Source organism: Pseudomonas sp. Tof1 (genome assembly GCF_055390395.1).
In genome coordinates this window covers 127,501-358,186 of record NZ_AP024344.1, presented here as the reverse complement: position 1 = coordinate 358,186, position 230,686 = coordinate 127,501, and the positions used below count along the sequence as shown (strand labels likewise).

Sequence of the window (230,686 nt, the reverse complement as noted above, 5' to 3'; positions counted from 1 at the left end):
CAGCTGGCCAATGTCGAAAAGGACATCAACCTGCAGCAGGCACAACTGCTGGTGCAGAAAGGCAACCTCGACAGCCAGCGTGAAGAGCTGGAGAAAGTCCGCCAGGAACGCCAGGCCGCCCTGGCCAAGCTCAACCAGGATGTGAAGGACCGCGACCAGAAGCTCGCCGCCCGCGAACAGGACCAGGCCGACCTGTCGAAAGTCCTCAAGACCATCGAGGAAACCCTGGCACGCCAGGCCCGTGAGGCGGAGGAAGCGCGCCAGAAAGCGCTGCTCGCCCAGCAGGAAGCGGAAAAAAAGCGCCAGCGTGAGGCCCAGGCCCTGGCCGATCGTGATGACGACAGCCCGCGAAAGCCGCCGCGCTCGACGCCCGGCCCACTGGTTTCCAGCGCCGGAGAATCCTTCGGCGGCCCTTTTGCTGCAGCCCGCGGCAAACTTCCATGGCCAGTTGATGGTCGATTGTTGGCACGCTTCGGAGAAACCCGCGGTGATGACGCCCGTAGCAAGTGGGACGGCGTGATGATCGGTGCCGCCGCCGGCAGCCAGGTGCATGCCGTGCATGGGGGCGCGTGGTGTTCGCCGACTGGCTGCGCGGTGCCGGTTTGCTGGTGATCCTGGATCATGGCAACGGCTACCTGAGTTTGTATGGCCACAACCAGACCCTGCTTAAATCGGCGGGGGATGTGGTAAAAGCCGGTGAGTCGATCTCTACTGTAGGCAACAGTGGCGGTCAGGAGGCACCGGCGTTGTATTTCGCTATACGTCAGCAGGGTCACCCGAGTGATCCGGCCCAATGGTGTCGCGCGCAAGGATAGGCGCCGTACCTTATTTAGGAGTTCGTTCGACATGCTGCATTTGTCCCGCCTCACCTCGCTGGCCCTGACGATCGCCCTCGTGATCGGCGCGCCCCACGCGTTCGCTGCGCAACCTGCCCAGCCCGCTCCGGCGGCCGCTCCTGTCGTCACCGCCAAGGCCCCGCTGCCGCTCGACGAGCTGCGCACCTTCGCCGAGGTCATGGACCGGATCAAGGCCGCCTATGTCGAGCCGGTGGACGACAAGACCCTGCTGGAAAACGCCATCAAGGGCATGCTCAGCAACCTTGACCCGCACTCCGCCTACCTGGGCCCGGAAGACTTCGCCCAGTTGCAGGAAGACACCAGCGGCGAATTCGGCGGCCTGGGTATCGAGGTCGGCATGGAGGACAACTTCGTCAAGGTGGTCTCGCCGATCGACGATACCCCGGCGTCCAAGGCCGGTATCGAGGCCGGTGACCTGATCGTCAAGATCAACGGCCAGCCGACCCGCGGCCAGACCATGACCGAAGCCGTCGACAAGATGCGCGGCAAGGTCGGCCAGAAGATCACCCTGACCCTGGTGCGCAACGGCGGCACGCCGTTCGACGTGACCCTGACCCGGGCCATCATCCGCACCAAGAGCGTGCGCAGCCAGATGCTGGAGAACGGCTACGGCTACATCCGCATCACCCAGTTCCAGGTCAAGACCGGTGAAGAAGTCTCCAAGGCCCTGGCCACGCTGCGCAAGGAGAACGGCAACAAGAAGCTCAACGGTATCGTCCTCGACCTGCGCAACAACCCCGGCGGCGTCCTGCAGGCGGCAGTGGAAGTGGTCGACCACTTCATCACCAAGGGCCTGATCGTCTACACCAAGGGCCGCATCGCCAACTCCGAGCTGCGCTTCTCGGCCACCGGCCACGACGAGAGCGACGCCTCGCCGATGGTGGTGCTGATCAACGGCGGCAGCGCCTCGGCTTCGGAAATCGTCGCCGGCGCCCTGCAGGACCAGAAGCGTGCGGTGCTGATGGGGACCACCAGCTTCGGCAAGGGCTCGGTACAGACCGTGCTGCCGCTGAGCAACGACCGCGCGCTGAAACTCACCACCGCGCTGTACTTCACCCCGAACGGCCGCTCGATCCAGGCCCAGGGCATCATCCCGGACATCGAGGTCCGCCAGGCCAAGGTCACCGGCGCCCAGGACGACGAAACCTTCAAGGAAGCCGACCTGCAGGGTCACCTGGGCAACGGCAACGGCGGTGCCGACCGGCCGAGCGTCAAGTCGGCCAAGGGCAAGGCCCGCCTGCAGGACGACGACTACCAGTTGAGCCAGGCGCTGAGCCTGCTCAAGGGCCTGAGCGTCACGCGCGGCAACTGAGATGCGGCGCTGGACCCTGCTGGCGCTGTTCGGCTGCCTGATCGGCGTTGCCCAGGCAACGCCGACCGAAACGCCTGCCCCGGCGAAAGCCTACCTGACCGTGATCATCGATGACCTGGGGCAGAACCTGCCCCGGGATCGTCGCGTGCTGGCCCTGCCCGGCCCGATCACCCCGTCGATCATGCCCGACACGCCCCACGCCGCCGAGCTGGCCCGTGAGGCGCACCAGGCCGGCAAGGTCGTCATGCTGCACATGCCCATGGACCCGGCCACCGGACCATTCGCCTGGCATCCCGAGCTGCCTCTGGAAGAACTGCAGAAACGCCTGGCAGCGGCGTTCCTGGCCGTGCCCTACACCAGCGGCATCAACAACCACGAGGGCAGCCGCATGACTGCCGAACCGGTCGCCATGGCCTGGCTGATGGGCGAGCTGCAGCGGCGCAACAAATTCTTCGTCGACAGCCGCACCAGCGCCAGGACGGTTGCCGCCTCCGAAGCGCAGAAGATCGGCCTGGCGAGCGTATCGCGGGATGTGTTCCTGGATAACGAACGCACCGAGCCGGCGATCACCGCGCAGTTGCAGACCGCGATCAGGCTGGCGCACAAGCAGGGTAGCGCGGTGGTGATCGGCCATCCGTATCCGCAGACGCTGGCGGTGCTGGAGCGTGAATTGCCCAGGCTCAAGGAGCAGGGCGTGGAGTGGATCGACATCCGCTCGATGATTGCCCTGCGGGGCAACCAGGCCACTTCGGGGCATGGCAGGAACGGCGTCTACCGCTAGTTATCCGGCGACCTCTCGCGGACAAACCCTATACAATGTGGTCGCCGCAGGACTGTAGGAGCCGGGCTTGCCCGCGAAGCTTTTAGTGGCCGCACTGGCCTCTTCGCAGGCAAGCCTTGCTCCTACAGTGCGTGTCATACCCGGGACTTGTGCCCACACTGCCTCTGTGGGGCAGGATTTATCCGCGAAGAACGATAACGCGCTCTACAGGTAGCGGGCCATGATCTCGTCGACCTTGCCTTCCTTGCGCAACTGATCCAGCGCCGCCTGCAGCCTGGCGACCACCTCGTCCGGCACCTCCCTGTTCAGCGCCAGGTAGAGCTCGGCGCTGTTGAAACGCAACACGGTCTTGAGCCCCGTCACCCCTTCCTGACGCGCCAGGAAGCGTCCTGCCGGGTCGCCGGTGGCCCAGAGGTCGATCTGCCCGTCCACCAGTTTCCGGGCATTGTCCTGGTCGCGCAGTACCAGTACCGGCTCCAGCCCCTGGCGCGCCAGGGTTTGCGCAATGGCATCGCCCTTGTAGGCACCGACCTTGTACTTGCGCGCCTGCGCCAGCGCCGTCAGCGCCAGCTTGCTGTCGGCGCGGGCGAGCATCACCCAGTCATCCGGGCCGATCGGCCCGACCCACTTGAACAGGGTCTCGCGCTCCGGCAGGCGCGCCATCACGAACACCCCGTAGCCGGGCTGCTCCAGGGCGAGCTTGTAGATCCGTTCCCAGGGAAAGCGCAGGGTCAGGCTGTAGCGGATATCGGCGCGCCTGAAGGTCTCGCGGACGATATCCACGGCAATGCCTTCGATATTCTCGTCCTGGGCGAAGTTCTTGCCGTTCTTCGCCATGTTGTACGGCGGGAAGTTCTCGGTCAGCAGGACCAGCGAAGTATCGGTGTTTTCCTGCGCGAAGGCGGGCCCTGTCAGCAGCAGCGAGGTGCCGGCGACGGCCAGTAGAAGACGTTTGAGCATGCTGTACTACCGAAGTCCATGGCGTGCCCAAGAGTGGCCCGGGCCCGCCATGCTGTCCAGTGATCCCTGTATTCAGCGGACCACGATACCGCGTTGCGCCATATAGGCCTTGGCTTCGGGCACGGTGTACTCGCCGAAGTGGAAGATGCTCGCAGCCAGCACGGCGCTGGCATGGCCTTCGAGGATACCGTCGGCCAGGTGCTGGAGATTGCCGACGCCGCCGGAGGCGATCACCGGAATGCCCAGGGCATCGCTGATGGCACGGGTCACGCCGAGGTCGAAGCCGCTTTTCATGCCGTCCTGGTCCATGCTGGTGAGCAGGATTTCACCGGCCCCCAGGCCTTCCATCTTCTTCGCCCACTCCACCGCATCCAGCCCGGTCGGCTTGCGCCCACCGTGGGTGAAGATCTCCCAGCGCGGGGTTTCGCCCGGCTGCGAAACCTTCTTGGCGTCGATGGCGACGACGATGCACTGCGAGCCGAAGCGATCGGCCGCCTCGCCGACGAACTCGGGGTTGAACACCGCCGCGGTGTTGATCGACACCTTGTCGGCACCGGCGTTGAGCAGGTTGCGGATGTCCTGCACGGTACGCACGCCACCGCCCACGGTCAGCGGGATGAACACCTGGCTGGCCATGCGCTCGACGGTATGCAGCGTGGTATCACGGCCATCGACGCTGGCGGTGATATCGAGGAAGGTGATCTCGTCCGCGCCCTGCTCGTCGTAGCGACGGGCGATTTCCACCGGGTCACCGGCATCGCGGATGTTCTCGAACTTGACGCCCTTGACCACGCGACCGTTGTCGACGTCCAGGCAAGGGATGATGCGTTTGGCCAGCGCCATGGTCAGTCCTCAGCCAGTGTAGGAATCGCAGAAGGCTTGCGCCTCGGCGACATCCAGGGTGCCTTCGTAAATCGCCCGGCCAGTGATCGCACCGATGATGCCCGGGGCCTTGGCGTCCAGCAGGGTCTTGATGTCGCCCAGGTTATGGATACCGCCGGAGGCGATCACCGGAATGCGGGTGGCGGCGGCCAGGGCGGCGGTGAAGGGCACGTTGCAGCCCTGCATCATGCCGTCCTTGGCGATGTCGGTGTAGACGATCGCGGACACGCCGTCAGCCTCGAAACGCCTGGCCAGGTCGATCACCTGCACCGAGCTGACTTCCGCCCAGCCATCGGTGGCAACGAAGCCGTCCTTGGCATCCAGGCCGACGATCACCTTGCCGGGGAACGCACGGCAGGCCTCGGCGACGAACTCGGGCTGCTTGACCGCCTTGGTGCCGATGATCACGTAGCTCACACCGGCCTTCACGTAGTGCTCGATGGTCTCCAGCGAGCGGATGCCACCGCCGATCTGGATCGGCAGGTGCGGGTAGCGCCTGGCGATGGCGGTAACCACCTCGCCATTGACCGGCTGGCCTTCGAAGGCGCCGTTCAGGTCGACCAGATGCAGACGACGGCAGCCGCCCTCCACCCACTTGGCAGCCATGCTCACCGGGTCATCGGAGAACACCGTGGAATCTTCCATGCGGCCCTGGCGCAGACGGACGCAGGCACCGTCCTTGAGATCGATAGCGGGGATAATCAGCATCTGGCAAACCTTAAAGTCGTTTTTTCAGCTTCACTCGGAAATCAGTTTTTCTCGAGCGCCCACAGGTCGCTTTCGATGCTCTCGAACCTTTCCTTAAGGTGCGTCTGCACATCGAAAATCGCCCTGTTGTAATAGTGCGGAGCAATTTCGCGGGTAAACAGTTCGAGGACTTCAGCCGCCTCGAACGAACCCAGGTCCAGCTCGAAGCGATCCTCCATGAACCGCTTGATCTTGCGGCAAGCCTCGCTTTCCTGTTCGGGAGTCAGCGTCAACAACGGCGGCTTGCCCTTCTTCGCGGCCATTACCAACGGCCGTCCCAGGCGGCGAAGTTCTGCAGCAACTGCAGGCCATGGGTGTGGCTCTTCTCCGGGTGGAACTGCACGGCGAAACGCGAGCCATCGGCCAGCGCCGCGGCGAAATCGACACCGTAGTGACCGTTGCCCACCACCTGCCGCGGATTGCCGGCGGCGATGTAGTAGCTGTGCACGAAATAGAACCGTGCCAGGTCCGGAATGTTGTGCCACAGGGGGTGATCCACCGCCTGCTTCACTTCGTTCCAGCCCATGTGCGGGACCTTCAGGTGCGCGCCGTCTTCCTGCAGGTCCTTGCCGAAGAACTTCACCTGGCCGGGGAACAGGCCGATGCAGTCGACGCCCTCGTTCTCCTCGCTGCGATCGAGCAAGGCCTGCATGCCTACGCAGATGCCGAGGAACGGCCGGTCCTGGCTGACTTCATGCACCAGCGAGTCGAAGCCCAGGCGACGAATCTCCGCCATGCAGTCGCGAATTGCGCCGACGCCGGGGAAAACCACCCGGTCCGCCTCGCGAATCACCGCCGCGTCGCTGGTGATCAGCACCTTGCCGGCACCGACGTGCTCGAGGGCCTTGCCCACCGAGTGCAGGTTGCCCATGCCGTAATCGATAACCGCGACTGTCTGCATCAGAGCACGCCCTTGGTGGAGGGCATCTGCCCGGCCATGCGGTCATCCAGCTCGACGGCCATGCGCAGGGCGCGGCCGAAGGCCTTGAAGACGGTTTCGATCTGGTGATGGGTGTTGTGCCCGCGCAGGTTGTCGATGTGCAGGGTGACGTTGGCGTGGTTGACGAAGCCCTGGAAGAACTCCTGGAACAGGTCGACGTCGAAACCGCCCACGGTGGCGCGGGTGAACGGCACGTGCATCTGCAGGCCGGGACGGCCGGAGAAATCGATGACCACGCGCGACAGCGCTTCGTCCAGCGGCACATAGGCATGGCCGTAGCGGCGGATGCCCTTCTTGTCGCCGATGGCCTTGGTGAAGGCCTGGCCGAGGGTGATACCGACGTCTTCCACGGTGTGGTGGTCGTCGATATGCAGGTCGCCCTTGCTTTCGATATCCAGGTCGATCAGCCCGTGACGGGCGATCTGGTCGAGCATGTGTTCAAGAAAAGGCACACCGATATCGAATCGGGCCTTTCCGGTGCCATCCAGGTTGATCGAGGCTTTGATCTGGGTTTCCAGGGTGTCGCGCTCGACGGACGCCTTACGTTCGGCCATCACCAGCTCCGCAAAATCATTGGGCGAAAAAGGCGATCATTATAGGCGTGCGGACGGTAAACAGAAACATGGAAGGTGAGTTCCCTGACGGGCTGAAACCAGCACCGTCAGGGCTATACCTGTCAGGACAACCGCTTAGTGGAACAGTACGGCGGTCTTTTGCAGGGTGATCCAGACACCCCAGGCCAGCGGAATGCCCACCACCAGCCAGGCGGCAATCGCCAGGGGCTTGCTGCCCGGTGCGGCTTTCCACTCCAGCACGGTGCTGCCATCGGCGCCCTTGTCATGACCCAGCGCCTGTTCGGCGGCCAGTTCGGCGTCGGTCATGAAGTACTTGTCGGCCACCGGACGCACCAGCAGGTTGCAGATGAAACCCAGCACCAGCAGGCCGGCGAGAATGTACAGGGTGATGTCGTAGGCGGCAGCCCGTGGTACACCGATGCTCAACTGGTACTCGCGCAGGTAGTTCACCAGCACCGGACCGAGCACGCCGGCCGCGGCCCAGGCGGTCAGCAGGCGACCGTGGATCGCACCGACCATCTGCGTGCCGAACAGGTCCGCCAGGTAGGCCGGCACCGTGGCGAAACCGCCGCCGTACATCGACAGGACCACGCAGAATGCCGCCACGAACAGCGCGACGCTGCCCAGGTGACCGAGGCTCGGTACCGAGGCGTAGAGCGCGAAGCCCAGAGCGAAGAACACGAAGTAGGTCGCCTTGCGGCCGATGTAGTCGGAGAACGAGGCCCAGAAGAACCGGCCACCGATGTTGAACAGGCTCAGCAGACCGGTGAAGCCGGCGGAGATCGCGGCGATCTGCGCCAGTTGCGTGGCGTCCAGCTGGCTGAAGCTCAGGTCGTTACCCAGCAGCTTGCCGGCGAACACTTCCTGCAGCAGCGGCGAAGCCATGCCAAGGATGCCGATGCCGGCGGAAACGTTCAGGCACAGTACCAGCCACACCAGGCGGAACTGCGGGGTTTTCCAGGCCACGTTCACATGCACGTGGCGGTTGGTGATCATCGCGTTGCTGGTCTTCTTCGCCGGCGCGGTCCAGCCCTCGGGCTTCCAGCCGGTTGGCGGCACGCGGTAGGCCAGAGCACCGCCGATCATGAAGACGAAGTAGATCGCCGCCATGGCGACGAAGCTCTGCCACACGCCGACACTGGTCGGCGAAGCGAAGTGGCCCATCAGCGCGGTCGCCAGCGGCGCACCGACCATCGCACCACCACCGAAGCCCATGATCGCCATGCCGGTAGCCATGCCACGCTTGTCCGGGAACCACTTGATCAGGGTCGAGACCGGCGAGATGTAGCCCAGGCCCAGGCCGATACCGCCGATCACGCCCGAACCGAGCCACATCAGCCAGATCTGATGGGTATGGATGCCCAGCGCGGAAATCAGCAGGCCGCCGCACCAGCACAGCGCCGAAACCACACCGGCCTTGCGCGGCCCGGCGTGCTCCAGCCAGCCACCCCAGATCGCCGCCGAGCAGCCGAGGAAGATGAAGAACAGGGTGTAGATCCAGCCGAGCATCGAGATCGGCCAGTCGCATTGCGACGAGAACACCTGCTCGAAAAAGCCGATATCCGCCCCACAGGTGACCGGGGCGGTGATGCCCAGGGCCTTGGACAGTGGCAGCCAGAACACCGAGAAGCCATAGGCCATGCCGATGCACAGGTGAATGGCCAGGGCGGCCGGTGGAACCAGCCAGCGGTTGAAACCGGGCTTGGCGATGATGCGTTCCTTGGACAGGAACGCCGGCTCGGCGGCAAGGCTGCCCGCCGTAATGCTAGTGCTCATTGGTGTTTTCCCCCATTGGAATTGTGGTCCGCCGGACACACCTCATTCCCAACCTTCGTGCACGCAGGCGTGGTCGTTTTATTGAAATGAAGCTCCGAAACGCGACAATAGGCCGCAGATAGACAGGCGAACTGCGAGAGATTACCACTTGCGCGTTACAGATAAAGCAAACTGATATCGTCTTTTGCAATCAAACTGCACCGCAGTGCCACTTCCGCTCCGCGGGAAATGATTTTGCTCTCCCCTTGCGCGAGCGGGCGGGCTGGCGATGACGCCCACAGATGCTCCGGGCGAGTCACAATCGTCAACAACCTAGCGCCAACCGAGCATGCTCGTAGCGTTATACTCGCCAGCTGACTTCAAATTCGACTCAACACAAGGATTCGCCCATGAAAGCGTTCGGCAAAATCCTGGGTCTGGTACTTCTCGGACTGTTGCTGATCATCGTGGCGCTGGGCTTCGCGCTCACCCACTGGTTCGATCCCAACGACTACAAGAACGAGATTCGCCAGATAGCCCGCGACAAGGCCCACATCGAGCTGACCCTCAATGGTGACATCGGCTGGAGCCTGTTCCCGTGGCTGGGCCTGGAACTGCATGACGCCAGCGTGGCGACCCTGAACAACCCGAGCAAACCGTTCGCCGATCTGCAGATGCTCGGCCTGTCGGTGCGTGTCCTGCCACTGCTGCGCCGCGAAGTGCAGATGAGCGACGTGCGCGTCGAGGGCCTGAACCTGATGCTCAACCGCGACAAGGACGGCCACGGCAACTGGGAAGACATCGGTCGGCCGTTGCCGAGCACGACAGCGGCCGGCACGGCGGAACAGGCCACCGGCACGTCACAGGGTGGCGGCAGTGCCGAGGCCGAAAAGCCCTCGCAGCCGATCCGCATGGACATCGACAGCCTGACGGTGAACAACGCCCGGGTCGAATTCAACGATGAGAAGACCGGTCGCCAGATCACCTCGGAAAGCATCCAGCTGAGCACCGGACCGGTTCATGAAGGCAAGGAAATCGCGGTCAAGCTGACGGCGTTCTTCGGCACCAACCAGCCGGTACTGCGGGCCCGGACCGAACTGGGCGGCAACCTGCGCTTCGACCGCGCCCTCAAGCGCTACCAGTTCGAAGACATGCGCCTGAGCGGCGAAGCCTCGGGCGATCCGCTGCAGGGCAAGAGCCTGACCTTCTCGATGCAGGGGCAGTTGCTGGTGGACATGGCCGCCAATATCGCCGAGTGGACCAGCCTCAAGCTGTCGGCCAACCAGTTGCGCGCCATCGGCGAACTCAAGGCCCGTGACCTCGACAAGACCCCGCAGGTCAGTGGCGGCCTGTCGATTGCCCAGTTCGACCTGATGAAGTTCCTCGACAGCATCGGCCAGCCACTGCCACCGGTGGCCGATGGCAGCCTGAGCAAGGTCGAGCTGGTGACCCGCCTGAGCGGCACGCCGAGCAGCCTGGAACTGAACAACATCAACCTGAAACTCGACGACAGCACCTTCAGCGGCCGCGTTGCCGTCGAAGACTTTGCCAAACAGGCCCTGCGCGTACAGCTCAAGGGCGACAAGTTCGACGCCGACCGCTACCTGCCGGCGAAGTCGGCCGATGCCGACAGCGCCTCGAAGGCGCGCCAGGCCGAGGTCCAGAGCAGCGAAGCGAATGCCGTCGGCGGCACCACGCCGCTGCCCGACTCACCAACCAAGGGTGCCTGGAGCAACGACCGGCTGCTGCCGATCGAGCGCCTGCGCAGCCTCGACGTGGACGCCGACGTGAGCTTCGACCAACTGACCCTGAAGAAGCTGCCGATCGACAACGCCGCCCTCAAGGCCACCGGCCAGGGCGGCCTGCTGACCCTCGCCAGCCTGCGCGGCGAGCTCTACAACGGCAGTTTCGACAGCAAGGGCAGTCTCGATGTCCGCAATGACACACCGCGACTGAACCTGCAGACCCGGCTGAACCGGGTGCCGGTCGAACGCGTGTTGCAGGCCCAGGGACAGAAGCCGCCGATCAAGGGCGCGATCACCCTCGACAGCAACCTGAGCGGTACCGGCAACAGCGAAAAGGCGCTGGTCGACAGCCTCAACGGCACCGCCAGTTTCGTCCTCAACAACGGCGTGCTGCTCAACGCCAACCTGGAACAGCAGCTCTGCACCGGTATCGCCCTGCTCAACCGCAAGACCCTGAGCAGCGAACCGCGCGGCAAGGACACTCCATTCCAGGAACTCAAGGGCAGCCTGAGTATCCGCAATGGCGTCGCCAGCAACCCCGACCTGAAAGTCCGCATCCCCGGCCTGACCGTCAACGGCAACGGCGACATCGACCTGCGGGTGCTGGGCATGGACTACCGCATCGGCGTCATCGTCGAGGGCGACAAGAGCGACATGCCGGACCCGGCCTGCCAGGTCGGCGAGAATTTCGCCGACATCGAGTGGCCGTTGCGCTGCCGCGGTCCGCTGGAGCTGGGCGCCAAGGCCTGCCGCATCGACAAGGACGGCCTCGGCCAGGTGGCCGCACGTGCGGCCGGTAACAAGCTGAGCGAAAAGATCGACGAGAAACTCGGCGACAAGGTCAGCCCGGAACTGAAGAACGCGATCAAGGGGCTGTTCAAACGATGAGAGCCGAGCAGTTTTCCACGGCGGTGCTGGACTGGTACGACCGCCACGGCCGTCATGACCTGCCCTGGCAGCAGGACATCAACCCTTACCGGGTATGGGTGTCGGAAATCATGTTGCAGCAGACCCAGGTCAGCACCGTGCTGAACTACTTCGACCGGTTCATGGCTTCATTGCCGACCGTCGAAGCCCTGGCGGCCGCGCCGGAAGATGAAGTGCTGCACCTGTGGACCGGCCTGGGCTACTACACCCGGGCGCGCAACCTGCAGAAGACCGCGAAGATCGTCGTCGCCGAACATGGCGGCGAATTCCCGCGGGATGTCGAGAAGCTCACCGAGCTGCCAGGCATCGGCCGCTCCACCGCCGGGGCCATCGCCAGTATCAGCATGGGCATCCGCGCACCGATCCTCGACGGCAACGTCAAGCGCGTGCTGGCCCGCTACACCGCCCAGGAGGGCTACCCGGGCGAGCCCAAGGTGGCGAAACAGCTGTGGGCCAGCGCCGAGCTGTTCACGCCGCAGACCCGGGTCAACCACTACACCCAGGCGATGATGGACCTCGGTGCGACGCTGTGTACCCGCAGCAGGCCCAGTTGCCTGCTCTGCCCACTGGAGAGTGGTTGCGAAGCCCACAAGTACGGCCTGGAGACCCGCTACCCGATCCCCAAGCCGCGCAAGAGCGTGCCACAGAAGCGCACGCTGATGCCGCTGCTGGCCAACCGCGAAGGCGCCATCCTGCTTTACCGCAGGCCGTCCAGCGGCCTCTGGGGCGGCTTGTGGAGCCTGCCGGAGTTGGACGACCTGGACGACCTGCCGCACCTGGCCCTGCAGCACTCGCTGGAGCTGGGGCCGCAGCAGGCACTGCCGGGCCTGACCCACACCTTCAGCCACTTCCAGCTGGATATCGAGCCCTGGCTGGTGCGGGTCGAGGAGTCCGCGCACCACGTGGCCGAGGCCGACTGGCTCTGGTATAACCTCGCCACCCCGCCGCGCCTGGGCCTTGCCGCCCCGGTGAAGAAGCTGCTCAAGCGCGCAGCCGACGTTTTGAATGCAGGAGAGTCGTCATGACCCGCACCGTAATGTGCCGCAAGTACCACGAAGAACTGCCAGGCCTGGATCGCCCACCGTATCCGGGTGCCAAGGGCCAGGACATTTTCGACCACGTCTCCCAGAAGGCCTGGAGCGACTGGCTGAAACACCAGACCCTGCTGATCAACGAGAAGCGCCTGAACATGATGAATGCGGACGACCGCAAATACATCCAGGGCGAGATGGACAAGTTCTTTTCCGGCGAGGATTACGCCAAGGCCGAAGGCTACGTTCCACCGGCTGAATGATCCCGTGTTTTCGAGGCTTGAGTCGTAAGCGACGGTAATAATTAAAAATTTTTTGAAATCTTGCTTGACGCATCCTCGAAAAACGCTTTTAATGCGCCCCGTTGCCCAGATAGCTCAGTCGGTAGAGCAGGGGATTGAAAATCCCCGTGTCGGCGGTTCGATTCCGTCTCTGGGCACCACTAATTACTTCAGGTGGTGTCAAAGCCAGCTGAAACAAAAACCCGCCCAGTGCGGGTTTTTTATTGCCTGGGATTTGCTAGCGTCGGCTTCTGACATCAGCGTCGACGAAACCTGCCGAGGTTTCGCGACCAACGCCAGGAAAACGCCTGAGGACAGCTTCCGGCTGCTCCGCAACGCTGTGCGCTGCCAACAGCATCACCACGCCCTTCATCGCGACTCTTCTACAAAGCTTTCCCAACGTGTGACGCATTGCGCCACGAATTGAGCTGGACCCGCTACCGTCCGAACGACGGACCGACGGTCCGTATCATCCTGTGTTCGAAGAAAGACGAGTCGCTGGTCCGTTATTCGGCCCTCAACGGACATGAGCAACTATTCGCCAGCAAGTACGAGCTGATACTGCCAACGGAGGAAGAGCTGCGCACGGAGCTGGATCGTGAACGAGCGGTGGCGACTCAAAAGCTGCTGCGCCAGAAACGCCAGCAACCTTGCCCCCTCGACAAAATGCACTTTGGCATTCCCCCGGTTCACTGGGATAATTCGCGCTTGTTCCCTTTTTCAAAGCACCGCAGCCCATGGCATCCCAGAACAAGCAACACAAACGCGCACAACGGGCGAAAGCCAAGGCCAAGCAGAACCGTGTCCGTCGCGCCAGCGAGCCGGCCGAGTCGCTGCCGGTGGACGACGATCGGATCGATCTCGAATCGGTCGACCTGACCGACCTGTTCAAGAGAATGCGCGACGCCGAAGCCACCAGCCAGCAGGCCATGTGCCGCGTCTTCCTGGAAGACCCGCTGCTGGAATTGGTGGTTGAACAGGAGGGTGACGAGGGTGCGACGGACTTCATCCTGTCGGCGCTGCTCGAGTACCGTCAGTGGTCCACAGAATGCACCGAAGAGGCCGCATTGGCCTGGATCGAGAGCCCGGCCTTCCAGGCCGACTATGTGGCAGCCTCGCAGGCCCTGCACTAGACCACGGAGCAGGAGAGGCGCCCTTCAGGGCTCCTGGGACATCGCCAGCAGGTTGGCCTGCTGGCGACAGAGCCCCTGGCAAGGGGCCCAGGCAAGCCAGTGCGCTTAGTTCAGCACCACACGCCCGGCCTTATCCAGCCGACGCCGACGCGACACCAACAGCCCCGCCGCCACCACCAGGATGCTCAGCAGACCGGTAGCCAGCACTTCCACGCGATGGGCGTCCTGGAACAGCATCACCGTCAACACCGCAACGATGAACGCGATCACTGCCCAGGTCAGGCCCGGGAACAGCCACATCTTGAAGTCGATCGTCTCGCCCTTGGCGACCCGCTGACGACGCATGCGCAGTTGCGACACGGCGATCACCAGGTACACCAGCAGCGCGATCGCGCCCGAACTGGCCAGCAGGAACTCGAACACCGCCGCCGGCGCAACGTAGTTGGCGAACACCGCGAGGAACGCCGCCCCGGTCGACAGCATCACCGCCCAGTAGGGCGTGCCGCTGGCATTGGTGCGCTTGGACATCGCCGGTGCATCACCGCGCTTGCCCAGGGAGAACAGCATCCGCGAAGCGGTGTACAGGGCCGAGTTCAGGCAACTGGTCACGGCAACCAGCACCACCAGGTCGACGATCAGCTTGGCGTTCGGGATACCCATGCGATCCAGCACGGTCTGGTAGGAACCGACAGCCGCCAGGCTCGGGTCATTCCACGGCACCAGCGACACCACGATGAAGATCGACACCAGGTAGAACAGGCCGATCCGCCAGATCACCGAATTGGTGGCCTTGGAGATCTGCTTGCCCGGATCCTTCGATTCGGCAGCGGCAATGGTCACGATCTCGGTGCCCATGAACGAGAACATGGTGGTCAGCATGGCTGCCAGCACCGCCCCCAGGCCGTTGGGCATGAAGCCCACGGTGTCGACCAGGTGCGAGACGCCGCTGACCTGGCTGGTCGGCAGCAGGCCGAGGATCGCCAGGATACCCAGGGCGACAAAGCCGATGATCGCCACCACCTTGATCAGGGCGAACCAGAACTCGAACTCGCCGTAGTTCTTCACACTGAACAGGTTGGTCACGGTCAGCAGCAGGGTAATGACCAGGGTAAAGGCCCAGATCGCCACATTGGGGAACCAGGCATGCAGGATCGTCGCGGCGGCGTTGGCCTCCAGCGGGATCACCAGCACCCAGAACCACCAGTACAGCCAGCCGATGGTGAAGCCGGCCCAGTGCCCGATGGCGCGGTCGGCGTAGGTCGAGAAGGAACCGGTATCGGGAGAGGCCACGGCCATCTCGGCCAGCATCCGCATCACCAGTACCACCAGCGCACCCGCTGCGGCATAGGCCATCAGCACGGCCGGCCCCGCTTCGGCAATCGCATGCCCGGAACCGACGAACAGCCCGGCGCCGATCACCCCGGCGATCGACAACATCGTCACATGCCGGGGCTTGAGCCCTTGCTCCAGATTGTTGGAATTATGCGTACCGCTCATTGGGAGATTACCTGTGCAATGAAGAGCTATTCATTCCACCCCGCGTTACCGACCACCTTGTAAAAGGAACTCAACGGGGCGTGTTTTATTTTTTACGCAAATTTTGCGCCAAAATATTACAAGCCCCCGGCTCCCGGGGCCCGGGCAGCCGACCGAAGGACAATCGCAAGTCCTTGAGATTAATGGCTATTAGCCAGAACGTTACCGAGCCACCCAGATTCAGACCCGCCGGTCGCACCGGAAACAGGCAAAATTTGTCCACGCGCCCCATTTGAGGGCGAAGCAATGTCCGTTGAGCCGGTTTACCCTTCCAACCCTCGGCCAAAGCTGGCAACATCGCGCCCTTTTTGACGCGACGGTCAAGGTAAAGACGGATCAAACGGGTGTTCGGTTGTTGATGGGGCGACAGTCTGCTGTGCCGATGCGACAACCTGCCACGGCACCGACCTACCCCGTTCGAACCCTATGCTAGCTTGGCGCTCGCCAGGAAGGCAGCCAACAGCAGGAGCGCAATGAACAATGAGGAACGCACATGGCTGAGGCCACGCCCGCGCTTGAAATCCGCAACTTGCACAAACGCTATGGTGAGCTGGAGGTACTCAAGGGTATCTCGCTGACCGCCCGTGACGGTGATGTGATCTCGATCCTCGGCTCCTCAGGGTCCGGCAAGTCCACGTTCCTGCGCTGCATCAACCTGCTGGAAAACCCGCACCAGGGCCAGATCCTGGTCAACGGCGAAGAACTCAAGCTCAAGGCCGCGAAGAACGGTGAGCTGGTGGCCGCCGACGGCAGGCAGATCAATCGCCTGCGCAGCGAAATCGGTTTCGTGTTCCAGAACTTCAACCTCTGGCCGCACATGACCATCCTCGACAACATCATCGAGGCCCCGCGCCGGGTGCTCGGCCAGAGCAAGGCCGAGGCCATCGAGATCGCCGAAGCGCTGCTGGCCAAGGTCGGCATCGCCGACAAGCGCCACGCCTACCCCGCCCAGCTTTCCGGCGGCCAGCAACAGCGAGCGGCCATCGCCCGTACACTGGCCATGCAACCCAAGGTCATCCTGTTCGACGAGCCGACCTCGGCCCTCGACCCCGAGATGGTCCAGGAAGTGCTCAACGTGATTCGCGCCCTGGCCGAAGAAGGCCGTACCATGCTGCTGGTCACCCATGAGATGGGCTTCGCCCGCCAGGTATCCAGTGAAGTGGTGTTCCTCCACCAGGGCCTGGTGGAAGAACAGGGCACGCCGCAGCAGGTCTTCGAGAACCCGCAGTCGGCGCGCTGCAAACAATTCATGTCCAGCAACCGCTAACGGAGCAACACGCATGCAGACCTGCAAAAAAATCCTCCTGGCCGCTGCCGTCTCCATGGCCTTCAGCGCCAGCGCCCTGGCCGAGACCCTGAAAATGGGCATCGAGGCCGCCTATCCACCGTTCAACAACAAGGACGCCAGTGGCCAGGTCGTAGGCTTCGACAAGGATATCGGTGACGCCCTGTGCGCCAGGATGAAAGTCGAGTGCACCGTCGTCACCTCCGACTGGGACGGCATCATCCCGGCCCTGCAGACCAAAAAGTTCGACTTCCTGATCTCCTCCATGTCGATCACCGACGAGCGCAAGCAGGCGGTCAACTTCACCGACCCGTACTACTCCAACAAGCTGCAGTTCATCGCAGCCAAGAAAGACACCGACTTCAAGACCGACAAGGCCTCGCTCAAGGGCAAGATCATCGGCGCGCAGCGTTCGACCCTGGCCGGCAGCTGGCTGGAAGACCACCTGGGCAGCGATGTCACCATCAAGCTCTACGATACCCAGGAAAACGCCTACCTCGACCTGCAGGCCGGTCGCCTGGACGCCATCCTGGCGGACAAGTACGTCAACTACGAGTGGCTGAAGAGCGACGCCGGCAAGGCCTACGAATTCAAAGGCGACCCGGTGGAAGAAAGCGACAAGATCGGCATCGCCGTGCGCAAGAAGGACGACGCCCTGCGTGAGCGCCTGAACGCCGCACTGAAGGAAATCATCGCCGACGGTACCTACAAGAAGATCAACGACAAGTACTTCCCGTTCAGCATCCTCTGACCCGCCCCGATGGCCGGCACCCCGAAGGGCCATAGAGCCCGACGGGTGCCGATCGTCCCCAAGCAAAGCCTGCCTTGCCCATGAATATTGATCTCTACGGATTCGGCCCGGCGCTTGCCGCCGGCGCGCTGATGACCGTCAAGCTCGCGCTCTGTGCCCTGTGCCTGGGGCTGGTGCTCGGGCTGCTCGGCGCATTGGCCAAGACTTCCCCGTACAAGCCGCTGCGTTGGCTGGGGGGCACCTATTCGACCCTGGTCCGTGGCGTGCCGGAACTGCTCTGGGTGCTGCTGATCTACTACGGCACCGTCAACCTGATGAGCGCCCTGGGCGACTGCTTCGGCAACCCCGACCTGGCCCTGAGCCCATTCGCCGCCGGGGTGATTGCCCTGGGGCTGTGCTTTGGCGCCTATGCCACGGAGGTGTTCCGCGGGGCGATCCTGGCGATTCCCAAGGGCCATCGTGAGGCCGGCGTCGCGCTGGGCATGTCACGGCCACGGATCTTCACCCGGCTGATCCTGCCGCAGATGTGGCGCATCGCCCTGCCGGGGCTGGGCAACCTGTTCATGATCCTGATGAAGGACACCGCACTGGTGTCGGTCATCAGCCTGGAAGAAATCATGCGCCAGGCGCAGAACGCCGTGCAGTTCACCAAGCTGCCCTTCACCTTCTATCTGGTGGCGGCCTTCATGTACCTGGGCCTGACCATCCTCTCGATGATCGGCATGCACTGGCTGGAAAAACGTGCCGCTCGCGGTTTTGTGAGGACCACATAATGGAATGGGAAGTCATCCTCAAATGGCTGCCGAAGTTCTTCCAGGGCGCGGCACTGACCCTGGAACTGCTGGGCATCGCCGTGGTGCTGGGGCTGGTCCTCGCCGTGCCGCTGGGCATCGCCCGGGCCTCGAAGCTCTGGTACGTGCGCTCGCTGCCCTACGGCTACATCTTCTTCTTCCGCGGCACACCGCTGCTGGTGCAACTGTTCCTGGTGTACTACGGCCTGGCGCAGTTCGACGTGGTACGCGACAGTTTCATGTGGCCCTACCTGCGCGACCCGTTCTGGTGCGCGGCGGCAACCATGACCCTGCACACCACCGCCTACATCGCCGAGATCCTGCGTGGCGCGATCCAGGCCATCCCGCCGGGCGAGATCGAAGCGGCGCGGGCGCTGGGCATGTCGCGGCCCAAGGCGCTGTTCTACATCATCCTGCCACGGGCGGCGCGCATCGGCCTGCCGGCCTACAGCAACGAAGTGATCCTGATGCTCAAGGCCAGCTCGCTGGCGAGCACCGTGACCCTGCTGGAACTGACCGGCATGACCCGGACCATCATCGCGCGCAACTACCTGACGGTGGACATGTTCTTCACCGCCGGGGTGTTCTACCTGGTGATCTCGTTCCTGCTGGTGCAGGCGTTCAAGCTGCTGGAGCGCTGGATGCGGGTCGACGCCTGCCAGGGGCGCTGATGCGATTGGAGAGCAGGGGACTTGAAATCCCCTGCATCAAAGAAAATTTCTGGCGATTCCGGGAGCCGGCTCTCTTGTGATCAGTGCGACACTGTGGGGGGCCGGATTCATCCGCGAAAAGGCCAACCCCGACACCCCGGACTCTCCAGCATGCCCCCCATCCTCCAAGGCCCCGCCCTGCAAACCCGCTTCCAGGCCCTGGACACCTTCCTGTCGGCCCACCAGCAGCTCTGGCGCCCACGGCCCTTCACTCACCTGCAACTGCCCTGGGAGGCCGCACACCCGGAACTTGCCAGTTGGCTACGCCAGCGCAGCCTCGAAGACGCCGAAAGCAGCCACAACCACCCGGAACGACTCGGCGCTCCGGCCCCCTTCCCGGAGCTGGCCGCCGAAGCCGCAGCGCTGGGCACGGTCGGCAACCTCCCCGACAAACCGCTGCCAGCCGCCCGCCCACGCCTGAACGTCGACGTCCCCGGCCGTAAGTGGCAGCAGATCGAAGCCTTCGCCGCCTGCCTCGATTTCGCCCGCACACCTGGCCATTGGCTCGACTGGTGCTCAGGCAAGGGCCACCTCGGCCGTCGATTGCTGCAGCCCGGCCAGCAACTGACCTGCCTGGAGTACGACCCGGCCCTTGTCGCCAGCGGCGCCCAACTGAGCCAGCATCACCACCTGCCCGCCAGCCATGTCCAGCAGGACGTCATGGCCGCCGAAGCCGGCTTGCGCCTGAACGCCGAACACACACCGGTCGCCCTGCACGCCTGCGGCGGCCTGCATGTGCGCCTGATGCAACTGGCCAGCCACGCCGGCTGTGGACAACTGGCAATCGCTCCGTGCTGCTACAACCGCATCGGCACCGCGAACTACCAGCCCCTGTCCACCGCCGCCCAGGCGTCCAGCCTGCAACTGTCCCTGGATGACCTCGCCCTGCCCCTGAGCGAGACCGTGACCGCAGGCGCCCGGGTACGCCGCCAGCGCGACTGCTCCATGGCTCGTCGCCTGGCCTTCGACCTGCTGCAACGCCGATTGCGCCAGAGCGATGACTACCTGCCCACCCCGTCGCTGCCCAGCGCCTGGCTGGACAAGCCCTTCGCCGACTACTGCCGCGACCTGGCCGCGCTCAAGGAGTTATCCACAGTCGGCGAGCAGGATTGGGAGCAACTGGAGGCAGCAGGTTGGCAACGGCTGGCCGAGGTACGCAACCTGGAACTGCTGCGCGGCCTGTTCCGCCGCCCGCTGGAACTCTGGCTGGTGCTCGACCGCGCGTTGTACCTGGAAGCACAGGGCTACCGCGTGCGCCTCGGCCAGTTCTGCGAAAGCCCGTTGACTCCACGCAACCTGATGCTCCTGGCCGAACGCGACGAACTGTCACATTGCCAGTTACAGCCTGTGGATAACTCTGTTGATGCTTTTGCCCGATAACCCCTGAAGACAACACCTGCAACGCCGACAGGCGGCTGGTCATTTTTTGTTCACAGAATAAATCGACGAGAAAACAGTCAGTTGCAACATGCTGAGAACGCGTTCACAAATCCTTGCGTTCGTTGCGCCGCTGACCCACCACTTGTGCATAAGCTCCCAAGCCAAAGGCAATAACTCCCCTTCCGCAGAGCGCACGATCCCTGGGGTAGCCGGCTCGCTGGCGATCCAACGAAGGCGGCCATTCAACTCAACCAACCACCGCCGTCAGCCCCTCCAGAAACCATTTCCTGGCCTCAACCATCTCCCGTCGCACCGCCTCATCTCCCCGCACCGAACCCTGCAGATAGATGAAGTTCACCTGCCGAATGCCCACGCAATCCAACTGTGCCGTCAGACAAGGTGTCAGAAAATCCGGCTGATTGGCCCTTTCCCCCTGAATGAAACCACCCGAGCTGACCAGCACGAAGGTCGGCCGATCCCTGAGCAGGCCCACCTTCAACCCCGCTTCATTGCGGCCAAAACTGCGCTGAATCCGCACCACATGATCGACCCACACTTTCAGCGCCGCAGGCTGCGTGAAGTTGTGCAGCGGCGTACACAGCACCAGCAGATCGCTGCTCTCCAACTCGACGATCTGCCGCTCGGACACCTCGACGGCCGGGGCCTGCCCGTCCAGCGCAGTCACGGCCGTCGCATAGTCGCGGGTCACCGCAGGCAAAGGCTCGCGCCCCAACTGCCGTTCGATCACCTCAGTGACACCGGGCCAGTCCCGCAACACGTCGGCGGCCAACTGGTAGCCGCGAGCGGCCGTGCCATGGGGGCTGAAGTTCAACAACAACGCACGGCTCATACCGTCTGCTCCAGGTCCTGAAAGAAGTGCATGCCCTTGGCCAGCATCCCCTGGCGGAAATAGAAACGTTGCGCCAATGGCATATGCAGACCGGTATCGAGCACCAGATACCGGCAACCCAGGGAGCGGGTATGCCGCCGCACCGCTTCCAGCAAGGCAGCCCCCAGCTCACGCCGCTGCTGTGAGGCGGTCACCACCAGGTCGTCGACATAAACGAAGCGCCCGTAGAGAAAATTCTCCGTCACCCGAAAGCCGGCCAGGCCGATCACCTGCCCCTGCTCGCGTAGCGCCAGCAGGCGATAACCCTGTTCACCCTGGCGAAACACCTGCTCGACGAAGGACTGTTCGTCATCCAGTTGGGGGCGCAACTCACGCATCACCGCAAAACATTCGCGACAGCGGGCTTCGCTTTCGATCAGTTGATACTCCAGATCACCGTTCACGGGCCGCCTCCTCATGCTCACGGACACCGGGCGGCACCAGCCGGAAACCCACACCCACGCGGTTGAGCGCATTCATCAGGCCGATCGCCAGTGTCAGGTCAGCCAGCTCCTTTTCACCGAACACTGCCGCAACGGCCTGATACTCCGCATCGGGTATCGCGGTCTGGTGCACCAGGGTCACCGTCTCGGCCCAGGCCAGGGCAGCACGCTCACGCGCATCGAACAGCGACTCGGCCTCGCGCCACACCGGCACCAGTTGCACCTTGTCGGCACTGACGCCCAGCTTGAGCAGATCGCGCGAATGCTGGTTGATGCAGTAGGCACAGCCGTTGATCTGCGAGACCCGCAGGTACACCAGATCGATCAGTTGCGCGGCCAGCCCGCAACCCTGTACATAACTCTTCACACCACCCAGCGCCTTGTAGCCCTGGGGTGCGGCGGCGAAATAATCGAGACGTTGCGTCATGGTCGGTTTCCTTGTGGGCTCATCGAAGATCTGGCCCCCAGTCTGCTGAGCACCGCCCGGTGCCGACAGGGCCAAGATCGAACAAGCCACTTGGGACATGTTCCACCGCCGCAATGGGTTTAGACTGAACCGTTGTGCCTGACCACGGAAAACCCCATGCCCCCAGCCAGCCCCGCCGCCGAACCGGGCCTGCCGAAATACCTGATGGTCTATCGACGCATTCGCGGCGCCATCGGCGACGGCCAGTTGCGCCCCGGCGACCGGGTGCCGTCGGTGCGCGCCCTGGCCGCCGAACTCAACCTGGCCCGGGGTACCGTTGAGGCGGCCTATGCGCTGCTGGTCAGCGAAGGCTACCTGACGGCACGCGGCCAGGCCGGCACCATCATCGCCCAGGACCTGCCGGCGGCTCCGGCCCAGCCGCCCTCCGGCACCACCAAGGCCGAACAGGACCACCCGCGGCCCCTGCAACTGGGCATGCCGGCGCTGGACGCCTTCCCGCGCAAGCTCTGGGCCCGGCTGATCACCCAACGCGCCCGCCAGACCGACATCGCCAGCCTCGGCTTCAGCGACCCACGCGGCTACGCGCCCCTGCGTGCGGCCATCGCCCAATACCTGGGGTTGTACCGGGGCGTGCACTGCACGCCGGACCAGGTGTTCATCTGCCCTGGCTACAACGCCGTGCTCGAACTGATCTGCGAGAGCCTGGAAATGAGCGGCCAGGACTGCTGGTTCGAAGACCCCGGCTACCTGCATGCCCGGCAGCTCCTGCTCAATCGCGGCGTAAGGCTGGTTCCGGTAGCAGTCGATGGCGATGGCCTGCAAGTGCAGCAGGGCATCCAGCAGGCGCCGACGGCACGGCTGGCGGTCGTCACCCCGGCGCACCAGAGCCCATTGGGCATGGCCCTGAGCCCGGCGCGCCGTCAGGCGCTGCTCGACTGGGCAGGGCAACAGTCGAGCTGGGTACTGGAGGACGATTACGACAGCGAATTCCGCTACCGCGGTCGCCCCCTGCCCGCCCTGAAGAGCCAGGACCGGCACGACCGCGTGCTGTACGCCGGCACCTTCAGCAAGATGCTGTTCCCCGGCCTGCGCCTGGCCTACCTGGTGGTGCCACGGGCGCAGATCGAACGCTTCGAGCAGCGTGCCCGGCTGCTGCGCAACCGCTGCCCGGAGCTGCTGCAGGCAACGGTCAGCGACTTTCTCGGCCAGGGCCACTTCACCCGTCACCTGAAGAAGATGCGCCAGTTGTACAGCGCGCGCCGGACGCTGCTGGTCAAGGCGTTGGAAGAAGTGTGCGGTGGCCTTCTCAAGGTCGACCCGCAGGCCGGCGGGATCAACCTGCTGGTACGCCTGCTGATCGATGTTCAGGACACCCCCGTCGCCCAGCGTGCGAAGGCGAATGGATTGGCGATCGAACCCCTGTCGCGCTGGCAACTGACAGCCGGACAGGAGGGCGGTTTGCTGATGGGTTTTACCAACGTAGCCTCGATCGAACAGGCCAACGAGGTAGCCGGAAGGTTGCTGGCGGTGCTCCGGGAAACGCGCCAGGACGGCTGATACCCGGCGCCCGACCGCCATCCGGCCCGCAAAAATAGTCAAATATCAGGGGTTTACAGAACCCCGCCAATCGCTATAATCGTCGCCCTGACATGCCGGTATAGCTCAGATGGTAGAGCAACTGACTTGTAATCAGTAGGTCCCGGGTTCGATTCCTGGTGCCGGCACCATGTTCAAAGCCCCGCAATGCGGGGCTTTGCCGTTTCTGGGGCTCTGTTTTGGCGCTGTCAAAAAGGCGAAAGTGTCCACACTTTTAAATCCAAAGCACAGCCTACGGTGGCTGAGCCCAAGGCCATCATCGCGGGCGACAACCTTCCTTCTCACGGGACTCCCAGCATCGAAGAAACAGCAGTATCGGTTTATCTATCGACCCAGAAGTTTGGCAGAGATCAACTGCCTGTATGGGCTTCGCTATATGCGCGTCCCAATGACCGTATAGAGGTCGACAGGTCATGTAATACATAAACCAACAGGCATAAATGTTTTCACATCTATACGCATGTTCACCTGTAAATTTACCATGAGCCATCTTATCTTATGCCTCAACATTGTCCCCCTTAAGATTAAAGAGCAAGTGCATCACGTAGACTGCATCTTTTCCAAATCCCATCCCAAGCTCTTTCTATTTGAATACATCTGACTCAGAAAAAATAACCGTACTTCATTCGGTTCAAGAGCCAGGCTCCGATGTTCTTCGCGGCATTGGCCCAGATGCATCCGGGACTGGAGCTCCACGAGGGTGACGGCTTTGTGATCATCACTGCCGCCAGCGACCAGGGCATGTTGGACATGCACGACCGGCGCCCGCTGGTGCTGTCGCCAGAGCACGCTCGCGAATGGGTTGATCCCGACCTCACCCGCCAGAGCCGAAGACATAGCCAGGAACCTATGTCCCCCCGTCGATGACTTCGAGTGGTACCCAGTCGGTACTGCTATAGGTACTGTTAAAAATCAAGGAGCGGAATTGATACTCCCTCTCATTTCCTAGACGACGAAATGAAGGCACAACCAGGAAGACTGATTCCCCTCGGTGGAAACATCAGCTCAGTTTCCTACGAGGCTGAGTCCTATTACTTCGTAGAACTGTCCAAAAGTCATCAGCAGAGACCCCAGATGGATCAACGTAAGATGGCACACCACCGTCCTCATCGAACCGAGAGCATACCGGATGCCATTGAAATATCAGCCCAAGGAAGGAAGTGTTCTCATCTGCGATTTCAGTGGTTTCGTCACCCCGGAGATGGTGAAGCAGAGGCCCGTTGTAGTCCTGAGGAAGCATCCTCATAACAACCGTCTCGTGACAGTGGTACCGCTCAGCACCACGGAACCGGAAAAGTTGTGCGTTTACCATGTTGAACTGCCGTGCTACCTAACAGGTGAGGCAAAGAAAAGCTGGGCGAAATGCGACATGCTCTATACCGTGAGCTTGGACAGGCTGGACCGCATCAAGACAAAAGGCCGCGATGGCAAGCGGCAGTATGAGGTTCTGACGATGAGTGCTGAGCATTTCATCGCCGTCAAAACCGCCGTTCTCGCGGCCTCAATTTTTCGCCGCTGTCCCCATAGGCATTATCAATTGGCCTCCGTCGCTCGATTTTTGAGACATTTTTCGTGTACCCGAAAGGGGCTTGTGAGACTCTGAGGATCCTGGGAAACCCAGCAATCGCAGAGCCAAACAGGAAGAAAGCGATGACAAGCCATCCTGTTTGTGATTAGGGCGCCGAAAGGCGCCCTTTGTCCTTCTGGCCTAGACCAATTCCCAAGTGACGCCAGTCACCCCCAGAGCGGCTACCTATCGTTTTAATGTGGCAAGGTCAGCCAGCCAGTCAACGTCGATCTTCTCACCTAGATTTTCGTGCGCTTGAACCTGGAAAACCAGGAATCTCCCGCAGGACGAACACGCCTGCGGGAGCGAGACGCAACAGTGACGCTCAAAAACAGCCCATCAAACACGGCACTCTTCACCGCTGCCGTGAATACCTTTCCCACCTGACCCACTTCACATATCTGACTTGCCCCCCGCACCAGCAATTTACTCCCGCCCCCGAAAATGAGAAAAGCTACCCAGCCTTTCCCCTGGATACGGACCTTCCATGTCTCGCCTGAAGCTGCTCATCAAACTGCCCGTCATACTGATCGTCGCTGCCGCACTGTGGTACATGTGGATCATTCTCAGCGCCAAGCTCGAATGGGGCGGTGGCAGCCCGGACCAACAGACACTGGGCGCGGTGCAGGACGTTCGCCAACGGGCGATGACCCAGTTCTGCACCGGTGTCGTCGCGACCCCGCAAGGTACCTGGCTGGTCGGCCGCGTCGAGGCCGACGCCAAGGATCTGCAACCTGCCGCCAACGTGGTGGACCTGGACGCAGTGCTTTACGGCAAACCGGCGCAGACCGAGGATAAGGACGCGGAAGAATCCGGCACCTTCTCCAGCTTCCTCTCGCCACGCCAGAAGGAGACCACTTTCATCTCGCGCCTGAACGACCAGGGCCGGTTCGAGCTGGTGGCCCATATCACCGACCCCGCCTGCCTGGTGGCCAGTCCGGATGGCAGCCGGGTCTTCCTGCTGAGCGGCCTAGATCGCCCCGAAACCGATACGCCCCCAGACGATGGCAAGCCGCAGGTGCTGTTTGCCGGAACCCAAAGCGCGGTGTTTCGCACTGACGACCAGGGCAAGCACTGGAGCTGGCTGCCCAAGGGCTTTTTCTCCGAAGCCGATCACATAGCCTGGAACCTCAAGCCGTACTTCCACGGCCAGAACGAGATCTGGGCCTGGAGCTCGCCAAGTCAGGAATCGATGGGTTATGGCGACATCCCCGACGGCATCTCTACCGGAGTGTTCTACTCGGCCGACGGCGGTGCGACCAACACCGAGATCTTTGCCTCCCAGTCGCTGCTGGTGACGCAGGCATATGCCGAGGGCAAGCGACCGGAAGTCACCGAGTGGTTCAAGGACTCCAGCGACACCGGAGACCTCCAGACCCATGTCACGCAACTGGATGCCCAGCACGCGATCATCTGGGTATCGCAACGTTTCTGGGGACGCAATCCGGCTGAAGGGGACCGCAACCTGTCGGTCAGCGTGACGACCCGCGCCCAGCTCAAGCGGGACGCCAGCCAGTGGCAGGTGGAGTCCGTGCAGCGTGAAGACGCGCTGTTCATCGATGCCCTGGTGGATAACGGCAATGGTCGCGTCATGGGTCTGATCGATCAGGGTGATCGGGGTCAGAACAGGATCGGCGAACTGGACATCGCCAAGCTGGGCTGGAGTATCGTTGGCGAACTGCCCAGCGTGTTCGGTCCAATGGGGTCCCATACCCAACTGCGCGAGGGGCATTTCTGGATGGGGCAGAACAGCCTGCTGATCAACACCTCCAGCAACCACCATCCGCCACGCTGGATGTACTGGTGGTCCAAAGCCACGATCTCCGCAGACGGGGTGTTCTACTCGACGGACTGGGGACGCTCCTGGCAGCGCCTGGCGATCGACGGCTACCTGGGCATCCTCGGCTTCCAGCAAGCACAGGACCGGGTGTTCTGGGCCAAGGGGAACTGGTACAACAGTCGCGACCTGGGGGTTTACTCGTACGGCTTGCACTGACGGTCGAGCCTGTCGCCAGGTTAATCGATCTGCAGACGGAACCTGCCGGGCAAGGTGCCACGCTCTGAGAAACAAATGTATATAGAACGGCCCGCTGCTTCGCGCCAACATCATTGACGATGCCGAGCCCCCTACCTATACTTCGCCGCAAATGGACTGGGGGATCCCGGTCGGCGTCATGGCCTCGGTGAGTTTCACCGGGGCTTTTCGCTTTCTGGAGACGGGAAAATTTTCAGTCCCCAGTTCTCGAACCCCTCTCCGACGCCTTCACGCCCACCGCTGCAGTAAAATTTTCGTTTCAGTACGTCAAAAGCACGATTTTCCTGACCGGCCCGTAACACGCTCATTCCCACAGGCCTGGCGACAAGGTCAGCCAGCTGAAGCCCTGTGGAATTAACCTGCTTGGTTGCAAAAATAATGTCGAACGGAAGCTGTATACCTAGACGATTAGCGCCATCACACATCCGTCGAAACTCCAGCTCCAACTCATTATCTTCTTTCTTTCCCCGCCGCTCGAAAATGACGTGCGTCAGCGCGCCGTCCTGATTTTTCTCCTGCAGGAACTCATAGAGTGTCTCCAGGCAGAACCCCAGGGCGATATGGTAAGGATTCTGAGACAGCCCTTGCTTTTCTCGAAGGCTGGCTTTGTTAATAACACAACTGACCAGGATGAAATTACTTTCTTCAATAATACCGGTCAGTTCGTTAAGAAAGTCGTCCTTATGCTGCCGAGATGAGAACATACCGGAAAATGCCCCTTTTTCCTTTCTGATCTCCAGCTCATGAAGGCCGACCAAGTCATGCCCATGTGGTTGAATTTAAACTTCTGCAAGGCGGGTATGACCTTCTCGCAGTAGTGTCTCTTATGAAAAATGCAGAAAGCCAGTACAAACATCGGGTAGTTTTGATCAAGGTTCTGCATTCCATGATCACCACTTTCATCAACATAAACGACAAAATTACTGAACCTGCCCGTTGGTGCCGAAGGCTTAACAGCTTCAGCTTTAGAATCGGCGTCACTTTCATTCTCAAAAAGGAAAAACTGCTGGGAGGGCTCGGCAGGCTCCGGCATTTTTATATCTCCATATTTCAGAGAGACTATTGTATTTTTCTTACCCACTCGACAAATCGTTCATGACTTTGCGAGACGTTGTAAGCTGAACATATGGCGAATAAGCAAGACAGGTCTGACTCTAGTAAAAAATAATAATCTCCGGCTACAATTTACACAGATAGGAACAATAAAAAGGCGCCCTGATACAGGCGCCTCTCGATAACCCACCTCAGCAAGCAGTTGAAGAACCCCTCAATGGTGCGCGCCCTGCACCACTCCACCGTTACCATCCGGCAGTTCGATCTTCACGCTCTGCATCATGCCCTGGTCCTCATGGTCGAGGATGTGGCAATGCAGCACGAATTCGCCGATGTAGCGCTCGTAGCGGGTGCGCACGTACAACGTATAGACCCCTTCTCCCTTCGGAAATGTCTTGGGTTCAGAGCGGCTTTTCACGAACAGCGTGTCTTTCCACACACCTTTCAAGCCCGCGTATTCGTTGTCCGTGTCGGTTTTATCCACAGCCCCCGGCAGGCTCAGGTCGGTGCCATCCGGGCCGATGATCCTGTCGATCTGGAACGGGTTCACGTGGATATGGAACGGATGACTGGCGAAAGCCGATTGCAGCTTCCACTGCTCCGCCGTGCCCAGTTGCAGATGACGGTTGACCACACCCGGCTTGAACGGCTCGGCATCCGCCAGGGTATTACCCACGGCAAACCTGGTGTTGTCAGGATCGGAGGTATCGATCAGGAACACCAATGTCTGGCCTTCGCCCTTGAGTTCGCTGTCGGCGATGTCCGCATGCGGGATGAACTTGTCCAGGCGCAGGTCCTTCTTCAGGTCGGCGACCACCGTGTCACGCACCTCGGCCGGCATCTGCCGTTCGGCGGCCGCGACCAGTACCCTGGTCAGGTGCGCCGTGGTGTCCGGGACCTTCTCGCCGGGGCCGACGTCGACGAAACCCAGCACCTGCCGACCACTGGCAGCCTGGTCGACGTTGCTCGCCTTGCTCGCCGCCTCATCGATCACGCAGTAGCGTCCCGACTCGGGAAAGGTCAGCAGCAAATCGTTGCGATAGCCCGGCTGCAGGGTCACCAGGTTGCGCGCCTGGGCCTGCTTCATGGTCAGGCCATCGGAGGCGATGACGTGGTACTCGACCGGCTTGCCCGTGCATTGCTGGCTGATGAACTGTTCGGCCTTCTCGGCACCGACCCCCAGGTCGCTGGTGGCCTTGGCGCTGTCTTCCATGCGCCGGAACTGCAGCTTGATGGTGTCGCGAATCCCCCCATGGACCAGCCGCCAACGCTCGACCTGCCCCGGCTTGGCACCGTCGAAGATCGGCTGCACCAGACCGTTGACGCTGGTGTAGCGACCGGATGGCCCCCAGGTGCCGAACTCCATCTGGTCGAATGACTCGACGACGCCGACTTCGCCCTTGTTGCAGGTCCAGTCGATGACCATCACGGCCTTGCCATCCTTGTCCTTGACGATATTGCCGTCCTTGTCCTTCTTCGGCTGGTAGCGGAAGTTGCCATCGGGCCCCTTGCACGCATACGGAATCTGCTGGAACACCAGCAGCCGCTCGGGAAACGCCTGGCCCTGGGCATCCTTGAGCAAGGTGTCGATATCGCCGTTGACGTCCTTGCCCGGCAGACGGTCGCCGTGAATGATCAACGCGCCGGCCATGCCGCTGGCGACCTGGAGGGCGGTGGAACCGTGGCGATGCGGGTGGTACCAGAAGGTGCCCGCCGGGTGGTCGGCAGGGATGTTGTACTCGTACTGGAACTTGACCCCGGGATTGATCGACAGCAGCACGTTGTCGCTGTTGCCAGCCGGGCTTACCCACAGGCCATGGGAATGCAGGTTGGTGCCGTTGAAGCAGTGTGGCTTGTCGGGGTTCTCCGGCGGCTGGGTGCAGCTCGGGTCCGGCTTCAACTGGTTGTCGAGGCTGATGCGCACCGTGTCGCCCGGCGTGACGTCGATGGTCGGCGCGATGAACGGCGCCGCCGGATCGACATCCGGACCGGTATAGCTGCGCAGCGACACCGGACATTCTCGCCGGTCGCCGGGTTGAAGATGTGGTTGTCGGTGTACTGGATCGTCAGGTCCAGGCGCCGCTCGTGGCCGGCGTGCCCCTGGGCGGTGCTCGTTTCGAGGGATTGGCTGCTCTTGAGCAGCAAGGTGCCGCTCTTGGGCTTGGGCGCTTCCTGCTGCAGCGCCGGCGGGTTGTTGAACAGCCGGGAAGGCTCCGTCGCCAGAGCCTGACCCGCCACCGCCAGGGCCATCAGGCCCAGCGCGCAGCGCGCCTTGTCGTTACGCAATCCTGTCATGGGTACTGCTCCTGCAAAGCAACCGGGAAGGTCAGGGGTCGGCACAGGAGTGATGATGAAACGCAGACGTGCGAAGTCCGTTTTCGATGGCAGCAATCCGTGCTGGCATAAAGCTAGCGCGTTATCGGCGCAGTGCAATGTTTATTGGGCTTTGACAGCGTTTTGGCCGGCAAAGCCAGTGGCAATCGGCGCGGGGAAACCGGCGAAGGCCTGGCGCAAGGCCTTGGCATATTCGCGGCTGCCGAGGGTCATGCTGTTGATATGGTTGCCGCCCTTGATCAGCAGCAGATGCTTGGGCTGTGCGGCTGCTTCATACAGCGTCTTGCTGAAGCGCGACGGAACGTAGGGGTCGTCGGTACCGTGAACGATCAGCACGGGAATGCCGATCTGGCTGATCTTGTCGATGGAGGCGAATTTCTCCGAGAGGATCCAGCGCACCGGCAACGAAGTCGGGATCGCCGCCCGGGCCGCGTCGCCGAGGTCGGTAAAGGTCGATTCGATGATCAGTCCGGCCGCCTTGGGCGACTGTTTGTCAGCGGCCAGGCGTTCGGCCAGCTCCACCGCCACCGCACCGCCGAGGGAATGGCCGTAGATGTAGCGTTTGCGGGCATCGGGCTGCAGTTGCACCAGGCGCTTCCAGGCATTGCCGGCGTCCTGGTAGACACTGCGCTCGGACGGCAAGCCGCCAGGGCTGTCGCCAAAACCGCGATAATCGATGGCCAGCACCGAGAAGCCCAGCTCGCGCAGTTGGGTGATCCGCCCGACCTGCGCCGTCAGGTTCCAGCGGGTACCGTGCAGGTAGAGGATGGTCGGCGCATCGGCGCGACTCGACGGCCACCACCAGGCATGCAGGTAGTCGCTGCCGGCCAACCCGTCGCTGACCGGGATCTGCATTTCCCGCACACCACCGGGCAGGCCATTGAACCAACCCGCGGTGCCCGGCTGGATATTGAACAGCAGCTCGCGCTCCTTGTAGGCCAGCCGCGAGCAGCCGTAGGGCAGGCCAACAGCAAGGAACATCGCCAGCAATCCCAGGGACAACCAGCGACGACGGGCGATAAGGGTTCTGACGGTCATGGCGCCCGGCTCTCAATCCTGGAAAAGCATCAACTCACAAGCCCCACAGATTACCCGCAACCGGCACAAACAAAAACGCCCCGAACCGGTCGGGGCGTCTGTTCAACCTGGGATCAGGTCGCTACAACGTTGTCGCGTCGATCAGAACACGTTGATCGGGTAGTCGACGAACACACGCACTTCGTTGCCGCTCACGTTGTATTCGCTGGACTTCTGCGACACGCGCAGGATCGAGCTGCGCAGCTTCACGCTGAGGTCTTTTGCCGGGCCGCTCTGGACCACGTACTTGACCTGGTTGAAGAGCTCGCGCTCGGTACCACCGGTGCTGGTGGACGTGGTGATGTTGTCACCACGGACATAGGCCACGTTGTAGCTCAGGCCCGGTACGCCGAAGGCGCCGAAGTCCAGGCCGTAGCCCAGTTGCCAGGAACGCTCGTCCGCGGCGTTGAAGTCGGACCAGTAGGAGTTGGCCAGGTAGATGGAGTTGCCACCATCGCCCACACGACCCTGGCCACGCTGGTAGCCGCCGTACGGGTAGCCCAGCAGGCTGTCGCCGGTGCTGCGCTGGTGCGCCAGGGTGAACGAGTGGGCACCCAGGGCGTAGGTGGCCGCCAGGCTCCAGATCTTGTTGTCGCGGCCATCAGCGTCGTGGTCGGCCGCGTAGTCCTTGTCCAGCTTGGTGCGGTAGCCGTTGAAGTCCAGGGTCAGGGACTGATCCTGGGCAACCGGGAACACGTAGTTCAGGTTCACGTACTGCTTCTTCAGCACGTCTTCGACATCGGAGGCGTACAGGGCCGCCTTGAAGTTGTCGGTGAACTGATAGCTGCCGCCCAGCACGTTGATGCTCTTCAGACCACCGCTGTCACGGCCTTCATCGCTCTTGCGCGATTCGGCGGTGAAACGACCGGCGTTCAGTTCCAGGCCCTTGATCTCCTTGGAGGTGATCAGGGTACCGGTGTAGCTTTCCGGCAGCAGGCGGCCGTTGTCATAGCTCAGCACCGGCAGGACCGGCATCTGGTCGCCGTAGGTCAGTACGGTGTTGGACAGACGGAATTTCACCGCGGCACCGGCCTTGGCGATATCACGCTCAGGCGAGCCGTTGTTGTCCTTGGCGAAGAAGTCGATGCCCTGCGCACCGGTGGTGCCCTTGCCACCGTCCAGACGCACGCCGTACAGGCCGAAGGCGTCAACGCCGACACCCACGGTGCCCTGAGTGAAACCGGACTTGAAGGTGCCGATGGCCGCCTGGCCCCACTCGGCCTTGTCCTTGTTGCCATCCTTGTAGTCGCGGTTGATGTAGGCGTTGCGCAGCAACACGTTCAGGTGGCTGTCTTCGACGAAACCCTTGGCGTCCGATTGATCGCTTGCCATGGCCTGAGTGGCGCTGAGGATGCCCAGTGCGAGCAGACCGATCCGTTTGTTCAACATGTTGTTTTCCTTATTGCTGGATGAAACGCCCTGCAGCTCCCGAGCTGAACCTGTGTGTTGGTATTTTCAGACAGAAAAAAGAAGGCCCGCATGCAGGTGAATGCAGCGGGCCTCTTATTATTTTGGGTATATGGCTTATAGCCACAGGCGTGTCGCGAATCCTATCTGCGACACGACTAAAGTGTCAATTTCGTGAATCCTCGGCAATTAGACAAGAATTTTTGATCAACCTCGAAAAATGGCATATCAGCCAACGCCAAGACAGTCTTGCGATAACGACAAGAGCGACTCAACCGGCGCAACCCTCCAGCCCGCAGGCCGGGCCTGATGGTACACCTGCGGGCAGCCCGGTCGACTCACGCAACCACTGGGCGAACACCTCGGGCCGGCCCAGGTAGGGGCCGATGTCGACCAGGCTGAAGCGACCATCACGCTCCAGCACCAGGGTCGGAAAACCCTGCCCGCCAACGCGCGACAGCAGTGCCCGGCTGTTCTTGAAGTGCTCGGCCACCACCGCGCCGCCGTTGCGCTCGAATGCCGCCAGGAAAGCCTGCGGCTCCAGGCCCAGCTCGGTCGCCAGCTCCAGCAGCACGTCGGCGTCGGCGATGCGTCGTCCCTCCAGGTAATGCGCCGTCTGCAACCTGCCAAGCAACTCAAGCCCACGTCCGGCCAATTCTTCGGCGGCCAGCACGGCACTGGTCGGCGGTGCGGAATCGAATACCGCCGAGCGGTCCCGCAACAGCCCCTCGAAATAAGCCTGGCCGAACGGCTGGCCGGTGTACTCGGCAATGCGCCGGTCATGGGGCATGACGTAGTCACGCAGGCTGGGGCTGACGAACTGACGACTGTTGCCGGCCATCATGCCGCCGCCATGCAGGGTCACCGGCAGTACCTGGCTGGCGGCCTGCACCAGCGGCTTGGCGCCATAGCACCAGCCGCACAGGGGATCATAGATGTAATGAAGGGTGACGGGAGCGGTCATGGCGGTCTCCAGGAAACTCATCAGCAGGCAATGTCCACAGGTTAGCGCCGGACAGCTGTTCGAAAAACGCCGATATGGCGGCTGGTTTGTTGCGTGAATCGGTCATATCCCCGGCCATGTAACAGCGAAGACATATTTGGATACACACCAGCCAAGGCGCGCTATTGGTAATAATTATCAATTAGTAATAATACTCGATAACATTAACGCTCTTTCCCAACCCCTGCACCTTCACGGATACATCCCCGTCATGCCTGCCCCTTATCGCCTGGCGCCCGTTACCTTCGGGCTTTGCGTTCTGCTGTCCGCCGGATTCACCAACGCCACCACCACTCTGCCGGAACTGTCGATCAGCGCCGATGCCGACCCGGACGACCCACGCGTCACGGATGTCAGCACCGCGACCCGCACGGCCACGCCGGTGCGTTACGTTCCCCAGGCCATCGACTCGGTGAAGACCGCGAATGTGCTCGACTATGGCACCAACGACCTGGGCAAGGCGCTGAGCGGCATTCCCAACGTCAGCAGCGGCGCGGACACCCGTTTCGACAGCTTGCGGATCCGCGGTTTCGACGCCAGCAACGACTTCTACCTGGACGGCATCCGCGACGACAGCCAGTACGTACGCGACCTGCACAACATCGAGCGCATCGAGGTGCTCAAGGGGCCCGCCGCAGTCCTCTACGGCCGTGGCAGCCAGGGCGGGATCGTCAACCGGGTGAGCAAGCTGCCGCAGTTCGGCCGCCGCTCCACGGTCGAGGTGCAGGGTGGCAGCGACGACCTGCGCAGCCTCTACGCCGACCTCAGCGCCGACCCGACGCAGGACCTCAGCCTGCGCCTGAACCTGGGCAACCAGGACAGCAACAGCTTCCGTGACGGCGTCAGCGGCAACCGCCAATTGTTCGCCCCGTCGATGAGCTGGCAACTGACCCCGCAGTTGAACTGGCTGGTGCAGTACGAATACAGCCGCTACAACCGCACGCCGGATCGCGGCATCCCGGGGATCAACGGTCGCCCGGCCGATGTCGGCCGCGACATCAGCTATGGCGACCCACGAGACTACATCGACGACAAGGCGCAATCGCTGCGTTCGAAGCTCACCTACGCCCTGAACGACAACTGGCAACTGCGCCATACCCTCGGGCTGTTCAAGCTCGACAGCGACTTCGACAACACCTATCTGACGGGCTACACCCCCGCGACCCGCCGGGTCACCCGCCAGCGCTGGCAGCAGGACCTCAACACCCGCAATCTCTACAACAACCTGGAAACCGAAGGCAGCTTCGACACCTTCGGTCTCGAACACCGCCTGCTGACCGGCCTGGAACTGGGCAGCCAGCGCCGAGATCCGAAGCTCTACACCTCGCTCGCCGCCAACCGTGGTGGCCAGGCGGTGCCGGCGCTCGACCTGTTCAACCCGAACCACAACCTGAGCCACACCGGCCCCATGGTGCCCTCCAGCAACAACCACACCGAAGTCCAAAGCCGTGCTCTCTACGTCCAGGACCAACTGCGCCTGAACGACCAGTGGCAACTGCTCGCCGGTCTGCGCCACGACCGCTTCGAGGTCGAAACCACCAACAACCTGACCAACGTCAGAGACAGCCGCGACAGCCACAGCACCAGCCCGCGCCTGGGCGTGGTCTGGACGCCGGTGCAGGATCATTCGTTCTACGCGTCCTGGAGCAAGAGCTTCTCGCCGGTGGGCGGCGGCCTGATCGGCATCACCCCGAATGCCGCCGGCAACGGCAACGACCTGAGCCCCGAGTTGACCCGCCAGAAGGAAGTCGGGGTGAAAAGCGACTGGCTCGGCGAAAACCTGAGCACCACCCTGGCCGTGTATGAACTGGAACTCTACAACCGCCGCACCAGCGACCCGCTGAACCCCGGGATCACTCTGCTCAGCGGCCTGCAGCGCTCGCGCGGCGTCGAGCTGACCGGCACCGGCCGGATCGTCGGCAACTGGTACCTGCGCGGCGGCCTCGGCATCCAGGACGCCACCATCGTCAAGGACAACAACGGCTTCGAAGGCAAGCGCGTCGGCAACGTCGCCAAGCGCAACGGCAGCCTGTTCCTGACCTGGAAACCGGAAATGGGCTGGTACGCCGAAACCGGCCTGACCCTGGTCGGCGACCGTTACGCCGACAACGCCAACACCGTGATCCTGCCGGGCTACGGCACCTGGGATGCGCTGGCCGGGTTTCGCACCCGCGACTGGGACCTGCGCGCCACCTTGAGCAACATCAGCGACCGCACCTACTACACCTCGGCCACCAGCGCCTTCCAGATCCAGCCGGGAGCCCCGCGCAATCTGGTCGTCACCGGTACCTACAGTTTTTAAGGCCCATGAAAAACGCCGCTGTCCGGATCGCTCCGGGCAGCGGCGTTTTCATTCAAATCCATTTAACCCTGCAAAACCCCCAACAATGCCTCCAGTTCAGCTTCGCTGAACAGGCCCGCGGGGTAGCGGTCGATAATCATTCGACGAGGATCCTGAGCACGGGTTGCACGCGTTCCATTGCTTTTCAACCACTGAGCCAGAATTTGAAGCGACTCGCTCGTCACCGACAGGGGATGCGAAACTCGCTCGCTGGCTACGTTCATCTCGGCGCTCTCCTGGTTCATGAGCGGCTAAGTTACTCAAGGTTTATGACAAAACATCGCAGCCCGAAGAGGGCTCCGTCTGTATGCCAGGCAGATACAAGAGCTATGCCAAAATGCCACTTCTGTGCGCCAGCGCCCATAAAAAAACCCGCGCCCCATAAGGGCCGCGGGTTTGATGAAGAAAAATTTACAATGATGCAAAAGTGCCACTATTTGGCAGGGTGACACCCGATGTTACAGCCTCACTCACCCCTGGTGCGGCGCAGGCTGCTGTTGGGTAAGGCAATGGATATTGCCACCGCCCAGTAACAACTCCCGTCCCGGCACCATCACCACCTCATGCTGCGGGAACAGTGTCTGCAGGATCTCCCGGGCGATGGCGTCCTTCGGATCGTCGAAGCTCGGCGCGATGATCCCGCCGTTGACGATCAGGAAGTTCACATAGGAACCGGCCAGACGCACCGAAGGGCTGCGTTCCTGGCTGCCAGCCACGGCATCGATACCGGCACATTCTTCCTCGGTGGCGTAGAGCGGCCCCGGAATCGGCATTTTGTGCACCACGAAGGCGCGGCCCTTGGCATCACGGGCACTTTCCAGCACCTTCATCGCTGCCTGGCAGCGCGGGTAGTTCGGATCCTGCGGATCGTCGGTCCAAGCCAGCAGCACCTCGCCAGGACGCACGTAGCAGCAGAAGTTATCCACATGGCCATCGGTTTCATCGTTGAACAGGCCGTCCGGCAGCCAGATCACCTTTTCCACCGCCAGGTGCTCGCCAAGAACCTTCTCGATCTCCTCGCGGCTCAGGTGCGGGTTGCGGTTGCGATTGAGCAGACATTCCTCGGTGGTGATCACCGTGCCCTCGCCATCGACATGGATCGAACCGCCTTCGAGCACGAAGCCTTCGGTACGGTATTCCTGGCAGCGCTCGATTTCGAGAATCTTGCCGCCCACCTGTTCGTCGCGGTTCCACGGGAAGTACAGGCCACCGTCGAAACCACCCCAGGCGTTGAAGCCCCAGTGCACGCCACGGACTTCGCCCTGGTGGTTGATGACGAAGGTCGGCCCGCTGTCACGAACCCAGGCGTCGTCGCTGGACATCTCCACCAGGCGAATGTTCGGCACATCCAGGCGCGCCCGGGCATTTTCATACTGGCCGGCGGATACCGCGACCGTCACCGGCTCGAACCGGGCGATGGCCTTGGCCACTGCCGCATGGGCCGCCTGCGCCGGCTTGCCGCCCAGGCGCCAGTTGTCCGGGCGCTCGGGCCAGATCATCCAGACCTGGGTCTGGGGGGCCCATTCGGCAGGCATGTGGAAGCCGTCGGCGCGAGGGGTGCTGTGCAGGATACTCATGGGGATCAGGACTCCAGTGAACCGTCGAGGGTGTTCAACGTAGGTAATGCCGACTTTATAGCCGATAAAAATCGGCTTTTAAAGCTAATAAATTATTACTCGCTCTTATAGAGACATAATTTACCGATAACAATCGGCTTTATATTTCAAAGCCCCTCGTCCAGTACCTTCGACAGCATGTCGACGAAGAAATCCACGCTACGGCGCGTGGTACACATCGGCGGCTTGATCTTCAGAATATTCAGGTGGTCGCCGGTTGGCTGCATGAAAATCCCCAGCTCACGCAACCGGTCGCACAGCAGCGCGGTTTCCTCGGTCGCCGGCTCCAGGGTTTCACGGTTGCGGATCAGTTCCGCCCCCAGGTAGAAACCGGAACCATGCACCGCCCCCACCAATGGATGACGATCGATCAAGGCTTCCAGCCGCTCCTTGAAGTAGCTGCCGACGACCTGGGCATTCTCCCAGAGCTTTTCCTCGGCCATCACGTCCAGCACGGCCATGCCGATCCGGCAACTGACCGGGCTGCCGCCCGACGACGAGAAGAAGTAGCCCTCGGCCTCCAGCGCCTCGGCGATCTCCCGCCGGGTGATCACCGCACCCAGCGGCTGGCCGTTGCCCATGCCCTTGGCCATGGTGATGATGTCCGGCACCACGCCCTGCTCCTCGAAGCCCCAGAAGAACTTGCCCATGCGCCCGTAGCCGACCTGCACCTCGTCGGCGATGCACACGCCGCCCCGGGCCCGTACCAGCGCATAGACCTGTTGCAGGTAGCCCGGCGGCAGCGCGATGCCGCCGGCATTGCCATACACCGGCTCGCAGATGAACCCCGCCAACTGGCGGTTCTGCCCGGCCAGCTTGGCCAGTTGCTGTTCGACGCTACGCACGTAGTCCGGCGTGCTGTCACTGCCGCGGAACGCCCCACGATAGGTATTGGGTGCCGTCACCGGGTGTACCCAGTCCGGGCGGCTCTCCAGCGCCTGGGGGTTGTCGGCAATGGAGGTCGAGACCGCGTCGGCCGCCACCGACCAGCCGTGATAGGCCTCCAGCACGCTGAGCATGTCGCGCCCACCGCTGTAGGCCCAGGCCAGGCGGATCGCCAGGTCGTTGGCCTCGGTCCCGCTGTTGACCAGGAACACCCGGTCCATGGAGTCCGGCGCCAGGGCCAGCAGCCGCTCGGAAAACTCGGTCACCGCGGCGTAGTGGAACCGCGAGTTGGTGTTGAGCAGCGACCACTGGCGCGCCGCCTCGGCAGCCATCCGCGGATGACCGTGGCCGAGCACCGCGACGTTATTGAGCATGTCCAGGTAGGAGCGGCCCTGCATGTCGATCAGGTGGTTGCGCCAGCCACGCTCGATACGTGGCGGATCGACGTAATAGTGTTTCTGCGTGCGGGCAAAGCTGGCGTCACGCCGGGCCAGCAGTTCAGCCGCGTCCAGTTCCGGCTCGGCATCGCAGGCAAGTCCCAGCAACGCCGCCGGCGAGGGGCAGAGCGCCTGCCAGGCGGCAGCGCGCGATGGCGTGCAGAACAGCGGCGCTTCCAGCTCGGCATGCCGGCACAACTGAACGCGCAACGCCGCTCCCGCCTCTCCCAGCACCTGCCCCTTGACCACGGCCGCTCCCGGCCTGAGAGACGCCTCCAGCCCCCACAGCCGCAGGCTCAGTGGCTTGCCCACCAATTGCAACACACCCTCCTCCAGGGTCTGCAGGGTACCGGCGAACGGCGCTTCCACCGTCGTTCCGGCCGGGACCCGCAAGTCGACATGCAACGGGCAGGTATCCGGTTCTACCGCACTGTCGGGACGCGTGCGCGACAGGCGGTACTGCCCGTAGCGGCTGGCCGCCAGGCCGTGCAACGTCGCGGCCTCGGCCAGCAGGCGCTGGTCGGCGCCTTCCTGCTCCCAGTTGCCGGCCTCGAAATGCGGGCTGAGCACGCCCAGGTCGATCAACGCGAACTCCCGCCCGACCAGCCCCGGCAACAGCGGCGCAAAGCCTTCGCTGGCGACCGGTTCCAGGGGCTGCCCGACGGCGGTGAGAATTGCCGCTTCCATCAATTCGAACGGCACCGAGGTCGCCACCTCGAAAATCTCCCACTCATGAGCCAGGTTGTCGCGGCTGTAGCGGTTGTCCGGGTCGATACTGACCTGCTGCTCGCCACTGAGCACCAATACGGCGGCCCGGGCAACGATCAGCGGCCACAGTGCCAGCCACTCCTCCCGTTGCAGCGGGTTGACCGCATGATAGGCCTGGATCGCCGGCAGGATCACAAAAGGGTCGTCCGCGGCATGATGCAGCAGCGCCGCGCAGGTCACCGACAGATCGGCGATCCGCCAGGTGCGGCTCAGGTCGCCGAAGTCGATCACGCCCTGCAATTGCCAATGGCGCTGCGCATCACGGCGCCAGACCACATTGTCATCGGTGATATCCAGGTGGACGGCCTGTACCGGCAGCTTGTCCACCAGCGGTTGCAGACGGCGCGCGGCCTGGGCCGCGGCCTCGCGGATGACCGCCTGCTGCTGCGGGTCGCGAATCACCGGCAGCAGGTGCCCGATCAGCGCCCCGGCGTGCCGTGGGTCCCACTGCAGGGTGCGCTCCAGGCCAGGGTGCTGGAAGTCCGCCAGCGCCCGGTCCATCTCGCCGCACAGGCGTCCCAGACCGACCACCAGTTCGCGGCCGAGGTGCTTGAGATGGGTCAGCGACTGGCCTTCGATGTACTCCAGCAGCCGTACATGCAGCGGCTGACCGGCCAGCTCGAGGGTCAGCAGGTCCTGGCCATTGTTCGCCGCGATCACCCGCGGTACCCGCAGGCCGTCGCGGCCGGCCAGGTGCCCGAGCCCGGCGTGCTGAGCCTGCAACTCAAGGCTGGCGTAGTCGCCATGGCAGATTTTCAGAACGAACCGACCCTTGTCACTGTCGACCCTGTAATTGAGGTCCTGCTGGCTGCCCAGCGCCTGCAGGGTTCCAGAGAGTCCGTAATGCTCCTCGAGCAGTTGCAGCGCCGAAGACATCGAGACATTCGGGCTCGGCAGACTGGCACGGCGGATCAACGTGGCGAGCAACATGTAACGACTCCCTGAAGTTTTTATCGGGTGTCTATATCGCCATCGGCGCCGTCAATACGCAAGTGCGAAGTAAAGTAGGAAGAGTCCGCACCGATACAGGAGCAATCGCACTTGCACCGTTGCCTCCCTCCCCACAAGCTATGCTGCATCAACTGAATGTCCGTCTAAGGAAAAGGCACACCGACATGCGTATTCTAGTCACCGGCGGCGCCGGCTTTATCGGTTCCGCCCTGATTCGGCACCTGATCCGCAACACCGAGCATGAAGTGCTCAACCTCGACAAGCTGACCTACGCCGGCAACCTCGAGTCGCTGACCAGCATCGCGACCGATACCCGCTACGAGTTCGTCCAGGCCGATATCGTCGACCAGGCTACCGTCAGCGCGGTGCTGGCCCGCTTTGAGCCCCACGCGATCATGCACCTGGCCGCCGAGTCCCATGTCGACCGCTCCATCGACGGCCCGTCGGACTTCATCCAGACCAATATCGTCGGCACCTACAGCCTGCTGGAAGCCGCCCGCGGCTACTGGTCGAAGCTCGCCGAGCCGCAAAAAAGCGCCTTTCGCTTCCACCACATCTCCACCGACGAAGTGTACGGCGACCTGCATGGCGTCGATGACCTGTTCACCGAGACCACCCCGTACGCCCCCAGCTCGCCCTACTCGGCGAGCAAGGCGGCGTCCGACCACCTGGTCCGCGCCTGGCATCGCACCTACGGCCTGCCGGTGCTGCTGACCAACTGCTCGAACAACTACGGGCCGTTCCACTTCCCGGAAAAGCTGATTCCGCTGGTGATCCTCAATGCCCTGGCCGGCAAGCCGCTGCCGGTCTATGGCGACGGCCAGCAGGTCCGTGACTGGCTGTTCGTCGAGGACCACGCCCGCGCCCTGTTCAAGGTGGTGACCGATGGCGTGGTCGGCGAGACCTACAATATCGGTGGCCATAACGAGCAGAAGAATATCGACGTGGTGCGTGGTATCTGCGCCCTGCTGGAGGAACTGGCGCCAGCCCGCCCGGCCGGTGTGGCGCGGTACGCTGACCTGATCACCTTCGTCAAGGACCGCCCGGGCCACGACCTGCGCTACGCCATCGACGCCGGCAAGATCGAACGCGAACTGGGCTGGACCCCGGAAGAAACCTTCGAAAGCGGTCTGCGCAAGACCGTGCAGTGGTACCTGGAGAACCTGGAATGGTGCCGCCGGGTACAGGACGGCAGCTACCAGGGCGAACGCCTGGGCTCCCTCGACCACAAGGAATTGTTGGCATGATGAAAGGTATCGTACTGGCCGGTGGCTCCGGCACCCGCCTGCACCCGATCACCCTCGGGGTATCCAAGCAACTGCTGCCGATCTACGACAAGCCGATGATCTACTACCCGATCTCGGTGCTGATGCTGGCCGGCATTCGCGACATCCTGATCATTTCCACCCCGCAGGACCTGCCGCAGTACCGCAACCTGCTGGGTGACGGCAGCCAGTTCGGCGTGCACTTCAGCTATGCCGAGCAGCCGTCGCCGGACGGCCTGGCCCAGGCGTTCCTGATCGGTGAGGCATTCATCGGCAAGGATCCGGTGTGCCTGATCCTCGGCGACAATATCTTCCACGGACAGTCCTTCAGCACGCAGTTGCAAAGGGCCTCACGTCAGCCGGCAGGCGCAACGGTGTTCGGCTACTGGGTCAAGGACCCGGAGCGTTTCGGTGTCATCGACTTCGACGACGAAGGTCGTGCCCTGTCCATCGAGGAAAAACCGGCCAGGCCGAAATCCAGCTACGCGGTCACCGGCCTGTACTTCTACGACAACGATGTCATCGAAATCGCCAAGGCGGTCAAGCCGTCGCCACGCGGCGAACTGGAAATCACCGACGTCAACAATGCCTACCTCAAGCGTGGCGACCTGCGGGTCGAGCGCTTTGGCCGCGGCTTTGCCTGGCTCGATACCGGCACCCATGACAGCCTGCTGGAGGCTTCGCAGTACGTGCAGACCATCGAGCATCGCCAGGGCCTGAAAGTCGCCTGCCTGGAAGAAATCGCCTACCAGAATGGCTGGATCGACCGCGAACACCTGCTCGAACGCGCCCGGTACTTTGGCAAGACCGGTTATGGACAGTACCTGTTCACCCTCGCCGGAGAGGAACAGCAATGAAGGCAACTCCGACACGCCTGCCCGGTGTGGTGATCCTTGAACCCAAGGTCTTCGGCGACGAGCGCGGCTACTTTTACGAGAGCTTCAACGCGCGGGCCTTTCAGGAAGCCACGGGGCTGAACCCGAATTTCGTCCAGGATAACCATTCGCGCTCCCAGAAAGGGGTGCTGCGCGGCCTGCACTATCAGATGCAGAACACCCAGGGCAAACTGGTACGGGTGATCGCCGGCGAAGTGCTCGACGTGGCCGTCGACATCCGCCGCAGCTCGGCGCATTTCGGCCAGTGGGTCGGCGTGCGCCTGTCCGGCGAAAACCATCGCCAGCTGTGGGTGCCCGAAGGCTTCGCCCACGGCTTCGTGGTCCTCAGCGACTACGCCGAATTCCTCTACAAGACCACCGACTACTACACCCCCAGCGCCGAACGCACCATCCGCTGGGACGACCCGACCCTGGCCATCGACTGGGAATTCGAAGGGGTTCCACAGCTCTCGGCCAAGGATCAGAACGGTAAACTCCTGCACGAGGCCGATCTGTTCGAATGAGCACATATCCCCTGAAAATCCTCATCAGCGGCCAGCATGGCCAGGTCTCCCGCGAGCTGCAGAAACGTCTGGGCGACCTCGGCCAACTGGTGGTGCTCGGACGCGACCAGCTCGACCTGGCCCACCCCGAGCAGATTCGCCAGCAGGTCCGCGCCCACCGCCCGGGCCTGATCATCAACGCCGCGGCCCATACCGCCGTCGACCAGGCCGAGTCCGAGCCGGACCTGGCCTTCGCGATCAACGCCACGGCACCGGGCGTGCTCGCCCAGGAAGCCGCCGACCTCGGCGTACCGCTGATTCACTACTCCACCGACTACGTGTTCGACGGCAGCAAGGCCGAGCCCTACACCGAGGACGATGAGACCAACCCGCTGAGCGTCTACGGCCGCAGCAAGCTGACCGGCGAGCGGGCCATCGCCGCAGCCCAGGGCCAGCACCTGATCCTGCGCACCAGTTGGGTCTACTCCAGCCACGGGCGCAACTTCCTGCTGACCATGCAGCGGCTGCTGCAGGAGAAACCGGAACTGCGCATCGTCGCCGACCAGGTTGGGGCACCGACCTGGGCCGGGACCATCGCCAACAGCACCCGCGCCCTGATCGAACGCTGGCAGGCCGGCCAGGCCGGCGCCTGGGGCACCTACCACCTGACCGCCAGCGGTGAAACCTCCTGGTTCGGTTTCGCCCAGGCAATCGGCGAACAGCTGCTGGCCCTGAACAAGCCGTGCGCGATCCTCGAGGCCATCCCGTCGAGCGCCTACCCAACGCCGGCCACCCGCCCGCTGAACTCGCGCCTGGACTGCAGCCGCCTGTTGCGCGAATGGCAGGTGAGCCAGCCGGATTGGCATACGGCATTGCGCGAGTGCCTTGCCGAACAGGGCTGAGGCCGGCGAAACGTCATTTATTGATTGCGCGCCCTCCCCCATAATGCGTCGGACTCCACCGGCGCATTCCCGATGATCACGACTCCACCCATTCCCCGCAGACCCCGCTGGCGCAGCCTGGCCCTGCTGTTCCTGTGCCTGGCGCCGCTGCTGTGGCCACTGGAACATCTCGCCGAGCGTTACTACCGCAGCGAACTGGTGAGCCAGAATCGCCAGACCCTCGACCTCTACGTCGCCAACCTGCTGGGTACCCTGCACCGCTACGAGGTCCTGCCGCAGATCCTCGGCGACCTGCCGGCCCTGCGCGCCGTACTCGCCGAGCCGGACCAGAGCCTGCGTCTGGGAAGCGCCAACAGCCTGCTGCGCGACATCTGCAACCAGACCGGTGCCGAAGTCATGTACCTGATGGACACCAGCGGCAAGACCCTGGCCGCCTCCAACTGGGACAAGCACGACAGCTTCGTCGGCCGCAATTTCGCTTTCCGCCCCTACTTCAGCGAAGCCATGGCCGGTCGCCTCGGGCGTTTCTTCGGCCTCGGCACCACCTCGGGCAAGCGTGGCTACTTCTTCGCCGCAGCGGTACGCGACGGCGACAAGGTGATCGGCGCGCTGGTGGTCAAGGTCGACCTGGACCACACCGAAAGCCTCTGGGGCAAGACCCCCGAACAACTGCTGGTGACCGACCACAATGGCGTGGTGATCCTGACCTCGCGGGCGGAGTGGCGCTTTCGTGCGACCCGCCCCCTGGACGGCAACGAACGCGATGCCATCACCGCCGTCCAGCCCTACCCGACGCGCAATCCGCAGCCGCTGAACCTCAACCCCACGGCCTGGCTGACCCAGACCCGGCAGATCGACGAAACCGGCTGGAGCGTCAGCATCCTCGCCCCGCGGACGCTGATCGATCGCCCCGTGCGCACCGTCGTCGCGGTCGGCGGCGCGACCCTGCTGGTGCTGATGCTGCTGCTCGGGCTGATGATGCAGCGCCGGCGGCATTACCTGGAGCGAATCGCCTTCGAGGCCAAGGCCCGCCGCGAACTGGAAATGCGCGTCGCCGAGCGGACCAGCGACCTGGAAGGCCTCAACCGCCGACTCAAGCAGGAAGTACTGGAGCGCGAGCATGCCCAGCAGGAACTGGTGCGCGCCCAGGACGACCTGGTCCAGGCCGGCAAGCTTTCGGCCCTGGGCACCATGTCGGCAAGCATCAGCCACGAACTCAACCAGCCACTGGCGGCGATCCGCAGCTATGCGGAAAACGCCGAGGTGCTGCTCGATCACCAGCGCACCGACGACGCCCGCGGCAACCTCAAGCTGATCAGCGAGCTGACCGGACGCATGGCGTCGATCATCGCCCACCTGCGCGCGTTCGCCCGCCGCGACCGGCATGCCCCGGAAAGCGTGGCCCTGCAGCCGGCGCTCGACGACGCCCTGGCCCTGCTGGCCAAGCGCCGACGGGCGATGGAAGTCGAACTGATCCGCGACCTGCCGGCCGCCGCGCTGTGGGTCGAGGCCGGCGAAACCCGGTTGCGCCAGGTGCTCGGCAACCTGCTGGCAAACGCCCTCGACGCCCTGACCGAAAAGGCCCCGCCGCGCAAGCTGTGGCTCAGTGCCCAGGAATCGCCGGAAGGCGTGACCCTGACCATTCGCGACAACGGCCCGGGTTTCTGCCTGGAAGCCCTGGGTCGCGCCGGCGAGCCGTTCTACACCACCAAGACGCGCACCCAGGGGCTCGGCCTGGGCCTGGCGATCTGTGATTCCCTGATGCGCGCCTTCGGCGGCGAACTGCTGTTTGCCAACCACCGTGAAGGCGGCGCCCTGATAACCCTGCGGATGCGCGCCGGCGCCCCCGGCGTCAGCCTGCAACCGGCCGAGGACTCGAGTGTATGAATATCGACCACCAGACCCAGGTGGTACTGATCGACGACGATCCCCACCTGCGCCAGGCCCTGAGCCAGACCCTGGATCTGGCCGGCCTGAAGATCCTGCCGCTGGCCGAGGCCCGTGGCCTGGCCGCGCGCATCGAGCGCGACTGGCCGGGTGTGGTCGTCAGCGATATCCGCATGCCGGGCATGGACGGCATCGAATTGCTCAACGAGCTGCATGCCCAGGACCCGGAGCTGCCGGTGCTGCTGATCACCGGCCATGGCGACGTGCCGCTGGCGGTCCAGGCGATGCGCGCCGGGGCCTATGACTTTCTGGAAAAACCCTTCGCCAGCGATGCCCTGCTCGACAGCGTGCGCCGCGCCCTGGCCCTGCGCCGCCTGGTGCTGGACAACCGCAGCCTGCGCCTGGCCCTGAGCGATCGCCAGCAACTGGCGACCCGCTTGCTCGGCCACTCGCCGCAGATGCAGCGCCTGCGTGAACAGATCGGCGCCCTCGCGGCGACCAAGGCCGACGTGCTGATCCTCGGCGAAACCGGCGCCGGCAAGGAAGTCGTCGCCCGTGCCCTGCATGACCTGTCGAACCGGCGCAACGGCCCCTTCGTGGCGATCAACGCCGGCGCCCTGGCCGAGTCGGTGGTGGAAAGCGAGTTGTTCGGCCACGAACCGGGCGCCTTCACCGGCGCGCAGAAACGCCGGATCGGCAAGTTCGAATTCGCCAACGGCGGCACCCTGTTCCTCGATGAAATCGAAAGCATGAGCCTGGATGTCCAGGTCAAGCTGCTGCGCCTGTTGCAGGAGCGGGTGGTCGAACGCCTGGGGGGCAACCAGCAGATCCCGCTGGATATCCGCATCATCGCCGCGACCAAGGAGGACCTGCGCCAGTCCGCCGATCAGGGCCGCTTCCGCGCCGACCTGTACTACCGGCTGAACGTCGCGCCGCTGCGCATTCCGCCACTGCGCGAACGCGGTGAAGATGTGCTGGTCCTGTTCCAGCATTTCGCCGACGAAGCCAGCGGCCGCCATGGCCTGCCGCCCCATGGCCTGCAGCCGGCGCAACGGGCGCTGCTGCTGCGCCACGGCTGGCCGGGCAACGTGCGCGAACTGCAGAATGCCGCCGAGCGTTTCGCCCTTGGCCTGGAACTGGCGCTGGACAACAGTGCCCCGGAAAGCCTCGATGCGCAGATCGCCGTTGGCAATCGCGCTGGCGGCCTGAGCGAACAGGTCGAGCACTTCGAGAAATCGCTGATCGCCGCCGAACTGGCGCGCTCCCACAGCTCCCTGCGCAGCCTCGCCGAAGCCCTCGGCATCCCGCGCAAGACCCTGCACGACAAACTGCGCAAACACGGCCTGAGCTTCGACAGCGGCAGCCACAGCGGCGGCGAGGAGCTCGAATGAATCACACCACAGAGGTCACTGCATGAACCGCGACAGCCACTACCTGGAATCCATCCTGCACCACGACATTCCCCTGACACGCGAGATGGGGCTCAAGGTCGGCGGCTGGGAGGGCGGACAACTGCGCCTGTGGCTGCCGCTGGAACCCAACGTCAACCACAAGAGCACCATGTTCGGCGGCAGCCTGTACTGCGGCGCGGTGCTGGCCGGCTGGGGCTGGCTGCACCTGAGCCTGCACGAGGCGGGTATCGCGGACGGGCACATCGTGATCCAGGAGGGCCAGATCAGCTACCCGCTGCCGGTCACCGGCGATGCCGAGGCGATCTGTGCGGCACCGGACGAGAAGGTCTGGAAAAAATTCCTGGCCACCTACCAGCGTTACGGCCGCGCGCGGCTGACCCTGGAGACCCGGGTGATGAATGTCGGCAGCGAAGACGAGGCGGTGCGTTTCAGCGGCCAGTACGTGCTGCACCGCTGAAATCCCCCCGTAATTGCAACCCTCAAAAAACGAACCTGCCACGCACTGTAGGAGCCGGGCTTGCCCGCGAACCGCCAAAGGCGGCCATTCAAAACCGTTCCGGATGGCCGCCGCTGGCGGTTCGCGGGCAAGCCCGGCTCCTACAATCAGTAAAACGTCTAGGCCTGCGGCATCTTCGGCAACTGCTCCCGCCACAACGCCTGCTCCGGCAAGGCCAGGAAAAACGGATTGAGCAACGACTCCCGCGCCGGATAACTGAAGCGCTCGCCGCTCAGTTCCAGCACTTCACCGCCCGCCCCCTCCAGTACGCCCTGGGCCGCCGCCGTATCCCACTGGGAGGTTGGCGCCAGGCGCGGATAGAAGTCCGCGGCGCCTTCGGCCAGCAGACAGAACTTCAGCGAACTGCCGATATTCGCCAGCTCCAGCTCACCCAGGCTGGCACTCAGCCCGGACAGCAACCGCTCCTGCTCGGGGCTGGAATGCCGACGGCTGGCCACCACCGTGAACGCGTTACCGGCCGGCGGCTGGGTCCGCACCCGTATCGGTTCGGGCGGCAGGCCGCGGTCCGCGCGCCAGGCGCCCAGACCGGCGCCGCCGAAATAGGCACGACCGCTGGTCGGCATCGAAACCACGCCAAACACCACCCGCCCCTGCTCGATCAGCGCAATATTCACAGTGAACTCTTCACTGCCGGAAATGAACTCCTTGGTACCGTCCAGCGGGTCCACCAGCCACCAGCGCTGCCAACCGGCACGGACCTCACGGGGGATGTCGGCGTCTTCCTCGGACAACACCGGGATATCCGGCGCCAAGGCGCTCAGGCCGGCGACGATCAGGTGATGCGCCGCCAGGTCCGCGGCCGTCACCGGCGAGGCATCGGCCTTGTCCATCACTTCGACATCAGCCCGCCAGAACGGCAGGATCGCCTCGCCGGCCTGGCAGGCCAGTTCGATGACCGGGGCCAGGAACGGATGCGGCAGGCTCACAAACGAATCACTCATGGTTGAAACACTCCACGCTGGGTCAACAGGTCACGGGCCAGGTACAACGCCGCCAGCGCACGACCCTCGGTGAATTGCGGGTTCTGCGCCAGGCCGGCCAGCTCGCGCAGGTTCACCCGGTCGACCCGCATCGGCTCGGGCTCGTCACCCTCAAGACGCTCTTCATACAGGTCGCTGGCCAGGACCACCTGGATCTTCTGGCTCATGTAGCCCGGCGACAACGACAACTCGGTCAGGTGCTCCAGTTGCCGGGCACCGAAACCGGCCTCTTCCTTCAGCTCCCGCTCGGCCGCCGCCAGCACATCCTCGCCCGGCTCGATCAGCCCCTTGGGCAGCGACAGTTCGTACTCATCGGTGCCACCGCAATATTCCTCGACCAGCACCGCATGCTCGGCATCGAGCATCGCCACGATCATCACCGCACCGTAACCGGTGCCCTTGCCCACCAGTCGTTCATAGGTGCGCTCGACACCGTTGGAGAAACGCAACTGGACCTGCTCGACACGGAACAGACGGCTGCTGGCGACGATTTCACGGGCAAGTACGGTGGGTTTCTGGCGCATGGCGGCTCCTGGGCGTTAACGGGTTACTATACCGTGGCTTTTCCGATTGTCTGTGTCGGATATCCTTTTTCCCGGTCGAGAAGTTTCCCATGCCCTCATTACCCTGGCGCGACATCGATACCGTTCTGCTGGACATGGACGGCACCCTGCTCGACCTGCATTACGACAACCACTTCTGGATGGAACACCTGCCGCGACGCTATGCCGAGCTGCACGGCGTCAGCCTGGCCATGGCCGAGGCGGAGCTGGGTTCACTGTTCCGGGACCACGCCGGCCAGTTGCAATGGTACTGCCTGGACTTCTGGAGCGAGGAGCTCAAGCTGCCGGTGCGCGAGCTGAAGCGGGAAACCGCGCACCTGATCGCCCTGCGTCCGGACGCCGACACCTTCCTGAAGGCGATCCGCCAGGCGGGCAAGCGGGTGATCCTGATCACCAACGCCCATCGCGATTCGTTGTCACTGAAGCTGGAGCGGGTCGAACTGGCACCCTACTTCGAGCGCCTGATCAGTTCCCATGATTACGGCTTCGCCAAGGAATCCCCGTCATTCTGGGACGCGCTGCAGGTCGATATCGGCTTCGATCCGGCACGCAGCCTGTTCATCGACGATACCCTGCCGATCCTGCGCAGCGCCCGGCGCTTCGGCGTCGCGCACCTGCTGGCGGTGCGCGAGCCGGACAGTCGCAAGGGGCCCAAGGACACCGAGGAATTCGCCGCCGTGGGCGACTACCGCGAATTGATCGCTGACTTGTAGGAGCGGGCGGTACGGCGATCCGGCTTGCCCGCGAACGCGTCATGAGGGCGCTAAAAGCTTCGCGGGCAAGCCCTGCTCCTACAGGCCGGGCATTACTCGGGAATACGCAGCGTCTGACCCGGATAAATCTTGTCCGGATGTGACAGCAACGGTTTGTTGGCCTCGAAGATCCTGTTGTACTGGTTGGCGTCGCCATAGACCGCCTTGGAGATCGCGCTCAGTGTGTCGCCCGACTTCACCACGACAAACCGCGCGGCCGCCTGCACCGGCCCACTGACCGTGAGCTGGTCGTCGACGCTGCCGACACCGGCAATGTTGCCCAGCGCCAGCAGGATCTTTTCCTTCTCCTCCTGGCTGGCGACCTCGCCCGTGACCGTCACCTTGTCGCTCTCCACCGTGGCCTGGACATTCGGGTTGCCCAGGCCGACCCTGGCGATATGCGCCTTGAGTTGCTCGCCGGCATTGGCATTGCCCGGGGTCAGCAAGTCGAGCAGCTTCTCGCCCGCCTCTTTCACGAAGCTGAGGATACTCATGGTTTCTTCTCCTTGATGGGTGATATCCAGACGCGAACCACTGGACCGGGCACGTCTGCGACAGGTTCCGGACAGACCCATGACTCAGCGTAGCCCAACCGCGCTAGAATCCGGGCCTGGACCGCGCCTGGAGCGACGATGGACATCAAACAGCTGAAATTCCTGATTGCCCTGGACGAAACGCGACACTTCGGCCAGGCGGCGGCACGCTGCCACATCACCCAGCCGACCCTGTCCATGCGCCTGCGCAACCTGGAGGAAGAACTCGACCTGCAACTGGTCAACCGCGGCCAGCGCTTCGAGGGTTTCACCGCGCCCGGCGAACGGGTGCTGGCCTGGGCCCGCACCGTGCTGGCGGCCTACGATGGCCTGCAGGCCGAGGCCGCCGCCTGTCGCGGCAACCTGATCGGCACCCTGCGCCTGGGCGTGGTGCCGCTGTCGAACTTCGACCCGCTGCACCTGATGCAGCGCCTGCATGCCGAACACCCGGACCTGCGTTTCGAACTGTCGTCCCTCAGTTCCGAACAGATTCTCGAACAGTTGGCGAGCAACCGCCTCGACCTCGGCGTCTCCTACCTCGATCGCCTGGACACCGAGCGCTTCGACGCCCTGCCCCTGAGCGAAACCGCCATGGGCCTGCTCTACGACCAGCGCTTCTTCGACTTCGGCGACCAGCCGCTGAGCTGGGAGGCGCTGACCGAACTGCCGCTGGGCATGCTCACCAGCGGCATGCACTTTCGCCAGTCCATCGACCACAACTTCCACAGCCGTGGCCTGAGCCCACAACCGCTGCTGCAGACCGACGCCGTTCATCAATTGTTGCAAGCCGTGAATGGCGGCCTGTGCTGCGCGATCATGCCGCTCAACAGCGGCCTTGAGACCCTGACCGACCACCTGAGCCTGCAACCGATCGAAAATGCCCGGACCCTGGCCAACCTCGGCCTGATCATGCGCCGTGGCGCGCCGCGCTCGGCCCTGGCCGAAGCCTGCTTCAGGCTTTATCAGAAATCGCCAAGCGGACTTTGATCGACATCATCTATCGGTGGATCAGTACTAGCGATTAGACGTGACCTTTTGCCGCGCCTAGTCTTAGCACCGTACATTTCGCCGGTAATCCTCCATGCACGCCAAGCCAGACGGCTGCGCGATTCCTGTCACCACAGCAGCCGCGCCGGCCGCCAGCCAGAGCTACCAGTACAGCGACCTCGATCATCACGAAGCCGCTGAGACCTCACTCGCCGAAGAAGTCGCGCTGGCCATCGCCTACAACGGCATCAGCCAGGCCGTGATGCTGGTCACGCCCACCGACCTGGAAGACTTCATCGTCGGTTTCAGCCTCGGCAGCGGCATCATCCATGACGCCACCGAACTCTACGACCTGAAACTGACCAGCAATGGCGCTGCCCATTACGCCGAAGTGGAGATTTCCAGCCGCGCGTTCTGGAGTCTCAAGCAGCAGCGCCGACAACTGGCCGGCACCAGCGGCTGCGGCCTGTGCGGCGTCGAGGCGCTGGAGCAGGCCCTGCCGGAACTGAACGTACTACCCGGCGCACCGCTGCCGCCGGCCGCCTGGCTGGTCGACCTGCGCCAACGCATCAGCGCCTTCCAGCCGCTGGGCCAGCACTGCGGTGCCGTGCATGCCGCCGTGTTCATGAACGATCAGGGCGAACTGCTGCTGGGCCGCGAAGACATCGGCCGGCACAACGCCCTCGACAAGCTGATCGGCGCGCTGGTCCGCCAACAGATCCCGACCGCCGGTGGCGTGGCCATCGTCACCAGCCGCTGCAGTCTGGAATTGATCCAGAAAGTGCTGCGGGCCGGCATCCAGACCCTGGTCAGCCTGTCATCCCCCACTGGCCTGGCGCTGCAATGGGCGCGTCGGCACAACCTCAATCTTATTCACCTGCCGCAGAAAAGTGCGCCGCGGGTCTACAGCCCTGCGATGGAGAATCCCGCGTGAGCAATCATAATCAAGCCGACCAGATCCCGACCCCACGCTACAAGCCCTACAAGGGTCCGGCCGGCGGCTGGGGCGCACTGATCAGCGTGGCCCAGGCCTGGTTGACCAGCGACAACGCGCTGAAGAACATCCGCATGATGCTCAAGACCAACCAGAACGGCGGCTTCGACTGCCCCGGCTGCGCCTGGGGCGACTCGCCGGAAAGCGGCATGGTCAAGTTCTGCGAGAACGGCGCCAAGGCCGTCAACTGGGAAGCCACCAAGCGTCGGGTGGATGCCGCGTTCTTTGCCAAGCACAGCGTCAGCTCGCTGTTCGAGCAGTCCGACTACTGGCTCGAGTACCAGGGCCGCCTGACCGAGCCGATGAGCTACGACCCGACCACCGACCGCTACAAGCCCATCAGTTGGGACGCGGCGTACGCGCTGATCGCCAAGCACCTGCTGAACCTCGACAGCCCTGACCAGGCCGAGTTCTACACCTCGGGCCGGGCCAGCAACGAGGCGGCGTACCTGTATCAACTGTTCGTCCGGGCCTTCGGCACCAACAACTTCCCCGATTGCTCGAACATGTGCCACGAGGCCAGCGGCGTGGCCCTGGCGCAAAGTGTCGGGGTCGGCAAGGGCACCGTGACCTTCGACGACTTCGAACACGCCGACGCGATTTTCGTCTGGGGCCAGAACCCCGGCACCAACCACCCGCGCATGCTCGAACCGCTGCGTGAAGCCGTGAAACGCGGTGCCCAGGTGGTCTGCATCAACCCGCTCAAGGAGCGCGGCCTGGAGCGCTTCCAGCATCCCCAGCACCCGCTGGAAATGCTCACCAACGGCAACAAGCCGACCAACACCGCCTACTTCCGCCCGGCCCTGGGCGGCGACATGGCCGTGCTGCGCGGCATGGCCAAGTTCCTGCTGCAATGGGAGCGCGAGGCCCAGGCGGCGAACGAGCCGTCGGTGTTCGACCATGACTTCCTCAACGAACACACCGCCAACGTGCTCGACTACCTGGCCGCCATCGACGAAACCCCATGGGCACAGATCGTCTCGCAATCGGGCCTGCCCCTGGTCGAAATCGAGCAGGCGGCGCGGATGTACGCCAAGAGCAAGAGCGTCATCATGTGCTGGGCCATGGGCATCACCCAGCACCGCCATTCGGTGGCGACCATCCAGGAAATCGCCAACCTGATGTTGCTGCGCGGCAACATCGGCCGGCCGGGCGCAGGCCTGTGCCCGGTACGCGGCCACAGCAACGTGCAGGGCGACCGCACCATGGGCATCAACGAGCGCCCACCGGTGGCCCTGCTCGACGCCCTGGAACGCCGCTTCCAGTTCAAGGTACCCCGCAGCAACGGCCATAACGTGGTCGAAGCCATCCATGCCATGCTCGAGGGCCGCGCCAAGGTGTTCATCGGCCTCGGCGGCAACTTCGCCCAGGCCACCCCGGACAGCCCGCGGACCTTCGAAGCCCTGCGCAACTGCGACCTGACCGTGCAGATCAGCACCAAGCTCAACCGCAGCCACCTGACCCACGGCAAGGAAGCGCTGATCCTGCCGTGCCTGGGCCGCACCGACATCGACCTGCAGGCCGAAGGCACCCAGGCGGTGACCGTGGAAGACTCGTTCAGCATGGTCCACGCCTCCAACGGCCAGTTGCAGCCGCTGTCGAAACAGATGCGCTCGGAACCGGCGATCATCGCCGGCATCGCCGCCGCGACCCTCGGCTCGCACCCGGTGGACTGGAACTGGCTGGTGGGCGACTACAACCGCATCCGCGACCTGATCGCCGACACCATTCCCGGCTTCAAGGACTTCAACCAGCGTATCGGGCACCCGGGCGGTTTCTACCTGGGCAACGCCGCCGGCGCCCGGCGCTGGAACACGCCTTCGGGCCGGGCGAACTTCCGCTCCAACGGCCTGCCGAGCGACCTGATCCACGAGCTCACCCACGCCACGGGCAGGAAGCCGGACCTGATCCTGCAGTCGATGCGTTCCCACGACCAGTACAACACCACCATCTATGGTCTCGACGACCGCTACCGTGGGGTCAAGGGCCAGCGCGAGGTGCTGTTCGTCAACGAGGCGGACATCATCCGCCTGGGCTTCAAGCCGGGGCAGAAGGTCGACATCGTGTCGCTCTGGGAAGACGGTCGCGAGCGTCGGGTCAAGGGCTTCACCCTGCTGGCCTTCGACATCCCCGCCGGCCAGGCCGCCGCCTACTACCCGGAAGTGAACCCGCTGGTGCCGCTGGAAAGCGTCGGCGACGGCAGCCACACCCCGACCTCCAAGTTCGTCGCCATCTGCCTGGAAATGGCCAGCGAGAACGGCCTGATCCTCGCCCAGGCCAGTTGATCCGAGCCGCCCCGGACGCCTTGCCAGAGGTGCCCGGGGAATCTCCCGCCGTAATAGCAAAAAGCCATTCGACAAACCGCAAGCCCTTTACTAGAGTCTGCGGGCGGTGCTCCTCACGCCCTCATCCGACGGTGCTGACCGGCACCCGCCCAGGGATCCTGCCCGCAGGTCGGGCACATCCTCTTTAGCACGGAACGCGGAGAGCACTCATGTCGATCACCCCCGGCCATACCCCGCATCACCACGGCAGCCAAACCCCTCCCAAGGACAAGCGCATCGTCAGCGCCGCGATCCATCCCGCGATCGGCGTGGCGCGGGTCGGCAACAGTGAATCGGACTACTTCATCGGCCCCCAGGTGACCGAGCCGCGGCCCGAGCCACTGGGCTTCTACCGGGACGCCCAGGGTGCACTGAAGCGCCAGGCCGCCGAGTTCCGCATCTATGGCTACAACCTGGCTGGAGAGGTGGTCGCCGAACTGACCGCGCAAGACGCCGAGATCACCTGGTCGGCCCATGTCGCCAACCGCAAGGCGCAGTGGTACCAGTGGCAGTTGGCGATGGACATTCCCGAAGCCGCCAGCAAGGTGCTGCCCCTGCGCAATGCCGAGATCAAGGACCCCAAGGCCCGCGCAGCCCTGGCCATCGACGGCGGCCTGCAAAGCATCCGCGGCACGAACCAGGCCGGTGTCGAGTTCAACGGCCAGTACGAAGGCGTGCCAGTGTATCTGGGTGAGTTGCGCACCGATGCCCAGGGTCGCCTGCTGTTCCTCGGCGGCCGCGGTGTATCGGCCTCGCCCCGGAACACGCCGATCTTCAACCCCAAGGACGACAACAGCTTCATCAACGCCGATGGCTGGTACGACGACACCAGCGATGGACCGATCAGCGCCCAGGTCAGCATCGGCGGCCGGTCGATTCCGGTCGAATCGGCCTGGGTGGTGACCGCGCCGCCCAACTATGCACCCCAGGTCAAGACGGTACGCACGCTCTACGACCTGACCTACGACCTGTTCATCCAGGCCGGCTGGCTGAAGCCGAACACCTCGACCTCCTTCCGCCAGGATGTCTACCCGATCCTGCAACGTCTATCGGGCCTGCAGTGGGTCAACCAGGGCTTCGCTACCCAGTTCGGCCACAACAGCCCCTACAACTTCGAAGACCCGGCCTTCATCGCCAAGCTGGCGCACAAACCGGCACCAGGAGACTACGACGTATTCCAGGAAACCCGCCGACAGATCCTCAACAGCTTCCGCCTGCCTGAACCTGCCGACAACAACCCGCTGCCCTGGCCTTGGATCTACGGCGATGACATGGAGCTGGGGAACAACCCCAGCCCACGCCAGAACTCGTCGATCACCCAGACACAGTACCTGGCGCTCAGCCGCTGGGCTGACGGCCAGTTCGAGGCCGACTGGCCCGGCCTCCCACTCCCGGACAATCTGGATTCGGTAGCCCTGGCAGAGCAGCCAGCCATGCTTGACCGCGCCGCCCTGGACTTCTGCCTGGCCGACGCTTTCCACCCCGGTTGCGAACTGACCTGGCCGATGCGCCATCTGCCGCTCTACGCCAAGCCCTGGCGCATTCGTCAGCGCCCGGCCGGCAGCCCCCAGCCGGACTACGGCCCAACCCTGAACCAGACCCAGGCCCTGGCTGTCGGTGGTCCGTTGTACGGGCAAGGCCCCGGCGACCTGAACCGCTGGATGGGCTTGCCATGGCAGGCCGACACCGCCTATTGCCGAGGTGGCTACAACCCAGACTACAGTCCGTTCACCGCGACCTTCTGGCCGGCGCGCGTGCCCAACCAGGTACTCAGTGACGCGGACTATGCCCTGGTCATCGACCCTGCGACCAAGCCCGAGCAGCGTCTCGACGCGTTCGCCGATCGCAGTAACTGGAATGCCCCGCTGCTGGTCGAAGGCCCGAAAACCTCGACCGCCAAGCAGATGACCACGATGGTGGATATCTTCGGCTCCATGGGCCTGCTGGAAGTGCGCAAGCACGTTTTCGACAGCCCGCTCTATCCGAACACCATGATGGTTGCCAGCTACGGGCCGCAGATCCCCACGAGCCAGACCTTCGCCAGCCCGGCGCTGGCTGCCGACTTCGTCGCGGCGGGCGCGCCGACGGACGACATCGCGGGGGCACCACGGCCACCACGGGGCGCCAACTTCAGCAGCCAGGAAGACGCCGAGCAGGCGCCACGCGGCGGGAGACGGTCGCGCTAAATGGAGCGCTATGACGTCGCCATCGTCGGCGGCGGCCCGGCCGGCTCGGCTACCGCCATCAACCTGGCGCGCCTGGGCCGGCGGGTGCTGCTGGCCGACTCGGCACCCGCAGGGCGCTTCCGGGTGGGCGAGGGCTTTCCGCCCGCCGCCCGCTCGCTGCTCGCCGACCTGGGTGTGCTCGACGGCTTTCTCGCCGCCGGGCACCGTCCCAGCTACGGCAACCTTTCCGTATGGGGCTCGGACGAGCCGCACATGGACGATTTCATCTTTCAGACCCAGGGTCGCGGCTACCAGTTGGACCGCCTCGCCTTCGACACCCAGTTGCGGGCCACGGCACGCCAGCTCGGTGTAGCGGTCCACGAAGCCACCCGGCTGGTCGCCACACCGCGTGAGGCCGGTTTCAGCCTGCGCCTGGCCAGCGCCGACGGCGAGCGACAGGCCGAATGCCGCTGGCTGATCGACGCCGGCGGCCGCCCGGCGGTACTCGCCCGTCAGCAGGGCGCCCAGCGCCAGGTCGAAGACCGGCTGACCGCCTTCTACCTGCTGCTGCATAGCCGGCAAGACACCGATCGCGATGGCCGCACGCTGGTCGAGGCGGTGGAAAACGGCTGGTGGTACAGCGTGCTGCTGCCCTCGGGGGAACGGCTGGTGACCTTCCTCGGCGACCTGGACCTGCTCGACCGCCAAACGCTGCTGAGCGGCGATGGGCTGTGGCAGCAACTGGCTCATACCCGCCTGTTGTCGGCCTTGTGTCGTGAACACGGCTACCAGCCCGGCAGTTCCGTCCAGGGCATGGATGCCGCCAGCGGACAGCTTTCGCAATTTCACGGCGAACACTGGACGGCCGTAGGCGATGCGGCACTGGCCTTCGATCCGCTGTCGTCCCAGGGCATTGCCACCGCGCTCTATTGTGGCCAGTATTGCGCTCGCGCCGTGCACGCCACGCTGAATGGTGAGCGCGAAGCCCTTCCCACCTATGCGGATCTGCTCAGGCGGATCTACAGCGCCTACCTGGGCAACCGGCAACAGTTCTACGGGATGGAAAAACGCTGGGGCGAATCGACGTTCTGGAAGCGGCGCCAGCCTCTTCCAGTGCGCGCACAAGGCGCGAAATGATGGGGTTCAAGTAGCCTCAGACCTTCCAAAATCAACTAAGTTCCCTAGTAAAATCAGTAAGTTATCTTTTTGTATACAGGTCGTGCTATTCGTCGGATTTCCGTTGTAAGCCCACTGTCACAAGCCTCAGGATCGCGCCGTCATCCCTAGGAGGCTCCTCTCAAATGAAGTTCTCGTCGATTCTCTTGTTGTCCCTGAGCCTGGCCAGTGGCCTGGCTTGCGCCGGAGGTACCACTGAGGCCGGTATCGGCGGCGCATTGGGCGGTGTACTCGGTTCGGCGGTCGGTCAGTCGCTGGGCGGCAACACCGGCTCGACCATCGGCGCAGCCCTGGGCGGCGCAGGCGGCAGTGCGGTCGGCGCGGACAAACGCAGCCGTGGTGAAGCGGCGATCGGCGGCGCACTGGGCGCGGCCGGCGGCAACGTCATCGGCCGCAGCATGGGCGGCACCACCGGCAGCCTGATCGGCGCGGCGGCAGGCGGCGGCGCAGGCGGTGCGCTGGGCAACTACATGGGCAATTCCAGCGACCGCGAAGATCGCCATTATCGCGACGGCCATCGTGGCCGCGGCCATGCCTATGGCCACCGCAAACACCGCCACTGGCGCGACTGAGCCCCCTCACCCGGGAGTGCTGCAACAGCACTCCCTCGGCCGCTCCCATCGGCCAGTGCAGAAAGCCTGCCGTCAAACTGCCCGACCATGCAGATTGCATGGTCCCAAGATCCAACCCCCTTCCCAACCCCTTGAATCGATTGCTTATTCAGCAAAGCAGGATTTGGCACATCCGCTGCTATCTCCCCCGTGAAGGCTGTAGGTCTCTCACTGATGGAGCACAACAACAATGATCGGGAACGCTGAAATTCATCCTGCCGCATTACACGACCCCTCGAACCACTCGGGAGTCTCCTGGACGGCGATCTTCGCCGGGGCCGCCGCCGCCGCCGCACTGTCCCTGCTGCTGCTGATGCTCGGCTCCGGGCTGGGTCTGGCCGCCATCTCGCCCTGGTCGGGCGAAGGTATCAGCGCCAAGGGCCTGGGTATCTGGGCGATCATCTGGCTGGCTCTCACGCAAATCCTCGCTGCGGGGATGGGCGGTTATCTCGCCGGCCGACTGCGCGTGAAGTGGGCCAACGTGCATGGCGACGAGGTCTACTTCCGTGACACCGCCCATGGCTTTCTCGCCTGGGCCGTCGCGACCCTGCTCATGGCGACACTGGCGGCCGGCTCCGTCAGTGGCGTCCTCGGCGGTGGTGCCAAGGCCGGGGCCACCGTCGCCGCCGGTGCCGCCAGCAGCCTCGGCAGCGATGCCCGCCAGGGCAGTGGTTCCGACTACTTCATCGACCTGCTGTTTCGCGACGACCGCCCCGCAGCGGTGAGCGAGGACGCCGCCCACGCCGTGGCCACCCGGATCTTCGTGCACAGCCTGGGCAATGGGCAGTTGAGCGTCGAGGACCGTGCCTACCTGGCGCAACTGGTGGCCCAGCGCACCAACCTCAGCCGGGTCCAGGCCGAACAGCGTGTCGACCAGGTCTATGCCCAGGCCGGACAGGCCGTGGACAGCGCCAGGCAGGTAGCCGACCAGGCAGCCAAGGCCGCGGCCTGGTCAACCCTGTGGATGTTCATCGCCCTGCTGATCGGCGCCTTCTTCGCCAGCCTGGCGGCAACCTTCGGCGGCCGCCAGCGCGATGGTGTGGTCTACCTGCAAGGCACCGAATACCAGACCCACACCGCGCCCCTGCACTAACCCGAGGAGAATGAAAATGCGCTCACTTCTACTGTTCTTTCTGGGTGTACCGATCCCGGTGATCATCCTCATCGCCCTGTTCGTGCATTGACCCTTGCCTCGCGGCCCCTCATCCAGGGGCCGCGTTGCTCAGGCGCTACGCTTAAGCCAGGGAGCGGCCATCCACCCGCCGCTGCCACTACCGACCAGCCCACCCCCGGAATCAACGGCCCGTAACATTCAATTACATCCGCACACGGCAAAATACCTTAGGGCTAATTCCTAGAAGGTCCCGGCTAGAGCCATTTCGTCGTGACGCCAGGAAGCGGCGCCGTTATTGGATGATGAGTCAAATACCTGCCCGACCAGTCAGTTCCAGAACACCTTCCCGACCCGAAATACCGTGCCTGAAGCCCCGCAGGATTAAGGGTTATCCCGATACTGATATCAATATGCTACCGATATGATCCGCGCCACTTGAGCTATGCAATGGAAGCAGGGGATGCGGATTTATCTGGGAATCTGGTCAGGGATCGCACTAAGTGCCATCGGGCTTTCTCTGGCCCAGCCTCTGCTCAACGGCGCCGGCCTGGCGCTGATCGCCATCGCCACCGTCGCCCGGCAGATCGGCAAATCGCCGAACATCCCCGCCGCCCCCTCCCTTACGCCACATCCTGATACCGTCACTGCACCGGCCGAACTGCAAACCCTCCTGCCAGTGATCGCCCCGGCCTGGAACGATGGCATCGGCCAGAGCCGCCACCTGCTGCAATCGAATATCGGCGAGCTGTTCGAACGCTTCGCCAGCATCGCTGCCCGCCTGGAAGGTGGCCTGCACAATTGCGAAGGTGTCCTCGGCAGCGGCGGCGTCGGCGAAAGCCTGCGTGACGCCAACGAGCGCCTGCGCGAAGTGACCCGGTCGTTCGAAGCCAGCAGCCAGCGTCAGCACGAACTGCTCGACACCATCAGCCACCTGGGCGACTACGCCAGTCAGTTGCAGCAGATGGCCAAGCGTGTCCAGGAGATCGCCAACCAGACCAACCTGCTGGCCCTCAACGCCGCCATCGAGGCAGCCCGGGCCGGTGACTACGGCCGCGGCTTCTCGGTGGTCGCCGACGAGGTGCGCAAGCTCTCTACCCTGTCCGCCGAGACCGGCCAGGGCATGGACACCAAGGTCGGCGAGATCAACCATGCGATCCAGACCACCATCACCGCCGCCGCCGAGCTGGGCAGCAGCGAACAGGCCAACCTCGACTTCCTCAATCAGGCGGTGACCCAGGTCATGACGCGCCTGGGCGACAACCTCGGCGAACTGACCGACGCCTCCCGCCTGCTGCAACGGGACGCCCGGGAAACCCAGGCCGACATCCAGGCAATCATGGTCAACCTGCAGTTCCAGGACCGTACCGACCAGATGCTCGACCATGTCCAGACCGACCTCGCCCACCTGCTCGAGGCCATCGAGCAACAGGATGCCAGCCTCAACGATCCGTCCGCCTGGCTCGAACGCCAGCGCCAGCGTTTCACCACCGACGAGGAGCGACAGGGTCGCTCCCAGGTGACAGCCAGCGACGACGTGACCTTCTTCTAGTTTCTCTCCGCTTTTCCCTTTGCAAGAGTGATGAACATGGCCAAGACCATCCTGATCGTCGACGACTCCCTGTCCATGCGCCAACTGGTGAAGATGAGCCTGACCAGTGCCGGTCACCAGGTCATTGAGGCCTGCGACGGCCGCGATGCCCTGAACAAGCTGACCGGGCAGAAGATCAACCTGATCATCAGCGACGTGAACATGCCCAACCTCGATGGCATCGGCCTGGTGAAAGAGGTCAAGGCGCGCAACGAGTACCGCTTTACGCCGATCATCATGCTCACCACCGAAAGCGAGCAGTCGAAGAAGGCCGAAGGCCAGGCCGCCGGCGCCAAGGCCTGGATCGTCAAGCCATTCCAACCGCAGCAACTGCTGGCGGCCGTCGAAAAACTGCTGGGATAACCCGCCATGTTCTCGCTGACGCCCGCCACCGACGACATGCCCGCGCAACTGCGCCTGCAGGGCGACCTGACCCTCTACGAAGTCAGCATGGCGCGCGAGCAGTTGCTCGGCCTGCTGCCATTGCCCCCGGGGCCCTGGCAGTTGGACCTGGGCGGCCTGAACGAACTGGACAGCGCCGGCGCGCAACTGCTCCTGGCCATCCAGCGGGCGCTGTCGTCCATCGACCATCCGGCCACCGTCAGCCGGGTCTCGGACACCGCCCGGGAACTGCTGACGCTGCTGAACCTGGAATCGCTGTACCCGACCGAGGCCTGACCCCATGCTCAGTGGCGAACAATGGAACCAGTTGCTGCTGGGATTTCTCAGCGAAGGGCGCGACCTGCTCAAGGAGGCCGAAGACAGCCTGCTGCGCCTGGAAACCAGCCCGGGCGACACGGACGCGGTCAACGGCCTGTTCCGTGCCGTGCATACCCTCAAGGGCTCGGCCGGGATCTTCTCGCTGACGCCCCTGGTCAACCTCACCCATCACCTGGAAAGCCTGCTGATGTCGGTGCGCGACGGCCAGCGCGAGCTGACCCCGGCGCTGACCTCGCTGATGCTCAACTGCATGGACGAGCTGAACGCGATGATCGAGCGTGTCGACCCCGACAGCGGCCTGCTCGACGTCGACGAGGCACGCCAGGCGCCGCTGCTGGCGGCATTGTTCGAGGCCCAGGGCGGCAACGCGGACGATCCGGCGCAAACCGGGCCGCAGCACGCTCCCGCCGTCGCGGCGGACCGGCTCACCTGGCAGGTCTCGATCAGCTTCTGCGAAGAGCTGTTTCGCAACGGCTTCGACCCTGCGGCCTTCCTGCGCTACCTCAACCGCCTGGGTGAGATCACCACGCTGCACACCCGCAGCGACGCCCTGCCGGCTCTCGATCGGCTGGACCCGGAAACCTGCCACCTGGGCTTCGACTTCGAGTTGTACACCGCGGCCAGCCGGGGCGAAATCGAAGACGTCTTCGAATTCATCCAGGACTTCTGCGAACTGCGCCTGAACCCTCTGCAACCACCGGCCGCGACGCCAGCCGAACCGCTCGCCACGCCTCGCCCGGGCGCCGAACCGGCCACCCCGAAAACCGCTGCCGTCCGCGACCGCCGCAGCCTCGACACGACACTGGTCAAGGTCGCCGCGCACAAGCTCGACGAACTGATCAACCTGGTCGGCGAACTGGTGATCAGCACCGCCAGCGCCCAGATGCAGGCCCGGCGCAGCAGCGACAGCGGCTGCATGGAGGCCACCCAGGCGGTGCACCAGCATGTCGAGCAGATCCGCGAGGCGGCGTTGAAACTGCGCATGGTGGAAGTCGGCGAGACCTTCAACCGCTTCCACCGGGTGGTGCGCGATGTCAGCCAGGAATTGGGCAAGAACATCCAGCTGAGCCTGGTCGGCGGCGAAACCGAACTGGACAAGTCGGTGATCGACAAGATCGCCGATCCCCTGACCCACCTGGTGCGCAATGCCATCGACCACGGCATCGAGTCGGCCGCCGAACGCCTCGCCGCCGGCAAGCCGGCCGCGGGCAACCTGCGCCTCAACGCCTACCACGACTCGGGCATGATCGTACTCGAAGTCAGCGACGACGGGCGCGGCCTGAATACCGAACGGATTCTCGCCAAGGCGATCGACAAGGGCCTGCTGGAAGCCGACGCCCCGCTCAGCGACCAGGACATCCACCTGCTGATCTTCGAAGCCGGCTTCTCCACCGCCGAACAGGTCTCCAACCTCTCCGGCCGCGGTGTCGGCATGGACGTGGTGCGCAGTGCCATCGACCAGTTGCGCGGGGTGATCGAAATCGATTCGGTGGCAGGCCAGGGCTGCACCTTCCGTATCCGCCTGCCGCTGACCCTGGCGATCATCGACGGCTTCCAGGTCGGCGTCGGCCAGGACAACTTCGTCATTCCGCTGGATATGGTCACCGAGTGCATGGAAGCCGGCCCCGAGTGGCTGCAGCAGGGCCAGGGCTACCTCAGCCTGCGCGGCAAGCCGCTGCCGTGCATCGCCCTCGACCGGCACTTCGGCCTGGCGCCCAGCCGGGCACGGCGGCGCAACATCGTCGTGGTCAGCCAGGGCCGCCAGCAGGCCGGCCTGATCGTCGACCAACTGTTCGGCGAACTGCAGACCGTGATCAAACCCCTCGGCCAGATGTTCCAGCACCTGCGCGGCATCAGCGGCTCGACCATCCTGGGCTCCGGCCAGGTCGCGCTGATCCTCGATATCGCCAGCCTGTTCCGACACCTGCAGACGTCGACCGAACCCACGACGAACTCGCTCAATCCACCCTTGCCTAGCCTTTCAGGAGAGTAATCATGCAGTTCATCCGCAACATGAAGATAGGCATCCGGCTGACAGCGGGCTTTCTGCTGGTGGTGGTGCTGACCGGTGTCATCGGTGTGATCGGTATCCGCAACCTGTCCCAGGTCAACGACTTGTCGGACCGCATGTACGAAGTCGATGTCACGGGTCTGCGCCAGATGCAGGATGCCAACATCCAACTGGTGACCGCCGGTCGTGCGATGCGCCATAGCCTGCTCGCCACCACCCACGCCGGCCGCGAACAGGCCGCCAACCTGGCACGCAGCTCGCTCGAACAGGCCCGCAAGCTGATCGCCGACGGGCGCAAGTCGTTCCTCAGCAAGGAAGGCCAGGCCCAGATCGACAGTATCGAGGGCCCGCTCAAGGAATACGAAAGCGTGATCAACCAACTGCTGACCAGTCACCAGCAGTCCGGCCAGTTGCAGGAGAACAGCGAGATCACCGACCTGCTGCCCAAGGCCGTGAGCAGCGGCGAAGTGGTGGACCGCCTGATGGGCGAGGCCACCCGTCGCAAACAGGAGCGTGCCGCCGAGGCCAACCAGCAGATCAGCGATATCGCCGCCAGCTCCCAGACCCAGATGATTGCCCTGATCATCGCCGCAACCCTGCTCGGCATACTGATCGGCGTACTGGTCACCCGCAGCATCACCCGTCCGCTCAATGGCGCCGTGGAAGCGGCCAACCGCATGGCCGCTGGCGACCTGAGCCAGGACCTGCCGGTGACCAGCCAGGACGAAACCGGCCAGTTGCTGGCCGCCATGCAGAACATGGCCGAACGCCTGCGCAGCATTCTCGGCGATGTCCGCAGCGCCGCCGACTCGCTGTCCTCGGCCTCGGAACAGGTCAGCTCGACCTCACAATCGCTGAGCCAGGCCGCCAACGAGCAGGCCGCCAGCGTCGAGCAGACCAGCGCCTCGGTCGAGCAGATGTCCGCCTCCATCGCGCAGAACACCGAAAGCGCCAAGATCACCGACGGCATCGCCGGCAAGGCCGCCAACGACGCCGTGCAGGGCGGCGGCGCGGTCGGTGACACGGTGCTGGCGATGAAACAGATCGCCGACAAGATCAGCATCATCGACGACATCGCCTACCAGACCAACCTGCTCGCGCTCAACGCCGCCATCGAGGCCGCCCGTGCCGGCGACCACGGCAAGGGCTTCGCGGTGGTCGCCGCCGAAGTGCGCAAGCTGGCCGAACGCAGCCAGGTGGCGGCCCAGGAAATCGGCCAGGTCGCCTCCAGCAGCGTGCAACTGGCCGAACAGGCCGGACGCCTGCTCAACGAGATCGTGCCAAACATCCAGAAGACCTCCGACCTGGTCCAGGAAATCACCGCCGCGTCCCAGGAGCAGAGTGGCGCCGCCGGGCAGATCAACATCGCCATGGGCCAGATGAACCAGATCACCCAGCAGAACGCCTCGGCCTCCGAGGAACTGGCGGCCACTGCCGAGGAGATGAATGCCCAGGCCGGGCAGCTGCAGGAACTGATCGGTTTCTTCCGCTTCGAGGAAGAGTCCGCCCACAGCCACCGGCCACCGTCGCGCGGCCACGACGGCTACGCCTTCAACGGCTCGCGTGACGGTTTCAAGAGCCGGGCGGCGGTCGACGAAGGCCAATTCGTGAGTTTCAACTGAGGGCCGGATCATGACTGCAAGCCTGAGCCGCGACCTCGCAACGCTGCCCGACGCTCCGCCGGCGTCGAGCATCCAGCACCTGTCGTTCCGGGTGCGCCAGGCCGCCTACGCGGTGCCCATCGACCTGGTGCGCGAAATCATCGAATACGGCGACGTCACCGCCGTACCGATGATGCCGGCGTTCATCCACGGCGTGATCAACCTGCGGGGTAACGTGGTGCCGGTACTGGACCTGGCCACGCGCTTCGGTTTCGAGGCGACCGCGGTCGGCAGGCGCACCTGCATCGTCATCATCGAACTGGACCTGGAGGACTTCAGCCAGCGCATCGGCCTGGTGGTCGACGCGGTGGATGCGGTGCTCGACATCGACCCGCAACAGGTGGTCGCCGCGCCGACCTTCGGCGCCGGCATCCGTACCGACTTCATCGCCGGCATGGCCCGTGGCGAACAGGGTTTCACCATCATCCTGAACATCCCGCAAGTGTTGTCCCTGGAGGACATCCGCCAGCTCAGCCTGGCCGCAGCCCAGGGCCACTGAGATGTCCAGCCAGCTCAAGCTGCCGACCCTCGGCGACGGCGAGTTCCGCCGCCTGCAGACGCTGATGGCCGAAGCCTCGGGCATCATCCTGGCGCCGAACAAGCGGCCGCTGGTGGCCGGCCGGCTGATGAAACGCCTGCGTCATTATCGCCTGGACAACTATGCCAGCTACCTGCAACTGCTCGACCAGCCGGAATACCTCAAGGAACGCCGGCTGGTGGTGGACCTGCTGACCACCAACGAAACCTATTTCTTCCGCGAGCCCCCGCACTTCGACTTTCTCGGCAACTGGCTCGGCGGGCGCAAGGGGCCGCTGCGGTTCTGGAGCGCCGCCTGCTCGTCCGGCGAGGAGCCCTACAGCATGGCCATGGTGATCCAGGAAAACCTGCGCAGCGGCGACTGGTCGATCCTGGCCAGCGACCTGAGCCTGAGCATGCTGGAGAAGGCCGCCGAAGGCATCTACGACATGGCCCAGGCCAAGTACTTTCCCCAGGGCTGGCTGCAACGCCACTGCCTGAGCGGCATCGGCGACATGCGCGGGCGCTTTCGGGTCCAGGCGGCCCTGCGCGAGCGGGTCAGCCTGCGGGAGATCAATATCGTCCAGCCGCTGCCGGAAGGGCTCGGGCCGTTCGACGTGATCTTCCTGCGCAACGTGCTGATCTATTTCAACAATGAGGAAAAGCAGCGCATCGTCCAGCGCCTGGTCCAGCCGTTGCGGCCCGGCGGCCTGCTGTTCATCGGCCATGCGGAAAGCATCCACGGTTTCGACCTGCCGCTGCGGCTGCTCAACCCGTCGGTCTACGAACGCCTATGACTGCGCCGCTCTTCCTGCGTCCCGGCGACTACTTCTTCGGCCGGCACGAGGGCAGGGTCACCACCCTGCTCGGCAGTTGCGTGTCGATCATTCTCTGGCACCCGCGCAGGCGTCTGCTGGCGGTCTCGCATTACCTGCTGCCCAGCGATCCGATGGCCCGCAACGGCCTCGACACCCGCTACGGCGAAGGCGTGTTCCGGCGCATCCAGGCCGACATGCAACGCCACGGCACCCACCCCGGCGAGTACCGCAAGGGCATATTCGGTGGCGGCAGCCTGGTGCGTTTCGAAGGCATACGCGGGCGCAGGATCGGCCACAGCAACAGCGCCTTCGCCCGTGAACAGTTCAGCCGACGCAACTGGGCGGTCGACCACTGCGACCTCGATGGCCAGCACTATCGCCGCCTGCACATCGACGGCAGCAGCGGCGCGATCGATTGCCAGCGCAACAGCGTGCGGCCATTGCTACTGGGGATGCGGCCACGATGATCAGGGTATTTATCGTCGACGACTCGGCCCTGGTGCGCCAGGTGCTGACCCAGTGCCTGGACAGCCATCCGAACATCAAGGTGATCGGCCAGGCGGCCGACCCGCTGTACGCCATCGACAAGATGCGCCGCGACTGGCCGGACGTGCTGATCCTCGACGTGGAGATGCCGCGCATGGACGGCCTGACCTTCCTGCGCCAGATCATGGCCGAACGGCCGACACCGACGCTGATCTGCTCGACCCTCACCGAGCAGGGCTCGGCGGTCGGCGTCGAAGCCCTCGCGGCCGGTGCCGTCGGAGTGTTCACCAAGGCCCGGCTGGGGCTGCGCCAGAGCCTGGAACAACTCTGCGTCGAACTGATCCGCAAGGTCGAGGAGAGCGCCCGGGCGCGGCCCATGGCCCTTCGCCACAACCCCCCTGCCGCAGAATCGGGCCCCATGGTGGGCGCGGCCCCGACGGTGCTCAGGACCACGGACCGGGTGGTGGCCCTGGGCTGTTCCACCGGCGGCACCCAGGCATTGGAATTCATCCTCAGGCAATTGCCACGTGACTGCCCGGGGATTGTCATCGTTCAACACATGCCGGAGAAGTTCACCGCCGATTTTGCCCGGCGCCTGGACAAGTTGTGCCAGATCGAAGTCCGCGAGGCCAGACACCTGGATCGCGTCCACAGCGGCCTGGCCCTGCTCGCTCCCGGAGGTTTGCACATGCAGCTCAAACGCAGTGGCGCGCACTATCAGGTGGAAGTGCTCGACGGCCCGCCGGTCAATCGGCACAAGCCTTCGGTGGACGTCCTGTTCCGCTCGGTGGCGCGCCAGGCCGGCGCCAATACGCTGGGCATCATCATGACCGGCATGGGCGACGACGGTGCGCGCGGGCTGCTGGCCATGCGTGACAGTGGTGCCGCCACCGTCGCCCAGGACGAAGCCAGTTGCGTGGTGTTCGGCATGCCCAGGGAGGCCATTCGGCTGGGGGCGGCCCAGGTGGTCGAACCCCTGGGGAAACTGCCGAAACTGATCCAGCTCTTCGGCGACAGCAGCCGCCACGGCTGACCGGGACCCGAGGCCGCCGTGGGTCGCCAGCATCGATGCGAACCCCTGGGTTGCAATCCAGATACGAATAACCGTGGCAGGCCGGTCCGGCTGCTGCGCCCTTCCCTTTGCGCCATGGGCTAGAGCTTATGCTTTGTCGAATACTGCTTGCCGACGATTACCCGCTGTTTCGCGCGGGCATTCGGGCTCTGCTGGAAAAACAAGAAGAATACGAAGTCGTCGGCGAAGCGGGCGATGGCCAGGCGGCCATCGAACTGGCCTCCAGGCTCAAGCCGGACATCGTGCTGCTGGACATGTCGATGGAGCGCATGAACAGCGTCGCCGCGCTCAAGGAACTGTCCCTGCGCGCACCGCGCAGCAAGGTGCTGATGCTGTCGATGCACACCGACACGCACTTCGTGATGAAGTGTCTGCAACTGGGCGCCCATGGTTTCCTGCTCAAGACCGCGACGGTGCTGGAGCTGGAACTGGCCCTCAAGGCCCTGCGCCATGGCGGCCAGTACCTGTCATCGGCGGTGGTGCCGCTGGTGGTCAACCAGGCGGTGCGGCAAAGCCACGAACCGCCGGCCAAGACCAGCCGGGTCGCCCTGACCGCCCGCCAGCTGGAGATTCTGCGGCTGATCGCCCGGGGCGAAACGACCCGTTCCATCGCCGTCGGCCTCGGCCTGAGCATCAAGACCGTGGAGGCGCACCGCTCCCAGATCATGCACCGGCTGCGGATTCACGACATCGCCGGGCTGGTGCTGTTCGCGGTGCGCGAAGGGATCATTCAGATCAACGACTGAAAGGCTTCGCGCAAGCCGTCGGGGAGCGATACCGGCCGGTTGCTCGCACGGTCGACGAACACGTGGACGAAGCGCCCGGCGGCGCAGGCGTCCTCTTCACCGGCCTTGAACACCGCCAGCTCGTATTGCACCGAACTGTTGCCCATCTTGCCGACCCGCAGGCCGACCTCCAGGCGCTCGGGGAAGGCCACCGAGGAGAAATAGTCGCAGGCGGAACTGACCACGAAGCCCACCACTGCGCCGTCGTGGATATCCAGCCCGCCCCGCTCGATCAGGAAGGTGTTCACCGCCGTGTCGAAAAAGCTGTAGTAGGTGACGTTGTTCACGTGGCCATAGACGTCATTGTCATGCCAGCGGGTGAGGATCGGCTGGAAGTGGCGATAGTCGCCACGCTGCGGCAGGCGGTCGGTCATGTAGGCCTCGATCAGAAGTGGGCGCCGAGAAAGCGGAAATAGCGTTCGCGGTATTCGGGAAGTTCATTGGCCAGATGATGCCGGGCCTGCGCCAGCATGAACACCTCGGGCTGGTCGAATTTGCGGCGCAGCACCGCCAGGTTGTGTTGCCAGTCGACGGTCATGTCGCCATCGCCCTGCACGATCAGCGGCCGGCGCGGGCTCGCCGTGGCGCTTTCGATACCCGGAATCCAGCGGGCCAGGGCGCCGACCCAGGCGGTCGGCAGGCGCTGCGGCTGCAACGGATCGGCCTGCAGGAACGGCATGAACGCCGGGTCGTGGGTGTTTTCGCTGAAGCGTCGGGCAATGCCTTTGACGAAGGGCCTGAGCAGGTGATAACTGAGCTTCGACCAGCCCCAGGCCCGCGGCCGCACCAGCGGCGAGAGCAGCACGACCTGGCCCTGGGCCGGGCTGTCCAGGCCATGCCGGAGCAGGTGATCGACCACGATGGCACCGCCCGTGCTCTGGCCGAACAGATGCCAGGGCTGCGGCAGATCGAGGGACCGGGCCTCGTCGAACAGCCCCTGCAAGGCCCGCTGGTATTCGGCGAAATCCTCGATGCTGGCCCGCTCGCCACTGGACAGGCCGTGCCCCGGCAGGTCGCAGGAGATCACCGCGAAGCCGCGGTCCAGGGCCCAGTCGATGACGTTGCGATACAGCCCCATGTGGTCGTAGAAGCCGTGGAACAGGAACAGGGTGGCCACCGGCTGCGGCGGTAGCCAGAGCTGGCTGACCAGCTCGAAGGCGCTGCTGCGGAAGCCGCCGAGGTGGCGGGTGAACGGTGCCGGGCGATGGGGCAGGTCCAGGCCGTAGAAACGCTGGTAGGCCTGCGCCGCCGGCGACAACGGCTGTGCCTCGGCCAGCGGGCGCAGGCTGGCGCGCAGGGCATCGGGGTCGAAGGTGGCGGGCATGCAAGGCCTCCAGGAAAAAGTACGGCAACGCCGAGGCGTTTTACTGATCTGCGATATTCTTCTGTCAGGACAGGCATGGCAAGCTACGCGACCTTCGAGGACCGAATCGCCATGCTCCAGACGCGTCACAAGACATTTTTCGCCGGCCTGCTGGCCGTGCTTTGCGCGGTGGGCCTGTGGCTGGCCTACGACTGGTTCCAGGGTCGCTATATCCGCGCCTTCAGCGATCAGACCGCACTGTTCGCCGGTGATCGGCTCAGCCTGCCGACCCAATTGGCCGGCCCGGGGCGTATTCGCCTGGTACATTTCTGGGACCCGGCCTGCCCGTGCAACGTCGGCAACCAGCAGCACCTGGGCGAACTGATCGAGCGCTTCGCGCCGCTGGGCGTGGACTTCTACGCCGTGCAGAAACCCGGCAGCCAGGGCCGGCTACCGGTCAACCTGCAAGCCATCCAGCCACTGCCGGGGCTGCCCGGAGCCGAACACCTGACCGTCAGCCCGGCGGTGGCGATCTGGGGCCGCAACGGCCAATTGGCCTACTTCGGCCCCTACAGCCAGGGCGCCACCTGCAATTCCGGCAACAGTTTCATCGAGCCGATCCTGCTGGCCCTCAGCGAAGGCCGCCCGGTGCACGCCACCCACAACATGGCCGTAGGCTGCTACTGCCCCTGGCAGGAACCCGGCCATTGACCAAGGCGAACCGGACTTTTTAGCGTAATCGGCCCCTCGTGCGATGCATCCGCCTGGCGGGCTGTGCTACACCTTAGCGGCTGAACCACGGCAGCCCGCCCCCCACAAGGAACCCCGCATGAAACGCAGCCTGACCGTTCTCGCCGTCCTGATCGCCGCCGTCGCTGCCGGTGGCACCTGGTACGTCCAGAGCAAACTGCCGACGCGCCAGGGCCAGGTCACGCTGGGCAACCTGCAGGGGCCGGTCACCGTGCGCTACGACGAGCGCGGTGTCCCGCATATCCGCGCCGAATCCGAGACCGACCTGTACCGTGCCCTGGGCTACGTGCATGCCCAGGACCGGCTGTTCCAGATGGAGATCGTCCGGCGCCTGGCCCGTGGCGAACTGTCCGAGGTCCTGGGGCCCAAAACCCTGGAAACCGACAAGCTGTTCCGCAGCCTGCGCATCCGCGAGCACGCCGACCAGTACGTCGCCCGGCTGGACCGGCAATCCGCCGCCTGGAAGGCCCTGCAGGCCTACCTGGACGGCATCAACCAGTACCAGGCCAGCCACGCCAGGCCGATCGAGTTCGACCTGCTCGGCATTCAGCCGCGGCCCTTCACCGCCGAAGACACCATCAGCATCGCCGGCTACATGTCCTATAGCTTCGCCGCCGCCTTCCGTACCGAGCCGCTGCTGACCTACGTGCGCGACCAGCTCGGGGCCGACTACCTCAAGGTGTTCGACCTGGAGTGGCGCCCGCAGGGCATGCTCGGCTCGCCGACACCCCTGGCCGCGGCCGACTGGAAGGGGCTCGGCGCCCTGGCACGGGTCAGCGAGCAGGCCCTGCGCGAGGCCGGCGTGCCACAGTTCGAAGGCAGCAACGCCTGGGCCGTCTCCGGCAGCCGGACCAAAAGCGGCAAGCCGCTGCTGGCCGGCGATCCGCACATCGCCTTCTCGACCCCGGCGGTGTGGTACGAAGCGCAACTGTCGGCGCCGAACTTCGAGCTGTACGGCTATCACCAGGCACTGGTGCCGTTCGCCTTTCTGGGCAACAACCAGGCGTTCGGCTGGAGCCTGACCATGTTCCAGAACGATGACCTGGACCTGATCGCCGAAAAGACCAACCCCGACAACCCCAACCAGGTCTGGTACCACGGCCAGTGGGTCGAGATGACCCGCAGCGAGCAGCAGATCGCGGTCAAGGGTCAGGCTCCGGTGACCTTCACCCTGCTGCGCTCGCCCCATGGTCCGATCGTCAACGACGTGCTCGGCGCCAATGCCGGGACGAAGCCGATTGCCATGTGGTGGGCTTTTCTCGAAACCCCGAACCCGATCCTGCAGGGTTTCTACGAACTCAATCGCGCCGATACCCTGGACAAGGCCCGCGAAGCCGCGACACGAATCCAGGCGCCCGGCCTGAACCTGATGTGGGCCAACGCCAGGGGCGATATCGGCTGGTGGGCCGCCGCGCTGCTGCCCAGGCGGCCGGACGGGGTCAACCCGGCCTTCATCCTCGACGGCAGCACCGGCGAGGCGGACAAGGACGGCTACTACCCGTTCAGCGCCAACCCGCAGGAAGAAAACCCGCCACGCGGCTACATCGTCTCGGCCAACACCCAGCCGGCCTCGCCCACCGGCATGGTGATTCCCGGCTACTACAACCTGGCCGACCGCGGCCAGCAGTTGAACCGGCAGTTGGCCGACAACAGCGTGCGCTGGAGCGTGGAAAACAGCCAGAAGCTGCAACTGGGCACCACCACCGACTATGGTCCGCGGCTGCTCAAGCCATTGCTGCCGGCGCTGCGCGAGGCGGCGCAGGACGCGGCCGAACTCAAGCTGGTGGAACAACTGGCGACATGGAAAGGCGACTACCCGATGAGTTCCACCAGCGCCACGCTGTTCAACCAGTTCCTCTACGAACTGGCCCGCGCGGCCATGCATGACAAGCTGGGCGACGACTACTTCAACACCCTGATCAGCACCCGCGTGGTGGACGCCGCGTTACCCCGCCTGGCGGCCGATGAAACCTCCCCCTGGTGGAACGGCAACCGCAATGCAGTGGTGAAACAGGCCTGGCAGGCGACCCTGGCCCACCTCAGGGCGAGCTATGGCGACAACAGCGGCGGCTGGGTCTGGGGCCGGGCCCACACCCTGACCCACGGTCATCCGCTGGGTCGGCAGAAGCCATTGGACAGACTGCTAAACGTCGGCCCGTTCGACGCACCGGGCACCCACGAAGTGCCGAACAACCTTTCGGCGAAGATCGGCCCGGCGCCGTGGCCGGTCACCTATGGCCCCTCGACCCGGCGCCTGATCGACTTCGCCGACCCGGATCACAGCCTGACCATCAACCCGGTAGGCCAGAGCGGCGTGCTGTTCGACAAGCACTACAGCGACCAGGCCGAGACCTATGTGGAAGGTGGCTATGAGCAGGTGCACATGAACGACGTCGAGGTGTCGGCCAATACCCGCAGCGTGCTGAGGCTGGTGCCGGGCAAGTAGGCAGATTGCCACCTACCCCCCGGCCTTGCGCACCTGCCCCGGCGCCTGCCCATACACCTCCTTGAACTTCTTGCTGAACGCCGCCTGCGACTGATACCCCACCTGCAGCGCGATCTCGCTCAAGCCCAGGTGCGAACGGCTCAGCAGGCCATGAGCCAGTTCCATCCGCACCCGGGTGAGCAGTACCCACGGCGATTCCCCCGCGACCTTGACGAACGCGCGCATGAAGGTCGCCCGCGACATATTCGCCAGCGCCGCCAGGCCGTCGATGTTCCACGCGTGGGCCGGGTCGTCGAGCATGCCCTGCCAGGCCCGGCTCAGGCGCTTGTCGGCCAGCAGGGCAAGGGTCCCGCTGGCCTGCACCTGCTGTTGCAGATAGACCCGCAGAATCAGCGTGAACAGCGCCGACGACAGCGCATCCACCAGGAATCGCCCACCGGCCTGGTCGCCATCGGCCTCCACCCGCAATAACCCCACCAGCGCCGCCAGCTGATCGCTGGCCGGCAGGTCGCGGCTGGACACCACCAGGTAGGGCGGCAGGGCGGCGAACAGCATCGACTCGCGCTGGTAGTGAAAGCGTCCGCAGAGCAGATCGAGGGCCGGCCCCTCGCGGCCTATCCGGTGCAGCGGCAGCAGGCCGCCCTGGCTGACCCGCGTGGCCGTCGGCGCCACCCGCCGCCCTTCGCTGCGCAACAGGTGCGTACCGCCACCGGGCAACACCAGGATGTCCCCCGCCCCCAGGCGAACCGCCTGCCCGTCGGGCAGCTCGACCTGGCACTCCCCGGCCAGCACGATGTGATAGGGCGCGATACCGGCGTTTTCCTGCTCGTGGTCCAGCGCCCAATCGCCCTGCAACCGGCAGCGCAGATCCAGGCTGCCGCGTACGCCGGCCAGGCCGATGAGCCGATCGATCGAAGTCATTTGCGCCTATCGGACAAAGGGTTGAGTGGATCGAACAAAAATGCCGACCTCCAATGGATGACACTGGAGTCGTTGCTTAGGCTGTGTACGAAATTGTTTGAACGCAGGTTAGGCAAGGCAAAAACCGGCGAGGAAGCGGAGTTGACTGGTTGTCAATGAGCATTCCGAGTCGGTTTTTAACGCCGCATAACCAAGTTTCAAGCGATTTCGTACATAGCCTAGCCAGTCTACCTTCAGCCTTTCAGGAGTTACCACCATGTTCCTCAATTGGTCCGAACTGTTGCCCACCATCAAGAATGCCTTCGGCGCACTGGGCAAATCCAACCCCAAGATGGTCCAGGCCTACATGAAGCTGGGTGAAGCCGCTGCCGAAAACAATGTGCTGGATGCCAAGACCCGTGAACTGATTTCCATCGCCGTAGCGATCTCCACCCGCTGCGACGGTTGCATCGGTGCCCATACCGACGCGGCGATCAAGGCCGGCGCGACCCGCGAGGAAGTCGCGGCGGCGCTGGCGACGGCGATTTCGCTGAATGCCGGGGCGGCCTATATCTACTCGCTGCATGCGCTGGAGGCGTACGACAGCCTGAAGCCTTGATCGACTCCCTTGGCCGTTCCAGCAGAGCCCGGACACCTGGTTGCCACGGGCTCTATCGGACACTTCATGAGTTGCGTCGACTTCAAGGGCCTCTTCGCGGGCAAGCCCCGCTCCTACAGTTATTTGGCGATCACAGCATTTGTGCACGACACAGGCTTTGTAGGAGCCGGGTTTGCCCGAGAAGGGGCCCGACAGCCAACCAAAAGACCTCAGGCCAACCCGGCGAAATGCTGCCGAAACTGCTGCGCACTCACCCCCAGCCGCCGCTGGAACACGCTGCGCAGATGGTGCGCATCGCGAAACCCGCACTCATAGGCGATGGTCTTCAACGGCACACCGCCGCTTTCGAGCAGCACCCGCGCCGCATCCACCCGCGCGCTTTCGACGAACTGGGCCGGAGTTACCCCGCTCTCGCGGACAAATACCCGGGAAAAGTTGCGCGCACTCATGTTCGCCGCCTTCGCCAGCTCGGCAATGCTCAGGTCCGCCGTCAGGTGCGCCAGCACATACTCCTGCACCCGGGCCACCGGTGAGTCCGGTTCGGCATGGGGCGTCAGGTAGGGGCTGAACTGCGACTGGCCGCCCGAACGCTGGGTGAACACCAGCAACCGCCGGGCCACGCGCAACGCGATGTCGCTGCCCTGCTCGCGGGCCAGCAGGTACAGCGACAGGTCGATCCCCGCCGTCACCCCCGCGGACGTGAACAACTCGCCATCCTGCACGTAGAGCCGATCAGCCTCGACCTGGGCCGTCGGACACAGCTCGGCGAGTGCCTGGGCGTCATTCCAGTGGGTGGTCACCGTGCGCCCCTCCAGCAAACCGGCCCGCGCCAGCATGAACGCACCGTTGCAGATCGAGCCGAACAGCCCGCGCGAACGGCGGCGGCCCGTAGCCAGGCATGGAATTCCGCGCCGAAGTCCTGCCCCGGCAGATCCGGCCCGCCGGCGCACAACAGCAGGTCGTAGCGTTCCAGGGCCTCGCTGAAATGCCGATGCGCCTGAATCGCCAGGCCATTGGAACACGCCACCCAGCCCTGCTCGACGCCCACCACCTCCAGGCGATAGCCGGCCTCGGGCGGCAGGAAGCGATTGGCCTCGGCGAATACATCCATCGGCCCGGTGACATCCAGGGACTGGACGCCGCGGAACACGACAACGGCAACGGTGCGGGTCATGGTAAAGCCTCTTGCGGATCGACATCCGGCGCTGGAGCACTCCTGGCCGAACCGGACCTACGGTAACCAAAGCCTCGCCGGGATACGAGGTGCATAAGGCCGCTGGCACGAAACCCGCCGCGAATGGCCGGAATCGTCACCCTGTATCGATAGCAGCCAAATCCGCCCGGCGCCAGACTGATCCCATCGGCGCCACTGCGGCGCTCGCCACAGGAGTCATGACCATGAGCGACACCATTGCCGGCATACGGATCCCCGACAGCGCACTGGCCCGGGCCGCCACCGAATACATCCGCGATGTGGAAAGCGATCTGCTCTATCACCACTCGCGCCGGGTGTTCCTTTTCGGCGCCCTGAGCGGCCAGCGCAAGCAACTGGCCTACAATCCGGAACTGCTCTATATCGGCGCGATGTTCCACGACCTCGGCCTGGTCGAAGGCCAGCGCAGTGACAACGACCGCTTCGAAGTCGACGGCGCCAACGCCGCCAAGGCCTTCATGCAGCCCTATGGGCTATCGGACGACGATATCGAGCAGGTCTGGCTGTCGATCGCCCTGCACACCACGCCGGGCATACCGCAATACCTGCGCCCGACCGTGGCCCTGGTGACCGCGGGCGTGGAGATGGATGTGCTGGGGATGGACTACGCCGCGTTTCCCGCCGCCCAGCGCGAGGCGGTGGTGCATGCGCATCCACGGGGGAGAAGTTCAAGGAGTGCATCATCTGCGCCTTTGCCGACGGCTTGCGCCATCGTCCGCAGACCACCTTCGGCAACGTCAAGACCGACGTGCTGAAGGACAAGGACGTGAGCTTCACGCCGATGAATTTCGTCGAGGTGATCCGGCAATCGCCTTGGGCCGATTGAATCCTCGCAGGCCCATTCGCGGGCAAGCCCGCTCCCACAGTCCGTGTCGCTCGACACAAAACTGTGGGAACGGGCTTGCCCGCGAAGCTTTTTCAGCAGGCTACGCGGCGGTTCCCGCCGCAGCCGGTGCACGCCGCACATCCGGCTGCTTCCAGGAGTCCGCCGCACTTTCCTCGATGGCCTGCTGGATCGCCTTGCGCCGACGCTCTTCGGCCTGACGGCTGAAGTACCAGACCAGGAAGGTCACCAGCGATACCGCCAGCAGGATCAGGCTCGCCACCGCGTTGATCTCCGGCTTGACGCCCAGGCGCACCGCCGAGAACACCTCCATCGGCAGGGTGGTCGAACCCGGCCCGGACACGAAGCTGGCCAGCACCAGGTCATCCAGCGACAGGGCGAACGACATCATGCCGCCCGCCGCCAGCGACGGCGCGATCATCGGGATGGTGATCAGGAAGAACACCTTCCACGGCCGCGCGCCCAGGTCCATGGCCGCCTCTTCGATGGACAGGTCCAGCTCGCGCAGGCGCGCCGACACCACTACCGCCACATAGGCCGAGCAGAACGTGGTGTGGGCGATCCAGATGGTGGCGATGCCACGCTCCTGGGGCCAACCGACCATCTGCGCCATGGCCACGAACAGCAGCAGCAGCGACAGGCCGGTGATCACTTCCGGCATCACCAGCGGCGCGGTGACCATGCCCCGAACAGCGTGCGGCCCTTGAAGCGGGTGATGCGGGTCAGCACGAACGCCGCCAGGGTGCCCAGCGCCACCGCCGCCAGGGCGGTGTAGCAGGCGATTTCCAGCGAGCGGCCGACCGAGCCCATCAGTTGGGTGTTGTCCAGCAGGCCGACGTACCACTTCACCGACCAGCCACCCCACACCGTCACCAGCTTGGAGGCGTTGAACGAGTAGATCACCAGGATCAGCATCGGCAGGTAGATGAACAGCAGGCCCACCACCAGCATCAGGTTCGAGAAACTGAAGCGCTTCATACCCGGCCCTCCATTTCCTTGGCCTGACTGCGGTTGAACAGGATGATCGGTACGATCAGGATCGCCAGCATCACCACGGCGAGCGCGGACGCCACCGGCCAGTCACGGTTGTTGAAGAACTCCTGCCACAGCACCTTGCCGATCATCAGGGTTTCCGGACCGCCGAGCAGCTCGGGGATCACGAACTCGCCCACCACCGGGATGAACACCAGCATGCAGCCGGCGATGATGCCGTTCTTCGACAGCGGCACGGTGATCTTCCAGAAGCTGTTGAAGGTGCTCGAGCCCAGGTCGGACGCGGCTTCCAGCAGGCTCGGGTCGTGCTTCACCAGGTTGGCGTAAAGCGGCAGGATCATGAACGGCAGGTACGAATAGACCACGCCGATGTACACCGCCAGGTTGGTGTTGAGGATCTGCAGCGGCTCGCTGATCAGCCCGGTCCACATCAGGAAGCCGTTGAGCAGCCCGTTGTTGCTGAGGATGCCCATCCAGGCATAGACGCGGATCAGGATCGCGGTCCAGGTCGGCATCATGATCAGCAGCACCAGCACGGTCTGCACTTCCTTGCGGGCCTTGGAGATGGCATAGGCCATCGGATAGCCGATCAGCAGGCACAGCAGCGTGCTGAAGAAGGCCATCTTCAACGAACCGAGGTACGCCGCCAGGTACAGCTCGTCGTCACCCAGCATCGAGTAGTTGCCGAGGTTCAGCACCAGTTGCAGCTTCTGCTCGACGAAGGTGTAGATCTCGGTATACGGCGGAATCGCCACATCCGCTTCAGCGAAGCTGATCTTCAGAACGATGAAGAACGGCAGCATGAAGAACAGGAACAGCCAGATGAAAGGGATCCCGATGACCACATGACGGCCAGAGGGGGTTATTCGTTGCAACCGGCGCTTGAGTTTTCGCATGTTCATGAGCGCAGTACCACGCCGCTGTCGTCTTCCCACCAGACGAACACTTCGTCACCCCAGGTCGGCCGTGCGCCCTGGCGTTCGGCGTTGGCGACGAAGGACTGGACCAGCTTGCCGCTCGGCAGCTCGACGTAGAACACCGAGTGACCGCCCAGGTAGGCGATATCGTGGACCTTACCGCGCGACCAGTTGTGCTCGCACTCCGGCTGGGTGGTGGTGACCAGCAGCTTCTCCGGGCGGATCGCGTAGGTCACGTGCTTGTCCTGCACCGAGGTGCTCACGCCGTGACCGACGTAGATGTTGCGCTCCAGCTCCGGGCTGGCGATGCGCGCGTAACCTTCGGCATCGTCGACCACTTCACCTTCGAACAGGTTGACGTTGCCGATGAACTCGCAGACCAGGCGACTGGTCGGGGTCTCGTAGACGTCGATCGGGCTGCCGATCTGGGCGATCCAGCCCAGGTGCATGATGGCGATCCGTTCGGCCATGGTCATGGCCTCTTCCTGGTCGTGGGTCACCATGACGCAGGTCACGCCGACGCGCTCGATGATCTCGACAAGCTCAAGCTGCATTTGCGAGCGCAGCTTCTTGTCCAGAGCACCCATGGGCTCGTCGAGCAACAACAGTTTCGGCCGTTTGGCCAGGGAACGGGCCAGGGCCACCCGCTGGCGCTGGCCACCGGACAACTGGTGCGGCTTGCGCTTGGCGTACTGGCTCATCTGCACCAGCTTAAGCATTTCGGCCACGCGGGCATCGATCTCGGCTTTCGGAATGCGGTCCTGCTGCAGGCCGAAGGCGATGTTCTGCGCCACAGTCATGTGCGGGAACAGCGCGTAGGACTGGAACATCATGTTGATCGGCCGCTCGTAGGGCGGCATGTCGGTGATGTCCACGCCATCGAGGAAGATCCGGCCTTCGGTCGGCCGTTCAAAACCTGCGAGCATGCGCAGCAAGGTGGATTTACCCGAACCCGAGCCGCCGAGCAGGGCGAAGATCTCGCCCTTTCTGATTTCCAGGGACACATCGTCCACGGCGATCGTCTCGTCGAACTTCTTCGTGACCCGGTCGATCTTGACCAACACCTGCTTGGGTGATTGGTCGCCCTCGAGGGCTTTCTTATAGGCGCCGGAGGCAACAGCCATTTGCAAAACTCCCAACAAAATTTAGCCGCGAGGCCCAGACGGCCTGGCATTGAATGGTTTGACCCGAGTCCTTGCGGACTATTTGCCCGACTTGATCCTGGTCCAGCTACGGGTCATCACACGTTGGATTTTCGGGGGTAGTTCCGAGTTGACGTACAGCTTGTCCACAACAGCTTGCGGTGGGTAAACCGCTTCGTCGGTGCGCACGGACTGATCCATCAGTTCGCCAGCCTTTGGGTTCGGGTTGGCATATCCGACATAATCGCTGACCTGGGCGATCGCTTCAGGTTGCAGCAGATAATTGATGAACGCATGGGCCTCCTTCACGTTGCCGGCGTCCTTGGGAATCGCCAGCATGTCGAACCAGAGGTTGCCGCCCTCCTTGGGAATCACGTAGGCGATATCCACGCCCTTCTTCGCTTCTTCGGCGCGCTTCTTCGCCTGGAACACATCGCCGGAGAAACCGGCCGCCACGCAGATCTCGCCGTTGGCCAGATCGGTGATGTACTTGGACGAGTTGAAATAGGTGACGTACGGACGAACCTTGAGCAGTTTCTCCTCGGCCGCCTTGTAGTCCTTCTCGTTGGTGCTGTTGGGGCTCAGGCCCATGTAGTTGAGCACCGCCGGCAGCATTTCATCGGCGGAGTCGAGGAACGCCACGCCGCAACTGGAAAGCTTCTTGATGTTTTCCGGCTCGAACAGCATCGCCCAGGAGTCGATCCTGTCGACGCCGAGCACGGCCTTGACCTTCTCGACGTTGTAGCCGATGCCGTTGGTGCCCCACAGGTACGGCACCGCGTACTGGTTGCCCGGATCGTTCTTCTCCAGCCGCTTCATCAGCACCGGGTCGAGATTGGCGTAGTTGGGCAGCAGCGACTTGTCGAGCTTCTGGAAGGCGCCGGCCTTGATCTGCTTGCCGAGGAAGTGGTTGGACGGAACCACCACGTCATACCCGGTATGTCCGGCCAGCAACTTGCCTTCCAGGGTTTCATTGGAATCGAAGACGTCATACACCGGTTTTATACCGGTGGCCTTCTCGAAATCGGCCAGGGTTTTCTCGCCGATATAATCGGACCAGTTATAAATATGCACGGTCGGGGCAGCGTACGCACCCGCAGCCAGCGTCAGGCCTGCGCCAACCAGCAAAGTCTTGCAAAACAAAGAAATAGACACTCGGAGGTCCTCTCAATAGTTGGGCCTGAGTTGCCCGGGCCATATGGCGCCAAACCGCCCGATGACAAAACCGGCGCGCAACTTACCCTCGATAAGCCGATCCAGCAAAAGTTTTCTTTGATTGATATTTATCCTGCTGGAACCGGCGCCCGGATGAGTCCGGTTCCAGCAGGTGGAGCGTGTTACATCAGGCCGGTCACTTGCCCGACTTGATCTTGGTCCAGCTGCGGGTCAGGTCACGCTGGGTAGCGGCAGGCAGGTCGGCAATGGCGTAGAGCTTGGCCTGCACCTCCGCTGGCGGATAGATACCCGGGTCGCTGGTGATGCTCTTGTCGACCAGTGCGGTGGCCTTCTCGTTGCCGTTCGGGAAACGCACGCTGTCGGTGATCGCCGCCATGACTTCCGGCTTGAGCAGGTAGTTCATGAACTTGTAGGCGCCGTCGACGTTTTCCGCGTCTTTCGGAATGGCGACCATGTCATAGAAGCTGCCGGCACCTTCCTTCGGAATGGCGTAGCTGACTTTCACCTTGTCACCGGCTTCGGCAGCGCGGGACTTGGCCTGCTGGATATCACCCGAGTAGCCGACGGCTACGCAGATGTTGCCGTTGGCCAGGTCCGAGATGTACTTGGACGAGTGGAAGTAGGTGATCGAAGGACGGATCTTCAGGAACAGATCCTCGGCCTTCTTGATGTCATCCTTCTTCTGGCTGTCGGTTGGCAGGCCCAGGTAGTGCAGCGCCACCGGGATCATCTCGGTCGGCGAGTCGAGGAAGCTCACGCCGCAGCTCTTGAGCTTGGCGATGTTCTCCGGCTTGAGCAGGGTGTCCCACGAATCGATCTTGTCCACGCCCAGCGCGGCCTTGACCTTCTCCGGGTTGTAGCCGATGCCGATCGAGCCCCACATGTACGGGAAGGCGTGCTGGTTGCCCGGGTCACTGACCGAAACCGCCTTGAGCAGCGACTTGTTCAGGTTGTCGTAGTTGGACAGCTTGGACTTGTCCAGTTCCTGGTAGACGCCAGCCTTGATCTGCTTGGCCAGGAAGTTGTTGGACGGCACCACGATGTCGTAACCGGACTTGCCGGCCAGCAGCTTGGCTTCCAGGGTTTCGTTGCTGTCGAATACGTCGTAGACGACCTTGATCCCGGACTCCTTCTCAAAGTTCGCGATGGTGTCCGGTGCGATGTAGTCGGACCAGTTGTAAACGTGCAGCACTTTGTCGTCCGCGTGAGCGGCACCGGCCATCGCTCCGGCCATGGACAGGGCCAGGAGAGTCTTGCCAGCGTTCTTCAAACCTAATGCCTTCATGCGTCATGCTCCAATTTTTCTTTTTAACCAGCTGTTCGGCGGCCGATTTCCGGGCAACTCGGAACAGTGGGGTAGTCTGGCAAGATCCAAGGCCGGCTTTCAAGGAAAGACCCGCCTTTGTGATCACTCCGAGCGAAAGCGCCTGCAACTCGCCCCCGCTCAGAGCCTAGCACCTAGCCCTGCAACGCACTCAGGGTCAGGTCCAGGCATTGACGGGCCTTGGCCACCAACTCATCGATCTCGGCCTTGCTGATCACCAGTGGCGGGGCAATGATCATGGTGTCGCCGACGGCACGCATGATCAGCCCGTTATCGAAGCAGAACTGCCGGCAGATCATGCCGACGCCCTTGCCTTCATAGCGCGCACGGGTGGCCTTGTCCTTGACCAGCTCGATGGCCCCCAGCAGACCCACACCGCGAACCTCACCCACCAGCGGGTGATCGTTCAGTTCCCGCAGACGCTTCTGCAAATAAGGTGCCGTTTCGGCCTTGGCCCGTTCGATAATTTTTTCATCGCGCAGGATGCGGATGTTTTCCAGCGCCACCGCCGCGGCCACCGGGTGCCCGGAGTAGGTGAAACCGTGGTTGAAATCGCCACCCTCGTTGAGCACCGCGACCACGTCGTCACGCACGATCAGGCCACCCATCGGGATGTAGCCGGAGGTCAGGCCCTTGGCGATGGTCATCATGTGCGGCTTGAGGCCGTAGAAATCGCTGCCGAACCACTCGCCGGTACGGCCGAACCCGCAGATCACCTCGTCGGCGACGAACAGGATGTCGTACTTGGCGAGGATCTCCCTGATCCGCGGCCAGTAGCTTTCAGGCGGCACGATCACGCCACCGGCCCCCTGGATCGGCTCGGCGATGAACGCACCGACGTTGTCCACGCCCAGTTCGAGGATTTTCTCCTCCAACTGGTTGGCCGCCCAGATACCGAACTCTTCCGGGCTCATGTCGCCGCCTTCGCCGAACCAGTAGGGTTGCGGGATATGAACGATGCCCGGGATCGGCAGGTCGCCCTGCTCGTGCATGTAGGTCATGCCGCCCAGGCTGGCGCCGGCCACGGTGGAGCCGTGATAGCCATTCTTGCGGCTGATGATGGTCTTCTTCTGCGGCTGGCCCTTGATCGCCCAGTAGTGGCGGACCATACGCAGCATGGTGTCGTTGCCTTCGGAGCCGGAACCGGTGAAGAACACGTGGTTCATGCCCTCGGGCGCAATCTCGGAGATCACCTTGGCCAACTCCAGCGCCGGCGGGTGGGCGGTCTGGAAGAACAGGTTGTAGTAGGGCAGTTCGCGCATCTGCTGGCTGGCGGCCTCGGCCAGTTCGTCGCGCCCATACCCGACCGCCACGCACCACAGGCCGGCCATGCCGTCGAGGATCTTGTTGCCCTCGCTGTCCCAGAGGTAGACGCCCTTGGCGTTGGTGATGATGCGCGGGCCCTTTTCCTTCAATTGCTTGAAGTCACTGAAGGGAGCCAGGTGATGATCACTGCTGAGGGTCTGCCACTCACGGGTTTGCGGGTTGTTGCTGGTCATACGGATCTCCTAGATTCCAGTGAAGGCGCGGCCAGATACCCGCCGCGCCCGCTGCATCAGACGGCGAAGAGCAGGAATTCCCGCTCCCACGAACTGATGACACGCTTGAAGTTTTCATGCTCGGCCCGCTTTACCGCGACGTAGCCAGTGATGAATTTCTTGCCCAGGTACTTCTCGATGGTCTTGCTGTTTTCCATGCGCTCCAGGGCGTCCTCGATGGTCAGCGGCAGGCGCAGGTTGCGCCGCTCGTAACCACGACCGACCACCGGCGCGCTCGGTGTCATGCCTTCGACCATGCCGATATAGCCGCACAGCAGGCTGGCGGCGATCGCCAGGTAAGGGTTGGCGTCGGCGCCCGGCAGGCGGTTTTCCACCCGGCGGTTCTGCGGGCCGGCATCCGGCACCCGCAGGCCGACAGTGCGGTTCTCTTCGCCCCACTCCACGTTCACCGGCGCCGAGGTGTCCGGCAGGAAGCGGCGGAACGAGTTGACGTTCGGCGCGAACAGCGGCAACAGCTCGGGAATCAGCTTCTGCAGGCCGCCGATGTGGTTGAGGAACAGCTCGCTCTTGGTCCCATCCTCATTGGAGAAGATGTTCTTGCCGGTCTGGATGTCGATGATGCTCTGGTGCAGGTGCATGGCGCTGCCCGGCTCGCCGGTCATCGGCTTGGCCATGAAGGTGGCCGCCACGTCGTGCTTGAGCGCCGCCTCGCGCATGGTGCGCTTGAACACCAGGATCTGGTCGGCCAGGGACAGGGCATCGCCGTGACGGAAGTTGATTTCCATCTGCGCCGTGCCGTCCTCGTGGATCAGCGTGTCGAGGTCCAGCTCCTGCAGTTCGCACCAGTCGTAGACATCCTCGAACAGTGGATCGAATTCGTTGGCGGCCTCGATGGAGAACGACTGGCGACCGATCTCCGGGCGCCCGGAACGGCCCACCGGCGGTTGCAGCGGATAGTCCGGGTCGTCGCTGCGCTTGGTCAGGTAGAACTCCATCTCCGGCGCGACGATCGGCTGCCAGCCGCGGTCGGCGTAGAGCTTCAGGACCTTCTTGAGCACGTTGCGCGGCGACAGCTCGATCGGGTTGCCCTGCTTGTCGTAGGTGTCGTGGATCACCTGCGCGGTCGGCTCGATGGCCCAGGGCACCAGGTACACCGCGTTGCCGTCGGGGCGGCAGATCATGTCGATGTCGGCCGGGTCCAGCAGTTCGTAATAGATGTCGTCTTCAACGTAGTCGCCGGTCACGGTCTGCAACAGGACACTTTCAGGCAGACGCATGCCCTTTTCGGCGATGAACTTGTTGGTCGGCGAGATCTTGCCCCGGGTGATGCCGGTGAGGTCGCCAATCATGCATTCGACTTCTGTGATCTTGTGGTCTTTCAACCAATCGGTGAGCTGGTCGAGGTTGTTACTCATAAATGCCTCTGGGCTGGGTTTCCTGAACTACATAATAGGAGTCAGGCGCTCGTTAAAGCATCAGTGTCGCGTTGTTTTGCCCGTTTTCGGCAGGCCTCGCCGAACGCCTGGAAAATGGCGAGGTAGACCGGATTGCTTTCGACCTGCCATTCCGGATGCCATTGCACACCTAATGCAAAGGCGTTAGCAAAAGCCTTGCCGCCAATCACCGAGACCGCCTCGATCAGGCCGTCCGGGGCCCGGGCCTCGATCCGCAGGCCAGCGGCCAGGCGGTCGACGCCCTGGCCGTGAATCGAGTTGACCGCGAACTCCGCCGGCAACCCGAGCCCCGCCAGGACCCCACCGGGCTCCACCCGCACCGGGTGCGCGGGGCCGTACTGGACCTCCAGCGGCTGGCTCTCGTCTTCACGATGATCGATAAAGGTTCCCACTTCATGAACCTTCTGGTGCAGGCTGCCGCCGAACGCCACATTCATCTCCTGGAAACCGCGGCAGATGCCGAGCACCGGCACGCCGGCCGCCACGGCGGCACGGATCAGCGGCAGGGTGGTGCGGTCGCGTGCAGAATCATGAGCAGTGCCTGGCTCACTGGCCGGGCCACCGTACAAATGCGGTTCGACGTTGGAGGGAGAGCCGGTAAAAAGAAGGCCGTCGAGGCTGTCCAGAATATCGGACGGTTCAAGCAGTTCCGCCAGCGAGGGGATGATCAGCGGCAAGCCCTGGGCAGCGCTTGCGACTGCGCGGACATACTTGTCACCACTGATGTGATAACCATGCAAACCCACCTGTTTAGAGCAGGCGGTGACGCCGATCAACGGCAGGCGAGACATGAAACACCCCGGTATTATTGCTGTTATGGGTTTTAATCGAGCTTAGCCTTGTTCATTTTTTTACACAACACCCCCGTAAAAAATACAACACGGCCCGCTCAAGCCTGCGGTGCCCACGGGAGTCAGCGGGAAAAAAACGCCCCAAAATGCCCCAAAAAAGCCACTCGGGCGCTTTTTCAGGGCAGAAATTGCCTCGCTTGACTTCGGCATGCCGTTCGGGTTGACTGAAACCAGAAAAGATCAATGATTGATATTTTTAACAACAAAGGTGTTGCATCATGTCGGTACCCCGCGTGCCGTTCAGCTTAACGAAGCGAACGTGTTCCTTAAGGAACATCCTGAGGTTCTGTACGTTGACCTTCTGATTGCGGATATGAATGGTGTGGTGCGAGGCAAGCGCATCGAACGCACCAGCCTCCACAAGGTTTACGAGAAAGGCATCAACCTGCCGGCCTCACTTTTTGCCCTGGACATCAACGGCTCGACGGTGGAAAGCACCGGCCTGGGCCTGGACATCGGCGACGCCGACCGGATCTGTTACCCGATTCCCGGCACCCTGAGCAACGAGCCCTGGCAAAAGCGACCCACCGCGCAACTGTTGATGACCATGCACGAACTCGAAGGCGAACCTTTCTTCGCCGATCCTCGTGAAGTGCTCCGCCAAGTTGTAAGCAAGTTTGACGACCTCGGTCTGACCATCTGCGCCGCCTTCGAACTCGAGTTCTACCTGATCGACCAGGAGAACGTGAATGGCCGCCCACAACCTCCCCGCTCGCCGATCTCCGGCAAACGCCCGCACTCGACACAGGTCTACCTGATCGACGACCTCGATGAATACGTCGACTGCCTCCAGGACATCCTCGAAGGTGCCAAGGAGCAAGGGATCCCGGCCGACGCCATCGTCAAGGAAAGCGCCCCGGCGCAGTTCGAGGTGAACCTGCACCACGTGGCCGACCCGATCAAGGCCTGCGACTACGCGGTCCTGCTCAAGCGCCTGATCAAGAACATCGCCTACGACCATGAAATGGACACCACCTTCATGGCCAAGCCCTACCCGGGCCAGGCGGGCAACGGACTGCATGTCCATATCTCGGTACTCGACAAGGACGGCAAGAACATTTTTGCCAGCGAGGATCCCGAGCAGAACGCCGCGCTGCGTCACGCGATCGGCGGTGTGCTCGAGACCCTGCCCGCGCAGATGGCCTTCCTCTGCCCGAACGTCAACTCCTACCGCCGCTTCGGCGCGCAGTTCTACGTACCGAACTCGCCGAGCTGGGGCCTGGACAACCGCACCGTGGCCCTGCGCGTGCCGACCGGCTCGCCGGACGCCGTGCGCCTGGAACACCGCGTGGCCGGAGCCGACGCCAACCCGTACCTGCTGATGGCCTCGGTCCTGGCCGGCGTACACCATGGCCTGACCAACCAGGTCGAGCCACCGGCACCGACCGAAGGCAACAGCTACGAACAGAACGAGCAGAGCCTGCCGAACAACCTGCGCGATGCCCTGCGCGAGCTGGACGACAGTGAGATCATGGCCCGGTACATCGATCCGAAGTACATCGACATCTTCGTGGCCTGCAAGGAGAGCGAGCTGGAAGAGTTCGAACACTCCATCTCCGACCTCGAGTACAACTGGTACCTGCATACCGTTTAAGCGGGTGCGGTAATAGAAGGAAGAACGCCGCCGGCCCCTGGGCCCGCGGCGTTTTTTTTGACGGGGGCATCGAGGTGGCCTCTTCGCGGATACATCCGCCGCCCCAGCTTTGCGCCGTACACAGGGTTTGCGTTCAGCACGATCATTGTGCAGCCGGATTTATCCGCGAAGCTTTTGGCGATCTCACAGCCTGCACAGGACCTCGCGTACAATCCCCGCAGCCCTTGCCGGAGAACGCTATGCCCCGCCCCGCCACCGCTCGCAAACCCCGTGCCCGCAGCCAGGCGCGGATCGATTCGATTCTCGACGCCGCCCGCCACCTGCTGGCCGCCGAAGGCGTGGCCAACCTGTCGATCTACAGCGTCGCCGAGCGCGCGCAGATTCCGCCGTCGTCGGTCTACCACTTCTTCGCCAGCGTCCCGGCCCTGCTCGAAGCCCTCACCGCCGACGTCCACGCCGCCTTCCGCGCCTGCCTGCAGGCACCGATCGACCACGCCAGCCTCAACAGCTGGCGCGACCTGTCACGGCTGGTGGAGCAGCGGATGATGGTGATCTACAGCGAAGACGCGGCGGCCCGCCAACTGATCCTCGCCCAGCACGGCCTGACCGAGGTGACCCAGGCCGACCGCCAACACGATATCGAGCTGGGCGACCTGATGCACAAGCTGTTCATCCGCCACTTCGAACTGCCGGCGCTGCCGACGGATGTCGACGTGTTCGCCCTGGCGATGGAGTTGGGCGATCGGGTCTATGCGCGCTCGATGCAACTGCACGACCAGATCACCCCGCGCATGGCCGAGGAAGGCATGCGGGTGTTCGACGCCTACCTGGGGCTGTACCTGCCGCCGTACCTGCCCAAGCGCGACATCCCGCTCTGAAAAACTTGTGGGAGCCGGCGGTCCGGCGCCCCGGTTTATCCGCGAATAGGCCAGCACCGTCACCACCGCCCCCACAGGCAGTCTGACCGCTCATCGGCGGCGCACTAAAGACAGTTGGCTCCCACGGCAAGAATGCCTGCTCCCTGAGGAGTGCTAGAACGGCGCGTCACCGAGGATGGTCGCCCGGTGCATCACCCGTCGGTTCGGCCGGTAGTCATCCACTGCGTAGTGCTGGGTCACGCGGTTGTCCCAGAACGCCACGTCGTTCTCCTGCCAGCGCCAGCGGATGGTGAACTCCGGCCGCGTCGCGTGGGCGAACAGCAGCTTGAGGATCGCTTCGCTCTCCGCCTCTTCCAGCTCATTGATCCGGGTGGTGAAGCCCTCGTTGACGAACAGCGCCTTGCGCCCGCTCACCGGATGCGTGCGAATCACCGGATGGGACAGCGGCGGATTGTTCCGGCGGGTTTCCTCCCAGCGCGCCAGATCTTCCGGCGTACTGCCGAAGCGCTCGACGGGGAACGACTTGATGAAATTGTGCGTAGCCGTGAGTCCGTCCAGCAGCCGCTGCAACGGTGCCGACAAGGCCTCGAACGCAGCGATCCCGCTGGCCCACAGGGTGTCGCCGCCAAAGGCCGGCAACTGCTTGGCCGCCAGCACCGCACCGAGCGCCGGGGTCGGCAGGAAGGTCACGTCGGTGTGCCAGATGGCGTTGTCACGCACATCGGTGACCGCCGTATCGAGGACCAGCACCTGCGGCTGTTCCGGCACGTTCGGGTAGATCGGATGAATATGCAGGTCGCCGAAATTCGCCGCGAACGCCGCCTGTTGCTGCGGGTTCAGCGGCTGGTTGCGGAAGAACAGCACCTGGTACTTGAGCAGCGCCTGCTCGATGGCGTCGCGCTGCTCGAGGTTGAGCGGCTCGCTCAGGGCAATGCCATCGATCTGCGCACCCAGGGCCGCGCTCAGGGGAGTAAGGGTCAGGCTCATGGTCGGTTCTCTTCAAAATACGCGCCGAGCGCTCGGCGAAATCAAGTCTGTCAGTGAGCCTGGCCGTGCCACGGCACCAGCTTGCGTTGCAGGGCGCGCAGGCCCATCTCCATGGCGAAGGCGATCAGGGCAATCACCAGGATCCCCAGCACCACCACATCGGTCACCAAAAACTGTGCCGCCGACTGGACCATGAAGCCCAGGCCGCTGGTGGCCGCGATCAGCTCGGCGGCGACCAGCGTCGACCAGCCGACGCCCAGCCCGATGCGGACACCGGTGAGGATGTCCGGCAGGGCGCTGGGCAGGATCACGTGACGGATCAGCTGTGCCCGGGTCGCGCCCAGCGACAGCGCCGCGCGCAGCTTGGCCGGGTCGACGGTGCGCACGCCGGTGGCGGTCGCGATGGCGATCGGGGCGAAGATCGCCAGGTAGATCAGCAGCACTTTCGACAGCTCGCCGATACCGCACCAGATCACGATCAGCGGCAGGTAGGCCAGCGGCGGGATCGGCCGGTAGAACTCGATCAGCGGGTCGAGGATACCGCGGGCGATCCGGTTGTGACCGATCGCGATGCCCACCGGGATGGCGGTCAGCACGGCAATCCCCAGCGCCAGGCCGATACGGCCGAGGCTGGCACCCAGGTGCTGCCAGAGGGTCGCATCCATATAGCCCTTGGTCACCAGCAGCCAACCCTTCTCCAGCACCGCCGACGGCGGTGGCAGGAACAATGGCTCGATCACGCCGAAGGCGGTGACCGCCCACCACAGGGCAATCAGCCCCAGCAGGGTCAGCACGCTGATCCAGCGTGTACTCAAGCTGCGCCGTGCCGCAGGCACGGTCGGTTTGGTGGCGGCCGCCACCGGCAATTCATAGCTGCTCATACGAACTCCTGCCGCGAAGCGGCGCTGCGCTGGGAGAACACACGGGCCAGCACGTGCTCACGGGTTTCGATAAAACGCGGATCGGACTTGATCGAGCGGGCGGATTCGCCGGCGCTGTAGCGCTGGCCGAAATCCAGCTTCAGGTGTTCCACCACCCGTCCCGGATCGGGTGCCAGCAGGATCAGGTCGGTGGCAAGGAACACCGCCTCTTCAATATCGTGGGTAATCAGGAACACCGGCTTGGCGGTACGCTTCCAGACTTGCAGCAACAGCTCCTGCATCTGTTCACGGGTGAAGGCATCGAGGGCGCCGAACGGCTCGTCCATCAGCAGCACCCGCGGGTCCGCCGCCAGGGCGCGGGCCAGGCCGACACGTTGTTTCTGACCGCCGGAGAGTTGCCAGATACGGCGCGAGTCGAAGTTCGCCAGGTCGACCAGTGCGAGCATTTCCCGGGCACGGGCTTCGCGCTGTTGGCGAGGAACACCGGCCAGTTCCAGGCCGAAGCCGACATTGGCCAGCACGTCCTGCCAGGGCAGCAGGGCATCGTCCTGGAACACCACCCCGCGCTCGGCGCCCGGGCCCTTGACCGGCACACCGTCGAGCGTGATGCGCCCGGCGCTGGGTTCGACGAACCCGGCGATCAGGTTCAGCAGCGAAGTCTTGCCGCTGCCCGACGGCCCGAGGGCCACCAGCAACTGCTGGGGCCCCAGACTGAGGGAAATATCCGACAACACCGGCTCGGCCGCACCGGGGTACTGTGCGCTGATGCGCTCCAGTTGTAACAAGGCCATGGCGATGGGCTCCTCAGTCCTGGGCTCGGGCAATCAGGCCCGTTGAATCAGTTGGTGATGAATTTGGCGCTGACGTAGGGGGCGTAGTCCGGCAGGACCGCCTCGACCTTGCCCTGCTCTTTCAGGAACGTCGCGGTGTCGGTGATCGCCTGGGCGGTCGGCTTGCCGAGGACGGTGACCTGGTCAGCCGCCAGCGGGTAGACGTTGCCCTGCAGCAGCAGCGGAATGTCGCTGGCCTTGGCACCGGAGAGCTTGACCAGCTTGTCGACGTTCGCTTTGTCAGCCAGCCAGGCCTGTGGGTCTTTTCGGTATTGCGCGTAGGCATCCAGCGTCACTTTGGCGAATGCCTTGACGATCTCCGGGTGCTTCTCGGCAAAGTCCTTGCGCACGATCCAGGCATCGAACGTCGGTGCACCGAGCTTCGCCAGTTCGCCGGAGGTGATCAGCACCTTGCCGTTTTCCTTGGCCACGCCCAGGGCCGGGTCCCAGACGTAGGTGGCATCGATATCGCCGCGCTTCCAGGCGGAGATGATCGCCGGCGGCGCGAGGTTGAGGACCTGCACCTTCGCCGGATCGATGTTCCAGTGTTTCAGCGCGGCCAGCAGGCTGTAGTGGCCGGTGGAGACGAACGGCACGGCGACCTTCTTGCCGACCAGGTCCTGGGGCGAGTTGATCCCGGAGCCGTCGCGAGCCACCAGGGCCTCGGCGGCGCCGATCTGGGTGGCGATCAGGAAGGTTTCCACCGGTACCTTGCGGGTGATGGCCGCAGTCAGCGGGCTGGAGCCGAGGTAGCCGATCTGCACGTCGCCCGAGGCGATGGCCGAGATGACGTCGGCGCCATTGTCGAACTTGCGCCAGTCGATCCTGGCCTGGCTGACTTTTTCGTAGGTGCCGTCGGCCTGGGCGACCTTGGCCGGATCGACGGTGGTCTGGTAGGCCACGGTCAGGTCGGCAGCCTGGGCGAACAGGCTAGCCCCGGCCAGGGACAGTGCCGCCAGCAGGCGGAGTGGGGAATGGGGTTTCATCGGAGAAGCTCCTCAACGGATGACCGGGACTCGGCGTGTCGAGAAGACTAAATGATCTAAGAATATTAAAATAAATAACTTATTTGCATTAGCTTATGAGAGGAAATATGTCTTTCATGTCCCCGGAAACCGGGGTCATATCGCGCTGTGGAGACAAGCGGATTCGCGACACGGCGTTTCGTGATCTATGGTTGAGGGCCAGTCCGACAAGTCACGCTCCGGACCGGACGTCGGAATGTGACAGGTACATGGCAATCTTGTTCTGACAAATGCTGTAATAAATTGACGAGAGTGGCAGCGTTTCGCCATGATTGCGTCGCCTTTTTGATCGCCCATGACGTACGGAGACGCCTCCGCAAGTCGCCGGGTTCTAAAAAGAGGCAGAAAAATACTTTTCAGGAATGAGCCCGGCGGTCGATAACACCCCCTGGCGCGGCGTTCGATCAAACACCATATTCCTGAATCGTCTGAAAAAGGACGAAATGATTCTTTTTGGGTTTATGACAAAGTCATTACTCTGCACGGACCAAACACCAGCGGTTAGACCAAAGTCGTAGGCAGGCGGGTCTCGATTGACTTACCGGTCACGATCCGGCGCTAATCGCGAAATCTGTGGCGCCAAAGGGGCGTAGATCCCGAGCCAATCAGAAATACAAAAATTAGAAATGAGAGGAGCAAGACCAATGAAGAAGTCCACTCTGGCCCTGGCTGTGGCCGTGGGGGTTCTGGCGCAGCAGGCAGGCGCCGCAGGTTTCATCGAAGACAGCAAGGCCACTCTGGGTCTGCGCAACTTCTACATCAATACCGATAACCGCGATGGCGCCAACACCGCTACCAGCCGGAACAAGAACGAAGAATGGGGCCAAGGCTTCGATCTGCGCTTCATCTCGGGTTACACCCAAGGCACCGTGCAGTTCGGTGTCGATGCGATCGGTCTGTACGGCATCCGTCTGGACTCCAGCCGTGACAAGAGCGGTAACGCCAACGGTGCTGCCAACGGCGGCACAGTCTTCCCGACCAATGGCCAGAATGGCGCAGTACCAGACTTCGCAAGCCTGGGCCTGACCGGCAAGGTCAAGGTTTCCCAGACCGAACTGAAGATCGGTACCCTGCAGCCGAACAACCCGGTCATCAAGACCAACGACGGTCGCCTGCTGCCACAAACCTTCACCGGCGGCGAGATCAAGTCGAACGAAATCAAGGATCTGACCCTGACCGGCGGTCTGATCAACTCGGCCAAAGGCCGTAACTCCACCAACGACCAGAGCCTGTCGATCGCTGGCGCCAACGGCACTACCGCTGCCGCGCGTGACAGCAACAAGTTCTACTATGGTGGTGCCGACTACAAGATCACCAAGGACCTGACCGCTTCGTACTACTACGGCGAGCTGAAGGACTTCTACTCGCAGAACTTCCTGGGCCTGGTGCACAACTGGGCAATCGGCCCTGGCGTACTCAAGAGCGACCTGCGCTACTACCGCAGCCGTGACAATGGTGCCAATGGCGACACCGCCAACTACTACACCACCGGCTGGTACTCGGATCACACCACCAACGCCACCAAGGTCAAGGGCAAGGTCGACAACGACCTGTACAGCTACCTGGCCCTGTACTCGGTTGAAGGCCACACCTTCGGCGCCGGCTACCAGTACACCAAGGGTGACAGCGACTTCCCTTGGCTGAACCAGGGTGACGGCTCGTCCAACAGCACCATCACCGACGTGCAGATCCAGAAGTTCGCCCGTGCCGGCGAGCGCACCTGGCAGGCTCGCTACGCCTACGACTTCGCCAAGGTTGGCGTACCTGGCCTGACCGCCGGTATCGTTTACCTGCGTGGCGACAACATCGATACCATCGTATCGGGCGTACGTGCCAACGGTAGCTCCGAGTGGGAACGCGACATCAGCCTGGCCTACGTCGTACCGGAAGGTACCTTCAAGAACCTGGGCTTCGCCTGGAAAAACGCCATGTGGCGTACCGACCTGCCGAACACCCGTTCGCAGGACGAGAACCGCCTGATCGTCAGCTACTCGATCCCGCTGCTGTAAGAAGCGCGTGATCGTCTAGTAGAAAGATCCACACTCGGCCCGGCGCAATGCCGGGCCGAGTGCTTCACGTCTTGCATACAGCACTACCATCAGCTTCGGCCTCCCGCCAAACCTCGACATCGCGGCGTTCGGCACTCCACTGAGTTACATCCCCTTAGCCCTCTCACAAGCTGTGGACAAGAGTGCGCCTGGTCGCCTTGCGCGTCCAATGAAGATGTTTTTAATATTTCCTTATCTTCTAAATAAATCGATATTTATTCTTTTTAAATAATCCGTACTACAGGCACATTAGGACTCATCCACCTTCACCCAAGGAGCAGCACATGAGCCTCAGACTGGGCGACATCGCCCCCGACTTCGAACAGGATTCCAGCGCCGGCAAGATTCGTTTCCACGAGTGGCTCGGCGACAGCTGGGGCGTGCTGTTTTCCCACCCGGCGGACTTCACCCCGGTGTGCACCACCGAACTTGGCTTCACCGCCAAGCTCAAGGACGAATTCGCCCAGCGCGGCGTCAAGGCCATCGCCCTGTCCGTGGACCCGGTGGACTCGCACCACAAGTGGATCGAGGACATCAACGAAACCCAGCACACCCTTGTCAACTTCCCGATCCTGGCCGACGCCGACCGCAAGGTGTCCGACCTGTACGACCTGATCCACCCCAATGCCAGCGACACCCTGACCGTGCGCTCGCTGTTCGTGATCGACCCGAACAAGAAGATCCGGCTGACCATCACCTACCCGGCGAGCACCGGCCGCAACTTCAACGAGATCCTGCGGGTGATCGACTCGCTGCAACTGACCGACAACCACAAGGTCGCCACCCCGGCCAACTGGCAGGACGGTGACGACGTGGTGATCGTGCCGTCGCTCAAGGACGAGGAAGAGATCAAGCGTCGCTTCCCGAAAGGCTACCGCGCGGTGAAACCGTACCTGCGCCTGACGCCGCAGCCCAATCGCTGAGATCCATGTGAAGGGCAGCCAGCGCCCTCCCCCTGTAGGAGCGTGGCTTGCCCGCGATCGGCTGCGAAGCAGTCGTGAAATCGGCTGATGCGGTGTTCCTGATGAAACGGGTGCTCAGGATTTGCGAGTGCTTCGCACTCGATCGCGGGCAAGCCACGCTCCTACAGGGATCGAGAACATCGGCCGTTTTTTTCAGTTTCAAGGTATTCACAAAGCAGGGGTTTTCAGGCCGTTTCGACGGCCTATTTTTTTGCCCGGAACAAAACCTGCCTTATATGCACTTTAAGAATAAACAAATGAATAAATAAGATTTATGGATATAAAAAATCACTGGTAAGGTCTGTCAACCCAAGCGAGATCGCAACCCGCGAATCGCCGTCATATGTTTGAGGAAAGACCTACATGCTGGTCGTGACACTCGGAGGAAGCCCCAGCCAGCGATCGCGCTCCGGGGTACTGCTGGACCGCGCCAGACACTGGCTCAACCGGCAAGGCATCGAGGTAGTGAACTACCAGATCCGTGATTTCAATGCCGAAGACCTGCTCCATGCACGCTTCGGCAGCCCGCAGGTGGTCGATCTGCTGCAGCATATCGAACAGGCCGACGGCCTGGTGATCGCCACGCCGGTGTACAAGGCCTCGTTTTCCGGCGCCCTGAAGACCCTGCTCGACCTGCTGCCCGAGCGCGCCCTGAGCCACAAGGTGGTCCTGCCCATGGCCACCGGTGGCAGCATCGCCCACATGCTCGCCGTGGACTATGCGCTCAAGCCGGTCCTCGCCGCGCTGAAGGCCCAGGAGATGCTCCACGGCATCTTCGCCGAGGACAGCCAGATCGCCTATGGCGAAGGCAGCGCCCAGGCGCAACTGGCCCCGGCGCTGGAACAACGCCTGGACGAGGCCCTGGAGCAGTTCCACCGGGCCCTGGCCCGCCGGCCCAGGCCCCTGGACCCGGCCGTGCTGAACGATCGTCTGCTGAGTGCTCGCTGGAGCATCTAGCCCGTTTCACCCGCAATCGATGTACTGGCCTTACTCGCCCGCCAACGGGCAAGCAGGTGCAGCCAAAACCCCAACTGCAAAAAGGAGAGCGCCATGCGCACTGTCATTTTGCGTCGTGGTCTGGTCGCTCTGTTTGCAGCGGCTGTCACCTTCGGCGCCATTACCCAAGCCCAGGCCGAGTCCCTGCGCATCGGTTATCAGAAATACGGCACCCTGGTCCTGCTCAAGGCCAAGGGCAGCCTGGAAAAACGCCTCGCCGCGCAGGGCGTACAGGTGCAATGGACCGAGTTCCCCGGTGGCCCGCAACTGCTCGAAGGGCTGAACGTCGGCTCGATCGACTTCGGTGTCACCGGCGAGACGCCACCGGTATTTGCCCAGGCCGCCGGTGCCGACCTGCTCTACGTCGCCTCCGAGCCGCCCGCGCCGACCAGCGAAGCGATCCTGGTACCCAAGGACTCGCCGATCAAGTCGGTACAGGAACTCAAGGGCAAGAAGGTCGCCCTCAACAAGGGCTCCAACGTCCACTACCTGCTGGTCCGCGCCCTGGAAGACGCCGGCCTCAAGTACAGCGACATCCAGACCGTCTACCTGCCGCCCGCCGATGCCCGCGCCGCCTTCGAGCGCGGCAGCGTCGACGCCTGGGTGATCTGGGACCCCTACCAGGCTGCCGCCGAGCAACAGCTCAAGGCCCGCACCCTGCGTGACGGCAAGGGCCTGGTGGACAACAACCAGTTCTACCTGGCGACCCGCTCCTACGCGCAAAAACACCCCGAGGTGATCAAGGCCCTGGTCGAGGAAGTGCGCGCCGTCGGCGACTGGTCCAAGGCCAACCCCGAGGAAGTCACCGCCCAGGTCGCGCCGCTGCTCGGCCTGCCCGCCGACATCACCCTGACCTCGGTGAAGCGCCAGGGCTACGGCGCGCAGTTCCTCACCCCCGAGGTGGTCGCCGCGCAACAGAAAATCGCCGACAGCTTCTACCAGCTCAAGCTGATTCCCAAGCCGCTGAGCATCAAGGACGTGATCTGGACACCACCGGCCGCCGTTGCCACCGCACCTTGAACCGTATTCCTTAGGAGACAACTCCATGAGCCTCAACATCTTCTGGTTCCTGCCTACCCACGGCGACGGCCATTACCTTGGCACCGCCGAAGGCGCACGCGCCGTCGACCACGGTTATCTGCAGCAGGTGGCCCAGGCCGCCGATCGCCTCGGCTTCGGCGGCGTATTGATCCCCACCGGGCGTTCCTGCGAGGACTCCTGGCTGGTGGCCGCCTCGCTGATCCCGGTGACCCAACGGCTGAAATTCCTCGTCGCCCTGCGCCCCGGAATCATTTCCCCGACCGTGGCGGCGCGCCAGGCGGCGACCCTCGACCGGCTGTCCGGCGGACGGGCGCTGTTCAACCTGGTGACCGGCGGCGACCCGGACGAGCTGGCCGGCGACGGCCTGTTCCTCGACCACGAAGAGCGTTACCAGGCCTCGGTGGAGTTCACCCGCATCTGGCGGCGGGTACTGGAAGGCGAGACCGTCGACTACGACGGCCAGCACATCAGCGTGAAGGGCGCCAAGCTGCTCTATCCGCCCCTGCAGCAGCCGCGGCCACCGCTGTACTTCGGCGGCTCGTCGGAAGCCGCCCAGGACCTGGCCGCCGAACAGGTGGACATGGTCCTGACCTGGGGCGAACCGCCGGCCGCCGTCGCCGAGAAAATCGAACAGGTCCGCGCCAAGGCCGCCAGACAGGGCCGTACCGTGCGCTTCGGCATCCGCCTGCACGTGATCGTTCGCGAAACCAATGCCGAGGCCTGGAAGGCCGCAGAGAAACTCATCTCGCACCTGGACGATGACACCATCGCCCGCGCGCAGAAATCCCTGGCGCGCTTCGACTCCGTCGGCCAGCAGCGCATGGCCGCCCTGCACGGTGGCAGCCGCGACAAGCTGGAAGTCAGCCCCAACCTGTGGGCCGGCGTCGGCCTGGTACGGGGCGGTGCCGGCACCGCCCTGGTCGGCGATGGCCCGACCGTGGCGGCACGGGTCAAGGAATACGCGGACCTGGGCATCGACACCTTCATCTTCTCCGGCTACCCGCACCTGGAAGAGTCCTACCGGGTCGCCGAACTGCTGTTCCCGCACCTGGACATCGAGCGCCCGGAGCGGCCGAAAAGCGCCGGTTACGTCAGCCCTTTCGGTGAGATGGTCGCCAACGACATCCTGCCCAAAGCCGTGTCCCAGAGCTGAGGCCGCGCCATGACGACCCTGACCCGTATCACCCACCGGCTGGCGCCCTGGGCGCTGCCGATCCTGCTGCTGGCGGTGTGGCAACTGTCGGTCTCGGCCGGCTGGCTGTCGACCCGGATCCTGCCCGCGCCGAGCGCCGTGGTCGAGGCCGGCGTCGCCCTGGTGCAGAGCGGCGACCTCTGGACTCACCTGGCCATCAGCGGCTGGCGCGCCGGCCTCGGTTTCCTCATCGGTGGCAGCATCGGCCTGACCCTGGGCTTCATCACCGGCCTGTCGAAATGGGGCGAACGCCTGCTCGACAGCTCGGTGCAGATGATCCGCAACGTGCCGCACCTGGCGCTGATCCCACTGGTCATCCTGTGGTTCGGCATCGACGAGTCGGCGAAGATTTTCCTGGTCGCCCTCGGCACCCTGTTCCCGATCTACCTCAACACCTACCACGGCATCCGCAACGTCGATCCGGCCCTGGTGGAGATGTCGCGCAGCTACGGCCTGTCCGGCTTCAACCTGTTCCGCCAGGTGATCCTGCCGGGCGCGTTGCCCTCGATCCTGGTCGGCGTGCGCTTCGCCCTCGGCTTCATGTGGCTGACCCTGATCGTCGCCGAGACCATCTCGGCCAGTTCCGGCATCGGCTACCTGGCGATGAACGCCCGGGAGTTCCTGCAAACCGACGTGGTGGTGTTGGCGATTGTCCTCTACGCGGTCCTGGGCAAACTCGCCGACCTCGCGGCCCGTGGCCTGGAGCGGGTCTGGCTGCGCTGGCATCCGGCCTATCAGAGCAAAGGCGGTGCCGCATGACAGCCCAACAACCTCCACGCCTGCTGCAAGGCATTCCGCTGGCGGCGCGCAAGCTGCAGAAAACCTTCGGCGAGCGCCAGGTCCTGCGTGAGATCGACCTGCATATCCCGGCCGGACAATTCGTCGCCGTGGTCGGCCGCAGCGGTTGCGGCAAGAGCACCCTGCTGCGCCTGCTGGCCGGTCTCGACAAACCCACCGGCGGTGACCTGCTGGCCGGCGCCGCGCCGCTGAGCGACGCCCGCGAAGACACCCGGCTGATGTTCCAGGAAGCGCGCCTGCTGCCGTGGAAAAAAGTCATCGACAACGTCGGCCTCGGCCTCAAGGGCAACTGGCGTCCCCAGGCCCTGCAGGCACTGGAAGCGGTCGGCCTGGCCGATCGTGCCAACGAGTGGCCGGCGGGCCTGTCCGGTGGCCAGAAACAGCGCGTGGCCCTGGCCCGCGCCCTGATTCACCAGCCTCGACTGCTGCTGCTCGACGAACCGCTGGGGGCGTTGGACGCCCTGACCCGGATCGAGATGCAGCAACTGATCGAGCGCCTTTGGCAGCAGCATGGTTTTACCGTGCTGCTGGTGACCCACGACGTCAGCGAAGCCGTGGCCATCGCCGATCGGGTGATCCTGATCGAAGACGGCCAGATCGGCCTCGACCTGCACGTCGAACTGCCGCGCCCGCGGGTGCGGGGTTCCCATCGCCTGGCGGCGCTGGAGACCGAAGTGTTGAACCGGGTGCTGTCGCTGCCTGGCGCGCCACCCGAACCGGAACCTGTTTCACCCTTGCCCACGCAATTGCGCTGGGCGCTGTAACCAAGCCTTGCCTACTCAATCAAAGACAGGAATCAACGCCATGACCATCAAAGCCATCAACGTGCGCAACCAGTTCAAGGGCACCGTCAAGGAAATCGTCACCGGCGACGTACTGTCGGAAATCGACGTCCAGACCGCTTCCGGCATCGTCACCTCGGTGATCACCACCCGTTCGGTCAAGGAACTGGAACTGGAAATCGGCAGCGAAGTGATCGCCTTCGTGAAATCCACCGAGGTGTCGATCGCCAAGCTGTAAGCGGTGGCACCCAGCGCCCCCGGACGGCCAAGGCCCTCCGGGGTTTTCTTTTTCGGGGAAGCTCACCAGTAGCACGGCTTTCTCGCCGGTTTTTTCCGGGTCGGCACTTGATGTGGAAACTGGCAGGCAGCCAGCTCCTCCTGTGTGACGACCTGACGCATCCAGTTGGAGTGATTCTTCAATGAGCCAGGAGGTGTGCGCTTGATACCTTCACGGTTCGGCAGAACTACACCCACTTGAATCTCGGGATGATCCTCCCGGATAGCCCTGAGGGCAGGGGTCATATCCGTGTCGGCTGACACCAGCACGATTTGCCCGATACGTTCAGAAGCAGGCAACGACGCTTGTTTGGCAGCAAGACGATACATGCTGATCGCGATATGAACATCGGTTTCCTTTTCTTCGAGCTTCCAGATAGCGACCTGGTCCTGCCTTGAGGCCGGTGTATTTCGATCGACAAATCGAGGCGCAAGCCTCGGCTCCAATTGGTGCCGCCCATAATGGACATGCACACCTCTTTCAATGAGCGCACGCAAATAGGTGTCCTGGGCCTCCTTGGAGAGCCGGCCACGACTGGCAAGATCGGGTTTGACGCCCGAAGTGAAGAAAAATATCGAGACCAGTTCGCTCTCGGGTTGCTCGGCGCAAAGGATGAGGAGAAGCAGCGCCGGAAGGTCCAGCCATTTATACTGGGTTCCTGCCAATAAGCCATAAAACAGGTTGTATCCGTCCACAAAGCAGGCTGTGCGCACAGGTTTCAGTCCCTTGAAACGAAAAAACCGGCACGAGGCCGGTTTTTTCACCCCAACGGCCAGCGAACTGAATCGCTGCGTACGGGGCTGAGTGGTTCTTCAAGAATGCCACAGATGACGTTGATGTCAACTCACTACGACCGTTGGATAAATTCTTGTTGCAGACGCTAAGACCCACCAGCAAGACGATTCCCTTTCCCTCGCCTGAAGTTTCCTAGAAAATCCTTTTGGCTTGCGCCTGTCGATCTGCGGGACCTAGGCTGACACCTGTCACTGAAAAACAGTGACCGGGTTTGGTCACCCGTTCAATGTCAGGCGCACCAGCGCCACCAAGGTTTCAGGCACTTCCTGTGTCTGTCGTTTCATGGTGGGCTGTGCGCGGGGCGCCTTCGGGTGCGCCGGGTGCCTGACATCCCGGTTGACCAACCTGCGTACCGCCCGCCACCTCTCGTTTGGTCACGACGGTGACGGGTTCTCGACCATGTCAGGAGAATCGCCATGTTCAAAGTCACGCCCAACCCGCCCAAAAGCGAACCGGCACTCCAAGCCGCTACCGAGCGCGCTTTCGCCCACTACGAACTACCCGCAGATCCCATCAGCAGGACACCTCACCTCGAAGACACCCTGAACAACCTCGACTCGATCCTGAGCTCGGCCGCTGCGACCGCCTATGAGTCCGCCGAGCAGTTGAGCGGCCTGCCGCGCCATCTGGCGATGGCCTCGGTGCACCTGATCGAGTTGGCGCAAAGCCAGGTAGATGGGTTGCTGGGGCAGCAGCACTGAAGCATCTGGGAACACCGCAATTCCTGTAGGAGCTGGCTTGCCAGCGAAGGCGTTCCTGAAGCCGCCAGAAGCTTCGCGGGCAAGCCCTCTCAAATGCCATCCGGTCTGCGCAAAGCAAAAGGCCCGCTCGGAGGCGGGCCTTGTGGTTCCGGGTGGATTAACGGGCCGTCAGCGCCGCGTAGCTGTTCATCAGGTTGCGGTAGTTGGGGATCCGCTGCGACAGCAGGTTGCCCAGGCCTTCGATGTCGTTGCGCCAGTCGCGGTGCAGCTCACAGGCCACCGAGAACCAGTTCATCATCTGTGCGCCAGCCTGGGTCATGCGGTTCCACGCGGCCTGCTGCACGGTGGTGTTGAAAGTGCCGGAAGCATCGGTCACCACGAACACATCGAAACCTTCAGCCAGCGCCGACAGCGTCGGGAACGCCACGCAAACGTCGGTCACCACCCCGGCGATGATCAGTTGCTTGCGGCCGGTGGCCTTGATCGCCTTGACGAAATCCTCGTTGTCCCAGGCGTTGATCTGGCCGGGGCGGGCGATGTACGGCGCGTCCGGGAACATCTCTTTCAGCTCTGGAACCAGCGGGCCGTTGGGGCCCTGCTCGAAGCTGGTGGTCAGGATCGTGGGCAGGTTGAAGAACTTGGCGAGGTCGGCCAACGCCAACACGTTGTTCTTGAACTCGTTCGGCGAGAAGTCCTGCACCAGGGAAATCAGACCGGTCTGGTGGTCGACCAGCAGGACTACGGCGTCGTCTTTGTTCAGGCGGTTGTAGGTTGGCTTGCTCATGGGGAGATCCTTTTTCGTTTAAGTGGTGGGAAGCTGTGTCGTTCAATGTGTGACCAGATTAATGAGCCGCCGAAAAAGGAAAAAGCGGCTCAAATCGGTTTGACTGTCCTCTCAGGATGGACAATCCAGCGCCCTGCCTCATCGCACTGCTAACGCTTGCGCCAGACACTCGCCAACCACGGCTGCTGCTCGCGGGGCAGTCCGGCGGGACGGTAGTAGTGCTCCAGTTCGATGAAGCCCGCCGCCGTGAGCAACGCCCGCCAGGCCTCCAGGTCGTGGTAAGAGCCATAACGCTCGCCATTCCAGCCCTCCTGGTTTTCCCCCCGCGGGTTGGAACTGAACAGTACCCCGCCCGGCTTGAGCGTGGCGTGCAGTTGCTCCAGGACGCGCGGCAGCTCCTGCAGCGGAACATGGAACAGCACGGCATTGGCAAAGATCCCGTCGAAACGTTGGGCCGGCAGGTCCAGATCGAGGAAGTTCTGCTGCAGCACCTCGCAGCCGCTGTCCTCGCGGGCCATTTGCGCGAAGCGCTCGGAGCCGTCGAGGCCGACGGCGACGTGGCCCAGGCGGGTGAAGGCCTTGAGGTCGCGGCCGGGGCCGCAGCCGAAGTCCAGGAGGGTGAACGGCGCCGTGCCCTGGATGTGCCGCAGCAGGGCGTCGATGTTCTGGCTGACATCGTGGTCGCGGGTGCCTTCGCGGAAGCCCTCGGCGGTGCGGTTGTAGTGGCCGAGGGTGGTGGAAGCGATCTGGTGGAGGTCGTCGGGGCCGAGGGTTTTCATCGGGGATCTGCGCTTTGGGGTGGATGAGCTGAATATATCACCCTGCAGATTGCTGCTGCGCCCGGGAGGGCCCTTCCGCGGGCGGCGATCCGACTTGCCCGCGAAAGCGATGCTCCAGACGCCAGATATCTCAGCGCTTGTTGAGCACCCGCGCCAATCGGTCACCACCGAACTGGATCGCCGCCACCAGGATCACCAGCAACACGATCACCGTCAGCATCACCTGGCTGTCGAAGCGCTGGTAGCCATAGCGATAGGCGATGTCCCCCAGGCCTCCGGCACCAATGGCCCCGGCCATCGCCGAGGAGTTGATCATGGTCACCAGGGTGATGGTGAAACCGCCGACGATCCCCGGCAACGCCTCGGGCAGCAGCACGTGCCAGACGATATGCCAGCGCCGGCAGCCCATGGCCTGGGCCGCCTCGATCAGGCCATGGTCGACCTCGCGCAGGCTGACCTCGGCGATCCGCGCAAAGAACGGCGTGGCGGCGATGGTCAGCGGCACCACGGCCGCCCACACCCCATAGGTGGTCCCCACGACCAGCCGGGTGAACGGGATCAACGCCACCATCAGGATCAGGAACGGAATCGAGCGGAACAGGTTGACGAACGCCCCCAGCACCCGGTTCACCGTGGGCGCCTCGTAGATCCCGCCCTTGTGGCTGGTGACCAGGATCACCGCCAGCGGAATGCCCAGCAACAGCGCGATCAGCGACGACACGCCGACCATCAGAAAGGTGTCGATCACCCCCTGCCACAACCGATCAAGCCACATAACCCAGCACCTCCACCTGTTGCGCCCAACGGGCCGCGCGCTGGCGCAACGCCTCGGCGTCCAGCGACGAGCCACTCACCGACAGCAGCAACTGCCCCAGGGCATGCCCCTGGATCCGTTCGACACCGCCCTGCAACAGCCGTACCCGCCCGCCCAGAGCGCTGAACAGCGCGGCCAGGTCCGGTTCGTCGCTGGCACTGCCGGTGAACTGCAGGCGCAGCACCACGGCCGCCCCGGCCGACTCCGGCTGCGCCCGCAGGCGGCCCTGCAGTTCCTCCGGCAACGCGTGCTGCAAGGGCGCCAGCAAGGTCCGGCTGACCTCATGCTGCGGGTCGCCGAACACTTGCCACACCGGCCCCTGCTCGACCACCCGCCCGCGCTCCAGGACCACCACGCGATCGCAGATCTCACGAATCACCGCCATCTCGTGGGTGATCAGCACCACGGTCAGGCCCAGGCGCCGGTTGATCTCGCGCAGCAGGCCGAGGATCGACTGGGTGGTCTCCGGGTCGAGCGCCGAGGTCGCTTCATCACACAACAGAATCGCCGGGTCATGCACCAGCGCCCGGGCAATGCCCACCCGCTGTTTCTGCCCGCCGGACAGCTGCGCCGGATAGGCCTTGTGCTTGTCCCGCAGGCCCACCAGTTCCAGCAGCTCGCGCACCTTCTGCTCCCGCGCCAGCCGGGGTACCCCGGCCACCTTCAGCGGCAGCTCGACGTTCTGCCAGACGGTCTTGGCCGACATCAGGTTGAAGTGCTGGAAGATCATGCCGACCCGCCGCCGCAGTTCCACCAGGCGGTCTTCGTCGAACCCGCCGATGTCCACCTGGTCGATCAGCACCCGCCCCGCCGTGGGTTGCTCCAGGCGGTTGATGGTGCGGATCAGCGACGACTTGCCGGCACCACTGCGGCCGATGATGCCGAACACCTCGCCGCGCTGGATCGCCAGGTCGATGCCCTGCAGGGCGTGCACCGGGCCCTGATGGCCGGCGTAGGTCTTGCCCACGCCGATGAAGCGCACGTGGGCCCGGTTGAGTTCGGGATGCAGTTCGGTCTGTTCGGCTTCGCGTGGCGCTTCGGCCAGTGGGCGCTGGAGGCTGGCGACACTCATGTCAGCCTTCCCAGCCGGCCTGGTACAGCTTGCCGTGGGCCTTGTCCAGGGCAGCGCGTACGGCCGGCGAATGCTGGTAGATATCGACGAACTTGATCAGCCGCGGGTCGTTCTTTTCCTTCGGCTGGATGACGAACTGGATCACGTACTCCTTGTGGTCGAGGCCGTCGAACAGCAACGCGGAGCCGGCATCGAAGCTTTTCGCCAGACGGATGTAGGCCGGGTAGCCCTGCACCAGGTCAGCGTCATCGTAGGCGCGCACCAGTTGCACGGCCTCGACCTGAAGGATCTTGAGCTTTTTCGGGTTGCTGACGATGTCGTCCTCGGTGGCCTTGTAGCCGACGCCGGGCTTGAGGGTGATCAGCCCGGCCTTGGCCAGCAGTTGCAGGCCGCGACCGCTGTTGATCGGGTCGTTGGCGATGGCCACGGTCGCGCCTTCGGGCAGTTCGTCGAAGCGCTTGTACTGCTTCGAGTAGAGGCCGACGTTGTTGATGATCCCCGGAGCGAAGGGCACCAGGTCGAAACCGGCGGCGGCCTTGGCGTTTTCCAGGAACGGGATGTGCTGGAAGTAGTTCACGTCGATATCGCCGGCGGCCAGGCTGACGTTGGGCGCGATCCAGTCGGTGAACTCCACCAGTTCGACTTTCAGGCCCTGCTTGCCGGCCTCTTCCACGGCGGCCTCCAGCGGGATGGCGAAGGCGGCGGTGGTGCCGACCTTGAGTGGGGCGTCGGCGGCGTGGACAGCGGCGCTGAACAGGCCAAGGGCGAGGGCCAGTGCCTTGACTGGCTGAACGAAGCGTAGGGTTTTCATGATCGATTTCCAGTCGATAATCGTCTGTAGGATTCGCACCAACCTTGTAGGAGCGTGGCTTGCCCGCGAAGCTTTTAGCGCCCTTGAGGACGCCTTCGCGGGCAAACCCGGCTCCTACAGGGCCAGCGTTTGTTTTTCGATGGCGCCAGTCGACAGCGGGGACTGCGGTGTTTTTTCGATGGCGCCAGGCGATAGCGAGGCCCGGCGATAAGCTGATCCGGCATGCGCCGGCGGCAGATGTGCCTCCTCCCCGAACAGTTTCTCGCGCAAGGTCCCCTGCTCATACGCGGTCTTGTACGAGCCGCGTCGCTGCAACTCGGGAATCACCAGGTCGATGAAGTCCTCGTAGCTTTCCGGGGTGACGATGCGGGTCAGGTTGAAACCGTCCAGGCCGGTCTCGGCAATCCACGATTCCAGTTCGTCGGCCACCTGGGTCGGCGAACCGACCACCGTCACGTAGCGCCCGCCCAGGGCGTGCTGTGCCAGCAACTTGCGCCGGGTCCAGTCGTTGTTCTGCAGGTTGCGGGTCGCCGACTGGATCGCGTTGCTCTTCACGTAGCGGATCGGCTCGTCCAGTTCGTACTCGGCAAAGTCGATGCCGGTGGACGCCGAGAAATGCGCCACTCCGGCTTCCGCACTGGCGTAGCCAAGGTACTCGGCATGCTTGGCCCAGGCCGCCTCCTCGGTTTCAGCGACGATCACATTGATCCCCATGAACACCTTGATCGCCTGCCCGTCACGCCCCGCCGCTTCGGCACTGGCACGGACCTTGTCCACCTGGGCCCTGGTCGCGGCCTTGTTCTGCCCGCTGATGAACACGCATTCGGCATGTCGCCCGGCGAACAGCAGGCCGCGCTCGGAGCTGCCCGCCTGGAACAGCACCGGCGTGCGCTGCGGCGACGGCTCGCAGAGGTGATAGCCCTCGACCTGGTAGAACTCGCCCTTGTGCCGTACCTTGTGGACCTTGTCCGGCTCGGCATACACCCGCCGCACCGGGTCGTTGATCACCGCGTCGTTCTCCCAACTGCCTTCGAGCAGCTTGTAGAGCACCTCCAGGTATTCGTCGGCCTGGTCGTAGCGACGGTCGTGCTCGGCCTGGGCATCCAGGCCCATGGCCTTGGCGGCGCTGTCGAGGTAGCCGGTGACGATGTTCCAGCCGACCCGGCCGCGGCTCAGGTGGTCGAGGGTCGACAGTCGGCGGGCGAACAGGTACGGCGCCTCGTAGGTCAGGTTGGCCGTCAGGCCGAAGCCGAGGTTTTTCGTCACTGCGGCCATGGCCGATACCAGCAGCAGCGGGTCGTTGACCGGCAGTTGGATCGACTCGCGCAGCGGCACGTCCACCGACTGCTGGTAGACGTCGTAGACCCCGACGATATCGGCGATGAACAGTCCGTCGAACAGCCCGCGCTCGAGCAACTGCGCCAGCTCGGTCCAGTATTCGAGCGTCTTGTAGCGGGTCGACTGGTCCCGTGGATGCGTCCACAGGCCGTGGTTGATATGCCCGATGCAGTTCATGTTGAAGGCATTGAGCAGGATCTTCTTTTTCGTTTCCAAAGGCCGACTCATCAGATGGTCCCCCGCAGCGGCGGGTTTTCCTCGTTGAGGTAGTAGTTGCCCACCGCGTGGTACTTCCAGCGCACCGGGTCGTGCAGGGTGTGCACCCGGGCATTGCGCCAGTGGCGGTCGAGGCCGTGCTCGGCCAGGGTCGCCTGGCTGCCCGCCAGTTCGAACAGGGTGCTGCCGGCGGCCAGGGAGATTTCGGTACTGATCGCCCGGACCTCGGCAACGGCGATCGAGGCCGCCGCCACGCTGTCGGCATTCGGTTCGGCCTGGGCGCGGTCGAGCCATTCGCCGGCACGCTCCAGCAAGGCTTCGGTGGCACTCAGGCGGATGCTCAGGTGGCCGATGCTCTTGAGGGTCAGCGGGTCGTCGACAGCTTTTTCGATACCCGAATCGATCCAGGGCCGGGTGCGGGTACGGACGAAATGCAGGGTGTCCTCGTAGGCCGCCCGGGCAATCCCGGTGTCGATGGCCGCATGGAGGATCTGCGCCAGCGGCCCGACCGGCGTCGGCCGCTCGAACGCGCTCTGGAACGGGATCACGTCCTCGGCGGCGACGAACACGTCCTCGAACACCACCGAGCCGCTGCCGGTGGTGCGCTGGCCGAAACCGGTCCAGTCGTCGATCACCGTCAGCCCGGCGCTGTCCCGCGGGACGAAGGCCAATTGCTGCACGCCCTGCTCGTCGACCACCGAGGTGGGAATGCGCTGGGCATAGAGCGAACCGGTGGAATAGAACTTGCGGCCGTTGATGCGATAACCCTCGCCCTCGCGGCGCAGGTGGGTCACCCGGTCGTGGGCGGTCTTGGTCCCCAGCTCGGCCAGCGCATTGCCGAAGCGGCGACCGGCCAGGACTTCGGCATACAGCCGGCGCTTCTGCGCCTCGCTGCCGTTCACCCGAAGCACTTCCAGGGCATAGAAATGGTTCTGCGGAATCTGCCCGAGGGAGGCGTCGGCCTCGGCGATCAGTTGCGTGACCTTGGCCAGGGTGACGTTCGATACCCCGGCGCCCCCGTATTCCTTAGGCACACTGATGCCCCACAGGCCGGAGCGGGAAAACACCTCCAGCTCGGGCAGCGGCAGGCGCCGTTCACGGTCGCGCAGTTGGCTGTCGCGCTTGAAATCCTCGGCCAGGTCGCTGGCGACGATCAAAGCTTGCTCGTCGCTGGAAATGACCGCGACGCGTGGGGAAAACTGTGACATGGGTGTCTCCAGAGGTCTGGTCAGATCCAGGAATGGCGGGCCGGCAAGGTGCCGTTGAGGCGGTAGGCACCGACCGCGTGATACTTCCAGCGCACCGGGTCGTGCAGGGTGTGCACCCGGGCGTTGCGCCAGTGCCGGTCGAGGTTGAACTCGGCCAGGGTGGCGCGGCTGCCGGCCAGTTCGAACAGCTTTTCGCTGGCCAGCAGGGAGATCTCGGTGGTCAGCACCTTGGCCTCGGCCACGGCAATCGAGGCCCGCGCCGCGGCGTCGGCGTCCACCGGCCCGGCACTGATCCGGTCCAGCACCTGCCCGGCCTTGCGCAACAGCGCCTCGGCGGCATGCAATTCGATTTTCAGCTTGCCGATATCGGCAATGACATACAGGTCGTCGCTGGCCCGCTCGACCTTGGCATCGACCCACGGCCGCGACCGCTCGCGGACGAAGGCGATGCTGTCGTCGATGGCCGCGCGGGCGATCCCGGCGTCGATGGCCGCCTGGATCAGTTGCGAGACGGCGCCCTGGATGTTGGGGGTGGCGCCCTGGCGCCAGTTCTCGACGACGTTCTCCGCTTCGACCCGCACGTTGTTCAGCAACACGGTGCCGCTGGCGGTGGTGCGCTGGCCGAACCCGGACCAGTCATCGACCACCCGCAGGCCCGGGGTGCCACGGCGGACGAAGGCCATGACCTGGCGGCCTTCATCGTCGAGGGCCTTGACCGCCACCCAGTGGGCGAACAGGGCGCCGGTGGAATAGAACTTCTGCCCGCTGATGACGAAGCCGTCACCGTCGGCACTGATGCGGGTCCTGATCTCCAGGGTGTTGCGGGTGCCGCGCTCGGGGCCGGCATTACCGATCCGCCAGCCGTCGAGCACGCTCTGGAACAGTTGCTTCTTCTGCCGCTCGGTGGCCGTGCCGAGCAGCGCCTGGAGAATGCCGAACTGGTTCTGCGGGATCTGTCCCAGGGCCGGATCGGCGGCGGAAATGATCGCGAACACCTCGGCCACGGTGACGAAGGACACCTGCGGGCCACCGTATTCGCGGGGGATGGTGATACTGCCCAGGCCGCTGCGGGTGAACTGCTCGATTTCGGCCCAGGGCAGCTTGCGCTGCTGGTCGCGCCGGGCGGCGTGCAGCCGGGCGACCTCGGCCAGCTCATGGGCGGCCTGCAGAGCTTCGGCGTCGTTGCGCAGTACCCGCGCCGGCAGCAGCAGCGGCGCGATGTCCTGATCGCTGTGGACCTGTGCGTCGTTCAAGTTAGACATCAGCGCCACTCCGTGGCGTGCGCAATGCCCCGGCGATCCGCACAAGGGTGATTGTGTTCCTGACCATACCTACCTCATCTCTCTCAAGAGGCACCGCGAAAGCGATACCGACGAAATCAAACGGGTCCGGTGGTCCGGTTCATATACCCTAAACGCGTATAAAAATTAAATGAACTAACCTTTAGGAATATGCATAGAAGGTCCGTCGCTCACTCCCGGCGGCGTTGGGCGGCGCGGGAAAAGCCGGGGGCAACGGGCCGGACGAAATGCCGCGCGGCACCCACGCGCAGGCGCCGTGGCGGCGCCCAGCGGGAATTGTTGCCGACCCGGTCGATCACGCAGTAGGTGATGTCCAGCCCGCGGTCCTCGCCGGCTTCGAGGATCACCGCGGCCGGCACGAACACCGTGACCGGCTTGCCGATATCCGCGGGCGTCAGCTTGGGCAGGTCGAAGCGTACATCGCCCCAGAGCAGGGTGATTTCATCCTCGGCGGCCATGTTCGGATAAGGCTCCAGGGTCAGCGGCACGCCGCGCTTCATCTGGTTCGGGTTGACCCCGTAGCGGCGGATCGGCGAAGGAATGATCGGCGGCGCCAGGCCCTGGTTCTCCTCGCCGATCGGCAGGCCACCGGGGCAACTCAGCTTGACCGGCAACTTGAGTGGCGGGGAAGTCTGCGCCATACGGCCAATGCGCATGAGCCGGTAGTGAATCCGCGCCACACCGTCGAGGACGAAACTCTGCGGCACCCGCAGGCTGACCGGCTGGCCCTGCTCGCCCGCCTGGATCTGCCGGGACGTCACATAACAACCGTCCCAGAACAGCTCGAGCAGGTCGCCCTCGTCCATGCCCGGATAGGCCGGGATGCACACCGACAATTGCTCGGCGGCCAGGCGGCCGATGCCCCGCCGGTGCGCCTGGGGCACCACGGGCAGCGCGAGTCGGGAGTGCTCGAGAGAATCGTTCATGAAATCGTCCTTTTTATAAGTTGTCGATAAGTTCAACTTTAAAGAAGCGGCCGGGTCCGTTCGCAAAGCCGGGCCAGTGCTTCTTTCGCCGCATCCTTACAGCCGAAATGTTATGGCGCGGGCATCACGCAGACACCCCCGAACAGGCGGGCAATGCAGATAACGCCACACCAGCAGGAAGTCAGCTAAGAGTTTTGCCGGGCAAGTGTCAAGACCTTGATCGACAATGATTCCGATCGCCCTGTTATTCGGACGAGTCCTACTTTGCGCCTCTATTCAGGGGCTCTCGGCAGTTTTATTTGGAGGAAAGGGGGATCATTTGAAACAGTCGCCAGGTAATAAAAGAAGATGACCCGTAACTATCGAGAGAGTTACTCATTGAATAGCGTACTCATTCCCTGAGTACGTTATTTAAACTAAAGAACCGTCCTACGCATCACCCAGAAACTTACTGAGGAACTGCCGGGTACGTTCTTCTTTCGGATTGGCAAACAGCGCCTTGGCTTCACCCTGTTCGACAATCACGCCCTTGTCGAAAAAGATCACCCGGTTGGCCACGTCGCGCGCGAAACTCATCTCGTGAGTGACGATGACCATGGTGCGTTTTTCTTCCGCCAACCCGCGAATGGTCGCCAGCACTTCACCCACCAGTTCCGGGTCGAGGGCCGAAGTCGGTTCGTCGAAGAGGATCACCTCGGGCTCCATCGCCAGCGCCCGGGCAATCGCCACGCGCTGTTGCTGACCGCCGGACAGCCGCCGTGGATAGGACTCTTCCTTGCCCGCCAGGCCCACCTTGGCCAGCAGCTTGCGGCCCAGGGCCACGGCCTGGTCGCGCGGGGTCTTCTTGACCACGATCGGGCCTTCGATGACGTTCTCCAGCGCCGTGCGATGGGGGAACAGGTTGAAGTTCTGGAACACGAACCCCACCTGCTGGCGCAGCTTGCGGATCAGGTTCTGCTGCTGGCTCAACGGGCGGCTGCCGTCGATCTCGATCTCGCCCACCTGGATCCGGCCACTGGAAGGTTCCTCGAGGAAATTCAGGCAACGCAGGAAGGTGGTCTTGCCGGAACCGCTGGGGCCGATGATCGCCACCACCTCGCCGGCCTCGACCGTCAGGTCGATGCCCTTGAGCACGCTCTGGCCATTGAATTGCTTGGTCAGTTTTTCAACCACGATCATGCTGTCAGGACTCCTGGTCATGCCGATTGACCCGTGCCTCCAGCTTGCCCTGCAGGTGCGCGAGCACGCTGGAAAGCAGCCAGTAGATCAGGGCGGCGGCAAGATACATGGTGAAGATTTCGAAGGTCCTGGCACTGATCAGCTGTGCCTGGCGGAACAGCTCGGGTACCTGGATGGTCGCCACCAGCGAGGTGTCCTTGACCAGCGAGATGAAGCTGTTGCCCAGCGGCGGCAGGGCCGTGCGCGCGGCCTGCGGCAGGATCGCCCGGCGCAGGGTCTGGGCGCGGGTCATGCCGATACTGGCGGCCGCCTCCCATTGCCCACGGTCGATCGCGCCGATCGCCGAACGCAGGATCTCGCAGGTGTAGGCCGCCAGGTTCAGCGACAGGCCCAGCAGGCCGGCCGGAATCGGGTCCAGTTCGACCCCCAGTTGCGGCATGCCGAAATAGATCCAGAACAACTGCACCAGCAAGGGCGTGCCGCGAAAGAACGACACGTAGATACGTGCCGTCCAGTTCACCACCCCGATGCGCGACATGCGCATCAGGACCAGCACGAACCCCAACAGGAACCCGAAGAACAGGCCGCCGACACTCAGGACAACGGTGTAGTACAGCCCCTTGAGCAGGTAAGGGGCCGAGTCCAGGACAAGTTGTGGGTTCAGCCCGATCATTTGGTCACGTCAGCATCGAAGTACTTCTGCGACAGCTTCTTCAGGGTACCGTCGGCGCGCAGTTCATCGATCGCCTTGTTCACCGCGGCCAGCAGCTCGGGCTCACCTTTGCGCAGCGCGACGCCGGCTTCCTGGCGGGAGAACGGTTCGCCGGAAACGGCCAGGGTGTCGTTGGTTTTCTTGATCAGCTCGAAGGCGGCCAGGCGGTCCACCAGGATCGCGTCGATGCGGCCGATGCGCAGGTCCTGGTACTTGGTCGGATCGTCGTCGTAGGTCTTGATGATGGCCTTCGGTACGTTGTCCTTGAGCCACTGCTCGTAGTTGGTGCCCAGGCCGACGCCGACCTTGTGGTCAGCCAGATCGGCGGCGGTCTTGAACTTGCTGGCGTCCTTCTTCTGCACCAGGGCCTGGATCCCGGAGACGGTGTACGGCTCGGAGAAGTCGTACTTCTTCTTGCGCTCCTCGGAGATGGTCACCTGGTTGATCACCGCGTCCAGGCGCTTGGACTCCAGGGCAGCGAGAATGCCGTCCCACTTGGTCGGCTGCAGGTCGACCTTCACGCCCAGCTTCTTCGCCAGGGCTTCGGAGAACTCGACCTCGAAACCGGCCAGCTTGCCGTTTTCGTCCTGGAAGCTGAAAGGCGGGTAGGTGCCTTCCAGGCCGACCTTGATCACCCCGGCTTTCTTGATGTTGTCCAGTTGCTCACCGGCAAAGGCTTGGCCCAGCAGGCCTGCGCCCAGCACCAAGCCCAGGCTGCCGACCAGCAGACGCTTGCGAAACGCGGAAATATTCATGAAGAGCCCCGTGTGTTTTTTTATGGGAAAAGGAAGGCAAACCTGACACTTTTATTACCAGCGGCCATCCTGCCTCAAAGCAGTATTGGCGTCTCGTGGCAAATTCGCCTGAGGCGAAACTATAAACGGCTCCTTTTATAATTTTAAATAATATAAAAGAATCCAATTATAACTAATTTGATGTTAAGCAGGGCGTACTGCGGTACCTGGTTCGCGGATTCATCCGCGAACCAGGCAACACCGACTCCCTGTCCGGAACAGGTCAGGCAAACGACGCGTCGTAGGCAAACAACGCCGGCGCCCCGCCGGTGTGCAGGAAAATGATCGGCCCCTCGTCGAAACGCTGCAGACCGATGCCATCGAGCAACCCGGCCATCGCCTTGCCGGTGTACACCGGGTCGAGCAGGATGCCTTCCTGGCTCGCCATCAGCCTCACCGCCGCCAGGGTCCCGGCATTCGGCTCGCCATAGCGCGGGGCGAAATACTCGTCCCACAGTTGCACCTTGAAACTGGCCGGCAACGGCACCTCCAGCAGTTCGGCGGTGCGTTCGGCCAGCCCCTGCACCTTCGGCCGCTGCGCCTCGTCGCTGCGCGAGACCGTCACGCCGATCACCGGCAGTTGCGGCAGGGTCTCGCTCAGGCCCAGGGCCAGGCCACTGTGGGTCCCGGCGCTGCCGGAAGCCAGCACCACCGCGGCGAACTCCAGCCCCGTGGCCTCGATCTGCGCCGCCAGCTCCAGGCCCGCACGCACGTAGCCCAGCGCACCCAGGGCGTTGGAGCCGCCAATCGGCACCAGGTATGGCTTCTTGCCGTTGCTGCGCAGGCGCTCGGCCAGGGCCTGCAACTGCTCGTCGGCGTTGTCCAGGTTGTCCACCAACTCGACCCGCGCGTCGAACAGGTCCAGCAGCAGGCGGTTGCCGTTGCCGAGGTAGTTGCCATCCCCGGTACCGATCGGGTTTTCCAGCAAGGCCACGCAGCCCAGCCCCAGGCGAGCCGCCAGGGCGGCGGTCTGGCGCACGTGGTTGGACTGGATCGCCCCGGCGGTGATCAGCGTGTCGGCCCCCGCCGCCAGTGCATCGGCGGCCAGGTATTCGAGTTTGCGCAGCTTGTTGCCACCCAGTGCCAGCGGGGTCAGGTCGTCGCGCTTGATGTAGATATCGCGGCCTGCCCATGCCGACAGACGTTCGAGTTTTTCCAGGGGCGTGGCCTGCTCGAGAAGCGGCAGGCGGTCGAAGCGGGCGAGCTGTTGTTTGATCATGAGTCCGAACTGACGGTAGGAAATGTTTCGACTATAGGCAGGCACTTTTCCCCAGGCAACCGTGAACGCCTTATTTCAAAACGTTCTTAGCAAAGCACTATTCGTTCTTAATTACCGTTCAGGGCCGTGCCGTAAAGTGAAAGCCATTCAGGTGGCCCGATTGTCCGGCCGCCAGGTCGGAGATTTGATCGTGAGCGAGCGTTCCAGCCATTGGCAACTACAGACCATCGTCAGCCAGTTGCGCAGCGCCAGGGATGAGTGGCGTACCCGCAACGGGCGGGTCAGCGATGAACAGGGCGGGCGCGAACTGCCGTCGCGCCAGGCCATGGCCGAGATTCTCGAGGCCCTGTGCGGGGCACTGTTCCCGATGCGCCTGGGGCCGGTGGACCTGCGCGAGGAAAGCGAGGACTTCTACGTCGGCCACACCCTGGACGCCGCCCTCAATGCGCTGCTGGCCCAGGCCCGGCTGGAACTGCGCTACGCCGCCCGGCATGACGGCCGGGACGATGCCGAGGTGCAGGCCAAGGCCCTGCGGCTGATCCAGGACTTCGCCATGGCCCTGCCGCAACTGCGCCGGCTGCTCGATACCGATGTCCTGGCGGCCTACCACGGCGACCCGGCGGCGCGCAGCGTCGACGAAGTGCTGCTGTGCTATCCGGGGATTCTCGCGGTGATCCACCACCGCCTGGCGCACCACCTGTACCGTGCCGGCCTGCCGCTGCTGGCGCGGATCAGTTCGGAGATCGCCCACTCGGCCACCGGTATCGACATCCACCCGGGCGCACAGATCGGCCCCAGCTTCTTCATCGACCACGGCACCGGCGTGGTGATCGGCGAGACGGCGATCATCGGCGAGCGGGTGCGCATCTACCAGGCGGTGACCCTGGGCGCCAAGCGCTTCCCGGCGGACGAGGACGGCCAGTTGCAGAAGGGTCATCCGCGGCACCCGATCGTCGAGGACGACGTGGTGATCTACGCCGGCGCGACCATCCTGGGACGCATCACCATCGGCAAGGGCGCCACCATCGGCGGCAACGTCTGGCTGACCCGCAGCGTGCCGGCCGGGTGCAACCTGACCCAGGCGAACCTGCAACAGCACGAGAGCGAAATCCAACGCTGAGAGGGCGATTGACACAGACCATTGTGGGAGCGGGCTTGCCCGCGAAGGCGTCCTTGAGGCCGTCAAAGCTTCGCGGGCAAGCCCGCTCCCACGAGGTTCGGTGTTGAATTGTCCATCCCTGAGTGACAGTCAAACCGATTTGAGCCGCTTTTTCCTTTTTCGGCGGCTCATTAATCTGGTCACAAGTTGAACGACACCGCTTCCAGCCACTTAAACGAAAAAGGATTCCCCCATGAGCAAGCCAACCTACAACCGCCTGAACAAAGACGACGCCGTAGTCCTGCTGGTCGACCACCAGACCGGCCTGATTTCCCTGGTACAGGACTTCTCGCCGAACGAGTTCAAGAACAACGTGTTGGCGTTGGCTGACCTCGCCAAGTTCTTCGACCTGCCGACCGTGCTGACCACCAGCTTCGAGCAAGGTCCGAACGGCCCGCTGGTTCCAGAGCTGAAGGAAATGTTCCCGGATGCGCCGTACATCGCCCGTCCCGGCCAGATCAACGCCTGGGACAACGAGGATTTCGTCAAGGCGATCAAGGCCACCGGCCGCAAGCAGCTGATCATCGCTGGCGTGGTGACCGACGTGTGCGTGGCGTTCCCGACGCTGTCGGCGCTGGCTGAAGGTTTCGATGTGTTCGTGGTGACCGATGCTTCCGGCACTTTCAACACCACCGTGCAGCAGGCTGCCTGGAACCGCATGACCCAGGCCGGCGCACAGATGATGAACTGGTTCTCGGTGGCCTGTGAGCTGCACCGCGACTGGCGCAACGATATCGAAGGCTTGGGCAACCTGCTGTCGCAGCGGATCCCGAACTATCGCAACCTGATGAACAGCTACGCGGCGCTGACGGCCCGTTAATCCACCCGGAACCACAAGGCCCGCCTCCGAGCGGGCCTTTTGCTTTCCAATCATTCTCACGCCCCACGCCGATCGTTCCCACGCTCGGCGTGGGAATGCAGCCCGTGACGCTCTGCATCACCAGAGCGGACGCGGAGCGTCCTGTGAGGCATTCCCACGGGGACCGTGGGAACGATCAGATCATTCTCACGCCCTCGCCGATCGTTCCCACGCTCAGCGTGGGAATGCAGCCCGTGACGCTCTGCGTCACCAGGGCGGACGCGAGCGTGCTGTGAGGCATCTCACGGGGACCGTGGGAACGATCAGACTCCAGCCCCCACCAAATGAAGCCGCTCAATCCACCGATCACTACCTACAACCTTTGCTGAAAGGCACTGTCAGAACAATACCGTCGAGCCCTGCGATTGGTCCCAGACACCCGATTCATGTTTAACTTGAATGCTCGTTCAAGTTAAACCGGCAGCTCGCTGCCCGCTCACAACAGGAGGCCTGCCTTTGCTGAGTCCGAAATATCCAGCCACGTGCCACCCCTTCGAGGTACCCGCCGCATGAGTACCTCCACGACCGCAACCAGCGGCCTGATCCGCATGAACCCGCCCGTTTTCTACTTCGCCGCGACCTTCATCCTGCTGTTCGGCCTGCTGGTCATCAGCCAGCCCGAAGCCGCCGGCCAGTGGCTGTTGGCCGCGCAGAACTGGGCGGCCAACACGGTCGGCTGGTACTACCTGCTGGCGATGACCCTGTACCTGGTCTTCGTGGTGGTCACCGCCTTGTCCGGCTACGGCCGGATCAAGCTCGGTGCCGACCACGACGAACCCGAGTTCAGCTACCTGTCCTGGGCCGGCATGCTGTTCGCCGCCGGGATCAGCATCACCCTGTTCTTCTTCTGCGTCTCCGAGCCGCTCACCCACATGCTCCAGCCGCCCCAGGGCGAAGCGGGCACGCCGGCCGCCGCGCGCCAGGCGATGCAGATCCTGTTCCTGCACTGGGGCCTGCACGGCTGGGGCGTGTTCGCCTTCGTCGGCATGGCCCTGGCCTACTTCGCCTACCGGCACAACCTGCCGCTGGCACTGCGGTCGGCGCTGTACCCGCTGATCGGCAAGCGCATCAACGGCCCCATCGGCTACGCGGTGGACGGCTTCGGCATCATCGCCACGGTGTTCGGCCTCGGCGCCGACATGGGCTTCGGCGTGCTGCACCTCAACTCGGGGCTGGACTACCTGTTCGGCATCTCGCATACCCAGTGGATCCAGGTCGGGCTGATCGTGCTGATGATGGGCGCGGCCATCGCCGTCGCGGTGGCCGGCGTCGACAAGGGTGTGCGGGTGATGTCCGACATCAACATGCTGCTGGCCTGTGCGCTGCTGCTGTTCGTGCTGTTCGCCGGGCCCACCCAGCACCTGCTCAACACCCTGATCCAGAACCTCGGCGACTACCTCGGGGCGCTGCCGACCAAGAGCTTCGACCTCTACGCCTACGACAAGCCCAGCGACTGGCTCGGCGGCTGGACCGTATTCTACTGGGCCTGGTGGATTGCCTGGGCGCCGTTCGTGGGCCTGTTCATCGCGCGGATTTCCCGCGGCCGGACCATCCGCGAATTCGTCTTCGGCGTGCTGCTGATCCCGCTGGGCTTCACCCTGGCGTGGATGTCGATCTTCGGCAACAGCGCCATCGAGCAAGTGCTCAACCACGGCATGAGCGCCCTCGGCCAGTCGGCCATCGACGATCCGTCGCGCACCCTGTACCTGCTGCTGGAAACCTACCCGTGGAGCCGCACGGTGATCGCGGTCACGGTGTTCATCAGCTTCGTGTTCTTCGTCACCTCGGCCGACTCCGGCACCGTGGTGCTATCGACGCTGTCCGCCCGTGGCGGCCATGCCGACGAGGACGGACCGAAATGGCTGCGGGTGTTCTGGGGCGCGATGACCGCGCTGATCACCAGCGCGCTGCTGTTCTCCGGCAGCATCGATGCGCTGAAATCGGCGGTGGTGCTGACCTCGCTGCCGTTCTCGCTGATCCTGCTGTCGATGATGTGGGGGCTGCACAAGGCGTTCTACCTGGAGTCGCAGAAACGCATCGCCCAACTGCACTCGCTGGCGCCGGTCTCGCAGGCACGTCGCGGCCGGGGCGGCTGGCGCCAGCGCCTGAGCCAGGCGGTGCACTTCCCATCGCGGGACGAGGTGTACCGTTTCCTCGATCAGACCGCACGGCCGGCGATCGAAGAGGTCACCGCGGTGTTCGTCGAGAAGGGCCTGAACGTGCTCACCCAGCCCGACCCGGCCAACGACAGCGTGAGCCTGGAGATCGGCCATGGCGACCTGCACCCGTTCGTCTACCAGGTGCAGATGCGCGGCTACTTCACGCCCTCCTTCGCCCTGGGTGGCCTGGGTTCGCGGGACCTGCGCAACCGCCGCTACTACCGCGCCGAGGTGCACCTGAGCGAGGGCAGCCAGGACTATGACCTGATGGGCTACAGCAAGGAGCAGATCATCAACGATATCCTCGACCAGTACGAACGGCACATGCAGTTCCTGCACCTGGTACGTTGACCCGCCAGGCGCCCAGGCCTTGTCCGGCAGCATGGACAGGGCCATGGCGATGGCCGGCACACCGACGATGAACGCGATCGCGGGGTGCATGACAATACCCGCGCGGGGAAGGCCGTGATCGATCGTGGTCGTCTCAACGCCGGCAGTGCAGCCTGTGATCCAGGGAATAGCGTCCTGCCCCCCGGAACACAATGTAGCCCGCCAGGAACAACATCAGCACCGGGTACTCGATGCCCCGGTCGATCCACGGCCAGGTCGGGCCCAGCAGGTAGCTGATCACCGCCATCTGCACAGCCATCATCGCCGCCAGCAGGCGGGTGCCCAGCCCCAACGCCAGCAAGGCGCCGCCCACCCCTTCGAGCAGCGCCACCAGCAACGCCAGGGTGTCCGCCGCCGGCAAATGCAGAACATTGCCGATCAGGTTGGCCGAGGCCGCCAGCGGATCAGCCATGGAGCCATGGGCCTCACCCAGCAGCTTCGGCACCCCATGGGTCACCATGATGATGCCGAAACACAGCCGCAGCAGGCTGTAGGCGATAGGTTCGAGACGGCCATTGAACAACGGGGAAAATACAGACGGCATGATCGCGCTCCAATCCTGGCAAACCTTCACTGAGGGGCCCACGCATCACCAAGCAACGGCCGGCGAACCGGTCGGTCACCCGGGAGCTGCGCGGACGATCAGACCAACCCACCATTGGCCCGCAGCACCTGCCCGTTGACCCAGCCCGCCGCCGGGCCGACCAGGAACGACACCACCTCGGCGATATCCTCCGGCTGGCCCAGGCGCTCCAGCGGCGGCATCCGCGCGAAGGTCTGGATCTGCTCCTCGCTCTTGCCCTGCAGGAACAACTCGGTCGCCACCGGCCCCGGGGCCACGGCATTCACCGTGATGCGCCGGCCACGCAGTTCCTTGGCGAACACCTGGGTCAACGACTCCACCGCCGCCTTGCTGGCGATGTACACCGCGTACCCCGGCAGGTTCAGCCCCACGGTACTGCTGGAGAAGTTGACGATGCGCCCATCGTCATTCATCCGCTTCGCCGCCTCGCGCAGGGTGTTGAAGGTGCCGCGGGTATTGATGGCGAACGTCTGTTCGAACAACTCGTCACTGTGCTCGGCCAGCGGCAGCACCTTGAGGATGCCGGCGTTGTTGACCAGCACATCGACCTTGCCCAACTGCAACTCGGCCTCATCGAACAACCGCGCGACATCGGCAGAGTTGCCCACGTCGGCCTTGACCGCTATGGCCGAGTGGCCGGCCTGGCGCAGTTCCACTACCAGCGCCGAGGCCTCGTTGGCGCTGCTCGCATAGTTGATGGCTACCGCAAAACCCTCTGCGGCCAACTGGCGGGCGATCACCGCGCCGATACCCCGCGAGGCGCCGGTGACGATGGCCACTTTTCGGGAGTGCTGAATCATGTCGAATCTCCTGGGATGTGCGTTGAAGTGAAGCCAATTTCACATGTTTATCCAGGGCGATAAATGCGCGATAGTTGACCTGACTATTCAACAATCACCAACAATCGAGTGTCGCGGAGCCGCCATGGACCAGGTCAGGGCAATGAAGGTTTTTGTACGGATCTATGAACGCAGCAGCTTCACCCTGGCCGCCGAAGACCTGAACCTGCCACGCGCCACCCTGACCCACACCCTCAACCAGTTCGAGGCCTGGCTCGGTACCCGGCTGCTGGAGCGCAACACCCGCCGCGTGCGACCGACCCTCGACGGCGAGGCCTACTACCCGCGTTGCGTGCAATTGCTGGCGCAGCTGGAAGACGCCGAACTGGCCTTCCGTACGGTGGCGCCCAAGGGCCGCCTGCGGGTCGACCTGCAGGGCACCCTGGCGCGCTATTTCGTGATTCCGGCGCTGCCGGCATTCCTCGAACGCTACCCGGAGATCGAGGTGTCGATCAGCGAAGCCAGCCACTTCATCGACCTGATCGCCGAAGGTGTCGACTGTGTGCTGCGCTCGGGCAACCTCGGCGACTCGTCACTGATCGGCAAGCGCGTGGCCAACCTGCGCCAGGTGACCTGCGCCAGCCCGGCCTATCTGCGCCGGCACGGCGAGCCGCGCAACCTGGCCGACCTCAGCCGGCACCAGGGGGTGAACTACGTGTCGCGGGCCACCGGCAAGCTGTTCCCCTTCGAGTTCATCGAAAACGGCGAGCCACGGGAAGTGCCGCTGGCCGGCCGGGTCTCGGTGTTCGGTGCGGAAATCTACGCGGCCTCGGCGGTGGCCGGGCTCGGCCTGATCCAGGTGCCGCACTATCGGGTGGCGGAACAGATCGAACAGGGCCTGCTGCGCGAAGTGCTGCCGGACCATCCGCCGCCGCCGATGCCGGTGTCGGTGCTCTACCCGCAGAACCGGCACATGTCGCCGCGGGTGCGGGTGTTCGTCGACTGGATCAGCGAACTCTTCGCCGACGCCGCCTGAGGCAGCGGCTCAGGCGCTCTCGCGCTCGATCACCTGGCAGGTGAGCAGGTTCAGGCGCTGTACTTCATCCACCGGCAACACGCCCAGGCTCTCCAGCACCCGGGTCGCCGCCAGCACGCCGATGTCCAGCGCCGGCGGCTTGATGGTGCTCAGGCTCGGCAGGAGCATTTCGGCGAACGGGTAGTCGCCAAAGCCCAGCACCGCGCAATCCTCGGGGATCTTCAGCCCGGCGCGCTGCCCGGCCAACTGGCCGCCGGCGGCCAGGTTGTCGTTGGCGAAGATGATCGCGTCGGGCCGGGTCGCCCCGCTCATCAGCGCCTGCATCGCCTGCTTGCCGGCCTCGAAGGGTGCCAGACCGGCCTGTGGCGCGAACACCCAGGGCTCCAGTCCCAGCTCGCGCACCGTCGCCGCATAACCGTCGCGGCGCTCCAGCGCACTGAAATCGCCGGGGGCGCTGTTCTGCACGAAGGCGATGCGCCGATAGCCCTTGCCATGCAGGTAGCGGGCGGCGCTGACCCCGACTTCATGGTGGGAAAAGCCGATCTGCAGCGGCCCGCGCTGCGGCTGGTAGTCCCAGGTCTCGACCACCGGGATATCCGCCTCGGCGATCATCTTTTCGGTGCCCGCACTGTGGAAGCGGCTGGTCAGCACCAGGGCCGCCGGTGACCAGCCGAGAAATGCCCGAACCGCGCTTTCCTCCTGCTCCGCCGAGAAGTAACTCGACGCCAGCAGCAACTGATAGCCATGCCGATTGAGGGTGTCGCTGAAGCCCTGGATGGTGTTGGCGAAGATCGGTCCGGAGATGTTCGGAATCACCATCGCGACGATCCGCCCGCGGGCCGAGGCCAACCCGCCGGCCACCAGGTTCGGTACATAGCCCAACTGCTCGACCACCGCCGCGATCCGCTCGCGACGCTCGGGCGAGACCTGCTCGGGGTTGTTGAAGTAGCGCGAGACGGTGATCGCCGACACCCCGGCCTCCTGGGCGACCGTGCTCAGGGTGACCCGCCCGGCCCCCCGGCGCTTGCGGTTTGGCGCTTTGTCAGCAGTCAAGGATGCGACCCTTATTGAAAACCAAAAGGAATATAAAAGTAATTTTTCAGTATTGGACGGTCTATATCGACCTTTCCGATACTGGCGATGTTAGCGCTAACAAAACGCTTTGTCTGCCTGCTACTCGCTCGAGCGAATGCCCCAAGACAAATCAGGCGCTGTCGACGCAGAGCGACGGCGGTTCAGGGTCATTTTTCGAGCGGGCAACACATGCACAACAGATTCGGGGAGCAACACACACTGGCACGGGCGATCCAGGCCGCCACGCCGCGGCGCCCACACCTGGCCTGGCTGCTGGCCGGGTTGGCGGCACTGCCGTCGCCCGCGGTATTCGCCGCCGACACCGGCAGCGACCAGGAGCCGACACTCAAGGCGGTCACCGTCACCGCCACCCGCCGCGAGGAATCGCTGCAAAAGGTCCCGGTGGCGGTCTCGGTGGTCGATGGCGAGCAGTTGGAACGCGACAGTCGCAACGGCGTCTCCAGCATCGTCCAACAGGTGCCGACGCTGAACTTCCGCACCGGCGCGTCGAACAAGGACACCTCGCTGTTCGTCCGCGGCGTGGGCACCATTTCCACCTCGCCCGGGGTCGAGCCGACCGTGGCCACGGTGATCGACGGCGTGGTCTACAGCCGCCCCGGCCAGGCCACCCTCGACCTGCTCGACCTCGACCGCATCGAAGTGCTGCGCGGCCCGCAGGGCACGCTGTTCGGCAAGAATGCTTCGGCCGGTGTGCTGAACATGGTCACCAAGGCACCGACCGCCGAAACCCACGGCTACATCGACCAGTCGTACTTCAGCGGCAACGAAAGCCGCACCCGCTTCGGCATCGGTGGCAGCCTGGTGCCCGACACCCTCAAGGGCTCGCTGACCACCCTGTTCGGCAGCTACGACGGCAACGTCGACAACAAGGCCAACGGCCAGGAAGTCAACGGCTACAACCACAAGGGCGTGCGCGGCAAGCTGGAGTTCACTCCCAACGAGGACGTGACACTCACCCTCGCCGCCGACTACATGCAGTCCCACGACGACGCGCCCAACGGCGTGGTCAGCAAGTCCCTGAGCCCGGCCTTCACCAACGCACTGAACCCGGTGCGGCCGTCCTCCGACAACCGCGACATCAACACCGATACCCGCAGCTACGTCGACGACATCAACAAGGGTCTGTCCGCCCAGCTCGACTGGAGCCTCGGTGACTACACCCTGACCTCGATCACCGCCTGGCGCGGCTGGAACAACCACCAGTACCAGGACGGCGATCGCCTCGGCAGCGTCACGGCGGCCTTCCCCGGCACCGCCGACCGCGGCGCGCTGGACTTCAACCAGTACTCCCAGGAAATTCGCCTGGCCTCGCCCAAGGGCCAGTTCCTGGAGTACGTCGGTGGCCTGTTCTACCTGCACGGCAAGGACGAAGAGACCTACCAGCGCACCCTGACCACGACCACCAGCGTCAACCGCGGCGTGGCCGACTACAGCACCACCAGCGACAGCTACGCGGTGTTCGGCGAGAGCACGCTGAACTTCACCCCGACCTTCCGCGGGATCGCCGGCCTGCGCTACACCCACGACGACCTGTCCTACGATCACCGCCGCGTCTCGACTTCCGCGACCACGGTCAGCGGCATCCAGCCGGCCACCAGCAGCCATGGCTCGGTGGACGAGGACGGCTGGTCCGGGCGCCTCGGCGTGCAGTACGACCTGAGCGACAGCGTGACCAGCTACGTGACCTACTCGCGTGGCTACAAGGGCCCGGCCTACAACGTCTTCTTCAACATGCAGCCGCGGGACACCAACGCACTGAAACCGGAAACCTCCAACACCTGGGAAGCCGGGATCAAGGCCACCAGCTGGAACAACCGCCTGACCACCAACCTGGCGGTGTTCCACAGCGACTACGACAACTACCAGGCGAACTTCTTCGACACCGTCGCCGGGCAGGTGGTGACCCGCCTGATCAACGCCGGCAGCGTCAGCACCGAAGGCGTGGAAGCCGACTACGCGCTGCAGGCCACCAGCAACCTCAAGCTCTCCGGCGCCCTGGCCTACACCAAGGCACGCATCGACGAGTTCTCCTGCCCGCCGGGTGCGGCGGCCAGTTGCAACGTCAACGGCAAGCCGCTGCCGTTCAGCCCGGACTGGAAGAGCTATGTGCGTGGCGACTACACCGTGCCGCTGAACAACGGCCTGGACCTGGAACTGGGCACCGACTTCAGTTGGCAGAGCGAAGTGCAGTACGACATCGCCCAGAACGTCGACACCAGACAGGGCGCCTACGGCATCTGGAACGCGAGCATCGCCCTGGCCGACTACAACCAGGGCTGGCGCGTGGCGCTGCTGGGGAAAAACCTCGCCGACAAGTCCTACTCGCCGTTGCTGGCCAGTGGCGGCAACTACATCTACCGGGCCGTGCCACGGGATGACGAACGCTACTTCGGTATCCAGGTACGTAAGGATTTTTGAGCCGTTGCGTGCACAACCCTCAATCAACCGCCAAGGAACCTGCCATGACCCAAACTCCGCGCCAGTTGAAACTCGGTGCCTTCCTGATGGCCACCGGGCACCACGTCGCCGCCTGGCGTCACCCGGAGGTGCCGGCCACCGCCGGCCTGGACTTCGCCCACTACAAGCAGTTGGCGCGCATCGCCGAGGCGGCGAAGTTCGACGCCCTGTTCGTGGCCGACAGCGTCGCCGCCGCCGAAGGTGAAATCGCCAGCCGCATGGCCCGCTCGGATCACTTCGAGCCGCTGACCCTGCTCTCGGCACTCAGCGCGGTGACCGAACGCATCGGCCTGATCGCCACCGCCACCACCAGCTACAACGAGCCGTACCACGTGGCCCGCAAGTTCGCCTCGCTGGATCACCTGTCGGGCGGACGCGCCGGCTGGAACCTGGTGACCTCGGACGCCGCCGCCGAAGCGCTGAATTTCGGCCGCAGCGAACACATCAGTCACGCAGAGCGTTATGCGCGGGCCCGCGAGTTCCACCAAGTGGTCACCGGCCTGTGGGACAGCTGGGAGGACGACGCCTTCAGCCGCGACAAGTCCAGCGGCCAGTACTACGACCCGGCCAAGCTGCACGTGCTCGATCACCAGGGCGAACACTTCCGCGTCCGCGGCCCGCTGAACGTCGCCCGCTCACCCCAGGGCCAACCGGTGATCGTCCAGGCCGGCTCGTCGCAGACCGGCCTGGAACTGGCCGCGCAAACCGCCGAAGTGGTGTTCACCGCGCAGTCCTCCCTGGCCCGGGCCCAGGCGTTCTACGCTGACCTCAAGGGCCGCCTGGCGCGCTCCAACCGCTCGGCAGAGGCTCTGAAGATCATGCCGGGCGTGTTCGTCGTGGTCGGCCAGAGCGAGAGCGAAGCCCGGGAGAAACACGAGGCGTTCCAGGCACTGGTCGAGCCGCAGGTCGGGGTCGCCCTGCTCGGGCGCATGCTGGGCAACTTCGACCTGTCGGGCTATCCACTGGACGGCCCGTTGCCCGAGCTGCCGCTGACCGACAGCGGCCAGCAGAGCCGGCAGAAACTGCTGACCGAACTGGCCGGCACGGAAAACCTGACCCTGGCGCAACTGGGCCGACGCATCGCCGGTGGCCGTGGGCACTACAGCCTGGTCGGTACACCGACACGGATCGCCGACGAGTTGCAGGCCTGGTTCGAACAGGGCGCGGCGGACGGCTTCAATGTACTGGTACCGCACCTGCCGGGCGGGCTGGAGGACTTCGCCACCCACGTGGTGCCGGAACTGCAGCGCCGCGGGCTGTTCCGCCGCGAGTACCAGGGCACCACGTTGCGTGAACACCTGGGGTTGGAGCGGCCGGCAAACCGCTTTGCACAGCCTTTATAGGGCTGGCCGCAGGCCAGAAAAACGCTGCCGGACGACGATCTGATCATTTTTTGAGCAAAATCAGTCACCAAATCGTACTATATCGTAATACGTAGTACTTGTACTGACTGTAACTTTTTGAATCTTCTATAGATTGCTGGGCAAAAACGAAGTTTCGCCGGAGGGTCAAAAGTAAGCAGGTATGTACTAACTTGTACTGACCAAAAATTACCCAACCATGGAAAATTGAAAGTCAAGCGCAAATTTTCGGAGCAGGCAGAAATTCGCCGGCCAGGAAATTTGCGCGAGCGACGACACGCCCGGACCGAAATCCGGAAAAACATGAAACGTTTCAGTCACGGATCGAATCCGAGATAGGTGTGGTCTGTCCAAGGCGTATGCTGGTTGATCCGGACCGCAATAGAAGTGGGCGCTGCCCTGTGAAATTTTCCGCGCAATGAGAGAGGATTCGATGACTTATCAAGCTGCCGAAAACCGCTACGACTCCATCCCCTACCGCCGCGTCGGGCGCAGCGGCCTGGTGCTGCCGGCGCTGTCCCTGGGGCTGTGGCACAACTTCGGCGACAGCACGCCGATCGACACCCAGCGCGCCCTGCTGCGCACCGCCTTCGACCTGGGCATCAACCACTTCGACCTGGCGAACAACTACGGCCCGCCCTACGGCAGTGCCGAAATCAACTTCGGCCGCCTGCTGCGCGAGGATTTCAGGCAGTACCGCGACGAGCTGATCATCTCCAGCAAGGCCGGCTGGGACATGTGGCCCGGCCCCTACGGCCAGGGCGGCGGATCGCGCAAATACGTGCTCGCCAGCCTCGACCAGAGCCTGCAGCGCCTGGGCCTGGACTATGTGGATATCTTCTACTCGCACCGCTTCGACCCGGACACGCCACTGGAAGAAACCGCCAGCGCCCTGGCCACCGCCGTGCAGCAGGGCAAGGCGCTGTACATCGGCATCTCGTCGTATTCCGGGGTGAAAACCCGCGAGATCGCGGCCCTGCTCAAGGAATGGAAAGTCCCGCTGCTGATCCACCAGCCGGCCTACAACCTGCTCAACCGCTGGGTGGAAAAGGACCTGCTGGACACCGTCGAGGAGCTGGGTACCGGCGTGATCGCCTTCACCCCGCTGGCCCAGGGGCTGCTGACCGACAAGTACCTCAACGGCATTCCGCAGGACGCGCGGATCAACCGTCCGGGCGGTGGCTCGCTGCGCGAGTCGCACCTGTCCGAGCAGAACATCGCCCATGTCCGCGCCCTCAGCGAAATCGCCAGGCGCCGCGGCCAGAGCGTGGCGCAACTGGCCCTGGCCTGGACCCTGCGTGATCCACGGGTGACCTCGGCGCTGATCGGCGCGAGCCGGCCAGAGCAGATCGTCGAGAACGTCGGGGCGTTGCAGAACCTGGCGTTCAGCCAGGAGGAACTGGCGGAGATCGACCGCTTTGCCCGGGAAGGCGGGATCAACTTGTGGGAGAAGCCGTCGACGGCCGAATGATTGTCGCCCGCCCCGCCCCCTCATCGCGGGCGCAGGCAACCTCCCCGTTTGGCACCACCCTGCAGGCGCAGTCGGTGCGGCCACCCGACTTGCCCGCGAAGGTTTTAGCGCCCTTGAGGCCCCTTCGCGGGCAAGCCGCGCTCCTACAATATCGCGGGCGCAGTCCAGCACCGGGTGGATGCCATACCAGGCCTCAGGCCGCGTCGCGTTTCGGCTCGCGAATCCGGTACCACGCCACATACAGCGCCGGCAGGAACATCAGCGTCAGCACCGTCGCCGCGACAATGCCGCCGATCATCGCGTAGGCCATCGGCCCCCAGAACACTTCCCGGGCAATCGGGATCATCCCCAGGCTCGCCGCCGCCGCCGTCAGCAGGATCGGCCGCCGTCGGTGTTCGGTCGCTTCCACCACCGCGTCCCACGGCTCGTAGCCATTGCGCTCGTATTCGTCGATCTGGGTCACCAGTATCACCGAGTTGCGAATGATGATGCCGATCAGCGCGAGAATCCCGAGGATCGCCACGAAACCCATCGGCGTGCCGGTCGGCACCAGCGCCAACACCACGCCGATCAGCCCCAGCGGCGCAACGCTGGCCACCAGGAACATCTTCTGCACGCTGTGCAACTGGATCATCAGGAAGGTCGCCATGAGGAACAGCATCAGCGGCACCACCTGGGCAATCGGCCCCTGGGCCTTGCCGCTCTCCTCCACCGTACCGCCGGTGACCACCTTGTAGCCCGCCGGCAGGCCGGCGGCGAACCGGTCGATATCCGGCTTCAGTTGCCGCACCAGGTCGGTCGGCTGGATGCCGCCGCGCACGCCGGCCTTGAGGGTGATGGTCGGCAGCCGATCGCGCCGCCAGACCAGCGGCTGCTCCAGCTCGTAACGCACCGTGGCGAACGCCAGCAGCGGGATCGAGGTGCCGTTGGGCGTGACGATCTGCAGGTTCTGCAGAGTTTCCGGCGTACCGCGCTCGCTGTCTATCGCACGCCCGACCACGTTGATCAGGTAGATGTCGTCTTTCACCTGGGTCACCGGCGCGCCGCTGACGATGGTATTCATCAGCTTGGCGACGTCCTCGGATGACAGGCCGAACTGTCGTGCCTTGTCCTGGGCGATGTCGATGCGCAGGACCTTGCCCGGCTCGTTCCAGTCGTAGATGGTCTCGCCGACATTGGGGTTGCGGTCGAGGATCGTCGCCAGCTCGATGGCGTGCTTGCGCACCTGGTCGATGTCCTTGCCGCTGACCCGGTACTGCAGCGGCCGCCCCACCGGCGGGCCCATCTCCAGGGTCTGGACGAAGCTGCCGATGCCGACGAAGTCGTCACGCAGGCGCTTGTTCAGCCGATCCATCAACGCCGCGCGCTGCTCCAGGCCCTTGCTGACGATGATCAACTGCGCGTAGTAGGGGTTCTGCAACTGCTGGTCGAGCGGCAGGTAGAAGCGGATCGCGCCCTCGCCGATGTAGGTGCTCCAGCGCAGGATGTCCGGGTCGTCCTTGAGGCTGGCCTCCAGCCGGTCCACCGCCTTGCGGGTCTCGTTGATCGAGGCGTTCTGCGGCAGGTTGAGGTCCACCAGGATCTCCGGGCGGTCCGAGGACGGGAAGAACTGGTTCTGCACGAAGCGCATGCCGAACACCGACAGGGCGAAGATCAGCACCGTCAGGCCGATGGCCCACCAGCGATTGCGCAGCGACCATAGCAGCCCGGCGTTGAAGGCCCGGGCCACCCGGCCATTGCCACTGTCGTGGGCCTTCACCTGCTCGCTGAGAATGTGCACGCCGATCACCGGGGCGAACAGCACCGCGACGATCCACGACACCAGCATCGCCACCGCGATCACCGCGAACAGGGTGAAGGTGTACTCGCCGGCCGAGCTGGCGTTGAGGCCGATGGGCACGAAGCCGGCGACGGTCACCAGGGTCCCGGTGAGCATCGGAAAGGCCGTGGAAGTGTAGGCGAAGGTTGCCGCCTGTTCCTTGCTGTCGCCCTTTTCCAGCCGGGTGACCATCATCTCCACGGTGATCATCGCATCGTCCACCAGCAGGCCAAGGGCGATGATCAACGCGCCGAGGGAGATGCGCTGCATGGTGATGCCGCTGTACTCCATGAACACGAAGACCATCGCCAGCACCAGCGGGATCGAGCAGGCCACCACCAGCCCGGCGCGCAGGCCGAGGGCGACGAAGCTCACCACCAGCACGATGATCACCGCTTCGAACAGCGCGCTGGTGAAGCCGCCGACGGCCTTCTCCACCACCTCGGCCTGATCGGAAACCTTGTGCACGCCGACCCCCACCGGCAGGTCGGCGGTGAGGCTGTCCATGCGCTCGTGCAGGGCCTTGCCGAACGCCTGGATATTGCCGCCCTTCTTCATGGCGATGCCGAGACCGATGGCGGTCTGGCCGTTGTAGCGGAACAGCGGCGTCGGCGGATCGACGTAACCGCGGCTGATCTCGGCGATGTCCGCCAACCGGTAGAAGCGATCGTTGAGCTTGAGATTGACCGCCTGCAGGTCCTTCTCCGAGGCATACTGCCCGGACGCGCGCACCGAGATGCGCTCGGGCCCGGCCTCGATCACCCCGGCCGGCGTCACCGCGTTCTGCGATTGCAGGCTCTGAACCACCTGGCGCTGGTCGATGCCCAGAGCCGCCAGCTTGCGGGTGGAGAAGTTCAGGTAGAGCACCTCGTTCTGCTCGCCGATCATCTCGATCTTGCCCAGCCCCGGCACATCGCGGATCTGCGCGCGAACCTGCTCCACATAGTCGCGCAGCTGGCGCATGCTCAGACCGTCGCTGGTGAAGGCGTAGACCGAGCCGAACACATCGCCGAACTCGTCGTTGAAACCCGGGCCCTGGATGTCCTGGGGGAACTCGCCGCGGATGTCGTCGATCTTCTTGCGCACCTGGTACCAGATTTCCGGAATGTCCTTGCCGCTGGTGGTGTCGCGCAGGTACACGAACACCGTCGACTCGCCGGGCCGGGTGTAGCTCTTCACATAGTCGAGGGAGTCGAGTTCCTCGAGCTTCTTCTCGATACGGTCGGTGACCTGTTCCAGGGTCTCGTCCACCGTGGCGCCGGGCCACTTGGTCTGGATGATCATGGTCTTGATGGTGAAGGACGGGTCTTCCTCGCGCCCCAGGTTGATGTAGGAGAACACCCCCATCAATAGCGCGACGAACATCAGGTACCAGACGAACGACTGGTGTTTGAGTGCCCACTCGGACAGGTTGAAACTCCCTTTCATCGTGGGTTTTCCTCGTCGATTCTGACTTTCTGTCCGGGTTTGAGACTGTTCACCCCGGCGCTCACCACCTTCTCGCCGGCCTTGACCCCCGAGCCCAGCAGCATCGTCTCGCCCTCGCGGCTGACAACCTTGACCTCACGGGGCGAGACGGTTGAGGTCTGCGGGTCGACGATCCAGACCTGCGTCCTGCCCTGGCTCTCCCACAGCGCCGACAGCGGCAACTGGGTGCGCGGCTCGATGGCCGAGCTCAGGGTCACGCTGATCGACGTGCCCAGGCGAAACGCCGCCGGGGTTTCGGCCAGGGTCAGCCGGGCCCGTCGGGTACGGGTGGCGCTGTCGGCCTGGGGCTCGATTTCCCGCAGGCGGGCGGTGGTGTTGACGCTCGGGTCGAGCTGGCTGGCGACGCGGAATTCGACCCCTTCGCGCAACTGGTCGGCCAGGGCGGCCGGCAGGTCGATCACCGCTTCCTTCACGTCCGGCCGGGCCAGGGTGACCACCTCCTGGCCGGCGCTGACCACCTGGCCGGCCTCGACCTTCCAGTCGGTGACCACCGCGGCGTGGTCGCTGCGCAGTTCGGTGTAGCCCAACTGGTCCTGGGCCTGGCCGACCGAGGCACGGGCCTGTTCGCGGGAGGCGCTGGTGGTTTTCAGGTCGGTCTGGGCCACGTCCAGTTGCGCCTGGGCACCGACGCCCCGGTCGAACAATTCCTGCTGGCGGCGGGCATTGGCCTGGGCATTGATCCACTGCGCCTCGATGCGCGACAGGTCGCCCTGGGCGGCGCGCAACTGGTTCTGCTGATCGGTCGGGTCGAGGCTGGCCAGCAGCGCACCCTGGGCCACCTCGCTGCCGACATCGACATGGCGCCGGGCAATGCGCCCCGAGACCCGGAAGCCCAGGGTGCTCTCGTAACGGGCCTGGATGCTCCCGGCAAACCGCCCGAGGCTCTGCACCGACTCCGGCCTGACCTCGATGAACAACACCGGCCGTACCGGTTCCGGTGCCGGCTCCTGCTTCGAGCAGGCGGCGACCAGCAGGCCACCGAGCAACAGCAGCGACAGACGCTTCATGGCGGGTTCCCTCCGGCGACCTGGGCCGATGGCTGGGCGATCTCCACCAGCATCCCCGGATGCAGCAGTTGCCCACCGGCGACCACGACCTTTTCGCCGCCCTGCAGGCCCTCGCCGATCAAGACATGGCCGGTCAGGTAGCGCGCGACCTTGACCTGGCGCAGGCTGACCTTGCCGGCCTCGTCCACCAGCCACACGGCGGGCTCGCTGACGTCCTTGGTCAGGGCCGACCAGGGCAGTTCGATACTGGCCTTGGCCGGCGCCGTCACGGTGGCGCTGACCACCGAGCCGAGGTCCATGCCGGCCGGCAACGGCTCCAGGGCCACCTTGACCTGCACCGTGCCGCTCTGGGCGGAGACCGCCGGGGTCACCTCGCGGACCTTGCCCACCGCCTTGATCGCCGGGTTGTCGAGCAGGGTCACGGTGATCGGCTGGTCCTGCGGCGGCTCCACCAGCAGCGACTCGTAGACATTGAACACCGCATCACGCTCGCCATCGCGCGCCAGGCTGAAGATCGGCATGGTCGCCTGCACCACCTGGCCGACCTCGGCCTGGCGCGCGGTGATCACCCCGGGCGCCTCGGCGATCAGCGCGGTGTAGCCCAGTTGCTCGCGGGCATTGGCCAGTTGCGCCTGGGCCGCGGTCAACGCACTCTTGGCGCTGAGCAGGCCGGCCTGGGCGGCATCGTATTCGCTGCGGCTGGTGTAGCCCTTGGGCAGCAGCTTCTGCTGGCGGACGAACGCCGCGCTGGTCTGCTGTACCCGCGCCTGCTGGGCGTTGACCTCGGCCTGGGCGCTGTCGACGTTGGTCTGCAGATCCTTGGGATCGAGTTTGGCGAGCACCTGTCGGGCGGAGATTCGCGCGCCGACATCGACGTTACGCTGGATGATCTTGCCACCGACGCGGAACGACAGATCGGTCTGCACCCGCGCCTGGATATCGCCGGTGAGGGTGACGGCGGCACCGAAGTCCTGGCGCTGAACCTGTTCGACGAAGACACGCGGGCGTAACGGTTCCGGAGGTTTTTCATGGCCGCAACCACTCAGGAGCGCCAGCGACACCAAGGCGACTTCCCACTTCATTCGACGCCCATTCATACACACTCCTTCGCGTAATACCTACTCGCAGTGTCGTTACGACTGATAGCGTAGAACAGGGTTCCGTCTCTGCACGACGATGCCGTTGATCTGTGGCAGCGCGACTGCGAATCGGTGTTTCGCGGCGGCCAATCGGGCACACTGGAGGTTCAATCGCCAGGACCCGTCCCATGCTCAAGACCCTCGCCGTGGCCAACTATCGCTCGATCAACAAGCTGGTGGTGCCCCTGGACCGCCTGAACCTGATCATCGGCCCCAACGGCAGCGGCAAGTCCAATCTGTACCGCGCCCTGCGCCTGCTGGCGGAAACCGCCCAGGGTGGGGTGGTCAACGCGCTGGCCCGCGAAGGCGGGCTGGACTCGACGTTCTGGGCCGGCCCGGAGACGATCAGTCGACGCATGCGCAATGGCGAGGTCGACGTGCAGGGCGTGGTGCGCCAGGGGGCCAAGCGCCTGCGCCTGGGCTTTGCCGGCGAAGACTTCAGCTACGCCATCTCCCTGGGGCTGCCGGAGCCGAGCAACTCCTGGTTTTCCCTCGACCCGCAGATCAAGCGCGAATGCATCTGGGCCAGCGCCCTGTATCGCCCGGCCAGCCTGCTGGTGGATCGCTCCGGGCCGATGGTGAAAGCCCGCGGCGAACAGGGCTGGGAAGTGCTGGCGCAGCACACGCCGACCTTCGACAGCCTGTTCGACCAGGTCGGCAACCTGCGCAGCTCGCCGGAGGTGCTGTTGCTGCGCGAGCACATTCGCGGCTGGCGCTTCTACGATCACTTTCGCAGCGATGCCGACGCACCGGTGCGCCAGCCACAACTGGGCACACGCACACCGGTGCTGCATCACGACGGCCGCGATCTGGCGGCGGCGCTGCGCACCATCATCGAGATCGGTGATCCACAGGCGCTGCAGGAAGCGATCAGTGACGCCTTCCCCGGCTCGCGACTGGGCATCGCGGTAGCGCCGGGCGCACGCTTCGCCATCGAGTTCCACCAGGACGGCCTGCTGCGTCCGCTGTCCGCCGCCGAACTGTCGGACGGCACCCTGCGCTACCTGCTGTTGGTGGCGGCCCTGCTGACACCGCGGCCACCGACGCTGATGGTGCTGAACGAACCGGAAACCAGCCTGCATCCCGACCTGCTGCCGGCGCTGGCACGGCTGATCATCCGCGCGTCGCAACACTGCCAGGTGTGGGTGGTGTCCCATGCCAGCCGGTTGATCGCGGCCTTGCAGCAGGACTCGGCGTGCAACGCCATCGTGCTGGAGAAGGTGCTCGGCCAGACCCAGATCGTCGGCCAGGGCATGCTCGACGAACCGGCCTGGAAATGGCCGGACTGAGCGGACGATCCTGAATTTGCCGGATAGTCGGCGGGCAGCTATTTTCCTTGCAGCGGGTACGGATCTTTTCCCGCGAAGAACGCTCCAAGCACGGACGAAAACGGTCCGGTCGGTGACCGTTCCATAACAAGGAAGACACTATGGCCCAGGTACAAGCGCCGCAAAAACTCGACCCAAAGGACATCGTCAAACTGCTGGTGGCGTTGCGCCGGGCGGTGAACGCCCAGGCATAAAAAACGCCGACGCTAATCGCTCGTCGGCGTTCAAACCTTGAAGGGGTTGTCGCTGGATCAGAACGCCGGCAGCACCGCGCCCTTGTACTTCGAATCGATGAAAGCCTTCACTTCAGGGCTGGTCAGTGCCTTGGCCAGCTTCTGGATGGCGTCGCTGTTCTGGTTGTCAGGACGGGCCACCAGGAAGTTCACGTAAGGCGAGTCCGAACCCTCGATCAGCAGGGCGTCCTTGGCCGGGTTCAGGCCGGCTTCCAGCGCGTAGTTGGTGTTGATCAGGTCCAGGTCGACCTGGTCCAGAACCCGTGGCAGCAGAGCCGATTCCAGTTCCTTGAACTTGAACTTGTGTGGGTTCTTGGCGATGTCCTTGGGCGTCGACAGCGCGTTTTTCGGGTCCTTCAACTCGATCAGGCCCTTGCTCTGCAACAGCAGCAGGGCGCGGCCGGCGTTGCTGCCTTCGTTCGGGATCGCGATGGTCGCGCCGTCCTTCAGTTCGGACAGGCTCTTGACCTTCTTCGAGTAGCCGCCGAACGGTTCGACGTGCACACCGATCACGGTGACCAGGTTGGTGCCCTTGCCCTTGTTGAAGCCATCCAGGTAAGGCTTGGTCTGGAAGTAGTTGGCGTCCAGGTGTTTCTCGGCGACCTGGGTGTTGGGCTGTACGTAGTCGGTGAAGACCTTCACTTCCAGATCCACGCCTTCTTTGGCGAGGGTCGGCTTGATCAGTTCGAGGATTTCCGCGTGCGGAATCGGCGTGGCCGCCACCACCAGTTTTTCCCCAGCCTGGGCCAGGCCAGCGGTCAGAGCAGCCGCCAATGCAGTAAACAGCAGAACCTTTTTCATGCAGTGTCCTTATCGAAAATCACGGTCGTCACCGACGACAGCCTGGAGAAGAGAGGTGCAAGCAATTTGATATCGCTTGCATGGAATGGAAGATACCGGGATTTTTTATTCCCGAACAATACCTTTTATTCATCTTCATATTCCATTTTGCTCATACAGCTTTCCCGCCTTGTACCACACCTGTAGGAGCAAGCCACAGGGAACGCACACGCCGCAGGAGGAATGAGCGCTCCCCAGCATAGACGTTCGATCAATCCAACAGACGCTTGAGCGCCGCCCGCTCCTCTGGCGAACTGCCCGCAAGCAGGTGCTCGATCACCGCCAGCGGCTGCGGCAGGTTCAGGTGCTCCGGCAGGATCTCGTCGCCACTGCTGACCAGCAGGGCGAAGTGAATGACGTTCTCCAACTCGCGGGTATTGCCCGGCCAGCTGTGGCGTTCCAGGGCGCGCTGGGCGCTTTCACTGATCAGCGGCACCGGCAGGCTCAGCCGCTGGCTGTAGATGCCGAGGAAATATTCGGCCAACGACAGGATGTCGCCCACCCGCTCGCGCAGCGCCGGCAGCTCCAGGCGGCCTTCGCTGAGGTAACTGTAGAGCCGTTCGTGAAACTTGCCCACCGCGACCGCCTGGGCCAGGTCGATACTGGTCGCCGCGACCAGCCGCACGTCCACCGGGCTCGGCTGGTGTGCGCCGACGCGGGTGACTTCATGGTTCTCCAGGGCCGCCAGCAGCTTGATCTGGATCGGCAGCGGCAGGTCGCCGATCTCGTCCAGGTACAGGGTGCCACCATTGGCCGAGCCGAACCAGCCGGCGCGGCTGCTCGCCGAGCCACTGTGGGCCCCGGCCGCATGGCCGAACAGCTCGGCATCGGCATAGGTCGGGCTGATGGCGCCGCAGTTGACCGAAACGAACAGCCCGCCCCGATCGCTGGCCCGGTGAATATGCCGGGCCAGCAGCTCCTTGCCGCTGCCGGTTTCGCCGCGGATCAATACCGGCAGCGCCTTCGGCGCCAGTTGTTCAAGCTCCTCGCGCAGTTGGCGCGAGCGCGGATCGACGAACACCAGCGCCTTGGCGCGAATGCTCAGCGGACTTTTCTCCGCATCGGGAAAGGTCAGCAATGGCTGACCGAAGGTTTCATGCAGACTCATGACAGACTCCCGCCCGGATCCGCCGGGTGGCGGGGGCGTTGAACGAGGAAAGACATTCAGGCGCGGCGCAGGGAATGGTGTTCCATGCGGGTTTGCAGGCGATACAGGTAGGCGAATCCCTGCTCCCAGCGCTGGTGGCCGGACTTGACGTTGATGTGCCCGGCACCGCTGATGATGCCGGCCTCGGCGCCCCACTGGCGGGCCAGTTCCAGGGCACGCGGGGCGCTGACCGCCGGATCGTTGTCGGAGGCGACGACCTGGCTTGGGAAGGGCAACGGATCGTCCGGGATCGGCGCGAAATGACGCAACGCTGGCGCGCAAGCGGGCCGCTCGACATCGGCCGGGGCCACCAGCAGCGCCCCCTGGACCTGATGCAGCAGGTGCGCCGGCGCGGTGCGGGCCCAGTGGGCCACGGTGATGCAACCCAGGCTGTGGGCGATCAGGATCACCGGCGTGCTGTCGGCGGCGATGGCTTCGGCCAGGGCCGCGACCCAGTCTTCGCGGCGGGGCGTCAGCCAGTCGGCCTGTTCCACCCGCGCGCTGTTGGGCAGGCTGTTCTGCCAATGGGTTTGCCAATGATCTTCTGGCGATCCTTGCCAGCCCGGCACGATCAGATAACGAATCGACTCGTTGCGCATGGGGTACACCTCCTCCAGCGTTTGCGTTCCTGATCGAGTATAGGGAGGCGAGATATATTCGTTAAGGAATAAGAAGCTATTTATTAATACTAATAAGAAATATCAGAGCATCCCCTTGTAGGAGCGAGGCTTGCCCGCGAACCGCCCATGGGCGGCCATCCAATCCGGTTTCTGATGGCGGCCTACGGCGGTTCACGCCGATTCGCCGCCCCGACAAGCCTCTCACCTACAGAAGCTCCGACGGCACACGCCTGGCGGAAATAAAAAAGGGCCGCACCCTGCCAAGGAAACGGCCCGAGAAACGCGAGGTTCGGTTGCGGTCAGCGTGCGGTGATCACCGACAACCTGGTGATGCCCGCCCGCTCGATGGAGGCCATGGCTCGCGCCACTTCGCCGTAGTTCACGCCATTGTCGGCCTGCAGTTGCACGCGCAGTTCCGGGTCCTTGGCCTTGGCTGCCTGGAGGTTGGTTTCCAGCAGGTCGGGCTGGATCTCGTCCTTGTTGATGAACAGCTTGCCGTTGCCGTCGATGCTCACCACCAGCGGGTCCTTCTGCTCCACCGGCGCCACCGCTTCGGTCTTGGGCAGGTTGATCGGGATCGCGTTGGTCAAAAGCGGCGCGGTGACGATGAACACCACCAGCAGTACCAGCATCACGTCCACCAGCGGCGTGACGTTGATCTCGCTCAGCACTTCATCGCTGTCTTGAGTGGAAAAGGCCATGTCAGGACGCCTCCTTCACTTTCTGCGTCGAACCCTGGGCAGCGCCCTTGTTCGCGGTCGGGTGCACCAGCACGCGGAACGCGCTCTTCTGCGCCAGGCTGTAGAAGTCGTGGGCGAAGTCGTCGAGGTCGGCGGCGGTGAGCTTCAGACGCCGCAGGAAGTAGTTGTAGACCAGCACCGCCGGCACGGCGACGGCGATGCCGACACCCGTTGCCACCAGGGCGGCACCGATCGGCCCGGCCACGGTTTCCAGGCTGGCGGAACCGGCGGCGCTGATGCCTTTCAGGGCTTCCATGATCCCCCACACGGTCCCGAACAGACCGATGAACGGCGAGGTACTGCCGATACTGGCGACCACCGCCAGGCCGGTTTCCAGCGAGCGTCGCTCACGCACGATCTGCTGACGCAGGGCGCGCTCCAGACGGTCCTGGTGGTTGATCGCCTGGCTCAGGTCGGCGGCATGGCTGCCGTCACCAACCTGGATCGCCGCATAACCGGCCTGGGCCACACGGGCTGCGGCACCGGGCTGGGTTTCGCTCAACTCGGCGGCCGAGTCGAGGCTGGAGGCGGCCCAGAACTGTTTGTGGAAGCGCCGATCCTGGCCTTTCAGGCGACCGAACTGCACCGCCTTGAGCAGCGCCAGGCCCCAGGTGACGACGGAGAAGACCACCAGCAGCCAGATCACCGCGCTTTCGATGGATTGAAGTGGAGATGCCAGTAAACTCATGATGTGTTCCCTCTAAAAACGTTCAGCGCATTGGCGGCCGGTCAGTGGATCTTGAAGTCGATGGGCACGCTGACCCAGCCGACCTGGGCGACATCGCCCTGTTTGGCAGGGACGAAGCTCCAACGCTTCACCGCTGCCAGGGCAGCGTCGTCGAGTTGCTGGCGACCACTGCTTTTCTGAATCTGTATCTCGCCCGGTTTACCGCTGGCCAGGACCTGCACCCGCAGCACCACCGTGCCTTCCCAACCGCGACGCTGAGCCAGCGACGGGTATTCCGGCGCCGGGTTCTTCAGGTACGCGGCGTTGGCCGACGCAGGCGTCACCGGGGCCGGAGCAGGCGGCGCCGGCGGTGCCGGTGGAGCGGGCGGCGCGGCGGGCTGCGGCGGTGCGGGCGGTTGCTCGACCGGCTTGGGCACAGGCTTCGGCTCAGGCTTGGGCACCGGTTTCGGCTTGGGCTTGGGGATCGGCTTGGGGGGTGCCGGCTTCGCCGCCAGTTCGTCGACCACCGGTGGCGGTGGCTCCACCACGGGAGGTGGCGGCGGAGGCTGCACCGGCGGTGGCGGTTCGACCACGGGCGGTGCCGGCTGGGAGAACTCGATGGTCATCGGCGGGATTTGCGGCGGTACCACTGGCAGTACCGGGGTCTGCTGCTGGCTCAGCCAGTAGATCACCGCGCCATGCAGCACCAGGGCGAACGCCCCGAGCAACACCGCCTCGCGCCGGCTGAGAATGCCCTTGGGGGCTTTCTGCAGGCGCAGTTGCCCCAGCGGCGCACGGTGCGGCCGGCCGAGATCGACCAACTCGCCACCCGGTGCCTGGCGCCAGAGCACCTCGTGTGCACTGGCAGCGGTCTGGACATTGCCCATTGAATCACTCCTGCGGTCTTCAGCTAAAAATCGTCGCGGCGCACGTGGGGGCCTTGAGGTGTCGATGATCCCCGCAGGCTGCTTAGTCCTTAAAGTAATCTTTGAAGTTATGGATATGCCTAAAGTGAATATGTGTTTTTGCCGATCCGCGCAAGGCCGCGTGTTTCAAGGGCTGCAGCCTATCGGTGAAAAACCGATGCTTTTCAGGCATGAAAAATATTCCCCCAAGGCATCAGGCTGGACACCTAGAAGTCATAACGCCCGGTCACCCCCAGGGTCCGCGGCGTACCGAGCAAGCCTTCATAGCCGCCGTTGCTGGCGGTCCAGAGGGTGGTGTAGTAGGTCTTGTCGAAGGCGTTCTTCAGCCACAGCGAGACATCCCACTGGCCCTGGTTGAAATCGCCGCGCAGGCCGGTGGACAGGTTGACCACGGCGTAACTGGGAATCTGCCCGTAGCTGGAGTCCTCGATCGTGCCCACTGCCTTGGAGCGGAACGCATAGCTGGCGGTGACGTAGGGTTCCAGGCCGTTCTCCAGGTTCCACTTGTACTCGCCGTTGGCATTGGCGATCCACTTCGAGGCCCCGACCACCTGGTGCCCGGTAAGGTCGCAGGACGCCGGTGCCCCCGGACGCAGGCTGACTTCCGGCGGGCATGGCGCATCCTTATAGGACAAGTACCGCACATCGTTGTAGGAACCGTTGAGGTTGAGCGTCAGGCCACGCACGGGAATCAGTGTGCTCTCGACCTCCACCCCGCGCGAGCGCACCGAGCCGGCGTTGGTCAGGTACTGCACGCGGTTGGCGTCGTCGTAGGCGTTGGTCTGGTAGCCGTTGACCTGGGTCCAGAACAGGTTGGCATTGAGTTGCAGGCGCTTGTCCCACAGTGTGCTCTTGAAGCCCAGCTCGGCGTTGTTCGCCCGCTCGGTGCCGATCAGCAGTGAGTCGGCACCGGCGGTGGGTGCCGAGCCGACCGCGAGGTTCACCCCGCCGGACTTCTCGCCATGGGACAGGGTCGCGTAGCCGAGCAGGTCGTCACTGAAGCGATAGCTCAGGTTGAGCAGGCCGGACGGGCTGGTGCTGTACTGGCTGAGGTTGCCGGAGTCGTAGGCGCCGGCGCGGGCACGCCGGGCGTTGGCGGCGGCACCGGTCACCGCAGCACCGCCGAGCGGGGCATCACGGGTCACCCAGGCGCTTTTTTCCTCGTAGCTGCCACGCAGACCGGCGGTGAAGTCCAGGCGCTCGGTCAGGTGCCAGGTGCCCTGGGCGAACAGCGCGAAGCTGTCGGTTTCGATATGGCCGTTGCCGATGCTGGTGACATTGTTCAGCGCACCGGTGGCGGTGCCGTTCCAGATGTCGGCCTGGGGCCCGTAGTAGTTGAAACTCTTGTTATCGAGCCTGGAGCCGAAGTAGTAGGCCCCCAGCGCATAGTCGAAGAAGCCGCCGGTGGGCGAGGCCAGGCGAATTTCCTGGGACCACTGCTTGTCCTCCACCGAGACCCCGGCGTTGTAGTACGCGGTGGTGTTGAGCCCGTCGTCGTTGCGTGGGGTGAAATTCCACCAGCGGTAGGAACTGACCGAAGTCAGGGTGAAGTCGCTGGGCAGGGTCCAGTTGGCCTCCAGGGAACTGCCGCCCTGGAACACCGTGACCCGCTGCTGGCCATTGAGATTGACCTTGCGATCCGCGCCATTGACCAGGGTCGCCCCGGCGGCAGCGGCCCGTGACTGGTAGAGATTGACGCCGTTGATGGTCGGCCCGGTGCTGTACAGCACGCGGGTACCGGCGCTGGAGTCTTCCTCGTTGTAGTCGCCGATCCAGCGCAGGTTGAAGTTCTCGTTGGGCTTGAACAGCAATTGCGCGCGGAAACCGTCGCGCGAGCCGCCGTTGAGGTCGTGACCGTCGTACTCATTCCTGATGTCGCCATCGCTGCGGGTGCGATAGGCCGACAGGCGCCCGGCCAACTGGTCGTTGATCGGCCCGGAAAGGCTGCCCTTGGTCTGGAAGTAGCCGTCCTCGCCCACCGACGTCTCGATGCTGCGCTCCGGGGTGAAACTCGGCGCGCGGGTGTTGATGTTGATCACCCCGGCGGTGGTGTTCTTGCCGAACAGCGTACCCTGGGGGCCGCGCAGCACTTCCAGCTGTTCGATATCCATCAGGTCGAACACCGCCATGCCCGGCCGCCCCAGGTAGACGTTGTCGATGTACAGCCCGACGCTGCCTTCCAGGCCGTCGCTGGCCGGGTTGTTGCCCAGGCCGCGGATCGACACGCTGGACTGGCGCGCATGCATGTAGGCAACGTTCACGCTGGGCACCAGTTGCTGCAGGTCCTGGATGCGATAGACCCGCTGGCTTTCCAGGGCCTGGCCACTGACCACACTGATCGGCGTGGGCACGCTCTGCGAACTCTCCTCACGGCGCCGGGCGGTGACGGTCACGGTGTCCAGGCGCCCGCTGTCGGACTTGGCCTTGCTGGTAGTGGCGGCCGGCGCAGCCTCCTGCGGGGTCTCGCTCTCGGCGGCATGGCCCAGCGACCAGCTGGCGCTCCCCGCCAGCAACAGGGCCAGGGGCAAGCGCTTGAGCCGTCGGGAAGGGTGGTGCACTGCTGGATTGGGCGAAGTCATGGGCGGCTCCCGATCAAAAAATATACAACCTGTATATTCTTTAAAGTTATTTATTTATGTTTTTACAAAGATTTACTGCATAAGAGATTGCCTTTATAAGGAGTCGAGCGGATGCATAGCCAATGCATTTCCCCGATATTTTTTATGTGAAAAATGCATATCGATCTGCGCCAACTTCGCCACTTCATTGCCCTAGCCGAGCACCGCAGCTTCGTCGCCGCCGCGTTGGCGGTGAACCTCTCGCAATCGGCCTTCAGCCGCAGCATCCAGGCCCTGGAGCACAGTGCCGGCTGCCAGTTGGTGGACCGTGGCCGCAAGGACCTGGCGCCGACCAAACAGGGCCAGGTCCTGCTCGAACATGCCCGGCGGCTGGTCAGCGGCGCCCAGCAACTGGCCAACGAGATCAGCCAGTTCAACGGCCTGGAGGCCGGCGAGCTGCGCTTCGGTTGCGGCCCGGCGCCGGCCTCGGGGCTGATCCCGCAGGCCATCGGCCATTTCATCGGCCGCTACCCCAGGGCCCGGGTACAGTTCCAGGTGGATGACTGGCAGAGCCTGGGCAAGCGTCTGCTCAATGACGAGTTCGAGTTTTTCGTCGCCGATACCCGTTATTTCGAGGCCAATCCGGACTACCAGACCCAGCGCCTGCGCCCACGCAAATGGTATTTCTGCTGTCGCGCCGGGCACCCGCTGGCGTCCCGCGAAAGCGTGACGGCCGAGCAGTTGCTGAGTTATCCACTGGCCTCGACGATCCGCCCGCCGAACCTGCGCAAGGTGATCGCCGACCTCAGCAGCCGACCGGACTTCACCCCGCAGGTGGAATGCGAGAGCGCCTTCAGCCTGCTCGGCGTGGTGTTGCGCTCGGATGCCATCGGCATCTGTGGGGAGAACAGCGATGCCTGGGACTATGCCCGGGGTGAGTTGGTGAAGCTGAAGGTCGAGGGCTTGGCCGATGACCGGGAGGAGCTGTACACCCGCTACGGCATCGTCAGCCGCGCCGGCTATCGGCTGTCGCCGCTGGCCGAGGCGATGATCGAGCAGATCAAGTGCGAGGATGCGGTGGAGGTGGGTGAGGTGTGCAATCTGGAGCAGGTGGCTGTCTGAGATGACCTATTCGCGGGCAAGCCCGGCTCCTACATACGGTACGTGAACCCTGTAGGAGCCGGGCTTGCCCGCGAATAGGCCCTCATGCCCCACCGCCATGCACCGGATGCATGAAAAACAGTCACCGAATGCACTTGCCGAAACCCGCCCCGGCCCGCGAAATCGCCTACCTGTCCTCCACCGCGGTGAACCCCCATGTCCCACGTGCGCAACGTGCTCTACATCATGTGCGACCAGCTGCGTCGCGATTACCTGTCCTGCTACGGCCACCCTCACCTGCACACGCCGAACATCGACCGCCTGGCCGCCGCCGGCGTGCGTTTCAGCCGCGCCTATACCCAGGGCACCATCTGCGGCCCGTCGCGGATGTCGGCCTATACCGGGCGTTATGTCAGCAGCCACCAGGTGGCCTGGAACGCCGTGCCGCTGCCGCTGGAGGAACTGACCCTCGGCGATTACCTGCGGCCCCACGGCATCCGCACCGCACTGGTCGGCAAGACCCACGCCACGCCCAATCTCGACGCCCTGCAACGGTTGGCCATCGACCCCGACAGCCCGCAGGCCGAGCCGCTGAACGAGGTCGGCTTCGAACCCTGGATGCGCCACGACGGCATCTACCCCGACAGCCCGCTGTTCGCCGACAAGCGTGAATCGGCACCCTACACCCATTACCTGCGCGAACTCGGCTACAGCGGCGAGAATCCCTGGCACGACTGGGCCAACGCCGCCGAAGGCAGCGACGGTGAAATCCTCAGCGGCTGGAAGATGCGCAACGCCCACCGGCCGGCGCGGATTCCCCAACAGCACTCGGAAACCGTGTACACCACCGACCGTGCCATCGACTTCATCCGCGAACAGGGCGAGCGGCCCTGGTGCCTGCACCTGTCGTACATCAAGCCGCATTGGCCGTACATCGCCCCGGCGCCGTATCACGCGCTGTACGGGCGCGAGCAGGTGATCGCGCCGGTCCGCCCGGCGCCTGGCGCGGCCAGCGACCACCCGGTGTACAACGCCTTCCGCCAGCATGAGGAAAGCCTGAATTTCTCCCGCGACGAAGTGCGCCTGAACGTGGTGCCGACCTACATGGGCCTGATCAGGCAGGTGGACGACCAGCTCGGACGACTGTTCGATGTGCTGCAGCAGAGCGGGCGCTGGGACGACACACTGATCGTCTTCACCAGCGACCACGGCGACTTCCTCGGCGATCACTTCCTCGGCGAGAAGGAGTTCCTGCTCGAACCTGCAGTCGGCGTGCCGCTGATCGTGCGCGACCCACGTGCGGCAGCGGACAGTACCCGGGGCACGGTGGATGAGCGGCTGGTGGAAACCATCGACGCGCTGCCGACCTTTCTCGACGCGCTGGGGCTGCCGGGGGCGGAGCATCGGCTGGAGGGGCGTTCGCTGGTGCCGCTGCTGCATGGCGAACAGCCGGACTGGCGCCGCTATGCCATCGCCGAATACGACTATGCCTTCCAGGCGCCGGCGCGGGAGCGACTGGGCCAGCCGATCGACCGTTGCCGGATGACCATGGTGCGCAGCGAGCGCTGGAAATACCTGGCCTACGACGGCTTCCGTCCGCAGTTGTTCGACCTGGAAAATGATCCACAGGAGTTGCACGACCTCGGCGCCGACCCGGCGTTCGCGGCGGTGCGCGAGGAACACCTGGGCCATCTGCTCGACTGGCTGCGCGGCCTCAAGCGCCGGACCACCATCAGCCATGAGGAGATCGACCTGCGTGGGCAGCGGTTCCGCTATGGCGAGCCGGAGACGGAGAAGGTGGTGCAGATCGGGGTCTGGTGACTGGCGGGATGAACTGATCGTTCCCACGCTCTGCGTGGGAACGATCGGGGTATGGTCTTCAGCTTGCCCCGCGAAGGGTCTGGCTGCGCTGCCCCTGCACCCCCACCGGCACCTCGCCCTTGAGCGTCACCCGGCGCACGATGCGCTCCTGGGTGCCGTAGTCGTCGACCGCGTAGTGCTGGGTCGCACGGTTGTCCCAGATCGCCACGTCACCGGTCTGCCAGCGCCAGCGCACAGTGTTTTCCAGGCGCGTCACGTGGCTCTGCAGCACGCTGAACAGATGCGCCGAATCCGCCGGCAGGTAGCCCTTGATACGCTTGACGAAGTGCCCCAGCAGCAGGCTGCGCTCGCCGCTGATCGGGTGCACGCGCACCACCGGATGTTCGGTTTCGTACACAGTGGAGGTGAACACCTGGCGATAGCGTTCCTGCGCCTGCGCCGAGACGTTCGGCCGCAGACCGGCGTAGTCGTACTCGTTGCTGTGCACCGCCCAGAGCTTATCCGCCAGTTCGCGCAGTTCCGCCGGCAGTTCCTCGTAGGCCGCCGCCGCGTTCGCCCACACGGTGTCGCCACCGGCCGCCGGGGCCAGTACCGAGCGCAGGATCGAGGCTTTCGGATAGGCGTCGACGAAGGTCACGTCGGTGTGCCAGGAGTTGGCCCGCTGGCCCTGGGTGCCGTCCAGTTCCATCAGGTAGCGGGTGCCGTCGCGCACCGGCACCGTCGGGTGCGCTACCGGCTCGCCGAGCAGGTGGGCAAAGGCCTCCTGGCTCTGGTCGTCGAGGTGGGTCTGGCCACGGAAGAAGATCACCTTGTACTGCAACAGCGCCTGCTGGATCGCCTCGATGACACTGGCATCCAGGTCACCGGACAACGCGACGCCACGGATCTCGGCACCGATCCGACCGGCCACCGGGTGAATGTCCAGGGCGTGTACAGCGGGTTTTACAGCCAGTGCGGCATTGCTCATGGAAGGTCCCTCGTCGACTGCTTGCGGTTGGAGCCGCCGCGAAGCAATGCTCTATCTATATTCCATTTACATCTAATAGATATTGACATGCTTCGTTGACGGAATAAGAGCTTGCATTTAAAACCTCAAGCCCTGCTCGTCGCAAATACCTTCGAGCTATTTTTCGGATGCCGGGAAAGCATATGGATCTTCGCCAGTTGCGTTACTTCATCGCCCTTAACGAACACCGCAGTTTTGTCCGTGCGGCGGACGCCATGGGCATCACTCAGCCGGCCTTCAGCCGCAGTATCCAGGGGCTGGAGCAGGAGTTCGGCTGCGTGCTGGTGGACCGCGGCAACAAGGACCTGCGCCCCACCCCCGAAGGCCAGGTAGTGCTGCAGCACGCCCTGAGCCTGGTGCAGGGCGCGGCGCTGCTCAGTGCCGAAGTGACGCAGATGACCAAGCTCGATGCCGGCGAGTTGCGCTTCGGTTGTGGCCCGGCACCGGCGGTGAAGCTGGTGCCGGAAGCGGTGGCGCGGTTCCTCAACGCCCACCCGAAGGTGCACACGCGCTTCCGTGTGGATAACTGGGAACGGCTCAGCCGCAGCCTGAGCCGCGAGGAGATCGAGTTCTTCATCGCCGACATCCGTCATTTCGAGGCCGACCCGAATTTCCAGACCCAGGCGCTGCGGCCCCGTGGCGGGGTGTTCTTCTGCCGGCCGGGGCATCCGTTGCTGGCCAAGGAAAGCCTGTCGACCAACGACATGTTCGACTACCCGCTGGCGACCACGCTGATTCCGCCGGGCATTCGCAAGGTGCTGGCGAATCTGAGTGGGCGCACGGACTTTTCGCCGAACATCGAGACCGAGCATTTTCCGGCGCTGGTGAAGATCGTGCGCCGTTCCAACGCCATTGGGCTGGGCAGTCGGGAGGCGTTCGAGGAGGATGTGGAGAAGGATGCGCTGGTACAGCTGCATTGGCGCAACCTGCCGCAAAACATCGAGCACCTGAGCGCGCGCTGCGGCATCGTCAGCCGCACCGGGTTCCGGCTGTCGCCGGCGGCGCGGGCGATGATCGAGACGCTGGTGGCTGTGGATAGCCAGGAGGAACGGGTGGCGGTCTGACTGTCCTGTTCGCGGCGGTTCGCCGCCGCGACAAGCCCTAAAGAGCAACGCTGATCACAGCCCCGCCGCCGCCAGGTTCGGCGCCACCCAGTCCGTCACCTTGAACGGCCGGCGAATCAGCTTCTGATGCGCCGCCAGGTCCACCGAATCCTGCAACTTGCCGAGGAAGACCGGGTCCAGCTGCGAAGGGAAAATTTCGCTCAGTTTCTCGTCCTTGAGGTCCTGTTGCAGAATCACCTGTGGATAACTCGCCAGTCCGGAAACCAGCTGCACATAGGCGTCCTTGTTGTCCTCCCGGGTCAGCCAGTCCACCGCCTGCTGTTGCGCCTTGAGCAGTTGGGCGACCAGTTCCGGGTGGGCATCGACGAACGCTCCCGAGCCCAGCAGCACACTCTGGATGCTGCCCGCACCGCCCAGTGTCCTGGTGGTCACCGGCAATTCGGCCAGGCCCTTGGCCTGCAACGCCGTCAGGTTCGAACCGCCCCAGGACGCATCGACCTGTTTTGCCGCCAGTGCCGCCACCGCCGCGCTGAAGTCCAGGTTGATGACCTTGAGGTCCTTCTCGCTCAGGCCCTGGCTGGCCAGCGCGGCATCGAAGGACAGTTGCGAGGCGGTGCCACGGAACACCGCCACGCGCTTGCCCTTGAGGTCCTGCAGGGAATTGATCCCGGAACCGGGCACCACGCCCAGGTACTGCTTGACCCCGCGTGCGGTCGCACTCAGCAGCCGCGTATCCAGCCCGTTGGACTTGCCGATGATCGCCGCCAGGTCGCCCAGATAGGCAAAGTCCACCTGACCATTGGCGATCGCCTCGTTGATCACCGGGCCGGCGCCCTTGAAGAAATTCCACTGGATCCTGATGCCCTGGTCGGCAAAGGCCTTTTCCAGGATCTGCTGGCTGCGCAGCACATCCACCACGCCCCCGCCGCTGTGCTGGGTGCCGGCGCTCAGGTCGGGCACCGCAATGCGGATCTCCCTGACCTCGGCCGCTGCGCCAGACAGCGACACGCCGCTCAGCACGCCGGCCAGCAAAGGGGTGGCGAACAGCCGGGCAAGACGGCCATTGAACAGGGTTTTCATGGTGGGTGCTCCTTGGTGACAGGCTTCGAGGCGCTGAAGGTAGGCACAGTTCTCACCAACAATAAAATACTAATAATTCACATTTTAGTAACTTTAGGAAATATAAGCCGTCAAACCCCGTCGCTGCGCGGATATGCAGCAAACGCATGGAAAATATTCTCCGAATGCATTGGATGCCTGCTCCACACGAGCCTTAAATGGCCTTTCCTTATCTCTCAATAGAATCGATAAGATTATTTATAGATCGAAGAAGCATATTTACCTTCACGCCGTGCATCGCCCGGAAACCGACAACGGAGGTCCGCCATGGCCCGTGTTTCTCTGCTCAGCCTGCCGCTGACGCTACCGCCCGCCGGGCCCCACCGGCGCTGGCCCAACCTGGGTCGACACCTGTTGCCCTGGCTGCTGCCGCTGGCCCTCGCCGCCTTGTGGTGGACCGCCAGCCGCCAGCACTGGATGAGCCAGCAGATCCTGCCGTCGCCCGCGCTGGTGGCGCAAAGCGCACTGGAGCTGGGCAGCGGCGAGCTGTGGAGCCATTTGTGGATCAGCCTGCAACGGCTGCTGTACGGCCTGCTCGCGGGTGTCGGCCTCGGCGCCCTGCTCGGCGCCAGTCTCGGTTTCAGCCGTCGCGCCGAGCGCCTGGTATTCCCCACCTTCAGTGCCCTGGCGCAGATTCCGACCCTGGCCTGGATTCCGCTGTTCATGGTGTTTTTCGGCATCGGCGAACTGCTCAAGCTGGTGGTGCTGATCAAGGCCATCGTGGTCCCGGTGACCCTGCACACCCTGGTGGGCGTGCGTGATGCCCAACCGCGCCTGCGCGAGGCCGCCGCGGTACTGCGATTGTCGCCCTACCTGCTGGTGCGCCGATTGATCCTGCCCGCCGCGCTGCCGGCGTTCATGGCCGGTTTGCGCCTGGCCCTGGCCGCCGGCTGGACCTCGCTGCTGGCCGTGGAACTGCTGGCCTCCAGCGAGGGCATCGGCTATCTGATGGTCTACGCCCGGCAGTTGTTCATGCTCGATATCGTCTTCGTCTGTATCCTGGTCATCGGTGTGATCGGCGTGCTGATGGATCGCGGCATCGCCCTGCTCGACCGGCGCCTGGTGCACTGGCCGCATCCGGCCACCGCGCAGATTCCCCGGGGCCCGCGTTACCAGGGCTGGCAGCGCCTGCAACCGTGGCTGCTGCCGCTGACGCTGCTGGTGCTCTGGCAACTGGCGAGCGAGCTTGAGTGGATCGACGGCGGCATCCTCGCCAGCCCCCTGGCGGTGCTGCACAGCACCTGGAACGGCCTGCTCGACGGCAGCCTGCCGGGCGGCCTCGGCCTGAGCCTGAAGCGCACCTTCGCCGGCCTGCTGCTCGGCGGTTCTCTGGGCCTGGGCCTGGGCTTGCTGCTGGGCTTGTCGAGGACCTCCGAACGCCTGCTCGGCCCCAGCCTGTCGGCGCTGCGCCAGATCGCGATCTTCGCCTGGGTGCCGCTGATCACCGCCTGGTTCGGCCTGGGCGAAGGGGCCAAGGTGGTGTTCGTCGGCCTCGCCGCGTTCTTCCCACTGTTCATCGCCACCCAACGCAGCGTCGCCAACCTTTCGCCACAACTGACCGAAGCGGCCCGGGTGCTGCGCCTGAACCTCTGGCAGCGGCTGCGCAGGCTGGTGCTGCCCGGCGCCGCGCCGGGGATCTTCGCCGGCCTGCGCCTGAGTCTGGTCTACGCCTGGCTCGGCACCCTCGGCGCCGAATATTTCATGCCGTCCAACGGCGGCATCGGCTCGCTGATGATCGGCGCGCAGCAGTTGCTGCAGATGAACGTGATCATGGCCGGCATGCTCGTGGTCGGCCTCACCGGCGCGCTGATCAACCTGCTCGGCCAACGCCTCGAAACCCGCGCCACCCGCTGGAGACACGCATGAACACAGCACTGGTCAGTTTCAACCAGGTCGGCAAATCCTTCGACGTCGACGGCGCCGAACTGCAGGCCATCGACAATTTCAGCCTGGACATCGGCGAAGGCGAATTCGTCGCCATCGTCGGCTCCAGCGGCTGCGGCAAATCCACCCTGCTGCGCCTGCTGATCGGCCTGGACACCGCCTTTCGCGGCGAAATCCGCGTCGATGGCCGGGTGGTCGACGGCATCGGCAGCGAACGCGGCATCGTCTTCCAGGAGCATCGGCTGTTTCCCTGGCTGACGGTCGAGGAGAACATCGGCCTGGGCCTGGTCAACGAAGCGCTGGACAAGCGCGAACGCCAGCGGCGCATCGAGCAGTTCATCCAACTGGTCGGCCTGGCCGACTTCGCCCGCGCCTATCCGCACCAGCTCTCCGGCGGCATGGCCCAACGCGTGGCGATCGCCCGCGGGCTGGTGGCCAGCCCACGCATTCTGCTGCTGGACGAGCCGTTCGGCGCCCTCGACGCGCTGACCCGCCAGCAGATGCAGGACGAACTGCTGGCGATCCGCGAACGGGCGAAGATCACCACGCTGCTGGTCACCCACGATGTGGAAGAGGCTATTTTCCTCGCCGACCGAGTGGTGGTGATGGAGCCGCGCCCCGGGCGGATCAAGCGCGTGGTCGAGATCGCCCTGCCCCATCCGCGCCAGCGCAGCGGCTTCGAGTTCCACCGCCTGCGCGAGGAGCTGCTGCATGAACTGACCAGCGACGACCACTACCAGCCGCCGCAACCCGAACAGATCCGCGACCTGCCCCTGACCTTCATCGCCTGCTGAGAGGAACCCCGACATGGCGCAACGTCCGAACTTCCTGGTGATCCTGGCCGACGACCTCGGCTTTTCCGACCTTGGCGCCTTCGGCGGCGAGATCGCCACGCCGAACCTCGATGCCCTGGCCCATGGCGGCCTGCGCCTGACCGACTTCCACACCGCGCCGACCTGCTCGCCGACCCGCTCGATGCTGCTGACCGGCACTGACCACCATATCGCCGGCATCGGCACCATGGCCGAGGCGCTGACCCCGGAGTTGATCGGCAAGCCGGGCTACGAGGGCTACCTCAACGACCGGGTGGTGGCGCTGCCCGAGCTGCTGCGCGAATCCGGCTACCAGACCTGGATCAGCGGCAAGTGGCACCTGGGCCTGACCGCCGAACAGGCGCCTCACGCGCGCGGTTTCCAGCGCTCGTTCTCGCTGCTGCCGGGCGCGGCCAACCACTACGGTTTCGAGCCGACCTACGACGAGACCACCCCGGGCCTGCTCAAATCGACCCCGGCGCTGTACATCGAAAACCAGGATTTCGTCGAACGGTTGCCGGCCGATTTCTATTCCTCCGATGCCTTCGCCGACAAGCTGCTGCAGTACCTCAAGGAACGCGACCAGAGCCAGCCGTTCTTCGCCTACCTGCCGTTTTCCGCGCCGCACTGGCCGTTGCAGGCGCCGGCCGAGGTGGTCGCCCGCTACAAGGGGCGCTATGACGCCGGCCCTGAAGTGCTGCGCCTGGAACGCCTGGAGAAGCTGCGCCAACTGGGTCTGGTCGACAGCGCGGTCGAGCCGCATCCGCTGCTCGGCCTGAGCACTGAGTGGGACTCGCTGAGCGAGGAGCAGCGCCAGCGCTCGGCGCGGGCCATGGAGGTGTATGCGGCGATGGTCGAGCGAATGGACTGGAACATCGGCAGGGTCGTGGCTTACCTGCGCAAGCAGGGCCTGCTGGACAACACCTTCATCCTGTTCATGTCCGACAACGGTGCCGAAGGTGCCCTGCTGGAAGCCTTCCCCAAGTTCGGCCCGGAGCTGCTCGGCTACCTGGACCGGCATTACGACAACAGCCTGGAGAACATCGGCCGGGCCAACTCCTACGTCTGGTACGGCCCGGCCTGGGCCCAGGCGGCGACGGCGCCGTCGCGGCTGTTCAAGGCCTTCACCACCGAGGGCGGCATCCGTGTGCCGGCGTTGCTGCACTACCCGCCGCTGACCCGGCCAGGGCAGATCAGCCATGGCTTTGCCACGGTGATGGACATCACCCCGACCATTCTCGACCTGGCCGGCGTGCGCCATCCGGGCAAACGCTGGCACGGCAGGGAAGTGGCGCCGCTGCGGGGCAAGTCGTGGCTGGGCTTCCTGTCCGGCGAGACCGCGCAAGTGCACGACGAACACACGGTGACGGGCTGGGAGCTGTTCGGCCGCCGGGCGATTCGCCAGGGCCACTGGAAGGCCGTGTATATCCCCGGCCCGGTGGGCCCGGCGACCTGGCAGCTATACGACCTGAGTGCCGATCCAGGAGAAATCCACGACCTGGCCGAGGCACAGCCGGAGCGGCTGGCGACGCTGATCGAACATTGGCAGCGCTATGTCGAGGAAACCGGGGTGATTCTCAGCGCGTCGCCGTTTCAGCCGGATTGAGCGTTCCTCGCCCCTGCAAGCTGCACTGATCGTTCACGCTCTGCGTGGCAATTCAGCCTGTAACGCAGAGCATCCAGGGAGGCGTTCCCACGCAGCGCGCGGGAACGATCGAAAGCAGCCCTTCAGCCCTGTACGACCCTCGCCGCCTGTACACGGCCACGTTCCTGGCGGACAAACCGGTTCGCCCGGGCAAAGGTGCCGAAATCATTGAAGCGCACGCCCATCTCGGCCATCACCTTGTGGGCCACCGGCGCGGTCATCTGGCGAAGGTAGAAGGGTTCCTTGACCACGAAGTGATGAATGCCGTGGGTGCTGCCGAAGTTGAAGCAGAACGCCTGCAGCGGCCATAGCCACCATGGGTTGAGCACCTGGGTCTGCTGGATCACGTTGCCCGGCTCGACATCGCCGTAGTAGTGCATGTTCGAGCTGATGAAATGCAGGCAGAAGGTACGCAGCACGTTCGGCCCGATGATCACCACCGCCGCGATGTCGATCACCCGCATCGTCGCCAGGGTCCCGGCCGACCAGTCGATCGAGGTCCCCAGCAGCGCGGCGACGCCGTTGGCGCCATGGAACCCGAGGAACACATACCAGGCGCCCCAGTGCAGCAGGGCCAGTGGTGCATAGACCAGCACCACACGCTTGAGAATGGCGCGCCGGTGCGCCCAGCTCTTCGCCCGGCCTGCGCGGATCAGCGCCGACATCACGTTGTCGCCGACCATCAGCAGCCGCGCCAGCCCCCACGGCTCGCCGTTGGTGATCGCGCGCTCCTCCATGTCGGCCTCGGTGCCGGAAACCTTGTGGTGGTTGAGGTGCAGGTGACGGCGCACCCAGGGGTTGATGGTGCTCGGCCGCGCCAGCCAGACCAGCGCCAGCATCAGGTTGTGCGGCACGCGCCGCCTGCGGAAATACATGCTGTGGATCAGGTCATGCTCCAGCTCGTGGGTCAGCGAGGCGAGGAAGGCGTTGACCAGCAGGCACGCCCACCAGGCCAGGTAGCCCTCGATATAGAGCGCCGCCGAGCCGATCATGCCGGCCAGGGCGAAGGCCAGGATGCCCGCGCCGATGGCGTCCTGGTGATTGAGCAGCGGGTAGCGCCGACGCAGTTCGACGCCCCGGGCCAGCACCACCTCACGAATGCGCGCGCAGCGCTGCTGATCGTCCAGCGCCTGAACATTCGTGGCCTGGGGACTTGCGCAAACACCTTCCATGATTCCATCCTCTGGTCATTGATGTTCGCATCTTGCGCCGTAGCATCTCTGAAGGCCGTAGCCGCGAACGCCAACCCGTTGACCGGACGCGCCAACATGCCTGAACCGACTTCGCTTTCCAGCTGGACCCGCGCCCTGCGCAAGCAGCTCGACGCCCTCGGCCTCGACAGTGCCGCCCTGTGCCGCGAGGCCGGGGTCGACCCGCAACTGATGGACGATCCCAACGCCCGCTACCCGCTGTCGGCCACCACCCGTCTCTGGCAGTTGGCAGTGCAGGCCAGCGGCGATCCGGCGATCGGCCTGCGGGTGTCGCGGTTCGTCAGCCCGACCACCTTCCATGCCCTCGGCTATGCGCTGGTCGCCAGCGGCAGCCTGCGCGAGGTGTTCGAGCGCATCGTGCGCTACCACACGGTGGTCAGCGATGCCCTGGAGCTGGAACTGAGCCGTGAAGGCGAGCGCTACCGCTTCAGCCTGCGGGTGCCCAAGGGCAGCCCGGAGCCGGCCCCGGAAGCCATCGATGCGTTCGCCGCGATCTACGTGCGCACCTGCCGCAACCGCCTGGGCCGCGAATACGCGCCGTTGGCGGTGCACCTGCGGCGGGCCGAGCCGACGGACCCCAAGCCCTGGCACACGGTGTTTCGCGCGCCGGTGTTCTTTGCGGCCGCGCAGGATTGCCTGGAGTTCGCCTGCAGCGATTTCGACAGCCATCTGGACGACGCCAACCCGGAGCTGGCCGAACACAACGAAGCGGTGCTGAACCGCACCCTGGCGCAACTCAAGCCGCTGACCTGGGAGCGCAAGGTGCGCCAGGCCATCGAGGCGCAGTTGCCGGAGGGCGAGCCTTCGGCCGAACGCATCGCCCAGGCCCTGCACCTGAGCCTGCGCAGCCTGCAACGGCACCTGGCCGACGAGGGCTGCCGCTATGACACGCTGCTCAACGAATGCAGGGAGAACCTGGCACTGCTGCACCTGCGCGATCCGCAGTGTTCACTGAGCGAGATCAGCTACCTGCTCGGGTTTGCCGATACCAGCAGCTTCAGCCGGGCGTTCAAGCGCTGGACCGGGATGACGCCGGGGCAGTTTCGTGACGGGTTGCGTTGAGGCCCTGCAAACTTCGTCAGGTTCAAGAGCCTATTCGCGGCGGTGCGGCGTCACACCTCAATTGCTGGCCGCATGACGCAGGCGCGCCAGGTCGGTGATGATGATCTCGCCGTAGTTCAGGCGCAGGATGCCTTCGTCCTCAAACCCCTTGAGGATCTGGTTGGTGGTCTGCCGCGACAGCGACAGCATCAATGCCAGCTGGTCCTGGGACAGCGGAATCAGTTGCCGCGAATGGTTGAGTTCGCCATAACCCTCGGCAATCTGCAGCAGCCGATGGGCCAGCCGCTCGCGGGCCGGCAGCAGGCTCAACTGCTCCAGGCCGATGAAGGTCAGCCGCAGCTTCTGGCTCATCAGCAGGGCGAAATGCCGCCAGTACTCCGGGTGCTCGTCCAGCAGTTGCAGCAGCACACCCTGCGGCACCTGCAGCAGGATGGTGTGGCCCACCGCATAGGCATCGTGGGTACGCGGCAGGCCGTCGAACAGCGAGATCTCGCCGAACCAGTACGGCAGTTCGATCACGCTCAGCAGGGCCTCCTTGCCCTTTTCGCTGACCGCGCCGACCCGCACCGAGCCTTCGAGCACCGCGTACAGGCCACAGGGCGGGTCGCCGCGCTTGAACAGCCGCTGGCCGGGCGTCAGGCGTCGGCCCTTGGCTGCCGCCAGCAGGCTATCCTGCAAGTGAGCCGGCAGATTGCTGAACCAGTGACCCGTCAGCAGGCGTGAACGCCAGGCAGATACTTCCATGGGAACTCCGAGACGATTGTCGGGTAGCCGACAGCGCAAAGTTTTCGAGCAGGGCATGATCCCATCACCCTACAGGAGGAATAACAATGAAAAACCTCGTCGAGCATCTCAGTCAATATGCGGCGTACCACCGTGATCCGCGGAACATCGCCAGCCATTTCATCGGAATTCCGCTGATCGTGATCGCCGTCGCGACCCTGCTTTCAAGGCCGGGATGGCCGGTGGCCGGGCTCTGGCTGACCCCCGCAGTGCTTCTGACGGTGGCTTCGGCCTGGTTCTATCTGCGTCTGGAAGTGGCTCTTGGGGTACTGATGACGGTGCTGCTCGGCCTATCCGTTTGGCTAGGCCAGATCATTGCCGCGCAGAGCACCCTGGTCTGGTTGAGCAGTGGGATCGGTCTGTTCGTGCTCGGCTGGGTGATCCAGTTCATCGGGCATTACTACGAAGGGCGCAAGCCGGCGTTCGTCGACGACCTCAGCGGGTTGATCGTCGGGCCGCTGTTCGTGGTGGCCGAGCTGGCGTTTCTGCTCGGGTTGCGCAAGGCGCTCAAGCAGGAGATCGAGGCGCGGGCGGGGGGCGTACGGTTGCGCGAGAAGCGCGCGGCGGCCTGATGGTTTGGTGGTGTTTGGCAGGGCCTCTTCGCGGGCAAGCCCGGCGCCTGCGGATTTGAGATGTCCATCGCTCTTGTGTACGACGCGTACCTGGTAGGAGCCGGGCTTGCCCGCGAAGAGGCCAGCAAGCCCTGCAACCTTGAGGGTCAGACGTTCGCCAGCTTCTGCCAGACCTTGGGCTTGAAGAACAGCGTCTCGCCCCGCGCCAGGCCGATCAGGCTGTCGTGGTCCTTGACCACCTCGGCCTCGATCAGTTCGCTCTGGCCTTCCACCTTCAGCGTCACCCGGGTCGTCGCGCCCAGCGGACGGATGTCGCGCACTTCAGCGACATGGTGATCCTCCAGCTCATGGCGCGACAGCGACACTTCATGCGGGCGGAACAGCACGTGGTGGTCCTCGCCCAAGTGCAACCGGTTCGAGTCCCCGAGGAAGTGGTAGACGAAGTCGCTGGCCGGGTTCTCGTAGACCTCGCCCGGTGAGCCGATCTGCTCGATCACGCCCTTGTTCATCACCACGATGCGGTCGGCGACTTCCATCGCCTCTTCCTGGTCGTGGGTCACGAACACCGACGTCAGGTTGATGTCTTCGTGCAGCCGCGCCAGCCAGCGACGCAACTCCTTGCGGACCTTGGCATCCAGCGCGCCGAACGGTTCGTCCAGCAGCAGCACCTTGGGTTCCACCGCCAGGGCACGGGCCAGGGCGATCCGCTGGCGCTGGCCACCGGACAATTGTTCCGGGTAGCGGTCGGCCAGCCAGTCCAACTGCACCATGTTCAGCAGTTCGTGGACCTTGGTGGCAATCTGGCTTTCGTTCGGCCGCTGGCTCTTGGGCTTCATGCGCAGGCCGAAGGCGACGTTGTCGAACACCGTCATGTGGCGGAACAGCGCGTAATGCTGGAACACGAAGCCGACGTTGCGATCGCGCACGTCATGGCCGGACACGTCTTCGCCGTGGAACACGATGTTGCCGGCATCCGGGGTTTCCAACCCGGCGATGATCCGCAGCAGGGTGGTCTTGCCGCAGCCGGACGGGCCGAGCAGGGCCACCAGTTCGCCGCTGCTGATATCCAGGTTGATGCTGTTCAGGGCCTTGAAGGCGTTGAAGTTCTTGCTGACGTTACGGACTTCGATCGACATGACTTATTCCTCCGCGGCGCTGGCGCGCAGGCGGTTGATACGGTTTTCGCTCCACTGCTTGAGCAGCAGGATGAAGAGCGCCAGGATCAGCAACAGGCTCGCCACGGCGAACGCGGCCACGTGGTTGTATTCGTTGTAGAGGATCTCGACGTGCAGCGGCAGGGTGTTGGTCACCCCGCGAATGTGCCCGGAAACCACCGACACCGCGCCGAACTCGCCCATCGCCCGCGCCGTGCAGAGCACCACGCCGTAGATCAGGCCCCACTTGATGTTCGGCACGGTCACATGCCAGAACATCTGCCAGCCGTTGGCGCCCAGCAGCCGGGCGGCCTCTTCTTCCTGGGTGCCCTGCTCCTGCATCAGCGGGATCAGTTCACGGGCGACGAAGGGCACGGTGACGAAGATGGTCGCCAGGACAATGCCCGGCAGGGCGAAGACGATCTGGATGTCATGGTCGGCCAGCCACGGACCGAACAGGCCCTGGGCACCGAACATCAGCACGTAGACCAGGCCGGCGATCACCGGCGACACCGAGAACGGCAGGTCGATCAGGGTCACCAGGATGCTCTTGCCGCGGAAGCTGTACTTGCTCACGCACCAGGCGGCGCTGACGCCGAACACCAGGTTCAGCGGCACCGAGATCAGCACGGCGATCACCGTCAGCTTCAGCGCCGACAGGGCATCGGGCTCGAAGATCGCGGTGAAGAAAGCCCCCAGGCCGTTCTTCAGGCCCTGGGACACCACGATGAACAGCGGCAACAGCAGGAACAGGGCGAAGATCAGCCAGCCGAGGCCGATCAGGATCCGCCGCGAGGTGGCACTGCCACGCCGGGCGGCATTGGCCGAAGACGCGGCGGCAATGGACGATTGGGACATGTTCGCGCCTCCTTATGGGGTTTCGATACGCCGCTGCAGCAGGTTGATCAGCAGCAACAGGACAAAGGAAACCACCAGCATCAGCACGCCGATGGAGGTCGCGCCGGTGTAGTCGTACTGGTCGAGCTTGACCATGATCAGCAGCGGCAGGATCTCGGTCTTCATCGGCATGTTGCCGGCGATGAAGATCACCGAACCGTACTCGCCGACACCGCGGGCGAATGCCAGGGCGAAGCCGGTCAGCCAGGCCGGCAGCAGCGCCGGCAGCAGGACATGGCGGAACACCTGCAGGGGCTTGGCGCCCAGGCAGGCGGCCGCCTCCTCGACTTCACGGGGAATGTCGGCCAGTACCGGCTGTACCGTGCGAACCACGAACGGCAGGGTCACGAAGGTCAGCGCCAGGGTGATGCCCAGCGGGGTGTAGGCGATCTTGAAGCCCAGGTCGGCGGCGAACTGCCCGACCAGCCCGGTGGGGGTGTACAGCGCGGTCAGCGCGATACCGGCGACGGCGGTGGGCAGGGCGAACGGCAGGTCGACCATCGCATCGATGATCTTGCGGCCGGGGAAGGTGTAGCGCACCAGCACCCAGGCCAGCAGCGTGCCGATGACACCATTGATGACCGCCGCGTACAGCGCGGTGCCGAAACTCAGCTTCAACGCCGCGATCACCCGCGGTGCCGAGATGATGTTCCAGAACTGATCCCAGGTGAGTTGGGCGGCATGCACGAACATCGCCGCCAGCGGTATGAGCACAATCAGGCTGAGGTACACCAAGGTGTAGCCCAGCGTCAGCCCGAAGCCGGGTATGACGGGGGAGATACGACGCGACATAAAAGTCCTTGGTTTTGACGCACAAAAGCCCCGAACGGAATCCGGGGCCCTGGGCTTGGCTTATTTCAGTTTACCGACCCCGATCACTGGGCCTGGTAGATCTTGTCGAACACGCCACCGTCATTGAAGAATTTCGGTTGGGCAGTTTTCCAGCCGCCGAAGTCCTTGTCGATAGTCACCAGTTGCAGTTTGGGGAACTGCTTCTCGTACTTGGCGGCAACCTTCTCGTCACGCGGACGGTAGAAGTTCTTCGCGGCGATTTCCTGACCGGCCGGGCTGTACAGGTGCTTGAGGTACTCGGTGGCGATCTCGGTGTTGCCCTTCTTCTCGGCGTTCTTGTCGACCACCGCCACGGGCGGCTCGGCGAGAATCGACAGGGACGGCACGACGATGTCGAACTTGTCGGCGCCGCCATCTTCCTTCAGTGCCAGGAACGCTTCGTTTTCCCAGGCCAGCAGGACGTCGCCCTGGCCATTGTTGACGAAGGTGATGGTCGAGCCGCGGGCACCGGTGTCCAGGACCGGCACGTGCTTGAACAGCTCCTTCACGTACTCTTCGGCCTTGGCTTCGCTGCCACCGGCTTTCAGGCCGTAGGCCCAGGCGGCGAGGAAGTTCCAGCGGGCGCCGCCGGAGGTTTTCGGGTTCGGGGTGATGACCGACACGTCTTTCTTGATCAGGTCGCCCCAGTCCTTGATGCCCTTGGGGTTGCCCTTGCGCACCAGGAACACGATGGTTGAGGTGTATGGGGTGCTGGCGTCCGGCAGGCGCTTCTGCCAGTCCTCGGGCAGGGTCTTGCCGAGCTTGGCGACTTCGTCGATGTCACCGGCCAGGGCCAGGGTCACCACGTCGGCGCGAAGACCGTCGATCACCGCACGGGCCTGTTTGCCGGAGCCACCATGGGACTGCTGGATCTTCACGTTGTCGCCGGGGTGGGCCTGCTTCCAGAAGCTGGTGAATTCGGCGTTGTAGTCCTGGTACAGCTCACGGGTCGGGTCATAGGACACATTGAGCAGTTCGTAGTCCTTGGCAACGGCGGAACCGGCAAACACGGCGCTGGCGAGCGCGGCCAGGGCATAACGGCGAATCGACGACATGGTGAAGCTCCCGAAAAAATGTGAGGTATCGGCTTTTTTCTTATGGCGCATCAGGCCCGCATCCGGGCCTGAACGCTGCTGTCTTTACGTGGAGGGGGGCATGAATGGATGCGCCCTCCGGTTGACCAGTCGGGCCTCTGATGGCTCAGAGGGTGTTGCGATGTTCAGCTTGGCTTGTTGCCGGGATTTTGCAGACGGAATTTTTCCTTGCGTTCGATCTGGACCACCTGGGCGTTGTGCACGGTGATCTCGACCGCGCCGAAACGCAGGTCGCGCAAGGCGCTCTGGATCTCACGCAGAATGGTTGCTTCGTCCTGGCCGTCAACGCTACGCAGAGATGCGCTCATGGTCGTGCTCCTGAAATGAGAGTTGCCGCGGCAGTGGCGGCACTGCTTTTGGGCGTTGAGGTCATCTTAGACAGGCGCATTTATTCTTAAAAATACTATTTAAGAATTTTGATATAACTAAATTTAGATAACGAAAGAGGATGACCGTCGCATGCCGGCTCAAGGGTTGCGCGCCGTGCAGGAGCGTGGCTTTCCTGCGAATAGGCCTGCATCGGCACCGCCGATCCGGTTGAATGGCCGCCTTGCCTCGGTTCGCGGGCAAACCCGGCGCCTACAGGGGCCTGCAGAGCTGGTAGGAGCCGGCGGGCTGGCGATGGCGCCCAAACAGGCGCCCTCTGCCTCAGACTGTCGCGCAGATCTGCGGGGCATGCTGCCAATCGAGCCGCGGCGCCGGCACCGGCCGGCCGAACCAGTAGCCCTGGCCCAGGTCGCAGCCCTGTTCGAGCAGGAACCGCGCCTGTTCCTGCTGCTCGATGCCCTCGGCATGTACCCGCATGCCCATGCTCTGCGCCAGGGCGATCACCACGCGAACGATCGCCGCGTCGTCCTCGTCCCACGGCAGGCCGGCGACGAAGCCCTGGTCGATCTTGAGCTTCTGCACCGGCAGGCGCTTGAGCCGCAGCAGCGAGGAATAACCGGTACCGAAGTCGTCGATCGCCAGGCTCACCCCCAGTTCACGCAGGCGGTGCAATTGCTCCAGCGCCACTTCGGGATCGTCCATCACCGCGCTTTCGGTCACTTCCAGCTCGAGCAGCGCCGGGTCCAGGCCGGTGTCGTCGAGCACCTTCGCCACCTGCTGGTACAGTTCGCGCCGGGCGAACAGGCGGCTGGAAACGTTCACCGCGATGAACGACAACGCCAGGCCCTCGCGCTGCCACTGGCACATCTGCTGGCAGGCCTGCTCCATGACCCAGGCATCGATTTCGGCGATCAGCCCGGTGCGCTCGGCGATCGGAATGAATTCGCCGGGCGAGACCAGCCCACGCTGCGGATGCTCCCAGCGCACCAGTGCCTCGACCCCGACCAGGCGGCTGCCCTGCAGCTCGTGCACCGGCTGGTAGTACACCCGCAACTCGCCCTGCTCCAGCGCTCGGCGCAGCTCGCCGGCCATTTCCACCCGGTGCTGGGCATGGGCGGTCAGTTCCTCGGTGTACAGCGCGTAGCCCTCACGGCCGGCGCTCTTGGCCTTGAACAGCGCCGAATCGGCGTTGCGCAGCAATTGTTCGGCGTTCAGCGCATCGCTGGGGAACAGGCTGATGCCGATACTGGCATTGATGAACAACGAGTGGCCTTCGAGCTGGAACGGCTCCCTGAGGCCTTCGATCACCCGCTGGGCCAGGGCTGCGGCCTGGACCACCTGCGGGCAGTTCTCGGCCAGCACGGCGAATTCGTCGCCGCCCAGGCGCGCCAGGCTGATACCGGTGCCGAACAGGCCCTGCAGGCGCTCGCCCACCGCCTTGAGCAACTGGTCGCCGATGTTGTGGCCGAGGCTGTCGTTGATGATCTTGAAATGGTCCAGGTCGATCAGCAGCAGGGCGCAACCGCGCTTGTGCACCTGCGCCGAGGCCAGGGCCTGGGCGGCCCGGTCGGAGAACAGCAGGCGGTTGGGCAGGCCGGTCAGCGGATCGTAGTGCGCCAGCTGGCTCAACTCGTGCTGCGAGTTCTTGATCGCGCTGATATCGGAAAACACCGCGACGTAGTGACTGAGCTGGCCGTGATCATCGCGAATGGCCCGGATGGTCTGCCACTGTGGGTAGATTTCCCCGCTCTTGCGCCGGTTCCAGATCTCGCCGCTCCACTCGCCGCTGGCCTCCAGGGCCTGGTAGACCTTCTGGTAGAACTCCGCCGGATGGCGCCCGGACTTGAACAGGCTCGGCCGCTTGCCGAGCACCTCGGCCTCCTGATAACCGGTAATGGCGACGAACGCCCGGTTGACGTGGACGATCAACCCCTCGCGGTCGGAGACCAGCACCCCTTCGCGGGTACAGTCGAACACCGCCGCGGCCTGGCGCAGGCGCTCGCGGTCTTCGCCCGCATCCGCCGACTGCTGTTCCCGGGCGGCCTGGACAAACCGCTGGTAACGCGCATGGATCAGGAAAATCAGCACCGCACTGACACTGACCCACAGGTAGCCGCGAACGATCTGCCACTGCACCAACTGCTCGGGCTCATCGAAAAAACTGCTCAACAGCTGCTGGCTGAGCTGGATCCAGAGGATCGACAGCAACAGGTACAACACCCCCGCCTTCAGAGCATTGCGGTATGAACTTGCCATAAGCGGTGCTAATTCCCTCTAGAAATGCCAAATTGCCCTACAAAACGGCCGGAATTATAGAGTAAGAAACATCCCGGCACTCTTATCTGAAACGGCGACTGGTTTTCTCTGGTGGCTCGGTGATAATGCGACGGCTGTTCTTTACTTTATCGAGGGCCATACAGCCTATGTGGTACAACGGTTTTCTTGACCTGTCAGCCTGGCAACTGGTGGCGGTCACCCTGTTGATGACCCACGTGACGATTGTCGGCGTCACGGTTTACCTGCACCGCTATTCGGCCCACCGCTCCCTGGAACTCAACGGCGGTCTCAAGCACTTCTTCCGTTTCTGGCTGTGGCTGACCACGGCACAGAATACCCGCGAGTGGACCGCGATCCACCGTAAACATCACGCAAAATGTGAAACCGTCGACGATCCCCACAGTCCGGTGATCCTCGGCCTCTCCACCGTGCTGCGCACCGGTGCCGAACTGTACCGGGCCGAGGCGGGCAACGCCGAGACCCTGCGCATCTACGGCAAGAACTGCCCGGACGACTGGATCGAACGCAACCTCTACAGCCGCTACAAGCTGCTGGGCGTAGCCCTGATGGGCCTCATCGACCTGCTGCTGTTCGGCGCCATCGGCATCACCATCTGGGCGATCCAGATGATCTGGATCCCGTTCTGGGCCGCCGGCGTGATCAACGGCCTGGGCCATGCCGTCGGCTATCGCAACTTCGAATGCCGCGACGCCGCCACCAACCTGGTGCCCTGGGGCATCCTGATCGGCGGCGAGGAACTGCACAACAACCACCACACCTACCCCAACTCGGCCAAGCTCTCGGTGAAAAAATGGGAGTTCGACCTGGGCTGGGCCTGGATCAAGGTCTTTTGCCTGCTGCGACTGGCCAAGGTACAGCGTGTCGCGCCGATCGCCCATCGGGTCGAGGGCAAGGGCCACCTGGACATGGACACCGCCATGGCGATCCTCAACAACCGCTTCCAGATCATGGCCCAGTACCGCAAGCTGGTGATCGGCCCGCTGGTGAAACAGGAACTGGCCAAGGTCGATCATTCGGTACGCCAGAAATTCCACCGGGCCAAGCGCCTGCTGTCGCGGGAAACCAGCCTGCTCAGCGACAAGCACCAGTTGCGCATCCAAGGCATGCTGGAGCACAGCCAGGCGCTCAAGGTAATTTACGAGAAACGCCTGGCCCTGCAACAGATCTGGGTCAAGACCAGCTCGAATGGCCACGACATGCTCGCGGCGATCAAGGACTGGGTGCACGAGGCCGAGGCCAGCGGCATCCAGTCGCTGCGCGAATTCGCCAACCAGCTGAAAACCTACTCGCTGCGCCCCAGCGCCGCCTGACACCGCTGATCGGCGCGCCTCGCTTCGAGGCGCGTCGTTCGGAACTTAGCGACCATTCCTCTATCTCAAATGCACTTCGCCAGACAGGCGGATTGTCAGTGTCGTCGTGCCTGAAAGCGGCGCGGCCCACCTTCTGAGATGTGTGCCGATGGTGATAAAAAAACCGCAACCGTCCTTGCTCCAACAGTGGCCGGAGGCCGCTGAAACCCTGCTTGCGCTGGTCCATGCGCAAGGCGAGGTCGCGCGCCTGAGCGAGCGCGAACAGTTGTTCAGCTCCCTGCTGGTCAGCGTCAACGCGGTGCTCTGGGCCTTCGACTGGGAGGCGCGGCAAATGCTCTATGTCAGCCCGGCCTACGAGCGCATCTTCGGCCGTTCGGCCGGGCTGTTGCTGGCCGACTACGACGAATGGCGCAACAGCATCTACCCTGACGACCTCGACCACGCCGAGCGCAGTCTGGCCGAGGTGCTGGAGAAAGGCGCGGTGGAAGACCGCGAATACCGCATCATCCGCGCCGATGGCGAAATCCGCTGGCTCAGCGACAAGTGCTTCATCAGCCGTCACGCCGAACCGGGCCAGCGGGTGATCGTGGTCGGGATCGCCGAGGACATCACCGAGAAGAAGGTCCTGGAAGACGAATTGCAGCGCCTGGCCACCACCGACGTGCTGACCGGCAGCAGCAACCGCCGGCACTTCTTCGAATGTGCCCATCGCGAGTTCGAGCAGGCCCGGCTACAGGATTCGCCGCTGGCGTTCCTGCTGCTGGATATCGATGACTTCAAGCTGATCAACGACACCTACGGCCACCCGGCGGGCGACCAGGTGCTGCAGCGAATCGCCGAGACCGGCCGTGCGGCGTTGCGCAGCGGCGACCTGTTCGGGCGGATCGGCGGCGAGGAGTTCGCCGCCCTGCTGCCCGGCTGCGCCCCGGACATGGCCATGGCGATCGCCGAGCGCCTGCAGCGGGAGATTCAGCGCCTGGCGTTCAACCACGACGGGGAAAACTTCGGCACCACCGTCAGCCAGGGGCTGACCAACCTGACCGCAGAGGATCAATTGCTCGACAGCCTGTTCGCCCGGGCCGACGGGGCGATGTACCGGGCCAAGCGCCAGGGCAAGAACCAGATCGTGCTGGCCTAGACCCGGCGCCCACAGGTTCGGGGCTACACGAGCGCCGGTCAGTTCTTGCGCAGCCGCGTCAGGTCCGCCAGGCCGATCTTGAGCAGCCTGGCGGCACGGCTCCTGGCCACTTCCTCGATACTCTGGCTGGGCGTCAGGTGCGCCAGCTGGGCCGCCAGGTTCATCGATAGCGCCTCGCGGGAATACACCCCGCCACCAAGCTGGTAGACCGCCGCAATCAGCTCGCGCAGCTCCAGCGGCAGGCGCCAGCGGGTGCGCAGCGCCGAACCGTAGCTGGCGCCCAGCGCGAACAGCGACTCGCCGATCTGCTCGTCATCCAGCTCGCCGCCCGCCTGCCGCCATTCCTGCAGGCAACGCAACAGGGCCAGGTCGCCCAGGCGATGCAGCAGCCCGGCGCAATAGCAGCGCTCCTGGTCGAGGTCGTACATCCGCGCCAGGGTCCGGCCGTACTCGGCGGTATGCAGCGACAATTGCCAGTAGCGCTCGGCGTAATCGGCCAGCGCGGCATCGCTGAGCTTGGCGCTGCGCTTGAGGCTCAGGCCGAGGATCAGGTTCATGCTTTGCGCCGAACCGAGGCGCTGCAGGGCCTGGCCCAGGGTCTGCACGGCGCTGCCGTGATGCTGCGCCGCGCTGTTGGCGGCGGCGATCAGCACCGCGGTGATCTGCGGGTCGGTGCCGATTTCCTGCTCCAGCTGCTTCAGGTCGAGGCCGTGGGGGTTGAGGCTGCGTTTCACCGCGACCTGCACGTCGGCCATCAGCGGTGCGCCGTCCGATTGCTCGCGGCGGCGTTCGAGGAAGGTCCTCAGGTCCATGCCCGGCGCCAGGGCCGGCACTTCACAGAGGACGCTCTGCCCGGCATCGAGCAGCAGGTCCTGCAGGCGCTGGGTCAGGCCATCGACATTCAGCGGCTTGGTCAGGTAGGCGGTAGGTTGCAGCGGCAGGGCCTCGCGGACGCTGGCAACGTCGCTGCGCGAACTGATCAGAATGAACGGCAACAGGGGAGAACGTTTTTTCTGGCGCATGCTGTAGAGCAGGCTCAGGCCATCGACCCCCGGCAACTCGCGGTCGGCAATCACCAGGTCGAAGGCTTGTTCGGTGAGTTGCTGCAGGGCGTCCTGGCCGTTGGCGCAAAGGGCCAGTTGTGCGTCGCAGCGCACGGTCAGCAATACCTGTTTCAACAGGTCCCGCGCCCAAGGGTCCGCCTCGGCAATCAACACACGGGGTACAGCAGGTAAATCCAAGGCAGTCATCTTGCACTCTCCGAGGGCAGTCCTGACACATTAGTCAAAACTGACCGGCAGGTACAACCGCCAGCCCCCGCAACCGGCCGTCGTGACACAAAAAAACCCGCCGAAGCGGGTCTTTTTGTCCAGCCCATCACCCGGCTCAGAGTTCAGCGAAGCACTCTTCGATGATCGCCAGGCCCTTGTCCAGTTGCTCGTCCGGCGAGGTCAGCGGAACCAGCACGCGCAGGACGTTGCCGTAGGTGCCGCAGGACAGCAGGATCAGGCCCTTGTCACGGGCCTTGGCGACGATCTGCGCGACGGCTGCCGCGTTCGGCTTGTGGGTGTCGCCGTCGTCGAACAGCTCGACCGCGATCATCGCGCCCAGGGCACGCACATCACCGATCACCGGGTACTTGGCCTGGATTTTCTTCAGACCGGCCACCAGGCGCTCGCCGACCGCCTTGCTGCGGTCCAGCAGCTGCTCCTCCTCGAACACTTCCATCACGGCCAGGGCCGCGGCGCAGGCGATCGGGCTACCGGCGTAGGTGCCGCCCAGGCCGCCTGGAGCGATGGCGTCCATGTACTCGGCCTTGCCGCACACGCCGGCCAACGGGAAGCCGCCGGCGATGGACTTGGCGAAGGTAGTCAGGTCAGGCGCGACGCCCATCTGCTCCATGGCGAAGAAGGTACCGGTACGACCGGCGCCGGTCTGCACTTCGTCGGCGATCAGCAGGATGCCGTGCTGGTCGCACAGGGCACGCAGGCGCTTCATGAACTCTTTGGGCGCAACGTAGAAACCGCCTTCGCCCTGTACCGGCTCGATGATGATCGCGGCGATGTCACGTGGCTCGGCGTCGTTCTTGAAGATGCGCTCGATGCTGGCGATGGAATCGTCAATGCTCACGCCGTGCAGTTCGTTCGGGTACAGCGCGCGGAAGATGCCGCCTGGCATCAGGCCCATGCCGGCCGAGTAGGGCACGACCTTGCCGGTCAGGCCCAGGGTCATCATGGTACGGCCGTGGTAGGCGCCGGTGAAGGCGATCACGCCAGCGCGGCCAGTGGCGGCACGGGCGATCTTCACGGCGTTCTCGACGGCTTCGGAACCGGTGGTGACCAGCAGGGTTTTCTTGGCGAAGTCGCCTGGAACGCGGGCGTTCACTTTCTCGCACAGTTCCACGTACGGCTCGTAGGCCAGGACCTGGAAGCAGGTGTGGGTCAGCTTGTTCAGTTGCTCGGTCACCGCGGCGATGATTTTCGGGTGCACGTGACCGGTGTTCAGTACGGCGATACCGCCAGCGAAGTCGATGAACTCGCGGCCTTCGACGTCAGTCACCGTGGCATTCTTCGCCGAGTCGGCGAAGATCGGGTGGATCTGGCCGACGCCGCGTGGAACGGCGGCCTGGCGGCGTTGCATCAGGGATTCGTTGGTCTTGCTCATATTGTCCTCATTCACCGCTCATCGGGCGGCGTGGTTCAAGGATGACGCGGCAGGGAGAGCACTGCACCAGCATACGATGATCGACTGGCACAGGGTTCCGGCCACATTGAAGTGACGTTTGAAACGCGACAGGAGCAGCGCTCTCGTGCCCCTGTCGCCGAAGCATCCGACCGGGTTAGACGCCCAGGCAGAGGTATTTGATTTCCAGGTAGTCTTCGATGCCGTACTTGGAACCTTCGCGGCCCAGGCCCGAGGCCTTGATACCGCCGAACGGCGCGACTTCGTTGGAGATCAGCCCGGTGTTGACGCCGACCATGCCGTACTCCAGTGCCTCGGCCACGCGGAACACACGGCCCAGGTCACGGGCGTAGAAGTAGGAAGCCAGGCCGAACTCGGTGTCGTTGGACATCGCGATGACGTCGGCCTCGTCCTTGAAGCGGAACAGCGGTGCCAGCGGACCGAAGGTTTCTTCCTTGGCCACGGCGGCGTTGTTCGGCACGTTGACCAGCACGGTCGGCTCGAAGAAGTTGCCTTCCATCGCGTTGCCGCCGGTCAGCACGGTAGCACCTTTGCTCAAGGCGTCGGCGATGTGCTCCTTGACCTTGGCCACGGCCTTCTCGTCGATCAGCGGACCGGTGGTGGTGCCTTCTTCCAGGCCGTTGCCGATCTTCAGCTTGGCCACCGCCGCCTTCAGTTTCTCGGCGAAGGCATCGTAGACACCTTCCTGCACGTACAGGCGGTTGGCGCAGACGCAGGTCTGGCCGTTGTTGCGGTACTTGGAGATGATCGCGCCCTCGACCGCCTTGTCCAGGTCGGCGTCGTCGAACACGATGAAGGGCGCGTTGCCGCCCAGTTCCAGGGACACCTTCTTGATGTCCTGGGCACATTCGGCCATCAGCTGGCGACCGATTTCGGTCGAACCGGTGAAGGACAGCTTGCGCACGATCGGGTTGCCGGTCAGTTCGCCGCCGACTTCGCCGGCGCTGCCGGTGACCACGCTGAACACGCCTTGCGGGATGCCGGCGCGCTGGGCCAGCTCAGCCAGGGCCAGGGCCGAGAACGGGGTCTGCGATGCGGGCTTGAGCACCATGGTGCAACCGGCGGCCAGGGCCGGGCCGGCCTTGCGGGTGATCATCGCGGCCGGGAAGTTCCACGGGGTGATCGCGGCGGTGACGCCGATCGGCTGCTTGATCACGATCAGGCGCTTGTCCGGCTGGTGGCCGGGGATCACGTCACCATAGACGCGCTTGGCTTCTTCGGCGAACCACTCGATGAAGGAGGCGGCGTAGGCGATTTCGCCCTTGGCTTCGGCCAGCGGCTTGCCCTGTTCGAGGGTCATCAGGCGGGCCAGGTCGTCCTGGTTCTCGATCATCAGTTCGAACCAGCGGCGCAGCTTGTTGGAACGCTCCTTGGCGGTCAGGGCACGCCAGGCCGGCAGGGCCTTGTCGGCAGCCTCGATGGCACGGCGGGTTTCGGCGGCGCCCATCTTCGGCACGGTACCCAGGATTTCGCCCGTGGCCGGGTTGTTGACCTTGATCGTCTGACCATTGTCCGCGTCGGCCCATGCCCCGTTGATGAAGGCTTGCTGGCGGAACAACTGGGTATCTTTGAGCTGCATGTAGGCTTTCCTTAACAGCACCGCGCACGCGCGGAGCGAATTATTGATTGTAGAAAGGCGCCTTGGGGGCTGCCGTCAGGAAATTCATTCACCGGGCCGAAGCACATAAATAGCGCACATGCGATCGATGTGCGGTTCAGCACCCAGACAGGAGCGTTTGAAATCTCAAACGAATCCTAGGAGCAATGGGGTCAAAGGACAATAGTCTGTTCGAAAAAAAGAACGAGAATAGACCACCGGCGGGGATTTTTCTGATCAACGTCATCTTGGGCCCGGCGCTGCGCCTGGCAGCACGGGGCCCGCCAGACAATCACTTGGACTGGAAGGATTTCAGCACGGTCAGCAGGCTGGTGAGATTGTCGGAAACCCCGGTCTGCGCGATTTTCTCGTTGGCACCGGCGGCCGCGGTCGTGTCCAGGCTGTAGATCTGCATCACACCCTGGGTGGCGGCCGCCTGGGCCAGGGTGTTCTGCTGTTGCTGGGTACTCACCGCATTCTCGAACAGGATGCCGGTGGAATGGGCCATGGACTGGTAGAGGCTGCCCAGGGCCATGGCGGGTGCTTCGGCCACGGTCTGGACGTTCGACTGGGTGACGGCATCCGTGATCTGCGGGTTCACTTCGGTCATGATCTGACTCCTTGTGCTGGACGATAGGGCCTGTTGCGAATGTCGTTCACTCGGAAGACGTGCGTTCGCAAAGATGCGCGCTGAAGCGGGCAATGCTCTGGTCGATGCGCTCGATCGCCCCGGTCACCGCCTCGGCGTCCAGTACCCCGGTGGCCGCGGCCACTGCGGCGGCGCCACTGACCAGCAGGTGAGTGTTGAGCGCGCCCAGGGCGCTTTCGTTGGCCGCATCGAGATCATCCTTGAGAATGCTCTCGGTCATCTGCCTTAGCAATACCCCCTGGGAAGCCAGGGCCAGCTTGGTGACCCCGTCGAAGTAGCTGGCCGCCGACTGCGCGACCAGGCCGCTGGCCTGGCGGGTCAGCAACTCCGGACCCAGTGCCGACAGCGCCGGCACCTGGGCCGTCAACTGGGCATTGATCAGGTTCACCGCCTCGACGATCTGCCGGTTCAGGGCCTCGTTGCCGATGCCGGCGGCGGCCTGCTTTAGCAACTGTTCGTTGAGTTCTCCCAACAGCGCCGATGCCGTTGCCGCCGGATCCTGCGCCGAGTGTTGCTGGGCGCCAGCCTGGTCCTCGCTGCTCATGAGCGCCCTCCTACCGCGAGAATCTGCTGCACGGCGGACGCCACCGTGGCATTGCCGATGATGTTCAGCGCCTGCTGTTGGCTGACCGCATTCTGCAGGGCCAGGCTGACCGCGTGGCTGCTGACCTGGCAGAGCGAAGCGATCGCCGTGGCGGGCGCGCTACCGACGACCTGGACGTTCGACTGGGTGACCGCGTCGGTGATTTGCGGGTTGACGGTGGACATGCCTCTCTCCTGGAAGTGACGACAACGAGGAAAACGCTCGGCGAACCCGTAGCAGGAGAACGATAGATCAGTTGCGCCAAAGCGCCAGAAAGCGCCCTGCCGGGGAATCCGTGCCACTGGCGTGCAGGAAAATGAGCCGCCGGGACAGGATAAGGTCGACGGCTGAAAACCACCGTGGACGCCCAAGGCCGAGATAGGTATGATGGCGCCCGCACAAGCACTCGTAGCTCAGCTGGATAGAGTACTGCCCTCCGAAGGCAGGGGTCGTGGGTTCGAATCCCGCCGAGTGCGCCATCTTTCGAAAATGCCCTGGATCGTCGATCCGGGGCATTTTTGTTTTCAGGGTACCGACAGCGCTCAGCCATCTAGGCGACTCGAATGAAGAACACCACGATCCGCTGCGAATCCGGCACCCGCTGCAAACCGGCGACCAGCTTCACCAGCCGCCCCTGCTCCAGCGCCTCCCTGGCCGGTCGCAGCCTCTCGCTGTAGCCGATCGAACGGGTATCGACCAGCCGGCGCAGCCAGTCATCCGTCAGTTGCAGCGGTGCCCCCCGGGAACGGAACAGCTCCAGGGCATCGGTACCGGTCCACTTGAGCAGGAGCAGGTAACGGTGCTCGGAACCCGGGTGGGTGCACTCCAGGTTGACCGAGATGAAGGAGCGGCCCTTGGGTACCTCGTTGACCACGAAACCATGGCGCAGGAGCACGTCTTTGACGGCGCGCTCGGCGTGCAGGGACAGGTCCATGACGCGGTGCCGTCCCTCGACATCGAAAAAGCGCGGGTTGATGACGTGGGAAGGCTCGAAGTCCAGTCGGGAAAAGCCCGCCTCCCCCTCCGGCAGACCGATACGAAAGAGCCGTCGGGCAGTTCGGCCGTCCAGCTCCCTGAACAGCACATGCAGGTCCACCCCCCGGGTACCCCAGGTCTCCAGCGTGCGCTTGAGCGCCACCATGCGGCTGGCAGTGACTGCCGTGCCGCCGCCGGTGTCGGAACGCTCGATCAGTCGATTGAGCGTACGGACCCGGCTGTCCGCGGTCATGCGCCTGGTGAGGGGTTCGAGCAGCTCTCGTCCGGGAGCGTCGAACAAGGGCGCGCGTGGCGTCCAGATGCCGGTTCGTGGGTCGAAACTCACCGGGATCGGCTGCTGGTCCAGGTGGGACCACCAATGCTCGAATTCGCTCAGCGCCAGATCGGCCAACGGGCCAGGACGCCTGATGAAAACGATCTCGGGCTCGATGTCCGAGCCATCGGCCAGCAGTTCGAAATAACGATCGTCGAGCTTCAACAGGCGGGCATCGCTGCCCCGCCGTCGGTACAGGTCCTGGCCTGTCGGCAGCTCCACGACTTCGTCCTCGGCCAGTGCCAGGCCCCAGTTCCTCCAGTGCGTGGATGACACGGCCGGACGGCGGCTCATCCACTCCGGTCGCAACATCGGAGCAGGTGCCGGCGCGGGGCTCGGCCTCGTTTCCCAGGGCCGGTGGAAAGGGCTGCGACTGGGCCCCGGTTGCGGTTCGGGGGCGTCGGCACGCAACAGGTGCTCACCCGACTCGCGGATGTACAGGATCAACTCGTTCGGCTGTGCGGCCGTGCGCTTCAGGCGCAGGACCTGCTCGCCCTTGGGCCGGTAGACCTCATAGCGATGCACGCCGTCGCTGATGAACTGCACGCCGTTTTTCACCTGGCTGCCGGCGTTGGTCGGGCCGTGCAGGCGTACCCCATCATCCCCGGCGATGTTCGCCGCATAGCCCGGCAGTGGCGGTGCGGGACGGCTGCCCGCATCGAGCCTTTTCAGCGCGGCTGCGCCCTTGCCATATAACGTGCGGCGCCGACCGATGCTTCTCAGCGCCGCCCGTGCCCAGTTGCCCAGGGCGGCCCGTGCCGGCCGGGCGCCTGCGGCCAGCGGATAGACGATCGGGGCGACATCGATGAGGGTCATGTGCACCGCCTTGAACAGCTCGAACGCATCGCGCGGATCACCACTGCGGGAGAACCGGCGCAAGGCCGCGGCACTATCGTGGACGTCGACGGCGATGCTGGCGATCGGCACCACCGACAACACCCTCAGCCAGTACGCCGTGCGCTGCTCGTGCTCATGCACCTCGCGCTGCTGCGCCAGTTGCCAGCTGGAGTTCGAGACCACCCTGGCGCGCTGCTGCGCCTGCAGCACGAGGGCGTGGGCGAGGATCAGCGCCAGGTCCGAACGCGGGGTCTTCTCCAGGCGCAGCCAATGCCCGGGATTCTGCCCGATCTCGCGCAGGACTTCCTGCCTGAGCGCCTCGGGTCCCGGAAAAGGCTGCTCCACCTCGCTGTTCCACCAGCTCCGGATGACCTTGAACAGCCAGCCAGGTCTGGCCGTCAACAGCGGCTCGGCCAGCGCAGCGGTCGTCGCCGGCGCCAGGCCAGCGTCCGGGCAGGCCATGGCAGGCGTCCGCTCGGCGGGGTACTGCGCGATGACCTCTGCCGCCCAGCCCACCGCCAGGCGCTGGGCGATATCCCCAGCCCGTTGCAACGCCTGCCCACCGTCGACCAGCGCCCGCTGCGCCGCCAGCAGATCCGGGTACTCGGTCAGCACCTGGGCATGGGGCGCCCCCGGCAGGTAGACCACGGTCATGCCGGACACCCTGTCGCGGATCGCCACGGCATTGCCGACATGCCGGGCCTTGGCGAAGGCCCGGCCGGCGAAGGTGATGAAGTACAACTCCGGTGCCGGAGCGTCGTGGCGCGGGTTCGCGACAGGTGTGTCGTTCAGGGCCTGTTCGAACAGCCGCGCGGCCTGCTCACCGAGCCCCTGTTGTCGCGCGCTGAACAGTTCCAGGCGAGCCCGCTGGCGAACCAGACGATCCAGCAGTGCCCGCTCAAAGGCCGGCACCGCTTCGCCGCGGGGGTCGTCGACACCGTAGAAAGCCTGCTGGATCAATGTGTCGTACTGCCCGCCCAGGTCCAGGGCGGAGATGGTCGAGATCAGGTAGTCCGGCGTCAGGCGCTGCTGCCACGCGGAGTCCAGGATCCGCCCCTGCTGCAGCCGCAGTCGGGTGCCGGGCGCTTGCGGGTCGAGGTTCTCCAGGGCCAGTTGCAGGAAACTGTAGCGGTGCCGTTGCTCGCTGACCACCGTCTTCGGGCCGGCCCCTCCGACCGGATTCTCGGGATGCCCGACCCACACCCGCTCGACGCTGTCGGGCAGGTCGAACAACGGCTTGTCGATCTCCAAGCCCGGATGAAGGCCGTCCTGCCTGAGCCGCTCGATGAGCTTCCCGCGGGCGAAGTCATCCAGGTCCGGCAGACGCTGTTCCAGGCGCCGGGTCAGGGCCTGCGCGCTCAGTTGACAGGACCTCAGCAGGCGAGCGTACTGCTGGCGCCTGCCGAACGTCGCCTGCGCCAGCCAGGCGGGCAGCTCACGGGCCTGGGCCGCCGTCAGTTGCAGGGCGGCGATGTTCTCCAGCGCCTGCTCACGGGCGTCATGCTCCGGGACATTCAGGCTCTGCTCCAACTCATGGGCGAGCATCTGCAACGAGCTGCGCGCATCGCCGATTTCCGAGAAGGGTCGCAGCCCGCCTTCGATCGCCTGGCAGAGCCGCAGGTGCTCGCGGATCTGCTGTCGCAGCCCGTACCGCACGGCATCCGCGGCGATGACCCGGTAATGCACGGGCACCCGCGCCCCTGGAGCCAACTGACGCAGCCAGTCGCGCAGCGCGCCGCGCCGGTCACGGGCAATCAGCGGCCAAAGGGTCTCGCATTCGGGGTCGAGCAGGGTCAGGCCCAGTTGCTGCGACAGGCTTTCGAGGTTGACGAACACGGCCAGGCCACCCAGCCGGCCTGGCACGAACAGCCATGTCGCGGTGTTCAGTTGCGGATCCGCCAGGGCCTGACGGGTGGTGATGATGCAGGCCCCGGTCAGCGCCCAGGACGAATCCTCAGGTCCCACCGCAATGCCTGCCACCTGGGTATCGAGCGCCGTTCGCGACGCAGCCGGAAGGACATCGAGCAGACGCTCCAGCTCAGGTTGCTCGATCAGCCCGAGCTGCCGTTGCATCCGCGCCTCATGCAACAGGGCCTGGCAGTGACCATCGAGCAGCCTGTCGGTCAGCTCGACACCCTGCTCGTCCTTGCCGCTCCAGAATGCTGGCCGGGCATAACTGTCACGGTCCCGCAGCAGTTCACGGACACGGGCCACCTGCCGCAGCCACGGCTCATGATCGTCCAGTAACGCCTTGGGCTGCGAGCCTGCATGTTGCTCGAACAGCTTGAGCAGGCCGCGCTCCTGTTCGCGAACCTTGCCTTGCCGCAGACGCAGGGGAATGTCGGCGGCCAGGCTGCCAAAGGTGATCGCCAGCATCCCGTGCCGTTCATCACTGCGCAGCAGGCGTGCGAGCAGCGGGCGAATCGCCGGCAGGTGGGCCAACGCGCCACGGGTCTGCTGCATGGCCTCTATGGCCTGCAAGGGTTCCAGGCCTGCGCTGTCGGTCGACAACTGCGGCAACAGGCGGGCCGTATTGAGCTGCAACGCAGCGGCCCACTCGCTGGCCAGTTGCGTTTCCAGTCGGGCCAGGGCGCTGTGGGCCAGGGCATCGTCGGCCAGTGGCGCACATTCCAGGAAACCATAAGGCAGGGCGGTAGGATCCGCCGGGGCAAACAGCTGGTGACGTTCCTGCAGCGGCAGCAGCTGCCAGGCTGAATAGTTGCCCGGCGCATTGAGGTGCGTTGGCAGTTCGCGCTGCAGTTCGGCCAGGTTGGCGAACTCGAAGAACTCCTCGGCCACCCCCGGTACGTAGACGATCTGTCGACCGGACAGCTCGCTGCCCGAACTCCACAGGTGCAGGGCGCCACTGAGCCTGGGGGCAACCTGGCCGACACCCGGCCAGACCAGTTCCGACACCGCCAGTTTGGCCCAACGCCCGCCGGCAAGTGCCCGGGCCTGGGCCGACGGTGTGTCCAGCAGGCCCATCAGCATTGCCGTTGCCGCCGGGGACAGCACGCCAAGGCCATGGGCAAGCAACACCTTGTCGTGAAACAGCCGCTTGTGCAGCTCGACCAGCCGCTCCCGGCGGGAAACGTGGCTGCCCTGCGCCGGCTGCTGCCAGTAGTGGAGCAGACTGGCGGCGATGCTGGAGGCCAGCCCCAAGGCCTGGAGGCGTGCCAGGATCTGATCGGGTGTCAGTGCCAACGGGCTGTCCGGCTCGCCAGCCAGTGTCAGCCGCGTTCCCGTTTGCAGGGAGAGGAATGGATTGCGCAACATCGACAGGGCGAGTTGTATCAGGCTGCGTTCCGTCTGCCCACTTTCCCGGCCCGCAGGAGCGCTGAACAGCAGGCGCTGCGGATCATGCCCAAAGGCTTCGCGCAGCAGTTGCCCGAGCACGACATCGATCTGCGGTGCCCGCTCCAGCAGTCGCCCGAGTTCGCGTTGGCTATCGAGACCGCGCGTCAATGCCGCCTGGAGCCGATTGAGCGACAGGCTGGGATGCCGCGAAGCGGCCAGGTGCTTGAACAGTCGCTCTTCGAAACGCTTGAGCAGCAGGTTGTCGGGCACCGGCAACACCGCCGCCCGAGCCGTGCTGGCCGGGTCCTGCTGGAGGCTCTCCATGAGCTTTCCCTCTTTTCCATGAAAAAAGGCAAAGCCTAAGGCGCCAGTTGCCAGGTCCAGGCGTTAGATAATTAGCCCTGCGGCTTGCCATCCCCCTCCGACGGCAGGCGGATCACATGCGGATGCGCCGGCGGCGCCAGGGGCGAAGGCTGCTCGCCCGGCTCGACCCGATACAGATGGGTGATCACCTCGCGCACCCCGCCGTCCTCGTCGTTGTGCACGATCATCGAGCCGGACTCGCGCATTCGCGCGAACTTGTCCTCGCTCAACCGGAAGCTGCGGCTCAGCCCGTCGTCGCCGACCACCGGCGGGGCCAGGCGCCGTTGCGCAAAGCCACGGCTCTTGCGCTGCTGATAACGGGCCCAGGCGATCAGCACCAGCGCATTCAGCAAGGCCACCCACAGGTAGATCTGCAGGGTGTCGAGAGCCTTGAAGAACGAAATATCGATGCGCGGGCCGGCGTGGCCGTCGAACATCGGCCACAGCCCCTCGACCAGCAGATACAGGAGGCCGGCCCAGGCCAACAGGGTGACCAGCGTATCGATGAGCACCATCAGGGGATGCTGGCGGGTCTTGATGATTTTCATGCTCACACCTTCTGCTTGTCGCCATCGAACGGCTTGATGCCCCGGTCCGGGCTGACCCAGCGGGCCCGCCTGCCGGCCTGGCCGAACAGCACCCGGGGAAAGCTGACCAGGGTGGTGAACAGGCTGATGAGCCAGAACACCAGGGGGTACCAGATCACCCAGAACATGATCTTCCACAGGTCCCGTTCATAGCGGCGGTCGATCAGCACACTGACCGCGAACTGCCCCAGGCAGACCACCGCCAGCAGCAACCCGGTAAAGGCCGGGGGCAGGATGCGCTGCACGTTGATCGCCTCCGGCAGTTCGATGAACAGGCCCAGGCAGTAGAAGATGATCGACAGCACGAAGGTGAACGCCCAGCCGGTGGACAGGCAGTACTCGAACAGCAGTGGCCACAGGTAGCGATGGCGCCAGTGCCAGATACTGCGCACGTTCTTGAACAGCACTTCCGCCCCGCCCCGGGCCCAGCGCAGCCGCTGCTTCCACAGCCCGCGCAGGGTTTCCGGCATGAGGATCCAGCACAGCGCCCGAGGCTCGTAGAACACGCTCCAGTGATCGAGCTGCAGCTTCCAGCTGATGTCGATGTCCTCGGTGATCATGTCCGGGCTCCAGTAGCCCACCCGGTCGAGCGCCGTGCGGCGGAAGGCGCAGACCACCCCGGAGACCGTGAAGATCCGCCCGAACACCCGTTGGGTGCGCTTGATCAGGCCGATGATCGAGGAGAACTCGCCGACCTGGACCCGCCCGACCAGGGTCGAGCGGGTGCGGATCCGCGGGTTGCCGGTGACCGCGCCCAGCCGCGGGTTCTGCAGCAACGGTGCGACCAGGTAGGCGGCGGTATGCGGCGCCAGCAGCGCGTCGCCATCGATGCACACCAGGTACTCGCTGCGAGCCGCCACCGCGCCCATGCTCAGGGCCACCGCCTTGCCCTGGTTCTGCGCCAGGTGAATGACCCGCAGGCGCGGGTCCTGCAGCGCCAGCTCGTCGAGCATCTGCCCGGTGTTGTCGCTGGAACCGTCGTTGATGGCGATCACTTCGATGTTCGGGTAATGCTGGGCCAGCGCCGCGTCGATGGTCTCGGCAACGTTGTCGCCCTCGTTGAAGCAGGGGATCAGGATCGAGATCAGCGGCTCGCCCGGCAACGGCGGTGGCAGGGTATCGGCCTCCCAGGGCCAGTGCCGCTCCCAGTGCAGCCAGAAGTACAGGCCACCGGCCATCCACAGGCCCGACATGAACAACGGGTAGAAGAACACGAAGTCCATCAGGAATTGCCCGGTGACCAGGAAAATCACGCCCAGGGGAAAACCGAGGACGAGCGCCAGGACGATCAGTGCCACGATTCGATCCATCATGATCTTAAGGATTCCACTTGTTGGAAAGTGCCGGACGCACCACCTGCACGGCTGGGCGGCCATCGAGGAAGTTGTCCGGGTAGTAGCCGAAGCTGGTGGCGCCCTTGCGCTTGAGCTGGCCCATCCATTGCACCAACTGTTCGCCGTCCAGATCCTGCGCCGGCTGGCTGCGCCAGTCCCGCGCCTGCAGTTCGAACACCGTGCGCTTGAGGGCACCGGGGCGCTGTCCGACCTTGTCGACCAGCGCCTGCAGCCAGTCGGCCGCGTGCCGCTCGCTCTGCCCTTCCATCAACGGCATGGCCATCGGCGCGGTCCAGTCGTAGTTGGCGAGGAAGTCATCGAGATTCTGCGCGAACCAGGCCTCGCTCTGCGGGTTCAGTACCGGTTCGGCGAACAGGTTGCGCGCGGTCTGCACCTGCGGCCCGCGAATGGCCCGGACCTTGGCGGTCAGCTCATGGGTGAAGTCGATCAGGTAGCGGCTCTTGAAACGCGCCCAGCGTTGCAACGTGGCCGGATCGTCGCGCAAGGCACCGATACTGCCCGGCAGACCGGCGGCGGCGTAGATCCGCAGCGCCTGCGGGCTGGCATCCTCGAAGTCGGACAGCACGGCATCGTCGTGATAGAGGATGCCGTCGACCGAGGTCAGCCGGGCCAGGTCCTCGTAGATCTCGCCGACCACCCGGCGTACCTCGGGGTCGAACGGCGACAGGCGCCGATACTGTTGTGGATCGACCGCAACCTGCCCGGTGGCCGGGTCCCAGCGGCTGACCCGCGGCAGCTTTTCATCCAGGGCGAAGCTGAGCACCGGCATCCAGGCGAACACCTGGACATGGGCGCGGGTGCGCAACTGCCAGGCGACCCGGTCGAACAGGTCGGCACGCACCGGCAGGTGCCGGTTGGGGAAGTACAGTGAGCGGGCCAGGCCGTCGCCCGTCGGGTCGGCGAAGGCCTGCAGGAACACGGTGCTGGCGCCCAGGTCGGCGATGCGCTGCACCAGCCGGCCGAGGTTGGCTTCCTGCTGGCCCGGATTCGGGTCGTAGACATTGTCCAGGTCGACATGTACCACCCGCATCGGCACGTGGTCCTGCATCGCCACGACGCTGCTGGCGAAGTGCACCAGATCCGGGTCGGAAGACACCAGCAGGCGCGGGCTGTTCAACAGTTGATCGAGGCTGTCGATACCGTCATCCAGGGTCAGGGCGACCTGGTAACCCTGGCTTTCGATCACCTTCAGCGCCGTGCCATCGGCGACGCCGTAGGGCCAGACCCAGACCCGTGGCGAGTACCCGGTGGCCGCGCGGATCTTCGCCGAGATCGCCTGCACGTCGGCCCGCAGGCGCGCCTGGAACTCGGCCTCGCTTTCATAGCGGCCGGTCTTGGCGTCGTAGCGGCGGGTCGCCGCCGCCGGTTGCAGGTTGCCCTGGGGGTTGGCGAGCACGCCCTGGTGGCTGGCATTGGTGTGGGCGGCGATTTCCACCAGCCCGGAAGCCGCCACTTCGCGGATCTGGGCCCAGGTCAGGAACTGCGAGCGCGGGCGCAGTTGGCCGGCGAAATCCACCGGTTTGTCCGCCGGGGTGTCGATCCACACACCGACCGGCGCCAGCACCGCCGGCCAATGATAGCTGCGCAGCAGCGGCATCACCCGGGTGTAGAAGCTCGAGTAGCCATCGTCGAAGGTCAGCAGCACCGCCTTTGGCGGCAGCTCCGGGCCGCCGTTGCGCGCCGCCAGGATCTGATCCACGCTCACGGGCCGGTAGCCGTTCTCGCGCAACCAGGCCAACTGGTCGACCAGCCGTTCGGTGCGCACCGCGACGACTTCCTGGTCGGGGTCGCGGTCCTGGACATCGTGGTAGGTCAGGCTCAGGAAGTGGTTTTTCGGCCAAGGCGCCTCGTTGGCCGGCACCGGCCGCTGCGCCGGCGCGACGAACTCGGCCGGAGCCTGCGCGCAGGCTCCGGCCAGCAAGGCTCCCAGCAACAGGACGCAACGCGTGATCAGAAGCATCATCCACCTCGGCTAGAAGCGGTAGGTAAGGTCCAGGAGCAGGCGCACGTCGCGCTCGCGTTCACCGTCATAGGGTCTGCTGATCCAGCTGAGGTTGGCCCCGGCCTCCAGCACATCGTTCCAGATCACCCGCTGGCCATAGCCCAGCAGGGCAATCGCACCGGTGGAATGATCGCGCTGGCTGTAGCTGCCGGCACCGACCTGGAACTGCTGGCTCCACTGGGTTTCGTAACGGTGGTACAGCACATGGTTGATATTCACCGTCGGCAGCACGCTGAAGTCGGACTTGGGATTGAAGTACGGCACGTCCTCGTTCTTGCTGTTGTGGCTGGCGCCGACTTCCAGGCCCAGGTCCACTTGCACGTGGGCGGTGCTGTAGAGGCCCTCGCGCCCGGTGAGCAGGTATTCGGTGCGATGGTTGCCGTCGCTGAAATGCGACGGGGTGATCGCCAGTTTCCATTCGCGGCTTTCATTGGCCCGCCAGCGCAGGAAGGCGCTGGCCGAATTGGCGCTGATGTCGTTCTTCAGGGCGCGCAGCGGTGTCGCCGCCGCCAGGCGTTCGAGGCTGCCGCCGTACTGCCAGTGATCGTCGATGTCGAAGGCGGCCGATAACCGGGCGCCGAGCTTGTTGCCATAGCCATAGGACTGGTTGGAGATCTCCGCCTGCAGGGTCATGTCGCGGGAGCGGTTTTCCACCCCCAGCCGCTGCCAGCGGCGCCGGGCATCACCTTCGGTGAAACGGCCGAAGGCATAGCCGGCGCCGGCGAACAGCCGCCAGTCTTCGCTGATCGGCGGGCTGTAGAGCACGCTCTCGATACCATAGTCGCGGCTGCCGGTGACCGCGCCGGCGCCGCTGCTGCCACCCCCGAAACTCCGGCCGGTGTAGCCCTCGACCCGCAGTTCGGCCATGTCGTGGACCTCCCGCTGCCGTGCCAGGCGCTGGACCTGCTGGTTCTCCGGGAAACGCGCGACGACGTCATCGGTCAGCACATCGAGCTGGCGCCACTCCTGCAGCGCCAGGGCGGTATTGGCCTGGGACAGCTCGAGGCCCAGGTTGCGTGGCAGTACGCTTTCGGTCTCCTTGTTGAGGGCCTCGGCACGTCGTGGCCAGCCACGGGCCAGATAGGTGTCGGCCTGGGCAACCCGCACGCTGACGTTGCCCGGGGCCTTGCTCGCCAGGGCCTCCAGACCCTGCTCGCTGGCGGGCAGGTTGCCGTTGTGCTGGCCCATCTGCGCCGCCAGTTGCTGGGCGTCGATCCACTCGTCATTGGGTACGCCGATGGGCTGGCCCTTGAGCTCGAGGCGGGCCTGGGTGGTCCTGGCCAGGTTTTCGGCGACCTCAAGGGCCTCTTCCGGCCGATCGCTTTCGATCAGGGCGTAGGCCAGTGCCGAGGTATCGTCCACCCGGTCGGCCGGATCGGCATCGGGTGACGCCAGCTCCTGACGGTACAGTTGCGCCGCGTTCTCCGGCTGCCGAAGCGCCAGGTAGGCCGCCGCCACCCAGCGCTGGGCGTAGGTCGGAAGCGTCACGCCGTCATCGAGCAGCTTTTGCTGCTCGGTCAGCACCTCGGCATTACGCGAACGGGCCTTGAGCGCCCCCAGACGGTCGATGCGCCAGCGCACCAGGTCGTCATGGGCCTGCGGGTCCGCCGACCAGGTGGCAAACAGCCGGTCGTAGTCGGCCAGGGCCCGATCGGCCACCTCAAAACGCTCCCGCTCGGTGCGGCTCGGCCGTTCCGCCAGGCGCACCCGCTCAGCGGCCAGTTCGCCTTCGAGACGACGGGTCGCGGCCGCGTCGAGCAGCCCGGGATGCCGCTCGGCCAGGCGCAGGGCCGGCTCCGGCAGGCGTGCCCGTTGCAGGGCGAATACGTATTCGCGCAATACCTGGGGCTTGTCCGGAGCGCGGGCAAAGGCCTGGTCGTATTCGAACAGGGCATCGCTGTCGGCGCCCGAGCGGGTCAGTGCATAACCCAGCGCCATGTGGCCCGACGGGTCGCCGGGGCGCCGTGCCACCTGCTCGCGGGCGCGGCGTATCGCGTCCTGGGGATTGCCGTCATCGGCCTCGGTCACCGCCAGCCCCAGTTGCAGGTCGATATTGCCCGGTTCGCGCTCCAGTGCCCGGCGATACAGGCGCTCGGCATCGTCCCAGCGTTTCAGGTTGCGATAGGCCCGGGCCACGGCGCCCAGGGCCTGGGAGGGCAGGACGCGCTGCACGCCCTGGGTTTCGTAGACGCTGACCACTTCGGCATCCAGCCCGGCCCAGCTGGCGATCTGCAGATGGTCGCTGACCTGCCCGGCCGATTGCCGGGTCGCCGGCAGTTGCCGCAGGAACGTCAGTGCCGGCGTATAACTGCCGTCACGGGCCTGGCGGATCAGCTGATCGTAGGAGGTATCGGCCTGCGCGGCGAGTGGCCACAGCAGTTGGCTGCACAGCGCCACACCGAGCAACGGGCGCAATCTGCCGCCTGGGCAGAACAGGGTATTACGCGGCATATCGTCCAATTCCCGAAGGCAGCCGGAGTCCAATGCTCCCGCCTGTTCCAGACGGGCAGGACGGGGCCTCATGACAGCAGGCGGAACCCATGGTTCCGCTGTCTTTCAGGAAGGGTAGACGAAAAAAACGGGGCAGGATCCAGAGTGGAAGGGCATCGGCCAGGACGGCCGATGCCGCGTTCGAAACGTTACTCGGCCGCTTCCGCGCCGCCCAGGCCACCGGCCTTGGACATGATCAGGGCAATGAAGTCTTCCACCGGCATTTTCTGTCCGTTGAAGTCCACCTGGCCTGCGGCATAGTGCAGCTTGGACACGATATCCATGCCCTCGATGGTCGCCATCTCGGTGGACAACGCCATGGTTCCGGCCATCTCACTGGTCATCGACGCCTGCTGGGCGATCAGCTTGGGATCGGTCTGGCCTTCGAGCAGCGCCTGTACGCCGGCCAGGTCGGCGATCATCGGCTTGGACAGCGACAGCTTGGCGTCCAGCTGCGAAACCAGTTGCTTGCCCAGTTCCAGCGGCGGCAGTTGCGTGGACGACGGGTTGTCCAGATTCACCTGCAGGTTGAAGCGGCTTTCACCATTGGCGGTCTTGAACGACAGGTTCTCCACGGCGATCTGCGGCTTGCCGGCCAGCAGTTTCTTGATGTCGGCCTGGGCCTTGATCTGCTGCTCGGCGCTCAGCTCGGGCACCGCCGGGGCGTCTTCACCCTGGGTGGCGGCCTGTTGCATGGCCTTCAGTTCGGCCCGGTACATCTCGGTCAGCGAACGCACCGCCGGGATATCCAGGTTCTTCGCGCTCAGGTTCAGTTTCGCGCTGCCCACCGACTTGCCGTTGTAGCCGATGTCGCCGACGGTGTAGTCCAGACGACCGGACAGCACGTTGCCGTTGGCCTCCAGGTTGTCTTTCTGTTCGAAGTCCTTGACCGTCACCACCACCGGTTGCTCACCATAGGTGACCTTGGCACTGCTCAGCTCCAGGGTGTTGCCGCCCAGGTAGAAACCGAAGTCGCTGCGGGTCAGGTCGCTGGCCACGGTGAAACCGCCGAGTTCGACCGACACCGGGCCGTCCTCTTCGGACTGGCCGTTGATCTTCACGCTGTCCATGTAGCCGTTGGCCTTGATCTTCGCACCCTTTGCGGTGCCGGCCACGTTCAGGTTGAGCCCGGAAAACTTCACCGTGCTCTTGTCGTCCGGGGCGAAATCCAGCGGGATCAGTTCGATGTTGCCGTCGACCGAACGGTCGTAGCCCAGCGCGACCATACCCTTGAGCGGTGCGGCGCCCTTGGCGGCATCGAACCATTTGGCGGTCAGGTCGTTCTTCTCCAGCTCGTAGTTGCTGTTGAACATCACCGGCGCCAGCTTGAACGACTTCAGGCGCGACCACGGCAGCGGACCGTGCTCGATGTGATCGACGAACAGCAGCTCGATGTCCTGGTTCTCTTCGCTCAGTTGCAGGTTCTGCAGCTTGAGCCGGTAGTGCGCGGTGCTGGTGAACAGGTTGCGCTCCAGCGACACCAGTTCGATGCTCGCATTCGCCCCGCCGCTGTTCAGGGCTGTCTTGAGTTGGGCGTTGGCCTCCTGGATGGAGCTGTTCAGCGCTCCTTCCAGCTGATTGCCGGTGTACCAGGCACCGGCGGTGCTCAAGGCACCCACCACGACGACAACCCCCAACAGCAAGCCTGCTGATTTATTCATGAATGACCCGATCAGATATCCGTTGTGTTGAAAAATGCTGGTCTTCCCTGAACCCTTGACCGGGTTCGGCTCGACGGCGCCCCGAAAGCGCGCAGAGTAGCATTTGCACCAGGATGGACGCACCTGCCGACCTCGCCTCGGCATGTGACGCAGAAAGCAAAATGCACGCAAAGATACCGCTCGCCCGGCGGACACGCCGGGCGACGGTGGATGAACCCCGGGCCGAAGACCCGGTGACGGACGGGCGAAGACTCAGGAGTATTGCAGTTCCATCTCGTCCAACTGGTGATCGAAGGTTTTCAGCCGGGCGGTCCAGGTATACACCAGCACCTCGAAGTCGCGGTTGATCACCACCCCGTCCGGCGAGTCGTTACGCGGGTCGCAGACGTCCAGCTGATAGCGCTCACGGGCCATGGCGCTGGCCACGTCCGCCAGCTCGCGGGCGTTTTTCAGCCAGTGGCGCTCGTCGTGGGCCACTTCCCGGTCGAGTTTCAGGCATTGGCTCTTGAGGGTCTCCAGGCTTTTCTCCAGCGGCGTGCCGGTCAGCTCGCCCATGACCTCCTGGAAAGTCCGCCCGGGCTGCCAGTAGCTGCCCCAGAAATAGCGGTCGAACACGGTTTCGACCCGGCGCAGGGCAACCTTGGTGTCCCAGACCAGCACCAGAGTCTTGCTCTGCGACAACTGTCGCTTCCTGATCTGTTGGGTCTGGTAGCTGGCCCAGGCCACTACCACGATGGACATCACGGCGATCAGGGCACAGACGCTGTCGAGGAACACCAGCGCCTTGTCGATCTGGTGGGCGAGCATCACGCCATAGAAGTACGCCGCCGACAGCAGCACCAGGGCGACTACCGCACACCAGAAACCGGGAGCATAAGGGTTTTTCATTATTAGAATCCCCATCAGGCCACGCCGGCCGCGCCAGGGGATTCACCCGAAGCCCCGAACCAGCGGCGGCCAGCCGCTAATTCAGAGCATAGCAATGGACTTGGCGTATCGACGGACGACCGACGCTCGTTCGTCCGAAGTTCTTCTACCGGGCCGGAAGTGGGTTCACGCACACACGGGGATGAGAACTTTCTGCGTGTTCTCATTGCTCGCGGCGTCTTTCATGACGAACTCCAGCTCATGTTCGTGGCCGGAATCGGCAGGTATCAGCACCTGGCAGTGCATGTACTTGGCAGACGTCCCATCAACCGGAATCACCTTCCCTCCCGACCGGACAAGAACCCCCTGGGGGACCGGGAAGTTGATCCCGTCATCATCGACCCGGAACAGCACTCCAACCGTCTGGCCCGCCTTGATCACGCGCGAATCGAGACGCAGCTCACCCAGCCGGGGGATATCCGATTGCGCGGCAGGTCGCGGTGGAGTCAGGTCCAGCACGTCTTCAGAGGCAAAGAATCCTGGATGGCGCTCCGTCATCAGCAGGTCTTCCACCTGCTCCTTGATGTGATGCCCCAGCCACTCCTGCATTTCGAGCATCCGGGTCTGCATATCCTGCTGATTTCGCAGCAACGCGGTGCGCAAGGCGTTCAACTGCTGGAGCTCCAGTCCCCGCTCGATCCGCTGGCTGTCCAGCGCCGAGATCGTCTCCTTCATTTCCCCATCACGCTTCTGGATGAGATAGACGCACCAGGCGATAACACCGGAGGCGATGATGCTGATGACCGTACAAACTACCGAAAGGGTATCGGAATCCATGTTCTGCTGATTTCCCGAGAGTGGCTGACCCGACAACGATTATACGGGGTCGTCATACCGGATCCCGATTCACTTGCCAGCGGTTGCGGATGTACTTTCCCACCCCCCGCCCAGCGCCAGGAACAGCTCGATCTGACTCATCGCCACCTGGGTGTTGGCAGAGGCCAGTTGCGCGCGCATGTCGGTGTAGGTGCGGGTGGCCTGCAGGTCGGCGAGGAACGACGCGCGGCCGGCGGTGAAGAAGCGGTGCGTCTGCTCCGCGGCCAGCTTGGCCGACTGCTCGGCATCGGCCAGGGCATCGCGGCGGTCGAGTTGCGCGGTGTACTGGGCCAGGCTGGTCTGGGTCTCGCGGATGGCGTTGAGCACCACCCCGTCGAAATGCGCCAGCACACCTTGAGTGGTCGCCTCGGCTTCGCGGATACGGGCCCTGGCACCATTGGTCGGTACCGTCCAACTGATCGCCGGGCCGAACCCCCAGCGGTTGGTCGAGGGTTCGCCAAGGTCCTTGGCGAAGCCGACCGTGCCAAGGGTGGCGCCAATGCTGATGTTCGGATACAGCTCACCCGTGGCGACGCCAATCCCGGCGGTCGCCGCCGCCAGCCGGCGTTCGGCCTGGCGGATGTCCGGACGGCGCTTGAGCAGTTCGGCACCGTCGCCTACCGGCAGCAACTGGGCGATATGCGGCAACTGGGCGCAATCAGCGACACCGGCCGGCAACTGATCGACGGGTTTGGCCAGCAGCATCGACAAGCGGTACAGGCCGGCCTGGCGCGCCGCCGTGTAGCGCGGCAATTCGGCGCGCAGGGACTTGAACTGGGTCTGCGAGCGGGTGACCTGGGTTTCGTCGCCGCGCCCGGCATCGCGCAGGCGCTTGGTCAGCTCGGTGCTCTGGGCCTGCAGATCGAGGGAGTGTTCGGCGATCTCACGCTCCTCGTTGGCCGCGCAGATCTGCGTATAGGAACGCACCACGTCGGCCACCAGGGTGATCCGCGCCACGTCGCCCGCCGCCTGGGTGGCATCGGCATTGGCCTTGGCCGCCTCGATGCCACGCTGCAGGGTGCCCCACAGGTCGAACTGGTAGGAAGCGGACAGCGAGATATCGGCGACGTTCGCCACCGGCACCTTCTCCGCCAACAGGAAGGCCTGCCCGGATTCCTGCAGGCGTTGCGCGCCGGCCTTGATGCCGGCACTGAAACCACCGGCGGCCTCGGCCTCGTCCACCTGTGCCCGAGCCCGCGCCAGGCTGGCCGCGGCGACCCGCAGGTCGGTGTTGGAAGCCAGCGCCTGGCGAACCAGCTCGTTCAATCGCGGGTCCTGGTAGAGCCGCCACCAGTCGGCCGGTACCGGCGCCGAAACGACGTTGTCGCTCTCACCGGCGATCGAACCTTGCAAGTCCTTGCGCTGCATCGCCGCGTCAGCCGGCAGGTGATAGTCCGGACCGACCATCGAGCACGCCGACAGCAACAGGCCCAGGCCCAGGGTCGTGACCTTTGCCAGCGGTTTCATTTCGAGGCCTCTGGCTTGGCTTGCGGCTTGGCCGAGTCCTTCGCGGCGTCGTCGATGATCGAGACGGTGGCCGTGCGCCCGGCGATCATGCGGAAATCCTGCGGTACCTCATCGAAGGCGATGCGCACCGGGATACGCTGGGCCAGGCGCACCCAACTGAAAGCCGGGTTGACGTTGGGCAGCAGGTTCGAGCCGCTGGTACGGTCACGGTCCTCGATGCCGGCGACGATGCTCTCGACATGACCGCGCAGGCGGGCATTGTCGCCGATCACGCGGATATCCACGCTCTGGCCGACATGAATGCCGTCGAGCTTGGTTTCCTCGAAATAGCCGTCGATATGGAACGAGGCGCTGTCGACCACCGACAGCACCGGACGGCCGGCGGTGACGAATTCCTGCTCGCGCGGCGCGCGATCGTTGACGTAACCGTCCACCGGGCTGCGGACCACCGAACGGTCGAGGTTCAGTTGCGCGGCATCCACCGCCACCCGGGCTTCGGCCAGGGCCGACTCGGCCCGCGCCACCCGCGACTGGCTTTCTTCCAGTTGCTCGCCGGGTACCAGGTTGCCCAGGCCACGGTTGCGCTTGTTCTCGCGCTGCGCCTGGGCCAGGGTCTCCTGGCGATCGGCGACAGCCGCCTGGGCCTGGCGCAGGGCCAGCCTGAAGCGGTCCTGGTCGATGCTGAACAGCACCTGGCCACGCTTGACCGGCTGGTTGTCGCGCACCTGGACCTGCTGGATCAGCCCGGAGACATCCGGGGCGATCTGCACGATATCGGCGCGGATATGCCCGTCGCGGGTCCAGGGGGCGAACATGTAGTACATCACCATGCGCCAGATCACGAGACAGGCGAAGGCCACCACGAGCAAGGTCAGGACCACGCGGCCGATGGTCAATATAGGTTTTTTCATGTCATCAGGTATCGACTGAACGAATCCACAACGCCCAGCAACAAAGCGTAGAGACCGACGTTGAACAATGCCCGGTGCCAGACCAGGCGATAGAAGTGGATGCGCGTCAACAACTCGTGCACCACGAGGTACAAGCCATAGGTGATGCCCATCAGCACCAGTAGCGTGGGCAGGAACACCCCGCTGATATCCACGTCACCGATCATAACGGCACTCCATTGATCCCATAGGGCACGTTGTCCGGCTGATCGCCACTGTCGACGAACTCCACGCCGGGCAGCAGCGCCAGGCGCAGTCCGCTCAGGGCGTGCAGCAGGTGTCGACGGGTTTCGCCGTCGTCCAGCCCCTGGGAACTCAGGGCCCGACGCGTGCGGTCCAGCGTCATCAGCAAGGGCGCGGGCGCCGGCAGGCGCTCGCGGGCCTTGAGGCAGGCGCGGAAATACTCACCGACCTCCTCCACCACCTGCTTGAGCAACACGTTGCCCACACCGAGCACCCGCGGGGTGTAGGCCAGCAGGTCGAGCAGGTTGAGCGCGACCCGCAACTCGCGCAGCGCGGCCCCGGTATCCTGGCCGGTCAGGGCCAGGCGCGGCAGGTGCTGCATCAGCCGGTCGAGCATCTTCACCCCCATGTGCCGGTGTTCGGCCAGGGTCGCAGGCTCGGTCAGACGGACGATGTCGCGCCAGCTGAAACGGGTCAGGCGCTTGCTCGCCAGCTCGGCGCCGAAGGGCCGGACCACCAGGGTCCAGACGAAGGCGAACAGCAGGCCTACCGGCCCCGCCAGGTTGGCGTTGGTGAAGTTCAGGAAGTCCGCGTCATAGGCACCGGAAATGCTGATGAAGGACGAGGTGTTGACGATGGTCAGCAGGGTCCCGAGGTAGAACGCCGGCTGCAGCGTCAGGGTGCCGACGCAGATGAACGGCACGGCGAACGCCAGCACCAGCATCGGGAAATCGTGCAGATTGGGCAGCACCACGAACAGGTAGAGGCTGGCGAAGATCACCGACATCGCGGTCCAGAAGAAGAACCGGTAGATCTGCGGTGCAGGGTCGTCCATCGCGGCGAAGAAACTGCAGGCCACCGCGGCGAGGATCACCGCACTGGCACCGTCGCTCCAGCCGGTCAGGATCCACAGCACCGAGGCGACGGCGATCGCCAGTACGGCGGTGCCGGCCGAATAGAGCATCAGGCCACGGTCGATGAACGGCGACAGCCGCGCCAGCCGCCAGTGACGGTAGACCGCACGCCAGTTGTCCTGGCTGTCGCACTGGATGGCCTCCTGCAGGCTGCGCAGGTCCTGCCAGAGGTCGATCCACTCGCCAAGGCGATAGAGGGCGTTGGAGAACAGCAGTTGTCGGCGATCATCGAGTTCGACAGCGCTCGGCTGCAGGCTGTCGACCTGGGCGCGCAGGGCCTGCCAGTGTTCGTGCGGTGCGCCCCGGGCGGTGCTCTCCAGCCAGGCCTGGGCCGCCGCCAGCAACGGCTGGAACCGTGCGACCAGTTCCGGCGTGCGCCGCTCCAGGGCATACAGTGCATCGTCGAGGGCATCGACCACCGGCAACAGGTGGATCATCCGCCCGCGCAGTTCCTTGGCATTGCGCACCATCTGCGGCCGGGCGCCCTCGTGGCGCAATTGGCCGATCATCAGTTCCAGGCTGTTGAAGGTCGCGACCATGGCCGAGCGCAGGGCGCTGACTTCATCGGTCTGCACGTTGCGCGCGAGGAACTTCTGGCTGTAGCTGGAGGCCGAGCCGAACCACTTGCCGGCGGCATCGAGCAGCACCGGCGCCAGCCGACGCGGCCAGAACAGGCTGCCGACCACTGCGGCGACGACGATGCCGAGGAAGATCTCCTCGGTCCGCGACACGGCGATGTCGAACACGTTCAGCGGGTTGTCCACCACCGGCAGGGCGATCATCGGCATAGTGTAGCCGGCCAGCATCAGCGCGTAGCTGTTGGCGGTGCGCAGGTGCAGCGAGAGGAACAGCAGGGTACCGGTCCAGAGCGCGACCACTATGGCCAGCAGGAACGGGGTCTGCACGAACAGCGGCACGAACAGCACCGCCGCCGCCGCGCCGAGGAAGGTCCCGACCGCCCGGTACAGCGCCTTGGAACTGGTGGGGCCGACGAAGGGGCTGGAAACGATGTACACCGTCGCCATCGCCCAATAGGGCCGCGGCAACTCCATCAGCAGCGCGATGTACAGCGCGATCATCGACGCCGCGAAGGTCCGCACACCATAGAACCAGTCGCGGGCCGGCGGCACGCCTGTCCAGAAACCTTTCAAGAGTCCGCCACTCCCGACGCCTGCCCGGCGGCCTCGAAGGCGCGAATCACCCGCAGCGCGGCTTCCAGGTCGGCCAGGGGCAGGTCGCCCAGCACCTCATGGCGCAGGCGGACCAGCTGCTTTTCGATGTCGTGGAACAGGCTCTGGCCGGCCTCGGTCAGGCCGAGGGTCTTGGCCCGCCGGTCGCTGGGGTCCTCGGTACGCTGCACATAGCCGGCACCGCACAGTTGATCGAGCAGGCGCACCAGCGACGGACTCTCCATCCCGGCGATCTGCGCCACGGTGACCTGGCGCACGCCGGGGCCCATGCGGCCGATGATCAGTAGCGGCATGGCGCAGGCCTCGGAGATGCCATAGTTGGCCAACGTGGTCTGGCAGACCCGCCGCCAGTGGCGCGAGGCGAGCACCATGCCGGTGCAGATAGTCTGCTGGAGCTGTTCGAGGGGCTTGGACACAGGAGGATTCGCATAATGTTAGTTTGCTAACTATCAATATCGCGCATCGATCAGGATTTCGTCAAGCTTTGAAACAAATTTGTGATTTCAGCCGCCGCGCCCCTTCCTCAGCAGCACATTCAACTGATCGATCACTTCGGCCCAATCGGCGTCCTTCAGCACTTCATTGCGCAGGAAGTCGGCCTGGGCCTGGCTCCAGAAAAACGCATCGGCCAGGTGCAGCTCCGGCTTGAGGGGGGAATGGGCGGCGATGAATTGGTCGATGCTCACCGCGTCGCTGGGCAGGCCCAGTTGCTCGAACAGGGCGGTGAGGCTGTGGGTCGGGGAATCCATGGACATCTCCAGTTATCGGGGAAGTATCGGGCACGGCGTTGCGACAGGCCCGCACCCATCAATGGAGGGGACGAGAAACGCAAAGGTTCAGTGGCCTGTCTTGAGCGCCGGGGAACAGGGCGCCATGGCCAGCCATGAATAGAAGTCTAGGCCGTCCGGCGCCGGGTGCATCTGAAACCGGATCGGGGCAGGCGCGCTTGTGTCCTTGAGCGGACTTTCGAGGGGATTCGTACCGCAGATCAGGCCAGGCGCAGCCGCTCCAGGGCCTGGTAGGGCGCATCGGCCCAGAAGGACACGCGTTGCCTGAGCCGCTCGGAAGCCTCCCGGTGCTTGTCCTGGCTGTCGGGCACGAAGGCCTGGTCCGGTTGCTTGGCATGCTGCGCGGTCACGGCAAACACCCGGCGGCGCTCCCGGGCATCGAGTCCGAAGAACTCGCCCAGATACCCCTCCAGCGCCAACGGCAGTTCGCGGTAGTTGACCGGCAGCCCGCCCAGGGCCTGGCAATGCTGCGCCGCCCACTGGAACATCCGCCCCAGGCGCGCGGCGATGTAGTCCTCCCGCGAGTCGTCCTGGCCGGACGTCTCCAGGCAGCTTGCGCCAATCATCCCCGGCACCATGTGCATGCCTGCCCGGCGCCAGTGGGAGACGGCAATTTCCAGGGGGTCGCGGTACACGAACAGCCACGGCGTCTCGGGAAAACACTCGCGCAGCAGCGGCAGTTCGCCGATGTTCCAGGCATCGAGCTTGATCACCAGCGCCCGCTCGTCGCCATGCCGACGCTGCCCATAGGCCGCCAGCAGGCCACGCAGTGCCGCACGACGCTCCTCGGCATCGAGTTGGCCACGCAACAGGCTGTCCAGCGGCGGCGGTTCGCTGACCACGATGTGCTCGTCAAGCTGCGCCAGCATCTGGCAGAGCAGGGTCGAGCCGCAGCGCGAGGCGTGGTAGATGAAGGCCGTCGGCGCGACAGCCGGCATCCGCCATTCGCTGAGCGCCGCCAACGGGGTTTCCCGACGGAATGCCTGGTTGAACGGCAACCGCAACGCCTCGTCCACCGCATCACGAAAGAACGGCTGGGTCAGCCTGCGCTCACCGAACCAGCACCAGTCCACCCGCCAGTCGCCGGCCTGCTGCCAGATTCGGATCGGCAGCCAGTGCTTCAGAAGCTCCATTGTCGACTCCAGGCGTTACGCCCCTGGCGCATCGCCGCACGCAGGTCCTCGCGGCCGAAACGCAAGCCGCGTTCGGCCGCCAGTGCCAGTGTGCAGGCGATGAAGGCTTCGGTGTCTTCCAGGCCCTGCAAGGCCTCGCACAGCGCCGGCTCGCTCTCCAGCAAGGCCCGGAACCGCGCAAGGTCGCCGGCCGCCCGGCCAATACCGGCGGCCGGCGTGGTCGCGAGGCCGGCGGCGATCTGCTGGTCCAGCCAGGCCTCGGGGCGACAGTCGAGCACCAGGTGAATGCGTTCGCCCTCCCCCCAGTTATCGACGCTGTGGGGCCGGGCCAAGTCGAGGAACCAGCACTCGCCGGCATTCATCGGGATACGTTGCCCGTCGAGCATGAAATCCACGCCGGGCGGACTGAGCAACGGAATATGCAGGCGCCGGTCCGCGTCCGGTGCGCCCAGGTCGTAGTCGCGATGCTCATGGATGCGCCCACCCGGCCCGAGCCGCAGCAAGCGGGCCGAGCGAATCGACAGCGGCAGATCGAGGGCGCAGGCCCAAGTCGCATCCCGCAGCCAGGGTTCGCGCTCGACCGCCACACCGGCTCCGTGGCTCAGTTCGCCCCGCGCGTCAGCCGGGGAAATCAGCGCCACGCCGCTCCAGTCGCCGTCGTAGTAACCGGTATTGAAGTGCGGCTTCCAGGCCGCCTCGGGAATACGCGCAAGCGCCTGCAGCAACGGTGGCAGGGCCAGCGTGACCGGCAGGCGGGAGAAGGCTGGCAGGCTCAGGACATCACCCCGGCGCGATGCCCCTGAAGGCCCTCGCGCAGAAGACGATGGGGGCTCGTCCGTGGTACCAGCAAGTTACTGCTGCACCTTGGCATCGGGCGCTGGCGTGCTGATGTTCCCGGCTGCCCACTGCGACTCGCGGGTGGCCAGGGCACTGGCAATCGCCTGAACCTTGGTCGAGGAGACTTCCGGTGGCAACGGGTCCAGGCCCGCACTGGCGAAGATCTGCCCGTAGGCGTTACGCAGGTCGGCATAGGCCAGGTCGCGGCGCAGGTCGGCCTGCAGGTTGTTCAGTTCGCCCTGGATCAGCTCCAGCTCGCCGATGCCCGCGGCCTGGTGGCGGTTACGCAGTTGGCCGACGATCTGCCCGTCGATGCTGGAGAGTTTCTGGCTGGTCTTGAACTGGCGCAGCGCCTCGCGGTAGTTGGCGTTGGCCACGTAGAGCTGGGCCAGTACGGCGATGGACATCGCCTGGCGCCGGGCACCGGCGACTTCCTCGCCGGCCTTGGCCACGTCGATGGCGGCTGGGGCGGAGATCACGTTGAACAGGTTCCAGGTGACCTTGACGCCGTAGTCGGCCCACTTGTCGTTGACCAGGAACGAGTTGCTGTCGTAGTGCCCGCCGGCCGAGAACTCCAGCCCCGGCAGCAGGCGCAGCATGGCCTTGCGGGTCTCGTTGGCGCTGATACGGGTCTGGTAGTCCTGCTCGCGCAGCTCGGGACGGCTGGCCAGGGCCTCCTGCTCGAGCTTGGCCATGTCGACCTTGAGCTCGGGAATCGCATAGTCGTCGGTGGTCGCCAGGGTCAGGTTGGTGCCCAGCGGCAGGTTGATCAGGGTCGCCAGTTCGGTCTTGGCCAGGGTCAGCGCCTTGCGCTGTTCTTCCAACTGGCGGGTCGCCTCGATCAGCGCACGCTGGTAGCCCAGGGCCTGGATCGGGTCGCCGATGCGCTGGTCGCTCATCTGCTGGCTGTTGTTCTGTGCCGCCTCGACCCGCGCCATCAGGCTGTCGATCTGCTTGAGCAGACGCTCGGCCGCCACCGCCCGCCAATAGGCCGAACGCACGTCCTGGACGATGGTGTTGATCACCTTGCGCCGACGTTCCTGGACGATCAGGCGCTGGTCACCCTGCTGCTTGGCATTGATGTAGCTGACGCCAAAGTCGAGCACGTTCCAGACCATGGTCAAGTCGGCGACGCGGCGATCGCGGTCCTGGGAGGTCGACGGTTCCAGGGATTGGCTACCGGTCTCGACACTGCGGCTACTGGAAGCACTGACATTGTTGCGCCCGGCATAACCGGCCGACAGCGCCATGCGCGGCAGCATGTCGAAGCTGGCGAGGTCCAGCTGACGCTTGGCCAGGGCCTCCTCCATGATCTTCAGACGGCCTTCGAGGTTGTACTTCACCGCGCGAGCCATGGCTTCGTGCAGGGTCAGCGGGCCACTGAGCGGCTCCTGATCCCTGTACATGTTCTGCAGATCGCTTTTCGCCCGTTGCTCGCTGACGCTGCGATCGATCGGTTGGCTGGTGACGGCACAACCGCTGACTACCAGCGCCAGCAGGCTGACGCTGAACAACTTCTGACTTCTTCTCATCCCTAGCATCGCCCCTGACTGCCGCTTTTTTCTTTATGGGCGCCGACGCGTGTCGGCGCGGATTGCCAATGATTTTCAGGCCGGTATTGCGCTGACACCGACCTGTTCCAACGCCCAGGCTAGCTCATGCAGTTGTTTCTGCTCGCTGTCCTTGAGTTGCTGCAACTGCTGACCGAGGGTCGGCGCACCGAAAACGCCGCGCAGGCCCTGGGCCGGATCACCCAGGCTCTTGCTGCCCTGGCGCTCGAAGGCCTTGGCACCGCTGGCGTCGCCAGTCGACGACTCACGGTTGAACAGCCCCGACAACGTGCTGCTGCCGAACACCCCGCCATCACCGCCGCCGAAGCCGAGGAAACCCTGGCCCGTGCCATTGCCACCGCTATCGCTGGAACTGAAGACCTGGGCGATGAAACTCGGCGCCAACGCCCCATTGTTGAGGAAGATGCTGCCGGTCGGCGGCAGCCCCGCGCCCATGTCACGCTGCTCGAACAGCGGCGGGAAGCCCAGGGGCGAACCGAGGTTGCCGGTGGGCGGGCCGAAGATGGTCGGTTGCAGCGGCTGGTTCGGCGCACTCGGTGTCGACACGCTCGGGCCGCTGACGCGGAATTGTGGATCGCCGCCCTGGGCCACCGTGTTGATCGCATAGTTGTTCGAGTTGGCGAAACCGACGCCGGCGTTACCGGCCAGGTCGGTCACCAGGCTGGTATCGAGGGTGATGAAGTTGCTCGGGTCGTTCAGGTTTGCCGTCGGCGTCAGGGTCGCGGTCCAGGTCTTGCCGCCATCGCTGCTGGCCAGGTTGGACAGCGTACCGCTGGCCACGCTGAGGTCGTCCAGGCTGAAGCCGGTGACCTTCTCGCTGAAGGTGAAGGTCACGGTGGTGCTCTGGCCGGCAGTCAGGTTCGGGTTGGCGACCACGATGGTCGCGGTCGGCCGGTCGCCGTCGATCACGTAGTTGTTGGAGATGGCGATATCGGCTCCGGCGTTGCCGGCGTTGTCATTGACCAGCGCGGTATCGAGCACGATCAGGTTGCTCGGGTCGGTGATCGCCGCGGTGGGCGTCAGGGTCGCGGTCCAGGTCTTGCCGCCGTCGCTGCTGGCCAGGTTGGACAGTACGCCGTTGGCAACGCTGAGATCGGCCAGGCTGAAACCGCTCACCACCTCGCTGAAGGCGATGGTCACGGTGGTGGTCTGGCCGATGCCCAGGTTGGGATTGGCCACGGTGATGGTCGCCGTTGGCCGTTGGGTGTCGATTGCGTAGTTGTTGGACGTGGTGGTGCCGCTGCCGGCGTTGCCCGACGCGTTCTGCACGCCGCTGTTGTCCAGGGTGATGACGTTGGTGGTGTCGGCGATGTTCACCGAAGGCGTGAAGGTGGCCGTCCAGGTCACGCCACCGTCGCTGCTGCTCACCGCGCTGAGGGTACCCTGCTCCACCGTCAGGTCGGCATTGGTGAAACCACTGACCGCCTCGCTGAAGGTGATGGTCACCTGCGAGGTGGAGCCGACATTCAGCGCCGGGTTAGCCACCACGATGGTCGCCGTTGGGCGCACGGTGTCGATGGTGAAGTTGGCCGAGTTGGTCACGCCGACACCGGTGTTGCCGGCCAGGTCGGTATAGCCGGTGTTGTTCAGGGTAAGCACGTTGCTGGTGTCGCGAACATTGGCATTCGGGGTGAAGGTGCCGGTCCAGGTGATGCCGCCATCGCTGCTGGTGAGCGTGCTCAGGGTACCGTTGGGCACGCTCAGGTCGCTATTGTCAAAACCGGTCACCGCTTCACTGAAGGTGATGGTCACGGTGGTGCTCTCGCCAGCCGACAGCGTCGGGTCGCTCATCACGATGGTCGCCGTCGGCCGCACGCTGTCCACTGCGTAGGCATTCGAGGCGGTGGCGCCTGAGCCCGCGTTACCGGCAACGTCTGTCACGCCGGTGTTATCCAGGCTGACATGGTTGTTGCTCGCGTTCACACCCGCCGCCGGGGTCAGGGTGGCGGTCCAGGTGATGTTGTCGCTGGTGCTCAGGTTGCTCAGGGTGCCGTTGGACGCCGTCAGGTCGGCCAGGCTGAAACCGGTCACCGCCTCGCTGAAGGTGATGGTCACCTGCGAACTGCCGCCAATGCCCAGCTGGTTGTCCGCCACGACGATGGTCGCGGTCGGCCGCTGGGTATCGATCACGTAGTTGTTGGACGTGGTCAGGCCCGTGCCGGCGTTACCCGAGGAGACCGCGTTGACGCCGCTGTTGTCCAGGGTGATGTGGTTGGCCGCGTTGCTGATGTTGCCGGCCGGGGTGAAGGTCGCCGTCCAGGTGATACCGCCGTCGGCGCTGCTCACCGCGCTCAGGGTACCGCCCACCACCGTCAGGTCGGCATTGGTGAAGCCGGACACCGCCTGGCTGAAGGTGATGGTCACCTGCGAGGTGTCGCCGATCTTCAGCGCCGGGTTGGCCACCACGATGGTCGCGGTGGGACGCACGGTGTCGATGGTGTAGTTCACCGAACTGGTGGTGCCGGTGCCGCTGTTGCCGGCGATATCGGTCACTCCGGTATTGGCCAGGGTGATGACGTTGGTCCCGCTGCTGGTATTGGCATTCGGGGTGAAGGTCGCGGTCCAGGTGATGCCGCCATCGCTGCTGCTGAGGTTGCTCAGGGTACCGTTGCCGGCGTTCAGGTCGCCCAGGGTGAAGCCGGTCACCGCTTCGCTGAAGGTGATGGTCACCTGCGAGGTCTCACCGGCGCTCAGGGTCGGGTCCGACATGACGATGGTGGCGGTCGGACGCTGGGTGTCGATCGCGTAGTTGTTCGACACGCTGGTGCCGGTCCCGGCGTTGCCGGCCGTATCGGTGTAGCCGGTGTTATCCAGGGTGATGACGTTGCTGGCGTTGGTGATGTTCCCGGTCGGGGTGAAGGTGGCGGTCCAGGTGATGCCGCCATCGCTGCTGCTCACCGCGCTGAGGCTGCCGCCCGACACCGTCAGGTCGCTGTTGGAGAAGTTGGTCACCGCCTCGCTGAAGGTGATGGTCACCTGCGCGGTCTGGCCGATGATCAGCGAGCTCTTGTCGATGGCCACGGTCGCGGTCGGCCGCACGCCATCGATGGCATAGTTGTTGGACGTGGTGGTGCCGCTGCCGGCGTTGCCCGCTCCGTCGACCACGCCGCTGTTGTCCAGGGTCACGTGGTTGCTCGCACTGTCGACGCCCGCTGTCGGGGTGAAGGTGGCGGTCCAGGTGACGCCGCCGTCGCTGCTGGTCACCGTACTCAGGGTACCGTTGGTCACGGTCAGGTCATCGTTGGTGAAGCCGCTCACCGCTTCACTGAAGGTGATGGTCACCTGCGACGTCTGGCCGATGCCGATGTTCGGGTTGGCGAACACGATGGTCGCGGTCGGCCGCTGGGTGTCGACCGAGTAGGTGTTGGAGTTGGTGGTGCCGGTACCGGCGTTGCCCACCAGGTCGGTGACCCCGGAGTTGGTCAGGGTGACCACATCGCCGCTGTGGGTGACACCGTTGGTCGGGGTCAGGGTCGCGGTCCAGGTGATGTTGTCGCTGGAGGTCAGGTTGCTCAGGGTGCCGTTGGACGCCGTCAGGTCGGCCAGGGAGAAACCGCTCACCGCCTCGCTGAAGGTGATGGTCACCAGGCTGCTGCCACCGATGTTCAACGTATTGTTGCTGACCACGATCGTCGCGGTCGGCCGCTGGGTATCGACCGCGTAGAGGTTGGACAGGGCCACGCCGGCGCCGGTGTTGCCCGAGGCATCGGTATAGAGGCTGTTGTCCAGAAGGACGTAGTTGTTGTTGCTGGTATTGCCAGCGTTCGGCGTCAGGGTCGCGGTCCAGTGGATGTTGTCGCTGGTGCTCAGGTTGCTCAGGGTGCCATTGGTCGCCGTCATGTCGGCCAGGCTGAAACCGCTCACGGCCTCGCTGAAGGTGATGTTCACCGTCGACGTGTTGTTGGTGGTCAGCGTGGCGCTGGCGACCGTGATGGTCGCGGTTGGCCGTACGGTGTCGACCGAGTAGTTGTTGGACGTGGTGGTGCCGCTGCCCGCCGTACCGGTCGAAGTGCTGTTGACGCCGGTATTGTCCAGAGTGATGACGTTGCTGGCACTGCTGACGCTTGAATTTGGCGTGAGGGTCGCAGTCCAGGTGATATTGTCGCTGGTGGTCAGGTTGCTCAGAGTGCCGTTGGACGCCGTCAGGTCGGCCAGGGCAAAACCGGTCACCGCCTGGTTGAAGGTGATGGTCACCAGCGAGGTGCTGCCGATGTGCTGGGTCGTGTTGCTGACCACGATGGTCGCGGTCGGTGCCGGGTTGTAGGCGGTATCCAGGACACCACCGTCGTTGTAGATGCCGTCCACCGACGACGGGCTGCTCGCCGTAGCGCCCCCAGCTCCCTTCCCGCCGATACCGCTGGCCCCCTTGTTGTTGCTGCCGCTACCCAGCGCGCTGTAGTTGGCCGCAGTGATCCGCAGGGTACCCCGGTTCCAGATCGCCCCGACGCCCTTGCCGCCTGCGCCACCCGGGTCGGAAGACGCACCCGGACCACTGCCACCGCCACCACCGCCGCCGCCACCGGCCGCGACGTTGTTGGAGATGACCGAAGTACCGACGATCGTCAGGGTGCCTGTAGTGCCGTTATAAATACCGCCGCTGGCTGCGCCACCGGCACGTCCGGTGCTGTCCCAGCCGGAACCGCCACCACCACCGCCGATGGAAAGAGTGCCGTTGCTCGCACCGCCTCCATCGCCACCATTGCTGTAGCCGAAGGCGCCCTGGCCCCCTGCACCACCGGTGCTGCTGCCGCCGCGGCCGCCCATGACGGTAGGGTTGTAGCCACCGCCATTGCCGCCGGTATTGGCCGTACCCGCCTTGCCGGCGTAGTAGCCCTGACCGTTGCCGGCATCACCGCCACGGCCACCGGCCTGCCCGCCAAGGGCACCGCCACCGCCGCCACCGCCGCCCACGGTGCCGCCCCTGACACCGCCACCACCACCGCCGCCGGAAGCGGCGTTGGCGGTCACCGTGACGTTGTTGAGGGTCAGGTTGCCGAGGTTGACGATACCGCCGCCCATGGACGCGGAGGCGTCCGAACCGGCGTTGGCACCCTGGCCGACGGCCAGGCCCTTGGTAATGACCAGCCCATCGAGGGTCGCGGTGACCCCGGCATTGACCCGCAGCACCTGGGTCTTGTACTGCCCGCTCACGGTCACGTCGGCGGTGCCGTCGTTGTTCAGGTCGCCATCGACGGTGAGGTTCTTGGTGATGACCAGTTGCGAGTTCAGGTTGACCGTCATCGCACTGTTGAACGTGACGATATCGCCGGCCACCGCATCGCTCAGCGCCTGGCGCAGGGAGCCGGCGCCCGTGTCGTTGCTGTTGGTCACGGTGATGGTCGCCAGGCCGTACTGGTAGGCGGCCATGGCATCGGCCGAGAGCACGTTGTGGCTTTCGATGGTGCCGGTGGCGATTTCCAGGGTCCAGTCGCCGCCCAGGCCGGTGCGGTTGGTGGACGCGGCGATATCCCGCCCGGTGTACTGGGCCAGGGAGTCGACGAAACTGATGCCCTTGTCGCCGGCGGCGGTGTTGCAGGCGTAGATCAGGATGTCGCCGCCGACGTTCATGTCGCTGCCGATGCGCGCCAGCACGTCGGCCCGCGCCGCCACGTTGTCGGCCGACAGGTAGGTGTTGCCCAGCCACAGGTCTCCGGAGTTGCCGTGGGCGAGGATTTCCACGGTGCTGATGCCCTGGTGGGTGTCCAGGTAGTCGGCGATCTGCTGCAGGCCGTCCTTGCTGGCGTCGAGCACCACCACCTGGGTGCCGGGGGCGACGCCCTTGAGCAGGCTGTCGAAATCCTTCACCCGCGAATCGACGAACACCACCGACTGGCCGGGCACCGCTGTCGGCGTGGCGGCTGGAGTGGCGTCGGACTGCGCGTGGGTGTCGCTGCTGGCCGCCGCGTGATCGCTGGTGGGCGCCTTGGCCGCGTCGGTGCTGGCGGTGGCGTGGTCGGTCGGCTGCGCGGCCTCGGCCACGGTCGCGGCCACGGCGCCGTCGAACAGCATGCGTGGCTCAAGCGGGATGATCATGGGTGAAGCCAGGGTTCTCACGCCTTCAGCCCGCGCTTTCGGTTTGCTCCACCACATGCTTCACCTGCACTTGAGCGTTCATGCGCCCAAAGAATTTTTCTGTTGAGATTAAAAAACCGCGATCAGTTGACCGCGGTGTTGGTTTTCATGCGAATCACATTCGCGGCGCTGGCCGTTCCATCGTTCCAGAACGACAGCTCTGCATATTTCTCGAACAGGTCCGGCGGCAGGATGGTGCGCCGTGACTCCAGCGCCACCTTCGGCTTGACCTTGTGCAGGCCGGCGACACCGAGGGCCTGGTCGAACTCGGGCGCGTCGTAGGCCAGGTTGTCGAAATCGTGCTCGAACCAGGGCTCGCCAATGAAGTCGTAGACCAGCCGCAACACCCGCTCCGGCGCCTGGGACAGCAGGTCGTAGTCGACCAGCAGCAGGGAGTCGGCGTGTTCGCCGTAATAGGCTTCCTTCAGCGCGGTCCAGGCGTAGCCCACCAGGCGATTGCGCTGGGCCAGGGTTTCGCAGCGGCTGTAGACCGTGTTGCGCTCGACATCGTCAGTGAACAGCTTGGTGTTCTCGAAGGGGTTGGCGCGGTACAGCCGTTCCAGGCTGTCCATGACCCAGGCCACGTTACGCACGCAGACGATGACCTTGGAACGGGGAAACAGGTCCTGCAGCGCCGGCAGGCGCGCGGACCACTGCCGATTGGTATCGAAGATGACGGACTGGCTGGTCTTGTCGGCGTAGTAGGAGTCGAACAGCCCACGCAACAGGCGGCGGCGGGTGTCGGTGTCGATCACTGCGCCGAATTCGCTGCCGGCGCTGCAGTTTTCCAGCACGCCGTTGAACAACGTGCCGACCGGGCTGCTCATGCCGGCATGAAACCGCGGGTTCTGCAGGAGAATGGCGGACAGCAGGGTCGAGCCTGAGCGCGGCAAACCGGAGATAAAATGGAAACTGCGCAATCCCTTCACCCTAGACGTAAGTCCCTTTGTAGGACAAAGCCTAGCGTAAGGAAGTGTTTCAGACTAGTAGTGTTTTGATATCAATCATCCGTGCCTTAAGCCGGAAAAGGCCCATGAACACGGGACTTCGCCCGTTTCCACAGCTCTTGAGAACGCTCCGATTGAGCTATATCAAGCCCTTGGCGGTTAGTGTTCACTACATGAAGGATGGCAGGTCTCATATAAAACCGCCTGCGTATCGCCCCCCGCGTGCTGGTCGATTTTCCGCCAGCCGGTCGGAATCGACGGGAACTCATCCGGTGCAACCCGGCTCATCACCAGCCAGACCCGCCCATTGCCCGCCGGCAGGTCCTCCAGGTGATCGAGATAAACCCCGGCCTTTTCGTCGATCAGCGTGCCGAATCCGTAGCGATTGGGCCGGGTCGATTCGCCCTTGGCGGTCGGCGGCGTATACAACCGCGGCGCAGTGGCGCTCCTGTCGTAGTAGCCCCAGGTCAGGTACCAGAACATGTCGCCCAGCACCACCTGGTCGCCCGCCTGGCTGTGCTGGTTCATGTATTCGACCATGTGGTTGAACTGGTCGTCGGCATCCACTGTGTAGTTGTTCCTCAGCCCCACCCCTTCCGCGGCCAGCACCGCCAACAGCAACAGCCCGGCCAGGGCCTTGCGGCCTCGCGCGAGGCGGTCGATGGCCAGGGCCAGGAGGATCGGCAGGCCCAGCGCCGGCACCGTCAGGTAACGCTCGATGAAGACCGGTGAAATGAACGACACCGCGAACACCAGCAACAGCGGCAGGGCGCTGTAGATGACCAGCAGCGTTTCCAGGTGGAAGCGGCTGCGATCGCCGCAGACAATGAACACCATCACCAGCACCATGGCACTCGGCAAACTGGCGAACAACCACAGCGGCATGCCCACGCCATCGTCCTGGGCCAGCACCTGCCAGATCATCGACGGCAACGAGCCCAGGGTCACCGGGGGTTCCCAGCCGACATCACCGCCGGCCTTCAGCTCGTCCATGTGCAGCACGAGATCGATCAGGCCGGGCAACCAGGGCAGGAACAGCAGCACGATCGCCACGTTGGCCAGCCACCAGTCGCGGCAGGCGATGGGGCGTTGCCCACTCTCGGGATGGCGACGCAGCAACAGCAGCCAGCACCAATGCGACAGCACGCACAGTGCGGTGAAGTAGTGGGTGTAGAAGCCGGCGGCCATCAACAGCACGTAGGCCACCAGGTAGCGCTTGCGCTGCGGGTTGTGCACCCAGTAGACCAGCGCCAGGGTCGCGCCCAGCAGCCACACGCCCATCAGCGAATACATGCGGATTTCCTGGCTGTAGTGCACCGCCGTGGGCAGCAGCGTCAATAGCAGACCGGCCAGGATCGTCGCCCGACGACCGGCGGCGACCAGGTGCGCCAGCCAGATGCCAAGGAACACCACCACGACCCCGGGCAAGGCGCTGGCCAGGCGGATCGAGAAAATCGAGTCGCCGAACAGGCTGATCCAACCGCGCAACAGGGCGAAATACAAGGGCGGGTGAACATCACGGGCGGCATGAGTCCACAGCTCGGTCAGCGGGTATTGCGCCAGCAGCAGGCTGGAACCTTCGTCGCCCCAGATCGCCGCAGCTGTCAGCTGATAAAGGCGCAATGCCAGGGCCAGCGCCAGCAGCGGTACCAGCCAGGGTTCGCGAAGCAGTTGCACAAGGGGTTGCAGGGGTATGACAGGCTGATCGTAAAGCCGCTTTATCGTTTCATGACTACCGGGAACGCCCATTACCACCCTCAACAAGTCAACGACTGCCTCCCCGGGAGGCATGACGCGGTGAATTGTAGGCTAGAACGACATCGGCTTGCCCAGCTGTTCCATTCGCGACTTTTGTCCGACAAAAAAAACCTAAACGTCAAAGACAAAGGCTACTCTGTCACCCGGTGCACTACAGACTCGGGATAGCCGGGCGCAGCACCTCACTCAACACAGCTGAAGGAAATGGATCCATGGAAGTTTTTGTCGGTACTATCCAGATGTTCGGATTCAACTACGCCCCTCGGGGCTGGGCACTCTGCGCCGGGCAGTTGATGAACCTTTCGCAGCAACAGGTGCTGTTCGCCCTGATCGGCACCTACTACGGAGGCAACGGCACAACCAACTTTGCCCTCCCCAACCTGCAGAGCCGCCTGCCCGTCGGCCAGGGCACCGGACCCGGCTTGTCCTCGCGCACCATCGGCCAGAGCGCTGGCACCGAGAACGTCACCCTGCTGAGCACCAACGTGCCAGCCCAGCAGATCTCCACCGCCGGGCTGACCGTCACCACCACCATCGGCCTGGCGAGCGCACCCAGCAATGCGGTCACCGCACCAACGGCGACCAACTGCTACATCGGCGCCTCCGCACCGTCGGGCCCACCCTCGGCCGGCATCTTCTCCGACCAGTTGGGAACGGCCGTTCCGCTCAAGGGCGTGGGCAGCACCATCGGCGGCACTCTGAACACTGTCGGTGGCAGCATACCGATCAACGTGATCAACCCCTACCTGGCGGTGAACTTCAGCATCGCCCTGGAAGGGCTCTACCCTTCGCGCAACTGATAGAGCCCGTGGGAGCCGGCTGCCCGGCTCCCACACAAACGGAGAGCATCAATGCTGCAACATGTTTCAAGCGAACACTTCCAGCCCCTGGTGGATCAGTCCTGCCCGCTCTACCTGCCCGACGGCAGCCCGTTACAAGTCCGGATCGAGTCCATAGCGCTGCGCTCGCAGGCACAGTTGCCGGAAATGACACGTACGCCGTTCATCGTCCAGTTGCACAGCCTGCAACCGACGGATTTCGTCGACGGCCTGTGCAGCCTGGAGTTGCCAGGCCTGGGGCGGCTCGAGGAGGTGTTCGTGTCGCGGGAGCCGGCGTTGGGCCGTGATCCGGCCCTGGGCTACTTCAACATCGTCTTCAACTGAAACCCGGATACCACACCAGCCGCTCGGCCCCCGGTGTGCTCTCTTCGACCTGAAACCCCAGCGCCAGGTAATGCTGGCGCGCCTGGGGATTGCTCGCCCAGACCGTCGTCGCGACCGGGCAGCGCACCTGGGTGGCGGCCTTCTGCACGTCCTGCAGCACCATCCGACCGAAACCCTTGCCCCGTGCCGCCGGAATGAACGCCAGGTACAGGACGCGGATTTCATTGGGCCCGAAGTCGGCGCTGAGCACGCCGATGGGCGTATCGAGCTTCTCCACCACATAGTGCAGGGCATTGGGGAAATGCTCGCCGATACCCTGTTCCTGAACCTGGAACTGCTGGGCGATCACCTGCTCGATCAGTTCCGGCTCGGCATCGATCAACTGCAATTCCGGACGGGCCGACTGGTAGAGACTCTGCAGAAAGGGTGCATCGGTGGGCCGCGCGGGCCGCATGGACAAACCGGCAGCCGACGAACTGTTCAACATCGGAATATTTCCCTGAACCTGGTTAATGGTCAAAAACCGCTTTCACGCACGCCCAGCGCCGCCATCCGGCGCCAGGCGATGCCCAGCAGCGACTCGCTGCGTCCCTGCAACACCGCCACGCCGCGCAGCGGATGACTGGGTGTCGGCACCTCTTCGAGCAGCTTCAGCCGCGCGCCGTACTGCGCCTGCACCGGCTCCGGCCGGCGGTTCTCGTCACGGCGCACGGCAATCGGCCCGTGGTGGTCGGACGTCAGCGCCTCCTGGTCGATGACGGACACACCGTTGGCATCGACATCCAGCAGTTCCACCGGCCAGGCCGGGCGCATCGGGTCATCGGCGACGAAACGACCGCTCGCACCGGGCGCGACCCGCCACAGGTCCTCCTCGGCCAGATAGCCGCGCAGGCGCGTGCCCTCCTCGACGATCCGCGCCAGCGGCTCGCGGGTCGAAACCCAGCGTCCGGCACGCAACTGCGGCATCAGGTCACGCACCTGGCCGGCCTGGGGTGCCCGCAACAGCAGGCGTTCACGCCGGGCCTGCAGGCCACGGTACTCGGCCACCGATTCGGCCAGCCGCTGTTCGAGAATGCCGACATCCGCCGCGGTTTCGCTGCGACCGGCCTGGCGCCGCAGCTGCAATTGCAGGATATCGATCTCGCGCCGGACGATGATCGAGCGCGATTCGATATCCGGCGACTCCAGTTCCACCAGCACTGCGCCCTGCTCGACCCGCTGGCCATCCTCCACATTGACCTGGCGGACCCGCGCCGCCACCGGCGCATGCAACGCCGTGACCCGCCCGGCCTCGAGCATCGCCGGCACTTCCACGCTGCTGCGCCAGGGAACCGCCACCAGCAACAGCAGGCCCAGCAGGCCCAGGCCGCTGAGCAGTACCCGCGGGGTGTGCGCCTGTTCGCGGCGTGCCCACCATTCGCGGGTCTCCTTGAAGATCGGCAGGAAGATGAACCAGCCCAGCTCCACCAGCATCAGGAAGATACCCAGCAACTTGAAGAACAGGTGATAGACCGCCAGGGCGATCCCGAAAAACAGCGCCGCCCGCCACAGCCAGGACATGAAGCCCCAGCCCAGCAGCCGCCGGCGCATGCTGGCCGACCAGGGCTCGGGTGCCGGCTCGCCGTAGCCGAACAGCGCCTCGCGCAAGCGCCAGCGACACAGGGCGAAGGCCCGGCCCTGGAGGTTGTCGACCTCCCAGAAATCGCTGAGCAGAAAATAGCCATCGAAGCGCATGAACGGGTTGAGGTTGACCGCCAGGGTCGTCAGCCAGGTGGCACTGGCGAGCATGAACGCCGCCGTGCGCGCCGCGCCGTCCGGCAGCAGCGACCAGGCCAGCAGGGCGATGCAGGCCAGCAGCATTTCCGCCAGCACCCCACCGGCGCCGATCAGCAGCCGTGCCTTGCGGTCGTTGACCCGCCAGGCATCGCTGACGTCGGTATAGAACAGCGGCAGCAGCACCATGAACGCCACGCCCATGCTCTGCACCCGGCAGCCGGCGCGCTTGGCCATGAAGGCATGGCCGAATTCGTGACAGAGCTTGGCGAAGAACAGCGCCACGCCAAAGGCCATCGCCCCGCCCAGGCTGAACAGGTGGGGAAAGGTCGCGAGAAAGCGCTCCCAGTCCCGCGAGACCAGGAACACCCCGAGGCCCAGGGTCAGCGGCAGCCCGTAGCGCAGCAACCGCGGGCCGAAACGCGCCAGCCATGGCCAGGCGCGGTTGAGAAAGGCATCCGGACGCCACAGCGGAATACGGAAGAACAGGTACTGGTGCAGCGCCATCTGCCACAGGCTCTGGCGCGAGGCGGCGGCCTTCCAGGCGTAGCTGGCGCGCTGTTGCGGATCGAGTGCGGCGATCAGGTCGTGGCTGCGCAGGAAGACCAGCATCTGTTCCAGTTCCGGCTCGCCCAACGGCAGACCCGGTTCGTCGTTCGCCGCCTGCAGCACCCGCGCCGGGTCACCCAGCGACCAGTGCCGCAGCAGGCGAATGGCCTGGGCGCCCAGCTTGAAATAGCGACCGCGCACCGGATCGGCCAGGGTCCAGCGTGGCGAGCCGTCGAGGGCCGCCGAGGCGGGTGTGAGTTGCAGGTCCGCGCGCAGGCTGGGCAGGTTCATTACAGGCCGACGCTCTGGCGCAGCCCGGCCAGCGGCCGGCGCAGCAGGTACAGGGCCAGCGGTGCGCGCTGGCCGAAGATTTTCGCGGTGCCGCGCAGGCCGATACGCGGTGGCGGCGAGTCGCTGAAGCTGGCGTCCAGGCGATAGGCCAACTGGCCGGCCGGCGTGGTCTGCGCCTCATAGGCCACCCGCTCGAGCCTGGCCGAATGGCGCTGCAGCGGATCGCTGTCGAGGAACAGCGCCACTTCGGCGTCCGGTTCCAGGGCGATGGCGTCACCCACCGCCAGTTCGATGCGCAGTTCGGCCTGGCTCGGGTCGGCCAGTTCCATCAGGCGCTCACCGGTCTGCACCGGCTTGCCGGTCCAACGCTCGGCATCGGCGAAGACCGCGATGCCGTCGCGCTCGGCGCGCACCTCGCTGCGCTTGAGCAGTTCGGCGGCGTAGTCACGCTCGGCGCGCTTCTGCTCGACCCGGGCCGCCAGCAGGTCGAGTTTCGCACTCGATTCGGCATCGGCGAAGGCCCGCTGGGCGTTGGCCTTCAATTCGGCCTCGGCCACCCCGAGTGCCCGCTGGGCCACATCGGCCTGGGCCTTGAGGGTGGTGCTTTCGAAACGGACCAGCAAATCGCCGGTCTTCACCGTCTGGTTGGGCTTGACCAGGAACTCGGCGACCACCCCGTCCAGCGGCGCCGCCACCACCCGCCCGGCCAGCGGCACGACCTCGGCCGGCGCCAGTACCGACTGGCGCACCGGAATCAGCAGGCTCAGCAGCGCCAGGGCCAGCAGCAGCACCTGGCGCTTGCGGGTCAGGCGCAGCCGCCATGGCCGACGCGGCTGCAGGGCCAGCCAGGCATGGCTGTAGGTGTCGCCCAGTTGTGCCAGCAACACCTGTTCGGAAGGACTCCAGGGATTGTCGCGGGCCAGCCACAGGCCGCCGAACACCTCGCCCTTGTGGTCCAGCAGCGGCAGCCAGAACACCTGCGACGCCGACAGGCTCTGCCAGTCTTCGACCACCGACGCACTGAAAGCCTCCATCGGTACCACGGTGGCGGGCTTGGCCCGTTCCAGCTTGAACAGTTGCGCCACGGCGTGTTCGACGAAGGCTACGAACGGCGCATTCGGCTCCACCGCGCTGACCCCGGTCACCGCGCGCACCTTGCCGGCGATCAGCAGCGCGGCATGGCGAAAGCCGAACAGCGCCTGGCCGTCATTGACCAGGCTGTAGGCCAACTGCTCGGTGGTGCGGGCGGCCCGGGTCAGCCGCTCCAGGTCGAGGAACTGGGCAAAGACCCGCTCCACCGCTCCCGCCACCGGTGCGTTCATTTCAGCTCCGCGAAATGCGCCGTGCCGCTCATGCCCGCCAGCAGGCCTTCGGCCTTGGGCAGGCTGGCCACCAGCAGCAGGGTCTGGCTGCCTTCGTCGATCCGCGCGCCGAGGCGCTTGATGGTGGCGGTCAGCGGCTGGCCGGTTTCATCCGGGACGAAGCTGAAGGTCTGTCCGGGCTTGAGCTTGCCCATCCAGCGCGACGGCACCAGCAGGTGGATTTCCAGGGTGCGGTTGTCGACGATCTCCAGCATCGGCGAGCCGACCGAGACACTTTCGTAGCGCTGGACCTTGCGCTGCACGATCTGGCCGTCATAGGGCGCGATCACGCTGCAACGCTTGACCTGAACCTGATAGACCTGGGCCTGGGCCTGGGTTTCGGCGACCTTGGCCTCGGCCCGGGCCACCTCGAAACGACCGACCGAATTGAGCGAGGCGAGCTGGCGGTTGTGGGCCAGTTCCTCGTTGGCACCGCGGCCGGCGGCCTGGGCCGCATTGAGCTGGGCCTGGTAGGCCGAGCAGTCGAAACGCGCCAGGGTATCGCCCTGCTTGAAGGCTTCGCCTTCGCTGAACGGCAGCTCGACGATGCGCCCGGACAACTCGCTGGCGAGCATTGCCTGGTCCCGCGCGCGCAACACGCCACGGGCCTCGCTGGCGGCGGTCGCATGGGCCGCCGGTGCGGCCGTGTCCAACAGCGGGTCGGTCTCGGCAGCCTGGGCCTGAGCCACGTACGCCACACAGGACAACCCGAAAACCACACCCCAAAAACGCTGCATAACAGTGACTCCTTGTCGGACAATCGCGAGTCTACGGTAGCCAGGGTGAGCGTCAAGCAAATTGCCAGTATGGAGCCCCGGTTCACCGATGTGCGGCAGGTCACAGCCTGCGTTGCCTGGCCCCGTACAAGCATAGGTGTACATCCCGGGCTTCGGTATGATGAGCACCCTCCCGGCCTCGGCGCCGCACGTTTACGGATTAAGGACAATTCATGCGTATCGCTCTTCTGACATCCCTGGCGCTGGGCGTCGCCTTCTCGTCCCAGGCCCAGGCGAGCTCCGATGATTTCTGCTATCCACGCTGGTCGATGATGCAGTACGGCCTGGACCGTTGCAGCAACCTGGCCTTCCTCGCCCCCGGTAACGACAGCCGGGTCAACCTGCGCCTGCTGCTGGCGGACCAGGGCAAGCTGCCGCTGGCACCCAACGAACTGAGCGAAGACGACCTCGCCGAAGGCTACGGCCCGGTGCCGTTCGCCAACACCCGGCTGCAATCGAGTGTGCCGGACGCCAGCGGCGAGGTGAGCAACGCCGAAAGCGTCGAGCTGGACGAGACCCTGGAAAAGCTCGGCATCAAGCGCGGCGACGAGGCACCGGCCGGCGACGCCTTCCTTTCCGGCGAAGGCAGCCGCTGCCGCAGCAACTCGGAGGAAAGCACCAGCGCCTTCATCGAGGCCCTGCTCGGCACTGGCGAGCTGTCCGAAACCGAACGTCAGGCCCTGGCCCGCTCGCGGGTCCAGATGCTCACCGCCTGCAACTGGGACCCGGCACAGCAGGCGGCGCTGCTGCCCACCGATGTGCAGTCCGCGCCAGGCCAGGCGTTCGTCGCCTACCTGCGGGCCGCCAGCGACTTCTACAGCGGCCGGTTCAGCGAGGCCGCCAGCGGTTTCGCCAGCCTGGCGCAGAACAGCCAGCCCTGGCTGAAGGAAACCGCGCACTACATGCAGGCGCGTACCGCCCTGAACATCGCCCAGCAGAACAGCTTCGATGCCGAGGGCATGCCGACCGACAAGGAGGCCGACCCGGCGCAGTTGAAGCAGGCCGAGGACGGCTTCAATGCCTACCTCAAGGCTTATCCACAGGGCGCCTACGCCACTTCCGCCCGCGGCCTGTTGCGCCGGGTCTACTGGCTGGCGGGTGACAGCGACAAGCAGGCGGCCGAATACCTCTGGCAGTTCAGCCTGCCCGAAGACGCCCCGCGCAACGTTTCCTCGGACAGCCTGGTGCAGGAAATCGACAGCAAGCTGGTGTTCGGCGTCGGCGAAATCAAGGACCCGCTGTTCCAGGCCGTCAACGACCTGATGGCGATGCGCACGACGGGCGACTACGAAACCAGGAAACAGCTGACACTGGAAACCCTGCAGGCCCACAAATCGATCTTCGCCGCCCAGCCGGCGCTGCATGACTACCTGCTGGCGGTGTTCCACCTGTATGTCGAGAAAAACCCGGAAGCGGCGCTCAAGAGTCTGCCCGGCGAGATCCCGTCGAAACTCGACTACTTCGCCTTCAGCCAGCAGGTGCTGCGCGGTCTGGCGCTGGAGGCCAGGCAGGACTGGCCGGCGGCCGAGAACCTCTGGCTGCAATTGCTGGCCCAGGCGAAGCAGCCGTTGCAACGTGAACAACTGGAACTGGCGCTGGCCAACCACTACGAGCGCAGCCAGCAGGTGGCCAAGGTGTTCGCCGCCGACTCGCCGATCAAGACCGCCCAGGTGCGCGCCATCCTGCTGCGCCACGTGGCCGATGCCGAACTGCTGCGCCAGCAGGTCAAGCAGGGCGCGGATGCCAGCGAACGCGACAGCGCGCTGTTCGTGCTGCTGTACAAGGACCTGCGCCTGGGTCACTACCAGGACTTCAGCGAAGACCTGAAGCAACTGCCCGCCGAACCGGCCGACACCAAGCTGGGCAGCAGCCTGGGCTACGTCTACAGCGGTGGCCAGTCGCTGAAGCTGTTCCGCTGGAATGGCGCCAAGGCCGAATCCGGCTACGTTTGCCCGACCATCGCCGAGACCGTTGCCAGCCTGCAGGCCGATGCCAAGGCACCGGCGGCGCTGAACTGCCTGGGCGAATTCATCCTGCGCAACGGCCTGGATGGCATGCCGCTGGACAGCCAGCGCAACAAGGACGAACTGGGCGGCACCCCATCGCTGTTCAAGGGCCCGCTGTACTCGCGCCTCGACGGCTACCAACTGGTCCTGGCCGATGCCAAGGCCTCGCGCACGGACAAGGCCTACGCGCTATTCCGGGCCATCAACTGCTACGCCCCGGCCGGCTACAACAGCTGCGGCGGCAAGGAGGTCGAGCCGGCGCAACGCAAGGCCTGGTTCAAGCAGTTGAAGGGCAGCTACGCCGACACCCAGTGGGGCAAGTCGCTGCAGTACTACTGGTAAGTGTCGATGGGCCGTGGGTGCTGGCTGCTGCTGGCCGCCTGGCTGAGTGCCGGCCAGGCGCTGGCGGCGGTCGATGCGCGTGAGCATGATGCGTTCTGGCTGTGGAGCGGGGTCGCGCCACAGCCGGTGCTGGCCCAGGCGCGCAGCCTGTACGTGCTGCAAGGGCAGATCAGCCGGTCACGCCAACAGGGTGTCCGTTTCATCGCCCAGGGCATCGCGATTCCGCGCCTGACCCGGGGCGAGGTCTGGGTGGTCTATCGTGCCCACACCCTGCGCTGGCCGGAATCGGTCTATCGCCAGTTGCTCGGCCAAGTGAAACGCTGGCAGCAGGCGGGCAACCCGGTGGTGGGCATCCAGATCGACTTCGATGCCCGCACCCGCTACCTCGACGAGTACGCCGACTTCCTGCGCGACCTGCGCAAGCGGCTGCCGACTGATTTGCGCCTGAGCATCACCGGGCTGATGGACTGGAGCAGCAACGCCGACCCGACGGCCATCGCCCAGTTGCGGGGAGTGGTGGATGAAGTGGTGGTACAGACCTACCAGGGCCGCCGCAGCATTCCCGACTATGCCGCATACCTGCCGCGGATGAACCGGCTGGGGTTGCCGTTCAAGGTCGGCCTGATCCAGGGTGGGGAGTGGCAGGAGCCCGGGTACCTGAAGGGCAGCGAGTGGTTTCGCGGGTATGTGGTGTTTTTGCAGAACCCTTGAGTCAGGCGGTGCCTGGGCCTATGCCTTCGCGGGCAAGCCCGGCTCCTACAGGGCCGCGTCGAACACAGAGGTTATGTACCACATGATTCTGTAGGAGCCGGGCTTGCCCGCGAAGGTGTCAGATCGAACCACACCGCTTAGCGCTGCATGCCCCAGCGCTTCACCGTCACCCGCTCCAGGCTGTCGAACACCAGGTTCTCCACCAAAAGGCCTATCAGGATCACCACCGCCAACCCGGCGAACACCTTGTCGGTGTACAGCTCGTTGCGGTTCTGGAAGATATACCAGCCCAGCCCGCCCTTGCCGCTGGTGGCACCGAACACCAGTTCCGCCGCGATCAGGGTGCGCCAGGCGAATGCCCAGCCGATCTTCAACCCGGCGAGGATCGACGGCAGCGCCGCCGGGATCAGGATGAACAGCACGAAGCGCAGGCCCCTGAGGCCATAGTTGCGCCCGGCCATGCGCAGGGTCTCCGACACGCCGAGAAATCCGGCGTAGGTATTGAGCGCCAGCGCCCAGAGCACCGAGTGCACCAGCACGAAGATCAGGCTGTTCTGCCCCAACCCGAACCACAGCAGCGCCAGCGGCAACAGGGCGATGGCCGGCAGCGGGTTGAACATCGAGGTCAGGGTGCCGAGCAGGTCGCGGCCGAAGCGGCTCGACACCGCCAGGGTGGTCAGGCCGAACGCCAGCACCACGCCCAGCACATAGCCCTTGAGCAGCACCTGCAGGGAAATCCATACCTTGCCCAGCAGCTCGCCACTGAGCAGGCCGTCGTACAGGGCACTGGCGGTCTGCAGGAAGGTTGGCAGGAGCAAGTCGTTGTCCTGGTAACGCGCCACCGCCTCCCAGAGTACCGCCAGCAGCACCAGGATCAGGCTCTTGCGCAGCCAGCCCTGTTGCCACAGCCGTTGCGCCAGCGACAGTTCGCGCTCCAGCGGCACTTCGAGCAGCGGCTCCAGGATGACTTCATATTCTTCACGCACGGGGGATGAAAGACTCATCGGCAACTCTCCAGCCGCTCAATAGGCAATGCGGATATCGGCAAAATCCAGTTCGGTTTCGGCCTGCGGGGTTTCGTCGAACAGCAGCCGATGGATGCGCCGCGCCGAGGCCTGGAAGTCCGCACCGCCCAGGCTGTGCAGGTCGTACTGATGGCTGTGGATCTGCGCCCGCACCCGCCCCGGATGGGGCGACAGCAGCAGGATACGGTTACCCACCACCAGCGCCTCTTCGATCGAGTGGGTGACGAACAACAGGGTGAAACGCACCTCTTCCCAGAGTTGCAGCAGCTCTTCCTGCATCTTGCGCCGGGTCAGGGCGTCGAGGGCGGCGAACGGTTCGTCCATCAGCAGGATTTTCGGCTGCATCGCCAGGGCGCGGGCGATCGACACCCGGGCCTTCATGCCACCGGACAGGGTGTGCGGATAGGCTTCGGCAAAGGCCGCCAGGCCGACCTTCTCCAGGTAGTGCAGGGCGCGCTCCTCGGCCTCGCGGCGCTTGAGGGTGCCGGAGGCGAGCAGCGGGAACATGACGTTCTGCTTGACCGTCTTCCACGGCGGCAACTGGTCGAACTCCTGGAACACCACGATACGGTCCGGGCCCGGCTCGGTGACCACCTGGCCCTGCAGGCGGATTTCGCCCTCACAGGGCCGGATGAACCCGGCCGCCGCCTTGAGCAGGGTCGACTTGCCGCAGCCCGAGGGCCCGAGCAGGACGAAGCGGTCCTGCTGGTCGACTTCGAAACTGACCCGGTGCGTGGCCCGCACCACCCGCTGCGGGGTGCGGTACTCCAGGCTGACCTGGTCGACCGCCAGCAACGCGGGGGTGGTAGCGGTCGGTTTGCTGGCCGTGTGGCCTTGCAAGGGGGCATTCATGACGGTCAGCTCCCCTGCAGCGGCTTGGCGTCCTGGAAGAAGTAGTCCTTCCACGACTCGGGTTTGTGTTTGATGGCGCCCACGCGATAGAGGAATTCGGCCAGCGGGTAGGTGTTCTTCGGCGTCACGGTGAATTCGAACTGCGGGTTGTCGATGATCTTGAGCAACGCCGCCCGGTCGATCTTGGCCTTGGTCACCCGCAGGTAGGTGTCCGCCGCCGCGCCCTTGTCCTTCTGGGCGAAATCGGCGGCCTCGGCCAGGGCTTCGACGAAGGCCTTATAGGTCTTGGGGTTGTCGTTGCGGAACTTCTCGGTGGCGAACAGCACGGTCGGCGAGTTCGGCCCGAACAGGTCGTAGCTGTTGAGCACCACGTGGACGTTGGGGTTCTCCAGTGCCTGCTCCTGGAACGGCGGGTTGGAGAAGTGCCCGGTCAGTTCGGTGCCGCCGGCCAGCAAGGCCGCGGTGGCGTCCGGGTGCGGGACGGCGACGGTGTACTTGTCCAGGCGGTTGAATTCCTTGTCGCCCCACAGCTTGGCCGCCGCGTACTGCAGGTAGCGCGACTGCACCGAGACGCCCACCGCCGGCAGGGCGATGCGGTCCTGTTCGGTGAAGTCGGCAATGGTCTTGACCTTGGGGTTGTTGCTCACCAGGTAATAGGGGAAGTTGCCCAGCGACGCCACGGCCTTGACGTTCTGTCGGCCGTAGGTACGGTCCCAGATGGTCAGCAGCGGGCCGACGCCAGCGCCGGCGATGTCCACCGAACCGGAGAGCAGCGCGTCGTTGATCGCCGAGCCGCCGGACAGCTGGGTCCAGTCCACCTTGATGTCAATGCCTTCGGCCTTGCCGTGCTTCTCGATCAGGTGCTGGTCGCGAACCACGTTGAGCAGCAGGTAGACGATGCCGAACTGTTCGGCGATGCGGATCTCGCCTTCGGCGTGAGCGCTGGCCGGTGCCAGCAGGCTACCGGCCAGCAGGCTGAGGCTCAGGCCGAGGGTGGTGGTGAGGCGGCCGAGTTTCGGCAGCAGCGCAAAGGGTGCAGGCATGACGATGCTCCTTCAAGCGATCAGGTCAGAATGGGGCATCGCCCTGGATGGTGGTGCGGTAGAGCTTGCGGCGCAGATGGTTCGGGCAGCCGGCAGCCAGATGAATCAGCGAGCGGTTGTCCCAGAACACCAGGTCATGGGGCTGCCAATGATGGCGGTAGATGTTTTCCGGGAGCACGCTGTGGGCGTAAAGCTCGGCGAGAATCTGCCGGCTCTCGTCGTCCGGCAGGCCGACGATGCGGGTGGTGAAACCTTCGCTGACGAACAGCGCCTTGCGGCCGGTCTCCGGGTGGGTGCGGACGATCGGGTGCACCACCTCGGCGACCTGGGCCAGTTGTTCCGGAGTCAGGGTCGGGCGCCAGTTGCCCTCGAATTTGCTCTCGCTGTAGCGCGCGGTATACGAATGTGCCGCCGAGCGGCCTTCGACCGCCTTGCGCAGCCCTTCGGGCAGGCTGTCCCAGGCCTTGTGCTGGTCGGCGAACAGGGTGTCGCCACCTTCGGCCGGCAACTCCTGGGCATGCAGCATCGAACCGAGGCTCGGCAGTTCCTTGTAGGAAAGATCCGAGTGCCAGAACTTGCCGGCATCGCCCAGACCGATGTTCTGACCGTTCTCGACGATGTTGGAGACAATCAGGATCTCCGGGTGCCCGGCCAGCAGGAATTGCTTGAGTACATGGATCTGCAACACGCCGAAACGACGACTGAAGGCGATCTGCTGCTCGGGGCTGATACGCTGGTCACGAAACACCAGCACATGGTGATCCAGGTGCGCACGGTGGATGCGGGAGAAGTCCTCTTCGTTGACCGGCTGGCGCAGGTCCAGGCCGATGATTTCGGCGCCTGTCGCGCCGACGAAAGGGCGGATCTCGAAGGATTGGGACGCCGCCACCGGCGCCGGGGAAACCGCAGAAACCAAAGACATGTATTCACTCCCACGCAGAGCACGCCCGACAGCGCGCCTCGATCAGAAACTCACGGTGGTCCCGTGTTGGTTCAGTTCGTGCGGCGCACCGATTGGTCGGTGGGTACGCAGTGGGACGACAATATAGTCATAAGAGAAATAATTTAAATATCATTTGGGAATATGCATAGGACACTGGCGGACTTCGATCCGGGGCAACGCCCGACGGTGTGCAAAATGCCTCGCCGCTGCAAAGTAAAACGTACTTACAAAATGACGGAGACCTACACTTATCAGGGAAACGATTGATAGTTCCGCAGGCTTTGCTGGAAGAAAATGGCACCTTGCAATTATCGCTGTGGAAGGACCCCGGCAGCGGTTTGACCAGCGTCCGGGTGACGGCAGGCATTGCGTCGAATTCGATTTCAGCTGCCCATCGAGCAGCAGGTGGTCTGAACGTGGCAAAAAAACCGAACCCTCTGGGCAGCATCCTCGTCAGCGGCCCGATTCCCGCCTACCTCGCCCGGGCGGTGATCGAGGAAACCTTGCGCGGCGCCATTCTCGACGGGCGATTGCCCTGCGGCACGGCCTTGCGCCAACAGGAACTGGCCACGCTGTTCGGCGTCAGTCGCATGCCGGTCCGCGAGGCGTTGCGCCAACTCGAGGCGCAGTCGCTGCTGCATGTCGTACAGTACAAGGGCGCGGTGGTGGCGCCGCTGATCGACGATACCTCGACGGAAAACTACGACCTGCGCATCCTGCTGGAGTCCCAGGCCCTGCGCCTGTCGGTGCCACTGCTCAGCGCAGAAGACCTGGAGCGCAGTGCCGCATATGTCGACGAACTGGAAGCGCAGACCGACTACACCCACGTGGGGCGGCTCAATCGCCTGTTCCACATGAGCCTCTATTGCAAGGCACCCAACCAAAAGCTGCTGGCGCTGATCGAACAGGGCCTGGTGGAGGAGGAACGCTTCCTGCGCTTCAATCTGTCGGCCATGGGCCTGGGGAAACTCTCCCAGGACGATCACCGGGAACTGCTCCAGGCGGCCCGTGCCGGCCAGGTCGATGCCTGCGTGGCGCATCTGCAACAGCACTTGCGACGAGGCATCGAAGTCATCCAGCGCTACCTTGGCAAGTCCTGATCCGCCCGCCGGCGCACGGGTGCCGGCCAGTCGCGGCATCGCCCCGAGCGCTCTCATGAGGCCTGCCCCGCGTCACCCTGGCTGACGCGGGATGACCAGGCCCGGTCGAGGCGTCGGACGTGCTGCGCCTCCTCAGGCGATAGCCGAGCCGCGCATTTGGGCACACCCTTGCCAATCGACGCGGTACGAACCCGCCACGCGATACCCGGATAGGAGACTCACCAGAAGGAGCTTTGCCACAGGCCGCAAGGCACGGAGCAAGCGTGTCCCGGCCCTGCCGACCCAAACCATCGTTCAACCGTTTGAAGAGTGGCCCGAGTGAGGCATTCACTCATTGTTTTAATTCTGCCGGTTATTGGGCGGAAAAGGCACTCTTACGCCAAATAAAACAAATTTGAATTGTTTTATAAGCACCGCTCATTCCTTATAAAGGTGGAAACTTCAATAAACTTAAAAACAACTTGATCGAAACTTGTCTTGTGTACTAGGTTTGAATAACCGGAAACACGCACCCCAGCCCTGCCCTCGCAGCGCTGTGGCGCATGGCTCAGACCGGTCATCCATGCTGCTGCCTCAGGCCTCTCGACTTTCAATTACCGATTGAGGCCTTCGTTCGCCTGTTATTCAGCCCATGGCAGCAATGTATGGAATCGGCTGTTTATCGCCATCCAACTTACCAACCACCAAGGTGGCCAATGAATATTTATGAAAAACGCCTCGAATATGAACAGGCACAATTACTTGAGCATCCTGTTTTCAGTGAAGTCGATTCACTGAAACGACTTATGCGCTTCATGGAAAGCCATGTCTTCGCGGTGTGGGACGCCGTGCTCCTGAAACTGCGGGCCGAGCCCATCGGAGTCGCCTCATGAACGCCGCCGACTACAGCGCCTTCGTCGAGGCCTGGGAAAACCGCGCCAGCATCCGTACCCGTCCGCGGCGCCTGCTGGAGGACGATGACCGGCTGATCTACCCGCTCAGCCGCCAACCCCTGGCCAACAGTGGCACCCTGCTCGCCCACTGCCCCGAGCAGCGCGACTTCGTGCTGACCCAGAGCCTCTACAAGTTCATCAACGATGTGGTGATTTTCGAGACCGAGATCGTCGACCGTACCGCACGGCGCATTGCCAAGGACCGCTTCCCGATCCGCTTCCCGCTGGCCTGCCGCTATGCCGCCATGACGGTGGTGGTGGATGAGGATTACCACGCCCTGGCGGCAATGGACTTCATGCAGCAGACCATCGCCCTGACCGACATCCAGCCGCTGGCGATGCCCGGCGAGATCGAGCTGAGCCGCGCGATACCGGCAGCCCTGGGCATGGCGCCGGAACACTTGCGCGGCGCCGTCGAGCTGATCTGCGTGGCGATGGCGGAAAACACCGTGACCAACGATGTTGCAGCCTTCGCCCAGGAGGGGTCGGTCAAGGCTTCGGTCAAGGGGCTGATGGCCGACCACCTGCTCGACGAAGGCCGTCATGCCGGGTTCTGGACCCGCCTGGTACGGCTTTACTGGCAGGGTGCGAGCGAGGCGGATCGTGAAGCGCTTGCCGAGATCCTGCCGGTGTTCATCGTCCATTACCTGACCAACGACCTGCAGAAAGCCTTCGACTTCACTGTCATCGAACACCTGCCGGTCGGCGAGCCGATCCGCCAGGCCCTCAGGAGCGAAGCCGCCAGCCTGGCCTACCCGCTCAATCGGCATCACCCGCTGGTGATCAATATCGTGCGCTTCCTGCGCAACAGTTCGCTGCTGGACTCTGCCTGCGTGCAGGAGACGCTGGGTGACTATCTGCTCCAGCCCGGGAGCGCGTCATGAGACGCCTCGACATCCTCCTGGTCGGGCACAGCCAGGTGCTGGATGACCTGAAGAGGGAGCTGGAGCAGCAGGGTCATGTGATCCGGCACCAGAGCGGTGACGCAAGCCGGCCTTGGGCTGCCGACCTGCTGATCGAGGATGGCAGCCAGCCGCTGCCGGTGGCGGGCGGCAACGCGCCACGGCTTGGCTTGCGCCTGGAGTACGGCCCGCCGGCGCCCGGCCCGCTGCCGGCGCTGGCCCTGCGCTGCTGGCAGGACGGACGGCTGATCCGGCGCCAGCCGCTAGCCCGGGACGACAGCGGCAATGGCCAGGTCCTGCGGCTGGCAGCAAGCCGTGAGCTGGTGGAACTGGGTGCGCTGCTGGTCAGCCGTTTCGCCCGCGAGCGTGGCTATTTTCTTGAAGTCCCCTCCATCACCCCACCGCCCGGTGGCGTCGAGCATCCGCTGTCGGCCCTGGAGTCACTGGCCTTCGAACACCGCCTCAACCACACGGCCCGGCCCGAACTGCTGGCCCTGGCAGCCGTACCGGTGATCCAGCGGATCGAAGACAGTCTGCGGCAGTTCGCCGAACGCCCGGCCCTGAATGTGGCCGGCGCGGTGACCCGTTACCGCCAGTTGCATGCCCACGGCCTGGCGATCCAGGAGCGCCTGCTGGCGGCCCTCGCCCGACTGGATAGCCGTGAGGAGCCCGCCGTGATCGGCCTGTGCCTGGCGAAGACACCGGCCTTCTACGCCAGCCTGCTGGCCATTCTCGGCTGTGGCGCGGTCTACCTGCCCCTGGACCCGAATCAGCCACTGCAACGCCAGCAGTTCATCCTGGCGGACGCCGGGGCCGCCCTGCTGCTGCATGATGGCCGGCACCCGATGGGTGATCGCCTGCCCTCGCTGGATGTCACCACCGTGCGTAGCGACGACGGCTCATTGGGCGCGTCCCTGGTACGCCGTGCCCTCACCGCGCAAATGCCGTGTCTGGCGCTCTATACCTCGGGCACCACCGGCCAGCCCAAGGGCATCCTGCTCAGCCAGGCCAACCTCGCCCATTTCTGCGCGTGGTATGCCGATTACGTGGAACTCGAAGCCCGGCACCGGGTGCTGCAGTTCTCGACACCGGGCTTCGATGCGTCACTGATCGATATCTTCCCCAGCCTGATCCAGGGCGCCGAACTGGTGGTCGCCAGCGAGGATCAGCGACGCGATCCCGCACAGCTCGCCCGACTGATCCGCGGGCAACGGATCAGCCATGCCTTCCTGCCGCCGATGCTGCTCGGCCTCCTGCCGCTGGAGCCGCCGCTGGGCCTGAGCCATCTGCTGACCGGCGGTGATGTCTGCGAGCCGTGGATCATCGAACGCCTCGCCGGGCAGACGAATTTCCATAACCTCTACGGCCCTGCCGAGGCGACGGTGCTGATCACCGCGCGGCAGTGGCGCACCGACACCGGCCACCGCAGCCTGGGTGGACCGATCGCCAACAGCCAGGTGTTCATTCTCGATGAATGCGGCCAGCCGGTGGTCGAGCAGACGGTCGGCGAACTGCATATCGTCGGGCCAGGTGTCAGCCTGGGGTACCTGAACGCTGCGGACCGGAGCGCCGGGAGCTTCATCGAACTGCGCCCCGGCGGCGGCCCGGCACTGCGGGCGTATCGTACCGGCGACCTGGCCAGGTGGACCGCCGAGGGGATCGAGTTCTGCGGGCGTCGGGACCACCAGGTGAAGATCCGCGGCTTTCGGGTCGAGCCCCAGGAAATCGAGCGCTGCCTGCGCGACAGCCGCTTGTACCGCCAGGTGGCGGTGGTCATCGACAGCCGTCGGCAGGTCCTCGCCTACCTGGCCCAGCCGACCAGTGCCGACCGCCACCGCGAAGCCCTCAGGCAGTATGTCGAGCGCTGCCTGCCGGACTACATGCACCCGGCCGCCTATGTCGAGCTGACAGCGTTGCCGATGGCCGCCAATGGCAAGGTCGACCGCCGGGCGCTGCTGGCCTTGCCGGTCCGGCTGGGTGGCAGTCCAGGCCTGCGGCAGCCGGCCAATGCCGACGAGGCCTGGTTGCAGGCGCTTTGGGCCAGGCTGCTGGGATTGCCGGCCGAGGGGATCGCCACCGATGAAAGTTTCTTCAACCTGGGCGGGCATTCGATCCTGCTGTCGAAGATGCTGCTAGGCATTCGCGCCCGTTACGGGCATGGCATCTCCATCAACCGCTTCATCGAGGAGCCGACCCTGTGTCGGCTGGCGGTGCTGGTCAGGGGCGAGTCGGCCGCTGGGGCATTGAGCCCGCGGATACGGGTCGATGCCGAACGCGGGCTGGACTGGCAGGCGTTGCCGGCGCAGCGTGCCGGTGACCGCGGCAAGGTGCTGCTGACCGGTGCCAACAGCTTCGTCGGCGTGCACCTCGTCGAGGCCCTGCTGGCGGCGGGCGTCAGCGAGATCGCCTGCCTGGTCCGCGACAGCGCCAGCGAGCCGGCCGCCGCGCGTTTTGCCCGGGCCCTGCGCGACAACCGTCTGGAGCACCTGAACCTGGAGCGTGTGCGGGTCTACCCTGCGGATATCCGCCAGCCGCACCTGGGGCTGGCCGACGATGTGTACGAACGCATCGACCGCGAGTTCGGGGTACTGATCCACAACGCCGCCCACGTCAATCACGTGCTCGACTACGAGGCGCTGGCACCCGACAACGTCGCTCCGCTGTTCGAGTGCCTGCGCCTGTGCGAGGGGCGCAGCAAGAAGATCTTCAACTTCATCTCCAGCCTGTCCGCCTGCAGCCGGGTCAGCGACCAGGGCCGGGTGCTGGAACAACCGCCGGCCGAGACGCCGCCGATCTACATCCGCAATGGCTACAACCTGTCCAAGTGGGTCGGCGAACGGATTGCCCAGCGGGCTCGCGAGCAAGGCGCGTGGGTCAATCTCTTCCGTCCCGGCAATATCGCCTTCAACAGTCGCAACGGCGTCTGCCAGCCGCACCGCAATCGCCTGCTGCTGATGCTCAAGGGGTCACTGCAACTGGGCCAGGTGCCGGCCCTGGCGCTCAATTTCGACCTGATGCCGGTGGACTTCCTCGCCCGCTTCATTGCCGCCCACAGCCGACGCCTGCCGGACAGCACCGGGGTCTTCAACCTGCACAACCCGCAACCGCTGAGCTGGAACGACTACGTCGCGGCGTTCCGCGAGGCCGGGTACGCGTTCCGGCTGGTCAGCGTCGCCGACTGGCAGCGGCAACTGCAGCGGGTCGAGCGCGATAACGCGCTGTTCGAGGTGCTGGGTTTCTACCTCAACGGTTTCGAAGAAGACATCGGCGACATCTCGACGATCGAGCACAGCCAGGCCGAGGCCGGCGTGCGGCGCATGGGGGCGACCTATCCGGTCAAGAGTGCGGCGCTGCTGCGCAAGGGCTGCGACTACCTCAGGCAGATCCGATTCATCTGATTCACCACAACCACCTGGAGCACATCATGATGCACTCCCTGCAACCCGATACCCTGATCCGCAACCCTCGAGGCGAGGCCGTGACGTCCACGGTCGAGCTCCCCACCAACGCCGCCAGCGCCTGGGCCATGGTCGGCGACTTTGCCGGCTTCGCCGTGTTCGTCACGGCGCTTTCGCATATCGAGATGATTGGCGAAGGCGTGGGCGCGCTGCGCAAGAAGTCGTTCAAGGACGGCCATGTGGTGGTCGAGCAGCTCAACAGCCGTGACGAACAGGCGATGCGCATGACCTGGACCACGCTCTACAACACGCTTGGGGTTGGCCAACTGTGGGCGATGATGAGCGTCGAACCGTTGGCGCAGGAGCGCTGCCGGGCGACCTGGACCATCATCGCCGAACCGGCGGCGGCCAGCGCCCAGGGGACGCCGGGGTTTCGGCGTTTCATCCAGGAGTTCGCCGATGAGGCGATGGGAAATGTGCGGGCGTTGTTGAGCTGAGGACGCTGGTGTTCCTGTTCGCGGGCAAGCCCGCGAACAGCTTTTTACTGACGCCGCCCCTACCCTTTCGCAGGAGCGGACTGTCGGCCGGAATCAGATCTTGAAGCTGTCCACCAACTGCTTCAGGCGACCCGCCTGCTGTGCCAGCGCATCGCAGTCCTTCAACGTCTCGTTGAGGTTGGCCACGCCCTGCTGGTTGAGCAGGTTGATCTGGGTGATGTCGAGGTTGAGAGCCTCGACCACCGCCGTCTGCTCTTCGGTCGCGGCCGCCACCGACTGGTTCATGCCATCGATCTCGCCGATCCGCTGGGTCACGCTGACCAGTCGCGCACCGGCCTGGTTGGCGACTTCGACACTCTCCTCGCTGGAGGCCTGGCTGGCATTCATGGTGGTCACCGCCTCGCGGGAGCCGACCTGCAACGAGGTGATCATCTTGTGGATCTCCTCCGCCGATTCCTGGGTACGGTGCGCCAGGTTGCGCACTTCGTCGGCGACCACGGCAAAACCCCGTCCGGCCTCACCGGCACGGGCTGCTTCAATGGCGGCGTTGAGGGCCAGCAGGTTGGTCTGCTGGGAAATGCCCTTGATCACGTCGAGGATGTGCCCGATGTTGTCGGTGCTGGCGTTCAGGGTCTCGATCTGGGTGCAGGACAGACTGATCTTCTGCGACAGCTCGGTCATCGACTGGATGGTGCGTTCCACCACTTGGCGGCCATCGTCGGCCTGCTCGCTCGCACCGCTGGCGTGCTGCGAGGCATCGGCGGCATTGCGGGCGATTTCCTGCGTGGCCGCACCCAACTGGTTGATGGCGGCGGCGACACTGTTGGTCCGCGCGCTTTGTTCATCGGAGCCGATGATCGAGGCGTTCGAGGAGTTCATCACCCGCTGGGACAGGTCGTGTACGTGGCGCGTGGCCGAGGACACTTCGGCGATCGAGGCATGAATCCGCTCGACGAACTGGTTGAAGGAGCCGGCCAATTCGCCGAACTCGTCCTTGTGAACGATGTGCAGGCGACGGGTCAGATCACCCTCACCCTGGGCGATATCCTGCATGGCCCGGCCCATGGTGGTCAGCGGACGCATCAGCACCTGGATGAGCAGGCTCAGCAATACCGCGATGGCGGCCACCGCGATGAACATCGCGATCAGTGCCGAAGTGCGGAACTTGCTCAGTGGCGCGTAGGCCTTGTCCTTGTCGATGGACAGGCCGATGTACCAGTCAGCCGACGGCAGGCCCACCACCGGGGTGAACGACAGGATGCGTTCCTGGCCGTTCAGGGTGACCTCCTGGATGCCCTTGGCGATACGAAGGGCCGAACCCGGGTAGATGTCCTTGAGGTTCTTCATCACCTGGTCCTTGTCGGGGCTGACGATCACCTGACCGTCACCGCTGACCAGGAAGGCGTGGCCGATCCCGCCGAAGTCCACCGAGTTGATGATCTTCACCAGGGTTTCCAGGCTCAGGTCGCCGCCGACCACACCCAGCAGTTGCCCGCTGCCTTTGACCGGCATGGCGATGGTCACCACCAGCCCGCCGACCGAGGCCATGTAGGGCGGGGTGAGCATGGTCTTGTCGGCCGCTACGGCGGCCTTGTACCAGGGACGCTGACGTGGATCGTAGCCGTCCGGCATCTTCGCGTCGGGACGCTGGGTGAAGGTGCCGTCGGTCTGGCCGACGTAGGTGAACTGGAAGTTCGAGGTGAAGGCCGGTTGGTCCACCAGGCCTGGGTAATCGGCCTTGCTGCCCTGGTGCGCGATGTTCTGCGCGAGGTTTTCCAGCACCAGGATCCGCCCGCTCAGCCAGTTCTGCACACTGCTGGCGGTAAGGTCGCCCGCTTGCTCGACCGATGATTCGAGGTTCTGCCCGATGGTGCTGCGTTGCAGGTAATCGTTGTAGAGGGTGAACAGCGCAAAGGCCAGAACCACGACACCGGAAGCGGCCAGCAGGATTTTATGGCTGAATTTAAGATTCATTTCACGGAACTTCTCATGCCGAAGATTGGGGGTGCGTACACGATGCGACAGTCCCTTCAGTAGCGCAGATGACCGTCCATGGGTGCTCTACTTTGGTGCACGCACGGCTCTTCCTCTTGTCGGCATCATCGGCAGAAAACTTAATGGCCTTATCGCAAATGTCGCGGTTCGCCGACGAGAGGGCAGATAGCCCGTGCTGATTCGTGCTCCCAGGTCAGGGGAAAATACGGGGGTGAGACGGACGGTGTCCAGAGAGAGTAGCCGGAAAAAACAAAACCCCTACCTGCCTGCGCAGATAGGGGTTTCGGAATTCAATCTTGACGATGACCTACTCTCACATGGGGAAACCCCACACTACCATCGGCGATGCATCGTTTCACTTCTGAGTTCGGGATGGGATCAGGTGGTTCCAATGCTCTATGGTCGTCAAGAAATTCTGTGGCCGGTTCGTCGCTCGTGCAACGCCCCAGCAAAATGAGGAACTTCTACAAAAAGACAAAACCCCTACCTGCCTGCGCAGATAGGGGTTTTGGAATTTAATCTTGACGATGACCTACTCTCACATGGGGAAACCCCACACTACCATCGGCGATGCATCGTTTCACTTCTGAGTTCGGGATGGGATCAGGTGGTTCCAATGCTCTATGGTCGTCAAGAAATTCGGTAGCCGGCTCGTTGCCTGGGCAACGCTCCAGCGAATCGGGTACGTGACAGTCTTTGGTGTTTTGTGCGTGGCAAACTTTCGGTTCACTTCGTCTTCATACACCGCAATCTGCTCATTCGACGCAAATTGCTTGGGTGTTATATGGTCAAGCCTCACGGGCAATTAGTATGGGTTAGCTCAACGCCTCACAGCGCTTACACACCCCACCTATCAACGTCGTAGTCTTCGACGGCCCTTCAGGGAACTCAAGGTTCCAGTGAGATCTCATCTTGAGGCAAGTTTCCCGCTTAGATGCTTTCAGCGGTTATCTTTTCCGAACATAGCTACCCGGCAATGCCACTGGCGTGACAACCGGAACACCAGAGGTTCGTCCACTCCGGTCCTCTCGTACTAGGAGCAGCCCCTCTCAAATCTCAAACGTCCACGGCAGATAGGGACCGAACTGTCTCACGACGTTCTAAACCCAGCTCGCGTACCACTTTAAATGGCGAACAGCCATACCCTTGGGACCGGCTTCAGCCCCAGGATGTGATGAGCCGACATCGAGGTGCCAAACACCGCCGTCGATATGAACTCTTGGGCGGTATCAGCCTGTTATCCCCGGAGTACCTTTTATCCGTTGAGCGATGGCCCTTCCATACAGAACCACCGGATCACTAAGACCTACTTTCGTACCTGCTCGACGTGTCTGTCTCGCAGTCAAGCGCGCTTTTGCCTTTATACTCTGCGACCGATTTCCGACCGGTCTGAGCGCACCTTCGTACTCCTCCGTTACTCTTTAGGAGGAGACCGCCCCAGTCAAACTACCCACCATACACTGTCCTCGATCCGGATAACGGACCTGAGTTAGAACCTCAAAGTTGCCAGGGTGGTATTTCAAGAATGGCTCCACGCAAACTGGCGTTCACGCTTCAAAGCCTCCCACCTATCCTACACAAGCAAATTCAAAGTCCAGTGCAAAGCTATAGTAAAGGTTCACGGGGTCTTTCCGTCTAGCCGCGGATACACTGCATCTTCACAGCGATTTCAATTTCACTGAGTCTCGGGTGGAGACAGCGCCGCCATCGTTACGCCATTCGTGCAGGTCGGAACTTACCCGACAAGGAATTTCGCTACCTTAGGACCGTTATAGTTACGGCCGCCGTTTACCGGGGCTTCGATCAAGAGCTTCGCTTTCGCTAACCCCATCAATTAACCTTCCGGCACCGGGCAGGCGTCACACCCTATACGTCCACTTTCGTGTTTGCAGAGTGCTGTGTTTTTAATAAACAGTCGCAGCGGCCTGGTATCTTCGACCGGCATGGGCTTACGGAGCAAGTCCTTCACCCTCACCGGCGCACCTTCTCCCGAAGTTACGGTGCCATTTTGCCTAGTTCCTTCACCCGAGTTCTCTCAAGCGCCTTGGTATTCTCTACCTAACCACCTGTGTCGGTTTGGGGTACGGTTCCTGGTTATCTGAAGCTTAGAAGCTTTTCTTGGAAGCATGGCATCAACCACTTCGCGTCCTAAAGGACACTCGTCATCAGCTCTCGGCCTTAAGATCCCGGATTTACCTAAGATCTCAGCCTACCACCTTAAACTTGGACAACCAACGCCAAGCTGGCCTAGCCTT

The 230,686-nt window shown here is 64.3% G+C and carries 189 protein-coding genes, 3 tRNA genes, 3 rRNA genes and 8 pseudogenes (2 of these 203 running past the window's edge); 89 read left to right on the top strand and 114 right to left on the bottom strand.

Annotation, left to right across the window (positions count from 1 at the left end):
- The 3 genes and pseudogenes from ACZ5KU_RS01620 to ACZ5KU_RS01610 all read left to right on the top strand — a co-directional run.
- Positions 1-815 (top strand): annotated as a pseudogene (locus ACZ5KU_RS01620) (murein hydrolase activator EnvC family protein) (it extends 480 nt beyond the left edge of the window).
- A 31-nt stretch (positions 816-846) separates the two neighbouring features.
- Positions 847-2,169, top strand: coding sequence for a S41 family peptidase (locus ACZ5KU_RS01615; protein WP_054058006.1), 1,323 nt, complete (start codon positions 847-849; stop codon positions 2,167-2,169).
- A 1-nt stretch (position 2,170) separates the two neighbouring features.
- Entirely contained in the window at positions 2,171-2,950 is a 780-nt protein-coding gene (locus tag ACZ5KU_RS01610) for a divergent polysaccharide deacetylase family protein (protein WP_054058007.1), read from the top strand.
- 204 nt (positions 2,951-3,154) lie between these two features.
- On the opposite strand, the gene ACZ5KU_RS01605 is transcribed toward ACZ5KU_RS01610, so the two are convergent.
- The 7 genes from ACZ5KU_RS01605 to ACZ5KU_RS01575 form a co-directional block, all read right to left on the bottom strand.
- Entirely contained in the window at positions 3,155-3,910 is a 756-nt protein-coding gene (locus ACZ5KU_RS01605) for a substrate-binding periplasmic protein (protein WP_464736763.1), read from the bottom strand.
- 72 nt (positions 3,911-3,982) lie between these two features.
- Complete coding sequence (gene hisF / locus ACZ5KU_RS01600; protein WP_054058009.1) at positions 3,983-4,753, bottom strand: imidazole glycerol phosphate synthase subunit HisF; 771 nt, start codon at positions 4,751-4,753, stop codon at positions 3,983-3,985.
- 9 nt (positions 4,754-4,762) lie between these two features.
- Positions 4,763-5,500, bottom strand: coding sequence for a 1-(5-phosphoribosyl)-5-[(5-phosphoribosylamino)methylideneamino]imidazole-4-carboxamide isomerase (gene hisA / locus ACZ5KU_RS01595; RefSeq protein WP_054058010.1), 738 nt, complete (start codon positions 5,498-5,500; stop codon positions 4,763-4,765).
- A 41-nt stretch (positions 5,501-5,541) separates the two neighbouring features.
- Positions 5,542-5,802, bottom strand: a complete 261-nt coding sequence (locus tag ACZ5KU_RS01590; RefSeq protein WP_054058011.1) for a DUF2164 domain-containing protein — start codon at positions 5,800-5,802, stop codon at positions 5,542-5,544.
- A complete protein-coding gene (gene hisH, locus ACZ5KU_RS01585) occupies positions 5,802-6,440 on the bottom strand; it encodes an imidazole glycerol phosphate synthase subunit HisH (protein ID WP_054058012.1) in 639 nt (212 codons plus the stop codon). Before hisH ends, ACZ5KU_RS01590 begins: the two co-directional genes overlap by 1 nt.
- Complete coding sequence (gene hisB / locus ACZ5KU_RS01580) at positions 6,440-7,033, bottom strand: imidazoleglycerol-phosphate dehydratase HisB (RefSeq protein ID WP_017903926.1); 594 nt, start codon at positions 7,031-7,033, stop codon at positions 6,440-6,442. Before hisB ends, hisH begins: the two co-directional genes overlap by 1 nt.
- Positions 7,034-7,168: 135 nt before the next feature.
- Positions 7,169-8,830, bottom strand: coding sequence for an OFA family MFS transporter (locus ACZ5KU_RS01575; RefSeq protein WP_464736762.1), 1,662 nt, complete (start codon positions 8,828-8,830; stop codon positions 7,169-7,171).
- 389 nt (positions 8,831-9,219) lie between these two features.
- Here ACZ5KU_RS01575 and ACZ5KU_RS01570 point away from each other — a divergent pair, with 389 nt between their 5' ends.
- The 6 genes and pseudogenes from ACZ5KU_RS01570 (at position 9,220) to ACZ5KU_RS01545 (ending at position 13,926) form a co-directional block, all read left to right on the top strand.
- Positions 9,220-11,442: an AsmA family protein gene (locus ACZ5KU_RS01570; RefSeq protein WP_464736761.1), complete on the top strand. Its 2,223-nt coding sequence runs from the start codon at positions 9,220-9,222 to the stop codon at positions 11,440-11,442.
- A complete protein-coding gene (gene mutY, locus ACZ5KU_RS01565) occupies positions 11,439-12,506 on the top strand; it encodes an A/G-specific adenine glycosylase (protein WP_464736760.1) in 1,068 nt (355 codons plus the stop codon). The genes ACZ5KU_RS01570 and mutY overlap by 4 nt, the downstream gene beginning before the upstream one ends.
- The gene (locus ACZ5KU_RS01560; RefSeq protein ID WP_054058016.1) at positions 12,503-12,775 is read left to right on the top strand and encodes an oxidative damage protection protein; all 273 of its coding nucleotides are present in this window, start codon (positions 12,503-12,505) and stop codon (positions 12,773-12,775) included. Before mutY ends, ACZ5KU_RS01560 begins: the two co-directional genes overlap by 4 nt.
- Positions 12,776-12,878: 103 nt before the next feature.
- Positions 12,879-12,954 (top strand) — tRNA-Phe (locus ACZ5KU_RS01555).
- Positions 12,955-13,237: 283 nt separating this feature from the next.
- Positions 13,238-13,429, top strand: a pseudogene (locus tag ACZ5KU_RS01550) (PDDEXK nuclease domain-containing protein); the annotation flags it as partial.
- A 101-nt stretch (positions 13,430-13,530) separates the two neighbouring features.
- Positions 13,531-13,926, top strand: coding sequence for a hypothetical protein (locus tag ACZ5KU_RS01545; RefSeq protein WP_054058017.1), 396 nt, complete (start codon positions 13,531-13,533; stop codon positions 13,924-13,926).
- Between the two features lie 105 nt (positions 13,927-14,031).
- Here the strand turns inward: ACZ5KU_RS01545 and gabP are convergent, their stop codons facing one another.
- Positions 14,032-15,423: a GABA permease gene (gene gabP / locus ACZ5KU_RS01540; protein ID WP_054058018.1), complete on the bottom strand. Its 1,392-nt coding sequence runs from the start codon at positions 15,421-15,423 to the stop codon at positions 14,032-14,034.
- Between the two features lie 532 nt (positions 15,424-15,955).
- Here gabP and ACZ5KU_RS01535 point away from each other — a divergent pair.
- The 5 genes from ACZ5KU_RS01535 (at position 15,956) to ACZ5KU_RS01515 (ending at position 20,379) form a co-directional block, all read left to right on the top strand.
- On the top strand, positions 15,956-16,729 hold the full coding sequence (locus tag ACZ5KU_RS01535) for an ABC transporter ATP-binding protein (RefSeq protein ID WP_017901599.1): 774 nt from the start codon (positions 15,956-15,958) through the stop codon (positions 16,727-16,729).
- 13 nt (positions 16,730-16,742) lie between these two features.
- A complete protein-coding gene (locus ACZ5KU_RS01530) occupies positions 16,743-17,498 on the top strand; it encodes an ABC transporter substrate-binding protein (protein WP_054058019.1) in 756 nt (251 codons plus the stop codon).
- An 80-nt stretch (positions 17,499-17,578) separates the two neighbouring features.
- Positions 17,579-18,271 carry an ABC transporter permease gene (locus ACZ5KU_RS01525; RefSeq protein ID WP_054062054.1) on the top strand — a complete coding sequence of 231 codons (693 nt, stop codon included), beginning with the start codon at positions 17,579-17,581 and terminating at the stop codon, positions 18,269-18,271.
- Positions 18,271-18,960, top strand: a complete 690-nt coding sequence (locus tag ACZ5KU_RS01520; protein WP_054058021.1) for an ABC transporter permease — start codon at positions 18,271-18,273, stop codon at positions 18,958-18,960. Before ACZ5KU_RS01525 ends, ACZ5KU_RS01520 begins: the two co-directional genes overlap by 1 nt.
- 150 nt (positions 18,961-19,110) lie before the next feature.
- Positions 19,111-20,379, top strand: coding sequence for a methyltransferase (locus ACZ5KU_RS01515; protein WP_464736759.1), 1,269 nt, complete (start codon positions 19,111-19,113; stop codon positions 20,377-20,379).
- Between the two features lie 247 nt (positions 20,380-20,626).
- Here the strand turns inward: ACZ5KU_RS01515 and ACZ5KU_RS01510 are convergent, their stop codons facing one another.
- From ACZ5KU_RS01510 to ACZ5KU_RS01500, 3 genes are read right to left on the bottom strand one after another with little or no spacing between them, the layout of a single operon-like run.
- Complete coding sequence (locus ACZ5KU_RS01510) at positions 20,627-21,229, bottom strand: FMN-dependent NADH-azoreductase (RefSeq protein WP_273822667.1); 603 nt, start codon at positions 21,227-21,229, stop codon at positions 20,627-20,629.
- Positions 21,226-21,672 carry a GNAT family N-acetyltransferase gene (locus ACZ5KU_RS01505; protein ID WP_054058024.1) on the bottom strand — a complete coding sequence of 149 codons (447 nt, stop codon included), beginning with the start codon at positions 21,670-21,672 and terminating at the stop codon, positions 21,226-21,228. The genes ACZ5KU_RS01510 and ACZ5KU_RS01505 overlap by 4 nt, the downstream gene beginning before the upstream one ends.
- Positions 21,662-22,138, bottom strand: a complete 477-nt coding sequence (locus ACZ5KU_RS01500) for a carboxymuconolactone decarboxylase family protein (RefSeq protein WP_054058025.1) — start codon at positions 22,136-22,138, stop codon at positions 21,662-21,664. Before ACZ5KU_RS01500 ends, ACZ5KU_RS01505 begins: the two co-directional genes overlap by 11 nt.
- Positions 22,139-22,294: 156 nt before the next feature.
- On the opposite strand from ACZ5KU_RS01500, the gene pdxR reads away from it, so the two are divergent.
- From pdxR to ACZ5KU_RS01475, 5 genes and pseudogenes are all read left to right on the top strand, one after another.
- Positions 22,295-23,695: a MocR-like pyridoxine biosynthesis transcription factor PdxR gene (pdxR, locus tag ACZ5KU_RS01495; RefSeq protein WP_464736758.1), complete on the top strand. Its 1,401-nt coding sequence runs from the start codon at positions 22,295-22,297 to the stop codon at positions 23,693-23,695.
- A 94-nt stretch (positions 23,696-23,789) separates the two neighbouring features.
- Positions 23,790-23,865: transfer RNA gene (locus ACZ5KU_RS01490), tRNA-Thr, on the top strand.
- Positions 23,866-24,349: 484 nt separating this feature from the next.
- A pseudogene (locus ACZ5KU_RS01485) lies at positions 24,350-24,683 on the top strand (SOS response-associated peptidase family protein); the annotation flags it as partial.
- Between the two features lie 180 nt (positions 24,684-24,863).
- Complete coding sequence (locus tag ACZ5KU_RS01480) at positions 24,864-25,337, top strand: type II toxin-antitoxin system PemK/MazF family toxin (RefSeq protein WP_464736757.1); 474 nt, start codon at positions 24,864-24,866, stop codon at positions 25,335-25,337.
- Between the two features lie 451 nt (positions 25,338-25,788).
- Positions 25,789-27,297, top strand: a complete 1,509-nt coding sequence (locus tag ACZ5KU_RS01475; RefSeq protein WP_054060174.1) for a beta propeller repeat protein — start codon at positions 25,789-25,791, stop codon at positions 27,295-27,297.
- 194 nt (positions 27,298-27,491) lie between these two features.
- Here ACZ5KU_RS01475 and ACZ5KU_RS01470 read toward each other — a convergent pair.
- The 6 genes and pseudogenes from ACZ5KU_RS01470 to ACZ5KU_RS01445 form a co-directional block, all read right to left on the bottom strand.
- Positions 27,492-28,369: pseudogene (locus tag ACZ5KU_RS01470) on the bottom strand (DUF3800 domain-containing protein).
- Positions 28,370-28,603: 234 nt separating this feature from the next.
- Positions 28,604-30,400, bottom strand: a complete 1,797-nt coding sequence (locus tag ACZ5KU_RS01465; RefSeq protein ID WP_464736756.1) for a multicopper oxidase family protein — start codon at positions 30,398-30,400, stop codon at positions 28,604-28,606.
- Positions 30,286-30,684 (bottom strand): hypothetical protein, encoded by a 399-nt coding sequence (locus ACZ5KU_RS01460; RefSeq protein WP_464736755.1) that lies wholly within the window; start codon positions 30,682-30,684, stop codon positions 30,286-30,288. Before ACZ5KU_RS01460 ends, ACZ5KU_RS01465 begins: the two co-directional genes overlap by 115 nt.
- 141 nt (positions 30,685-30,825) lie before the next feature.
- Entirely contained in the window at positions 30,826-31,761 is a 936-nt protein-coding gene (locus ACZ5KU_RS01455; protein WP_054060171.1) for an alpha/beta hydrolase, read from the bottom strand.
- Between the two features lie 141 nt (positions 31,762-31,902).
- Positions 31,903-33,189 carry an OprD family porin gene (locus ACZ5KU_RS01450; protein WP_464736754.1) on the bottom strand — a complete coding sequence of 429 codons (1,287 nt, stop codon included), beginning with the start codon at positions 33,187-33,189 and terminating at the stop codon, positions 31,903-31,905.
- A gap of 289 nt (positions 33,190-33,478) precedes the next feature.
- Positions 33,479-34,171, bottom strand: coding sequence for a DsbA family protein (locus ACZ5KU_RS01445; protein WP_054062043.1), 693 nt, complete (start codon positions 34,169-34,171; stop codon positions 33,479-33,481).
- A 250-nt stretch (positions 34,172-34,421) separates the two neighbouring features.
- Here ACZ5KU_RS01445 and ACZ5KU_RS01440 point away from each other — a divergent pair, with 250 nt between their 5' ends.
- A complete protein-coding gene (locus ACZ5KU_RS01440) occupies positions 34,422-36,512 on the top strand; it encodes a TonB-dependent receptor (protein WP_416771359.1) in 2,091 nt (696 codons plus the stop codon).
- A 62-nt stretch (positions 36,513-36,574) separates the two neighbouring features.
- On the opposite strand, the gene ACZ5KU_RS01435 is transcribed toward ACZ5KU_RS01440, so the two are convergent.
- The 3 genes from ACZ5KU_RS01435 to ACZ5KU_RS01425 form a co-directional block, all read right to left on the bottom strand.
- The gene (locus ACZ5KU_RS01435) at positions 36,575-36,775 is read right to left on the bottom strand and encodes a hypothetical protein (protein WP_054060176.1); all 201 of its coding nucleotides are present in this window, start codon (positions 36,773-36,775) and stop codon (positions 36,575-36,577) included.
- A gap of 246 nt (positions 36,776-37,021) precedes the next feature.
- A complete protein-coding gene (gene aguA / locus ACZ5KU_RS01430) occupies positions 37,022-38,128 on the bottom strand; it encodes an agmatine deiminase (protein WP_273822745.1) in 1,107 nt (368 codons plus the stop codon).
- A gap of 146 nt (positions 38,129-38,274) precedes the next feature.
- The gene (locus ACZ5KU_RS01425) at positions 38,275-41,187 is read right to left on the bottom strand and encodes an aminotransferase (RefSeq protein WP_416771357.1); all 2,913 of its coding nucleotides are present in this window, start codon (positions 41,185-41,187) and stop codon (positions 38,275-38,277) included.
- A gap of 185 nt (positions 41,188-41,372) precedes the next feature.
- On the opposite strand from ACZ5KU_RS01425, the gene rfbB reads away from it, so the two are divergent.
- The 7 genes from rfbB (at position 41,373) to ACZ5KU_RS01390 (ending at position 48,509) form a co-directional block, all read left to right on the top strand.
- Positions 41,373-42,455: a dTDP-glucose 4,6-dehydratase gene (gene rfbB, locus ACZ5KU_RS01420; RefSeq protein ID WP_054056349.1), complete on the top strand. Its 1,083-nt coding sequence runs from the start codon at positions 41,373-41,375 to the stop codon at positions 42,453-42,455.
- Positions 42,452-43,330, top strand: coding sequence for a glucose-1-phosphate thymidylyltransferase RfbA (gene rfbA, locus ACZ5KU_RS01415; protein WP_416771354.1), 879 nt, complete (start codon positions 42,452-42,454; stop codon positions 43,328-43,330). The genes rfbB and rfbA overlap by 4 nt, the downstream gene beginning before the upstream one ends.
- The gene (gene rfbC / locus ACZ5KU_RS01410) at positions 43,327-43,872 is read left to right on the top strand and encodes a dTDP-4-dehydrorhamnose 3,5-epimerase (RefSeq protein WP_419737100.1); all 546 of its coding nucleotides are present in this window, start codon (positions 43,327-43,329) and stop codon (positions 43,870-43,872) included. Before rfbA ends, rfbC begins: the two co-directional genes overlap by 4 nt.
- Positions 43,869-44,753 carry a dTDP-4-dehydrorhamnose reductase gene (rfbD, locus tag ACZ5KU_RS01405; protein ID WP_054056352.1) on the top strand — a complete coding sequence of 295 codons (885 nt, stop codon included), beginning with the start codon at positions 43,869-43,871 and terminating at the stop codon, positions 44,751-44,753. Before rfbC ends, rfbD begins: the two co-directional genes overlap by 4 nt.
- Positions 44,754-44,825: 72 nt before the next feature.
- A complete protein-coding gene (locus tag ACZ5KU_RS01400) occupies positions 44,826-46,640 on the top strand; it encodes a sensor histidine kinase (protein WP_464736753.1) in 1,815 nt (604 codons plus the stop codon).
- On the top strand, positions 46,637-48,031 hold the full coding sequence (locus tag ACZ5KU_RS01395) for a sigma-54-dependent transcriptional regulator (RefSeq protein WP_054062036.1): 1,395 nt from the start codon (positions 46,637-46,639) through the stop codon (positions 48,029-48,031). Before ACZ5KU_RS01400 ends, ACZ5KU_RS01395 begins: the two co-directional genes overlap by 4 nt.
- A 22-nt stretch (positions 48,032-48,053) precedes the next feature.
- Positions 48,054-48,509 (top strand): YiiD C-terminal domain-containing protein, encoded by a 456-nt coding sequence (locus ACZ5KU_RS01390; protein ID WP_054062035.1) that lies wholly within the window; start codon positions 48,054-48,056, stop codon positions 48,507-48,509.
- Between the two features lie 158 nt (positions 48,510-48,667).
- On the opposite strand, the gene cysQ is transcribed toward ACZ5KU_RS01390, so the two are convergent.
- Positions 48,668-49,510, bottom strand: a complete 843-nt coding sequence (cysQ, locus tag ACZ5KU_RS01385) for a 3'(2'),5'-bisphosphate nucleotidase CysQ (protein ID WP_464736752.1) — start codon at positions 49,508-49,510, stop codon at positions 48,668-48,670.
- Positions 49,507-50,073, bottom strand: coding sequence for an ADP compounds hydrolase NudE (nudE, locus tag ACZ5KU_RS01380; protein ID WP_054060339.1), 567 nt, complete (start codon positions 50,071-50,073; stop codon positions 49,507-49,509). The genes cysQ and nudE overlap by 4 nt, the downstream gene beginning before the upstream one ends.
- Before the next feature lie 89 nt (positions 50,074-50,162).
- On the opposite strand from nudE, the gene yrfG reads away from it, so the two are divergent.
- The gene (gene yrfG / locus ACZ5KU_RS01375) at positions 50,163-50,825 is read left to right on the top strand and encodes a GMP/IMP nucleotidase (protein WP_464736751.1); all 663 of its coding nucleotides are present in this window, start codon (positions 50,163-50,165) and stop codon (positions 50,823-50,825) included.
- Positions 50,826-50,917: 92 nt separating this feature from the next.
- Here the strand turns inward: yrfG and lysM are convergent, their stop codons facing one another.
- Entirely contained in the window at positions 50,918-51,358 is a 441-nt protein-coding gene (lysM, locus tag ACZ5KU_RS01370; protein ID WP_464736750.1) for a peptidoglycan-binding protein LysM, read from the bottom strand.
- A gap of 138 nt (positions 51,359-51,496) precedes the next feature.
- Between lysM and ACZ5KU_RS01365 the strand changes: the two genes are divergently transcribed.
- The 17 genes from ACZ5KU_RS01365 to ACZ5KU_RS01285 all read left to right on the top strand — a co-directional run bounded on the left by ACZ5KU_RS01365 (position 51,497) and on the right by ACZ5KU_RS01285 (position 70,386).
- Complete coding sequence (locus ACZ5KU_RS01365; protein ID WP_054060342.1) at positions 51,497-52,384, top strand: LysR family transcriptional regulator; 888 nt, start codon at positions 51,497-51,499, stop codon at positions 52,382-52,384.
- A gap of 94 nt (positions 52,385-52,478) precedes the next feature.
- Entirely contained in the window at positions 52,479-53,318 is an 840-nt protein-coding gene (fdhD, locus tag ACZ5KU_RS01360) for a formate dehydrogenase accessory sulfurtransferase FdhD (protein ID WP_054062031.1), read from the top strand.
- Entirely contained in the window at positions 53,315-55,663 is a 2,349-nt protein-coding gene (locus ACZ5KU_RS01355; RefSeq protein WP_464736749.1) for an FdhF/YdeP family oxidoreductase, read from the top strand. The genes fdhD and ACZ5KU_RS01355 overlap by 4 nt, the downstream gene beginning before the upstream one ends.
- Positions 55,664-55,872: 209 nt before the next feature.
- Positions 55,873-57,888 (top strand): LodA/GoxA family CTQ-dependent oxidase, encoded by a 2,016-nt coding sequence (locus tag ACZ5KU_RS01350; RefSeq protein WP_464736748.1) that lies wholly within the window; start codon positions 55,873-55,875, stop codon positions 57,886-57,888.
- Complete coding sequence (locus ACZ5KU_RS01345) at positions 57,889-59,004, top strand: tryptophan 7-halogenase (protein ID WP_464736747.1); 1,116 nt, start codon at positions 57,889-57,891, stop codon at positions 59,002-59,004. It abuts the gene before it with no gap.
- Positions 59,005-59,168: 164 nt separating this feature from the next.
- Entirely contained in the window at positions 59,169-59,615 is a 447-nt protein-coding gene (locus ACZ5KU_RS01340) for a glycine zipper domain-containing protein (RefSeq protein ID WP_054062028.1), read from the top strand.
- Positions 59,616-59,844: 229 nt separating this feature from the next.
- Positions 59,845-60,747, top strand: coding sequence for a hypothetical protein (locus ACZ5KU_RS01335; protein ID WP_464736746.1), 903 nt, complete (start codon positions 59,845-59,847; stop codon positions 60,745-60,747).
- Positions 60,748-61,210: 463 nt separating this feature from the next.
- Complete coding sequence (locus ACZ5KU_RS01330) at positions 61,211-62,317, top strand: methyl-accepting chemotaxis protein (protein ID WP_464736745.1); 1,107 nt, start codon at positions 61,211-61,213, stop codon at positions 62,315-62,317.
- A 36-nt stretch (positions 62,318-62,353) separates the two neighbouring features.
- Positions 62,354-62,719 (top strand): response regulator, encoded by a 366-nt coding sequence (locus tag ACZ5KU_RS01325; RefSeq protein WP_054060801.1) that lies wholly within the window; start codon positions 62,354-62,356, stop codon positions 62,717-62,719.
- 6 nt (positions 62,720-62,725) lie between these two features.
- Positions 62,726-63,034 (top strand): STAS domain-containing protein, encoded by a 309-nt coding sequence (locus ACZ5KU_RS01320; protein ID WP_054060802.1) that lies wholly within the window; start codon positions 62,726-62,728, stop codon positions 63,032-63,034.
- Between the two features lie 4 nt (positions 63,035-63,038).
- On the top strand, positions 63,039-65,069 hold the full coding sequence (locus ACZ5KU_RS01315) for a chemotaxis protein CheA (protein WP_054062025.1): 2,031 nt from the start codon (positions 63,039-63,041) through the stop codon (positions 65,067-65,069).
- Positions 65,070-65,071: 2 nt separating this feature from the next.
- Positions 65,072-66,709: a methyl-accepting chemotaxis protein gene (locus ACZ5KU_RS01310; RefSeq protein ID WP_054059127.1), complete on the top strand. Its 1,638-nt coding sequence runs from the start codon at positions 65,072-65,074 to the stop codon at positions 66,707-66,709.
- A 10-nt stretch (positions 66,710-66,719) separates the two neighbouring features.
- Positions 66,720-67,247: a chemotaxis protein CheW gene (locus tag ACZ5KU_RS01305; protein ID WP_054059128.1), complete on the top strand. Its 528-nt coding sequence runs from the start codon at positions 66,720-66,722 to the stop codon at positions 67,245-67,247.
- 1 nt (position 67,248) lies between these two features.
- Complete coding sequence (locus ACZ5KU_RS01300; RefSeq protein WP_054059129.1) at positions 67,249-68,061, top strand: CheR family methyltransferase; 813 nt, start codon at positions 67,249-67,251, stop codon at positions 68,059-68,061.
- Positions 68,058-68,549: a chemotaxis protein CheD gene (locus ACZ5KU_RS01295; protein WP_054059130.1), complete on the top strand. Its 492-nt coding sequence runs from the start codon at positions 68,058-68,060 to the stop codon at positions 68,547-68,549. Before ACZ5KU_RS01300 ends, ACZ5KU_RS01295 begins: the two co-directional genes overlap by 4 nt.
- Positions 68,546-69,601 carry a protein-glutamate methylesterase/protein-glutamine glutaminase gene (locus tag ACZ5KU_RS01290; RefSeq protein WP_054059131.1) on the top strand — a complete coding sequence of 352 codons (1,056 nt, stop codon included), beginning with the start codon at positions 68,546-68,548 and terminating at the stop codon, positions 69,599-69,601. Before ACZ5KU_RS01295 ends, ACZ5KU_RS01290 begins: the two co-directional genes overlap by 4 nt.
- Positions 69,602-69,729: 128 nt before the next feature.
- Positions 69,730-70,386 carry a response regulator transcription factor gene (locus tag ACZ5KU_RS01285; RefSeq protein ID WP_054059132.1) on the top strand — a complete coding sequence of 219 codons (657 nt, stop codon included), beginning with the start codon at positions 69,730-69,732 and terminating at the stop codon, positions 70,384-70,386.
- Here the strand turns inward: ACZ5KU_RS01285 and ACZ5KU_RS01280 are convergent.
- The gene (locus tag ACZ5KU_RS01280; RefSeq protein WP_054059133.1) at positions 70,371-70,799 is read right to left on the bottom strand and encodes an acyl-CoA thioesterase; all 429 of its coding nucleotides are present in this window, start codon (positions 70,797-70,799) and stop codon (positions 70,371-70,373) included. The genes ACZ5KU_RS01285 and ACZ5KU_RS01280 overlap by 16 nt on opposite strands.
- 11 nt (positions 70,800-70,810) lie before the next feature.
- Entirely contained in the window at positions 70,811-71,749 is a 939-nt protein-coding gene (bipL, locus tag ACZ5KU_RS01275) for a phospholipase BipL (RefSeq protein ID WP_464736744.1), read from the bottom strand.
- Positions 71,750-71,824: 75 nt separating this feature from the next.
- Between bipL and ACZ5KU_RS01270 the strand changes: the two genes are divergently transcribed.
- Positions 71,825-72,439, top strand: coding sequence for a DUF6436 domain-containing protein (locus ACZ5KU_RS01270; protein ID WP_054059134.1), 615 nt, complete (start codon positions 71,825-71,827; stop codon positions 72,437-72,439).
- A 118-nt stretch (positions 72,440-72,557) separates the two neighbouring features.
- A complete protein-coding gene (locus ACZ5KU_RS01265; RefSeq protein ID WP_054059135.1) occupies positions 72,558-74,924 on the top strand; it encodes a penicillin acylase family protein in 2,367 nt (788 codons plus the stop codon).
- A gap of 12 nt (positions 74,925-74,936) precedes the next feature.
- On the opposite strand, the gene ACZ5KU_RS01260 is transcribed toward ACZ5KU_RS01265, so the two are convergent.
- A complete protein-coding gene (locus tag ACZ5KU_RS01260) occupies positions 74,937-75,845 on the bottom strand; it encodes an AraC family transcriptional regulator (RefSeq protein ID WP_054062018.1) in 909 nt (302 codons plus the stop codon).
- A gap of 256 nt (positions 75,846-76,101) precedes the next feature.
- On the opposite strand from ACZ5KU_RS01260, the gene ACZ5KU_RS01255 reads away from it, so the two are divergent.
- Entirely contained in the window at positions 76,102-76,443 is a 342-nt protein-coding gene (locus ACZ5KU_RS01255) for a carboxymuconolactone decarboxylase family protein (protein WP_017904402.1), read from the top strand.
- A gap of 209 nt (positions 76,444-76,652) precedes the next feature.
- On the opposite strand, the pseudogene ACZ5KU_RS01250 reads toward ACZ5KU_RS01255, so the two are convergent.
- A pseudogene (locus ACZ5KU_RS01250) lies at positions 76,653-77,617 on the bottom strand (GlxA family transcriptional regulator).
- Positions 77,618-77,841: 224 nt separating this feature from the next.
- Here ACZ5KU_RS01250 and ACZ5KU_RS01245 point away from each other — a divergent pair.
- Positions 77,842-78,482: pseudogene (locus tag ACZ5KU_RS01245) on the top strand (HD domain-containing protein).
- Positions 78,483-78,582: 100 nt separating this feature from the next.
- Here ACZ5KU_RS01245 and ACZ5KU_RS01240 read toward each other — a convergent pair.
- The 8 genes and pseudogenes from ACZ5KU_RS01240 to ACZ5KU_RS01205 all read right to left on the bottom strand — a co-directional run bounded on the left by ACZ5KU_RS01240 (position 78,583) and on the right by ACZ5KU_RS01205 (position 87,796).
- A pseudogene (locus ACZ5KU_RS01240) lies at positions 78,583-79,478 on the bottom strand (ABC transporter permease subunit).
- Positions 79,475-80,395: an ABC transporter permease subunit gene (locus tag ACZ5KU_RS01235; protein ID WP_054058707.1), complete on the bottom strand. Its 921-nt coding sequence runs from the start codon at positions 80,393-80,395 to the stop codon at positions 79,475-79,477. The pseudogene ACZ5KU_RS01240 and the gene ACZ5KU_RS01235 overlap by 4 nt, the downstream one beginning before the upstream one ends.
- Positions 80,392-81,534 carry an ABC transporter ATP-binding protein gene (locus ACZ5KU_RS01230; protein WP_054058708.1) on the bottom strand — a complete coding sequence of 381 codons (1,143 nt, stop codon included), beginning with the start codon at positions 81,532-81,534 and terminating at the stop codon, positions 80,392-80,394. The genes ACZ5KU_RS01235 and ACZ5KU_RS01230 overlap by 4 nt, the downstream gene beginning before the upstream one ends.
- Before the next feature lie 78 nt (positions 81,535-81,612).
- The gene (locus tag ACZ5KU_RS01225; protein WP_054058709.1) at positions 81,613-82,707 is read right to left on the bottom strand and encodes a polyamine ABC transporter substrate-binding protein; all 1,095 of its coding nucleotides are present in this window, start codon (positions 82,705-82,707) and stop codon (positions 81,613-81,615) included.
- Positions 82,708-82,903: 196 nt separating this feature from the next.
- Entirely contained in the window at positions 82,904-83,998 is a 1,095-nt protein-coding gene (locus ACZ5KU_RS01220; protein WP_054058710.1) for a polyamine ABC transporter substrate-binding protein, read from the bottom strand.
- Between the two features lie 188 nt (positions 83,999-84,186).
- Positions 84,187-85,551: an aspartate aminotransferase family protein gene (locus ACZ5KU_RS01215; protein ID WP_054058711.1), complete on the bottom strand. Its 1,365-nt coding sequence runs from the start codon at positions 85,549-85,551 to the stop codon at positions 84,187-84,189.
- A gap of 56 nt (positions 85,552-85,607) precedes the next feature.
- A complete protein-coding gene (locus ACZ5KU_RS01210; RefSeq protein ID WP_054058712.1) occupies positions 85,608-86,966 on the bottom strand; it encodes a glutamine synthetase family protein in 1,359 nt (452 codons plus the stop codon).
- Positions 86,967-87,007: 41 nt separating this feature from the next.
- Positions 87,008-87,796, bottom strand: coding sequence for a gamma-glutamyl-gamma-aminobutyrate hydrolase family protein (locus ACZ5KU_RS01205; RefSeq protein ID WP_464736743.1), 789 nt, complete (start codon positions 87,794-87,796; stop codon positions 87,008-87,010).
- 278 nt (positions 87,797-88,074) lie between these two features.
- Here ACZ5KU_RS01205 and ACZ5KU_RS01200 point away from each other — a divergent pair.
- Positions 88,075-89,450: pseudogene (locus ACZ5KU_RS01200) on the top strand (glutamine synthetase family protein).
- Between the two features lie 239 nt (positions 89,451-89,689).
- Complete coding sequence (locus ACZ5KU_RS01195; RefSeq protein WP_054058715.1) at positions 89,690-90,328, top strand: TetR/AcrR family transcriptional regulator; 639 nt, start codon at positions 89,690-89,692, stop codon at positions 90,326-90,328.
- A 153-nt stretch (positions 90,329-90,481) separates the two neighbouring features.
- On the opposite strand, the gene tauD is transcribed toward ACZ5KU_RS01195, so the two are convergent.
- From tauD to tauA, 4 genes are read right to left on the bottom strand one after another with little or no spacing between them, the layout of a single operon-like run.
- Positions 90,482-91,315 carry a taurine dioxygenase gene (gene tauD, locus ACZ5KU_RS01190; RefSeq protein WP_054058716.1) on the bottom strand — a complete coding sequence of 278 codons (834 nt, stop codon included), beginning with the start codon at positions 91,313-91,315 and terminating at the stop codon, positions 90,482-90,484.
- A gap of 50 nt (positions 91,316-91,365) precedes the next feature.
- Positions 91,366-92,196 carry a taurine ABC transporter permease TauC gene (gene tauC / locus ACZ5KU_RS01185; RefSeq protein WP_054062013.1) on the bottom strand — a complete coding sequence of 277 codons (831 nt, stop codon included), beginning with the start codon at positions 92,194-92,196 and terminating at the stop codon, positions 91,366-91,368.
- Positions 92,193-92,987 (bottom strand): taurine ABC transporter ATP-binding subunit, encoded by a 795-nt coding sequence (gene tauB / locus ACZ5KU_RS01180; protein ID WP_054062012.1) that lies wholly within the window; start codon positions 92,985-92,987, stop codon positions 92,193-92,195. Before tauB ends, tauC begins: the two co-directional genes overlap by 4 nt.
- Positions 92,988-93,034: 47 nt before the next feature.
- On the bottom strand, positions 93,035-94,012 hold the full coding sequence (gene tauA, locus ACZ5KU_RS01175) for a taurine ABC transporter substrate-binding protein (protein WP_464736742.1): 978 nt from the start codon (positions 94,010-94,012) through the stop codon (positions 93,035-93,037).
- A gap of 683 nt (positions 94,013-94,695) precedes the next feature.
- Here tauA and ACZ5KU_RS01170 point away from each other — a divergent pair.
- The 9 genes from ACZ5KU_RS01170 to ACZ5KU_RS01130 all read left to right on the top strand — a co-directional run bounded on the left by ACZ5KU_RS01170 (position 94,696) and on the right by ACZ5KU_RS01130 (position 102,108).
- On the top strand, positions 94,696-96,060 hold the full coding sequence (locus ACZ5KU_RS01170; protein WP_054058720.1) for an OprD family porin: 1,365 nt from the start codon (positions 94,696-94,698) through the stop codon (positions 96,058-96,060).
- A gap of 323 nt (positions 96,061-96,383) precedes the next feature.
- A complete protein-coding gene (locus tag ACZ5KU_RS01165; RefSeq protein WP_054058721.1) occupies positions 96,384-97,022 on the top strand; it encodes a peroxiredoxin in 639 nt (212 codons plus the stop codon).
- 47 nt (positions 97,023-97,069) lie between these two features.
- Complete coding sequence (locus ACZ5KU_RS01160; protein WP_054058722.1) at positions 97,070-97,330, top strand: hypothetical protein; 261 nt, start codon at positions 97,070-97,072, stop codon at positions 97,328-97,330.
- A gap of 94 nt (positions 97,331-97,424) precedes the next feature.
- The gene (gene ssuE, locus ACZ5KU_RS01155; protein ID WP_054058723.1) at positions 97,425-98,018 is read left to right on the top strand and encodes an NADPH-dependent FMN reductase; all 594 of its coding nucleotides are present in this window, start codon (positions 97,425-97,427) and stop codon (positions 98,016-98,018) included.
- A 93-nt stretch (positions 98,019-98,111) separates the two neighbouring features.
- Entirely contained in the window at positions 98,112-99,077 is a 966-nt protein-coding gene (locus ACZ5KU_RS01150) for a sulfonate ABC transporter substrate-binding protein (RefSeq protein ID WP_464736741.1), read from the top strand.
- 25 nt (positions 99,078-99,102) lie between these two features.
- The gene (gene ssuD, locus ACZ5KU_RS01145) at positions 99,103-100,251 is read left to right on the top strand and encodes an FMNH2-dependent alkanesulfonate monooxygenase (RefSeq protein WP_054062009.1); all 1,149 of its coding nucleotides are present in this window, start codon (positions 99,103-99,105) and stop codon (positions 100,249-100,251) included.
- Positions 100,252-100,260: 9 nt separating this feature from the next.
- Positions 100,261-101,049 (top strand): aliphatic sulfonate ABC transporter permease SsuC, encoded by a 789-nt coding sequence (gene ssuC, locus ACZ5KU_RS01140; protein ID WP_416771313.1) that lies wholly within the window; start codon positions 100,261-100,263, stop codon positions 101,047-101,049.
- Positions 101,046-101,852, top strand: coding sequence for an aliphatic sulfonates ABC transporter ATP-binding protein (ssuB, locus tag ACZ5KU_RS01135; protein ID WP_054062007.1), 807 nt, complete (start codon positions 101,046-101,048; stop codon positions 101,850-101,852). The genes ssuC and ssuB overlap by 4 nt, the downstream gene beginning before the upstream one ends.
- A 40-nt stretch (positions 101,853-101,892) precedes the next feature.
- Positions 101,893-102,108 (top strand): TOBE domain-containing protein, encoded by a 216-nt coding sequence (locus tag ACZ5KU_RS01130; RefSeq protein WP_017901475.1) that lies wholly within the window; start codon positions 101,893-101,895, stop codon positions 102,106-102,108.
- A gap of 62 nt (positions 102,109-102,170) precedes the next feature.
- Here the strand turns inward: ACZ5KU_RS01130 and ACZ5KU_RS01125 are convergent, their stop codons facing one another.
- On the bottom strand, positions 102,171-102,860 hold the full coding sequence (locus tag ACZ5KU_RS01125) for an NYN domain-containing protein (RefSeq protein ID WP_416773396.1): 690 nt from the start codon (positions 102,858-102,860) through the stop codon (positions 102,171-102,173).
- A 498-nt stretch (positions 102,861-103,358) separates the two neighbouring features.
- Between ACZ5KU_RS01125 and ACZ5KU_RS01120 the strand changes: the two genes are divergently transcribed.
- The gene (locus ACZ5KU_RS01120; RefSeq protein ID WP_464736740.1) at positions 103,359-103,643 is read left to right on the top strand and encodes a DUF6124 family protein; all 285 of its coding nucleotides are present in this window, start codon (positions 103,359-103,361) and stop codon (positions 103,641-103,643) included.
- 157 nt (positions 103,644-103,800) lie between these two features.
- Here the strand turns inward: ACZ5KU_RS01120 and ycaC (ACZ5KU_RS01115) are convergent, their stop codons facing one another.
- The 13 genes from ycaC (ACZ5KU_RS01115) to ACZ5KU_RS01055 form a co-directional block, all read right to left on the bottom strand.
- Entirely contained in the window at positions 103,801-104,427 is a 627-nt protein-coding gene (ycaC, locus tag ACZ5KU_RS01115; protein ID WP_054061924.1) for an isochorismate family cysteine hydrolase YcaC, read from the bottom strand.
- Between the two features lie 149 nt (positions 104,428-104,576).
- On the bottom strand, positions 104,577-105,206 hold the full coding sequence (locus ACZ5KU_RS01110; protein ID WP_054062004.1) for a class I SAM-dependent methyltransferase: 630 nt from the start codon (positions 105,204-105,206) through the stop codon (positions 104,577-104,579).
- A 130-nt stretch (positions 105,207-105,336) separates the two neighbouring features.
- The gene (locus ACZ5KU_RS01105) at positions 105,337-105,981 is read right to left on the bottom strand and encodes a methionine ABC transporter permease (RefSeq protein WP_054060956.1); all 645 of its coding nucleotides are present in this window, start codon (positions 105,979-105,981) and stop codon (positions 105,337-105,339) included.
- Entirely contained in the window at positions 105,971-107,092 is a 1,122-nt protein-coding gene (locus ACZ5KU_RS01100) for a methionine ABC transporter ATP-binding protein (protein WP_464736739.1), read from the bottom strand. The genes ACZ5KU_RS01105 and ACZ5KU_RS01100 overlap by 11 nt, the downstream gene beginning before the upstream one ends.
- A 1-nt stretch (position 107,093) precedes the next feature.
- Entirely contained in the window at positions 107,094-107,903 is an 810-nt protein-coding gene (locus tag ACZ5KU_RS01095) for a MetQ/NlpA family ABC transporter substrate-binding protein (protein WP_054060193.1), read from the bottom strand.
- A 114-nt stretch (positions 107,904-108,017) separates the two neighbouring features.
- A complete protein-coding gene (locus tag ACZ5KU_RS01090; RefSeq protein ID WP_464736738.1) occupies positions 108,018-109,469 on the bottom strand; it encodes an LLM class flavin-dependent oxidoreductase in 1,452 nt (483 codons plus the stop codon).
- Positions 109,469-110,665 (bottom strand): SfnB family sulfur acquisition oxidoreductase, encoded by a 1,197-nt coding sequence (locus ACZ5KU_RS01085; RefSeq protein ID WP_054060195.1) that lies wholly within the window; start codon positions 110,663-110,665, stop codon positions 109,469-109,471. Before ACZ5KU_RS01085 ends, ACZ5KU_RS01090 begins: the two co-directional genes overlap by 1 nt.
- A gap of 20 nt (positions 110,666-110,685) precedes the next feature.
- Positions 110,686-111,927, bottom strand: a complete 1,242-nt coding sequence (locus ACZ5KU_RS01080) for an SfnB family sulfur acquisition oxidoreductase (protein ID WP_273826359.1) — start codon at positions 111,925-111,927, stop codon at positions 110,686-110,688.
- Between the two features lie 209 nt (positions 111,928-112,136).
- Entirely contained in the window at positions 112,137-112,892 is a 756-nt protein-coding gene (locus ACZ5KU_RS01075) for a hypothetical protein (protein ID WP_054062000.1), read from the bottom strand.
- Between the two features lie 429 nt (positions 112,893-113,321).
- Positions 113,322-114,071 carry an L-cystine ABC transporter ATP-binding protein TcyN gene (gene tcyN / locus ACZ5KU_RS01070; RefSeq protein WP_054061469.1) on the bottom strand — a complete coding sequence of 250 codons (750 nt, stop codon included), beginning with the start codon at positions 114,069-114,071 and terminating at the stop codon, positions 113,322-113,324.
- 4 nt (positions 114,072-114,075) lie between these two features.
- Positions 114,076-114,744, bottom strand: a complete 669-nt coding sequence (gene tcyL / locus ACZ5KU_RS01065; protein ID WP_054061468.1) for a cystine ABC transporter permease — start codon at positions 114,742-114,744, stop codon at positions 114,076-114,078.
- Complete coding sequence (gene tcyJ / locus ACZ5KU_RS01060) at positions 114,741-115,538, bottom strand: cystine ABC transporter substrate-binding protein (RefSeq protein WP_054061999.1); 798 nt, start codon at positions 115,536-115,538, stop codon at positions 114,741-114,743. Before tcyJ ends, tcyL begins: the two co-directional genes overlap by 4 nt.
- 262 nt (positions 115,539-115,800) lie before the next feature.
- On the bottom strand, positions 115,801-116,796 hold the full coding sequence (locus ACZ5KU_RS01055; protein ID WP_273826357.1) for a D-cysteine desulfhydrase: 996 nt from the start codon (positions 116,794-116,796) through the stop codon (positions 115,801-115,803).
- Positions 116,797-116,986: 190 nt separating this feature from the next.
- Here ACZ5KU_RS01055 and epsC point away from each other — a divergent pair, with 190 nt between their 5' ends.
- The 3 genes from epsC to betT all read left to right on the top strand — a co-directional run bounded on the left by epsC (position 116,987) and on the right by betT (position 121,324).
- Positions 116,987-117,916, top strand: coding sequence for a serine O-acetyltransferase EpsC (epsC, locus tag ACZ5KU_RS01050; protein WP_054062201.1), 930 nt, complete (start codon positions 116,987-116,989; stop codon positions 117,914-117,916).
- A gap of 232 nt (positions 117,917-118,148) precedes the next feature.
- Positions 118,149-118,775, top strand: a complete 627-nt coding sequence (gene ycaC / locus ACZ5KU_RS01045; RefSeq protein WP_186689363.1) for an isochorismate family cysteine hydrolase YcaC — start codon at positions 118,149-118,151, stop codon at positions 118,773-118,775.
- A gap of 587 nt (positions 118,776-119,362) precedes the next feature.
- The gene (gene betT, locus ACZ5KU_RS01040) at positions 119,363-121,324 is read left to right on the top strand and encodes a choline transporter BetT (protein ID WP_193394191.1); all 1,962 of its coding nucleotides are present in this window, start codon (positions 119,363-119,365) and stop codon (positions 121,322-121,324) included.
- 133 nt (positions 121,325-121,457) lie between these two features.
- Here betT and ACZ5KU_RS01035 read toward each other — a convergent pair whose 3' ends face one another.
- Together ACZ5KU_RS01035 and ACZ5KU_RS01030 are read right to left on the bottom strand one after the other, a co-directional pair.
- Entirely contained in the window at positions 121,458-121,907 is a 450-nt protein-coding gene (locus tag ACZ5KU_RS01035) for a DoxX family protein (protein ID WP_054060577.1), read from the bottom strand.
- A 98-nt stretch (positions 121,908-122,005) separates the two neighbouring features.
- Positions 122,006-122,746 (bottom strand): SDR family oxidoreductase, encoded by a 741-nt coding sequence (locus tag ACZ5KU_RS01030; RefSeq protein ID WP_464736737.1) that lies wholly within the window; start codon positions 122,744-122,746, stop codon positions 122,006-122,008.
- A gap of 124 nt (positions 122,747-122,870) precedes the next feature.
- On the opposite strand from ACZ5KU_RS01030, the gene ACZ5KU_RS01025 reads away from it, so the two are divergent.
- Positions 122,871-123,761, top strand: coding sequence for a LysR family transcriptional regulator (locus tag ACZ5KU_RS01025; protein ID WP_054060579.1), 891 nt, complete (start codon positions 122,871-122,873; stop codon positions 123,759-123,761).
- 9 nt (positions 123,762-123,770) lie between these two features.
- On the opposite strand, the gene ACZ5KU_RS01020 is transcribed toward ACZ5KU_RS01025, so the two are convergent.
- A complete protein-coding gene (locus ACZ5KU_RS01020) occupies positions 123,771-124,814 on the bottom strand; it encodes a LacI family DNA-binding transcriptional regulator (RefSeq protein ID WP_054060580.1) in 1,044 nt (347 codons plus the stop codon).
- A gap of 210 nt (positions 124,815-125,024) precedes the next feature.
- Here ACZ5KU_RS01020 and ACZ5KU_RS01015 point away from each other — a divergent pair, with 210 nt between their 5' ends.
- From ACZ5KU_RS01015 to mgrA, 3 genes are all read left to right on the top strand, one after another.
- Entirely contained in the window at positions 125,025-127,274 is a 2,250-nt protein-coding gene (locus ACZ5KU_RS01015) for a TonB-dependent receptor (RefSeq protein ID WP_464736736.1), read from the top strand.
- Between the two features lie 44 nt (positions 127,275-127,318).
- Positions 127,319-128,656, top strand: coding sequence for an LLM class flavin-dependent oxidoreductase (locus ACZ5KU_RS01010; RefSeq protein WP_464736735.1), 1,338 nt, complete (start codon positions 127,319-127,321; stop codon positions 128,654-128,656).
- Between the two features lie 451 nt (positions 128,657-129,107).
- Positions 129,108-130,145, top strand: coding sequence for an L-glyceraldehyde 3-phosphate reductase (gene mgrA / locus ACZ5KU_RS01005; protein WP_054060583.1), 1,038 nt, complete (start codon positions 129,108-129,110; stop codon positions 130,143-130,145).
- Between the two features lie 193 nt (positions 130,146-130,338).
- Here mgrA and ACZ5KU_RS01000 read toward each other — a convergent pair whose 3' ends face one another.
- Genes ACZ5KU_RS01000 through ACZ5KU_RS00990 form a run of 3 tightly spaced genes read right to left on the bottom strand, consistent with a single transcriptional unit; the run spans position 130,339 to position 135,556 of the window.
- On the bottom strand, positions 130,339-133,392 hold the full coding sequence (locus ACZ5KU_RS01000) for an efflux RND transporter permease subunit (RefSeq protein ID WP_054060584.1): 3,054 nt from the start codon (positions 133,390-133,392) through the stop codon (positions 130,339-130,341).
- Positions 133,389-134,459 carry an efflux RND transporter periplasmic adaptor subunit gene (locus ACZ5KU_RS00995; RefSeq protein WP_054060585.1) on the bottom strand — a complete coding sequence of 357 codons (1,071 nt, stop codon included), beginning with the start codon at positions 134,457-134,459 and terminating at the stop codon, positions 133,389-133,391. The genes ACZ5KU_RS01000 and ACZ5KU_RS00995 overlap by 4 nt, the downstream gene beginning before the upstream one ends.
- Positions 134,456-135,556 (bottom strand): efflux RND transporter periplasmic adaptor subunit, encoded by a 1,101-nt coding sequence (locus ACZ5KU_RS00990; protein WP_416771287.1) that lies wholly within the window; start codon positions 135,554-135,556, stop codon positions 134,456-134,458. Before ACZ5KU_RS00990 ends, ACZ5KU_RS00995 begins: the two co-directional genes overlap by 4 nt.
- A 170-nt stretch (positions 135,557-135,726) precedes the next feature.
- Between ACZ5KU_RS00990 and ACZ5KU_RS00985 the strand changes: the two genes are divergently transcribed.
- Positions 135,727-136,887, top strand: a complete 1,161-nt coding sequence (locus ACZ5KU_RS00985) for an AAA family ATPase (protein ID WP_464736734.1) — start codon at positions 135,727-135,729, stop codon at positions 136,885-136,887.
- A gap of 290 nt (positions 136,888-137,177) precedes the next feature.
- Here the strand turns inward: ACZ5KU_RS00985 and ACZ5KU_RS00980 are convergent, their stop codons facing one another.
- The 7 genes from ACZ5KU_RS00980 to ACZ5KU_RS00950 all read right to left on the bottom strand — a co-directional run bounded on the left by ACZ5KU_RS00980 (position 137,178) and on the right by ACZ5KU_RS00950 (position 144,678).
- Positions 137,178-137,960: a MetQ/NlpA family ABC transporter substrate-binding protein gene (locus ACZ5KU_RS00980; protein ID WP_054058288.1), complete on the bottom strand. Its 783-nt coding sequence runs from the start codon at positions 137,958-137,960 to the stop codon at positions 137,178-137,180.
- 250 nt (positions 137,961-138,210) lie between these two features.
- Positions 138,211-139,107, bottom strand: a complete 897-nt coding sequence (locus ACZ5KU_RS00975) for a sigma 54-interacting transcriptional regulator (protein WP_054058287.1) — start codon at positions 139,105-139,107, stop codon at positions 138,211-138,213.
- Positions 139,108-139,163: 56 nt separating this feature from the next.
- Positions 139,164-139,745 (bottom strand): alpha/beta hydrolase, encoded by a 582-nt coding sequence (locus ACZ5KU_RS00970; RefSeq protein WP_416771283.1) that lies wholly within the window; start codon positions 139,743-139,745, stop codon positions 139,164-139,166.
- 320 nt (positions 139,746-140,065) lie between these two features.
- Entirely contained in the window at positions 140,066-140,467 is a 402-nt protein-coding gene (locus ACZ5KU_RS00965; RefSeq protein WP_054061566.1) for an ExbD/TolR family protein, read from the bottom strand.
- Between the two features lies 1 nt (position 140,468).
- Complete coding sequence (locus ACZ5KU_RS00960) at positions 140,469-141,194, bottom strand: MotA/TolQ/ExbB proton channel family protein (protein ID WP_054061567.1); 726 nt, start codon at positions 141,192-141,194, stop codon at positions 140,469-140,471.
- Positions 141,195-141,235: 41 nt separating this feature from the next.
- Entirely contained in the window at positions 141,236-142,060 is an 825-nt protein-coding gene (locus ACZ5KU_RS00955; RefSeq protein WP_273825399.1) for an energy transducer TonB, read from the bottom strand.
- Between the two features lie 245 nt (positions 142,061-142,305).
- Positions 142,306-144,678 (bottom strand): TonB-dependent receptor, encoded by a 2,373-nt coding sequence (locus ACZ5KU_RS00950; RefSeq protein ID WP_464736733.1) that lies wholly within the window; start codon positions 144,676-144,678, stop codon positions 142,306-142,308.
- Positions 144,679-144,831: 153 nt separating this feature from the next.
- Between ACZ5KU_RS00950 and ACZ5KU_RS00945 the strand changes: the two genes are divergently transcribed.
- Complete coding sequence (locus tag ACZ5KU_RS00945) at positions 144,832-145,779, top strand: LysR family transcriptional regulator (RefSeq protein WP_416771278.1); 948 nt, start codon at positions 144,832-144,834, stop codon at positions 145,777-145,779.
- Positions 145,780-145,974: 195 nt separating this feature from the next.
- Positions 145,975-147,579, top strand: coding sequence for an alkaline phosphatase family protein (locus ACZ5KU_RS00940; protein WP_464736732.1), 1,605 nt, complete (start codon positions 145,975-145,977; stop codon positions 147,577-147,579).
- A 58-nt stretch (positions 147,580-147,637) separates the two neighbouring features.
- Here ACZ5KU_RS00940 and ACZ5KU_RS00935 read toward each other — a convergent pair whose 3' ends face one another.
- On the bottom strand, positions 147,638-148,546 hold the full coding sequence (locus ACZ5KU_RS00935; RefSeq protein WP_464736731.1) for a TauD/TfdA dioxygenase family protein: 909 nt from the start codon (positions 148,544-148,546) through the stop codon (positions 147,638-147,640).
- 182 nt (positions 148,547-148,728) lie between these two features.
- Here ACZ5KU_RS00935 and ACZ5KU_RS00930 point away from each other — a divergent pair, with 182 nt between their 5' ends.
- Entirely contained in the window at positions 148,729-149,649 is a 921-nt protein-coding gene (locus ACZ5KU_RS00930) for a LysR family transcriptional regulator (protein WP_054060965.1), read from the top strand.
- A 54-nt stretch (positions 149,650-149,703) separates the two neighbouring features.
- Here the strand turns inward: ACZ5KU_RS00930 and ACZ5KU_RS00925 are convergent, their stop codons facing one another.
- On the bottom strand, positions 149,704-150,729 hold the full coding sequence (locus tag ACZ5KU_RS00925; RefSeq protein ID WP_464736730.1) for an ABC transporter substrate-binding protein: 1,026 nt from the start codon (positions 150,727-150,729) through the stop codon (positions 149,704-149,706).
- Positions 150,730-151,035: 306 nt separating this feature from the next.
- On the opposite strand from ACZ5KU_RS00925, the gene ACZ5KU_RS00920 reads away from it, so the two are divergent.
- From ACZ5KU_RS00920 to ACZ5KU_RS00910, 3 genes are read left to right on the top strand one after another with little or no spacing between them, the layout of a single operon-like run.
- A complete protein-coding gene (locus ACZ5KU_RS00920; protein WP_464736729.1) occupies positions 151,036-152,634 on the top strand; it encodes an ABC transporter permease in 1,599 nt (532 codons plus the stop codon).
- Entirely contained in the window at positions 152,631-153,446 is an 816-nt protein-coding gene (locus tag ACZ5KU_RS00915) for an ABC transporter ATP-binding protein (RefSeq protein ID WP_054061978.1), read from the top strand. The genes ACZ5KU_RS00920 and ACZ5KU_RS00915 overlap by 4 nt, the downstream gene beginning before the upstream one ends.
- 13 nt (positions 153,447-153,459) lie before the next feature.
- Positions 153,460-155,070 carry an arylsulfatase gene (locus tag ACZ5KU_RS00910; RefSeq protein ID WP_464736728.1) on the top strand — a complete coding sequence of 537 codons (1,611 nt, stop codon included), beginning with the start codon at positions 153,460-153,462 and terminating at the stop codon, positions 155,068-155,070.
- Positions 155,071-155,192: 122 nt separating this feature from the next.
- Here ACZ5KU_RS00910 and ACZ5KU_RS00905 read toward each other — a convergent pair whose 3' ends face one another.
- Positions 155,193-156,281 (bottom strand): fatty acid desaturase, encoded by a 1,089-nt coding sequence (locus ACZ5KU_RS00905; protein WP_419737133.1) that lies wholly within the window; start codon positions 156,279-156,281, stop codon positions 155,193-155,195.
- Positions 156,282-156,377: 96 nt separating this feature from the next.
- Here ACZ5KU_RS00905 and ACZ5KU_RS00900 point away from each other — a divergent pair, with 96 nt between their 5' ends.
- A complete protein-coding gene (locus ACZ5KU_RS00900; RefSeq protein WP_054061976.1) occupies positions 156,378-157,382 on the top strand; it encodes an AraC family transcriptional regulator in 1,005 nt (334 codons plus the stop codon).
- A gap of 57 nt (positions 157,383-157,439) precedes the next feature.
- Here the strand turns inward: ACZ5KU_RS00900 and ACZ5KU_RS00895 are convergent, their stop codons facing one another.
- On the bottom strand, positions 157,440-158,126 hold the full coding sequence (locus ACZ5KU_RS00895) for a Crp/Fnr family transcriptional regulator (protein WP_054061975.1): 687 nt from the start codon (positions 158,124-158,126) through the stop codon (positions 157,440-157,442).
- 86 nt (positions 158,127-158,212) lie between these two features.
- Here ACZ5KU_RS00895 and ACZ5KU_RS00890 point away from each other — a divergent pair, with 86 nt between their 5' ends.
- A complete protein-coding gene (locus ACZ5KU_RS00890; RefSeq protein WP_054058216.1) occupies positions 158,213-158,737 on the top strand; it encodes an Mpo1 family 2-hydroxy fatty acid dioxygenase in 525 nt (174 codons plus the stop codon).
- Positions 158,738-158,883: 146 nt separating this feature from the next.
- Here the strand turns inward: ACZ5KU_RS00890 and ACZ5KU_RS00885 are convergent, their stop codons facing one another.
- The 6 genes from ACZ5KU_RS00885 to dibA form a co-directional block, all read right to left on the bottom strand.
- Positions 158,884-159,873, bottom strand: a complete 990-nt coding sequence (locus ACZ5KU_RS00885; protein ID WP_054058215.1) for a sulfate/molybdate ABC transporter ATP-binding protein — start codon at positions 159,871-159,873, stop codon at positions 158,884-158,886.
- Between the two features lie 3 nt (positions 159,874-159,876).
- Complete coding sequence (gene cysW / locus ACZ5KU_RS00880) at positions 159,877-160,749, bottom strand: sulfate ABC transporter permease subunit CysW (RefSeq protein ID WP_054058214.1); 873 nt, start codon at positions 160,747-160,749, stop codon at positions 159,877-159,879.
- Between the two features lie 12 nt (positions 160,750-160,761).
- Positions 160,762-161,580 carry a sulfate ABC transporter permease subunit CysT gene (cysT, locus tag ACZ5KU_RS00875; protein WP_054058213.1) on the bottom strand — a complete coding sequence of 273 codons (819 nt, stop codon included), beginning with the start codon at positions 161,578-161,580 and terminating at the stop codon, positions 160,762-160,764.
- 83 nt (positions 161,581-161,663) lie between these two features.
- Positions 161,664-162,674: a sulfate ABC transporter substrate-binding protein gene (locus ACZ5KU_RS00870; protein WP_054058220.1), complete on the bottom strand. Its 1,011-nt coding sequence runs from the start codon at positions 162,672-162,674 to the stop codon at positions 161,664-161,666.
- A 164-nt stretch (positions 162,675-162,838) separates the two neighbouring features.
- Positions 162,839-163,021 (bottom strand): sulfur starvation response protein OscA, encoded by a 183-nt coding sequence (gene oscA / locus ACZ5KU_RS00865; protein ID WP_007941032.1) that lies wholly within the window; start codon positions 163,019-163,021, stop codon positions 162,839-162,841.
- Positions 163,022-163,361: 340 nt separating this feature from the next.
- Positions 163,362-165,296, bottom strand: a complete 1,935-nt coding sequence (dibA, locus tag ACZ5KU_RS00860; protein ID WP_054058212.1) for a phosphodiesterase DibA — start codon at positions 165,294-165,296, stop codon at positions 163,362-163,364.
- A gap of 167 nt (positions 165,297-165,463) precedes the next feature.
- On the opposite strand from dibA, the gene desA reads away from it, so the two are divergent.
- On the top strand, positions 165,464-166,648 hold the full coding sequence (desA, locus tag ACZ5KU_RS00855; protein WP_054058211.1) for a delta-9 fatty acid desaturase DesA: 1,185 nt from the start codon (positions 165,464-165,466) through the stop codon (positions 166,646-166,648).
- A 148-nt stretch (positions 166,649-166,796) separates the two neighbouring features.
- Positions 166,797-167,786 (top strand): GGDEF domain-containing protein, encoded by a 990-nt coding sequence (locus tag ACZ5KU_RS00850; protein WP_054061973.1) that lies wholly within the window; start codon positions 166,797-166,799, stop codon positions 167,784-167,786.
- Between the two features lie 38 nt (positions 167,787-167,824).
- Here ACZ5KU_RS00850 and ACZ5KU_RS00845 read toward each other — a convergent pair whose 3' ends face one another.
- The 6 genes from ACZ5KU_RS00845 to ACZ5KU_RS00820 form a co-directional block, all read right to left on the bottom strand.
- On the bottom strand, positions 167,825-169,036 hold the full coding sequence (locus ACZ5KU_RS00845) for an HDOD domain-containing protein (protein WP_464736727.1): 1,212 nt from the start codon (positions 169,034-169,036) through the stop codon (positions 167,825-167,827).
- 136 nt (positions 169,037-169,172) lie between these two features.
- Entirely contained in the window at positions 169,173-170,450 is a 1,278-nt protein-coding gene (gene gabT, locus ACZ5KU_RS00840; RefSeq protein WP_054058208.1) for a 4-aminobutyrate--2-oxoglutarate transaminase, read from the bottom strand.
- Positions 170,451-170,625: 175 nt separating this feature from the next.
- On the bottom strand, positions 170,626-172,068 hold the full coding sequence (gene gabD / locus ACZ5KU_RS00835; protein ID WP_054058207.1) for an NADP-dependent succinate-semialdehyde dehydrogenase: 1,443 nt from the start codon (positions 172,066-172,068) through the stop codon (positions 170,626-170,628).
- A 310-nt stretch (positions 172,069-172,378) separates the two neighbouring features.
- Positions 172,379-172,696 (bottom strand): RebB family R body protein, encoded by a 318-nt coding sequence (locus ACZ5KU_RS00830; protein WP_054058206.1) that lies wholly within the window; start codon positions 172,694-172,696, stop codon positions 172,379-172,381.
- A 46-nt stretch (positions 172,697-172,742) separates the two neighbouring features.
- On the bottom strand, positions 172,743-173,279 hold the full coding sequence (locus ACZ5KU_RS00825) for a hypothetical protein (protein WP_054058205.1): 537 nt from the start codon (positions 173,277-173,279) through the stop codon (positions 172,743-172,745).
- On the bottom strand, positions 173,276-173,503 hold the full coding sequence (locus ACZ5KU_RS00820) for a RebB family R body protein (RefSeq protein ID WP_054058204.1): 228 nt from the start codon (positions 173,501-173,503) through the stop codon (positions 173,276-173,278). The genes ACZ5KU_RS00825 and ACZ5KU_RS00820 overlap by 4 nt, the downstream gene beginning before the upstream one ends.
- A 217-nt stretch (positions 173,504-173,720) precedes the next feature.
- On the opposite strand from ACZ5KU_RS00820, the gene ACZ5KU_RS00815 reads away from it, so the two are divergent.
- Positions 173,721-173,797: transfer RNA gene (locus ACZ5KU_RS00815), tRNA-Arg, on the top strand.
- Between the two features lie 71 nt (positions 173,798-173,868).
- Here ACZ5KU_RS00815 and ACZ5KU_RS00810 read toward each other — a convergent pair.
- From ACZ5KU_RS00810 to ACZ5KU_RS00715, 20 genes are all read right to left on the bottom strand, one after another.
- Positions 173,869-179,085 carry a dermonecrotic toxin domain-containing protein gene (locus ACZ5KU_RS00810; protein ID WP_464736726.1) on the bottom strand — a complete coding sequence of 1,739 codons (5,217 nt, stop codon included), beginning with the start codon at positions 179,083-179,085 and terminating at the stop codon, positions 173,869-173,871.
- Positions 179,086-179,156: 71 nt separating this feature from the next.
- Positions 179,157-179,672, bottom strand: a complete 516-nt coding sequence (gene pgaD, locus ACZ5KU_RS00805; RefSeq protein WP_054061359.1) for a poly-beta-1,6-N-acetyl-D-glucosamine biosynthesis protein PgaD — start codon at positions 179,670-179,672, stop codon at positions 179,157-179,159.
- Between the two features lie 2 nt (positions 179,673-179,674).
- Positions 179,675-181,024, bottom strand: a complete 1,350-nt coding sequence (gene pgaC / locus ACZ5KU_RS00800) for a poly-beta-1,6-N-acetyl-D-glucosamine synthase (protein ID WP_464736725.1) — start codon at positions 181,022-181,024, stop codon at positions 179,675-179,677.
- Positions 181,025-181,028: 4 nt separating this feature from the next.
- On the bottom strand, positions 181,029-183,026 hold the full coding sequence (gene pgaB, locus ACZ5KU_RS00795) for a poly-beta-1,6-N-acetyl-D-glucosamine N-deacetylase PgaB (RefSeq protein ID WP_464736724.1): 1,998 nt from the start codon (positions 183,024-183,026) through the stop codon (positions 181,029-181,031).
- A gap of 12 nt (positions 183,027-183,038) precedes the next feature.
- A complete protein-coding gene (pgaA, locus tag ACZ5KU_RS00790) occupies positions 183,039-185,519 on the bottom strand; it encodes a poly-beta-1,6 N-acetyl-D-glucosamine export porin PgaA (protein WP_464736723.1) in 2,481 nt (826 codons plus the stop codon).
- Positions 185,520-185,707: 188 nt separating this feature from the next.
- A complete protein-coding gene (locus tag ACZ5KU_RS00785) occupies positions 185,708-187,219 on the bottom strand; it encodes a YdgA family protein (RefSeq protein WP_464736722.1) in 1,512 nt (503 codons plus the stop codon).
- A gap of 252 nt (positions 187,220-187,471) precedes the next feature.
- Entirely contained in the window at positions 187,472-188,107 is a 636-nt protein-coding gene (locus tag ACZ5KU_RS00780; protein WP_054057377.1) for a hypothetical protein, read from the bottom strand.
- A gap of 165 nt (positions 188,108-188,272) precedes the next feature.
- Positions 188,273-188,923: a hypothetical protein gene (locus tag ACZ5KU_RS00775; protein WP_054057376.1), complete on the bottom strand. Its 651-nt coding sequence runs from the start codon at positions 188,921-188,923 to the stop codon at positions 188,273-188,275.
- Positions 188,924-188,992: 69 nt separating this feature from the next.
- Entirely contained in the window at positions 188,993-190,429 is a 1,437-nt protein-coding gene (locus ACZ5KU_RS00770) for an efflux transporter outer membrane subunit (protein WP_054061966.1), read from the bottom strand.
- A complete protein-coding gene (locus ACZ5KU_RS00765; RefSeq protein ID WP_054057375.1) occupies positions 190,426-191,340 on the bottom strand; it encodes an efflux RND transporter periplasmic adaptor subunit in 915 nt (304 codons plus the stop codon). Before ACZ5KU_RS00765 ends, ACZ5KU_RS00770 begins: the two co-directional genes overlap by 4 nt.
- Positions 191,337-191,546, bottom strand: a complete 210-nt coding sequence (locus ACZ5KU_RS00760; RefSeq protein WP_054057374.1) for a DUF1656 domain-containing protein — start codon at positions 191,544-191,546, stop codon at positions 191,337-191,339. Before ACZ5KU_RS00760 ends, ACZ5KU_RS00765 begins: the two co-directional genes overlap by 4 nt.
- Positions 191,543-193,627, bottom strand: a complete 2,085-nt coding sequence (locus ACZ5KU_RS00755) for an FUSC family protein (protein WP_464736721.1) — start codon at positions 193,625-193,627, stop codon at positions 191,543-191,545. The genes ACZ5KU_RS00760 and ACZ5KU_RS00755 overlap by 4 nt, the downstream gene beginning before the upstream one ends.
- A complete protein-coding gene (locus ACZ5KU_RS00750) occupies positions 193,624-194,037 on the bottom strand; it encodes a MarR family winged helix-turn-helix transcriptional regulator (RefSeq protein ID WP_054059117.1) in 414 nt (137 codons plus the stop codon). Before ACZ5KU_RS00750 ends, ACZ5KU_RS00755 begins: the two co-directional genes overlap by 4 nt.
- A gap of 132 nt (positions 194,038-194,169) precedes the next feature.
- Complete coding sequence (locus ACZ5KU_RS00745; protein ID WP_054059116.1) at positions 194,170-194,415, bottom strand: DUF2789 domain-containing protein; 246 nt, start codon at positions 194,413-194,415, stop codon at positions 194,170-194,172.
- A gap of 239 nt (positions 194,416-194,654) precedes the next feature.
- Positions 194,655-195,587, bottom strand: coding sequence for a sulfotransferase family protein (locus tag ACZ5KU_RS00740; RefSeq protein ID WP_054061964.1), 933 nt, complete (start codon positions 195,585-195,587; stop codon positions 194,655-194,657).
- On the bottom strand, positions 195,575-196,363 hold the full coding sequence (locus ACZ5KU_RS00735; protein ID WP_416773393.1) for an aspartyl/asparaginyl beta-hydroxylase domain-containing protein: 789 nt from the start codon (positions 196,361-196,363) through the stop codon (positions 195,575-195,577). Before ACZ5KU_RS00735 ends, ACZ5KU_RS00740 begins: the two co-directional genes overlap by 13 nt.
- A gap of 75 nt (positions 196,364-196,438) precedes the next feature.
- Positions 196,439-197,956 (bottom strand): TolC family protein, encoded by a 1,518-nt coding sequence (locus tag ACZ5KU_RS00730; RefSeq protein WP_464736720.1) that lies wholly within the window; start codon positions 197,954-197,956, stop codon positions 196,439-196,441.
- A 75-nt stretch (positions 197,957-198,031) separates the two neighbouring features.
- Positions 198,032-204,028, bottom strand: coding sequence for an Ig-like domain-containing protein (locus ACZ5KU_RS00725; protein WP_464736719.1), 5,997 nt, complete (start codon positions 204,026-204,028; stop codon positions 198,032-198,034).
- 122 nt (positions 204,029-204,150) lie between these two features.
- Entirely contained in the window at positions 204,151-204,996 is an 846-nt protein-coding gene (locus tag ACZ5KU_RS00720; RefSeq protein WP_192842830.1) for a sulfotransferase family protein, read from the bottom strand.
- Between the two features lie 177 nt (positions 204,997-205,173).
- Complete coding sequence (locus tag ACZ5KU_RS00715; protein WP_464736718.1) at positions 205,174-206,763, bottom strand: glycosyltransferase family 39 protein; 1,590 nt, start codon at positions 206,761-206,763, stop codon at positions 205,174-205,176.
- A gap of 221 nt (positions 206,764-206,984) precedes the next feature.
- Between ACZ5KU_RS00715 and ACZ5KU_RS00710 the strand changes: the two genes are divergently transcribed.
- A complete protein-coding gene (locus ACZ5KU_RS00710) occupies positions 206,985-207,572 on the top strand; it encodes a phage tail protein (RefSeq protein ID WP_054061960.1) in 588 nt (195 codons plus the stop codon).
- A 51-nt stretch (positions 207,573-207,623) separates the two neighbouring features.
- Positions 207,624-207,935 (top strand): DUF6916 family protein, encoded by a 312-nt coding sequence (locus ACZ5KU_RS00705; RefSeq protein ID WP_054061356.1) that lies wholly within the window; start codon positions 207,624-207,626, stop codon positions 207,933-207,935.
- Here ACZ5KU_RS00705 and ACZ5KU_RS00700 read toward each other — a convergent pair.
- Genes ACZ5KU_RS00700 through ACZ5KU_RS00685 form a run of 4 tightly spaced genes read right to left on the bottom strand, consistent with a single transcriptional unit; the run spans position 207,928 to position 212,646 of the window.
- Positions 207,928-208,422, bottom strand: a complete 495-nt coding sequence (locus ACZ5KU_RS00700; protein WP_054061357.1) for a GNAT family N-acetyltransferase — start codon at positions 208,420-208,422, stop codon at positions 207,928-207,930. The two genes, ACZ5KU_RS00705 and ACZ5KU_RS00700, sit on opposite strands and share 8 nt — an antisense overlap.
- Before the next feature lie 29 nt (positions 208,423-208,451).
- Positions 208,452-210,548 carry a site-2 protease family protein gene (locus ACZ5KU_RS00695; protein ID WP_416771236.1) on the bottom strand — a complete coding sequence of 699 codons (2,097 nt, stop codon included), beginning with the start codon at positions 210,546-210,548 and terminating at the stop codon, positions 208,452-208,454.
- Positions 210,548-211,870: an efflux RND transporter periplasmic adaptor subunit gene (locus ACZ5KU_RS00690; protein ID WP_054061958.1), complete on the bottom strand. Its 1,323-nt coding sequence runs from the start codon at positions 211,868-211,870 to the stop codon at positions 210,548-210,550. Before ACZ5KU_RS00690 ends, ACZ5KU_RS00695 begins: the two co-directional genes overlap by 1 nt.
- The gene (locus ACZ5KU_RS00685; RefSeq protein ID WP_054061285.1) at positions 211,867-212,646 is read right to left on the bottom strand and encodes an efflux RND transporter periplasmic adaptor subunit; all 780 of its coding nucleotides are present in this window, start codon (positions 212,644-212,646) and stop codon (positions 211,867-211,869) included. Before ACZ5KU_RS00685 ends, ACZ5KU_RS00690 begins: the two co-directional genes overlap by 4 nt.
- 212 nt (positions 212,647-212,858) lie before the next feature.
- Here ACZ5KU_RS00685 and ACZ5KU_RS00680 point away from each other — a divergent pair, with 212 nt between their 5' ends.
- Both ACZ5KU_RS00680 and ACZ5KU_RS00675 read left to right on the top strand, forming a co-directional pair.
- Entirely contained in the window at positions 212,859-215,033 is a 2,175-nt protein-coding gene (locus ACZ5KU_RS00680) for a PA5441 family protein (protein ID WP_054061957.1), read from the top strand.
- A gap of 6 nt (positions 215,034-215,039) precedes the next feature.
- Positions 215,040-215,744 (top strand): DUF3142 domain-containing protein, encoded by a 705-nt coding sequence (locus ACZ5KU_RS00675; protein WP_464736717.1) that lies wholly within the window; start codon positions 215,040-215,042, stop codon positions 215,742-215,744.
- 137 nt (positions 215,745-215,881) lie between these two features.
- Here ACZ5KU_RS00675 and ACZ5KU_RS00670 read toward each other — a convergent pair whose 3' ends face one another.
- The 4 genes from ACZ5KU_RS00670 to ACZ5KU_RS00655 are packed head-to-tail and all read right to left on the bottom strand — an operon-like array spanning position 215,882 to position 219,586.
- Positions 215,882-216,748, bottom strand: coding sequence for an ABC transporter permease (locus ACZ5KU_RS00670; protein WP_054061288.1), 867 nt, complete (start codon positions 216,746-216,748; stop codon positions 215,882-215,884).
- Between the two features lie 18 nt (positions 216,749-216,766).
- Positions 216,767-217,621: an ABC transporter ATP-binding protein gene (locus ACZ5KU_RS00665; protein WP_054061289.1), complete on the bottom strand. Its 855-nt coding sequence runs from the start codon at positions 217,619-217,621 to the stop codon at positions 216,767-216,769.
- 5 nt (positions 217,622-217,626) lie between these two features.
- A complete protein-coding gene (locus ACZ5KU_RS00660; RefSeq protein ID WP_054061290.1) occupies positions 217,627-218,664 on the bottom strand; it encodes an ABC transporter substrate-binding protein in 1,038 nt (345 codons plus the stop codon).
- Positions 218,665-218,689: 25 nt separating this feature from the next.
- Complete coding sequence (locus tag ACZ5KU_RS00655; protein WP_464736716.1) at positions 218,690-219,586, bottom strand: TauD/TfdA dioxygenase family protein; 897 nt, start codon at positions 219,584-219,586, stop codon at positions 218,690-218,692.
- A 437-nt stretch (positions 219,587-220,023) separates the two neighbouring features.
- Between ACZ5KU_RS00655 and ACZ5KU_RS00650 the strand changes: the two genes are divergently transcribed.
- The 5 genes from ACZ5KU_RS00650 (at position 220,024) to ACZ5KU_RS00630 (ending at position 226,436) form a co-directional block, all read left to right on the top strand.
- Entirely contained in the window at positions 220,024-220,707 is a 684-nt protein-coding gene (locus tag ACZ5KU_RS00650; RefSeq protein WP_054061292.1) for a GntR family transcriptional regulator, read from the top strand.
- Positions 220,708-221,402: 695 nt separating this feature from the next.
- Positions 221,403-221,579 (top strand): DUF3050 domain-containing protein, encoded by a 177-nt coding sequence (locus tag ACZ5KU_RS00645; RefSeq protein ID WP_239688152.1) that lies wholly within the window; start codon positions 221,403-221,405, stop codon positions 221,577-221,579.
- Entirely contained in the window at positions 221,576-222,523 is a 948-nt protein-coding gene (locus ACZ5KU_RS00640) for a diiron oxygenase (protein ID WP_464736715.1), read from the top strand. The genes ACZ5KU_RS00645 and ACZ5KU_RS00640 overlap by 4 nt, the downstream gene beginning before the upstream one ends.
- Positions 222,520-225,939 (top strand): amino acid adenylation domain-containing protein, encoded by a 3,420-nt coding sequence (locus tag ACZ5KU_RS00635; RefSeq protein WP_464736714.1) that lies wholly within the window; start codon positions 222,520-222,522, stop codon positions 225,937-225,939. Before ACZ5KU_RS00640 ends, ACZ5KU_RS00635 begins: the two co-directional genes overlap by 4 nt.
- Positions 225,940-225,968: 29 nt before the next feature.
- Positions 225,969-226,436: an SRPBCC family protein gene (locus ACZ5KU_RS00630; protein ID WP_054057380.1), complete on the top strand. Its 468-nt coding sequence runs from the start codon at positions 225,969-225,971 to the stop codon at positions 226,434-226,436.
- 93 nt (positions 226,437-226,529) lie between these two features.
- On the opposite strand, the gene ACZ5KU_RS00625 is transcribed toward ACZ5KU_RS00630, so the two are convergent.
- From ACZ5KU_RS00625 to ACZ5KU_RS00610, 4 genes are all read right to left on the bottom strand, one after another.
- The gene (locus ACZ5KU_RS00625) at positions 226,530-228,410 is read right to left on the bottom strand and encodes a methyl-accepting chemotaxis protein (protein ID WP_464736713.1); all 1,881 of its coding nucleotides are present in this window, start codon (positions 228,408-228,410) and stop codon (positions 226,530-226,532) included.
- Positions 228,411-228,725: 315 nt separating this feature from the next.
- Positions 228,726-228,841: ribosomal RNA gene (gene rrf / locus ACZ5KU_RS00620) — 5S ribosomal RNA — on the bottom strand.
- A 109-nt stretch (positions 228,842-228,950) separates the two neighbouring features.
- A 5S ribosomal RNA gene (gene rrf / locus ACZ5KU_RS00615) occupies positions 228,951-229,066 on the bottom strand.
- Between the two features lie 149 nt (positions 229,067-229,215).
- A 23S ribosomal RNA gene (locus tag ACZ5KU_RS00610) occupies positions 229,216-230,686 on the bottom strand; it runs 1,420 nt beyond the window's last position.

Excerpts from the sequence above, each read along its gene's own strand:
- ACZ5KU_RS01615 (WP_054058006.1), top strand. The coding sequence starts at position 847 with ATGCTGCATTTGTCCCGCCTCACCTCGCTGGCCCTGACGATCGCCCTC.
- ACZ5KU_RS01610 (WP_054058007.1), top strand. The coding sequence starts at position 2,171 with ATGCGGCGCTGGACCCTGCTGGCGCTGTTCGGCTGCCTGATCGGCGTT.
- ACZ5KU_RS01605 (WP_464736763.1), bottom strand. The coding sequence starts at position 3,910 with ATGCTCAAACGTCTTCTACTGGCCGTCGCCGGCACCTCGCTGCTGCTG.
- hisF (WP_054058009.1), bottom strand. The coding sequence starts at position 4,753 with ATGGCGCTGGCCAAACGCATCATCCCTTGCCTGGACGTCGACAACGGT.
- hisA (WP_054058010.1), bottom strand. The coding sequence starts at position 5,500 with ATGCTGATTATCCCCGCTATCGATCTCAAGGACGGTGCCTGCGTCCGT.
- ACZ5KU_RS01590 (WP_054058011.1), bottom strand. The coding sequence starts at position 5,802 with ATGGCCGCGAAGAAGGGCAAGCCGCCGTTGTTGACGCTGACTCCCGAA.
- hisH (WP_054058012.1), bottom strand. The coding sequence starts at position 6,440 with ATGCAGACAGTCGCGGTTATCGATTACGGCATGGGCAACCTGCACTCG.
- hisB (WP_017903926.1), bottom strand. The coding sequence starts at position 7,033 with ATGGCCGAACGTAAGGCGTCCGTCGAGCGCGACACCCTGGAAACCCAG.
- ACZ5KU_RS01575 (WP_464736762.1), bottom strand. The coding sequence starts at position 8,830 with ATGAGCACTAGCATTACGGCGGGCAGCCTTGCCGCCGAGCCGGCGTTC.
- ACZ5KU_RS01570 (WP_464736761.1), top strand. The coding sequence starts at position 9,220 with ATGAAAGCGTTCGGCAAAATCCTGGGTCTGGTACTTCTCGGACTGTTG.
- mutY (WP_464736760.1), top strand. The coding sequence starts at position 11,439 with ATGAGAGCCGAGCAGTTTTCCACGGCGGTGCTGGACTGGTACGACCGC.
- ACZ5KU_RS01560 (WP_054058016.1), top strand. The coding sequence starts at position 12,503 with ATGACCCGCACCGTAATGTGCCGCAAGTACCACGAAGAACTGCCAGGC.
- ACZ5KU_RS01545 (WP_054058017.1), top strand. The coding sequence starts at position 13,531 with ATGGCATCCCAGAACAAGCAACACAAACGCGCACAACGGGCGAAAGCC.
- gabP (WP_054058018.1), bottom strand. The coding sequence starts at position 15,423 with ATGAGCGGTACGCATAATTCCAACAATCTGGAGCAAGGGCTCAAGCCC.
- ACZ5KU_RS01535 (WP_017901599.1), top strand. The coding sequence starts at position 15,956 with ATGGCTGAGGCCACGCCCGCGCTTGAAATCCGCAACTTGCACAAACGC.
- ACZ5KU_RS01530 (WP_054058019.1), top strand. The coding sequence starts at position 16,743 with ATGCAGACCTGCAAAAAAATCCTCCTGGCCGCTGCCGTCTCCATGGCC.
- ACZ5KU_RS01525 (WP_054062054.1), top strand. The coding sequence starts at position 17,579 with ATGAATATTGATCTCTACGGATTCGGCCCGGCGCTTGCCGCCGGCGCG.
- ACZ5KU_RS01520 (WP_054058021.1), top strand. The coding sequence starts at position 18,271 with ATGGAATGGGAAGTCATCCTCAAATGGCTGCCGAAGTTCTTCCAGGGC.
- ACZ5KU_RS01515 (WP_464736759.1), top strand. The coding sequence starts at position 19,111 with ATGCCCCCCATCCTCCAAGGCCCCGCCCTGCAAACCCGCTTCCAGGCC.
- ACZ5KU_RS01510 (WP_273822667.1), bottom strand. The coding sequence starts at position 21,229 with ATGAGCCGTGCGTTGTTGTTGAACTTCAGCCCCCATGGCACGGCCGCT.
- ACZ5KU_RS01500 (WP_054058025.1), bottom strand. The coding sequence starts at position 22,138 with ATGACGCAACGTCTCGATTATTTCGCCGCCGCACCCCAGGGCTACAAG.
- pdxR (WP_464736758.1), top strand. The coding sequence starts at position 22,295 with ATGCCCCCAGCCAGCCCCGCCGCCGAACCGGGCCTGCCGAAATACCTG.
- ACZ5KU_RS01480 (WP_464736757.1), top strand. The coding sequence starts at position 24,864 with ATGCCATTGAAATATCAGCCCAAGGAAGGAAGTGTTCTCATCTGCGAT.
- ACZ5KU_RS01475 (WP_054060174.1), top strand. The coding sequence starts at position 25,789 with ATGTCTCGCCTGAAGCTGCTCATCAAACTGCCCGTCATACTGATCGTC.
- ACZ5KU_RS01460 (WP_464736755.1), bottom strand. The coding sequence starts at position 30,684 with ATGACAGGATTGCGTAACGACAAGGCGCGCTGCGCGCTGGGCCTGATG.
- ACZ5KU_RS01455 (WP_054060171.1), bottom strand. The coding sequence starts at position 31,761 with ATGACCGTCAGAACCCTTATCGCCCGTCGTCGCTGGTTGTCCCTGGGA.
- ACZ5KU_RS01450 (WP_464736754.1), bottom strand. The coding sequence starts at position 33,189 with ATGTTGAACAAACGGATCGGTCTGCTCGCACTGGGCATCCTCAGCGCC.
- ACZ5KU_RS01445 (WP_054062043.1), bottom strand. The coding sequence starts at position 34,171 with ATGACCGCTCCCGTCACCCTTCATTACATCTATGATCCCCTGTGCGGC.
- ACZ5KU_RS01440 (WP_416771359.1), top strand. The coding sequence starts at position 34,422 with ATGCCTGCCCCTTATCGCCTGGCGCCCGTTACCTTCGGGCTTTGCGTT.
- ACZ5KU_RS01435 (WP_054060176.1), bottom strand. The coding sequence starts at position 36,775 with ATGAACGTAGCCAGCGAGCGAGTTTCGCATCCCCTGTCGGTGACGAGC.
- aguA (WP_273822745.1), bottom strand. The coding sequence starts at position 38,128 with ATGAGTATCCTGCACAGCACCCCTCGCGCCGACGGCTTCCACATGCCT.
- ACZ5KU_RS01425 (WP_416771357.1), bottom strand. The coding sequence starts at position 41,187 with ATGTTGCTCGCCACGTTGATCCGCCGTGCCAGTCTGCCGAGCCCGAAT.
- rfbB (WP_054056349.1), top strand. The coding sequence starts at position 41,373 with ATGCGTATTCTAGTCACCGGCGGCGCCGGCTTTATCGGTTCCGCCCTG.
- rfbA (WP_416771354.1), top strand. The coding sequence starts at position 42,452 with ATGATGAAAGGTATCGTACTGGCCGGTGGCTCCGGCACCCGCCTGCAC.
- rfbC (WP_419737100.1), top strand. The coding sequence starts at position 43,327 with ATGAAGGCAACTCCGACACGCCTGCCCGGTGTGGTGATCCTTGAACCC.
- rfbD (WP_054056352.1), top strand. The coding sequence starts at position 43,869 with ATGAGCACATATCCCCTGAAAATCCTCATCAGCGGCCAGCATGGCCAG.
- ACZ5KU_RS01400 (WP_464736753.1), top strand. The coding sequence starts at position 44,826 with ATGATCACGACTCCACCCATTCCCCGCAGACCCCGCTGGCGCAGCCTG.
- ACZ5KU_RS01395 (WP_054062036.1), top strand. The coding sequence starts at position 46,637 with ATGAATATCGACCACCAGACCCAGGTGGTACTGATCGACGACGATCCC.
- ACZ5KU_RS01390 (WP_054062035.1), top strand. The coding sequence starts at position 48,054 with ATGAACCGCGACAGCCACTACCTGGAATCCATCCTGCACCACGACATT.
- cysQ (WP_464736752.1), bottom strand. The coding sequence starts at position 49,510 with ATGAGTGATTCGTTTGTGAGCCTGCCGCATCCGTTCCTGGCCCCGGTC.
- nudE (WP_054060339.1), bottom strand. The coding sequence starts at position 50,073 with ATGCGCCAGAAACCCACCGTACTTGCCCGTGAAATCGTCGCCAGCAGC.
- yrfG (WP_464736751.1), top strand. The coding sequence starts at position 50,163 with ATGCCCTCATTACCCTGGCGCGACATCGATACCGTTCTGCTGGACATG.
- lysM (WP_464736750.1), bottom strand. The coding sequence starts at position 51,358 with ATGAGTATCCTCAGCTTCGTGAAAGAGGCGGGCGAGAAGCTGCTCGAC.
- ACZ5KU_RS01365 (WP_054060342.1), top strand. The coding sequence starts at position 51,497 with ATGGACATCAAACAGCTGAAATTCCTGATTGCCCTGGACGAAACGCGA.
- fdhD (WP_054062031.1), top strand. The coding sequence starts at position 52,479 with ATGCACGCCAAGCCAGACGGCTGCGCGATTCCTGTCACCACAGCAGCC.
- ACZ5KU_RS01350 (WP_464736748.1), top strand. The coding sequence starts at position 55,873 with ATGTCGATCACCCCCGGCCATACCCCGCATCACCACGGCAGCCAAACC.
- ACZ5KU_RS01345 (WP_464736747.1), top strand. The coding sequence starts at position 57,889 with ATGGAGCGCTATGACGTCGCCATCGTCGGCGGCGGCCCGGCCGGCTCG.
- ACZ5KU_RS01340 (WP_054062028.1), top strand. The coding sequence starts at position 59,169 with ATGAAGTTCTCGTCGATTCTCTTGTTGTCCCTGAGCCTGGCCAGTGGC.
- ACZ5KU_RS01335 (WP_464736746.1), top strand. The coding sequence starts at position 59,845 with ATGATCGGGAACGCTGAAATTCATCCTGCCGCATTACACGACCCCTCG.
- ACZ5KU_RS01330 (WP_464736745.1), top strand. The coding sequence starts at position 61,211 with ATGCAATGGAAGCAGGGGATGCGGATTTATCTGGGAATCTGGTCAGGG.
- ACZ5KU_RS01325 (WP_054060801.1), top strand. The coding sequence starts at position 62,354 with ATGGCCAAGACCATCCTGATCGTCGACGACTCCCTGTCCATGCGCCAA.
- ACZ5KU_RS01320 (WP_054060802.1), top strand. The coding sequence starts at position 62,726 with ATGTTCTCGCTGACGCCCGCCACCGACGACATGCCCGCGCAACTGCGC.
- ACZ5KU_RS01315 (WP_054062025.1), top strand. The coding sequence starts at position 63,039 with ATGCTCAGTGGCGAACAATGGAACCAGTTGCTGCTGGGATTTCTCAGC.
- ACZ5KU_RS01310 (WP_054059127.1), top strand. The coding sequence starts at position 65,072 with ATGCAGTTCATCCGCAACATGAAGATAGGCATCCGGCTGACAGCGGGC.
- ACZ5KU_RS01305 (WP_054059128.1), top strand. The coding sequence starts at position 66,720 with ATGACTGCAAGCCTGAGCCGCGACCTCGCAACGCTGCCCGACGCTCCG.
- ACZ5KU_RS01300 (WP_054059129.1), top strand. The coding sequence starts at position 67,249 with ATGTCCAGCCAGCTCAAGCTGCCGACCCTCGGCGACGGCGAGTTCCGC.
- ACZ5KU_RS01295 (WP_054059130.1), top strand. The coding sequence starts at position 68,058 with ATGACTGCGCCGCTCTTCCTGCGTCCCGGCGACTACTTCTTCGGCCGG.
- ACZ5KU_RS01290 (WP_054059131.1), top strand. The coding sequence starts at position 68,546 with ATGATCAGGGTATTTATCGTCGACGACTCGGCCCTGGTGCGCCAGGTG.
- ACZ5KU_RS01285 (WP_054059132.1), top strand. The coding sequence starts at position 69,730 with ATGCTTTGTCGAATACTGCTTGCCGACGATTACCCGCTGTTTCGCGCG.
- ACZ5KU_RS01280 (WP_054059133.1), bottom strand. The coding sequence starts at position 70,799 with ATGACCGACCGCCTGCCGCAGCGTGGCGACTATCGCCACTTCCAGCCG.
- bipL (WP_464736744.1), bottom strand. The coding sequence starts at position 71,749 with ATGCCCGCCACCTTCGACCCCGATGCCCTGCGCGCCAGCCTGCGCCCG.
- ACZ5KU_RS01270 (WP_054059134.1), top strand. The coding sequence starts at position 71,825 with ATGGCAAGCTACGCGACCTTCGAGGACCGAATCGCCATGCTCCAGACG.
- ACZ5KU_RS01265 (WP_054059135.1), top strand. The coding sequence starts at position 72,558 with ATGAAACGCAGCCTGACCGTTCTCGCCGTCCTGATCGCCGCCGTCGCT.
- ACZ5KU_RS01260 (WP_054062018.1), bottom strand. The coding sequence starts at position 75,845 with ATGACTTCGATCGATCGGCTCATCGGCCTGGCCGGCGTACGCGGCAGC.
- ACZ5KU_RS01255 (WP_017904402.1), top strand. The coding sequence starts at position 76,102 with ATGTTCCTCAATTGGTCCGAACTGTTGCCCACCATCAAGAATGCCTTC.
- ACZ5KU_RS01235 (WP_054058707.1), bottom strand. The coding sequence starts at position 80,395 with ATGAACATGCGAAAACTCAAGCGCCGGTTGCAACGAATAACCCCCTCT.
- ACZ5KU_RS01230 (WP_054058708.1), bottom strand. The coding sequence starts at position 81,534 with ATGGCTGTTGCCTCCGGCGCCTATAAGAAAGCCCTCGAGGGCGACCAA.
- ACZ5KU_RS01215 (WP_054058711.1), bottom strand. The coding sequence starts at position 85,551 with ATGACCAGCAACAACCCGCAAACCCGTGAGTGGCAGACCCTCAGCAGT.
- ACZ5KU_RS01210 (WP_054058712.1), bottom strand. The coding sequence starts at position 86,966 with ATGAGTAACAACCTCGACCAGCTCACCGATTGGTTGAAAGACCACAAG.
- ACZ5KU_RS01205 (WP_464736743.1), bottom strand. The coding sequence starts at position 87,796 with ATGTCTCGCCTGCCGTTGATCGGCGTCACCGCCTGCTCTAAACAGGTG.
- ACZ5KU_RS01195 (WP_054058715.1), top strand. The coding sequence starts at position 89,690 with ATGCCCCGCCCCGCCACCGCTCGCAAACCCCGTGCCCGCAGCCAGGCG.
- tauD (WP_054058716.1), bottom strand. The coding sequence starts at position 91,315 with ATGAGCCTGACCCTTACTCCCCTGAGCGCGGCCCTGGGTGCGCAGATC.
- tauC (WP_054062013.1), bottom strand. The coding sequence starts at position 92,196 with ATGAGCAGCTATGAATTGCCGGTGGCGGCCGCCACCAAACCGACCGTG.
- tauB (WP_054062012.1), bottom strand. The coding sequence starts at position 92,987 with ATGGCCTTGTTACAACTGGAGCGCATCAGCGCACAGTACCCCGGTGCG.
- tauA (WP_464736742.1), bottom strand. The coding sequence starts at position 94,012 with ATGAAACCCCATTCCCCACTCCGCCTGCTGGCGGCACTGTCCCTGGCC.
- ACZ5KU_RS01170 (WP_054058720.1), top strand. The coding sequence starts at position 94,696 with ATGAAGAAGTCCACTCTGGCCCTGGCTGTGGCCGTGGGGGTTCTGGCG.
- ACZ5KU_RS01165 (WP_054058721.1), top strand. The coding sequence starts at position 96,384 with ATGAGCCTCAGACTGGGCGACATCGCCCCCGACTTCGAACAGGATTCC.
- ssuE (WP_054058723.1), top strand. The coding sequence starts at position 97,425 with ATGCTGGTCGTGACACTCGGAGGAAGCCCCAGCCAGCGATCGCGCTCC.
- ACZ5KU_RS01150 (WP_464736741.1), top strand. The coding sequence starts at position 98,112 with ATGCGCACTGTCATTTTGCGTCGTGGTCTGGTCGCTCTGTTTGCAGCG.
- ssuD (WP_054062009.1), top strand. The coding sequence starts at position 99,103 with ATGAGCCTCAACATCTTCTGGTTCCTGCCTACCCACGGCGACGGCCAT.
- ssuC (WP_416771313.1), top strand. The coding sequence starts at position 100,261 with ATGACGACCCTGACCCGTATCACCCACCGGCTGGCGCCCTGGGCGCTG.
- ssuB (WP_054062007.1), top strand. The coding sequence starts at position 101,046 with ATGACAGCCCAACAACCTCCACGCCTGCTGCAAGGCATTCCGCTGGCG.
- ACZ5KU_RS01130 (WP_017901475.1), top strand. The coding sequence starts at position 101,893 with ATGACCATCAAAGCCATCAACGTGCGCAACCAGTTCAAGGGCACCGTC.
- ACZ5KU_RS01120 (WP_464736740.1), top strand. The coding sequence starts at position 103,359 with ATGTTCAAAGTCACGCCCAACCCGCCCAAAAGCGAACCGGCACTCCAA.
- ycaC (WP_054061924.1), bottom strand. The coding sequence starts at position 104,427 with ATGAGCAAGCCAACCTACAACCGCCTGAACAAAGACGACGCCGTAGTC.
- ACZ5KU_RS01110 (WP_054062004.1), bottom strand. The coding sequence starts at position 105,206 with ATGAAAACCCTCGGCCCCGACGACCTCCACCAGATCGCTTCCACCACC.
- ACZ5KU_RS01105 (WP_054060956.1), bottom strand. The coding sequence starts at position 105,981 with ATGTGGCTTGATCGGTTGTGGCAGGGGGTGATCGACACCTTTCTGATG.
- ACZ5KU_RS01100 (WP_464736739.1), bottom strand. The coding sequence starts at position 107,092 with ATGAGTGTCGCCAGCCTCCAGCGCCCACTGGCCGAAGCGCCACGCGAA.
- ACZ5KU_RS01095 (WP_054060193.1), bottom strand. The coding sequence starts at position 107,903 with ATGAAAACCCTACGCTTCGTTCAGCCAGTCAAGGCACTGGCCCTCGCC.
- ACZ5KU_RS01090 (WP_464736738.1), bottom strand. The coding sequence starts at position 109,469 with ATGAGTCGGCCTTTGGAAACGAAAAAGAAGATCCTGCTCAATGCCTTC.
- ACZ5KU_RS01085 (WP_054060195.1), bottom strand. The coding sequence starts at position 110,665 with ATGTCACAGTTTTCCCCACGCGTCGCGGTCATTTCCAGCGACGAGCAA.
- ACZ5KU_RS01080 (WP_273826359.1), bottom strand. The coding sequence starts at position 111,927 with ATGTCTAACTTGAACGACGCACAGGTCCACAGCGATCAGGACATCGCG.
- ACZ5KU_RS01075 (WP_054062000.1), bottom strand. The coding sequence starts at position 112,892 with ATGAACGATTCTCTCGAGCACTCCCGACTCGCGCTGCCCGTGGTGCCC.
- tcyN (WP_054061469.1), bottom strand. The coding sequence starts at position 114,071 with ATGATCGTGGTTGAAAAACTGACCAAGCAATTCAATGGCCAGAGCGTG.
- tcyL (WP_054061468.1), bottom strand. The coding sequence starts at position 114,744 with ATGATCGGGCTGAACCCACAACTTGTCCTGGACTCGGCCCCTTACCTG.
- tcyJ (WP_054061999.1), bottom strand. The coding sequence starts at position 115,538 with ATGAATATTTCCGCGTTTCGCAAGCGTCTGCTGGTCGGCAGCCTGGGC.
- ACZ5KU_RS01055 (WP_273826357.1), bottom strand. The coding sequence starts at position 116,796 with ATGATCAAACAACAGCTCGCCCGCTTCGACCGCCTGCCGCTTCTCGAG.
- ycaC (WP_186689363.1), top strand. The coding sequence starts at position 118,149 with ATGAGCAAGCCAACCTACAACCGCCTGAACAAAGACGACGCCGTAGTC.
- betT (WP_193394191.1), top strand. The coding sequence starts at position 119,363 with ATGAACCCGCCCGTTTTCTACTTCGCCGCGACCTTCATCCTGCTGTTC.
- ACZ5KU_RS01035 (WP_054060577.1), bottom strand. The coding sequence starts at position 121,907 with ATGCCGTCTGTATTTTCCCCGTTGTTCAATGGCCGTCTCGAACCTATC.
- ACZ5KU_RS01030 (WP_464736737.1), bottom strand. The coding sequence starts at position 122,746 with ATGATTCAGCACTCCCGAAAAGTGGCCATCGTCACCGGCGCCTCGCGG.
- ACZ5KU_RS01025 (WP_054060579.1), top strand. The coding sequence starts at position 122,871 with ATGGACCAGGTCAGGGCAATGAAGGTTTTTGTACGGATCTATGAACGC.
- ACZ5KU_RS01015 (WP_464736736.1), top strand. The coding sequence starts at position 125,025 with ATGCACAACAGATTCGGGGAGCAACACACACTGGCACGGGCGATCCAG.
- ACZ5KU_RS01010 (WP_464736735.1), top strand. The coding sequence starts at position 127,319 with ATGACCCAAACTCCGCGCCAGTTGAAACTCGGTGCCTTCCTGATGGCC.
- mgrA (WP_054060583.1), top strand. The coding sequence starts at position 129,108 with ATGACTTATCAAGCTGCCGAAAACCGCTACGACTCCATCCCCTACCGC.
- ACZ5KU_RS01000 (WP_054060584.1), bottom strand. The coding sequence starts at position 133,392 with ATGAAAGGGAGTTTCAACCTGTCCGAGTGGGCACTCAAACACCAGTCG.
- ACZ5KU_RS00995 (WP_054060585.1), bottom strand. The coding sequence starts at position 134,459 with ATGAAGCGTCTGTCGCTGCTGTTGCTCGGTGGCCTGCTGGTCGCCGCC.
- ACZ5KU_RS00990 (WP_416771287.1), bottom strand. The coding sequence starts at position 135,556 with ATGAATGGGCGTCGAATGAAGTGGGAAGTCGCCTTGGTGTCGCTGGCG.
- ACZ5KU_RS00985 (WP_464736734.1), top strand. The coding sequence starts at position 135,727 with ATGCTCAAGACCCTCGCCGTGGCCAACTATCGCTCGATCAACAAGCTG.
- ACZ5KU_RS00980 (WP_054058288.1), bottom strand. The coding sequence starts at position 137,960 with ATGAAAAAGGTTCTGCTGTTTACTGCATTGGCGGCTGCTCTGACCGCT.
- ACZ5KU_RS00975 (WP_054058287.1), bottom strand. The coding sequence starts at position 139,107 with ATGAGTCTGCATGAAACCTTCGGTCAGCCATTGCTGACCTTTCCCGAT.
- ACZ5KU_RS00970 (WP_416771283.1), bottom strand. The coding sequence starts at position 139,745 with ATGCGCAACGAGTCGATTCGTTATCTGATCGTGCCGGGCTGGCAAGGA.
- ACZ5KU_RS00965 (WP_054061566.1), bottom strand. The coding sequence starts at position 140,467 with ATGGCCTTTTCCACTCAAGACAGCGATGAAGTGCTGAGCGAGATCAAC.
- ACZ5KU_RS00960 (WP_054061567.1), bottom strand. The coding sequence starts at position 141,194 with ATGAGTTTACTGGCATCTCCACTTCAATCCATCGAAAGCGCGGTGATC.
- ACZ5KU_RS00955 (WP_273825399.1), bottom strand. The coding sequence starts at position 142,060 with ATGGGCAATGTCCAGACCGCTGCCAGTGCACACGAGGTGCTCTGGCGC.
- ACZ5KU_RS00950 (WP_464736733.1), bottom strand. The coding sequence starts at position 144,678 with ATGACTTCGCCCAATCCAGCAGTGCACCACCCTTCCCGACGGCTCAAG.
- ACZ5KU_RS00945 (WP_416771278.1), top strand. The coding sequence starts at position 144,832 with ATGCATATCGATCTGCGCCAACTTCGCCACTTCATTGCCCTAGCCGAG.
- ACZ5KU_RS00940 (WP_464736732.1), top strand. The coding sequence starts at position 145,975 with ATGTCCCACGTGCGCAACGTGCTCTACATCATGTGCGACCAGCTGCGT.
- ACZ5KU_RS00935 (WP_464736731.1), bottom strand. The coding sequence starts at position 148,546 with ATGAGCAATGCCGCACTGGCTGTAAAACCCGCTGTACACGCCCTGGAC.
- ACZ5KU_RS00930 (WP_054060965.1), top strand. The coding sequence starts at position 148,729 with ATGGATCTTCGCCAGTTGCGTTACTTCATCGCCCTTAACGAACACCGC.
- ACZ5KU_RS00925 (WP_464736730.1), bottom strand. The coding sequence starts at position 150,729 with ATGAAAACCCTGTTCAATGGCCGTCTTGCCCGGCTGTTCGCCACCCCT.
- ACZ5KU_RS00920 (WP_464736729.1), top strand. The coding sequence starts at position 151,036 with ATGGCCCGTGTTTCTCTGCTCAGCCTGCCGCTGACGCTACCGCCCGCC.
- ACZ5KU_RS00915 (WP_054061978.1), top strand. The coding sequence starts at position 152,631 with ATGAACACAGCACTGGTCAGTTTCAACCAGGTCGGCAAATCCTTCGAC.
- ACZ5KU_RS00910 (WP_464736728.1), top strand. The coding sequence starts at position 153,460 with ATGGCGCAACGTCCGAACTTCCTGGTGATCCTGGCCGACGACCTCGGC.
- ACZ5KU_RS00905 (WP_419737133.1), bottom strand. The coding sequence starts at position 156,281 with ATGGAAGGTGTTTGCGCAAGTCCCCAGGCCACGAATGTTCAGGCGCTG.
- ACZ5KU_RS00900 (WP_054061976.1), top strand. The coding sequence starts at position 156,378 with ATGCCTGAACCGACTTCGCTTTCCAGCTGGACCCGCGCCCTGCGCAAG.
- ACZ5KU_RS00895 (WP_054061975.1), bottom strand. The coding sequence starts at position 158,126 with ATGGAAGTATCTGCCTGGCGTTCACGCCTGCTGACGGGTCACTGGTTC.
- ACZ5KU_RS00890 (WP_054058216.1), top strand. The coding sequence starts at position 158,213 with ATGAAAAACCTCGTCGAGCATCTCAGTCAATATGCGGCGTACCACCGT.
- ACZ5KU_RS00885 (WP_054058215.1), bottom strand. The coding sequence starts at position 159,873 with ATGTCGATCGAAGTCCGTAACGTCAGCAAGAACTTCAACGCCTTCAAG.
- cysW (WP_054058214.1), bottom strand. The coding sequence starts at position 160,749 with ATGTCCCAATCGTCCATTGCCGCCGCGTCTTCGGCCAATGCCGCCCGG.
- cysT (WP_054058213.1), bottom strand. The coding sequence starts at position 161,580 with ATGTCGCGTCGTATCTCCCCCGTCATACCCGGCTTCGGGCTGACGCTG.
- ACZ5KU_RS00870 (WP_054058220.1), bottom strand. The coding sequence starts at position 162,674 with ATGTCGTCGATTCGCCGTTATGCCCTGGCCGCGCTCGCCAGCGCCGTG.
- oscA (WP_007941032.1), bottom strand. The coding sequence starts at position 163,021 with ATGAGCGCATCTCTGCGTAGCGTTGACGGCCAGGACGAAGCAACCATT.
- dibA (WP_054058212.1), bottom strand. The coding sequence starts at position 165,296 with ATGGCAAGTTCATACCGCAATGCTCTGAAGGCGGGGGTGTTGTACCTG.
- desA (WP_054058211.1), top strand. The coding sequence starts at position 165,464 with ATGTGGTACAACGGTTTTCTTGACCTGTCAGCCTGGCAACTGGTGGCG.
- ACZ5KU_RS00850 (WP_054061973.1), top strand. The coding sequence starts at position 166,797 with ATGGTGATAAAAAAACCGCAACCGTCCTTGCTCCAACAGTGGCCGGAG.
- ACZ5KU_RS00845 (WP_464736727.1), bottom strand. The coding sequence starts at position 169,036 with ATGACTGCCTTGGATTTACCTGCTGTACCCCGTGTGTTGATTGCCGAG.
- gabT (WP_054058208.1), bottom strand. The coding sequence starts at position 170,450 with ATGAGCAAGACCAACGAATCCCTGATGCAACGCCGCCAGGCCGCCGTT.
- gabD (WP_054058207.1), bottom strand. The coding sequence starts at position 172,068 with ATGCAGCTCAAAGATACCCAGTTGTTCCGCCAGCAAGCCTTCATCAAC.
- ACZ5KU_RS00830 (WP_054058206.1), bottom strand. The coding sequence starts at position 172,696 with ATGACCGAAGTGAACCCGCAGATCACGGATGCCGTCACCCAGTCGAAC.
- ACZ5KU_RS00825 (WP_054058205.1), bottom strand. The coding sequence starts at position 173,279 with ATGAGCAGCGAGGACCAGGCTGGCGCCCAGCAACACTCGGCGCAGGAT.
- ACZ5KU_RS00820 (WP_054058204.1), bottom strand. The coding sequence starts at position 173,503 with ATGTCCACCGTCAACCCGCAAATCACCGACGCGGTCACCCAGTCGAAC.
- ACZ5KU_RS00810 (WP_464736726.1), bottom strand. The coding sequence starts at position 179,085 with ATGGAGAGCCTCCAGCAGGACCCGGCCAGCACGGCTCGGGCGGCGGTG.
- pgaD (WP_054061359.1), bottom strand. The coding sequence starts at position 179,672 with ATGAAAATCATCAAGACCCGCCAGCATCCCCTGATGGTGCTCATCGAT.
- pgaC (WP_464736725.1), bottom strand. The coding sequence starts at position 181,024 with ATGATGGATCGAATCGTGGCACTGATCGTCCTGGCGCTCGTCCTCGGT.
- pgaB (WP_464736724.1), bottom strand. The coding sequence starts at position 183,026 with ATGCTTCTGATCACGCGTTGCGTCCTGTTGCTGGGAGCCTTGCTGGCC.
- pgaA (WP_464736723.1), bottom strand. The coding sequence starts at position 185,519 with ATGCCGCGTAATACCCTGTTCTGCCCAGGCGGCAGATTGCGCCCGTTG.
- ACZ5KU_RS00785 (WP_464736722.1), bottom strand. The coding sequence starts at position 187,219 with ATGAATAAATCAGCAGGCTTGCTGTTGGGGGTTGTCGTCGTGGTGGGT.
- ACZ5KU_RS00780 (WP_054057377.1), bottom strand. The coding sequence starts at position 188,107 with ATGAAAAACCCTTATGCTCCCGGTTTCTGGTGTGCGGTAGTCGCCCTG.
- ACZ5KU_RS00775 (WP_054057376.1), bottom strand. The coding sequence starts at position 188,923 with ATGGATTCCGATACCCTTTCGGTAGTTTGTACGGTCATCAGCATCATC.
- ACZ5KU_RS00770 (WP_054061966.1), bottom strand. The coding sequence starts at position 190,429 with ATGAAACCGCTGGCAAAGGTCACGACCCTGGGCCTGGGCCTGTTGCTG.
- ACZ5KU_RS00765 (WP_054057375.1), bottom strand. The coding sequence starts at position 191,340 with ATGAAAAAACCTATATTGACCATCGGCCGCGTGGTCCTGACCTTGCTC.
- ACZ5KU_RS00760 (WP_054057374.1), bottom strand. The coding sequence starts at position 191,546 with ATGATCGGTGACGTGGATATCAGCGGGGTGTTCCTGCCCACGCTACTG.
- ACZ5KU_RS00750 (WP_054059117.1), bottom strand. The coding sequence starts at position 194,037 with ATGGTGCTCGCCTCGCGCCACTGGCGGCGGGTCTGCCAGACCACGTTG.
- ACZ5KU_RS00745 (WP_054059116.1), bottom strand. The coding sequence starts at position 194,415 with ATGGATTCCCCGACCCACAGCCTCACCGCCCTGTTCGAGCAACTGGGC.
- ACZ5KU_RS00740 (WP_054061964.1), bottom strand. The coding sequence starts at position 195,587 with ATGGAGCTTCTGAAGCACTGGCTGCCGATCCGAATCTGGCAGCAGGCC.
- ACZ5KU_RS00730 (WP_464736720.1), bottom strand. The coding sequence starts at position 197,956 with ATGAGAAGAAGTCAGAAGTTGTTCAGCGTCAGCCTGCTGGCGCTGGTA.
- ACZ5KU_RS00725 (WP_464736719.1), bottom strand. The coding sequence starts at position 204,028 with ATGATCATCCCGCTTGAGCCACGCATGCTGTTCGACGGCGCCGTGGCC.
- ACZ5KU_RS00715 (WP_464736718.1), bottom strand. The coding sequence starts at position 206,763 with ATGGGCGTTCCCGGTAGTCATGAAACGATAAAGCGGCTTTACGATCAG.
- ACZ5KU_RS00710 (WP_054061960.1), top strand. The coding sequence starts at position 206,985 with ATGGAAGTTTTTGTCGGTACTATCCAGATGTTCGGATTCAACTACGCC.
- ACZ5KU_RS00705 (WP_054061356.1), top strand. The coding sequence starts at position 207,624 with ATGCTGCAACATGTTTCAAGCGAACACTTCCAGCCCCTGGTGGATCAG.
- ACZ5KU_RS00700 (WP_054061357.1), bottom strand. The coding sequence starts at position 208,422 with ATGTTGAACAGTTCGTCGGCTGCCGGTTTGTCCATGCGGCCCGCGCGG.
- ACZ5KU_RS00695 (WP_416771236.1), bottom strand. The coding sequence starts at position 210,548 with ATGAACCTGCCCAGCCTGCGCGCGGACCTGCAACTCACACCCGCCTCG.
- ACZ5KU_RS00690 (WP_054061958.1), bottom strand. The coding sequence starts at position 211,870 with ATGAACGCACCGGTGGCGGGAGCGGTGGAGCGGGTCTTTGCCCAGTTC.
- ACZ5KU_RS00685 (WP_054061285.1), bottom strand. The coding sequence starts at position 212,646 with ATGCAGCGTTTTTGGGGTGTGGTTTTCGGGTTGTCCTGTGTGGCGTAC.
- ACZ5KU_RS00680 (WP_054061957.1), top strand. The coding sequence starts at position 212,859 with ATGCGTATCGCTCTTCTGACATCCCTGGCGCTGGGCGTCGCCTTCTCG.
- ACZ5KU_RS00675 (WP_464736717.1), top strand. The coding sequence starts at position 215,040 with ATGGGCCGTGGGTGCTGGCTGCTGCTGGCCGCCTGGCTGAGTGCCGGC.
- ACZ5KU_RS00670 (WP_054061288.1), bottom strand. The coding sequence starts at position 216,748 with ATGAGTCTTTCATCCCCCGTGCGTGAAGAATATGAAGTCATCCTGGAG.
- ACZ5KU_RS00665 (WP_054061289.1), bottom strand. The coding sequence starts at position 217,621 with ATGAATGCCCCCTTGCAAGGCCACACGGCCAGCAAACCGACCGCTACC.
- ACZ5KU_RS00660 (WP_054061290.1), bottom strand. The coding sequence starts at position 218,664 with ATGCCTGCACCCTTTGCGCTGCTGCCGAAACTCGGCCGCCTCACCACC.
- ACZ5KU_RS00655 (WP_464736716.1), bottom strand. The coding sequence starts at position 219,586 with ATGTCTTTGGTTTCTGCGGTTTCCCCGGCGCCGGTGGCGGCGTCCCAA.
- ACZ5KU_RS00645 (WP_239688152.1), top strand. The coding sequence starts at position 221,403 with ATGAATATTTATGAAAAACGCCTCGAATATGAACAGGCACAATTACTT.
- ACZ5KU_RS00640 (WP_464736715.1), top strand. The coding sequence starts at position 221,576 with ATGAACGCCGCCGACTACAGCGCCTTCGTCGAGGCCTGGGAAAACCGC.
- ACZ5KU_RS00635 (WP_464736714.1), top strand. The coding sequence starts at position 222,520 with ATGAGACGCCTCGACATCCTCCTGGTCGGGCACAGCCAGGTGCTGGAT.
- ACZ5KU_RS00630 (WP_054057380.1), top strand. The coding sequence starts at position 225,969 with ATGCACTCCCTGCAACCCGATACCCTGATCCGCAACCCTCGAGGCGAG.
- ACZ5KU_RS00625 (WP_464736713.1), bottom strand. The coding sequence starts at position 228,410 with ATGAATCTTAAATTCAGCCATAAAATCCTGCTGGCCGCTTCCGGTGTC.